Source organism: Pedobacter sp. JCM 36344, assembly GCF_046546555.1.
Lineage (GTDB): Bacteria > Bacteroidota > Bacteroidia > Sphingobacteriales > Sphingobacteriaceae > Pedobacter.
This window is the reverse complement of the sequence record NZ_JBKHKK010000001.1, coordinates 230687-392987: the sequence shown is the minus strand read 5'-3', so window position 1 is coordinate 392987 and position 162301 is coordinate 230687. Positions and strand designations below refer to the sequence as shown.

General features: G+C 40.2%; 138 protein-coding genes, 1 tRNA gene and 1 riboswitch (1 of these 140 only partly in view). Of the genes, 72 read left to right on the top strand and 67 right to left on the bottom strand.

The annotated features are described in order from the left end of the window. From ACHFIZ_RS01765 to ACHFIZ_RS01750, 4 genes are all read left to right on the top strand, one after another. On the top strand, positions 1–304 hold a 304-nt coding region (locus tag ACHFIZ_RS01765; protein ID WP_410882240.1), incomplete at its 5' end, for a phage integrase SAM-like domain-containing protein. A gap of 99 nt (positions 305–403) precedes the next feature. Next, positions 404–1525: a Fic family protein gene (locus tag ACHFIZ_RS01760; protein WP_410882238.1), complete on the top strand. Its 1122-nt coding sequence runs from the start codon at positions 404–406 to the stop codon at positions 1523–1525. 287 nt (positions 1526–1812) lie between these two features. Continuing rightward, positions 1813–2193 (top strand): FMN-dependent NADH-azoreductase, encoded by a 381-nt coding sequence (locus ACHFIZ_RS01755; protein ID WP_410882254.1) that lies wholly within the window; start codon positions 1813–1815, stop codon positions 2191–2193. After that, positions 2156–2281 (top strand): hypothetical protein, encoded by a 126-nt coding sequence (locus ACHFIZ_RS01750; RefSeq protein WP_410882236.1) that lies wholly within the window; start codon positions 2156–2158, stop codon positions 2279–2281. Before ACHFIZ_RS01755 ends, ACHFIZ_RS01750 begins: the two co-directional genes overlap by 38 nt. Before the next feature lie 310 nt (positions 2282–2591). Here the strand turns inward: ACHFIZ_RS01750 and ACHFIZ_RS01745 are convergent, their stop codons facing one another. The 14 genes from ACHFIZ_RS01745 to msrB form a co-directional block, all read right to left on the bottom strand. Further along, positions 2592–3101, bottom strand: coding sequence for a molybdopterin cofactor-binding domain-containing protein (locus ACHFIZ_RS01745; RefSeq protein WP_410882234.1), 510 nt, complete (start codon positions 3099–3101; stop codon positions 2592–2594). After that, positions 3102–4718, bottom strand: coding sequence for a xanthine dehydrogenase family protein molybdopterin-binding subunit (locus ACHFIZ_RS01740; protein WP_410882232.1), 1617 nt, complete (start codon positions 4716–4718; stop codon positions 3102–3104). 15 nt (positions 4719–4733) lie between these two features. After that, complete coding sequence (locus ACHFIZ_RS01735; RefSeq protein WP_410882230.1) at positions 4734–5747, bottom strand: FAD binding domain-containing protein; 1014 nt, start codon at positions 5745–5747, stop codon at positions 4734–4736. Between the two features lie 18 nt (positions 5748–5765). Then, the gene (locus tag ACHFIZ_RS01730) at positions 5766–6548 is read right to left on the bottom strand and encodes a (2Fe-2S)-binding protein (protein ID WP_410882228.1); all 783 of its coding nucleotides are present in this window, start codon (positions 6546–6548) and stop codon (positions 5766–5768) included. 91 nt (positions 6549–6639) lie between these two features. Continuing rightward, complete coding sequence (gene moaCB / locus ACHFIZ_RS01725; RefSeq protein WP_410882252.1) at positions 6640–7548, bottom strand: bifunctional molybdenum cofactor biosynthesis protein MoaC/MoaB; 909 nt, start codon at positions 7546–7548, stop codon at positions 6640–6642. Between the two features lies 1 nt (position 7549). Beyond that, complete coding sequence (locus ACHFIZ_RS01720) at positions 7550–7993, bottom strand: molybdenum cofactor biosynthesis protein MoaE (RefSeq protein ID WP_410882226.1); 444 nt, start codon at positions 7991–7993, stop codon at positions 7550–7552. Beyond that, positions 7983–9095, bottom strand: coding sequence for a ThiF family adenylyltransferase (locus ACHFIZ_RS01715; RefSeq protein ID WP_410882224.1), 1113 nt, complete (start codon positions 9093–9095; stop codon positions 7983–7985). The genes ACHFIZ_RS01720 and ACHFIZ_RS01715 overlap by 11 nt, the downstream gene beginning before the upstream one ends. 3 nt (positions 9096–9098) lie before the next feature. Then, entirely contained in the window at positions 9099–9332 is a 234-nt protein-coding gene (locus ACHFIZ_RS01710; protein WP_410882222.1) for a MoaD/ThiS family protein, read from the bottom strand. A gap of 65 nt (positions 9333–9397) precedes the next feature. After that, positions 9398–10138, bottom strand: a complete 741-nt coding sequence (locus tag ACHFIZ_RS01705; RefSeq protein ID WP_410882220.1) for a sulfite exporter TauE/SafE family protein — start codon at positions 10136–10138, stop codon at positions 9398–9400. A gap of 5 nt (positions 10139–10143) precedes the next feature. Next, positions 10144–11322, bottom strand: coding sequence for a gephyrin-like molybdotransferase Glp (gene glp / locus ACHFIZ_RS01700; RefSeq protein ID WP_410882218.1), 1179 nt, complete (start codon positions 11320–11322; stop codon positions 10144–10146). Between the two features lie 4 nt (positions 11323–11326). Beyond that, positions 11327–12307 (bottom strand): GTP 3',8-cyclase MoaA, encoded by a 981-nt coding sequence (gene moaA / locus ACHFIZ_RS01695; protein WP_410882216.1) that lies wholly within the window; start codon positions 12305–12307, stop codon positions 11327–11329. Continuing rightward, on the bottom strand, positions 12304–12897 hold the full coding sequence (locus ACHFIZ_RS01690; RefSeq protein ID WP_410882214.1) for an NTP transferase domain-containing protein: 594 nt from the start codon (positions 12895–12897) through the stop codon (positions 12304–12306). Before ACHFIZ_RS01690 ends, moaA begins: the two co-directional genes overlap by 4 nt. Then, on the bottom strand, positions 12890–14014 hold the full coding sequence (locus ACHFIZ_RS01685; RefSeq protein WP_410882213.1) for an XdhC family protein: 1125 nt from the start codon (positions 14012–14014) through the stop codon (positions 12890–12892). Before ACHFIZ_RS01685 ends, ACHFIZ_RS01690 begins: the two co-directional genes overlap by 8 nt. Positions 14015–14110: 96 nt before the next feature. Further along, positions 14111–14629, bottom strand: a complete 519-nt coding sequence (msrB, locus tag ACHFIZ_RS01680; RefSeq protein ID WP_410882211.1) for a peptide-methionine (R)-S-oxide reductase MsrB — start codon at positions 14627–14629, stop codon at positions 14111–14113. 166 nt (positions 14630–14795) lie between these two features. Here msrB and ACHFIZ_RS01675 point away from each other — a divergent pair, with 166 nt between their 5' ends. The 7 genes from ACHFIZ_RS01675 to ric all read left to right on the top strand — a co-directional run bounded on the left by ACHFIZ_RS01675 (position 14796) and on the right by ric (position 20625). Further along, on the top strand, positions 14796–15494 hold the full coding sequence (locus ACHFIZ_RS01675; protein ID WP_410882209.1) for a cytochrome b/b6 domain-containing protein: 699 nt from the start codon (positions 14796–14798) through the stop codon (positions 15492–15494). After that, a complete protein-coding gene (locus tag ACHFIZ_RS01670; protein ID WP_410882206.1) occupies positions 15478–16266 on the top strand; it encodes a molybdopterin-dependent oxidoreductase in 789 nt (262 codons plus the stop codon). Before ACHFIZ_RS01675 ends, ACHFIZ_RS01670 begins: the two co-directional genes overlap by 17 nt. 148 nt (positions 16267–16414) lie before the next feature. After that, positions 16415–17011: a Crp/Fnr family transcriptional regulator gene (locus tag ACHFIZ_RS01665; RefSeq protein ID WP_410882204.1), complete on the top strand. Its 597-nt coding sequence runs from the start codon at positions 16415–16417 to the stop codon at positions 17009–17011. Between the two features lie 116 nt (positions 17012–17127). Next, positions 17128–17982 (top strand): DUF2249 domain-containing protein, encoded by an 855-nt coding sequence (locus ACHFIZ_RS01660; protein ID WP_410882203.1) that lies wholly within the window; start codon positions 17128–17130, stop codon positions 17980–17982. Beyond that, a complete protein-coding gene (locus ACHFIZ_RS01655) occupies positions 17951–19252 on the top strand; it encodes a hypothetical protein (RefSeq protein WP_410882202.1) in 1302 nt (433 codons plus the stop codon). Before ACHFIZ_RS01660 ends, ACHFIZ_RS01655 begins: the two co-directional genes overlap by 32 nt. Beyond that, complete coding sequence (locus ACHFIZ_RS01650) at positions 19239–19571, top strand: metal-sulfur cluster assembly factor (RefSeq protein ID WP_410882201.1); 333 nt, start codon at positions 19239–19241, stop codon at positions 19569–19571. Before ACHFIZ_RS01655 ends, ACHFIZ_RS01650 begins: the two co-directional genes overlap by 14 nt. A gap of 103 nt (positions 19572–19674) precedes the next feature. Next, the gene (gene ric / locus ACHFIZ_RS01645) at positions 19675–20625 is read left to right on the top strand and encodes an iron-sulfur cluster repair di-iron protein (RefSeq protein WP_410882199.1); all 951 of its coding nucleotides are present in this window, start codon (positions 19675–19677) and stop codon (positions 20623–20625) included. A gap of 42 nt (positions 20626–20667) precedes the next feature. Here the strand turns inward: ric and ACHFIZ_RS01640 are convergent, their stop codons facing one another. Next, the gene (locus ACHFIZ_RS01640; protein WP_410882197.1) at positions 20668–21912 is read right to left on the bottom strand and encodes a hypothetical protein; all 1245 of its coding nucleotides are present in this window, start codon (positions 21910–21912) and stop codon (positions 20668–20670) included. A 155-nt stretch (positions 21913–22067) separates the two neighbouring features. Here ACHFIZ_RS01640 and ACHFIZ_RS01635 point away from each other — a divergent pair, with 155 nt between their 5' ends. The 16 genes from ACHFIZ_RS01635 to ACHFIZ_RS01560 all read left to right on the top strand — a co-directional run bounded on the left by ACHFIZ_RS01635 (position 22068) and on the right by ACHFIZ_RS01560 (position 38503). Continuing rightward, entirely contained in the window at positions 22068–22547 is a 480-nt protein-coding gene (locus tag ACHFIZ_RS01635; protein WP_410882195.1) for a c-type cytochrome, read from the top strand. Positions 22548–22576: 29 nt separating this feature from the next. After that, positions 22577–24571 (top strand): Sec-dependent nitrous-oxide reductase, encoded by a 1995-nt coding sequence (nosZ, locus tag ACHFIZ_RS01630; protein ID WP_410882193.1) that lies wholly within the window; start codon positions 22577–22579, stop codon positions 24569–24571. Positions 24572–24626: 55 nt separating this feature from the next. Beyond that, entirely contained in the window at positions 24627–25664 is a 1038-nt protein-coding gene (locus ACHFIZ_RS01625; protein WP_410882191.1) for a nitrous oxide reductase accessory protein NosL, read from the top strand. Next, positions 25661–26899 (top strand): nitrous oxide reductase family maturation protein NosD, encoded by a 1239-nt coding sequence (nosD, locus tag ACHFIZ_RS01620; RefSeq protein WP_410882189.1) that lies wholly within the window; start codon positions 25661–25663, stop codon positions 26897–26899. The genes ACHFIZ_RS01625 and nosD overlap by 4 nt, the downstream gene beginning before the upstream one ends. Further along, positions 26896–27615: an ABC transporter ATP-binding protein gene (locus ACHFIZ_RS01615; protein ID WP_410882187.1), complete on the top strand. Its 720-nt coding sequence runs from the start codon at positions 26896–26898 to the stop codon at positions 27613–27615. Before nosD ends, ACHFIZ_RS01615 begins: the two co-directional genes overlap by 4 nt. Positions 27616–27625: 10 nt before the next feature. Beyond that, entirely contained in the window at positions 27626–28393 is a 768-nt protein-coding gene (locus ACHFIZ_RS01610) for an ABC transporter permease subunit (protein WP_410882185.1), read from the top strand. Between the two features lie 188 nt (positions 28394–28581). Beyond that, positions 28582–29019 carry an RrF2 family transcriptional regulator gene (locus tag ACHFIZ_RS01605; RefSeq protein WP_410882183.1) on the top strand — a complete coding sequence of 146 codons (438 nt, stop codon included), beginning with the start codon at positions 28582–28584 and terminating at the stop codon, positions 29017–29019. A gap of 44 nt (positions 29020–29063) precedes the next feature. Then, positions 29064–29423, top strand: a complete 360-nt coding sequence (locus ACHFIZ_RS01600) for a hypothetical protein (protein WP_410882181.1) — start codon at positions 29064–29066, stop codon at positions 29421–29423. Positions 29424–29486: 63 nt separating this feature from the next. Further along, positions 29487–31604, top strand: a complete 2118-nt coding sequence (locus tag ACHFIZ_RS01595) for a cbb3-type cytochrome c oxidase subunit I (RefSeq protein ID WP_410882179.1) — start codon at positions 29487–29489, stop codon at positions 31602–31604. Between the two features lie 17 nt (positions 31605–31621). Further along, positions 31622–32635, top strand: coding sequence for a cbb3-type cytochrome c oxidase subunit II (locus ACHFIZ_RS01590; RefSeq protein ID WP_410882177.1), 1014 nt, complete (start codon positions 31622–31624; stop codon positions 32633–32635). Between the two features lie 277 nt (positions 32636–32912). Then, positions 32913–33329, top strand: a complete 417-nt coding sequence (locus ACHFIZ_RS01585) for a cytochrome C (protein ID WP_410882175.1) — start codon at positions 32913–32915, stop codon at positions 33327–33329. A 14-nt stretch (positions 33330–33343) separates the two neighbouring features. Beyond that, positions 33344–33736, top strand: a complete 393-nt coding sequence (locus ACHFIZ_RS01580; RefSeq protein WP_410882173.1) for a group III truncated hemoglobin — start codon at positions 33344–33346, stop codon at positions 33734–33736. A gap of 70 nt (positions 33737–33806) precedes the next feature. Beyond that, positions 33807–34292, top strand: coding sequence for a hemerythrin domain-containing protein (locus ACHFIZ_RS01575; RefSeq protein WP_410882171.1), 486 nt, complete (start codon positions 33807–33809; stop codon positions 34290–34292). 302 nt (positions 34293–34594) lie between these two features. Further along, entirely contained in the window at positions 34595–35974 is a 1380-nt protein-coding gene (locus ACHFIZ_RS01570; protein WP_410882169.1) for a mercuric reductase, read from the top strand. Continuing rightward, entirely contained in the window at positions 35971–36939 is a 969-nt protein-coding gene (locus ACHFIZ_RS01565; RefSeq protein ID WP_410882167.1) for an ABC transporter ATP-binding protein, read from the top strand. Before ACHFIZ_RS01570 ends, ACHFIZ_RS01565 begins: the two co-directional genes overlap by 4 nt. Next, the gene (locus tag ACHFIZ_RS01560; protein WP_410882165.1) at positions 36932–38503 is read left to right on the top strand and encodes an ABC transporter permease/substrate-binding protein; all 1572 of its coding nucleotides are present in this window, start codon (positions 36932–36934) and stop codon (positions 38501–38503) included. Before ACHFIZ_RS01565 ends, ACHFIZ_RS01560 begins: the two co-directional genes overlap by 8 nt. 57 nt (positions 38504–38560) lie before the next feature. Here the strand turns inward: ACHFIZ_RS01560 and ACHFIZ_RS01555 are convergent, their stop codons facing one another. The 9 genes from ACHFIZ_RS01555 to ACHFIZ_RS01515 form a co-directional block, all read right to left on the bottom strand. After that, the gene (locus ACHFIZ_RS01555; protein ID WP_410882163.1) at positions 38561–39994 is read right to left on the bottom strand and encodes a TolC family protein; all 1434 of its coding nucleotides are present in this window, start codon (positions 39992–39994) and stop codon (positions 38561–38563) included. Next, the gene (locus tag ACHFIZ_RS01550) at positions 39987–43154 is read right to left on the bottom strand and encodes an efflux RND transporter permease subunit (RefSeq protein WP_410882161.1); all 3168 of its coding nucleotides are present in this window, start codon (positions 43152–43154) and stop codon (positions 39987–39989) included. The genes ACHFIZ_RS01555 and ACHFIZ_RS01550 overlap by 8 nt, the downstream gene beginning before the upstream one ends. Positions 43155–43175: 21 nt before the next feature. After that, entirely contained in the window at positions 43176–44258 is a 1083-nt protein-coding gene (locus tag ACHFIZ_RS01545) for an efflux RND transporter periplasmic adaptor subunit (RefSeq protein ID WP_410882159.1), read from the bottom strand. 105 nt (positions 44259–44363) lie between these two features. Continuing rightward, on the bottom strand, positions 44364–44762 hold the full coding sequence (locus ACHFIZ_RS01540) for a hypothetical protein (RefSeq protein ID WP_410882158.1): 399 nt from the start codon (positions 44760–44762) through the stop codon (positions 44364–44366). A gap of 325 nt (positions 44763–45087) precedes the next feature. Further along, on the bottom strand, positions 45088–45630 hold the full coding sequence (locus ACHFIZ_RS01535) for a carboxymuconolactone decarboxylase family protein (RefSeq protein WP_410882156.1): 543 nt from the start codon (positions 45628–45630) through the stop codon (positions 45088–45090). A 1-nt stretch (position 45631) separates the two neighbouring features. Beyond that, entirely contained in the window at positions 45632–46180 is a 549-nt protein-coding gene (locus ACHFIZ_RS01530; RefSeq protein WP_410882154.1) for a carboxymuconolactone decarboxylase family protein, read from the bottom strand. A gap of 11 nt (positions 46181–46191) precedes the next feature. Continuing rightward, complete coding sequence (locus ACHFIZ_RS01525) at positions 46192–47412, bottom strand: MFS transporter (protein WP_410882152.1); 1221 nt, start codon at positions 47410–47412, stop codon at positions 46192–46194. Positions 47413–47417: 5 nt separating this feature from the next. After that, a complete protein-coding gene (locus ACHFIZ_RS01520) occupies positions 47418–50183 on the bottom strand; it encodes a TonB-dependent receptor (protein ID WP_410882150.1) in 2766 nt (921 codons plus the stop codon). A gap of 13 nt (positions 50184–50196) precedes the next feature. Then, positions 50197–50757 (bottom strand): carboxymuconolactone decarboxylase family protein, encoded by a 561-nt coding sequence (locus ACHFIZ_RS01515; protein ID WP_410882148.1) that lies wholly within the window; start codon positions 50755–50757, stop codon positions 50197–50199. A 137-nt stretch (positions 50758–50894) separates the two neighbouring features. Between ACHFIZ_RS01515 and ACHFIZ_RS01510 the strand changes: the two genes are divergently transcribed. Together ACHFIZ_RS01510 and ACHFIZ_RS01505 are read left to right on the top strand one after the other, a co-directional pair. Further along, entirely contained in the window at positions 50895–51614 is a 720-nt protein-coding gene (locus ACHFIZ_RS01510; protein ID WP_410882146.1) for a DUF1080 domain-containing protein, read from the top strand. 220 nt (positions 51615–51834) lie between these two features. Continuing rightward, complete coding sequence (locus tag ACHFIZ_RS01505; RefSeq protein WP_410882144.1) at positions 51835–52635, top strand: murein L,D-transpeptidase catalytic domain family protein; 801 nt, start codon at positions 51835–51837, stop codon at positions 52633–52635. 3 nt (positions 52636–52638) lie between these two features. Here ACHFIZ_RS01505 and ACHFIZ_RS01500 read toward each other — a convergent pair whose 3' ends face one another. Together ACHFIZ_RS01500 and ACHFIZ_RS01495 are read right to left on the bottom strand one after the other, a co-directional pair. After that, positions 52639–54189: a L,D-transpeptidase family protein gene (locus ACHFIZ_RS01500; protein ID WP_410882142.1), complete on the bottom strand. Its 1551-nt coding sequence runs from the start codon at positions 54187–54189 to the stop codon at positions 52639–52641. Positions 54190–54441: 252 nt separating this feature from the next. Beyond that, a complete protein-coding gene (locus ACHFIZ_RS01495; RefSeq protein WP_410882140.1) occupies positions 54442–55125 on the bottom strand; it encodes an arylesterase in 684 nt (227 codons plus the stop codon). A gap of 90 nt (positions 55126–55215) precedes the next feature. Here ACHFIZ_RS01495 and ACHFIZ_RS01490 point away from each other — a divergent pair, with 90 nt between their 5' ends. Both ACHFIZ_RS01490 and ACHFIZ_RS01485 read left to right on the top strand, forming a co-directional pair. After that, positions 55216–55908 carry an ABC transporter ATP-binding protein gene (locus tag ACHFIZ_RS01490; RefSeq protein ID WP_410882138.1) on the top strand — a complete coding sequence of 231 codons (693 nt, stop codon included), beginning with the start codon at positions 55216–55218 and terminating at the stop codon, positions 55906–55908. Further along, a complete protein-coding gene (locus ACHFIZ_RS01485; protein ID WP_410882136.1) occupies positions 55898–58477 on the top strand; it encodes an ABC transporter permease in 2580 nt (859 codons plus the stop codon). Before ACHFIZ_RS01490 ends, ACHFIZ_RS01485 begins: the two co-directional genes overlap by 11 nt. A 50-nt stretch (positions 58478–58527) precedes the next feature. On the opposite strand, the gene ACHFIZ_RS01480 is transcribed toward ACHFIZ_RS01485, so the two are convergent. Beyond that, the gene (locus tag ACHFIZ_RS01480; protein ID WP_410882134.1) at positions 58528–58752 is read right to left on the bottom strand and encodes a hypothetical protein; all 225 of its coding nucleotides are present in this window, start codon (positions 58750–58752) and stop codon (positions 58528–58530) included. A 294-nt stretch (positions 58753–59046) separates the two neighbouring features. Here ACHFIZ_RS01480 and ACHFIZ_RS01475 point away from each other — a divergent pair, with 294 nt between their 5' ends. Next, on the top strand, positions 59047–61512 hold the full coding sequence (locus tag ACHFIZ_RS01475; protein WP_410882132.1) for an ATP-binding protein: 2466 nt from the start codon (positions 59047–59049) through the stop codon (positions 61510–61512). Here the strand turns inward: ACHFIZ_RS01475 and ACHFIZ_RS01470 are convergent. Then, complete coding sequence (locus ACHFIZ_RS01470; protein ID WP_410882130.1) at positions 61497–62822, bottom strand: sigma-54-dependent transcriptional regulator; 1326 nt, start codon at positions 62820–62822, stop codon at positions 61497–61499. The two genes, ACHFIZ_RS01475 and ACHFIZ_RS01470, sit on opposite strands and share 16 nt — an antisense overlap. A gap of 58 nt (positions 62823–62880) precedes the next feature. Here ACHFIZ_RS01470 and ACHFIZ_RS01465 point away from each other — a divergent pair, with 58 nt between their 5' ends. Then, positions 62881–63318, top strand: coding sequence for an RrF2 family transcriptional regulator (locus ACHFIZ_RS01465; protein WP_410882128.1), 438 nt, complete (start codon positions 62881–62883; stop codon positions 63316–63318). A gap of 61 nt (positions 63319–63379) precedes the next feature. Here ACHFIZ_RS01465 and ACHFIZ_RS01460 read toward each other — a convergent pair whose 3' ends face one another. After that, positions 63380–66472 carry a LamG-like jellyroll fold domain-containing protein gene (locus tag ACHFIZ_RS01460; RefSeq protein ID WP_410882126.1) on the bottom strand — a complete coding sequence of 1031 codons (3093 nt, stop codon included), beginning with the start codon at positions 66470–66472 and terminating at the stop codon, positions 63380–63382. Between the two features lie 167 nt (positions 66473–66639). Between ACHFIZ_RS01460 and ACHFIZ_RS01455 the strand changes: the two genes are divergently transcribed. Beyond that, positions 66640–66837, top strand: coding sequence for a PID-CTERM protein-sorting domain-containing protein (locus tag ACHFIZ_RS01455; protein ID WP_410882124.1), 198 nt, complete (start codon positions 66640–66642; stop codon positions 66835–66837). On the opposite strand, the gene ACHFIZ_RS01450 is transcribed toward ACHFIZ_RS01455, so the two are convergent. The 4 genes from ACHFIZ_RS01450 to ACHFIZ_RS01435 are packed head-to-tail and all read right to left on the bottom strand — an operon-like array spanning position 66834 to position 73236. After that, the gene (locus tag ACHFIZ_RS01450) at positions 66834–67691 is read right to left on the bottom strand and encodes an N-acetylglucosamine kinase (protein ID WP_410882122.1); all 858 of its coding nucleotides are present in this window, start codon (positions 67689–67691) and stop codon (positions 66834–66836) included. The genes ACHFIZ_RS01455 and ACHFIZ_RS01450 overlap by 4 nt on opposite strands. Positions 67692–67709: 18 nt before the next feature. Further along, positions 67710–69026, bottom strand: coding sequence for a TolC family protein (locus tag ACHFIZ_RS01445; RefSeq protein WP_410882120.1), 1317 nt, complete (start codon positions 69024–69026; stop codon positions 67710–67712). A 7-nt stretch (positions 69027–69033) separates the two neighbouring features. Beyond that, the gene (locus tag ACHFIZ_RS01440) at positions 69034–72147 is read right to left on the bottom strand and encodes an efflux RND transporter permease subunit (protein WP_410882118.1); all 3114 of its coding nucleotides are present in this window, start codon (positions 72145–72147) and stop codon (positions 69034–69036) included. A gap of 6 nt (positions 72148–72153) precedes the next feature. Then, positions 72154–73236 carry an efflux RND transporter periplasmic adaptor subunit gene (locus ACHFIZ_RS01435; protein WP_410882116.1) on the bottom strand — a complete coding sequence of 361 codons (1083 nt, stop codon included), beginning with the start codon at positions 73234–73236 and terminating at the stop codon, positions 72154–72156. A gap of 157 nt (positions 73237–73393) precedes the next feature. Here ACHFIZ_RS01435 and ACHFIZ_RS01430 point away from each other — a divergent pair, with 157 nt between their 5' ends. Further along, positions 73394–75181: a M61 family metallopeptidase gene (locus ACHFIZ_RS01430; RefSeq protein ID WP_410882114.1), complete on the top strand. Its 1788-nt coding sequence runs from the start codon at positions 73394–73396 to the stop codon at positions 75179–75181. Between the two features lie 167 nt (positions 75182–75348). On the opposite strand, the gene ACHFIZ_RS01425 is transcribed toward ACHFIZ_RS01430, so the two are convergent. The 3 genes from ACHFIZ_RS01425 to ACHFIZ_RS01415 form a co-directional block, all read right to left on the bottom strand. Then, entirely contained in the window at positions 75349–75828 is a 480-nt protein-coding gene (locus ACHFIZ_RS01425; RefSeq protein WP_410882112.1) for a hypothetical protein, read from the bottom strand. 82 nt (positions 75829–75910) lie between these two features. Beyond that, positions 75911–77164 (bottom strand): hypothetical protein, encoded by a 1254-nt coding sequence (locus tag ACHFIZ_RS01420; protein ID WP_410882110.1) that lies wholly within the window; start codon positions 77162–77164, stop codon positions 75911–75913. 419 nt (positions 77165–77583) lie between these two features. Beyond that, positions 77584–78267, bottom strand: coding sequence for an SIR2 family NAD-dependent protein deacylase (locus ACHFIZ_RS01415; RefSeq protein ID WP_410882108.1), 684 nt, complete (start codon positions 78265–78267; stop codon positions 77584–77586). Positions 78268–78384: 117 nt separating this feature from the next. Here ACHFIZ_RS01415 and ACHFIZ_RS01410 point away from each other — a divergent pair, with 117 nt between their 5' ends. Genes ACHFIZ_RS01410 through ACHFIZ_RS01400 form a run of 3 tightly spaced genes read left to right on the top strand, consistent with a single transcriptional unit; the run spans position 78385 to position 83010 of the window. Then, positions 78385–78915: a hypothetical protein gene (locus tag ACHFIZ_RS01410; protein WP_410882106.1), complete on the top strand. Its 531-nt coding sequence runs from the start codon at positions 78385–78387 to the stop codon at positions 78913–78915. Positions 78916–78921: 6 nt separating this feature from the next. Continuing rightward, the gene (locus tag ACHFIZ_RS01405) at positions 78922–80166 is read left to right on the top strand and encodes a 6-bladed beta-propeller (protein ID WP_410882104.1); all 1245 of its coding nucleotides are present in this window, start codon (positions 78922–78924) and stop codon (positions 80164–80166) included. Positions 80167–80172: 6 nt separating this feature from the next. Next, positions 80173–83010: a hypothetical protein gene (locus ACHFIZ_RS01400; RefSeq protein ID WP_410882102.1), complete on the top strand. Its 2838-nt coding sequence runs from the start codon at positions 80173–80175 to the stop codon at positions 83008–83010. A gap of 7 nt (positions 83011–83017) precedes the next feature. On the opposite strand, the gene ACHFIZ_RS01395 is transcribed toward ACHFIZ_RS01400, so the two are convergent. Continuing rightward, positions 83018–83380, bottom strand: a complete 363-nt coding sequence (locus ACHFIZ_RS01395) for a response regulator transcription factor (protein WP_410882100.1) — start codon at positions 83378–83380, stop codon at positions 83018–83020. Between the two features lie 125 nt (positions 83381–83505). On the opposite strand from ACHFIZ_RS01395, the gene ACHFIZ_RS01390 reads away from it, so the two are divergent. Then, on the top strand, positions 83506–84642 hold the full coding sequence (locus ACHFIZ_RS01390) for a PQQ-dependent sugar dehydrogenase (RefSeq protein WP_410882098.1): 1137 nt from the start codon (positions 83506–83508) through the stop codon (positions 84640–84642). Positions 84643–85585: 943 nt separating this feature from the next. Here the strand turns inward: ACHFIZ_RS01390 and ACHFIZ_RS01385 are convergent. Continuing rightward, on the bottom strand, positions 85586–85861 hold the full coding sequence (locus ACHFIZ_RS01385; protein WP_410882096.1) for a hypothetical protein: 276 nt from the start codon (positions 85859–85861) through the stop codon (positions 85586–85588). A 91-nt stretch (positions 85862–85952) separates the two neighbouring features. On the opposite strand from ACHFIZ_RS01385, the gene ACHFIZ_RS01380 reads away from it, so the two are divergent. From ACHFIZ_RS01380 to ACHFIZ_RS01345, 8 genes are all read left to right on the top strand, one after another. Then, positions 85953–87725 carry an AMP-dependent synthetase/ligase gene (locus ACHFIZ_RS01380; protein WP_410882094.1) on the top strand — a complete coding sequence of 591 codons (1773 nt, stop codon included), beginning with the start codon at positions 85953–85955 and terminating at the stop codon, positions 87723–87725. 131 nt (positions 87726–87856) lie between these two features. Next, on the top strand, positions 87857–89194 hold the full coding sequence (locus tag ACHFIZ_RS01375; protein WP_410882092.1) for an OmpA family protein: 1338 nt from the start codon (positions 87857–87859) through the stop codon (positions 89192–89194). Positions 89195–89324: 130 nt separating this feature from the next. Then, positions 89325–89780, top strand: coding sequence for a MarR family winged helix-turn-helix transcriptional regulator (locus ACHFIZ_RS01370; RefSeq protein WP_410882090.1), 456 nt, complete (start codon positions 89325–89327; stop codon positions 89778–89780). Beyond that, a complete protein-coding gene (locus ACHFIZ_RS01365) occupies positions 89761–92121 on the top strand; it encodes a 3-hydroxyacyl-CoA dehydrogenase NAD-binding domain-containing protein (protein WP_410882250.1) in 2361 nt (786 codons plus the stop codon). Before ACHFIZ_RS01370 ends, ACHFIZ_RS01365 begins: the two co-directional genes overlap by 20 nt. A gap of 4 nt (positions 92122–92125) precedes the next feature. Then, entirely contained in the window at positions 92126–93304 is a 1179-nt protein-coding gene (locus tag ACHFIZ_RS01360; RefSeq protein ID WP_410882088.1) for an acetyl-CoA C-acyltransferase, read from the top strand. A 19-nt stretch (positions 93305–93323) separates the two neighbouring features. Next, positions 93324–95114: an acyl-CoA dehydrogenase family protein gene (locus ACHFIZ_RS01355; protein WP_410882086.1), complete on the top strand. Its 1791-nt coding sequence runs from the start codon at positions 93324–93326 to the stop codon at positions 95112–95114. Positions 95115–95220: 106 nt separating this feature from the next. Then, positions 95221–95736, top strand: coding sequence for an FKBP-type peptidyl-prolyl cis-trans isomerase (locus tag ACHFIZ_RS01350; RefSeq protein WP_410882084.1), 516 nt, complete (start codon positions 95221–95223; stop codon positions 95734–95736). Positions 95737–95740: 4 nt separating this feature from the next. Next, positions 95741–96670 carry an FKBP-type peptidyl-prolyl cis-trans isomerase gene (locus ACHFIZ_RS01345; RefSeq protein ID WP_410882082.1) on the top strand — a complete coding sequence of 310 codons (930 nt, stop codon included), beginning with the start codon at positions 95741–95743 and terminating at the stop codon, positions 96668–96670. Between the two features lies 1 nt (position 96671). Here the strand turns inward: ACHFIZ_RS01345 and ACHFIZ_RS01340 are convergent, their stop codons facing one another. Both ACHFIZ_RS01340 and ACHFIZ_RS01335 read right to left on the bottom strand, forming a co-directional pair. Further along, complete coding sequence (locus ACHFIZ_RS01340; RefSeq protein ID WP_410882080.1) at positions 96672–97976, bottom strand: cryptochrome/photolyase family protein; 1305 nt, start codon at positions 97974–97976, stop codon at positions 96672–96674. Then, positions 97976–98881 carry a TIGR01777 family oxidoreductase gene (locus ACHFIZ_RS01335; RefSeq protein ID WP_410882078.1) on the bottom strand — a complete coding sequence of 302 codons (906 nt, stop codon included), beginning with the start codon at positions 98879–98881 and terminating at the stop codon, positions 97976–97978. The genes ACHFIZ_RS01340 and ACHFIZ_RS01335 overlap by 1 nt, the downstream gene beginning before the upstream one ends. Before the next feature lie 155 nt (positions 98882–99036). Here ACHFIZ_RS01335 and ACHFIZ_RS01330 point away from each other — a divergent pair, with 155 nt between their 5' ends. The 5 genes from ACHFIZ_RS01330 (at position 99037) to odhB (ending at position 105129) form a co-directional block, all read left to right on the top strand. After that, positions 99037–100314, top strand: coding sequence for a DASH family cryptochrome (locus ACHFIZ_RS01330; RefSeq protein WP_410882076.1), 1278 nt, complete (start codon positions 99037–99039; stop codon positions 100312–100314). Positions 100315–100502: 188 nt separating this feature from the next. Further along, positions 100503–100631, top strand: coding sequence for a hypothetical protein (locus ACHFIZ_RS01325; protein WP_410882074.1), 129 nt, complete (start codon positions 100503–100505; stop codon positions 100629–100631). A gap of 233 nt (positions 100632–100864) precedes the next feature. Then, positions 100865–100993 carry a hypothetical protein gene (locus tag ACHFIZ_RS01320; RefSeq protein ID WP_410882073.1) on the top strand — a complete coding sequence of 43 codons (129 nt, stop codon included), beginning with the start codon at positions 100865–100867 and terminating at the stop codon, positions 100991–100993. Positions 100994–101059: 66 nt separating this feature from the next. Beyond that, positions 101060–103849 carry a 2-oxoglutarate dehydrogenase E1 component gene (locus ACHFIZ_RS01315; protein ID WP_410882071.1) on the top strand — a complete coding sequence of 930 codons (2790 nt, stop codon included), beginning with the start codon at positions 101060–101062 and terminating at the stop codon, positions 103847–103849. 23 nt (positions 103850–103872) lie between these two features. Then, positions 103873–105129: a 2-oxoglutarate dehydrogenase complex dihydrolipoyllysine-residue succinyltransferase gene (gene odhB / locus ACHFIZ_RS01310; protein WP_410882069.1), complete on the top strand. Its 1257-nt coding sequence runs from the start codon at positions 103873–103875 to the stop codon at positions 105127–105129. 80 nt (positions 105130–105209) lie between these two features. Here the strand turns inward: odhB and ACHFIZ_RS01305 are convergent, their stop codons facing one another. Continuing rightward, the gene (locus tag ACHFIZ_RS01305) at positions 105210–106874 is read right to left on the bottom strand and encodes a M1 family metallopeptidase (RefSeq protein WP_410882067.1); all 1665 of its coding nucleotides are present in this window, start codon (positions 106872–106874) and stop codon (positions 105210–105212) included. Continuing rightward, complete coding sequence (locus ACHFIZ_RS01300; protein ID WP_410882065.1) at positions 106875–108746, bottom strand: CocE/NonD family hydrolase; 1872 nt, start codon at positions 108744–108746, stop codon at positions 106875–106877. Between the two features lie 145 nt (positions 108747–108891). Here ACHFIZ_RS01300 and ACHFIZ_RS01295 point away from each other — a divergent pair, with 145 nt between their 5' ends. Beyond that, positions 108892–110562, top strand: coding sequence for an ArnT family glycosyltransferase (locus ACHFIZ_RS01295; protein ID WP_410882063.1), 1671 nt, complete (start codon positions 108892–108894; stop codon positions 110560–110562). A gap of 75 nt (positions 110563–110637) precedes the next feature. Beyond that, positions 110638–112044, top strand: a complete 1407-nt coding sequence (lpdA, locus tag ACHFIZ_RS01290; protein WP_410882062.1) for a dihydrolipoyl dehydrogenase — start codon at positions 110638–110640, stop codon at positions 112042–112044. 44 nt (positions 112045–112088) lie between these two features. Here the strand turns inward: lpdA and ACHFIZ_RS01285 are convergent, their stop codons facing one another. The 6 genes from ACHFIZ_RS01285 to ACHFIZ_RS01260 all read right to left on the bottom strand — a co-directional run bounded on the left by ACHFIZ_RS01285 (position 112089) and on the right by ACHFIZ_RS01260 (position 119963). Further along, positions 112089–112622 (bottom strand): hypothetical protein, encoded by a 534-nt coding sequence (locus ACHFIZ_RS01285; RefSeq protein ID WP_410882060.1) that lies wholly within the window; start codon positions 112620–112622, stop codon positions 112089–112091. 338 nt (positions 112623–112960) lie between these two features. Next, positions 112961–116152, bottom strand: a complete 3192-nt coding sequence (locus ACHFIZ_RS01280) for an efflux RND transporter permease subunit (RefSeq protein ID WP_410882058.1) — start codon at positions 116150–116152, stop codon at positions 112961–112963. A gap of 52 nt (positions 116153–116204) precedes the next feature. Beyond that, complete coding sequence (locus ACHFIZ_RS01275) at positions 116205–117272, bottom strand: efflux RND transporter periplasmic adaptor subunit (RefSeq protein ID WP_410882056.1); 1068 nt, start codon at positions 117270–117272, stop codon at positions 116205–116207. Further along, the gene (locus tag ACHFIZ_RS01270) at positions 117269–118612 is read right to left on the bottom strand and encodes a TolC family protein (protein WP_410882054.1); all 1344 of its coding nucleotides are present in this window, start codon (positions 118610–118612) and stop codon (positions 117269–117271) included. The genes ACHFIZ_RS01275 and ACHFIZ_RS01270 overlap by 4 nt, the downstream gene beginning before the upstream one ends. A gap of 21 nt (positions 118613–118633) precedes the next feature. Then, positions 118634–119230, bottom strand: coding sequence for a TetR/AcrR family transcriptional regulator (locus ACHFIZ_RS01265; protein WP_410882052.1), 597 nt, complete (start codon positions 119228–119230; stop codon positions 118634–118636). Between the two features lie 127 nt (positions 119231–119357). Then, a complete protein-coding gene (locus tag ACHFIZ_RS01260) occupies positions 119358–119963 on the bottom strand; it encodes a TetR/AcrR family transcriptional regulator (protein WP_410882050.1) in 606 nt (201 codons plus the stop codon). Between the two features lie 81 nt (positions 119964–120044). Here ACHFIZ_RS01260 and murB point away from each other — a divergent pair, with 81 nt between their 5' ends. The 3 genes from murB to ACHFIZ_RS01245 all read left to right on the top strand — a co-directional run bounded on the left by murB (position 120045) and on the right by ACHFIZ_RS01245 (position 122074). Next, positions 120045–121058, top strand: coding sequence for a UDP-N-acetylmuramate dehydrogenase (murB, locus tag ACHFIZ_RS01255; RefSeq protein WP_410882048.1), 1014 nt, complete (start codon positions 120045–120047; stop codon positions 121056–121058). Positions 121059–121229: 171 nt separating this feature from the next. Beyond that, entirely contained in the window at positions 121230–121760 is a 531-nt protein-coding gene (locus ACHFIZ_RS01250) for a sigma-70 family RNA polymerase sigma factor (RefSeq protein ID WP_410882046.1), read from the top strand. Between the two features lie 80 nt (positions 121761–121840). After that, a complete protein-coding gene (locus tag ACHFIZ_RS01245) occupies positions 121841–122074 on the top strand; it encodes a cytochrome b5 domain-containing protein (RefSeq protein ID WP_410882044.1) in 234 nt (77 codons plus the stop codon). A 7-nt stretch (positions 122075–122081) separates the two neighbouring features. On the opposite strand, the gene ACHFIZ_RS01240 is transcribed toward ACHFIZ_RS01245, so the two are convergent. Next, positions 122082–123002 (bottom strand): PfkB family carbohydrate kinase, encoded by a 921-nt coding sequence (locus ACHFIZ_RS01240; RefSeq protein WP_410882042.1) that lies wholly within the window; start codon positions 123000–123002, stop codon positions 122082–122084. Between the two features lie 129 nt (positions 123003–123131). Between ACHFIZ_RS01240 and ACHFIZ_RS01235 the strand changes: the two genes are divergently transcribed. Next, positions 123132–123205 (top strand) — tRNA-Asn (locus ACHFIZ_RS01235). A gap of 208 nt (positions 123206–123413) precedes the next feature. Here ACHFIZ_RS01235 and ACHFIZ_RS01230 read toward each other — a convergent pair. Both ACHFIZ_RS01230 and ACHFIZ_RS01225 read right to left on the bottom strand, forming a co-directional pair. Further along, positions 123414–123641, bottom strand: a complete 228-nt coding sequence (locus tag ACHFIZ_RS01230; RefSeq protein ID WP_410882040.1) for a helix-turn-helix transcriptional regulator — start codon at positions 123639–123641, stop codon at positions 123414–123416. A 131-nt stretch (positions 123642–123772) separates the two neighbouring features. Further along, positions 123773–124129 (bottom strand): Fic family protein, encoded by a 357-nt coding sequence (locus ACHFIZ_RS01225; protein WP_410882038.1) that lies wholly within the window; start codon positions 124127–124129, stop codon positions 123773–123775. Between the two features lie 302 nt (positions 124130–124431). On the opposite strand from ACHFIZ_RS01225, the gene ACHFIZ_RS01220 reads away from it, so the two are divergent. Then, positions 124432–125070: a type IV toxin-antitoxin system AbiEi family antitoxin domain-containing protein gene (locus ACHFIZ_RS01220; protein ID WP_410882036.1), complete on the top strand. Its 639-nt coding sequence runs from the start codon at positions 124432–124434 to the stop codon at positions 125068–125070. Then, positions 125067–125927: a nucleotidyl transferase AbiEii/AbiGii toxin family protein gene (locus tag ACHFIZ_RS01215; RefSeq protein ID WP_410882034.1), complete on the top strand. Its 861-nt coding sequence runs from the start codon at positions 125067–125069 to the stop codon at positions 125925–125927. The genes ACHFIZ_RS01220 and ACHFIZ_RS01215 overlap by 4 nt, the downstream gene beginning before the upstream one ends. A 190-nt stretch (positions 125928–126117) precedes the next feature. On the opposite strand, the gene metE is transcribed toward ACHFIZ_RS01215, so the two are convergent. After that, the gene (metE, locus tag ACHFIZ_RS01210; protein WP_410882032.1) at positions 126118–128424 is read right to left on the bottom strand and encodes a 5-methyltetrahydropteroyltriglutamate--homocysteine S-methyltransferase; all 2307 of its coding nucleotides are present in this window, start codon (positions 128422–128424) and stop codon (positions 126118–126120) included. 144 nt (positions 128425–128568) lie between these two features. Further along, positions 128569–128761, bottom strand: a riboswitch (cobalamin riboswitch). 152 nt (positions 128762–128913) lie between these two features. Between metE and ACHFIZ_RS01205 the strand changes: the two genes are divergently transcribed. The 3 genes from ACHFIZ_RS01205 to ACHFIZ_RS01195 all read left to right on the top strand — a co-directional run bounded on the left by ACHFIZ_RS01205 (position 128914) and on the right by ACHFIZ_RS01195 (position 131580). Then, positions 128914–129378: an Lrp/AsnC family transcriptional regulator gene (locus tag ACHFIZ_RS01205; RefSeq protein ID WP_410882030.1), complete on the top strand. Its 465-nt coding sequence runs from the start codon at positions 128914–128916 to the stop codon at positions 129376–129378. A 1287-nt stretch (positions 129379–130665) separates the two neighbouring features. Further along, positions 130666–131124, top strand: coding sequence for an antitoxin Xre/MbcA/ParS toxin-binding domain-containing protein (locus ACHFIZ_RS01200; protein WP_410882028.1), 459 nt, complete (start codon positions 130666–130668; stop codon positions 131122–131124). Beyond that, positions 131125–131580, top strand: a complete 456-nt coding sequence (locus ACHFIZ_RS01195; protein ID WP_410882026.1) for an RES family NAD+ phosphorylase — start codon at positions 131125–131127, stop codon at positions 131578–131580. A 216-nt stretch (positions 131581–131796) separates the two neighbouring features. Here ACHFIZ_RS01195 and ACHFIZ_RS01190 read toward each other — a convergent pair whose 3' ends face one another. From ACHFIZ_RS01190 to ACHFIZ_RS01180, 3 genes are all read right to left on the bottom strand, one after another. Further along, positions 131797–134706 carry a glycoside hydrolase family 2 protein gene (locus ACHFIZ_RS01190; RefSeq protein WP_410882024.1) on the bottom strand — a complete coding sequence of 970 codons (2910 nt, stop codon included), beginning with the start codon at positions 134704–134706 and terminating at the stop codon, positions 131797–131799. A gap of 32 nt (positions 134707–134738) precedes the next feature. After that, the gene (locus tag ACHFIZ_RS01185) at positions 134739–135992 is read right to left on the bottom strand and encodes a glycoside hydrolase family 71/99-like protein (RefSeq protein ID WP_410882022.1); all 1254 of its coding nucleotides are present in this window, start codon (positions 135990–135992) and stop codon (positions 134739–134741) included. 571 nt (positions 135993–136563) lie between these two features. Continuing rightward, entirely contained in the window at positions 136564–139743 is a 3180-nt protein-coding gene (locus ACHFIZ_RS01180) for a glycosyl hydrolase (RefSeq protein WP_410882020.1), read from the bottom strand. A gap of 337 nt (positions 139744–140080) precedes the next feature. On the opposite strand from ACHFIZ_RS01180, the gene ACHFIZ_RS01175 reads away from it, so the two are divergent. Beyond that, positions 140081–142117 (top strand): M13 family metallopeptidase, encoded by a 2037-nt coding sequence (locus tag ACHFIZ_RS01175; protein ID WP_410882018.1) that lies wholly within the window; start codon positions 140081–140083, stop codon positions 142115–142117. 54 nt (positions 142118–142171) lie between these two features. Here ACHFIZ_RS01175 and ACHFIZ_RS01170 read toward each other — a convergent pair whose 3' ends face one another. Genes ACHFIZ_RS01170 through recJ form a run of 4 tightly spaced genes read right to left on the bottom strand, consistent with a single transcriptional unit; the run spans position 142172 to position 146616 of the window. Beyond that, positions 142172–142600 (bottom strand): CBS domain-containing protein, encoded by a 429-nt coding sequence (locus ACHFIZ_RS01170; protein ID WP_410882016.1) that lies wholly within the window; start codon positions 142598–142600, stop codon positions 142172–142174. A gap of 41 nt (positions 142601–142641) precedes the next feature. Then, entirely contained in the window at positions 142642–144153 is a 1512-nt protein-coding gene (locus ACHFIZ_RS01165) for a GH3 auxin-responsive promoter family protein (protein ID WP_410882014.1), read from the bottom strand. A gap of 16 nt (positions 144154–144169) precedes the next feature. Continuing rightward, positions 144170–144904 (bottom strand): LPS export ABC transporter ATP-binding protein, encoded by a 735-nt coding sequence (lptB, locus tag ACHFIZ_RS01160; protein WP_410882012.1) that lies wholly within the window; start codon positions 144902–144904, stop codon positions 144170–144172. An 8-nt stretch (positions 144905–144912) separates the two neighbouring features. After that, positions 144913–146616 (bottom strand): single-stranded-DNA-specific exonuclease RecJ, encoded by a 1704-nt coding sequence (gene recJ / locus ACHFIZ_RS01155; RefSeq protein ID WP_410882009.1) that lies wholly within the window; start codon positions 146614–146616, stop codon positions 144913–144915. 95 nt (positions 146617–146711) lie between these two features. On the opposite strand from recJ, the gene ACHFIZ_RS01150 reads away from it, so the two are divergent. Then, positions 146712–147476: an MBL fold metallo-hydrolase gene (locus ACHFIZ_RS01150; RefSeq protein WP_410882248.1), complete on the top strand. Its 765-nt coding sequence runs from the start codon at positions 146712–146714 to the stop codon at positions 147474–147476. A gap of 1 nt (position 147477) precedes the next feature. Here ACHFIZ_RS01150 and ACHFIZ_RS01145 read toward each other — a convergent pair whose 3' ends face one another. The 5 genes from ACHFIZ_RS01145 to ahcY all read right to left on the bottom strand — a co-directional run bounded on the left by ACHFIZ_RS01145 (position 147478) and on the right by ahcY (position 153773). After that, positions 147478–147879 (bottom strand): response regulator, encoded by a 402-nt coding sequence (locus ACHFIZ_RS01145; protein WP_410882008.1) that lies wholly within the window; start codon positions 147877–147879, stop codon positions 147478–147480. A gap of 134 nt (positions 147880–148013) precedes the next feature. Further along, the gene (locus tag ACHFIZ_RS01140; protein ID WP_410882006.1) at positions 148014–148601 is read right to left on the bottom strand and encodes a YceI family protein; all 588 of its coding nucleotides are present in this window, start codon (positions 148599–148601) and stop codon (positions 148014–148016) included. Between the two features lie 21 nt (positions 148602–148622). Beyond that, positions 148623–151505, bottom strand: a complete 2883-nt coding sequence (gene gcvP / locus ACHFIZ_RS01135) for an aminomethyl-transferring glycine dehydrogenase (protein ID WP_410882004.1) — start codon at positions 151503–151505, stop codon at positions 148623–148625. A gap of 94 nt (positions 151506–151599) precedes the next feature. Then, positions 151600–152319: a pyridoxine 5'-phosphate synthase gene (locus ACHFIZ_RS01130; RefSeq protein WP_410882002.1), complete on the bottom strand. Its 720-nt coding sequence runs from the start codon at positions 152317–152319 to the stop codon at positions 151600–151602. A gap of 137 nt (positions 152320–152456) precedes the next feature. Continuing rightward, the gene (gene ahcY, locus ACHFIZ_RS01125) at positions 152457–153773 is read right to left on the bottom strand and encodes an adenosylhomocysteinase (protein ID WP_410882000.1); all 1317 of its coding nucleotides are present in this window, start codon (positions 153771–153773) and stop codon (positions 152457–152459) included. A gap of 188 nt (positions 153774–153961) precedes the next feature. Here ahcY and ACHFIZ_RS01120 point away from each other — a divergent pair, with 188 nt between their 5' ends. The 3 genes from ACHFIZ_RS01120 to ACHFIZ_RS01110 all read left to right on the top strand — a co-directional run bounded on the left by ACHFIZ_RS01120 (position 153962) and on the right by ACHFIZ_RS01110 (position 155273). Continuing rightward, the gene (locus ACHFIZ_RS01120; RefSeq protein ID WP_410881998.1) at positions 153962–154288 is read left to right on the top strand and encodes a DUF2752 domain-containing protein; all 327 of its coding nucleotides are present in this window, start codon (positions 153962–153964) and stop codon (positions 154286–154288) included. 4 nt (positions 154289–154292) lie between these two features. Then, positions 154293–154733 carry a CCC motif membrane protein gene (locus ACHFIZ_RS01115; protein WP_410881996.1) on the top strand — a complete coding sequence of 147 codons (441 nt, stop codon included), beginning with the start codon at positions 154293–154295 and terminating at the stop codon, positions 154731–154733. Positions 154734–154862: 129 nt separating this feature from the next. Continuing rightward, the gene (locus tag ACHFIZ_RS01110; RefSeq protein WP_410881994.1) at positions 154863–155273 is read left to right on the top strand and encodes a BrxA/BrxB family bacilliredoxin; all 411 of its coding nucleotides are present in this window, start codon (positions 154863–154865) and stop codon (positions 155271–155273) included. 60 nt (positions 155274–155333) lie between these two features. Here ACHFIZ_RS01110 and ACHFIZ_RS01105 read toward each other — a convergent pair whose 3' ends face one another. Continuing rightward, entirely contained in the window at positions 155334–157700 is a 2367-nt protein-coding gene (locus ACHFIZ_RS01105) for an ATP-binding protein (protein ID WP_410881992.1), read from the bottom strand. 180 nt (positions 157701–157880) lie between these two features. On the opposite strand from ACHFIZ_RS01105, the gene ACHFIZ_RS01100 reads away from it, so the two are divergent. Next, positions 157881–158624 carry a peptidase gene (locus ACHFIZ_RS01100; protein WP_410881990.1) on the top strand — a complete coding sequence of 248 codons (744 nt, stop codon included), beginning with the start codon at positions 157881–157883 and terminating at the stop codon, positions 158622–158624. Then, positions 158621–159463, top strand: a complete 843-nt coding sequence (locus ACHFIZ_RS01095) for a transglutaminase-like domain-containing protein (protein ID WP_410881988.1) — start codon at positions 158621–158623, stop codon at positions 159461–159463. The genes ACHFIZ_RS01100 and ACHFIZ_RS01095 overlap by 4 nt, the downstream gene beginning before the upstream one ends. Here ACHFIZ_RS01095 and cdaA read toward each other — a convergent pair whose 3' ends face one another. Continuing rightward, positions 159464–160255, bottom strand: coding sequence for a diadenylate cyclase CdaA (gene cdaA / locus ACHFIZ_RS01090; protein WP_410881986.1), 792 nt, complete (start codon positions 160253–160255; stop codon positions 159464–159466). A gap of 17 nt (positions 160256–160272) precedes the next feature. Beyond that, the gene (folP, locus tag ACHFIZ_RS01085; protein WP_410881984.1) at positions 160273–161139 is read right to left on the bottom strand and encodes a dihydropteroate synthase; all 867 of its coding nucleotides are present in this window, start codon (positions 161137–161139) and stop codon (positions 160273–160275) included. A gap of 27 nt (positions 161140–161166) precedes the next feature. Here folP and ACHFIZ_RS01080 point away from each other — a divergent pair, with 27 nt between their 5' ends. Next, positions 161167–161709, top strand: coding sequence for a DUF1599 domain-containing protein (locus ACHFIZ_RS01080; protein ID WP_410881982.1), 543 nt, complete (start codon positions 161167–161169; stop codon positions 161707–161709). Positions 161710–161713: 4 nt separating this feature from the next. Next, positions 161714–162301, top strand: the 5' portion of a protein-coding gene (locus ACHFIZ_RS01075; protein ID WP_410881980.1) for a BT_3928 family protein. The gene runs 564 nt beyond the window's last position; only the first 588 of its 1152 coding nucleotides appear in the window; its start codon is at positions 161714–161716; the stop codon falls past the right edge of the window.

The following is a 162301-nucleotide window of genomic DNA, read 5'->3' as shown; positions in this document are numbered from 1 at the left end:
AGAAGTAGAAAAGATCAATCATGCCTTCATCACAGGTTACGACTTCTATTTGCGTACAGTACAAAAATGTAGTGGCGTTCCCGTTGCTAAATATATGAAGCACTTTAGAAAAATCATTAATCTATGTCTAGCTCATAAGTGGATTGTGGATACTACTTTGGCGAAGCAACCAGTGTCCGGCATATCCGCCGAACTTGGTGCAAAGATTAATGCTAACTCATATAATGAGTCCTGTTCTGTGTTTTCTATCATGATTAAGGTCGGTTTAAGAGCATACCTTAAAAAGCTTCTATTTTTGAGGTAAGAGACCTGTCAAACTTTTATTTTAATGTCAGAATCGGATATCACCTTAAAATCACATGTCTTTTAAGGTTAGATAGAATTTTTTTAATATATTTGTGTTGTGGCCTACCCAATCAATCCTGATAGAAATCGTCCCTGGAATGAACTGCCGGAATTGCCGATTGATCCGGCACTGTATCAGTCGATTGAAATTTACGAACAGTTAGGAAATGCAAAGGCAGCCTTGGGTCGTTTGCAAGGGCGAAGTATCGCAATCCCCAACCAGGGATTATTGATTAACTCAATCAGTTTGCAGGAAGCCAAGGCCTCTAGCGCGATTGAGAATATCTTCACTACGGATGATGAACTCTATAAAGCTTATAGTGAGGAACAATCCCGTCAGTTGCAAGGGCCTGCTAAGGAAATCCTGAATTATCGGGAGGCTTTATGGATTGGTTACGAGCATTTGCGAGAGGATCGTCAATTTGATGAGGAGTATTTTGTTAAAATGTACCGCGTTGTTAGCCAATTCGGCGATGGAATAAGGACACCCGTAGCTCAAATCTATATTAAAGAAGGTGGTTCAGGCCCAAATGCCGGTAAGGCTCATTACACACCGCCCAGAGGACCAGGTATAGTGGAAGCTAAAATGCAAAATCTGACGAACTTTTTAAATGATGACCAGCATTATCCATTAGATCCCTTGCTGAAAATGGCAATTGGTCATTTCCAGTTTGAAGCCATCCATCCCTTCCGCGACGGAAATGGGAGAACAGGCCGTATTTTTAATATTCATTACCTGACCAAAAAAGGTTTGCTGGATTATCCCATTCTCTTTTTGAGTCGATACATAATGGAACATAAAGACGATTATTATTCAGGCTTATCGGGTATTACTCAACGAGGTAACTGGAAAGGATGGCTGATGTTTATGCTAAAGGCGGTAGAAGCAACGTCTAATCTGACCTATGATAAGATCAATGATATTATCCGTGCAAAGGATGCTATCTTAACCGCTATCATAGAGGATGGAGTGATCAACCGTCCGGAATTACTGGTTAATGCCTTGTTCACACAACCGTTTACAAGGGTAAGGCACCTGACAGAGCGCCAATACTATGCCGAAAATACAGCCAGAAAATACTTAGACAAGTTAACTGAGACAGGAATTTTAGAAAAGAGGATCATTACTGGCAGCGCTTACTATCTTAATCTGGAGCTTTACAGAATACTGTCGGAATAGCTTCCATTTCCCGTTAAGAACATACAGTGCATCAAGTATGTTTTTGAGCGAGCTTGCACATTCTGTCTTGTTTGGAATGTTCCCATTCTTAGTGATATTCATAGCAGCAAAGATAGTCAGTTACCTTAATGTAACCACTTACCTTTGGGTAACTACTCACTTTTTACCACTTGGTAACCATAGTTTTGTGCTTGATAATTAATCAATAAAATTTATGAGACACATTCTTCATTTAAAATCCAGCATACAAGGTGCAACATCGTACAGCATTAAATTAGGTCCAAACCATCGTTGAAAAAATTCAGCATAAGTATCCTGGCAGCACTGTCGAAGAATTAAACCTGGTCGATATTGGAATCCCTCACCTTCAACCTGAAGTACTTCGTACATTTTTTATTGCTGAAGATCAGCTTACGGTAGAAGAAAAAAAATTAATTCGCCTTTCCAACGATTTGGTATATCAGCTATTCGCTGCGGACATCATCGTTATTGGCGCACCGCTAATCAACTATACCATTCATTCAGCACTAAAGGCCTGGATTGACCATATTACCAGGGCAGGAATAACTTTTGGATACAGTGAAAACGGCCCTGTCGGAAAGGTAACAGGAAAAAAAGGTCTATGTTGCCATGTCGTCAGGTGGTGTTTATTCGGAAGGACCCGGTAAAGCCAACGACTTTGTCGCCCCATACTTGAAGGCTTTTCTTGGAGGTCTGGGGATGACAGATCTTACGGTATTCCGTGCCGAAGGCTAGCAAGTACAAACTAACCTAGTGCCTACATACTGCTTTGCCTGAAAACAACTAAAATACAGGCAGAAACCACATTAAAAACAGGGTTGCTATATCCTTGAGATATCCTTGGCGTATAGTTGCTGTATCATTGACATATCCAATTAGACACTGCAAACATATGGCAAGGATATCTCAAGGATACAGTAAGGATACGGCAACCTTGTTTTTAATGTGTTATTAATATGGTTTTGTATTGTTTTTAGGTGCTGTTCATGGCGAGTTATCCCCAGACCCAGCTAACATTTAAAGATAATCCTTGCTTAGTTTAACTTCACAACAACTTATCTGGTGTGATCGGCAGGTTTCTAACCCGTTTACCTGTGGCATTAAATACCGCATTCGCAATTGCTGCAGCTACACCCACAATGCCCACTTCGCCGATGCCCTTCACGCCCAATTTATTGGGAACTAAGTCTACTTCATTGATAAACATTGCATCTAACTTGCCTACATCCATATTACTGGGTACGTGGTAATCTGCGAAAGACCTTGTTGCAAAATTGCCATATCTAGGGTCTATTACGGATTCTTCTGTTAAAGCCATACCTATCCCCCAGATATTACCTCCAATGATCTGTGAACGGGCCGTCTTCGGGTTCAATATTTTCCCTGCACCAGTAACTGCAAGGAAACGGGTGACCTTAACCATTCCTGTAGCTATATTTACTTTTACTTCTGCAAAGTTTGCATTAAAACTATGGATGGAATATTGATCAGTACCCGTTGGTGGTTTGGCATCAGCACGGCTTTGAAAATCGACAAACTGTTCTGAAATCATCATTTAACCTACCTTAGGCCGTACAAAAAACTGCTTATCAGATTTCGTAATGAGTTCATTGGTTATCTTGATACAGGCATCATTTACTGCGTTGGCAAAGCTGGCGGCGCCAACGGAGCCCACGGATCCTGCAGCTGGAGGGTAATTCGAATCTCCAATATTAATTGAAATGTTTTCAATCGGTATTCCCAACCCATCCGCCGCAATCTGCGCCAGAATAGTATTGGTTCCTGTTCCCAGATCAGACGCGGCAAGTTCTACAGTTGCCATCACATTGCTTCCTGATCGTTTTAATTTGATCAGTACGGAACTTTCGCGCTGCCTGGCAGGGTAGGTGCCACAAGCTACTCCATAACCAATCAGTGATTCGCCGTCTTTATTCTGCCCCGGTACAGGATTTCTTTTGTCCCAGCCAAATGCTTTGGCACCTTCTTTCAGACATTGGATAATTGTTCTGGATGACCAGGGTTTTCCATTCGACGGGTCTTTATCGGGCTCATTTTTTAAGCGCAATGCGATGGGATCCATGCCAAGTTTATGCGCTAATTCGTCCATCGCCGATTCCAATGCAAAACTTCCGGTTGATTTCCCTGGTCCACGAGTATAAGTAGGAAGGATCACATTCATCGGTACCACACGGTAGGTGATGAGTGAATTCGGTGATTCGTACATGATTTTGGTGCAGTCCCCGCAAGGTTCTATATATTCACTGTCTACCGCTGTATGGCTGGTAACCTCATGACTAATGGAAATTAATTTACCTTCTTTGGTAGCACCCAAACTTACTTTCTGCATGTTTCTTTGCCTTAAACCAACAGAATTAAACATCTGATGCCGCGTTAAGGCCAGCTTAACCGGACGGCCGCTTATTTTCGCAGCTACTGCAGTAAGCACTAAATTGGCCCATTGTCCTCCTTTGGAGCCAAAACCTCCCCCGATAAATGGAGAAACGATCCTTACATTTTCTGGCTTTAGGTTTAGCGTTGCGGCAGCGGCGTTCTGGGCGCCGTTCACAATCTGCGATCCATTGTAAAGGATCAAATTTTCTCCTTCCCAAACGGCTACCGTTGAGTGCGGTTCCATAGGATGGTGATGTTCAATCGGGGTTTCGTAGGTTTCTTCGATCTGTACCGCTGCGCCTTGAAAGGCAGTTTTAGCATCTCCTCTCAGCAGGTCTGCCAGTTCCCTTCCCTTTGGCAAAACAGGGTTTTTCGCCAGCTTTTCAAAGTCTGTTTTGCCTTCACTTTTTTGGTAATCAACCTTGATCAGCTTTGCAGCAAATGTGGCTTGTTCAAAGGTTTCAGCCACCACCATTCCGATATGCTGTCCATAAAAAGTAATTTCTGGTCCCTGTAACAGTGCTCCACCCCGGAGTCCGCCATTTACATTGAGTTTTGGTGAATTCTTATGGGTAATCACTGCCAGTACACCCTGTGCTTTTTCTGCGGCTGTGGTGTCTATCGCAGTAATCTGACCTGCGGCAATGGTACTTTTGAACAATACAGCATGGGCTATATTTTTTACTGGGTAGTCGGTAGCATAATTCGCCTTACCGGTTACTTTTAAGAGGCCATCAATTCGGGTTACTGCCTTGCCAATTACTTTGTTTTGCTCTTCCATGATTCGTTCAGCTGCTTAGCTCTTGGTTCCCTCGCCTTTTAAAGCAAGTTCCAAAGCATGTATGATGGTTCTTTTTCCTAATTCTATTTTAAATTTATTATGCGACAAAGGTTTTGCATCTGCCATTTCTGCTTCAGCCGCCATAGTGAAGTTTGCTGTGGAGGGTTTTTTTCCAATTAAGGCTTTGATCGATTTTTGCGCTTTCCAGGGTTTATGTGCCACGCCACCCATGGAAAGCGCTACATCCCTTATTATGTCGCCATCTAAAACCAGGCCTGCTGCAACGGAAACCAATGCAAAGGCATAGGAGTTACGGTCGCGGACTTTCAGGTATGCGGAATGCGTTGCAAATTTGTTTTTTGGCAGTTCAATACTGGTGATCAGTTCGCTAGGTTTCAGGCTGTTCTCCTTTTCAGGGTGGTTGCCAGGCAGCAAATGAAAATCATCCATCGGAATGGATCGGGATGTTCCATTCGCTTGCAGCACTTTTACAGTTGCATTTAATGCAGAAAGCGCCACCGCCATATCTGATGGATAAACAGCAACGCAGGAATCCGACCAGCCGAATATGGCATGCATCCTGTTGAATCCTTCCATTGCGGAGCAGCCTGATCCGGGTGTTCGTTTATTGCAAGGCATCGCCACATCATAAAAGTAGGAGCAACGGGTACGCTGCAACAGATTTCCGGCGTTTGTTGCCATATTCCGGATTTGTGCGGAAGCACCCGCCAAAATGGCCCTAGTTAAAACGGGGTAGTTCTTTCTTATTAGCGGATGATTTGCAGCTGCTGTATTTTTACCCAAGCCGCCGATCGAAATTCCTCCTGCATTGTAGCCTGCTGATAGTTCACTGATTGCTGTAAGATTTAAACGTCCAAGATCAACAAGTTCATCTGGATATTCTACGTCTTCTTTCATCAGATCCAGCAGGTTGGTGCCTCCTCCAAGGAATTTGGCCTTCGGGTTTTTACTGAGATAGCTAATGGCTGAGGCGGGATTCGCTGCAGTGGTAAATTTAAATGGTCTCATAAATCCTGATATTAAATGCTAACCTGCGAAAAGCCAGGTCTGTTGTACGTCTTTCCCTGTTTGGGCTTCTCTAATTGCGGCCACGATATTTGGATAGGCACCGCAACGACAGATATTACCAGACATTCGCTCTGCGATCTCATCATCAGAAAGCATGACTGGTTGTGCGTTTTGTCCTAAATCTTGGGTAAGATAACTTAACTGTCCTTCTTTAGCTTCTTTCATCAGGGCAACTGCAGAGCAGATTTGTCCGGGCGTGCAAAATCCACATTGAAAGCCATCATGTTTTAAAAAGGCAGTTTGCATGGGGTTAAGTTCATTGTTCTTTGCCATTCCTTCAATGGTAATCACCGACTTCCCTTCACAGGTAGCGGCCAAAGTGAGACAGGAAAGTACTCTTTGTCCATCGACAATAACTGTACAAGCCCCGCATTGGCCGTGGTCGCAGCCTTTCTTTGATCCGGTAAGACCCAGTCTTTCTCTTAAAGTATCCAATAAACTAGTTCTGGAGTCGATTACAACCTTTCGGGCACTGGTGTTTACTTTAAGGTTGACAGAAATGGCATTTTCTATTGCTTCCGGATGGAGTTCAGGTATGTCTTCAAAATCTGCCGATCTGGCAAAAAGTTGTTCTGCAGCAAGCAGGTGACTGGCAAGTAATCCTGCCGCGGCAAGGCTCATCAGCTTCATGAAATGTCTTCGGTTCAAACCTGAATGGATGGCTTCATCCAGTTCTTCGGGCATCAGATCGCCAAAGAGTTTTATTTCGGCTTCTGTTAATTGAGTTTTGTTTTTGTTCATGCTTCAGTACATAATGAGTTGAGCATCAGTTATAATTTAACAGGACTGACTCAAGGATGGTTTGTAACAAATCGAAAATAATTCGCTAAACTCAGTGCTTTCCGCCTTCAGCTACCTTAAACAGGTGCAGCACTTGAGGGAAGAGTGCATCCATGCTTTCTTCTACGCCACGTTTTGAGCCGGGGAGGGTAAGTACCAGCGTTGTACCAATAAAACCAGCCAGGCCGCGGGAAAGCATGGCATAAGGCATGCGTTCCTGCCCGTATCTTCGTGCAGTTTCCATAATTCCGTCGATCTCGCGGTCTAAAAGTGGTGCAATGGCTTCAGGGGTAACATCCCTTGGTGACAGTCCTGTACCTCCGGAAAAGATCAGCAACTGGATGTTATCTTGACTAAGCTGCCTTGCTTTGTTCCTGATTTCCTCTGTTTCATCTGGAACAATTTCGTAGTTGATGGTGGTAATTCCAAGTTGTTCCAGCCGTGCAATGATCGCCTTGCCGGAACTGTCTTCTGATTTCCCCGCAAAAATGGAATCAGAGCAAACTACCACAGCCGCTTTAATTTCCGGGAAACGTTTGTTCTTTAGATCAGATTTGCCACCTGTTTTTGTCAATAAACGAATGTTTTCTATCTCTACACCTTTGTCGATTGGCTTGAGCATATCGTACATAGTCAGCGCCGTTACTGCCGCGCCATGCATGGCCTCTACCTCGACTCCTGTTTTGTAAATAGTGTGTACCTCAACAGAAATAATAATCGTCAGGTCCTTGATCTCATAGGTGATCCCGGTATATTCTACTGGGAGTGGGTGACAATCTGGTATCACATCGCTGGTTTTTTTTACACCAAGCAATCCTGCCGCACGGGCAAATTCAAAAACATCGCCTTTAGGTACTTTACGTTGGGCTACAGCTTCAATAGTTTCTGGTTTAGAGACCCTCAGGGTCGCTGTTGCGATGGCGGTTCTTAGGGTGTTGGATTTTCTTGTAATGTCGACCATATTATATATTCTCTTTCCACTGATGACTTTCATCTTCAAAGCATTCTTTGCCCCAAATAGGTAGCTCTGCTTTCAATCTTTCCACTATTTCTGTACAGGCGTCAATTGCAGGTTTCCTATGGGCAGAGGAAGTGAATACAAAAAGACAAATCTCTCCAGTCTTTATTTTTCCAAGGCTGTGGTGCACATGCATGCAAGTCAGCGGATATTTCTCAAAGATCGCTTCGCGAATTTCCTGCATTTTTTCCAAAGTAAGTTCTTCATAAGCGGTATAATCTATAGCAGAAACAAACTTTCCGTCTATCTCATCTTTTCGAACCTGTCCCATGAAAATGCTGTGTCCGCCAATTCCGGTTTTGCTGCTGTGTTTAGCAATACTTTCTGATATAAAAGTAGAATCAATTGCTCCTTGTACAAATATGTTTTTGATTTCTTTATCGCTCATGTTCCTGATCTATAAAATGTCCACTCCATTTAACTATTCCGCCATTTAAACTGTAGATATGCTTGCTGCTCCCATATTTTTCTTTCAGCCATTCGGCGGCAGCCACACTTCTAATGCCATGTTGGCAAATCAGCACAATGTTTTCCTCGACGACTTCCTGATTGAGGGATGCAGGGAATCCTGACATGGGTGCCTTTAAAAACACAGCCGGATCTAATACCGGAAACTCATGACTCTCCCTCACATCGATTAGTAAGGTCGATTCTCTTTTTCTAAGGGCGTCGAACTCCTCACCGTCAATATTAATGATTTTGTTGCCATAGATAGGTTTGCTCATTGCTAAAAATTTGGCTTCCGTTTCCGGTATGGTATAAGTGTCATCAGCATGGCTAATTCGAATTTCATAGAACTGATGGTTGAGTAGGTTATAGTTGAGTATCTTGTTGACGAGCGGAGTTCCGATACCTGTAATCAATTTGATGACTTCGGCAGCCTGCATGGTTCCGATTATTCCGGGTAACACCCCTAACACACCGTTTTCTGAACAGTTGAGCACTTCTCCTTCCTGAGGAGGTATTGGAAAAAGATCACGGTAATTAGTGGTATTATTTGCCTGATCTGCAACATTAAATACGGCTAACTGGCCTTCATATCCAGATACGGCAGCGAAAATCAATGGTTTTTTTAATAATGAACAGGCATCATTGATCAAGTACCTGGATTCAAAATTATCGGTTCCGTCCAGGATGTAATCGTAGGCTTTCAATAAGTCCAGAATTATATTTCGCTCCAATCTTAGGAGGTATGTTTTCACCTCTATCTCCGGATTTTGCTCCCTGAGTCTTTGAGCTGCCACTTCTACTTTGAATTTCCCAATATCTGCCGTAGTATATAAGATTTGACGGTGCAGGTTGCTTAATGATACTACATCATCATCTACGATGCCAATATGACCCAGACCGGCGGCGCTGAGGTATTGTAAGGCAGGGCAACCGAGGCCCCCGGCTCCTATAACAAGCACTCGTGCCAAGGCAAGCTTCTGCTGTGCAGCTTCTCCAAATCCCTTAAGGATTAATTGTCTGTGGTAACGCTCGCTATTCAATATTTATCCTCCGGAAAATGGTGGCATGATTGCAATAGTGCAGCGGTCTGAGAGTTCAGTGTTCTGATGCACAACAAACTTGTTCAATGCCAGTTTATACTTTATCCCTTTTAATTTTGGGTATTCCTTCTCCAGAAAGGTTTTCAAGCCTTCTGTATCTCTTACATCGTTTAACTCCAGCTTTCTAAGCTTAAGAAATTCGGCGATCTGCCCAAAACTAATGATTTCAATTTCCATGGTGCTAATTTACCTGTAAGATGCTGATCTTACTTAATCATTTTACAAATCTTCTTCCTCTGGCTTTAAGCATGGGTAAACAACAATTTATAAGCGGCTAGCGCCAATACACAGGCCAGTATGTTTTTTAATACAGTTTGCGGGAATTTCAATGCACCAAAATAGGCTCCGCAAATGCCGCCAAGGAAGGCTACGGCCACATAACCCAACATGTGGGCGTTGAAATCAAATCCTTTGATCAGTTGTCCTCCCAGCCCGGCAACCGAATTTACGAAAATAAAGGCAGCACTGATCGCTGCAGCCTGTTTTTGACCCGTCCATTTTAGCAACAGCAACACAGGGGAGAGGATGATCCCTCCGCCAATGCCAATCATGCCCGACAATAGGCCTATGATGCCGCCAACAAACAGCGAAAGAGGGATGTTAGACGGCTTAAAATCTTTCGGATTAGTATTGCTGAAAAATAAAAAACGGAAAACCGGGATCAGCAGCAGCACACCTAAAATCTTTTTGTAGACGGCACTTTCGATAGCCATCATACCGCCCACAAAAGAGAGTGGGATGGAAGCAAGAGCAAAAGGCCAAAAGATTTTCCATTTAAAGTGGCCTCCACGGTAAAATTGTATGAATGAAGTAGAAGACACGAACAAATTGAGTAACAATGCAGTAGGTTTCATGACTGCAGGGGAGACTGCAAATATGGCCATTAAGGCCAGGTAACCGCTTGCACCACCATGGCCTACCGAGGCATATAGAAATGCGACGATGAATAACAGAAAATAGAATAGAATAAAGCTGTCTTCCATCTCGGTCAGTCTGGCAATAAAAGTACATTAATGATTGCACCGCTTTCGAAATTTTCATCTTTTTCCGAAAGTTGTATGAGACAATTTGCTTGGGCAAAAGAACTTAGGCGAAAGGATTCCTGCGCATTAAGTGGCGTAGCCATTCCGTCTTTGTATATTCCTTTTAAAAAGTGCGTGAGGCCCGCCGTTTTTGAGTAAGGATATGTGAGTTTAGCACTGACTTCTTTTGGGCCAGTTTCCCGGGCCGATAGCATTTTCAACGCGGGCAAGACATAGTTGTAATAACAACTTAAGACGGAAGAAGGATTGCCAGGTAGACCGAAGATCAGCTTATTCTTATGCTTGCCAAAATATAATGGTTTACCAGGTTTTTGTTTCACTTTGTGGAAGATCTGGGTAACGCTGCAGCGTTTGCTGGCTTCGATCACAAAGTCGTAATCGCCAACACTTACACCACCAGTCAGCAACACCACATCGCTTTGCTGTAACGCGGTTTTCAAAATCTGTGTTAGTATTTCCAGATCGTCATCAGCCTCAACTATAACCGGATCTATTATGCCATGATGACGTAAAGCTGCAGAAAGTGAGTAAGAATTGGATTCATAAACCTGACCAAAATGTAGTTCCAGTCCGGGTTTTTGAAGCTCTTTTCCGGTTACGACAATGGAAACCTTTGGCATTGGATAGACTTTAAGTTCCGCAATTCCAATTCCAGCTAAAAACCCGATAGCAGCAGGACTAAGGTAACTTCCTTTTTCCATGGCGAGGGCTCCTGATTTAATTTCTGCGCCTTGATCCCTTACGTTTGTTCCCTGTTGTAATCTGGAATCATGGATGCTTAGCTTACCGTCTGATAAGGTGATTTTTTCCTGCATCACGACAGTGTCAGCACCATTGGGCAATGGTGCGCCTGTAAATATCCTTGCACACTCGCCACTAGTTATGCTAAGTGCATGTGGCGCGCCGGCCGCCATTTCTCCGATAACAGCCAATTCATTGTTTATATCTGCATATTTTAATGCATAACCGTCCATAGAAGATTGTGGGAAAGTCGGGATATCTATTTTGGCAAACACCGTTTCTGCAAGCGTATGTCCCGCCGCCTTTGAAATTGGCCTAAGTTCTGGATTTAAAAGGATGACGTTGCTATAGATGAGCTCTTTTGCTTCATTAACGCTGATCATGTGGTTATCCTCCTATATTGATCATACTCCTATTTGCAATGGCATCCACGTCCAACTGCTCGAAATGGGTATTAAGTTGTCCGCCTAGTTCTTTCTTTTTGCTCCAAATAGAGGCTTGGATCAGTGGCAATACGTCTTCGTGATTTCTTAAAGGAGATAAAAGGTCAGTTTCTCCCGCTGAGAATAGGCAATTTTTTAATTTGCCATCTGCGGTAAGTCGCATGCGGTTACAGGTGCTGCAAAAAGGGGCGGTCATGGTACTGATTACAGAAAACGAGCCTTCATGACCAGGGATCATAAAATGTTTCGCGGTATCATGAGGCTCCGCTTTAACGGGTAGAACAGTATGTTTTTTTTCAATCAGGCTAAGGATCTCTTCCAGGGAAAAAAGTTTATTGCTTGTCCAGCGGTTTCCCCTGAAAGGCATGAACTCGATGAATTTTACTTGAATGGGATTGTGTTTTGTCCAGGCAATAAAATCAAGGATTTCATTGTCGTTTAAGTCTTTCATCACCACCATATTGATCTTTACAGAGATTTTATGCTGCAACAGCAATTCAATATTACTCTTGACCTGGTGAAAAACATCTCTACGGGTGATGTGCAAGAATTTTTCGGGTTGCAAGGTGTCCAGACTGATATTAATGGAATTGACATTTGCCGCGATCAACACTGGCAACATTTCATTGATCCGGGTGCCATTGGTAGTGATCACCAGTTCTACAGGTAATTTTCCAAGTGCAGCAATGATAGCAGGGGCGTCTTTACGAACCAATGGTTCCCCGCCAGTAAGCCTGATCTTTCTAACCCCTTGTGCAACAAAAATATTTGCTAATTCGATGATTTCGGCAGTCTGCATTAGTCGGGAAGCAGGCGTAAAGTCATGATCCTCTTCAGGCATGCAGTAAAAACAACGAAAATTGCAGTTGTCTGTTAAAGATATCCTCAGGTAATCGTGCACCCTTCCAAAAGAATCCTGTATCATGTGTTTTCCGGATTTAATAAATTTAAATAATCTGCCATGGTATCTATATCAACCTCACCGTTTTCGAAAATTACGGTTTCTAAATCAGAACTGTAAAGCTCCAGCAGTTTTTTTGCACCCTCATGACCTTTCAGGCTCAACAACAGATCGAAATATTTCTTATTGAACAAGACAGGGACACCTATTGTTTGTGCATAACTACTGGCGACAATGCCTTTGCCGGTTTGCTGTTGCGTTTTAATCAAATCTTTTAGTAATTCCGCTGTTACATAGGGCTGGTCAGATACAGTAACAATGGCATTTTCCAAATCCTTGTGTTGAGTTAACAGCTCGAGTAAGCCCATCGCAAGGCTTGACGACATGCCGCTCTGCCAGCGCTCGTTGACCACGCGAAACAGGCGATCATTTGTGGCTTCAACAGCTATTTCTGCATAGGCACCGAGCACAACAACTATAGCGCCATCGCTGGCCTCCAGTGATTCATCTGTCACATGCTTCAAGAGCGTTTTACCCTGGTAAGTTAACAGTTGCTTCGGTTTCCCTAGCCTGGATGAATTGCCTGCCGCTAAGATTATGATGCCATTAACCATAACCATCCAGATTAATGTTGTAGGTATGAATTGGTAATGTTTTTTCTTTTAAAAACCCTGTGGAGGCGCCACTGAAGACAGATTTGATTTCTGCAATGATGGAAATTGCAATCTCTTCCGCTGTCTCTGCCCCGATATCCAAACCTATGGGACCATAAATACGACTTAGATTTTCATCGGTAGCCAGTTGAAGCTCTTCCAGCATCCGAATCAATTTTTTCTTTGGGCCTAGTGTCCCTATATAGCGCGCATTAGTTTGAAGCAAAAGGTTCAGCAATTCAAGGTCGTAATTGTAATTATGGGTCATCAGCACAAATGCGGTCTGGTGATTTAGTTTTACATTTGAAAGTACCTGCTCAGGTTTTAGAACCCGGATTTTATCTGCGGTTGGAAATCGTAGTGCAGTAGCATGGGTAGGTCTTCCGTCTATAATCGTCGTCTGCCAACCCAATATATCTGCAATTTGCGCCAGTGGCTGTGCATCGTTTCCTGCGCCTGCAATGATCAGCGAGATTGGTGGATTTACCAGTTCCAAAAAGGCTTCTAGGGACTGTCCATCAACTGTGTAGGACTTAAATGTTGACCTTTTCCTGGTTAGTACCTCCTCAGCATCTGTGATTACCTCATGAGGTAATACTGCTGCGGAATTTTGGATGGATAAATTGCTCCCATAAAGCAGACTAGAACCTATTTGTTTCACAGAGGTAAGTGAGAATAAAGTAACCAGAACGGCGCTTTCTTGTCCTGCCTCCAGTAAAGCCAAAATATCGATCGGATTGCATTCAGCATCACTTTTTATAGGCTCAAAAAGAATACGAACAATACCATTGCAACCTAGCTGTACACCGAATTTTGCATCATCTTCATCAGTGGTATCATAGGTAACCAGCTTATTTTCCTGCTGATGTATGGCTGAAAGCGCTTTCCTTAAGGCATCGCCTTCCAGGCAACCACCGCTGATCGCACCGGTAAGCATACCGTCTTCCGTAATTAGCATCCTCGCTCCGGGTCGTCGGTAAGATGATCCCTCGACTTTCACAACCGTTGCCAGCGCAGCCTTTTGACCTGTTTTTATGGACAAGTCATATGCTTTTAAGATATCCTTTATTTCTTTCATCAGTTATCAACTCCAATCATTTTACCTGATTAAACAGACTTTAAATCAAAGATAACTGTCTAATGTTAATAAACTAACATAAGAAAGATTAGTGATTTACTTGGAAGGAATAAATTTAAACGCGTAGGAATTCATGCAGTACCGTTTGCCTGTCGGCTCCGGTCCGTCATCGAAGACATGTCCCAAATGAAGACCTGTGCTTGTTTCGACCACTTCGTCCCTAATCATCCCGTTTGAAGTGTCCCTAACTATTTTGATGGCTTTATTGTCAATAGCTTTGAAGAAGCTTGGCCATCCCGTTCCGGATTCGAACTTAGCATCTGAACTGAACAAAGGCTTATCCGTAGCTGCGCTCACATAAATTCCCTTTTTATGGTTATCCCAATATGGATTTTTGTAGGGTGCCTCGGTTCCCTTATTAACCATAATCTCATAGGCTTTTGCGGAAAGCACTTTCTTCCAATGCGCGTCTGGCTTAGCCCCCGGATACAGCTTGGTGTTTTCAGAGGAGCTGCTAGTTGTTATTTTCTGCTGCTTAGCAGAATTCGGATTCTGGCTACAAGCATTCAGTGCAAGCAGTAAAAGCGAGGCGGTCCAAAAATTTATCTTTTTCATATCATTTCAGTCATTAAAATCGGTTTAACTTTACCGTGTTGGATTAAATACTTTACATACGTAATAACGGAAGTTAAAAATGTATTTTTATGTAATTATTCCAATATGTTTACGGTCAAGGAAGCAAAAACATGGAGGATTGTGGCTGCATCTAAAACAGTGCTTTATGAAAGTGATCAAAGAAAAACATTCGTTAGCCATGCGCTGGACACACTGGGTCAATTTCCCCGTGCTTGCCGTTATGATCTGGAGTGGTCTTTTCATTTATTGGGCTAATGATTCTTATGGGATCACCATATTTGGAACTACAATTTTTCAGTTTTTCCCAGAATGGTTTTATGAGTACTTTCACCTGAAGCAGCGACTAGCAGAAGGCATGGCCTTCCATTTCTTTTTTATGTGGTTGTTTTTTATCAATGGGCTCCTATATGTTATTTACACGATAGTTTCTGGTTCCTGGCGCGAACTGGTACCTAAGAGGAATTCTTTTCGGGAAGCTTGGCAGGTATTGTTGCATGACCTGCATATCCGTAAAGCTGTTCCGCCGCAAAAGAAATACAATGCCGCGCAGCGTATTGCTTATACAGCCATCATAATCATGGGTTTTGGCTCCGTATTTACAGGCCTTGCTATTTATAAGCCTGTTCAATTTTACTGGATTTGCTGGCTGTGTGGCGGGTACCATGTTGCACGTATCCTGCATTTTGCGCTGACCATAGGTTATGTGCTATTTTTTATGATTCATGTGGTGCAGGTGATCCTTGCAGGATGGAACAATTTTAGGTCGGTGGTTTCAGGATTTGAGGTTACGGATTGCCAGGTGAAGGATTTAGTTAAACCCAAAGAAAATGAAGAACCTGTTTAATAAAAGGATCGCGAAACCGCTGACGGTAGAGCAACAGATCAAAAGAAGGACATTTATTTCGTTCGGGAAATTTTTCGCCTTGAGTGCTGGTGCATTTGCTGGCTGGAAATGGCTGTACAATTCGCCAAAAGAAGTAGCCGGGGTTACCGGAAATGTGCGCGTACCGTTGAGGAGAGCACTCAATAAGAGTGAGTTGTTTTTTCGCAATTTCTTTAGCAACAGCCACTTGGTGAGGACCTATCCCAAATCAAGGGCAGCGATTGATGTGCGTGTCAATAGCATGATTGGCATTGATGATGAAAATTTTAAATCTGACAAATGGTTCCTGAACATAAAAAGCACAGATGGCAGTTTATTAAAAGTAAGCATTGACGAGATCAGATCCCTCCCGAAAACGGAGATCGTATTCGATTTTAAGTGTGTGGAAGGTTGGGACCAGATCCAGCACTGGGCGGGCCTGAAGTTAATCGATTTTTTAGATCATTACCACTTAGAAGATTGTGTCAAAAAGAAATATATTGGTTTGGAAACCCCCAACGGGAAATATTATGTGGGTCTGGAAATGGAAAGTGCTGTTCATCCTCAGACGATACTGGCTTATGAAATGAACGGCAAGCCGCTATCGATTAAACATGGCGCACCTTTAAGGCTGATCATTCCAGTAAAATATGGAATTAAGAACTTAAAAAGGATAGGAACGATGTCGTTCAGCGATATAAGGCCAAGGGACTATTGGGCTGAACGAGGATATGATTACTACTCGGGTTTGTGATCTTGAATTGTAAGTAGGAGCACGCTACGAGCATTTACCTTAGCAGAAGCAATGTTTCACGATTACATTTAGAAGGCTGGATCGCTACATTTCTAGTCAAATCACGACTAATACTTGACTTTAAAATAAAGCGCTTAACTTGAAGCCCATGATTAGTGAAGACTTATTGATTCAATTTGGCGCAAAGATTGTAAACTTCGACAAGGGCGAAATTATCTTTAAAGAAGGGGACACTTCAAGATATTACTATCAGATAGCTAATGGGGCCATCAAAATGAATAATTTCAACGATGAAGGAAAGGAGTTTATTCAAGGCCTTTTTTCGGATGGTGATAGTTTTGGCGAACCTCCGCTTTTTATTACGGATAATTATCCTGCAAATGCGGTTGCATTTTTACCCTCTAAGGTTTTTCTTTTGCCGAAGGTAAGCTTTATGCGGTTGTTAATTGAGAACCCAGCTGTTCATTTGCAAGTAACCACGAATCTTGCAAAAAGACTTTATTTTAAATCTATCATGGCCTCAGAAATCTCCTCTCAGGAGCCTGAACACCGTGTGCTTAAGCTCATCGATTATTTTAAAATAAAAATTGATAAATCAGTTCCAGACCAACAATATAAAGTTGAAATAACCCGGCAACAAATTGCTGATCTTACTGGATTGAGGGTGGAAACCGTTATCCGTTCTATCAAATCCTTAGAAAAGAAGGGTGAGCTGACAATCATCAATAGAAAGGTATTTCGCTAAAAGACCATGTCGATGATTTGAAGTCCTTTATGATTTCACTCATAAAAATCGAGTTGGCAAAACAATAACTTTGACTTCATTATTAAGATAGACATTTTCGATAAATAGAAAGTCTTATGAAAGCGGAAAATACAAAACCCATCACAGCGCAAACGCGGATAAAGGAATTGCTTGATATAGATCAGGTAGGTGTGATAGCTGCCTTAGTTAAGCTGAATAGTAATTTTTCTAAATTAAAAAATCCAATTTTACGGAACCTTCTGGCACGAAGGGTAACCATTTCCGATGCCTGCAAAATTGCCCGCTGTGATGTGACTTCCTTTTTGGATACCATGGAACAAATAGGTTTCGTTATTGATAGCAAAACATCTGAAAAATACTCCTCGCCAGTAATTGGTATTGACTTTAATAGACAAGCAGTAGTATATGAGCTTGATGTGAGACCGTCTCTCGATAAGAATGAAGATCCTTTAAAAGAAATTTTAAAAATTGCAGGTAAACTTGGAAAGGGGGAAAGATTAAAAATCATAAATTCTTTTGAACCCAGCCCACTTATCAGCTTGCTGGGAGAGAAAGGCTTTTTGTGTCATACTGATGTTATTGATTCGAAAATGTTCTTAACCTGGTTTGAAAAGAAAGACGATGATTTGTATTCTGATGATTTATTAGTCGAGGAACCTGGGCAAGATGATAAGGTGCTTTTTGATGAAATCTTATCCCATTTTGTTTCTGAAAAAATAACATACATTGATGTTCGTAATCTGGAAATGCCAAAGCCTATGGTGCGAATCATGGAGCGTATCGAGAAAATGGGAAAGGATGAATTATTATATGTTTACCATAAAAAGGTTCCTGTGTTCTTGTTACCTGAGCTGAACAAAAGAGGGCTAGCATATTTAATTCACCAATACTCGGCGTCTAGATCGGACGTATTAATTTATGGTAATAAACTTAAGCAAACAACAGCATAGTCTTTATAAAATCGTTATTGCCCATTATTCTATTGGAGCTGTATTCTTTCTGGTTCTATCAGTTATGTTTTTCTTCTCCATAGAAGTAATGTCTGGTCATTATTTTCAACCTATGCTATTGGCACTAACACACACTGCAGCTCTGGGCTGGGGTACAATGGTTATCTTTGGTGCACTGAACCAATTGTTACCTGTCATTTTGGAAAGGGGGCTGTTCAGCATACGAATTGGCTGGTGGAGCTTGTTGTTTCTTGTGCCCGGTATAATTCTGTTGATCTATTCCTTCTGGGTATTTGAGCCAGGGATTTACATGCAAATCGGAAGTGTTTTGATTTTGATTGGGGTATTCCTTTTTGTGCTAAACGTTCTATTTACCATTGCAAAGGGCAAACAAGCTTCATCCGTTTTTGCGGAGTTTATTCTAACATCTTGCCTCTGGTTATTTTTAACGATTTCCCTTGGTGTCTTGATGGTATTTAATTTTCAATATCCTTTTTTACCTAAGGAACACCTCCAGTTTTTAAGACTGCATGCTCAAATGGGCATCTCCGGCTGGTTTTTATTATTAATAATTGGGGTGAGTGCTAAACTTATCCCAATGTTTTTGCTCTCTAGCTATCAGAAAACTAATCTCTTAACTGTTTCATATTATTTAATTAATGGAGCTTTGATCGCATTTCTCATTGATGGGTATCTTCATGGCATCAATTTTAATACGTATTTTATTTTAGGGCTTGGAACTAGTGGAATAGGATTTTACTTTGCTTTTCTATATCAATGTATTGTTTCCAGAATACGTAAAGGGATCGATATGCCGATGGTTCAGAGTTTGTCATCTTTTCTACTGCTCGGCATGGGAATACTGATTCTTCCGGTTATTCTTTATTACCATATACAGAATGATGCGTATGCGGTGCAGCTATCTGTTCTTTATGGAACTTTCATTTTTATGGGTTGGGTCAGTGCATTGATCCTGGGTCAGACTTTTAAAACCCTTCCGTACATTGTTTGGGTAAAACATTATGAACAGCTAACCGGGAAATTCAGAATCCCTTTGCCGGCAGACTTGATCCATAATAGATTGTTATTTGTACAGCTTATTGCCTTTTTTATTTTTCTCGTTTCTTTCCTGGTTGGGTTCCTATTAAGAATTTCGGCGCTAAAGTATCTTGGCGCCGTTAGCCTAATTATGTGTTCAACGAGTTACTGCCTGCACGTATTTTTATTACTTATTCACAAGACTAGAACTGAAAAGTATGATCGCATTTGATATTCCAAATTCTTCTGATGGGATAAAGGACGTGCTCATTACCTGTTTAAAAACGGTAATAGACCCCGAACTATTTATAAATATTGTTGATTTAGGGTTGGTCTATGCAGTGAAATTTGACGGTAAAAAAATGTTGATTTCTGTAGAAATGACCCTTTCTTCCAAATTTTGTCCGATGGGAGACAGTATCATAATAGCCACAAAAAACAGCTTAGAGCGCGATTTTAATAACTTCAAAGCTGAAGTAAATGTGGTATGGGAACCAGAATGGAATTATAAATTCATTTCTCCTGAAGGACTAAAAATACTTGGTGAGTAAGGTTTTCTTACATACAAATATGAATGATATGATTGAAATCATAAACGATATTTTTCAGAGCTGGTAGATTTGCCACTGATTATTTTATCTTAATATATGTATTATGGAAACCATTAATATTCTAAATGTAACCGCTCTAGAACCGCGTTTAAAACACCCCAGGATTTTTGAATTATTTGATAGCCTGGCGCCCGGTGCGGCTTTCATCATTGACAATGATCACGATCCAAAACCGTTGTACTATCAGTTGTTAGCTGAGCGAGGACAGGTGTTCTCCTGGGAATATTATGAAAATGGACCAGAGTTATGGAAAGTTAAAATTTCAAAAACGATCGGGGATACTCAAACAGAAACCATCGGAGAGATTGTTAACAAGGATTATAGAAAGGCACAGGTGTTTAAGCGCTATGGTATTGATTTCTGTTGCGGTGGTAAAAAGACCATTGCTGAGGTTTGTAAGACAAAGGGGATTGATGTCACAAAGCTTGAGAAGGATCTCTCAGTATTGTCGGATGAGGTCTATTCTAGTGAAAATGATTACTTGAAATGGGATACAAACTTTCTTGTCGACTACATCATAAATACCCATCACCGTTATGTTAAAGACAATACGGTTTTTATCAAAGAGTTGGCAAACAAAGTAGCTAAAGTTCATGGTGCGCAACATCCGGAGGCGATTGAAATAGCTTCCATCTTTTCAGAAGTTGCTGACGATCTGCTACTTCATTTAGAGAAGGAAGAGAAGATTCTTTTTCCATTTATTAAAGAACTGATACGTGTTGAAGCTGATGGATCGGTATTGCCTGAGAGTTTGCTCGGAAACGTTACTAATCCCATTCAGATGATGGAGGCGGAACATGAGCAAGTTGGAGAAGCACTGCAAATGATAAGAGACATTACGCAGAATTTTGCCTTACCTGCGGATGCTTGTAATTCTTACATGATCCTTTATAAAAAGCTTGATGAGTACGAAAATGATCTACATAGACATGTACATCTTGAAAACAATGTGTTGTTTCCAAAGGCCATCGATCTACAAGCAAAGCTAAACTAAGTATTCAGCACAATAAATTTAAAAAGCCTACTATGGAAGTATCTACAGTAGGTTTTTTTTAACCGGTTTTTCGGTTCTTATATTGAAGGCAATTTGTCCGAGCCCTACACAGATCATTATGGCTATTAAAAAGAGAATGATGTTGCTATGCGAAAGTAGATTCACTCCTGTCATTTCTAGTCCCTGAATCATTAAAATGAGTTCCTGCAATAGGACGCCGGATATAAAAAGCTTTGCCCCTGTGAGATTTAATTTCTGCTGATCGGGCATTATCTGATTGAAGAAGCCGACTATAAAAAATGAGATGACGCCTAAAAAGCAAAGGTGTAAATAAGCAATTACAATTGGTCTGAACCCAAATGCGAGACTACTTAAATATGGTATTGTTGAAAGCCCCTGCAGAATAATTTTAAGCACAAAACAACTGAGTGCTAGCAGCCATAAATATTGAGTTGTTTTAGAAAAAGTGTAAAGGCCACTGTTTTTCATAAACTTAAAAATACTAATCAGATAAAGAATTGCAGCTAGTTGAAGCACTCCGGAAATGGTGCCGATCCAATATAAATAAGTTGGTACTCGTAGCCAAAGTATTGATAATAAGTAGGTTGGGATAACAGTGATGATCAAGATTAAAAAAAGCTTTTTGTTTATTTTTTGGAGTGTCGGACTGTAGTTTGTTTTTACGGAACACAGTAGGCCTAGACAGGTAAAGACAAACCATCCGTTGTACTGGAAATGCAAAAAAAAGTAAATGGCAGCAAAAAAATAATCCTGAACTTTGATATGCGTTGCCATTAAATAAGCCAGTGTAAATGCGCCGATCGAGGAAACAGCCCACAATATAAGTGCGGTTTTAAACCAGACTCTGGCATAAGATCTATCATTTACTTTTTTGAGGTCCTGCCAATACTGGTAGATAAAGAAGTAAGAAACAAAGATTGAAAGTGTCGAAAATGTTATAGATAGAAACGCATACCCCTGTACCATAAAAGTAAATAACATCGCATACGCGGTAACCATATTGGCAATCAATGTTACCCGATACCGCTTAAAGTTGACGCTGATATTTTGCCTCGAAAGATAGTCTACCATTAGGCTCATAAGCGCGATTGTTACCCATCCTACAAATGCAAAATGAGAGTGGCCGTGTAAGAGGAATTTCTGATCGATTAATGGTAAAGGGAAGTTTATTTTATACCGTAATATCACACCCACTAAGGCTAAGACTACAAAGTTGATCAATGCAATCTTTACCCATTTTAGGGTTTCGAATTGTTGTGTTTCCATATTAATTTTGCTATGATTTTTATCATTTAAAAGATGTAAGTACAATAAAAATGTTCAGAAAAAGTGTGACGAACATCATTTTTTAAGGCCCTTCAAGTCATTCTTTGTCCGTTCTAATCAACGTAAAATTGTATCATAAATTAAACCAATATCTTATGAAAAAGATTTGTACAATCTGCTTATTGGCCCTGTTTATTATTGCTTGTGGTGGAAACAGCAATGATAACCCGGCTACAAACACGAGTGATCCCGCGGCTACGTCTGAGGGAGATAAAAAAACTAGTGACTATGACCCGAATCGTGGTGAGGGTAAGTTCAGCGACGTGAAGTTGGATGAGAAACTGGATGCAGCAATGGCTGCCAGGGGTGAGAAAATCGCTGATTTAAAATGTACCTCTTGTCACAAACTAACCGATGAAAAGTTAGTTGGTCCGGGCTGGTCTGGAGTAACTGGTCGCCATAAAGCCGAATGGATTATGAATTTCATGACCAATACAGATGCAATGATTGACAAAGATCCTAAAGTTCAGGCTATGCTTGAGATTTGTATGGTTCGTATGCCTAATCAAAGCTTAAGCGATGGGGATGCCAGGGATATTCTGGAATTCTTGCGAAAAAATGATGGCGTTAAATAATTTGATAAATAGATATTAATTATATTTTTATGAATAAGATTTTGTTTTCGATATGTGGCTGTTCAGCAATGTTGGTTATGCTGAATTTATCAGCCTGTAAACCTAAAAACGCAGGGGATGCTACTGGCAGCGATGTTGCAGGACGTGTTTATGTACCACCTGGAAAATATGACGAATTGTACAATTTTGTTTCCGGGGGTTTTAGTGGTCAAGTAAGTGTTTACGGAGTACCATCTGGACGTCTTTTAAGGGTTATACCGGTATTTTCAGTAGATCCTGAAAAAGGCTGGGGTTTTAGTGAAGAAACAAAACCTATGTTAAATACTTCTCACGGAGAGATCCCATGGGGAGATCAGCATCACCTTGACCTTTCACAAACGAACGGGGAAATCGACGGTCGCTGGTTATTTGCAAATGAAAATAATACCCCTCGCGTTGCACGGATTGATTTGAAAACATTCAGAACAGCAGAGATCATAGAAATTCCAAACAGTGCAGGTAACCATTCCTCCCCATTTATCACGGAAAATACGGAGTATGTAGTAGCCGGGACACGTTTTAGCGTGCCAATGGATTATGAAAATGGAGATGTTCCGATCTCTTCTTATAAGAAGAGTTTTAAAGGGACCATCACCTTTATTAGTGTTGCACCGAAAGAGGGGGAGATGAAAGTGGCCTTTCAATTGCTATTGCCAGGTATGAACTTCGATTTGAGTCATAGCGGAAAAGGCCCAAGTAGTGGCTGGTTTTTCTTTAGCTGTTATAATTCTGAGCAAGCGCATACCTTGTTAGAGGTTAATGCGTCCAAAAGAGATAAGGATTATATCCTTGCTGTAAACTGGAAAAAGGCAGAAGAGTATGTTAAACAGGGCAAGGGAAAAAAGATTAAAGCGAACTACGCACACAATAAATACAACGAATCTACTCATACTGCTACTTCTACTATGGAGAACGAAGTTACCATGATCGATGTGAAGGATTTCCCAGATCTTGTGTATATGATACCTTGTCCTAAATCACCTCACGGTACCGATGTAGATCCAAGTGGAGAGTATATTGTAGGTAGTGGTAAATTGGCGGCTTTAATCCCCGTTTTTTCTTTCAGCAAGATTCAAAAAGCCATTGCGAACAAAATTTTTGATGGAAGCTATGGTGGAATACCGGTAATAAAATATGAAGCAGCATTATACGGAGAAGTAAAAAAACCAGGTTTAGGACCGCTGCATACAGAGTTCGATGGTAAGGGTAATGCTTATACTACATTTTTTATCTCTTCAGAGATTGTAAAATGGAGCCTGAAAGATCTTAAAATATTAGATAGACACCCTACTTATTATTCTCCAGGGCATTTAAGTATTCCTGGTGGAGATACAAGAAAACCATATGGTAAATATTTGATAGCCTATAATAAAATTACTAAGGATAGATTTTTGCCAACCGGACCAGAGTTGTCTCAAAGCGCTCAGCTGTTTGATATCAGTGGTGATAAAATGAAGTTATTGCTAGATTACCCAACAATTGGAGAACCGCATTACGCACAGATGGTGCCTGCAGAATTGATTTCTAAAAATTCACAGAAGATCTTTAAATTGGAAGAAAACAAACATCCATATGTTACTATGGGTGAGAAGAAAGTGAATGTAGTTAGAGAAGGAAATAAAGTGCATGTCTATATGACTGCTATGCGCTCCCATTTTTCTCCGGATAACATCGAAGGAGTACGCGTTGGAGATGAAGTTTATTTTCATCTTACCAATCTTGAACAGGACTGGGACGTACCTCACGGATTTGGTGTGAAAGGGAATAAAAACGCTGAACTGCTGGTTATGCCTGGTGAGACAAGTACACTTAAATGGGTTCCAGCTAAAGCGGGAATTTATCCTATATACTGCACAGATTTCTGCAGTGCCCTACATCAGGAAATGCAGGGATATGTACGGGTGTCTGTAAGAGGTTCTAAAGTTCCAATTTCCTTTAGTTTGGGTAAAAACTCAGAAGCGACAGACGATATATTAACCAAATAGATTAATTAGGCAGATCCGATACAGGGTTTGTCTAATTTTTTTTATCTCTAAAATTATGAAAGCCCAAAAGTTAACAAGTTTGACAAAGGTCATGGTCGGTATTTGCGGACTTGCCCTATTGGTCGTTCTATTAGTGCCCTTGTGGCAGATTGAACTTTCCGCACCACAGTATCCGGAAGGCTTGGTGCTCAAAATGTATCCTCATAAGCTGGCTGGGAATGTTGATATTATCAATGGATTAAACCATTATATTGGAATGAAAACCCTACATACAGAAGATTTTTTAGAGTTTACCGTTTTGCCCTACATTATCGTGTTTTTTGCTGTTGCAAGTTTTGCTGTTGCATTATTTTTAAAGACATATAAATGGCTATTGTCGCTTTTCTTACTTTTTGTAATTTTTGGTATTATTGCCATGGCTGATTTTTGGCAGTGGGAATACAAATATGGACATGAGTTAGATCCAAATGCCGCCATCAATGTTCCGGGCATGAGTTATCAACCGCCACTTATTGGCTACAAACAGCTTTTAAATTTTGGAGCGTATTCTGTTCCTGATATTGGAGGATGGATATTTATTACTGTTGGAGCATTGCTATTAGCTGCCGTTATTTTTCAATATAAGGTTAATAAGAAAAGAGAAAAATCTGTGAATGGGCGAAATATCTTAGCTACGAGCGCGCTGTTAGTCACTTTTTCCCTTGCGTCCTGTACTATTGCGCCTCAACCCATAAGGGTTGGCAAGGACGCTTGTAGTTTTTGCAAAATGGGTGTGGCCGACAAGCGCTTTGGTGCGGAGATTATCACAAAAAAAGGGAAGATATATAAGTTTGACGATTTACATTGTCTCAATGAATTCAAAAAAACTGGGGCAGTAAAAAAGAAAGCTATCCAAGCTACTTATGTTGTTGATTTTGAAGAGCCAAATGGTTTTATAGAACTGAAAAAAGCTTTTTTTTTCAAGAATAATTTACTCAGATCTCCAATGGGTAGCAATGTATCCGCATTTAACAGTGAGCGGGCATTGAAAGCTCATTCAAAAGTGTTTGATGGTGAAATGCGACAATTAAATACTTTAGTTTTAGACAAATGAGGATTCTGTTTTTTTCCTTGCTTGGTGTATTGTCGGTTGTTTTCCACGTAAGTGGCAAAGTAATTCCCGTAGGTAAGTCAAAGCAATTTACTTCGATACAAAAGGCTATTGACTTTTCTAGGAATGGTGATACGATAATGGTTTTTCCGGGATTATACAAGGAAGGAAATATCATTATACAAAAATCAATCACTTTATTAGGACGTGGTTACCCCGTATTGGATGGCGAAAATAAGTATGCAATTATATCTATTAAGGCGAAGAACGCTGTGGTTAAGGGATTAAAGTTGCAACATACAGGTCGTTCGGAAATTAGAGATCTTGGCGCTATCATGGTTTATGACAGTGATGGAATATCCGTTATAAGCAACATACTTGACGATACTAATTTTGGGGTGTATGTTCAAAATAGTAAAAAGTGTACCATTAAAGGAAACTCGATTACCGCCTATGGAAAAGACGAGGTACAGAGCGGAAACGGTATTCATTGCTGGCATTCTGATAGTCTTACAATCATTGATAATAAGATCAAAGGTCATCGGGATGGATTATATTTCGAATTTGTCAAAAATTCGCTGATCGAGAAAAACATTAGCACCTTGAATGTACGTTATGGCATCCACTTTATGTTTTCTAATCAAAATACTTACATCGCCAATGTTTTTGAACGAAATGGATCAGGGGTGGCAGTAATGTATAGTAAGAAGATTCATATGTACAAGAATCATTTTTTAAACAATTGGGGCGATGCTGCCTATGGGATTTTATTAAAAGATATTACAGATAGCGACATTTCAGGTAATTTTTTTACTGAGAATACGGTGGGTCTCCACATGGAGGGATGCAGTCGGATAAAGTTGTCAAGGAATACTTTCAATAACAATGGTTGGGCAGTTAAAATCCAAGCCAGCTGTGATAACAATGATTTCACGAAAAATAACTTTACAGGTAACACCTTTGATATTGGCACGAATGGCTCCTTGGTACTCAATACATTTAACGGCAACTATTGGGATAAGTATGAAGGATATGACCTACAACGGGACAACATCGGAGATATCTCATATCATCCGGTGAGTATGTATTCCATGATTATAGATAGTAACCCTGCAGCTTTGATGCTTTTCAGAAGCCTCATTGTCACCCTACTGGATAAAACTGAGAAAATATTGCCTGGTGTAACACCCGAAAACCTGAAAGATAACAAACCGGTAATGAAAAAACTCCCCTTATGATTACAGTTACAAACCTGACTAAAAGATTCTCTAAGTTAATAGCGCTGAATAACATAAGTCTGTCTTTTCCGAAAGGAGAATGCGTTGCCCTGCTAGGTCCAAACGGTTGTGGAAAGACGACATTGATAAAATCTATTCTGGGAATGGTATTGCCTGATAGTGGTAGAATAGAATTTAATAATCAATCGATATCGGGCAAGTGGCTATACAGAAATCAAATAGGGTACATGCCACAAATAGGTAGGTATCCCGAAAATATGACGATCTCAAATGTTTTTGATATGATGAAGGATATGATGAAGGATATGAGAAAGGATAATATGGATATTTTAGATGAAGAGCTCATCGAGCAGTTTGGACTCAATAAGCTGATGAATAAAAGAATGCATACTTTGTCTGGAGGCACCCGTCAGAAGGTTAGTGCAGCATTGGCTTTCCTTTTCAATCCTGACGTACTCATTTTGGATGAGCCGACAGCCGGTCTGGACCCAGTTTCCTCGGAAAGCTTGAAAGACAAAATAATTAAAGAGAAAAGGAATGGTAAGCTGATCCTGATTACTTCACATGTACTGAGTGAACTTGATGATCTGGTAACTGAGGTTTTCTATATCCAGGAAGGTAAACTCGCTTTTCACAAAAAGCTGATAGACTTAAAAACCGAAACCGGGGAGTTAAAGCTCTCGAAAGCCGTAGCAAAAATTATCCTTTCCCAATAACGACATACCGATGAATAAAATATTAAAATATGTTATTGTAGATATTGTACGGAATAAGATCGTACTCATTTACACCTTCTTATTACTATTGATTTCCCTGAGTGTTTTTAATCTGGAGAGTAGTGCAGCGAAAGGGTTGTTGAGTTTATTGAACATTATCCTGATCCTGATACCATTGATTTGCATCATCTTCTCGACTATTTACATATACAATAGCGCTGAGTTTATAGAACTTTTGGTCAGCCAGCCCTTAAAAAGGAAATCCATATGGATCAGCTTATTCGGTGGTCTTACTTCTTCCCTATGCCTGGCATTCTTTGTCGGGGCTGGTATTCCTATCTTAATATACCATGCCGATTCAACTGGAATAATGATGATTGCGACAGGCTTGTGTCTGACCATTGTATTCGTCAGCATAGCCATGCTTGCCGCGGGGATGACGAGAGATAAAGCAAAAGGAATTGGGCTTTCCATTTTCCTATGGCTTTTCTTCTCTCTGATTTTTGATGCATTGGTGTTGTTTTTTCTCTTTCAGTTCCAGGATTATCCGCTGGAACGAGTAATGGTGTTTCTTAGTTTTCTTAACCCAATAGACCTAAGTAGAATACAGATTTTACTTCAAATGGATATTTCTGCCCTTATGGGTTATACGGGGGCTATCTTTAGGGAATTTTTTGGAAATGGTTTTGGGATAACGTTTTCCTTCGTGGGGCTACTGCTGTGGGCTGTAATTTCGTTGCTGTTTTCATTAAGAAGGTTTAATAAACAAGATTTGTAATGTATTCGAGTTAACTTATAGTATAGTTTTAATACTGATTACTTATTAAAATAGCTAGGATCTTATTCGTTTTAATGCCAATGGCTTTGTGAAAACTTGTTGATCGTCCTTAAATCGCAAAGTAGCCTTCTTAATTAAAAGATGTTTTTGTCTTTTAATTTAAATTAATTTTTAACTTTGCTAACGATATGGGGATATTTTCTAAAACATGTGAGTATGCAATTCGCGCAGTGTTCTTCATTGCGCACCGTACTGCGAAAGGGGGGAGAGTGGGAATTAAAGAGATTGCATCAGGAATTAGTTCACCTGAACATTTCCTTGCCAAAATACTTCAGGATCTTAGTCGAAAAAATATTATTAGATCCATAAAGGGCCCGAATGGTGGCTTCTATATAGATGATGCAACTTTAAAAAGAAGATTATCTGAGGTAGTGGAAGCGGTGGACGGAAATAGTCTTTTCACTGGCTGCGGACTGGGACTTGACTATTGTTCAGAAATTAATCCATGTCCTTTACACAATGAGTTTAAAGGAATTAGAGCTCGTATTTATGAGATGTTGCAGCGCACAACTATCGAAGCATTCAATGAAGACTTAAACCTGGGAATTACCAGCCTAAAAAAGTAAAAAAATCTACAACTAAAAAGATAAGAAGGTGTTAATATGTTATCATGACAGATGAACAAAAACAGTGGATTACCTCAACCGTTCCGTTTTTAAAGGAACATGGAGTTTTATTGACTAAACATTTCTATCAGGACATGTTTGAGCATAATCCAGAGTTAAAAAATATAAACCAATATGTGTTTTATAATCTGCCAACTACGTCTGAAAGACAAGAAGGTATATTAGAAGGATTTCTGGATATCAATAAAATTGCTAGTTTACCGCAGTTTCCTGGGACACGATATTATGTTTGTGGGCCATCAGCTTTCATTCAAAAGCAATTCCAAGACTTATTAGCAAAGGGAATTGAGAAAAGGTTTATTCACTTCGAAGAATTTGGTCCTGGTTTGTTGCAATTGAATTAATTAAGAATGAAGGCGACGAGATCAGACAGAATTTTTATTTTAATAAAAGAAAAAAAATAATATATGGTTAAGGATTATTTATTAATTGCACCTGGCTTAATTGAAGCCTCAGCACCATTGGAATTGAAATCGATATTACTTTGCACATCATTTTTCGTTATGCTAATTGTCTTCTTTTCGGCCATTTTTCTTTACAAGAGGATTAGACACATGCAGGAGCTTTCTCGAAAGTCAGGGTTGAAGGATAAGGACGTTCTTTTGAGCGAATATATCAGTGCGCTGAGCAGTAGACAGATTGATGATCTTTTGCGTTATGTTACAAAAAAGAAAGAAGGCACTAGCGAAATGAATAGATCGCACCTTTTAGGCTTGAGCGGATTTATTTTCTTGACGTTAAGTAGCAATGATGGATTTTCGCAGGGTACTAATAATAGTCAGAGTATTTGGACTGAGGGTGGGGTTATAATTACGTTGGTTCTGATCTTAATTCCATTGTTCGTTGGGATTTGGCTTATGATTACTAAAGTGAATAATCTTTTTCGTAAATATCAAAGTGGACAAACGTCAAGTGAAGCTAATGAGTTTATCGAGTTAATTGATAGTGGAAATCATGACGATTTAAAAAAGGCATTAAACGATCGAAAAAAAGCACTTAATTATACTTTAACTCACGTTGAATTATCAGGTGCTTTGAAAGCTCAGGATGGTAAGGGTTTGTTACAGCAAGTAGATATTGAAGCTGGGTTGCCTGTAGTGGCGATAAAAAAAAGAGCGGTTAAAAGGCCACCCATTGATCCAAAGTTAGCCAAGCTTATTTTGTGGTTCATAGCTACTGCTACTTTCTGGTTGGTTTTTGGAACCACAGTTGGTGAGTACCTCGGGATAAAATTTGTTGCCCCGGATGTAGACCATTTGAGTTGGCTTAGTTTCGGACGCTTGAGGCCTGTACATACCAATGCTGTATTTTGGGGATGGGCATCCTTGGGTATGTTGGGGTTAGGTTATTATGTGGTTCCTCGTGTAAGTAATGCTCCACTGAAAAGTATAAAAATTGGTTGGTACACGCTTTACCTAATTAATGCGACCGTCATATTAGGGACAATATCTTTGATGGCTGGAATTAATAATGGTGGTGGAGAATACCGTGAATACATCTGGCCAATAATGCTTCTTTTTGGAGTTGGTCTATTGCTCACGCTGATTAATTTTCTCCAGACCATTGCACAAAGAACTACAAAAGAGATTTATATTTCCAATTGGTACATTGTTGCTTCAGTAATTTTTGCTATTGTAATTTCTGTTGTTGCCTATATTCCAGTGTGGCAGGATGGACTTGGGGAAACCATTATTCAAGGCTATTATATGCACCAGGGTGTAGGTATGTGGTTTATGCTATTCACACTTGGTATTGTTTATTATTTCCTTCCGCAACAACTTAATAAACCAATTTATTCTTATAGTCTTGGGATTCTGGCCTTTTGGACTCAAATCCTCTTTTACACAGTAATTGGCACACACCATTTTGTTTTTAGTTCCATTCCCTGGTGGCTTCAAACCACGGCCATAATAGGAAGTATGGGTATGGTGATACCTGTTGCTGCAGGAACAGCTAATTTTATATTGACATTTAAGGGGGCATGGTATAAAATATCATCTAGTTATACTCTTCCATTTTTTCTCATAGGTATTATTTTTTATTTTACAGGATCACTTCAAGGCACCGCAGAGGCATTTCGTTCTACAAACCTGATTTGGCACTTTACAGATTTTACGGTAGCCCACTCTCATATTACCATGTATGGTATTATTTGCTTTTTTCTTTGGGCCGGTATTTATGCTTTAGTTCCAAGACTTACTGGAAATGAAGCTCCACAAATCACAGTTGGTTCACATTTCTGGTTAGCCCTCATCGGTTTATTATTCTACACTGTACCACTCATGTATGGTAGCACATTTAAAGGAATGATGTGGATGGATGGAAAGCCATTTATAGATAGCGTAGTATTTATGGCTCCATATTGGTTATGGCGTGCCATTGGTGGTAGCCTGATGTGGCTTTCACACCTGTTTTTTGTTTATAATCTATATAGAATGCTTTCAGGAAGTACTACGATAGATTTGCGGGAAGCAGCTATAGAAAAGCTAAACCAATCTTATGTGAGTAATGAATCCAGTTTATAATTTCAACCAGAAGACCAATGGAATTTTTTAACAGCCATACCAAATTATTTACTGCCGCATTCCTGCTTTTTGCAGTGTTGACTTTTCTTGTCTGCATTGTGCCAGCATTAAATAATCAGGCCAATAACGCACCGCTTCCTTTTGCTCAACCGTTGAGTGCAGAAGCAGTAAAAGGAAAGGCGGTATTTATTTCCAATGGTTGCGTAGCTTGTCATACTCAACAAGTACGCAACGTTGATATGGATAAAATCTGGGGCGAACGTCCAAGCATCGCTGCAGACTACGCGGATAATCATCGTACTGATTTCTGGCGTAACACTGCAACATTAATGGGTACGGAACGCACAGGTCCGGACCTGACTAATATCGGGACCCGTCAACCGAGTATTGAATGGCACCTTTCACACTTATTCAATCCACGTATTGTTGTCAAAAATTCAATTATGCCTTCGTATCGCTGGATGTTCGAAATAAGGAATAAAAAAGTAGAAGGAGACATTTCCGTTAGCGTACCGGAAGAATTCATGGAGGGGAAGATGGGCGTTGTGATCGCAAAAGAGGAGGCCTTACAACTCGTCGCTTATTTGCAAGAATTAAAGCAAACCAAGTTACCAAGCAATGCACCTCAGCCGGCCTTTCTTTATGAAAAGGCTGATGCAGCAGGTAAGGATTCTAAGCCGGGCAGTGAGAAGAAACTAAATGGGGCAATGCTGTATGCGAACAATTGTCAGAGTTGCCACCAACAGAACGGAGAAGGCTTAAAAGGAGCTTTTCCCCCATTGAAGGGTAGTAAGGTTGTGTTGGATGAAAATGCAGAGTTATTGGTTAATATCATCATGAATGGCTATAGTGGCAGAGAGAAAGAAGGGTTTGGTGTAATGCCTGCTGTGGGGACAAACAATAGGTTGAAGCCAGAGGAAGTTGCTGCAATTATGAATCATGAGCGTAGCAGCTGGGGTAATAATGCAAAAAAAGTGACTGTTGATGAGGTGAAAAAATTCATGGAAAAAGTAAAAGTGACAGCTAAATAGAAAATGATGAGAAGTAAAATATTAATTGCATTAACTATTCCTTTAATTTTTTTTAGGGTAACGGTTTCCGCTTGCCCAGCATGCGAAAAGCAATTGCCAAAATTATTAAAGGGAATTTCGCATGGAATAGGGCCTGATGGTAATTCTGACTATTTTATCATTGCTTGCGCAATAATAATTGTTCTTTTTACATTGTTTTATTCTCTTAAATGGCTTTTAAACCCGGGAGAAAAGTCTGATAATCACATCAAGCAAATCATTCTAAATGCAGACTAAAATGGAAGCACGCAGCAAGATATATATATTTATTGACGAAGAAAGTCAGCCTATCGCAGAGTTAGTTGCACCAGTGAATTTTGAGATGGATACAACCAAACTTATCGATGGCAAACATATTCTTAAAATTGTCAGTAAAGACCCGACTGGAAAGGAAGGAGTACGTCTTGTTCCATTCGAGGTAAGGAATGGACCTGCTATTGCAATTGAAGGAATAAGGGAAGGTGCCGTAGTTGACGGAATTATTCCGATTATGGTGAATGCCTATGGTAAAGGCGATCAGAAGAATTTCATGATAATTGGAAGCGAAACTCCCCAGAGTATTCCCTTCTGGATCTTCGTGTTGTTAATATTGTTTTTAGCATGGGCTGCATATTACCATTTTACGTCTTCAACAGTTCAGTTGTTTACTCAATAGTAATTTGATTAGATATGAAAGCAAAACAAGATATAAATGGTTTGGATGAAATTATTTTATTTGTAAATACATTTTACAAGGAAGTTCAACGAGACGAATTGATTGGACCTATATTGAATAGAGTTATCAAGGATTGGGAGCCTCATCTGCAAAAGATGTATGCTTTCTGGAATGCGGTATTATTCGGTGTTCCTGGCTTCACTGGGAATCCGTTTGCAAGGCATGCACCGTTACCGATAAAAAGTGAACATTTTGAACGATGGATCTTTCTATTTTATGGTACTATTGACGCCCTTTTCGTTGGTGAAATGGCTGATAGTACAAAAAAGAGAGCCGAAACTATGGCCATTATGTTTTTAAGTAAGCTTGATGCCATGCGAGGCGAGCCAGGCAAAGTAATTGTGTAAGGATTTCCAATATTCGTTCGCAGAATTTAATGCATCCTATACCAATATTTTTCTCTTTATAATTGCAATTATGAAAACTCAACCAATTAAAAGAAGTGATGAGTTAAAGGTACTTTCCCGAGAACATCATTTCGGATTGCTTTTCGCCTGGAAAGTCAGGGAGGGTTTGAAGTTAAATGTAGAGACATCCAGGTTAAATGCATACGTAAACCATTTCTGGGAGGATCATTTAAAGAATCATTTTTTAAATGAGGAAGTTTTGTTGTTCAATATGATAAATGATCCACTCTGTATACAGGCTAAAAATGACCATATAGCTATTATTACACAAATTGAAAAAATAAACTCATTTGGGAAAGACGACCCAAACGCATATACAAAACTAGCGGAGATACTAAGTAATCATATACGTTTTGAGGAAAGAATTGCATTCCCTCATCTAGAAGAAAAATTATCTGAAGCAAAGCTTCATGGTATTTCTCTTTTCTTAGAAAAGGATTATAATGAAGAATTTATTAATGAATACGAGGACGAATTTTGGATAAAGAAAAAATAAAGTTCATAGATAATCTTAGCGCTATTCATGTTCAAATATACGACGACGGAACCCAACACAAAATTGACTTCTGAGAATGTTTGGGAATGGAAAAGTGCGAGACTTGTGTAGTAGAAAAAGGGGAAGTGTCTGTATTCTCCTTTGCTTTTCCTACATCTACATTGACAAACGCAGTAAGGATTACAAGAAGAGTATGGCAGGAAAGTTACATGGATACCTCCAATTTTGACCTTAAATCAGAACTTTTAATCGCTTTTCGAGTTATACACCTATCACATTCCCTAACTTGAAAGCACTAAATTATGAAACACTATGATGCCATTATTATCGGCGCAGGTCAAGCCGGTATACCACTTGCTAAAAAACTCGCATTAGCAGGTAAAAAAACAGTAATAATAGAAAAGAGAATAGTTGGCGGGACGTGTATCAACGACGGTTGTACTCCTACAAAAGCTATGATTGCCTCTGCTCAGGCCATACATAAAGCCAGAACTGCCGGGGATTTGGGAGTCAAAATAGGAAACATAAATGTCGATTTTAAGAAGATTAAGAGCCGTAAAGATGAGATTGTTAAATCTTTCCAGGTTTCTGCGCAAAAGGGCATTGAATCTACGAAGGGCCTGGATCTTATTATGGGAGAAGCAACCTTCTCGGGAGAAAAGCAGCTAACCATAGCCACTTTTAACGGAGAAAAAGAAATAGTAACGGCCGATTGGATTTTTATTAATACGGGTGCTAAAACTGCAGTTCCTGATATAAATGGCCTGGAAAATATTGATTACCTAACTTCCACAACCATTCTTGATTTAGAAGAAGTTCCTGAAAGCCTTGTCGTGATTGGCGGGAATTATATTGGATTGGAATTCGGCCAAATGTTTCAACGCTTTGGCAGCAGGGTTACGATTCTGGAAAAATCTCCCTCTATAATGGGAAGGGAGGATGATGACGTCTCCGAAGAGCTTACCAAAATATTAGAAGATGAGGGACTGGAAATTTTAACGGATATCAATATTGAAAGTATCGAGAAAAAGGATGGTAAGATCATCGTCAGCTTGAAATCAAAAGGTAAAACAAAACGTATAACCGCTACTCATCTTTTAATCGCAGTAGGTCGAACACCGCAAACTGATATTCTTGGTCTGGAAATCGCTGGTGTGAAAACCGACAATAGAGGAAACGTGATCGTTAATGAAAAGCTGGAGACTAATGTTAAAGGTGTTTATGCCTTGGGTGACGTTAAAGGTGGGCCAGCATTCACGCACGTCGCATATAACGACTACACGATTGTTTACAGAAACCTGATCGAGGAGGCTAAGCTAAGTACAAAGGGAAGGCCAGTGCCTTATTGTATGTTTACTGATCCTCAACTTGGTCGTGTTGGACTTTCAGAAAGGGAAGCCAAAGAAAAGGGACTGGATTACCTTGTAGCAAAGATCTCTATGGAACAGGTGGCACGTGGAATTGAAACAGGAGAAACCCTGGGTTTCATCAAAGCAATTGTCGACAGAAAAACCAAGGAGATTTTAGGAGCTTGTATGCTTTGCTCTGAAGGAGGAGAAATCATGTCCGTTTTACAAATTGCGATGCAAGGCGGTATCACTTATGATATGATTAAATATAATATATTTGCACATCCAACTTATTCAGAATCGCTAAATAACCTCTTCATGAAAGTAGAATGATAAAAGTATCTGGGTTAACCAAGACTTTCGGGAACATTAAAGCAGTGGATGATATTTCATTTGATGTTTTAGAAGGGGAGAATCTTGTGTTACTTGGTACCAGTGGCTGCGGTAAAACTACTACCTTGAAAATGATTAACAGATTGATCGATCCTGATGCAGGAACGATATCAATTAACGAAGTTGATACCTCAAGGGAAAAGCCAGAGTTACTTCGTAGAAAAATAGGTTATGTAATGCAGAATATTGGGCTCTTCCCTCATTATACCGTTGCAGAAAATATAGCAGTAGTGCCCAGACTTTTACAGTGGGATAAGAAGCATACCATAAACCGAACACTGGAACTTCTTAAAAAACTTCATCTTCCTGAAAATTACCTGCAGCTATTTCCCAGGGAACTTAGCGGGGGACAGCAGCAACGTGTAGGTTTAGCCCGGGCTTTAATTAGCGATCCTGATATTTTGCTAATGGATGAACCCTTTGGAGCTTTGGATAATGTCACAAGATCAAGCATCCAAGCAGAGTTTAAAGCGTTGGAAGAATTTACAAAGAAGACGATCTTAATGGTAACTCACGATGTTCAGGAAGCTTTTGAACTGGCAGATCGGATTTGTCTTATGGATCAGGGTAAAATTATTCAGATTGGAACACCTAAAGAGCTGTTATTTGCTCCGAAAAATGACTTTGTAATAAAGTTTCTCGACGGACAACGACTTGCGCTTCAGTTTAAACTAGTGACTATTGAAGATCTTTGGGAATTCTTGCCAGAAGATCTCACGCACACTAATAAAACAATTTCAGCTGATAAAGCCAGTATGTGGTCGGTCATGGAGACATTTAGCGCAGATAGATCGATTGAACATCAATCTTTTATAAATACACGCACTAAGACGTTTAAAAACCTAAACTTCACGCAGCTTACTAATGCCTTTAACTCTTATCAAAATAGGGAAATCCATGACTGAGCAACAGCAAACATTGTGGAGCTTTATGTACGAGCAGTCGGACAAGCTGCTCAGACAGACCTTTCAACACCTTGGATTGACTTTTATATCCTTGCTACTTGCCGTGGTTATTGGGCTCCCTTTGGGTATTTTGATTGCGCGTAAAAGCAACTTGGCAGGGAGTGTTCTGGGTATCGCAGGAGTATTACAAACCGTTCCAAGCATTGCTCTTTTAGGCTTTATGATTCCCCTCCTGGGCATTGGAGCTAAACCAGCTATTGTTGCCCTGCTCATCTATGCGCTGTTGCCTATCATCCGTAATACCTATACGGGTATCGTTGGCATTGACCGTTCCATTATTGAGGCCGCGAATGCGATGGGAATGAGTAAAATGCAGATTCTTTTTCGAGTAGAACTTCCATTAGCTATGCCAGTATTATTGGCAGGTGTTCGAACTGCTACAGTAATTAATGTGGGTGTTGCCACCCTGGCTTCCTATATCGCGGCAGGGGGATTAGGAGAGTTCATATTTGGAGGGATCTCCTTAAACAATACTAACATGATTCTTGCGGGAGCCATTCCTGCGGCTTTGCTAGCCGTTTTACTTGATTTTCTCTTATCAAGACTTCAAAAGTTAGATGGTAAGAAACTTAAGAAAGTCCTGCTTGTATTTCCAGTAATCATCGTTGTCTTGACTGGAATTTATCTGTGGCCTAGTACCTACACCACAAAGTTAAGGGCCGGGTTTACCCCTGAATTTATGGGTAGACAAGACGGAGACCTCGGACTAAAGTCGATTTATGGGTTGAAGATTCACACCACTGTGATTAGCGATGCGGTAATGTACAAGGCTGCTTATGAAGGGGACTTAGATGTGATTAGCGGATACTCGACGGATGGAAGGTTAAAGGCATTTGACCTTCGCATTTTAAAAGATGATAAGGGGATCTTTCCTCCTTACTATGCGGCTCCGATAGTTAGGGAATCTTCCTTGAAAAAATTCCCTGACCTAGAGCAAGTGTTAAATCTTCTCGCCGGGAAAATTACAGATTCTGTGATGACTGACCTCAATTACCGAACAGACTATTTAAAACAATCTCCTGAGCGTGTCGCTAAAGATTTTCTTTTGAAAGCTGGGCTTTATCAGCCGCCAAGAAACGGACAATCAGGCGTAATAAGGATTGGGTCTAAAATCTTTGGGGAGCAGTACATCCTCGCCGAAATGTATAGCATGCTTATTAAGGGGAATACTGACTACGAAGTGGCAACTAAAACTGGTCTTGGAGGCACAAAGATTTGTTTTGATGCGCTAATGAATGATCAAATTGACTTTTATCCTGAATATACCGGAACGGGCCTATTGGTTTTATTACAGCCAAGCCCAGAGGTAGTTAAGGAAATCACAAAGGATAGCCATCTTACCTACAACTATGTAAAATCGGCCTTTCAGAAGGATTATAAAATCAAATGGCTGATGCCTATTGGCTTTAATAATTCTTACGCATTGATGATGAGGAAAAGGCAATCACAGTCACTCCATATTACTACGATCACGGATCTTACGAAATATTTGGCGCAAAAATAGAATCTTAGAATTGATTTGAAAGACCGGCTTATAAGACAGGCCTTTCAAATCAATTGCTTATCTCCAACCGCCTCCTAAACTCTGATACATAGTTGTTATTGCATTTAGCTGTTTCTTTTTCGTTTCGATCAATTCTAACTTTGAAGATAACGCATCCCGTTGTGTCATCAGCACTTCAAGATAATCGGCTCTTGAGGACCTAAAGAGATCGTTTGAGATATCTATGGATTTGGTTAACGCGTCCACTTCCTGCGACTTCAAAGCATACCTTTTTTGCAGATTGTCGATGTTTGACAGTTGTGTAGAAACTTCCAGATAAGCATTTAAAATTATGCGCTGGTAATTGTACATAGACTGCAATTGACGAAGATTGGCGTTGTAAAATTCTGCTTTAATTCCTTTTCTGTTTACCAATGGTCCCGCTAAATCTCCAGCCAGGGAGTATAGCATAGATTCTGGTAGCTTAACTAAATAGGCAGGTTTGAAAGCCTGAAAGCCTAACGCTGCGGAAATACCAAATGAGGGATAGAATTCAGCCCTTGCGACTTTGACATCCAACTTAGCAGCAGCCAATTTCAATTCTGCTTGCATGATGTCAGGCCTGTTGGCCAACAGTTGTGATGGAATGCCTGCGCTAACAGTTGACGGGATTATTGCGATGAAATCATTTCTATCCCGTATTATTTCCTGCGGATACCTACCGAGTAGCAAATTAAGTTTGTTTTCAGTTTCCTTGGTCTGCTGTAGAATCTCGAACTCCAGACTCTTAGAGTTTAAAACCTCTGCTCTAAATTTCTGAACAGCAAGTTCCGTAACACGGGCTGCTTCCTTTTGCACTTTAATGATTTCCAGCGCGTTCTCTTGCAATTTAATGTTCTGTTTCACAATGGCAAGCTGATTATCGAGAGCCAGTAGTTCGTAATATGAATTTGCAACCTCCGCAATCAGATTGGTCAGAACAAAGTTTTTACCTTCAACGGAAGCCAAGTATCTTGTGACTGCCGCCTTTTTAGCGTTATGTAGTTTGTTCCAGATGTCGACCTCCCAGTTGGCATACAGAGATGCCCCATAGTTTGGCAACGGATCAGGAAACTCTCTGCCTGGCGCAACTTCGGTAGTAGCATCACCTGCGCCCTGACTCGTGTACCTGCCAACTTTTTCAATTCCAGCTCCAACTCTTACGCCAACCGTTGGCGATAGGTCACGAGTTCTGAAAGCAATCTCATTCTTCGCAATTTGGATTTCTTGTAATGTGGACGCGAGTTCCTGATTGTTTTTTAATGCAGTATCAATCAGAGTTACCAGGTTCTTGTCTGTAAAGAAGTTTCTCCAACCCATATTCGCAATACTGGAAGTGTCTTTACTGTTGTTAAAGGATTCTGGCATAGGTCTGCTATCTGCTTGTTGCGTAATTGCTGGAATCTTACAGCCTGCTACTACCAGGCAAATGCCTAGTAGCGCAGCGTATTTATTTATTTTAAGCTTATACATTGTGATCAATTTCTTCTGTTAGTGGATTCTCTTCTTCATTTTTCACTAGGTTGAACCGCTCGGAGATGCTGCCGAAAATGAAGTAGAGTCCCGGTATGATGATTACTCCGAATACGGTTCCGAATATCATTCCACCAGCTGCGGCGGAGCCAATTGTTCGGTTACCAATTGCACCAGGACCAGAAGCGAAAACTAGTGGTATTAATCCTGCGATAAATGCAAAAGAGGTCATTAGAATTGGCCTAAACCTAACTGCAGATCCCTCGATCGCGGCCTGAAGTACCGTACTTCCAGCTTTATGTTTCTGAATTGCGAATTCGATGATTAGTACAGCATTTTTACCCAAGAGACCAATGAGCATCACCATAGCAACCTGCGCATAAATGTTGTTTTCCAGTCCGAATAATTTCAACAGTAAAAAGGCGCCAAAAATCCCTGCTGGTAAGGAAAGAATTACCGGGAAGGGTAGTATGAAGCTCTCATACTGAGCCGCCAAAAGCATGTAGATAAACACCAAACAAATCAGGAAGATGTAAATAGCCTGATTACCTCGAGCTACTTCATCTTTAGAAATACCTGCCCAGTCGATGCCAAATCCTCTCGGTAAGCTTTTTTCTGCTACCTCATTCACGGCAGAAATTGCTGATCCACTACTATATCCTGGAGCAGAGGTTCCACTTATTTCTGATGAATTGTACATATTGTGTCTCGTGATCTCAGAAAGTCCATATACCTTTTCAATCTTCATGAATGCAGAGAATGGAACCATTTCATCTCTGCTGTTCTTGACGTACAATTTTAAGATGTCTTCCGGCAAAGCCCGGTATTGCGGCAGTGCCTGCACCATGACTTTGTATTGTCTGTCATATTTAATAAAGCTGGTTTCGTAATTACTACCTACTAATGTCGAAAGTGTGTTCATCGCATTCTCAATCGTTACCCCTTTCTGCTGAGCGATGGCGTTGTCAATCTTCAACATATATTGAGGGAAACTGGCACTATAAAATGTAAAAACAGAGGATAGTTCAGGTCGTTTGTTGAGTTCTTTAACAAACTCCCTACTTACCGTTTCCATTTTTTTATAATCACCTGAGCCGCCCTTATCTAGCAAACGCAACTCAAAACCACCAGCTGCTCCATACCCAGGCACAGCGGGTGGTTGAAAGAATTCAATGGTCGCACCCGTTACATCTTTAGACTTTTCTTTCAACTCATTAATTACCTCCTGAACAGAATGCTTGCGTTCATCCCAACTTTTTAAGTTAATAAGGCAAGTTCCTGCGTTTGCTCCCGTACCTTCTGTAAGAATTTCATATCCTGCCAATGAAGAAACAGATTGTACATCTTTCATATCCTCTGCAATCTTTTGTAGCTTCTGTGCCACTTGATTGGTTCGTTCTAAAGATGAGCCGGGAGGTGTTTGAATTACCGCATAAAACATTCCCTGATCTTCATTTGGAATAAATCCTGAAGGAAGATTGTTATTCAGTAATAAAGTCCCTGCGCAGAAGGCGAACAGCATGATATAGGTGATCGATCTTCTATTAACAATAGCTCCCAATAGCTTTTGATATCTTCCGGCAACCTTGTTGAACCAGTTGTTGAAACCATCTAAAACTTGGGTAACCCATGTTTTTCTTTTCGCCTTTCCATGATTATTTTTAAGCATCATAGCACACAGAGCTGGGGTGAGGGTAAGTGCAACCAGGCCCGACAGGATGATAGAAGTTGCCATAGTTATTGAGAACTGTCTGTAAAATATACCCACAGGTCCAGACATAAACGCAACGGGCACAAACACGGCCGCCATCACAAGGGTGATTGCAATAATTGCCCCGCTGATTTCATGCATTGCTTCTTCTGTAGCCTTTATAGGTGAAAGATTCTTCTCTTCCATCTTCGCATGGACGGCTTCAATCACCACGATGGCGTTATCGACGACAATACCGATAGACAATACCAATGCAAAGAGGGTAATCAAGTTGAGTGTAATCCCGAAATACTGCATGAATAGAAAAGTTCCGATTAGTGATACTGGGACTGCGATAGCAGGTATCAATGTAGAACGCCAGTCTCCAAGGAATAGGAACACCACTAAGCCTACCAAAATGAAGGCCTCAACAAGGGTGTGAATCACTTTCTCAATAGAGGCATCCAGGAATTTTGATACGTCGTAACTGATCTCGTAATCTACTCCTTTAGGGAAGGAAGTAGATTTGATCTCTTTCAGCTTGTCTTTTATGTCTTTGATTACCTGACTTGCATTACTTCCATAGGATTGTTTAACCACTATAGCGGCTGATTCCTTTCCATTCAAGCTAGAATAAATGTCGTAAAATGAACTTCCAATCTCTATTTCGGCAACGTCTTTTAGGTGAACGGTTTCGCCGTCAGCGCTGGATTTAAGGATGATATTTTCATATCCCTCTTTGGTGCTGTATCTACCCGGATACTTTAATACGTATTCAAATGACTGCGATCTCTTACCAGAGCTTTCTCCTGTTTTACCCGGTGAGGCTTCTAAACTTTGTTCGTCCAGGGCTTTTAGCACTTCATCAGCAGAGATTTTATAGGCGAGCATGCGGTCAGGCTTTAGCCAGATCCTCATGGCATATTCCCTGTTTCCAAGGATATCCGCGAAACCTACACCGTCTATTCGTTTGAGTTCAGAAAGCAGATTGATATCTGCGAAGTTGAAGAGAAACTTTTGATCCATTTTTGGATCCTTGCTGTACAAATTGATGTACATCAGCATATTCGACTCCTCTCTCGTAATTTTTACCCCCTCCCGGACTACCAGTGGAGGTAGTTTATTGATGACTGAAGCTACCCGGTTTTGAATATTTATTGATGCCTGATTGGGGTCAGTACCCAGGTTAAAGATTGCTTGAATGGTAGCTTCACCATCGTTACCGGCATCAGATGTCATGTATTTCATCCCCGGAACACCGTTAATGGCCCGTTCTAAAGGAATAATTACCGACTTTATCATTAATTCTCCGTTAGCACCAGGGTATTCTGCTGTGATGTTTACTTTAGGTGGTGAAATCGATGGGAATTGCGTTACAGGAAGTTGGGTAATTGCGAGCGCACCCAGAAAAGTGATAATAAGAGATATCACTATAGACAGGACGGGCCTGTGTATGAACTTATTAAACATAATTACTTTTTTAGAATGAAACTATTCGGCTTTCAGTTGAAGGCGGGAAATGACAGCCCTCGGTGCAATAAATTCGGATTTGATCTTGTCGTCGTCTTTGACTTTTTGCACCCCGTCAAGCAAGATCTTTTCATCTGCTGTAAGTCCGCTATCAACAACATAAAGATCTGGCATTTGACTACTTATTGTTATGTTTCTAGATCTAACAGTGCCCTTTTTATCGACTACAAAAACATAGATTTTGTCCTGAATTTCGTAAGTAGCTTTTTGTGGGATTATTAAAGCATTTTTTAACGGCATGGTCATCTGGACTTTCCCTGTCTCTCCGTTTTTCAATAGTTTATCCGGGTTTGGAAACCTTGCTCTAAAAGCTATATTTCCAGTTTCACTGTCAAACTCACTTTCAATGGTTTCCACATTACCCTCATACTTCAGAAGTTCATTGTTCGCGAGTAACAGGCTTACTTTTTTATTGCCCCGATTTTTAAGATCCGTTTGATAATTTAGATACTCAGGTTCCGATACGTTGAAATACGCAAACATCTGGCTATTGTCGGACAGGCTTGTTAGCAGTTCCCCTTCATCAACAAGGCTACCAAGTTTCAACGGAATACGGTCAATAGTGCCATCAAATGGTGCCCTGATTTCTGTAGCGGAAAGGTGAAATTTGGCCATTGTGATTTCAGCTTTAGCCTGATCAAGTTTAGCTTTAGCCATGGCATATTCGTTTTTGGACACTACATTTTTATCAGACAAAAGCTTTGTGTTTTGCAGTTCGATTTCAGCAGATTTGGATTCAGCCAGAGCTTTGTCAAGTTCAGCTTCGTACATTTTGGGCATAATCTTAAACAGCAATTGGCCCGCTTTTACAGATTGGCCCTCATCGACGTAAATGGTTTGTAGAAAACCTTTTTCTAGTGCTCTGATTTCAATATTACGCACAGATTTTATTTGGGAAACATATTCCTTAGTGAAAGAAGTATCTATTTTTAGTGCGCTTGTAACAGTGTACTTGCTTTCTTCCTCTGTTTTTACTTCTTTGGTGGTACAGCCTATATGGCATAAGATTGCACACAAGCCTGTGAGCATAAAGATTCTCTTCATTGTTATTATAAATATTAAGTGAATTGATAGCCCAGGTGATTGATACCCGGATGGATAGATTGGTTTTTTAGCATGTTATTGCCTATACGAACCAATAAATATTTATCAAATTCTTAATACCCTTTGAAGAATGTATTTATAAGAAGACTTGTAAGATAAATGCTTGCAGAATGGCAAGCAGTTTTTGAGGTAGTTATAGAAATGAACTAAAATAGAGGCATATGCCAGTGTCACGAAGTAGTTTATCAGTTCAATATGCTTCCGGGCAATTACAAACTCTTCATCATCATCCTCTATGTTGATGAAGTCTTCCTTTATTTCGGTAAGTGTTTTATTTTTATGCAGAAAGAAAGCCGGCGCTACAGTCTTTGATGAGGAATGTGTTATAATGATTTTTTCATCCGGCTTATGGGTATCCTGAGCATTCGTATGGGAATAGCTATACTGGGATCCGGTAAGCAGGAAAAAACACAGAGACAGGAATAACAGAAAAGTGGCTCTCATAATTTGCCTCAAAAATAATATTTGGTATGTTAGTTAGTGCTTTTCAAACAGTCAGAGTTTTGTCAACTATTTCTAAATGATAAAATTAGCCTTTGTTCAATCTATACTTGAGGTTATTGACCAAAAAGAGAGCACTTATAGGACTACTCTAGGACTAAGAGAGGTCTAAGAGCATATTACTTGGGAAAAGAGGTGCTTTATGGCTAGGAGTATGCACTGAGTCCCCTTGTTGCTACCTAGTAGTTGCGAAGACAACCCAAATTTAGAACCTCAATACAGATTTCACAATAGCACAATAAAACGAAGGTTTATTGTGCTTGTTCCTTTATCTTAAGAGCAAATAGCCGTCTTCGGCGCGTTGCTGTGCACGGTTTACATAGAATTGTCTGTCTTGAGGAGACCCTGTTGCTAAGCCATCAACATACCTGTTAAACATACAAAAAGCAGCAGAAATTAAAACGGTGTCGTGAATTTCTTTATCACTTGCACCTATTGTTTTTGCCTGTTCAATCTGCCCGGCCGTCACGTTCTTACCTCCTTTTTGTACACTTGCAGCGATAGAAAGCAAAGCTTTCATTTTTGCGGATAGATCTGTCGTATTGAAGTTAGCTTTAATAGCGTCAATCTGGTCAATGTCGCATTGGAGATAATGGCCTGCCAGCGCCCCATGAACGTTCTGGCAAAAGAAGCAATCGTTAAGGTAAGACACGTAGGTGCCGATGAGTTCTCGTTCTCCTCTGGAAAGAGAATTGTCATCACTGCGAAGCAATATTTCTGCCAGTCCATTTAAAGGAGCCGCAGTTTCTGGCCGATATTCCATTAGTCCTCTAATGCCTGGCAAGTCATTTTTAAGGTCGATATGTGCCACTTTAGCTAGTTTGTTTAGGTGGTAAATTGTACCCTTTGACCATATGTTTGCCCATTTCTTTATAGACCTCAGGATCTGTAGGTGTGAAACTGGCGAGGCCGTCTACATATCTGTTGAACATACAGAAAGCTGCGGCAATAAGCACCGTATCGTGAAGCTCTTTGTCTGTAGCGCCCTCTTGTTTAGCAAGGTCAATATCTTCTTTTGTTACCTCTTTGCCAAGAATCTGTACTTTCCCGGCAATGTTGAGCAACGCTTTCATTTTATCGCTGATTGCAGCTGAAGACATGTCTTTCAGTACTTCGTCTACGATTGCTTCGTCAGATTGGTAGAGGCACCTTGCTGCGGCTGCGTGACTACTCATGCAGAAAAGGCAATCGTTTCTTTTGGATACGTATGCGGCGATTAATTCCCTTTCTGCTTGAGACAAAGGTGATTCACCACGCAATAATTCTTGTGCAAGTTCATAAAGATATTTTCCGGTTTCTGGTCTAAACATTACCAGTGATCGTATGCCCGGTACGCCTTCCGGAACGTTAATATGTGCCATAGAAATTATATTTAGGTAGTAATTTTAGCTTTATCTTTTACAAACAGAACAACAAAGAAACCGATAATGAAGACAGTTGAAAAGATGAAAATTGCATTGCCGTAACCTCCCAGTTTGATTACCAGAACACCAATAAATAACACGGCTGTCCCAGTAAATAATCTTCCGATATTGAAGCAAAACCCGGTGGCCGTAGCCCGTATTCCCGTATGAAACAGCTGCGGAATGTATGCGGAAAGTACGCCTTGGCTCGCGCCAAAGAAAAGTGCAAGAACAGCAATTTCCGCAAAAATTAAGGGAGAGAAACTGGTATTGGTTTTGAATAATACAAACGACATAATTGTGCATACTGCAAAACATAGCAACATGGATTTCTTTAGGCCCATAAAATTAACCAGCCAACCAGAAAAGAAGCCTCCGGCTAAGCCGCCCATTCCCATGCACATCATGCTCAATCCCCGTTCTTTGGGAGCATCAGTAGCAATTAAGCTTTGTACCCAAGTTGGTAGCCAGGAAAAAATCGCCCATAGGCCGATAAGCATTGTGCCGAACATCAGCGAGCCCACTAACAGCTCTCTTCTGTTGTTTGCAGAATACCATAAAGATGTGGTTTTACTGAGGGCCTTCTCTGCCCGGTGAGCTAACCAAACCTCTGACTCTTTTAGCATCCAGAAGCCAAGTATGGCAAGTGCAATAGGTAAAAATCCTACAAAGAATCCTTCTCGCCAGGAGCTCACAACAAAGTTTATCAGACCAGCTGAAAAAATACCTACTGGGAATGCTATGGAAATAATGCCGGTGACAACAGCTTTACTTTTCGAAGGCCATACTTCACTCAATAAGGTAAAGGAGACTACAAGAACACCACCTACACCAAAGCCACTTAAAAAGCGACAGATTAGTATGCCTGTCCACTGCGGCATTAATCCGGTTAGCACCGTGAATACGCCATAGCAGGCAATTGCGTAAAGTAAAGCACTTTTTCTGCCTATTCTATCACTGATCAATCCCCAGGTGAATCCTCCAAATGCCCATCCGAAAATAAAGAGTGCATTAATAAGGCCACTTACATTATTCAGTTCATCAGCACTGAGATCACCCTGAAGGTCTTTTACAACTACAGGTAGGTATACAGACATTAATGTTGAAACAGTACCCCCAAGGGCACTGCTTATAAAACATAGTATAAAAAGTAGCGTAAGATAGCTGCGGTTATGTTTAATATTTTCCATAACAGCTATTTCAAAGGATTGTCAAACACTAATGCTACATAGTAGATCGCACCTACAGCAGGGGATCCGTATGCTTGCGAGATTCGCTTATTTAAGACATTGCTTCCACCTAATTTGATGGTGGTATTTGCTTTTGCCAGCTTTTTATTTAGCTGTATATCAACCATAGAATAGGCTGGTATTCTACCTGGCCTAACTCCGTTAAAAGTGCCATACCAATCAAATGCACTTTGCCAATGCCAGGCGACATTAAAACCAAAATCTTTGTAAGCATTGGCGTTCCCAAAAGTTACGTTTGTGCTGTATTTCGGGGTATTAAATTGAGCAATGTTATTGATATTAGCAGAGCCGAGGTTGAAAGACGAAAGCGTAGCATTTCCCCCAGCTATAAAACCGCCATTTAGCAGGTACGTAATCCCCGCGCTTACACCCTGAGCGGATACCTTATCGGTTGCATTAGTGTACAGTTGGAAAGCACTAACCGTTCTGTTTGCAACTTCAGCAGCAGCAGCTGGATTTATCTTTCCATCTGTACCTAAAACGTTTGCTGTAGGCCTTAGCACTACAGTATTTAGTAAAAAGTCTGTATAAGTGCTGTAGTAATAGTTCAGGTCGAACAGCATTTTTTCATTAATTAAGCCTTTGTAGCCAATCTCAAACGCTTTTTGTTGTTCAGGTTTTATATAAGCAACGTTGGATTTCACCAAAAGGTCTTTGTTTTGGTTGATAGCTGTGGGCGGAGGTGTTCCTCCTCCAATTGCCGCCCCAACGGCTGGTCCAAATACATTAGCGGATGCTGCTGTAAATGAGTTTTCATATACATTTAGTCCGGCACTATTACTTGGTGCACCGCCAAGGATTGTGATGGGGCCAACATTCAGGTGGATGAACTGATCAACCGGAGTTGGGTTTCTAAATCCGGTCTGGTAGGAGGCCCTAAAGTTGTGAACTTTATTCAACGTGTATACTGCTGATAAACGAGGAGTGAAGTTGCCTTTAAAGTTCTCGTTTTTATCATAACGAATGGAGGCAGTTAATTTAAGCTTATCATCCAGCAATTTTTTGCCTGCCTGAAGGAAAGCGCCATATTCTTTGATGCCTATTTTATTTTCTTTATCGTCGAAAAGGCTTCCGTTGGTGAACATCTTGTAATTACGGAAACTGCCGCCCGCAAGAAGCTCAACAACTTTTACTGCACTTGAAAAGTCATATTGACCATCCGTATGATAAAACCTACTGTTACTGAATACGCCAGCACCACTCAATCCATACTTATGGATTGAAACATCTTTTGATTGATCAAAGTCAGCGGTTCCTGGAATAAACCTTCCCTGATCTGCAAATGCTCTCGCTGCAGGGTGGTTGGCTGCGGTAACGCCGCTTGCCGTTCCGTTGAAGGCTGCTGCATATCTGGTAAACCAGGTATTATCTGCAACAGCTGGGGCAACTGTATTTCCAGCAAGATCTTTCACCCAATCGCGGTTGATAAACTGGGCGAGTGAACGTGTGTTGTAGGAGTCATGAGAATTCTCAGAGACCACGTAACTGCGAACGAAAAATTTGCTGCCTCTCAGTTCTGCCCTGTGGGTTTGAAGCACAAAATTGTTGAGGTCGAATCGACTGCTCCCTGTGTAACTGGCTGTACCCTTGCCAAAGTTATATTGGTAGATTGCCTCTATATCATCAGATATGCGATAATGTAGTGCGCCGTTCAATTTAAGACTGTAGACGTTATAATTCATTAAATCTTTTTCTTCATAACCTGTACGGGAAACTACTCCTATGCCTGTTAGACTTCTTGATACTTCGTCACCATAGATGTTTAAACCATCCCGGCCCGGGTTATTTGGACCACGCAAATTTGCCGCAGTTGAAGTGCTTACATCTGTATAGTTGTTCGCATACCAGTCAACGCCGGTTAAATAAGAGGCGTTGATTTTAAAAGCAAATCTGTCATTGAAAGCCTTTGCATATCTTAGTGCGAAGTCGTAGAGCCCTTTTGGATCAGCGAAGCTTTCGCCTACATGATTAATACCTGTTTTCACTTGTAGCGATAGTCCCTGATAGGTGAAGGGGTCTTTTGACTTCAAGCTCAGCAAGCCATTGAAGGCAACAGGACCGTAAAGTGCTGAGGCGGCTCCTGGGATAACTTCTGCAGACTCAATATCGATGTCTGATGCGCCGAAAAGGTTTCCGATAGCAAAGTTTAGACCTGGGGTTTGATTGTCTACCCCGTCAATAAGTTGTAGGAATCTGGAGTTACCAGTGGTGTTGAATCCCCTGGTATTTACCTGCTTGTAAGTGATGCTGCTGGTAACAGCTTCCATGCCTTTAAGACTTTGTAAGCCATCATAAAATGTAAAAGATGGGTTTTCTTTAATCGTCTTTAATGACATTTTTTCAATGCTCACTGGCGATTGTAATATGTTTTGACTAACCCGCGCTGCGGACGATACGACCTCGTTGAGCATGACTGTTTGCGGGTTAAGCGTAACGGCTAAATCTTGATTGGCTGAAGTGATTACGACTTCTTTAGTTTTGAAACCTACCGCTGTGATGACAACAGTTATGGGTAGTTTGCCATTGTAGTTTAAACTAAATGTGCCATTCGAATTGGAAATTGTACCGGATACCTTTTCTTTTACTTTGATGCTGACGCTGTTCAGCGGTGTTGAATTGTCTGCAGAGGTAATTTTTCCTGTAATTTTAGTAACCTGGGCGATTGAATTAAAAGAGTAGAATAGTAGTAAAAAGGGCAAGAGTCTTTTCATATTTTTAGTTTGTTTATTTCTTTAAGTGTTCATAGCCTTGTGGCAGGCGGGTATACCCATGATTAACTAACCTATCGGCTAATACATTATAATAATTAGGATCTGAGGGAAGTGTAGTGCCCAACCCATCTACATATCTGTTGTAGAGGCAGAATAGTGCCGCGATTAATACGGTATCATGAATTTCAATATCGGTTGCTCCGGCTTGCTTAGCAGCATCTATTGCTTCTCTGGTAACGCTTTTTCCGCTCTCTCTTGTTTTCAGGGCAATGTGTAAAAGCGCTTTCATCTTATCGCTAACGGGGGCGGTATCGATATTCTCCTTTATTTTTTTGGCAGTTTCATTTTCACCGGCAAGAAGATCTGCAGCAGCGGTATGGGCTGTTGTGCAAAAAGTGCATTCATTACCATGAGACACTATGGTAGCTATTAATTCCCTGTCTGTTTGAGACAAAGAGGATGGTCCGCGAAGCAAAAATTGAGTTAAATCCCGTATCGGCTGTGCCGAAGGTTTGCTATACTCCAATAGCCCAGTGATACCAGGTAAATGGTCTTCCAATTCGATAAATGGCATAAAAATTAATAAATGGTTTGTTTTGGTTAATCTAAAATAGAATTAATATTTAAGTAATCGAATTCTGTAAAGATTTAGCGATCGAAATGATATATTATTTTTTTGGACTACCTTAGTCTTTATAAACTTTTAAACACATGAAAAAAACATTAACTGCTGTTGTGGCCCTTGCTTTATTCTGTACTTCGGCATTCGCTCAACAACCCAACACATTAACTAAAAAAGAGAAAAAAGAAGGCTGGAAGCTTCTATTTGATGGTAAGACAACCAAAGGGTGGCATACCTATCTTAAAGACACTGTTGGCTCGAAATGGCAGGTAGTAGATGGAGCTATCGTATTTGATGAAACTAAACCTAGAAGTGGTGGAGGCGATATTGTTACCGATGAAGCCTATGAAAATTATGAGCTAAATCTGGAATGGAAGGTTAGAAAGGGAAGCAATAGCGGAATAATTTTCGATATTCAGGAAGATCCAAAATACTCTGCGACCTATGCAACTGGTCCGGAGATGCAGGTGCTTGATAATATTAATGCGGATGATAATAAGAAAGAAAATCACTTGGCTGGTTGCCTTTATGACATGTCTGGAGATGCAAGTGTTTCAAAACCAGTTCCTGTAGGCGAGTGGAATAAAGTTAGATTGATACAAAATAAGGGACATCTTACTTTCTATTTGAACGGAATTAAAACATTTGAAGGACAAATTGGAAGTGACGATTGGAACAAGCTTATCGCTAACAGTAAGTTCAAAGATAAATATTTCTCGAATTTTGCTAAAGTAGCAAAGGGAAAAATTGCCTTACAAGAACATCCAGGATCCACTCAATGGAGAAATATTAAAATTAAATCATTATAGTAGCAAGTAAAATAAAGGTCTAATCAATGCGTTTTATCTAAAGCCATTGACTAGGCCAAAGTAAGTCATTAGTAAGTAAAACCGATAATTTACACATCTTGTCCTGTAACATTTTCGTACCTTTGTCTTATTAGAAATTAAAATTTTAAACAAAACCCATCTATTTGACGCAAACTTACCTAAACAAGTATAAACACACAGAGTTACAAAAACAGATTCTATGAGAAAATACATTTTAGGCGGAGCAGGTGTTCTTTTACTCACTTTTTCGCTTTTTACCTTGAGTTGGAAGTCTCCGGTGGAGTATGGAAGAATCATGCGTTCGGCATCGGAGGTTTCATTGTATAACAAGTATGTCAATGATCTTTATGATACCACGCATCTTGCCTTCGCTGGACTCGATAAAGCTGTATTTGAAAAGGCCATTACTGGTTTTTACAACTTAAAAATGTCTGGAAAGTTGTCAAACTCCAAGTCAATCATTACTATCGCTGATATGGAACAGTCTAGCACTGCTAAACGTCTTTGGATAATTGACCTAGATAAGAAACAATTGTTGCTAAATACCTGGGTTGCCCATGGAAACGGAAGTGGTTCTGATAAGGCCACACGTTTTTCAAATGTGAATGACTCTTTCCAAAGCAGTCTTGGGTTTTATGTTACAGGCGAGGTATATTCCGGAAAACATGGTAGATCATTGAAGCTCGACGGAATGGATGCAGGCTATAACGACAACGCCCGTATGCGTTCGATTGTCGTTCACGGAGCGTCTTATGTTGGTCAGGGCACTATAAATGCCTTAGGCCGACTTGGAAGAAGCCAGGGTTGTCCTGCCGTCGCTCCTGAACTCGCTGATTTGGTTATTAATACCATAGAAGGAAAAACCGTCCTATTTATAAATGGTAACGATCAGCATTATACCTCGAAATTTCTTGATCATCATTTTGCGACAGATCTTGCAATGGTAAATACTAAGGGTGCCGGCTTTGTTGATACGGCAGCTATCATATCCAACAACTAGCTATTATTTTCCAGCAGTTAACCTTTGTAGATAACTGTCGAGTACAATGTCTAAACCGTACACATCTTTTCTGAACTGCAGTTTTCCCGCAGTATCAGCCCACACAGTGAAATAAGTTAAGTAAACAGGAACTTGAGGTTTAAGAACGATGTCTTTAGCCTCAGGTTTTTCGCTTTGCATTTGTTTATCAATCGTAGTAAATTTTTCACCTTCTCCAAAAAGAACTCTTGCCAGTTCAAGTGGCTTTTCCACCCGGACGCAACCATGACTCACGGCTCTCACCGACAGATTGAAAGCAGATTTTGCTGGAGTATCATGTAGGTAAACCGCTTCATCATTTTTGAAAAGAAACTTTATTTTACCCAATGAATTATCATCTCCAGGGCGTTGTTTGAAAGTATATTTGGAGCCCGCATCAGCAGCAGAAAAGTCAATCGTTTCTGGGTCTTCAACTATTTTTCCATTTTCATAAACATCTATGTTTTTATTTGACAGGTAGAACCTATCTTTTGCAGCGTATTTAGAAATTTCATTGGTTGCAATGCTCTCAGGGATATTCCAGACAGGGTTTACTTGAACACTATGGATCATACTGTTCAATTGTGGTGTTTCTCTGGAAAAAGGCCTGTCTTTACTCAGTCCGGTTTCGTCATACTCCTTTAACTCTGCAGTAAAGTCTTTATTACGACCCTCACCGACGCAAACTTTCATGTTAAGGATAGACTTTCCGTTCTCCATCACATCAAGATTGAAGTCTGCTATGTTAACCTGCACATACTTGTTTTGAGTAGGCTTATTTTTCCATCTAAGCCTTTCAAGATTTGCCTTAAGGATGCGATTAAAATCTATTTCATTCATCCCAGTTCCAGTTGTTCCCGTATGAAGTGCTGTTTGTAATGCGGTATACTGAGGGTCTTTGGGTTGTATGCTATCTAGAAATGATTTGATATTCTTCGCTGCAAATACTTGTAACATAGTTGTGCTATCTGGCCTTTTAGTTTCAGTATAGTAGTTAGCGTAGATTTTTCTAGGGCTTAAAATTCCGTATTGTAATGCATTGTTATAATTTATTAGCGCGTTAGCCATTGTCAATTCCAACTTCGCCAATTCTGAATATGCTTGCTCAGGAGATTTAATCTCACGTTTATCATAAAATTCGTTGACCATTTGTTTGATTGCCTCTGCATTAAAGATCTTAGGGTCTAATCCATGTTCTCCTGATCTTCCTAAATAGTCTGAAACGGCTTTTAGTTGGCCTTTCGGCAAATGTTGTAACACGAGGGTTGGCTCATAATCGTTACGTTCATAATATGAACTGATTAGCTTAGGATTAGTAAGACTGGTTTTTTTAGCCGCTATGAGTTTTTGAAATATCAAAGCAAAAGTATCTGCATTAAGATTTTTAAAAGCCTTATTCTTTGTCTCAGCAAAAAGAACTTTGGATATATCTGAACGTACTTTCTTTTTACACGATGGGAGTATTACCACGAATGCAGTAAGCACAAGTAGAAATAGAAATATGGTTTTGCGGTTGGCTAACGTTTGTTTAATCATATTATGCAAATACGAAAAACTATGCCACATTATTTAGCTGCAACTCTCCATATGGTGCTGCTAGCGTCGTCTGCAACCAACAATGCTCCGTCTGGTGCAACGGCGACACCACCGGTCTGCCATAAACTTTTACTTTATCACATCGGCAATGACTCCTGTCAAGAAATGAAAGCTCAGGCCTATTCCATGATTTATGTTGTCCGATTTAAACTCCACTTTTATATGCTTAACGTTTGGCTGAAATTGGTTTTACTAAAGAAGAGGTTTTAATTTTAACCAAACGTTTTTAGCGACGATTCTTTGACCTACAGCAGTTGGGTGGATACCGTCATTTTGATTTAGATTAGGGATTCCGGCAACGCCTTCCAAAAGGAAAGGCAGAAAGGTCATTTGATTCTTCGCTGCAAGGGATTTAAACATATTGCGAAAATCAGATGCGTATTTATCACCCATGTTTGGAGGAACCTCCATGCCAGTTAACATCAATTTTGCTTCTGGATATTTTCTTTTCACTTTCTCAATGATTGCCTGTAAATTAGCTGTAGTCTCGTTTACTGGAATTCCCCTCAAACCATCATTAGCACCTAGTTCTAATACAAAAATCGATATGGGTTGCTTTAATAGCCAGTCGACCCTTCCCTTACCTGCTGCAGATGTTTCACCACTCAATCCGCCGTTAATTGCTGTGTAAGGGAGTTTCAATGAGTCTAATTGATGCTGAATCAATTCAGGGTATGCCTCACCAGGATCCAGTCCATATCCCGCAGTTAAAGACGTACCGAAAAAAAGGATGTTTTGTGCGGGAGTTGCATATTCTGAGGCGTTAGCCAATGTATCTTTTCGGTTTTCGCTCTTGTTCTCAGTCTGTTTATTGTTACATGAAAACAAAACCAGGCTTAAGGCAATTAATAAAGTGTAGAAAAATCTGAACGACATAGGAGTGTAATATATTTCTAAAATTAGGCTTTAAATCTGGTGTCTACTATATTTAACAAAACATTGTGCATTTAGTTTAAACAAGAATACATGCCTATAGAATCAATATTAGACGTTCAGTGCGTTAGCAAAATATACAAAAGTGGCGGCAAGCCCCTTAAAGTACTGGAGGAAATAAACTTTTCTGTTGAAAAGGGTTCGACAGTTTCCATTACCGGGCCTTCGGGAAGTGGAAAGACTACTTTGCTAGGCCTTTGTGCAGGACTAGATAATGCCACATCTGGCTCTGTTGTACTAAATGGGGTCCAGTTAGATGATCTTTCAGAAGATCAGCGAGCGGCTGTAAGAAATCATAATATTGGATTTATATTTCAAAATTTCCAACTGATGCCAACACTAACAGCTTTGGAAAATGTGATGGTACCCATGGAACTCCGAGGTGAAAAAGATATTAGAGCTATGGCACTTGATCTTTTGGAAAAAGTCGGATTAGCTGAAAGGTCCCATCATTATCCAGTTCAACTTTCTGGTGGCGAACAGCAACGGGTTTCCTTAGCCAGGGCTTTTTCCAATAAACCTGCTATCCTTTTTGCTGATGAGCCGACTGGCAACCTAGATGCTGAAACGAGTGAAAAAGTTGAAAAATTGATGTTTGATTTGAATAAGGATGCTGGTACGACTTTGATTATAGTAACCCACGATTTGGATTTGGCAATGAGAACCGGCAGGACAATAAAGATTAAAGGAGGTAAAATAGTGTCAGACAGTATTAATGCAGAATAAAAGTACAATTAAGAATCAAAAGGGACCGGGTTTCCTTTGGCTACTCACTATGGCGTGGCGTGATGCCCGTAATAATAAGTCGAGGCTATTTCTATTCGTGTCTTCTATAATATTGGGAATCGCTGCATTGGTTGCGGTTTATTCATTTAAAGATAATTTGCAGAAAGATATTGACGAACAGGCGAAAGTTCTGACCGGAGCAGATTTAATTGTGGAATCTAGAACACCGGTGAATCCGAAGGTTGAGCACGTACTGGATACCCTGGGTTCTGAAAAGGCATCTGAAAGAAGCTTTGCTTCAATGCTCTATTTTTTAAAGGGCTCAGCAAGCAGGTTGGTTCAGGTTAAAGCACTCGAAGGAAACTATCCATTCTATGGAAGCTTTGAGACTACACCCAGATCGGCTGCAACCGTGTTTCAAACTGGCAGGGGAGCTTTGGTAGACAAAACTGTAATGCTTCAGTATAACGCGAAACCTGGAGATTCCATAAAAATTGGGGCATTGAACTTCAAAATTGAAGGATCATTGGACAAAGCACCAGGACAGTCTGGGCTTTCTTCAACTGTTGCTCCGATAGTGTACATCCCTCTACAATATCTTGCTAGTACTGGACTCACTAAAATTGGAAGCAGAATTCAGTACAAGTATTTTTATAAGTTTGATCAGACAGAGGAGCTTGGTAGAACGCTCAAGCAGTTAAAACCGTTTTTCGAAAAGGAGGATTTGGATATTGAGACGGTAGAATCCCGAAAGGAAAGTACTGGAAGATCATTTAAAGATGTTAATAGATTTCTTGCCTTGTCAGGGTTTATATCTTTATTACTTGGCTGCATAGGTGTTGGAAGCTCTGTTCAAGTCTATGTAAAAGAAAAACTTGGCGCTATTGCGACATTGAGATGTCTTGGGATGAAAGCGAGCGATGCTTTTCTGATTTACCTCATTCAAATTGTATTTATGGGATTCATTGGTGCTTTATTGGGTGCTATTCTTGGAACTTTACTTCAATTCGCGTTGCCTGTGGTATTGAAAGACTTCTTACCCGTTGAACTTTCGATGGAAATTTCTTGGTCAGCCGTTACCCAAGGAATTCTATTAGGTATGGTGATCTCGATACTGTTTGCTTTACCGTCATTATTATCAGTAAGAAAAGTGTCTCCTCTTAATGCAATCAGGCAGTCTTTTCAAGAGGAGAAAGGTAAGCAGGACCCTTTAGTCTGGGTAGCCTATATCTTAATGGGCGCATTTGTATTACTGTTTACACGTTTGCAAATGAATAACTGGATGGAAGCAGGTGCTTTCACATTGGGTATAGGCATCGCATTTTTAGCCTTGTTTGGTCTTTCTAATCTCCTAATGTGGTCAGTAAAAAAAATAATTCCAACATCTCTGAGCTATCTATACAGGCAGGGCTTTGCGAATTTACACCGACCAAATAATCAAACTTTTATGTTGACGGTTTCGATCGGACTTTCAACAGCATTTATTTGTACTTTGTTTTTTGTACAGGGTATGCTTATAAAACGTGTGACTTTGTCATCAGGAAAGAATCAGGCTAATATGGTGCTGTTTGATATTCAAAATACGCAGCAGAAAGCCGTATCTAATTTAGCGAGATCGTTCGGCTTACCTGTGTTGAGTGAGGTTCCTGTTATTACCGTCCGCATTGATAAGATAAATGGCAAATCTCTTTCCGATCTACCGAAATCGGATAGTTTACCAAATAGCAAAAAGAAAAATAACGGTCCGTCAGAACGTGCGTTTCGTGGTGAACTTAGAGTAACGTTTCAAGATACACTCACTTCAGCGGAAAAAATTACTAATGGAATTTGGACAGGTAAGGTTCTCCCTGAGCAACCTATACCGATATCCTTAGAAGAAGGTTATGCCAGAGGTATCAACGTGCATATTGGGGATTCCATCGTTTTCAATGTGCAAGGATTGCTAATTTCAACAGTTGTAGGGAGTTTCAGGGAAGTAAATTGGACAAGGATGCAGACCAATTTTCGAATTGTGTTTCCTACAGGGGTACTTGAAGATGCACCTCAATTTCATGTATTGATGACCCGTGTGCCCGGCAGTAATGTATCTGCTAAATTTCAGGGTTCTGTGGTAAAAAGTTTTCCAAATGTTTCTGTTATTGATCTTGACCTGATATTAAAGGTCTTGGAAGATCTGTTGTCCAAAATCAGTTTTGTGATTCAGTTTATGGCTGCATTTAGTATGGCAACTGGTTGGGTAGTTTTGATATCAACTATCAGGACAAGTAGGGGACAGCGTTTAAAAGAAAATGTATTGTTACGAACCCTTGGTGCAAGCAGAAGTCAAATCATAAAAATTACTGCAGTTGAATATACTTTTCTAGGAGCGCTAGCAGCTGGAGCAGGAATTCTTTTAGCTATGATTGGAAGTTGGACACTGGCCGTATTTGCATTTGACACCTCATTCGTTCCTCCCTTTTTACCGATATTGCTATTATTCGTATTGATAGTTATGATAATCGTTTTAACAGGGGTCTTAAGCAGTCGCAAAGCTTTCGATGCGCCTCCCCTGGCAGTTTTAAAAGAGTAAAGCTGGGAGAGCGGTAGATAGAAAGGAATTTAAGTACAGTTATTGGTCAATTAGTTGAGACGTTTCGCACCATATCCTAATGACCTTGCTGATCTTCCAGTAACTCGAACGCTGGATTTCTCTCCCCAGGAATGATCTTCGCGAAAATCATCATCAGGGTGAAAATAATGACTTAACTTTTTGAATGAATAGCTAGTAGAGGGATAATTTGAAGACGATTTTTGTTCGTTTTTTAATGTTTTCATAACGATCGGGATTAGAGATAGATTTATCATCTATACCTCTAAACATCAATACGTTAAAAGTGTTTTAATTAAGTCCTATAAACGAGGAATAGTTTTTGATTCCAAACTCAATAAATGGCTGAACCTCTGTTTGCAAAACGAGTTTAGTAGTTTATTGAAACAAATTATCAAGATAAATACTATACAGATAACAAAACGTTTATAGGGTACCTTCAAAGGGTTCAGGGGGTTATCTCCCATTCAATATAGAATCAAATATCGCCGAGAACAGGCCAGTTAAAACACAAACGATATAATTTCGTTATTAATGAAACTCTATTCACAATGCCTCAAAAAAATAGTTTCGTTCAAGCAACAAAAGGTAAGATTATTTTAGCGTTGTCTTTAGCCTGTTTTGCCTTATTTGTTGCATGGAGTATCAGCAAGGTGGTTTTTAGGGAGATGCTGATAACTGTAAATGATGTTTCGGCACCAAGTCAGCGGCTAAGCCTTGTAAATACGATTTCGAGAAAAATAAGTAGTCTTGATCAGCAGCAAAAGAAACAGGCAATCCAGAACCCTGGTAACTATAACAAGCTTTTTACCGAGTCTCTGCAATTGAGAAAGTTACTTGATTCGCTTGCTAATTTAAATCCCAGTGATTCGGTTCAGGTTATCAGATTAAAAACCATAAAGACACTTTTAGTAGAAAGAGATAAACAATTTCTGGATTACCTGAAAGTGCGTGCGAGTCTTGTTAGCAATCAGTCATTTTCTAGTCAGGTTAGGGAACTAAACTCATTGGTCTCTAAAACATCGGTGAATGATAGCACCGTTTTGGCGACTGAGGAACGCACATCTACTACTACCTTCTCTCCGGAAGAGGATAAACAGAGAAGTTTTTTTGGAAGGCTATTTGGCAAGAAAAAAGACGAACAGGATAAATCATTCACTATTATTAGTGAGCGAAAAATAAAAGTAGATACGATTGCATTGTCTCCTGAAGATGCGATACCCAGAAGTTTGGAAGCATCTCTGAGGAATATCGAGCGGGCGCAAAGGCAGCGAAATACAAGCTTTATCAACCGTGAAGCAAAATTGGCAAATGCGAATGGGGTTTTGATTTCACAGATGTTGGAAGTACTTAGGAAGGTTGAGAATGAAGTTATAAATCAAATTGAATCTAACGCTGTACGCGCCCGGCTGGTTGTGAATTCAGGGATAAATAGAATCACTATTGTGATGGTTGCATTTTTCTTGATCACAGTTATTTTGCTCTGGTTAATTCTTACAGATATTACCAGAAGTAATAGGTATAGGCATGATTTGGAAGTTGCTAAAGACGAAGCAGAGTATCATGGACTAGCAAAACAACGCTTTCTATCTAATATGAGTCACGAGATCCGTACCCCATTGCAGTCAATAATCGGTTACAGCGAATTGCTAGTGAACGAACGGAAATATGATGAAGATTATGTACGAGCAATCAATCAATCTTCCGAACATTTATTGCAGATCGTTAATGAGGTACTTGATTATAATAGGATAATCTCTGGGAAATTTACATTTGAAGTCAGGCCTTTCAGGATGAGTAACTTACTAGAAGAAGTTGTTTCCGTGATGAGACCGCAAGCTGTTGCCAAATCATTAGATCTTGTTACAAATTTTGATGTTGTCGATGTTGGGCTTGTTGAAGGGGACGGGTTTAGGCTCAAGCAAATACTGCTGAATTTACTTGGAAATGCAATAAAGTTCACTGATGCCGGGAAGATCACGTTATCGGTGGAAAACAAGGTAAGAAGAGATCAGGCATATTTCACTTTTATTGTAAAAGATACCGGAATTGGAATGTCTGACGCTGATGCAAGGGTCGTCTTTAACGAATTTGAGCAGTCCAAATCAGGGAGAGGAGGAGTGGCCAATCAGGATGGCGCAGGTCTCGGACTGACTATCGTAAAGGCCTTAGTTGAAAGTCAGAATGGTAGAATCTACTTAAGAAGTAAATATGGCAAAGGATCGACTTTCACAGTATTTTTAGCTTTTAATATTGTTAATAGCATTGACAAACCTACTGAAGAAGGAGTAGTAAAAGTTAGAAGATCTGTAGGCAGTGTATGGATCATAGAAGACGACCCGTTAATTGTCAATTTATGTGAGATTATTTTACAAAATCATCAAATTGACTATAAGAGTTTCAGTTCTCCCTTAGAAGTTCTTAGGACGCCAATACCTAAAGATTTGTCTTGTATACTGATGGATATGAGAATGCCTGAGATGGACGGAACGAAGCTATGCGGACTCATGAGGACCAAGATTCCGTTGGGTGTAGGAATCATAGCTATGACTGCTCAGGTGTTGCCATCTGAACAAGGTGAAATTCTAAGCAAGGGATTTGATGCCCTGTTAATGAAGCCTTTCAAAGCAGAAGATGTTTTGGAAGCTGTAACCGATGAACTAGAAATTAATCTAGATGTTTTAAGAAAGATGACCTTGAATGATCCTGTCCTGCTGGAAAACATTATCCAGGGTTTTTGTCAAGATTGTGAGCATGATGAACGGCTTGTTTTAGAGTCCATTCGCCTAAATGATTGGGAAACAGTGACACTGCTAGTTCATCGGCTTGCTGGCCGGATTGGTCAGTTAGGAATATCAGAGTTAGCCCATTCTCTAAGGCATATCGAATTGAGATTGCGTGATAGCGATGTGAGTGAACAGAATTTAATAAAAGAAATCTTAAATTCCTTGAGGGATATTGGTATCGTTGTCGAAAAGTTTAAGACTGAGCGCTTAATGCCCTACTCAATTTCATAGCGTTCGATTTTGCTATAAAGGGTCTTCCTGTCAATATTCAGTAATTTTGCAGCCTTTGATTTATTGTGTTTTACCTTGATTAAAGTCTCCTGAATAAGTGTTTTCTCATTCACTTCATTGATTGCCTTTAGATCAGAACCACTTGGCTTTGTGTCCCTGCCTATGGAAAGGATCATTTCTTCCGGAAGCGATTGTTCCAATGCTACTTCATCCGCTGTAAGCAAGACCATTCTCTTGATTACATTTTTTAGTTCTCTGAGATTACCTGGCCAGTCGTATTTTAATAGAATAGCTTTAGCTTCGGCTGAAATGCTGGTTACATTTCTTTCCAGTTCTGCATTTGATTGCTTTATGAAATGTTTAATAAAAATCTCTAAGTCCTTACCTCTATCTCTTAACGGTGGTAATTGAATCTTGAATTCATTTAGTCGGTGGTAAAGATCCTCTCTAAAAGTATTGTTGGTAACGCTATTTTTTAAATCATCGTTTGTTGCCGTAATAATTCTAACATCTACCCTTACACTTTTAGTGGTTCCTAAAGGTTGAATGACCTTTTCCTGTAAAGCTCTAAGTAGTTTTATTTGAATTTCGTAACTGAGGTTGCCGACTTCATCTAAAAAAAGTGTCCCGCCATTGGCTGCCTCAAACTGACCTTGCTTGTCGTTTGCTGCACCTGTAAATGCCCCCTTGGCATGTCCGAAAAGTTCGCTCGCAGCCAGATCTTTTGAAAGAGCACCACAGTCAATTGCCACAAATGGTTTTTCTTTCCTTTTACTTTGCATATGCAAAGCACGTGCAGCGTATTCTTTACCGGTACCACTCTCACCCATAATAATAACAGACATATCAGTAGGGGCTACTAAAGCAATGTGCTCATATAATTTATCAGCAGTTGCGCTTTTACCTTTAATTGCATCTGCGTGCTCAATAGAGTTTGTAGTGAATGGCTCAGGTATCTTGAGAACATTATCCAATAACATCAATAGCTCGTCTGGATTGACGGGCTTTGTGATATAATCCATAGCTCCTAACTGAATAGATTTAACCGCAGTTTTGACATCGTTAAAACTGGTCATGATAATTATTGGTGTTGGTATTCCTTTATCTCTAAGGTAAGTCAGAACTTCAAGGCCGGTTCCATCGGGAAGTCTGTAGTCAACCAAAAGCAGATCGAAATTCTGCTTTTCTAGTATTTCAAGACTCTTTCCAACGTTATAGGTAATGTGTGGATCATGATTGTGCTTTTTCAAAAAGCCCCCCAATATTTGGGAAAATGTACGGTCGTCTTCGATAATCAGTATTCGTGCCATGGGGATTCTGCATCTAGAACGACAAAAATACCTAATTCTTTTCTTAGCTTTGTTATATATGCTATCTAAGAAAACGAAATATGCAATTAAAGCACTTGTAGCTCTTGGTAAGAATGCAGGGAATCCACCTATGCAAATCGTCAGACTGGCGGAAATGGAGATGATTCCGAGGAAATTCTTAGAACAAATCCTACTTGATATGCGAAATGCAGGATATTTATATAGCAAAAAGGGTGCTGGAGGCGGGTACAGTTTAAATAAGGATCCTAAGGATATTTATTTGGCCGATATTCTACGTATTACCGATGGGCCTATTGCCATGGTTCCATGTGCCAGTTTAAAATTCTACAGAAAGTGTGATGAATGCCATGATGAGGTTACATGTGGTATTCGGAAAACGTTTATTGATGTTCGGGACGCCACTTTAAACGTTCTTGCTCAGACTTCTATTGCCGATGTTATAGCGCGTGAAACGGATAAACTTCCAGCTTTTTAACGAGCTCTGTAAAAGCTACTATTTTTGAAATCTTTAAATCCTCGATAATATATCTTTAATTCTAAAGTTTTATCAATTTCAACGTCGTCTTAACCGTTCTTGTTTTTTCGCTAATTAGTTGTAGCAAATAGATCCCCTTACGGAACGCTTCTGTATCTATGGCGAGCCGATAAGTGCCAACTCCGATCTGATTTCTGCAAACCACTTTACCTAGTATATCTGTAACTACAATGTTTATGCTTTCTTTGTGATCCTCAGCTATTTGTACGGTAATTTTATCTCTAAAAGGATTGGGATACACTTTAAGATTTTCTGTTGGAATAGATGTCTTGTTAGTCTGTTCCACCAGCACTTTAAAGCGTAGATTTCCAGCGCTTCCCGGCGCTGTTTTGTCTATCGAAAAGTTGTAAGTTTTATCCGTTGCTTTCATCTGTTTTTCAATATTCAGGTGAGTGTCAATTAGCTTAATCTGCAAATTATTTTGATCAAATGACGATTCGAATTGGAGTTTATATGCTCCCGATTCAGTTCCTGTTACGTTTAAATCAATGACTTTAGCTTCTGCTGAGTGTTGCCTGCTATCAATTGACAGCTGTTGCTGATCCACGACAGAGGAAATATTTACATGACCTTCGCCGATTTTCAAAGCGTCCAAATCATTAACTCCCTCAAAACCTTCGTCGGTCAATTTTAATACATACGGTTGTTCAAACTTATCTCTGCTGAGGATAATTTTTAAATCAAGTCCGTTCTTTACTATGGAGCTGGTACTACTTTTCAAAGACTGTAGTAGCGGGACTAATGGTGTAGAAAAGTTATACTTTGAGGTTTCAGAGAACGTCAGTTTACCAGACTTCTCTCCCGTTGCAACTTTGACGAAAAATCCTGTTCCAGAAGGTATGATTATATTTGGCGAGTCATCTACAATATAAGCCGCATTTAATGGGTCAAACTGCCAAATGAATCCAGTGGTTTTCTCGGTTCTGACATCCCCCCATTTAACACTTGCGCTGTACGGGTTACCAATTAGGTTGAATCCGTCACTTACATTCCTCATATCTTTATTGGCAAGGGATATGGTTAAGTCTCCTACGAAAAGTTTACCAACATGTTTTAGGACATAGGGTTGTGGATTTATGAATGGTTGGGTTTGAATTTGATTCACGAAGGCATTCACTGCATGTCGGCTTCCTCTTGAAAATACATAAACTCCTTTTCCAATTTCAACCTTTTGATCAATGCTATCAATACCAACATATTTCTGAGACAATGTGCCGTTCAACGATTGATCATGCGTATAAATGGTTGCGTTATTCAAAGGGGAAGCATCAAACCCATTTATAATGCCACCATTTCCGGTTACAAAAATTCCTTCCTTAAAGGATCGGCTGTCGTAACTTTTAGGCTCTGCCGTATTTGAGCTGTATACCGGTGAACTTAATAATCTCCAACCCCTCGCGGTAGCTGGAATGGGATACCCACCCGAAATATATTGTTCAACGATTACATCGCCTACAACGGAAGCAACTGAAGTATTTATGGGGAGTAACGATGCCGTGGCAGTTTGAGATGTTGCTTTCATTATTAAAGTGCGATCGGATTGAAGTATTCCTTTCTTTAAGTCTATGAAACCGTTAACTTCGAACGGAGCAGCCAGCAGTAAAGTATTTAAGCTATTGGACTGATTATTTTCTAACACACTGCTAATAGCTGATCCCGCTCCAGAATATTCTTGTTCTGCTCCTGAGCCATCAAACACCACTTTCGATGATGTGCCTGTAGAAATTAGCTGCCCATCATTTACCACATCACCTCCAAATCGTAACACAGCTCCCTCATTAACTTTAATCATTCCGTTATTTGCAATGGCAGCCCGGCATGTGAATCTCAAGTCGCTACCTACTTCCAGTGTGGCTCCAGATTCCACGACAAGCCTACTAAAAATTATGTTTGAAGTAGATAAAACTTTTTTTCCAGCGGGTATAAGTATATTGGAATTGGCAGTTGGGACCACATTTCCAGTCCAGTTGCTGGACAAATTCCATTGATTATTGGTCCCAACGAAACGTGAAAAACCACCGGTGTTGTATTCTTCAATCCCCAAAGTGTAAAAACCCTTGGGGTCAAATTGATTTGCATAACAAGTAGCCATCCATTCCTTAGAAATAACTGTTTTTTGAATCCTTAATTCATCAATCTGGCCATTTAAATACTTGTCTTTTTGCTTGCTTGCCCCAATACTGGTTCGGCCACCAAGGCCTAGGCGTATGATTGACTGGGCACTGCTCAGAACGATTGAATTGTCAATGTAAAGCGTCACATTTCCTGGAGATATCGTTACCCACAGATAATACCACCTTCCGGTTTCCTGCATTATCAAAGAGCTTATCAATACAGTTGGTGGACTTAAACCGCTAAAAGTCTGCACGACTAATTTACCTGCCGCATTGACTTTTAACTGAAAACCTCCTGCTCCGGAACTATCGTTCGTCAATATCATTTGCTCAGTTCCGAAAGCATTTATTTTAAGCCATGCAGAAATTGTTACAGAAGTATTTATCTCGTTAGCCCCAACATAAGCAGAAGATGTCCCGTTAAAGGCTGTGCTCGTCGCTAGCTTCCCTTCTGTAAAAGTTGAACTGTTGTTAGTAGGAGTTAGATTCATTTGATGAATACCTACCTGTTGGTAAATAGCGTTCATGTGCCAAACCTTACTGTAGTCACTATTCCAAGTTTGGAGAGCTGCCAAAGACTTTGCATTGTGTAAGACCGATCCCCCATAGTATAAATATATTTCTGTAGCGGGAGTAGTCGTTTTATTTGCAGATAAGCTACTTATCTTGATCCAGCACCGCAGTTTACCCCTAACGGGATCGTATTCCTCGAGCTGAAAATTGAGTGCTACGCTGGGAGCACTACTGAGTGCAAAGGAAATATCTCTTCCTTCAGAGTCCTGGATCTTACTTCCACAGGATCCGTTCCTGAAAATCAGGCCCTTATCAATTATTTCAATGAAGACTGGAAAATCGATTTGATCAGTATAAATCGTGGTTGAGGGAAAGAAAACAGTGACTTTGGCACTTACCTTGCTTTTGTTTATAGTCAATTTTCTGCGATAATTGAAGCCAGGCATCCAGGCTTGTGCCTGAATCATTACGGGGAACAAAGTTAAAAAGGAAAATATTAACAGTCGGTTTTTAAGAAGCATGTAGGAAAGCAATGGTTTCAGCGAAGCTGAGCTAGATTTTATTAAGAAACCAATACCCATAAAAAATATCTTATAGGTTGTATTTGTTAAATGAAACTCTCGAGATTGCTGTCATGAAGACATTCCGGAATTTATTTTCCGTGTTATTAATACTTAGCGCGGGTGTTTCAAGAGCGGATGATCCGGGACTACCTGGTGGGGATCCGGATGTGCCAATTGATGGCGGAATAGTAATCTTGCTTGTCGCAGGTGTTTACTATGGCGTTCAGAAAATTAGAGGTACAAAAGAAGAAGGATCCGAAATTAGTTAGGGTGTAAGAATTCCTTCTTTCCTCAAGATATAATTATATATACCCTCAATCGGCTTTTGGAGAATTTTTCCGATTGTTACCTGGTTCTTTTTACAGACCTCCTTAAGTATGTCTTGATAAAAGAAAGCGATTGAACCCACGAAATGGCAATTTAGTTCCTTATAATTAGGATAGTCCTTGATATTTGTATCTATAAATTCTTGAAAACCTTCTTTTAAAATATTTAAAATAAATAGATGTGAGGTCCGGTCTGCCATAAAACGGCTTACGGAAGCAAGAAAAATATTTGGTGCTGCATTTAGGTAAACATTAGTAATCACGCTCTCCTTATCTATTCCGAACATTTCTTTGAAGTCAAAGCTTAAATCCGCTGGCATTTCATTATATAAATAGCTGGTTATCAGTTTTCTTCCAAAATGAGTACCTGAGCCTTCATCGCCCAATATATAGCCAAGACCATGTGATCCGTTGTGAACTTCCTTTCCGTCGTAATAGGAGATATTTGATCCCGTTCCCAAAATACAGGTTAATCCAGGTTTGTCACCGCAAGTAGCATATGCAGATCCAATAAGATCGTGTTCAACAGATATATAAGCTTTAGTAAAGTAAGAAGAAATGCCGTTTGATATTACTTCAATCTTATCAGGTGAAGAACAGCCTGCACCGAAAAAGTATATTTCTTTGACATCATCGGCAAATGCAGCGAACTCCTTTTTCTTGGAAAAGATCTTAAGAATATCGTTAGCATTTAGGAAATATGGATTAATCCCCTGTGTGCTAAAAGTGATATTTCCTTCTGGGCTGTATCCCATCCAATCGGTCTTAGAAGAACCACTGTCTGCTACTAAAATCATTCGCTAAATTTAGCAATCTTATTGAATATTTAAAGTTCCGCTAATCTCTTTTAAACTTATCTCAGTAAGCTTTGCCTGATACTGGGCTTCTAGATATCTTGCTACAGCATCAATAGAGTTTCTTTGCGCCTCTCTAAGCTCCAACGGTGCAATGCTTCCAAGCCTGTATTTCTCTAGGGTAATATCCAGACTTTGCTTGGCCACATCCACGTTGTTTCTTTCAACCTTTAAGAGATCGAGATTAGTGCTGTAGTTCTGATAGGTTCTGAGCAATTGGGCGCCTATTTCTTGTTTAGTACGGTCCAGGGTTAGTTCAGATGAATTAATTAAAATTTTAGCGTTGCGCTCATTCTGTCGCTGTAAAAAGCCATTGAAAATATTAACGCTCGCAGTCAGTCGATAGGTTAATCCATTAGCTCGTTGTTGGGTGTTGAAGCCAGTAGGACTGAGACTTCTCTGAAATTCATAACCACTATTCACCTCGATTACAGGATAGCGCTGACCTTTTACCAATTTTAAATCCAGTTCCGCTAATTTCTTGCTGATAAAAGCATTCTGCAGCTCTGGGTTCAACTGCTCCATCTGACGAGCTAGACCAACATATTCTAAAGAACTGTTAATATCGAATACTGTGTCCACGCGAAAACTGATATTTAAGTCTCTAGCCATTACTTGATTCAAAGTCACTTTGGAATTTCTGAGTAAGCTTTGTTCCTGTAGATACGCTGAAGTATCAGTATTGTAATCGACTGTAGCGGTCAAAACGTCAAGCTTTGACCCGCGGCCTATTTCCAGTTTATTGTTAGCGATTCGTAAACGAAGAGTGGAAACATCAAGCGCACTATCGCGAGCTACCACCAGCTGCTGTTCCCTGGAAACGTTATAATAAGCATTTACCACGCCGCTAATTGTACTTAAAATTGTAGCCTTCGCATTTACAGCTCCTTGCTTTTCCAATTCTTTCAGCCGCTCCAAGTTAGTAAACATTTGTAAACCATCAAATATTGTCCAGCCGAGGGCTACGCCATAACTCATATTTGTATTGCGCACACCATTAAGCGTCTGCTCAGTACCACTGCTTTGTGTTCTTGTTGTATTTTGCAAGCTTCCGCCTTCAGTAACTGTACCGTCAAGCCTTGGAAGCAATCCGGCATTTCCAATATTTGAATTGTTTTTAGCGATTTGAACATCATTGCTTACCAATTGTATATCGTAGCTATTCCGCAACGCGATCGTAATTGCTTCCTGTAAGGAAAGGTTCTCCTGTGCAGATGTGGTGTTTAAAAAACCAATGAGCAAGAACAACAAAGAAACTACTTTCTTCTTAAACTTCATGTTGATATTATTTTGCATGTTCGTTTTTACCATTATCTAACGCTGCATTTAATGATTCTTCCAGGTCTTTATTAACCTTGTGCTCTTTAGACCAATAAGAATATATTGCAGGGATTACAAACAAAGTAAGTACTAATGAAAAAGTGGTACCTCCTACAATTACAACACCCATACCTATTCTACTTTTAGCTGCAGCACCTAGGGCCATTGCAATGGGAAGGGCACCTATGGCAATGGCCAAACTTGTCATCAAAATCGGTCTCAACCTTGACACAGCAGCTTCCCTAATGGCGTCATGAATATTCATCCCTTTTTCTTTCAATTGGTTGGCGAACTCTACAATCAAAATACCATTCTTCGTCACCAAACCAATGAGCATAATCGTCCCAATCTGGCTGAAGATATTCCAGCTCTGCCCAAATAGCCATAAGGACAGAAACGCACCCGCGACCGCCATTGGTACCGTAATGATAATGATGATTGGGTCAATGAAACTCTCAAACTGTGCACTCAAAATCAGATACACAAGTAATAATGCTAAGCCAAATGCAAACAGTGTGTTCGAAGAACTTTCCTTAAAATCTCTCGATTCACCACCTAAATCTGTGGAGAAAGTCTCGTCCAACACCTTCTCAGAGATCCTGTCCATTGCATCAATCCCTTCTCCGATACTTTTCCCCGGCGCCAGACCTGCGGAAACAGTTGCTGCAATAAAACGGTTGTTTCTGAACAATTGAGGTGGACTACTTTCCTCTTTCGCCGTAACTACATTGTCTAACTGAATCAATATGCCCTTATCATTTCTCACGTAAACAGAACTTAAATCCAAAGGATCTTTTCTGTCTCCGACCTCAAACTGTCCTATCACTTGGTATTGCTTACCATTCATAAAGAAATAGGAGAAGCGCTGTCCACTAAGGCCTAGTTGCAAAGCAGAGCCAATGTCGGCTGCAGATACCCCTAGGTTCTTTGCTTTATCTCTATCTATTGTCAGGTTTATTTCTGGTTTATTGAACTTCAGGTTCACATCTGAAGTCGTAAACGTTGGATCCTTTGCTACCTCATCCATGAACAAAGGCACTTTTTCTCTCAGTTTCTCGAAGTTTTGTGCCTGGATAATATAGTTAACAGGCAGCCCCCCTCGACGACCAACTGCAATAGTAGGCTGTTGAGTTACGGTAACCTTACCCTCTGCATATTTTTTGGTCATTGCTGTTAACTTCGCAGCAATGTCGGCTTGTGAACGTTCCCTATCGCCCGGATCAACCAGTCCCATCCTCAAAAAACCGCCATTGGTTGATCCACCTCCAAAGCCCGGGGAGGTTATGGTAATGTTGACCTTCTTTTCAGGCACAGAATCAATGACCAACTGATTGATCTTCATCATAAAGCGGTCGGTAAAAGCAAATGAAGACCCCTCTGGTGTACTCACATTCATATTGATCGCACTCCGGTCATCGTATGGCGCTGTCTCCTTTGGGATGATATTCCAGAATAAGGCAATCAAACCAACGCAAATCGCGATAATTGGGATCGCAAGCCACCTCTTTTCCAGAAACTTGTTCAGATTCTCCGCGTAATTTTCATTAAGCTTTACAAAGTAAGGTTCTGTCATATTATAGAACTTAGACTTCTTATGCCCGGTTTTCTTCATCAGGTAGGCATTCAACATCGGCGTCAAGGTTAGCGATACAAATGCGGAGATCAGAACAGCAGCTCCAATTACAATTCCGAACTCTCGAAACAGTCGGCCAACAAAGCCCTCTAAAAAAATCACTGGTAAAAACACGGCAGCAAGCGTGATGGAAATAGAGATTACGGCAAAAAAGATCTCGTTCGATCCTTTAATTGCTGCCTCGAAAGGTGAATAACCTTCTTCTACTTTTTTAAAGATGTTTTCTGTGACTACAATTCCATCATCTACCACCAAGCCTGTCGCCAGAACTACAGCAAGCAGCGAAAGTACATTGATGGAGAATCCAAAAATATACATGATAAAAAAGGTGAAAATCAGAGAGACGGGGATGTCGATCAATGGCCTGATCGCAATCGCCCAATCTCTAAAGAAGAGATAAATGATTAAAATCACCAATATGAGAGACAGCATGATGGTTTCGGCAACCTCGGTAACCGAGGACTTAATAAACTTGGTTGAATCTAATGAAATTGCAAGTTTTATATCCTTAGGGACATCTTTTTGCAGTTGCTCAAATCGCTTATCGAATTCCTTCGAAATTTCCAGGTAATTTGCCCCTGGCTGTGGAATTAAACCCACGGCGACCATTGGCTTTCCTGATTCCCTAAGTACTGTTTCCTCATTCTCTGATCCCAATTCTACAAAGCCAACATCCCGGAGGCGCACTAAACTATTCGAATCGGTCTTTAAGATTAAGTCATTAAACTGTTCTGCATTGGTGAGCTTACCCAAAGTTTTTACAATTAGCTCTGTATTTGCGCCTGTAATCTTTCCTGAAGGAAGTTCTACGTTTTCCCTATCAAGGGCTGCAACAATATCTTGTGAGGTCAAACCATATGCGGCTAATTTATTGGGGTTAATACGTATGCGCATTGCATACTTGCGTTGGCCCTGTATTTGGATACTACTCACGCCAGAAATGGTTTGTAATCGCTCAGAGATCACGTTTTCCGCAAAGTCACTCAGCTGCATGACATTGCGCTTATCGCTTTGAACGGTCATGGTAATTACAGCATCTGAATTGGCATCTGCTTTACTCACGACCGGATTTCCATCTATATCCTTGGGTAAGCTCCGTGCAGCCTGAGAAACTTTGTCACGCACGTCGTTAGCCGCATCATCGATGTTCTTATTCAGGTTAAATTCAATGGTGATATTACTTGACCCCTGGTTACTTGAAGATGAGATATTGCGAATTCCATCAATACCGTTGATGGACTTTTCCAATGGTTCTGTAATTTGAGATTCTATGATGTCGGAATTCGCACCAGGGTATGAGGTACGTACATTAACGACAGTGGGGTCAATGTTAGGGAATTCCCTAACTCCAAGGAAGGTATAGCCTATAACGCCAAATAAAAGAATCGACAGGTTCATCACTATTGCCAATACGGGCCTTTTTATGCTGGTGGTTGAAATGCTCATATGACGTTAGTTTTTTACTACCGAAACTTTAACCGGGGCATCTTGTTTCACAGCCATAGCACCAGTAGTCAGCACAGTATCGCCAACGTTCAACCCAGATGTAATTACAATACTTTCCGCAGTTCTTGTACCAGCAACTACAGGTATTTGCTGCGCCTTTCCATTTTTACTAATGAAAACTGTTTTTCCTTTCAATACCGGTATGATCGCTTCGTTAGGGATTAGAATGGCGTCTTTCGCTGTGCTTAAAGCGAGTTTGATATTTGCGAATGAACCTGGTAACAGTTCATTATTCGTATTGGGAACAAGCGCTTTAATCTGTAAAGTTCTGGTTTGGGTATTAATTCCTGGCTCAAGCGCGAAAACCTTGCCCGTAAATGTTTTTGAATAGCCATCAGTAGTAAAGCTTACCTCAGATCCAAGTTTAATCTGTCCGATATACTTCTCTGGAACTGAAAAGCTTATTTTTAGCGGATTAACGCTTGACAAATTAGCAATCATTGTGGCAGGTGTCAGATATTCGCCTACAGATATAGACCGCAATCCAATTCTTCCACTAAAAGGTGCACATATTGAGGTCTTAGCGAGCTGAGCGCGAATTAGTGATGTCTGGGATTTTAAAGATTGTAAATCGGCCAGGGAGGTATCATATTCTTCCTGACTAATCGCGCCCTTTTCAAGTAACTGCCTGGATCGGTTTTCATTTGTTCCGGAAAGCTTTTGTCTGGTTAGTGCCTCCTGAAGTTGTGCTTGAATGTCTCGGTCATTGATTTTTACCAATAACGCACCTTTATAAACACTTGTTCCTTCTTTGAAATTAATGCTGGTTACCAAACCGGAAACCTCGCTTCTTAGCGATACAGATTCATTTGCTTCGATTGTTCCGGTAACTTCCAGGTCATTCGTAAAGTCTTCAAGTCCTACCACAATACCTTCTACTTGCAGACCGCCGCCTACGCCTCCTCCTTTGGCACCCGGAGCACCTGCTTTGCCTTGGCCTTCAATTTTTTTATTAGATGTTATTCTATAATAAACTAGCCATGCCAGGCCAATCGCAAGCAAAATGTAGATGATATATCTTATTTTCATATAACGTTTTAAACAAAATTGATTGCAAAAATATTCAAATATGATGCCCGAACAACGTTGTATTAAGTATGTTACAGCTTTGAAATATTTTAAGCTATTGAGCCCCGTGTCAGGCTATTTACATAGTTTTGGAGTTCGGTAAGTAGAAATGACATAAATGAAAATATCATTAGCAACATTAATTGTATTAGTATTATTGAGTATGACTAGCAAATCTCAGGTAAAGGTAGGATTTGAGGTAAGCTTTTTAGAACCTCAGGCACATTACGCAGAAGTAGAAATGAATATTTCTGGATTGGTTAAGGATTATGTCGATGTCAAGATGCCTGTATGGGCACCTGGTTCTTATCTGGTTCGTGAGTTTGCGAAGGCGATTGAGGGATTTGGAGCAGCAGCTGGCGCAAAGACCCTCAGGTTTGAGAAAGTTAGTAAAAATGCCTGGCGCGTTTACTCAGCGAAGGCAAACAAGATTAAAATTAAGTACAGGGTTTATGCCTTTGAGACTTCTGTCCGCACCTCATTTATTGATGATTCCCATGCCTTTCTATCCAGCACAGGTATCTTTATGTATCCTGATGGCTTGTTGAAATTGCCAATCACTGTTGTTATAAAGCCGTTTTCAGGCTGGAATAAAGTTTCTACTGGTTTGGAGTCGATTCCTGGAAAGGTATTCACTTATACCGCAAAGGATTTTGATATCCTCTTTGACAGCCCTATCGAAGTAGGCAATCAGGATGTCTTTGATTTTATTGCTGCTGGTGTAAAACACGAAGTTGCCATGTATGGTGGCGGTAATTATGACAAGGAAGGGCTGAAAGTAGATATGGCGAAAGTGATCGAACAGGCAACTGCTATTTACGGTGAGAATCCCAATAAACACTATACTTTTATCGTTCATAATTTTTCAGCATCTGGTGGTGGTTTGGAACATCTAAATTCTACAGTACTGGGTGCAAACAAAAATGGTTACAATACTGAAAAAGGGTATCAAGGGTTTCTTAGCCTGGTAGCTCATGAGTACCATCATCTCTGGAATGTGAAACGACTGAGACCAATAGCGCTTGGACCATTTGATTACGATAATGAGAATTACACCACCAACCTGTGGGTGGCCGAAGGTTTTACCTCTTATTTTGAAAATAAGATAATGTTACGCGCAGGCTTTAGCACACCTTTAGAAACAACACAGGCTTTGTTAAACAATATTGCAACAGTAAGTAATACACCAGGGTCGAAGGTTCAGTCTGCCGCGTCGGCAAGCTATGATGCATGGATCAAAAGTTACAGGCCAAATGAGAACTCAGGAAATACCTCCATTTCTTATTACAGCAAGGGAGAGGTAATAGCTACTTTGATGGATCTTGAAATTGCCAACGCAACTAAAGGTATTAAGTCTCTTGATAATGTAATGCACGACATGTACGCTTTATATTACAAGAAGCTAGGAAGGGGATACACGGATGCAGAATTTAAGTCTATGGTGGAAAAGATTAGCGGCATCAGCTTTACCGAGTTTTGGGAGAAGTATGTCAATGGCACCGACCCGATAGAATATCAGAAATATTTTGCGTATGCCGGAATCGATGTTAAAGATGACAATTCCGGTTCCAATCAACCTTATTTAGGAATAGCATCGAAGAAGGTGGAAGGTAATATTGTTGTGGCTTCGGTTTCCAGAAACTCTGCGGCTTGGGATGGGGGCTTAAACTTCAATGATATATTGATAAGTGTCGATGGTTTCCCAATTGATTCAGCTTTAGAAAAAATGCCCATTATTGCAAGCCATAAAGTTGGAGATGTGATTACGGTCACGGTAAAGCGTGATGTTGTGATCAAAGAGCTAAAGTTGGTATTGAAGGCAAATCCGAATATCAAGCTCGTACCAACAATGAAAGAAGATGCGACTGAAAGTCAGCTTCTCGTGAGGGAGACGGTATTTAATTAAAGTATTTGTCTGTCCTAATTAGCGATCGTCTTCTGACTATCTATCGTGTTATAGATTATGAACGCCTCCTGAATTTATCTCAGAGCCTGTTGACAGAACTAAAGCCAGCATTAATGATGTTCCGTAATAAATTCAGGAGGACGATCTTGTGCTTCTCCTAATTAGTCTTAATATGCATACCTGATCGAGATACCGAAACGTGCGGCATTCACGGAGTCATAGTCGTTGTTTAATGTGAACATGGGACGCCAATCGAAAGCAAAGTCTATTGGAGCTCCAGGCACCTTTAAATCCAAACCAGCAACAGGTCTGATTTGAACAGCAGTTGAGTGATTACCGATTAGGAAGTTTGGGCCAACTCCTAAATACCAATCTAGTCCTGCAACGCCACTTACAGGCGCGTTATATTGGTATTCTGCACCAAGACCTATTACATCATGATCAAAAAATATTAAGTTCGCATCGATCGCATTGTTTCGTGTAAAAAAATGCTTAGCGTTAAAGCCAACACCTGTAGAGCCATCGCTAGCATCAATTCTCAAACCTAGGGCGGTTTGGTAATTTTGAGCCATCGTGTCATTTGTCGTAAGTGCCAACAAACCAACGCCTCCGATAAAAGTAAGAAGTAATTTTTTAATCATTTTCATAACGAATTCATTTTAATATCTAAATGCCCATTTGTTACAACTATTATGCCGAACGCCTGTTTTGTTTAACAACAGGTATAAATCAGCCTTCGAAGGGATTTTCATTTCTGAAGAAGCTAGCGTCTGCTAAATACTGCTCAATGGATTCAGAGTCTTTATCCTTCACATCATTGAGCGAAAATTCTTGTAGATGACCCAATTTCAACAACGAACCACATCCTGCCTCATTAAATAATTTGCTCATTTTTTCATTTCTATCAAAATGATAAGCATTGAAGGTAGAGAGTTTATCTATCATCAAATGTTCTTTGTCGGCCCTCTCAATTTCTGCGAGTCGCCGTAGGTTTTTACCTTCAGGAGTTCCGTCATTTGTTAAGAACAGAAATGTGCGGATAACGAGTTTGGCATCATTCATAGTCACTACAAAGTATCCTACCTTTTCATTAGAGACACGATATTCCACTAATGATTTACCATTAGCATAGTGGTGAGGAATTTTATCTTGAAAAAATAGGAGAAAGGCGATAGAGTGCATGATACCAGGTGAAATGTCTATTCGCTCCTGTAACTTGTTTAACGCATGTAATTGGATATAAATCTCGAGTGGGATCTCAACCGATCCTGAGGGGAAACCGAGGGCGGAGGGCTTAACTCTCGACCATACCCATTCAAACTCTGGCGAAATCCAGCCTAAACGTATGGTGCTGTGGTATTTTCCTTCAATTTGAATATTGACTTGCTCGGGCTTAAACTCGCGAATCAAAATATCATTCTGTGTGGTAGACATGTCAAAGCACGCTATGTTTATAACATTCGCTTTGTAAATGCTTTTATTAAAATCGCTAAGTAACACGCAAGTGTCCGTCATCAGCTCGTCCACAATATTTTCCACGAGAATTTGACCTTCGCTTTCAGGAAAGTAATCTTGGAAGCCTTCTTTTAATTTTTTTGAAGCGACAGGATAATGCGTTACATATATATAGATGAAATTGATGAGTACCAAACCCTCGGATAAATACCAGCCCAAGGATACCTTGTTCCCATTATCAATTGGTAAATATTGATTTTCCATTAAGGAATTCATCAATTTATTGAACTGAATCACCTTAGATTTTTTCATGTTGGCTCCTGCGGTAGGCTTAGCTTTTAATACTGGATATCTGTTGGCGTACATCGATTCCATAGCTCCTTGAGGTAGCAGCTTAAAATGTTCCGGACCCGCAAGTAGATTACAAAGCTCTTCAATTCGCTCCCTAAATCTTTTCTGATGTCTGATTGATTGTAATTTCGCTTCGGCTGCGATACTATTGCCACCTTTTTTCTTGCTTTTTGCCATGGAAATTCCTCTACTCGCTAAGCTAGATAATTTCTATAACAAAGTACGAAAGCGTAAGTGTAGTCATATTCCTTCGAGTTGGGAATATTCAACATTTAATAGTATTGCTAAGCCTCCTGATCAAGGGTCATGTTCCTAATCAGAAGAAATATGACGAAGAGAAATAAGAAAATCAATGCACATTCTGCAATGCCTATTTGGACTCCGCTTATAGTAAAGGCTATGTTTGTCATAAGTTGTTTTTATATGGGGGGGGGTAGTTGAGAGAAAAGCAATACCCAATAACGGTGCCAAGCAAAGCTTGTTGGTACACATAGCTGATATTTAGGAACCCAGTTGAATGCCATATTACATAAGGCATATGCTTTCGTAAAATCGTTTACCCCAATAACTTTAAAAATTCTACAGTTTGTTTGGGCTTAGCGGTTATTTAATATTTTTGATACCATTTCTGGAACGCCAACGGTGGCTTTTTCTTTAATCACTTTGACATCAGATTTTTGATGGGCTGAATTGGGGTCTACTACATATTTTTGAATATGCTGCGGCACATATTGAGTCAAGCCCGCGGCAGGGTAAACTTGCAGGCTCGTCCCAATCACAGCGAAAACATCGGCTACCGCACAAAGCGATGCAGCTTGATCCATATTCGGAACTTGCTCCCCAAACCACACAACATGGGCGCGTAAGGGTTTGCCATATTCGCAAAGATCATTCGCTGTCAGTTCCCAACCTTCAATCGGATAAGTAAGATTTGAATCCACATCGGATTGAGACCTTGTGATCACTCCATGCAAATGGAGAACGTTTGTTGAACCGGCTCGTTCATGGAGATCGTCAACGTTCTGGGTGATGATGTAGACATTGTATTTTTCTTCCAGTTCAACCAAAGCAAGATGAGCTGCATTTGGTTGAGCAGCTAATACTGCCTTTCTTCGCTCATTATAAAATCCTTGTACAAGACTGGGATTTCTTTTCCATGCCTCTTGGGTGGCCACATCTTCGACGTTATATCCCTCCCAAAGACCATCTGAGTCCCTAAAGGTTTTTAGTCCGCTTTCTGCGCTAATCCCAGCTCCTGTTAGTATAACAATGTTTTGCATAGTTCTCCTTTTTATAAATGTTCCAAACGGAGTGCCGAAATATGTAAAGATACCCTCTAGCACGGATATAAAAATACCGTTGGGAGTGTATTTCAACAAGAGATCTAACATTTTAGCTTGGTAAAAAATATAAACTATGAAAAAGTTAAGTTACATTTTGCCGTTGGTAGGTCTTTTTTTTGCTTGTCAAAAGTAAACCCATCCCCTGAAGAACAATCTGCAATTCCTGTTGCTGGAAAGAGTAGCATAGTATTCTTCGTGGACACCTTCGGGGTTTATACAATCAATCACTCCGATGCCAGTCAAAAGTTCGTTTATAGTTACAAACCAGAATACAATACAAATCAGCAAATCAAGATCGTTAATGCTAATGGTACTAACAAAAAGTTAATTAAAACGCTGGCAAAAGCAAACATTTCACTGACTTCTCTGTCAGGTTTTGGAAGCAAAATCCTATATACGATAACGGATTATAGTACTACAAATCCAGTTTATGAGATTAGATTGATGAATGAAGCCGAATCAGTTCGATATCAACGCGGTACCAACCCCCAACTAATAGACCCCGAAATAGCCTCAGCTACAGTGTTAAATTCTATTAAAGATGAAGGTTATTCTCTGGTAATTTATATATTTAAAAAGATTTAACCTGATATGTCAAAATTCACGCTCTCCACGTTGCTCTTAACTGTTTTTTTTTCCGTTGCCTTATTTGCCCAAGCCAGTAAGGTAGATAGCTCAGATATGAGGACTCTGCGGATCGATCCATTCAGTGCTCGAGGGGCTGCAGTATCACAAATTTTTGATGAGGTCAATTTCATCCCATTAGAAACAACTAAAGAAAGTCTTTTTGGTTCGATCGGACAGCTTAGGATTGCAGGCGAAAATTACATCATTTGGGATTACGATACAAAATCGATTTTAATCTTTACAAAGGAAGGTAAGTATAAGGGCAAAATTAATGGAAGCAAGATTGAAAAAGATCCCGACAATAAAGACAACCAGGATTTCTGGGGATTTACAATCGTAAATGAAAATGATCAGGAAGTTATTAAGATTTCATCCGGGCGTTATGATCTTTATTTTGATTTGAATGCCAAAGTAATAAAAAAAGTTAAACGGGAAGCTTATAAAACTGCTGAGAGGTTTAGCGATGGTACCGTTCTGGAAAGAGGTTATTTAGATAAAAAGGACAAAGACAGTACCTATTACGAGATCGGATTAATCAAGGATAATCAGAAAATAAAAAGCTATTTTCCTTACTCAATAGATAGGTACAAACATGATGAGTTTTGGACCGGAGGGGAGACTTTAACAAATTACGGCAACCCTGATGAGTACTTTTATATTAACACTTACGAACCTAATATCTATAAGGTTACTCCCAAAAGCCTTTCACTAGCATATAAGATAATTTTCCCAGCAAATAACTCACTTCCATCTGATTTTAAAAATAATCCATTGTATGTAGGGAAAAGACAGGAGTATTTTGAAAAAAATCCAAAGGTATTTTACGCTGTCAGCAGTGTATACCAGATAGGTGACAATTTATATTTTAAGGTAAATAGCTTTAGCTTTAGTCGTGATGAAAAGAAGGCATTTATTCTAAATTTAAAAAGTAATGCTCTCTCTTCGATTTCGGATATTGAGCCAGATTCGATATCACAATTTCTCCCTTTAACTGATGCAGGGGTACATTATGATTTTGCGAATAAAGGCTTTCACCTATTCGATCGAAACTATTTTTATACCAGCTACTCCTCTCTTGTCTTATTTGGTTTTAAGGATCAGAATGAAGGCAAAAGTAGAAAGTACGATCCCGTACTGACTGAATATTTTAAAACTCAAAATAAGAAAAGTAACCCTGTTATCATTCAATTAAAGCCTAAAAAACAATAACGCTCCATGCTTAAATTAACTTTCTCAATTATAGCACTCATGCTCAGCTTTGCTGTGGTTGCATGCGCGCAACAACTGACTCCCGCTAGTGCCACCATCGGCACTGCTAAAGGTATTGCGCGGGATACTGCCCAGAATTACGTGTTAAAGTCAGCTACAGTTTCTATTTATAAGGCTGCCGATAGTTCGCTTCTAAGTTATCAGGTTACTAATAATTACGGGGAGTTTGCTTTTAAGAATCTTCCCCTAAATATTCTTTTAAGATTAGAAATCAGCAGCGTTGGATACTTAACAACGCGTAAGACCTTCAATATTCCATCTGATAAAATTGCTATCGACCTGCAGACGATCGTAGTTAATCGTAGAGATATTATGTTAGATGACGTTGTGATCTCGGTCCCACCTATGAGTATGAATGGGGACACACTAGAATTTAATGCGGCGGCTTTCAAGTTGGATACCAATGCAACAGTTGAAGATATGCTCAGGGCAATTCCCAATGTCACATTGTGGGGAGATGGGCAGATAACTGTTAATGGTACAGAGGTCAAGAGCTTAAAGGTAAATGGTAAATCTTTTTTTGGCGGGGATGCCAAAATCGCGATTCAGAACATTTCAAAAAATGCACTGCAGAAGGTTCAAGTTTATAATACGTCGCGCAATACAAACAATCCACTTGACTCCACATTGGAAATGAACCTTAAGTTAAAGAAAGGAAGGGATATTGGTTTTTTTGGGAAAATAGGTGTTGGCTATGGAACGAACAATCGCTTTGAGACTGATGCGAGTATAAACATGTTTACACCGAAAATGCAGTTAGCCGTCGTGGGAGCCATCAATAACATCAATAAAATTCCGTATAATATTAATTCTTTAATGTCTAATAGTACCTTCAAAGGAGTAGGGACTAATGTAGAATACCAACCAGATTTTAGAGCCACAGGGCTTAATAGACCTAGTGCTGCTGGGGCGAGCCTGACCTATAATTTTATAGATAATCCTACTTATCAAAAGAAAAGCACTTTGAAATCCAACTATTTTCTTCAAGATAGAAACAGTGACTATCTATCAGACGAAAGAACGACGACATCGATAAACAGTAGTGATAAAATCTTCGAAAATAGCAATACGACAAACTCCTCAACGACTACTACTCAACGTTTCGATTCACAATATGAAATGGCGACTCGAGGTCATTACTTAAATTTGGATCAGGCAGTAAACATAAACCAGGGAGACAACGTTGGACAAACATATAGGAGTTCTGGTAATCTACAAAGTCCCTTGACGAGCACGAACAACACATTTAATACTAGCAATTATATTAACAAGAGTTTCAATTTAGGTGGTGAATACACCTACTCGCCATATTTGATAACAAATAAAACCCGGTTTAGGGGATTCAATGCAAAGTATGATCTTTCGATACATAATAATCAAAATCACAGGTTAAATATCACTGAGTTTAAATCATTTGTTGACGCAACTGCTAACCAAAAATTTAATAGGAAATACGACACGAATACTGATGGGATAAAACAAGAAATCGACCTGAATCTCACAGATTTGAAGCCGTTTTTATTTGGGGATAAGCGAATTGCTGGAATAAACTTTGCACTGACAAATAAGATTATCTTAAGATCGGATAAGAATGATAATCGGGTGCAGGATTTAGATACCTCAACCAATACGTATCGAACAAACAGTTATTTAAATAATAGAGTTCAGACTATCATGGTCGAAGAGACACCTGGACTCAGAATCGAAAAATCGTTTCGTAAAGGTCTTTCGAATAGGTACAATAAGAGTTTAACCTTTAGAGTCCATCCCAAGGAACTAATTGTCGCCCAGGATAACAAATCAGATCGCTCTTTCCAGAATGTGAAGAAGAATTACCAGAGGTTTGTATTGGACGGAGGTGTAGATTATAACAACTACCAGTACGGAGACTATTCCAGAAACTATAGCTTGAACTACTTTACGACGCTGCGAATACCAACAATTCAGCAATTGGCCCCACTTACTGATAGTACTAATCTGTATTATTTACAGAGAGGTAATGTCAACTTAAGAGCGGCAGTACAGCAGCAAATATCGTTGAGTTTTAATCATTATGACCAAAGTAACAAAAATGTGCTTAATTACAATTTCAGGGGTTCAGTGGGTCTTATAAACGATAACATCGTAGATAGTCTTATCATCGATAATCAGAATAGGCGCACCGTATTTTTAGTAAATGCGGACGGACATCGATTTGTGAATTTTTATGGTAATATCAAAAAAGCCCTAAAGCTAAAATCCTCTGAGCTTCAGTTTAGTCTCAACTCGAACTTAAACGCCGATAAGAACCCGGGTTATACAAACAATGTATTTACTTTTTCAAGTAACCTGAATACCAACTCAAATGCAAATATTAATTATACCTATAAGGCATACCTCGCTATTGAACTAGGGCAGTCTTATTCTACCTATCGATCTAAGCAGGAGGCTTTTGGTACAAAATACAGTGGAAAGAACTTGGGGACCTCCTTAAGCACCAATTATAATGTAACGAAAAAGTTTTCTTTGAATACTAATGTTACCTTCAATAATAGCTCTTCGTCTGGAGCCAAAAATATCAATTTCACAATTTGGAATGCCAATGCCGTTTACCGCTTTCTTAAGGGCAACAATGCTGAATTTAAGTTTTCCGCACTTGATTTGTTACATCAAAATAGTAGCGTAATAAATTACGGCAGTCCAAACAGCTTCACAATTGGAACGCAGAACGTATTAAAGCAATATTTCATGACCACTGTGTCTTATTATCCAAGGCAGTTTGGAAAAAAGGCAAAGAAGCAATAATGGAAGTTTAGGCAGCCTCCGCAATTAACTTATTAATGTTACTCAATAAAAAATCAAGGTCAAATGGTTTTGAAATAAAAATATCCGCATGTGAATTCTGATAAACGCTGGATGGTTTTTCACCTGCAGACATCAGAATAACAGGAACTTCGTTATTTTCTTCCTTTAGATGGTTGCATATTGTGATGCCGTCTCCATCAGGTAACATGATATCGAAGAGGCAAAGATCTGGTAGTTTTTTATTCAGTGCATGTTGACATTTATCTACACTGGAAAAAAGTTCGACTTCAAAACCTTCTTCTGTAAGAAAATAGTGCAGTATATGACCGATATCAGGGTCGTCTTCAAGGATGTAGATGCGTCGATTCATAGTCATGGCTTTGGCACTGATAACGTTCCAATCAGGATAAGGTTTTAAGCAAATTAATTTAATAAGATGGACTGGAGTTTCTAAAAGTCAGGAATGGTTGTATATTTATGTCTTTATAAACTATTATGAAAAAATCATTTCTGTCAATAGCGTTCTTTGCAACGATAATTTTCTCCTCCAGTTTAGCTGTTAAATCAGAGCAAAAGTATTTTGCCATCTCCGATACTTCTAAACTTGAAGTTACTCCTCAGGTTTTATATGATGGTTTAAATAGTCCATGGGGAATGGTTTGGCTTTCAGATGGCAGAATGTTGATCACCGAGCGATCTGGGGAGATCTTAGTTTTTAAGAATGATAAATTTACTGGAGAAAAGCTTAGTGGAGTTCCTGCTGTATTCGCTCAAGGTCAAGGCGGTTTAATGGATATTAAACTTCATCCTGACTACAAAGCCAATGGCTGGATCTATATCACTTTTTCAAAACCTGTTGGAGAACTGGCTTCCACGGCAGTTGTAAGATTTAAATTGAAAGGAAATCAAGTCGTAGAAAAGGAAGATATATTTGAGGCCAAGCCAGCACTAAAGGCAGATTTTCATTTCGGTAGCAGAATAGTTTTTGATAAGGACAAGTACATGTTCATCAGCGTCGGCGAACGAGGTACGCAACCTAAAGTGCAGGAGTTGGATAACGACCACGGTAAGGTGCACCGTTTGTTTGCAGATGGAAAAATTCCTAAGGACAATCCTTTTGTCGGTCAGGATGGCGCTCATGGTTCAATATGGACGTATGGTCATCGTAATCCGCAAGGAATGGTTTATGATGCTGTAACAAATCGAATATGGGAAGATGAACACGGTCCGAAAGGTGGTGATGAGTTAAACCTCATTGAGAAAGGTAAAAATTATGGTTGGCCAAAAGCATCTTATGGAATTAATTATGACGGCACAATTCTAACTCCCGATAAGCAACTTCCAGGTATTGAAGATCCAAAACACTATTGGGTACCTTCAATTGGCCCTTGTGGAATGACAATAGTTACCAGCAATAAATATCCGGGATGGAAAGGTAATTTGCTAATCGGCGCATTGGCTTTCAGACATTTAAACCGCGTTACTCTTGAAGGTACTACCTACAAGTCTGAAGAAAGATTGCTTCAGGACAAAGGTAGATTCAGGTACGTAGCTGAGAGTCCGGATGGTTACATTTATGCAGTTACTGAGGGTCCCGGAACCTTGTTAAAGCTAATGCCAAAGAAGAAATAGTTTCTTGTTAAATAATAGATCTCAGTTCCGCAGGCGAATAGGAAATCGACTCAATCGCTTTGTTATCATCTTTTCTGTAGACAAGGAATATGGATCTTCTTTAAAAGTTGGGGTGAGAAGGACGAATTACCTCAAGTGTATTCCTTTAAGGAGTATGAACAAAATACTTTATGGAAAATTCTTTTTTTGCAACTGTGTTATATTATAAATACCAGGGGTCTCAATTGTCTGTTACTCAGTTTGTGGTACACCTCTGTGCTACCTAGTTGTGGCGATTACAACTAAACCAAACCACAACTCATATAGTCGACGTACTTGATCCGGCATTCCGCCATTTTAATTTTAGACCTTTCCCACTTTGTCTTTTGATGAAACGTTCTGGTTGATATGTGGTTTGTACTGAAACTTTTCAAATACCGCTGTGGTATGTGTTTTATGGGTGTTTCCTTCGGGCCGAGCGCTAGCAGACACGAAGCAGACCCGAAGCAGGCACGAAGCCGAGACATAGCTGAGGGCACTAGTAATAAACTAGTAACGCAGTTCTTTGTGACCCTGAAATAGGGAAATGTAGTAGTAGATAGTACCATGATTAGCAGCAGCATTGGTTGATTGCTGAAACGAACCTACAATACTGATTTTAAACAAAGGCAGATTTTACACCTAAAATGGGGTGACTGCACACTTAAAGTGGTAAGTGTGCACATAAATCCTTAAGTGTACAGCTAAAATGCTGACTGCGCACAAAGTATTTAAGTCTTCAGTAGACCGATATGTGAATTTAATGATAAATCGTATGTTTTCTAACCACTATTTTGCCAATATTGAACAACTAGCATTAAAAGGCCACTATCAAAAAACGTCAATGGCTGTTAGAATTAAAGGGCTCAGAGCCAATTTGAGCGGAGTTACAGATGTCAAATTCTTCCTCTTTAGTCTGCAAAAATTATTTGTCTAATAGGGAATCTCCCCAACGTTTAACAGTGACTCTATAAAACGTATTGATTGTCCCATAAGGCATTTGCGATTTTAACCAGATTTCGGTCTTCAATTGACTGCTTAATTCCTGCACATCTTCCATTAGTAGCGAAACCCTGAAGTTACATCTCTCAAGAGATTGTATTCCTGGTTTTTCTTTGATTGGGTGTTTAAAGGTTCTGAGAAATTCTGCAACCTGATTTAGTGGATTGGGTTCTTTCAGGGCTGTTTCGTTTCTTCCCAAAATATGAATATTGCAATTCTTAAAGAATTTCCAAAGGAATAATTATTAGATTTAACAGCAACAACCAAATTCATAGTATAAACCGACAGGTATGGCCGCGACGATCAACAGAGTATTTGATTTACTTCAATACAATTTAGAAAACTTTCCTAAAGATGAATTTGTGAGTGGCAAAATCGCTGGTCAATGGAGACATTATAGTACGAAAGAATTTTGTGAGCAGGTGGATGCTTTGAGTCGGGGTTTAGTTGACATTGGTGTAGTGAAAGAGTCAAGGATAGCGGTAATGTCCAACAATCGACCCGAATGGAATATATCTGATTTCGCCATTATGCAGTTGGGTGCCTACCAGATTCCTTTGTACCCAACGTTAGCCGCACACGATATCCGCTTTATCCTGGAGAACGCAGAAATTACCATAGTTTTTGTTGCTGATGAAATCTTATACAATAAGTTAAAGCCCGTCTGTGAAGCCTTACAAAGGGAAATAAAGATTTACACTTTTGACAAGGTAGCAGGCGCTGCGAGTTGGGAGATGCTCACTGAAAAGGGGAAAACACTCGATAAGATAGACTTAGAGAGTTATCGCAAGGAAGTAACTGCTGAAGATATACTAACATTAATTTATACTTCTGGGACTACCGGAACTCCAAAGGGAGTGATGCTGACTCATAATAACCTGGTAAAGAATTTTGAAAACTCTGCTGTTTTGTTGCCCAAAGGAATACAAAAAGGTCTGAGTTTCCTACCGCTGTCCCATATTTTTGAACGGATGGTGGTTTATCTCTACTTTTACAGTGGTACTTCAGTATACTATGCTGAAAGCATGGATACCATTATAGCGGACATACAACACATAAAACCTAATGTATTTTCTACTGTCCCAAGACTGCTTGAAAAAGTCTATGAAAAGATCATGGAGAAAGGTAAGGCATTGTCTGGAGTCAAAAGGGGACTTTTCTTTTGGTCTGTAGGTCTTGCTGAAAGATTTGAGTTTGAAAACGATTTGTGGTATAAGCTTAAACTTGGAATAGCCAGGAAACTGGTTTTTAAAAAATGGCAGGAGGCGCTCGGCGGTAACATTTTGGTTATTATTTCAGGTGGAGCAGCATTAAATCCGAGATTGGCTCGTATTTTCTGGGGCGCTGATATGCCTGTATTTGAAGGTTATGGACTGACAGAAACATCGCCAGTAATTACCGTAAATCATCATGGCAATACAAAGTTTGGGACAGTGGGTTCAGTTATACAAGGCATGGAAGTTAAAATTGCAGAAGATGGTGAGGTCTTGGCACGTGGGCATGCTGTTATGAAGGGCTATTACCGTCGTGACGATCTCACAGCAGAAACTATCGACGCGGATGGTTGGTTCCATACTGGTGACATTGGGCAGATGATCGATGGAAGATTCTTAAAAATCACAGATCGTAAGAAGGAGATATTTAAGACGGCAGGCGGTAAATACGTTGCTCCGCAGATGATAGAAAATAAATTCAAAGAAACTATACTTGTTGAGCAGGTAATGGTGTTAGGAGAAAATAGGAAATTTCCCTCAGCTCTGATCGTACCTAACTTTGTCGCGTTGAAAGGCTGGGCGGAAAAGAAAGGTATTCCATACTCAAATGATGGAGAAATGATCAAACATCCTCAGGTTCTGGAGAAGTTTCAGCTAATTATTGAGGATAGCTGCAAAGAATTCGGAAAATGGGAGCAGGTTAAACGATTTGCCCTACTGCCTAAACAATGGAGCATCGAAGGGGGTGAGCTGACACCTAAGTTAAGTCTTAAAAGAAAGATTGTTTTAGAAAAGAACGCTGATGCCATTGAAAGAATATATTCGGACGCTGAAGGTTACAAAGCTTAGTAAGGTGTCTAGAATTATGAACAGCATTTTGTTGGTTTAAGATGTTTAAACGCCATATTTCATAGTGGCCTAAGTATTGAATGATTGGAGGTAACTATAAAACCTTTTATAAATTATTTAATAGTTCTATTATGAAACAAAGATTAATCAAATGCCTGCCTTTAGCCGCGGCTTTACTGATTGCGGGAAATGTTCAAGCTCAGGAAAGCACGTCTATGAGTTCTGGTACTCAAATGCCACTAACTACATGGTCTATTGGTGTAAATGGTGGTGTATTAACTCCAATCTCACCATTAGGAGGAAAGAACGATTTTTCAAATTGGAAATCAAACTTCGGCTATGGATTATACATTAAAAAACAATTCACCCCATATTTTTCCCTACGCCTTGATGGGGTAAGGGGCAAGTTAAGTGGCGACAATTCTAAGCCTTTCATAAGTGGACTAACTCCGGCAAGTGCGGTAAACAGATTTGAAACCGATCTAACCTATTCAGGAAGCCTAAATGCGGTTATAAATCTTTTTAACATCGACATGTTCAAAAAGGAAGATAATGTTCAACTTTATGCTTCAGCGGGTGCTGGCCTAGCGGGTTACCAAGTGAAAACGGCTCCAACGGCAGGTGGAACATTAGTTGATTACGCGGGCGGAAAGACTATAAGCGAGTTGATTATTCCAATTGGCTTGGGCGCTAAGTTCAGAGTTTCTGATAAGATCAACCTCGATCTAGGCTGGACTGTCAACTATGTGGATGGTGATAATCTTGATGGTGTATATCGTGAAGGTAATGACAAATACTCCTATGGCTATGCAGGTCTTGAATTTGCACTCGGAACTGGCAAGCAAAAAGCGTGGCACAATCCTGTTGCTTTAACTTACGATGAAGCTTTAGCAGCTAGACAAACTGCAAACGCACTAAAAGGTGAACTTGATGCTACAAAAGCAGAAAACGCTAGGTTAAGGACTGATATGAATGATATTCTTAAAGATACAGACGGTGACGGTGTTGCTGATAAATTGGATAAATGTCCGGATACTCCTGCAGGTACTGTAGTTGACGGTTCAGGATGCCCCCTTAAGGTTCCTGTTGCTGTAATCCAGGAAAAAGTAATCATCACTGAGGCTGATCGCAAGGTTGTTGCTGATGCAATTAAAAACCTTGAGTTTGATTTAGGTAAATCTACGATCAGATCTAAATCATATGGCACTTTAAACAGAGTTGCTGCGCTGTTGATACAGAAAAACTTCAGTTTAAAATTAGCAGGACACACGGATAATACTGGTTCTAATGCTTTAAACATGAGGTTATCTAAGGATAGAGCAGAAGCTATAAGATCTTATCTTGTTTCTCAAGGGGCAAATGCTTCTAGAATTGAGGCTACCGGTTATGGGGAAGAGCAACCAATCTCCAGTAATAAATCAGCAGCTGGTCGTCAGAATAACAGAAGGGTAGAATTCACTTTATTTTAGTCAGAAACTTAAAAAAATGGCAAAGCCGCCCGGGGTAACCGGGCGGCTTTTTTTGGTTTAAATATTTACGATAATATGTTTGCATACTAATTTTTTAATGAATAGCTTTGTTATGCAAGCATAGTAATAAATGAAACAACAGGAGACTATAGATTTCTTTTTAAAGGTCGTTTGGCAGAACATGGCAAATAGCTACAATCAGATTGCTTCCGGGTTTGGTATTACCCAGGCCATTGGTTATGTGCTGATTAATATTGAAAAAGAGGGTACGGCAGTTTCTAAGCTTGCCGGCCTTTTAGGTGTAAAGGCAACCAGCCTTTCGAGGATGTTGAATAATATGGAAGAGCTCGGACTGATTTACAGGGAAACCGCGGCAGGTGACAAAAGGTCTGTGAAAGTTTTTGTCACAGACTTCGGAGCGGAGAAGAGACAGCTTGCCAAAGGGGTAGTGATCTCCTTTAATGAATATCTCAATGACAACCTGAGTGTCCACGAAAAAAGTAATCTGATTGGCACGCTCCAAAAATTGAATAAACTCACGTTAGCGTATACAAATACAATACATGATGAACAAAAAGATAAATAAGGTTGCAGTTTTGGGCTCTGGAATTATGGGCTCACGCATTGCCTGCCATTTTGCAAATATTGGTGTTGAAGTATTGTTGCTAGATATTGCTCCTAAGGAGGGGCCAAAGAATAGCATTGTAGATACCGCCTTGCAAATGGCAGTAAAAACTAACCCATCTCCTATATATTCTAAAATGGTACTTAATAAAATTACCACCGGGAATTTCGAGGATGATATGTCTAAGATCTCGACTGTAGATTGGATCATTGAAGTGGTAGTTGAAAATATTGACATCAAGAAGAAGGTTTTTGATCAGGTGGAGCAATTCCGCAAGGTTGGAACATTGGTGACTTCTAATACATCTGGTATTCCAATCCACATGATGACAGAAGGTCGGACCGAAGATTTTCAAGCTAATTTTTGTGGAACACATTTTTTCAATCCGCCACGTTATTTGAGGTTGTTGGAGATTATTCCTACACCTCGTACTAATCCAGAGCTCGTCGACTTTTTAATGCACTATGGTGACCAATTTCTTGGGAAAACTACGGTGTTGTGTAAAGATACTCCAGCATTCATCGCCAATAGGGTGGGCGTTTATTCTATCATGGCATTACTGCATTTAGTAGAGAAAATGGACCTTACTGTGGAGGAGGTGGATAAGTTTACTGGTCCTGCACTTGGAAGACCTAAGTCGGCTACCTTCCGTACTACTGATGTGGTAGGGTTAGATACCATGATTAAGGTCTCTAAAGGACTGTACGACAATTGTCCAGATGACAAGGCCCATGACCTGTTCAAGCTTCCTGGGTACGTGGAAAAAATGGAAGCTAATAAATGGCTTGGAGATAAAACAAAACAGGGCTTTTACAAGAAAACAAAGACTCCAGAAGGAAAGACCGAGATCCTTGCACTGGATTTAAGGACATTAGAATACCGGCCGCAGCAGAAAGTTAAATCTGCAACATTGGATATGAGCAAGCCGATAGAGGATGTAAAGGATAGAATGAAGGTTTTCGTTTCTGGAAAAGATAAAGCTGCCGAATTGTTCAGGGCATCCTTCTTCGGATTATTTGAGTATGTGTCGGACAGAATTCCAGAAATCTCTGATGAGTTGTATAGAATTGATGATGCCATGCGTGCCGGTTTCGGTTGGGATCTTGGTCCGTTTGAAGTCTGGGATGCAATTGGAATTTTGGAAGCTGTCCAAGGCATGAAGAATTATGGACATGAGGCCGCGGCCTGGGTTCATGAGCTTCTTGCTGCCGGATTTACTACTTTCTATAAAGTAGAAGATGGCATAAGGAAATATTATGATATTCCTTCTAAGGCTTACAAAGCGGTGCCTGGTACCGAAGCATTTATTATACTTGATAATTTAAGAGCCAACAAGGTAATTTGGAAGAACTCAGGAGCGTCTATATTGGATCTTGGAGATGGCATTTTGAATGTAGAGTTTCATTCAAAGATGAATACCATTGGAGGTGATACCCTTCAGGCAATTAACAAGGCCATCGATTTAGCAGAGAAGGATTACAGAGGAGTAGTGATAGGTAATGATGGAGCAAATTTCTCTGCTGGTGCAAATGTTGGGATGATTTTTATGATGGCGGTTGAGCAGGAGTGGGAGGAATTAAATTTGGCCATAAGGATGTTCCAGAATACTTCGATGAGAATTAAGTATTCTTCTATCCCTGTTGTGGTAGCTCCGCATAACCTGACGCTAGGTGGCGGATGCGAATTCAGTTTACATGCCGATCATGTTCAACTCAATGCGGAGACCTATATGGGATTGGTAGAGTTTGGAGTCGGTGTAATTCCTGGAGGGGGTGGCACGAAAGAATTTGCGTTGCGGGCTTCTGACGAGTATAAAGAAGATCAGATTGTTCAGAATGCTTTGAAAGATCGGTTCCTCACTATTGGGATGGCAAAGGTTTCTACTTCGGCAGTTGAAGCTTTTGAATTGGGATACCTTCAAAAGGGCAAGTACTCTATCAGCATGAATCGCAGTAGGCTCATTGCTGACGCGAAAGCAAGAGCAATTGAACTGGCAGACGCAGGTTACACGAAACCTGTTCCGCGTAAGGACATCAAAGTGCTGGGTAAACAAGGCCTTGGTATTGTTTACGCTGGTGCGAATACCATGTATTCTGGACATTACATCTCAGAACACGACAAAAAAATATCAGAGAAACTGGGGTATGTGATGTGTGGAGGAGACCTTTCTTCACCAACCGAAGTAACCGAACAGTATTTGCTTGACTTGGAGAGAGAGGCTTTTTTGTCGTTGTGTGGAGAACGCAAAACGTTAGAGCGGATTCAAAGTATTGTAACCAAGGGTAAACCTTTAAGAAACTAATAAGATGCAGGAAGCATATATAATAGCAGGATATAGAACAGCGGTGGGCAAGGCTCCACGTGGTGTTTTTCGTTTCACGAGGGCAGATGATCTGGCCGCCGAAGTAATCAGGCAACTGGTCGCTTCTGTTCCTAATTTAAATAACGAAGAGATCGATGATGTGATCGTTGGAAATGCGACTCCTGAGGCAGAACAAGGATTGAACGTGGGTAGAATGATCTCGCTGATGGGCTTAGATACCGATAAAGTTCCAGGTGTAACTGTGAATAGATATTGTGCATCAGGATTGGAGACAATTGCAACTGCTGTTGCAAAGATAAAAAGCGGTATGGCAGACTGTATTATTGCCGGTGGAGTTGAAGTAATGTCAGGTATGCCTTTTGGCGGTTGGAAAGTAGTGCCTAATCCCGATGTGGCTCACAACAATCCAGACTGGTACTGGGGAATGGGATTAACGGCAGAGGCGGTAGCAAAAGAATATAATGTGAGTAGGGAAGACCAGGATGAGTTCGCCTATCAATCTCATCAAAAAGCAATAGCGGCCATCCAGAACGGCCGCCTTAAGGCAGGAGTGTTGCCAATCACGGTGAATGAGACCTATTTGGATGAAAATCTTAAAAAGAAAACCAGAAGCTATGTTGTGGATACCGATGAGGGACCACGTGCCGATACCTCGGTAGAGAAGCTTGCGAAATTGAAACCTGTGTTTGCTGCTGATGGCTGCGTTACTGCGGGCAACTCTTCACAAACATCCGATGGTGCTGCTTTCGTGCTGGTTGTATCAGAAAGGAAAATGAAAGAATTGGGTGTCGATCCAATTGCGAGACTGGTAAGTTATGGTGTCGCTGGCGTACCGCCACGCATTATGGGTATTGGCCCGATCTACGCTATACCCAAGGCCTTAGCACAGGCAAGTATGACATTGGAACAGATCGACCTGATTGAGCTAAATGAAGCCTTTTCATCACAGTCTTTAGCGGTAATACGTGAGCTCGGACTGAACACAGAAAAGCTTAATGTAAATGGCGGTGCAATTGCATTAGGTCATCCGCTAGGATGTACCGGGGCAAAGCTGTCGGTGCAGTTGTTTAATGAACTGAGAAGAAGAAACCAAAAATATGGTATGGTGACTATGTGCGTGGGAAGCGGGCAAGGCGCAGCAGGTATTTTTGAAATGTTTTAAGGTTTTTTAGAATATAAATATGGAAACTACAGACAAAAAAACAATAAAAGGTGGAGAGTTTTTAATTACTGAAACCAGTTACCAGGATGTATTTATTCCTGAAGAATTTGATGAAGAACAACAGATGATCGCGCAAACTTGTCGTGATTTCCTTGCCGCAGAGGTGTTTCCTCAATTGGATAGGATTGATACCCAGGAGGAAGGTTTGATGCCATCTTTGATGGATAAGGCTGGCGAACTCGGTATCCTAGGAGTTTCGATACCGGAGCAATATGGTGGTTTCGGAAAGAACTTTAATACATCCATGTTGGTTGCAGATGTTGTTGGTGCCGGGCACTCGTTTGCGGTTGCGCTGTCGGCTCATACGGGTATCGGAACTTTGCCAATTCTTTATTATGGAAATCAGGAGCAAAAAGATAAATACATTCCAAAACTAGCTACTGGCGAATGGAAGGCTGCATATTGTTTGACAGAGCCAAATTCAGGTTCTGATGCCAATTCCGGTAAAACGAAAGCTAAACTCACGGAAAATGGAAAACATTATGTGATTAACGGTCAGAAGATGTGGATTACGAACGGTGGCTTTGCAGATGTATTTATTGTATTTGCGAAGATCGACGATGATGTGAACCTGACTGCTTTTATTGTGGAACGTGATTTTGGTGGCATCACCATGAACCCTGAAGAACATAAAATGGGAATCAAAGGTTCATCCACACGACAAGTCTTCTTTAATGATTGCCCTGTGCCAGTGGAAAATATGCTATCGGACCGACAGAATGGATTTAAGATCGCCGTAAATATTTTGAATATCGGAAGGATTAAACTTGCGGCGGCGGCTATTGGAGCTTCAAAATCTGTGATTAACACGGCTGTAAACTATTCAAATGAAAGAATTCAGTTTGATAGGCAAATTTCTAAATATGGAGCCATACGGTACAAGATTGCAGAGATGGCGGCCAAAGTATATGCAGTTGAATCTGCAAACTATCGTGCCGGTCAAAATATAGATGACGCTTTCGATGCACTAGTTGCAGGAGGAATGGATGAAGGGAAGGCTAAGTTGAAGTCAACAGAGCAGTTTGCGGTGGAGTGCGCTATATTAAAGGTTTGGGGTTCTGAGGTGCTGGATTATGTAGTTGATGAGGGCGTTCAGATCTATGGTGGTATGGGTTTCTCTGCGGAGGCACCAATGGATCGTGCTTATCGTGATGCGAGGATCAACAGAATTTTTGAAGGAACTAATGAAATCAACAGGCTGCTTACCGTTGACATGATGCTTAAAAGAGCAATGAAAGGGGAGCTAGATCTGATGACTCCGGCGACAGCTGTTGCTGCGGAATTGATGTCTATTCCAGATTTCGGCGAAGAAGATGATACTTTGTTTGCTGCGGAGAAAAAGATTATTGCGAACTTGAAAAAAGCCACGCTCATGGTGGCGGGTGCTGCGGTACAAAAGCTAATGATCAGCCTTTCGAAAGAGCAGGAAATATTGATGAATATTGCTGATATGGCCAGTTACGTTTACGTTGCAGAATCCGCGATGTTAAGAACAGAGAAGTTAGTGAGTTTGAGAGGTGAAGATGCTTGTGAAGGGCAGCTTAACATGATGAGGATATATTTTGTGGAGGCGGTCGACGGCGTGAATAAGGCAGGTAAAGAAGCTTTATGGTCATTCGCAGAGGGAGACGAGCAACGGATGATGATGGTGGGACTGAGAAGATTCACTAAAATGGAACCATTTAACATCAAAAATACCAGGCAAGAAGTTGCAAAGCAAGTAATTGCAGCAAATAAGTATTGCTATTAAAAATACTATTCATAATTAAACTGAGGCGCCCTTGATTTATTGAGGGCGTTTTTTTATTTAGAATAACTTTGGTTGTATGTTAAAAATGGTTAAATATTGTGCCATCATGAATAAAAGACTATTTTTGTGGAATATGTCAAAAAGTGGGCTTCTGTGGACGTTAATTTTACTTATGGGGGTTATAGCCTCCTGTAAAAAAGCTGAGCCTTATAATGAAGATGCCCAGTATTTGAAAGATGAAGTACTAATAAAAAATTGGGCTAATACCTCTAAAACCGACCTAATAAAAGATCCGAGCGGACTGTATTACAAAGTTATTAACCAGGGGACGGGACTGAAATCTCCGGATTTGACCGATAACATTCAAGTGCTGTATACTGGAAAACTACTGACTGATTCAGTAATTAGCAGAACTACCGATACCGTAACCTATAAGTTTTTATTAGGCAGCAGTATAGAAGGCTGGAAAAAAGGTTTACCTCTAATCAAGGAGGGTGGAACAATTAGGTTGTTGATCCCTTCGAAGATGGCCTATAGAAATTATGACGTTGTTGCTGGAGTGCCCAAGAATGCTGTCCTAAACTTCGAAATTTTTTTACAAAAAATAATAGTTAAAAATTAATAATATGTTAAAAAAAATATCATCATATGCCTTTGTTTTAATAGGATTGGTTCTCTTCAATTCTTGCAAAAAAGAGTATGAATCCATACAGAGTATAGATGACCGTAAGCTTGAAGATTATTTTGCTAAGAATAACATAACAGCCATTAAGGATCCGAAAGGAACTGGGTTCTATTATCAAATTACCAATCCCGGAACCGGCGATTTGTTCTTAAATACAGATTCGGTATTGTATAATGTAACGCTGAAGTCGCTATCTAACGGGACAACCTATTATTCTACTCCTCCATCTGGAAATCTTGGAAACAAAGTTGGCTATACCAGTCAATTACAAGTGGGAGCAGTGGATGTGGCAACTGGGAAGGTGGCGGTATATGCGAGCCTGACGCCGATTTCAACTGCAATTCGAGCTTTAAAACCAGGTGGATCTGCTAAAGTGTTTTTACCTTCTTACCTTGCTTTTGGTAATAATGGAGAAGCCGCGATTGGGGTACCATCAAACGATATTATTGAAATAACGATTAATACGTTTACTCAGAAAAGTCAGGCTGCATTGGATGAGCAAAGACTTCAAGCGTTCCTTTTAAGCAAAGGGATTAACAATGCTGTCAGAGACGTAACTGGTGTCTATTATGTAGTTACACAGGCTGGAACAGGAACAGAACCGATTGACTTATCCAGTGCCATTACAATTAACTACACTGGCAGATTGCTTAACGGAACAGTATTCGAAACCAATACTTCGGGAACTGTTGTTCAAACCCTGTCAACTTTTATCACAGGTTGGAATGTCTTGAGTAAGTTTAGAAAAGGCACTAAAATAAGGCTTATTATACCTTCAACCAGGGCATACGGCAATGAAGTCCGATCAAATGTGATCTGGGAAAATACCCCGCTTGACTTTGATATTGAAATTTTAGAAGTCGCAAACTAGACTACTGGTTCAAGGCATCCTTAAATACTTTGAGAACGCGTTCTCTTGCAAAAGCATGTTCAACTATAGGTTCGACATGCTTTTGTTGTTTAAACTCCGGTAGCCACTTGTCGATATATGTATGCTTCGGATCAAACCTTTTAGCCTGTAATTCGGGATTGAATACTCTAAAGTAAGGTGCCGCATCGTTGCCACAGCCACAAGCCCATTGCCATCCACCAACATTGCTAGCCATTTCGTAGTCAAGAAGTTTCTCTGCAAAATAGGTTTCTCCCCATCGCCAGTCAATTAGCAGGTGTTTTGTCAGAAAGCTCGCTACGACCATTCTAACCCGATTGTGCATAAAGCCAATTTCATTTAGTTGTCGCATTCCCGCATCTACCAGTGGATAACCAGTTTTTCCTTCACACCAGGCTTTGAATTCCTGCTCGTCATTTCTCCATTCGATCTTATCATAAGCAGGTTTAAAGCAAGATTTGCTGACATAAGGGAAATGCCATAGTATCATCATATAAAAGTCTCTCCAGACCAATTCCGAAAGCCATTTGTCGGCTTTTTGCTCAATTGCTTCTCTAACAGCCTCCCGGATACTTACTGTTCCAAACCGCAGGTGAAGACCAATTCTACTCGTAGCTTCGTCGCCAGGGTAGTCTCTTCTTTTCTCATATTCGTCAAGCTTTTTTGCAAAATGAATGGACGGAAAATCCTGATCAGATTTTTCAAACCCCAGCTCGTTTAACGATAAGCTAGGAAAAGGTTTCGTTTGAAATAAATTCTTTAAATAACTGCTGACCGGGTACGATTTTTTATAAAAGCTAGTCAGTTTTTTTTCCCATTGTCTGAAATATGGAGTGAAAACCGTATATGGCTTTCCATCAGCTTTAAAAATCTCATCTTTCTCGAAAATAACCTGATCCTTGAAGGTTTTAAATGGGATACTTTCTGACGCTAGAAACTCCGCGAGTGCATCATCTCTTTCTCTGGCATAGGGCTCATAGTCATGATTTGCGAACACATTTTTAACGTTGTACGTTTTCAGTACTTTTTGCCATGCTCTTTCAGGAGTATCATTGAGAACAAGGACTGACGAGCCGTATTTTGCAGCTTCTTTTCTTAGTGCTTCAATAGTTTGATAGATAAATGTGACCCTGGCATCGTTTTTCGTACTGAGTTTTTCCAGAATTGTTTTGTCGAAAATAAACAACAGAAGAACCGGATTTGAACCTTTTAAGGCATGATACAATGCTGCATTGTCAGCCAGTCGCAGGTCTCTTCTCAACCAACAGATACTTATTTCTTTCTTCATCAATTGTAAATTTCGTCTAACGCATCAGCCAAATAAACAAATTTAAATTTGAATCCTTTATCAAGTATTTTCTGTGCCGACAGGTTCGTGCTACTGGTAACGATGATACTCATTTTCCCAAGAATCATCTCTAATACTTTTTCAGGAACGTTGATGGGCCAAACAGGGCGCTTAAGCTTTTTAGCTACAGCCTTTGTCAACATTTCATTAGTGACCGGGTGTGGCGCACAACCATTGTAGGCTCCTTCGTACGAATCATCATCAATTGCGCTCATATACATAGCGGCAATATCGTCTAAATGAATCCATGGAACCCATTGCTTGCCAGTTCCTAAAGCTGCCCCGGCAAACAGTCGAATCGGTCTCGCTAAAGAGGGTAAGCCACCTCCGCTTTTATCAAGCACAAATCCGGTTCGGAATTTAACGATTCTTAAATTAAGGTCCTTTCCTGCATCAACTGCATCCTCCCAAAGTGTGCAACATTCTGCAAGAAAGCCTTCGCCCGGGGTGTTGCTTTCCAACAATATTTCGTCATCTCTATCGCCATAGTATCCTGATGCGGATGATGAAATAAAATTCTTTACTGTCGAAGCTGTTTCGCTAATCGTTTTATATAACAGTTCGGTGCTTGCAACACGGCTATCTATTATTTGCTTCTTCCTTTCTTTTGTCCATTTCTGTTCAGCAATACCTGCGCCTGCGAGATGAACGATTGTTTGAACCCCCTCGAGACAGGATTTGTCGATCTCGCCTTTTTCTACATTCCAAAGAAACACCTTTACATCTTTTATCTTGATAGGTTTTCTAGTTAGGATAGAGAGATCGTGGCCTCTACTCAAAAGGCCTGCGATAAGCTTTTTGCCAATCATTCCGGTGGCTCCTGTAATAAGAATGTGCTGTTTCATAATTAAATAACGGGTTTGGAGGTTTTTAGTTTAGAAAAAATGCCTTACAACAGATTTAAGTTATTTTGTTATATAAATATTGCTTTAGGTTTACTTTTTAACCTAAAAAATCGTATATTTTTGTGTTCCATATATAATTAACGGCAGGTAAGATAATGAAGTTAAAGAAGATTTTGGTTTGGTTCAGGAATGATTTGCGCTTGCATGACAATGAAATTCTGGTGGAAGCAATTGCCAAATCGGACGCTATCCTTCCTGTGTACTTTTTTGATCCACGTTATTTTACACAAACATCTTTTGATACTGTCAAAACAGGCTTTAACAGAGCCAGATTTTTATTAGAAAGTATTTTGGCTCTTCGTGCTCAGTTTCAGAAGCTTGGGGGTGACTTACTGCTAGTAGTTGGAAAACCAGAAGAGCAGATTACAGATATCGTCACGAAATTTGATATTTCTGAAGTTTACCACCATAGAGAGGTTGGGCCTGAAGAGACAAATATTTCTACACTGGTTGAAGACGTTTTGTGGAAACAAAGAATAAACCTTAAACATTTTATAGGACATACTTTATACAATAAGGAGGATCTTCCTTTTCCTATCAAAGATATTCCTGATTTGTTTGCCCAGTTCAAAAAGAAGACTGAGCGAGATGCAATTGTAAAAGAATGCTTTGAGTCTCCAACAGAAATAACGTTTATTGAAAATGAAGATTGGGGAGTATTACCGGAACTTGCGGAGCTGGGGTTTGACGCTAGTGAGGAGATTTCAATTGGGGAAGACTTTCACGGTGGTGAGGAAGCAGGGTTCCTGCACATGACCAATCTTTTAACGGCCAATTCTGAAATCTACATGAAGAGCAATGGTAAGGCCGCTATAGATAAGTTCAGCGCTAAACTTTCTGCATGGCTAGCAATCGGGTGTTTATCTCCAAGGCGTGTGTATTGGATGATAAAAGACGCTGAACATCAGTTTGGCGGCAACCATAACTTTAGTCGAATCCTCCTTGGACTTTTATTTCGTGATTATTACCGATTCATGTTTAAAAAGCATGGCATCAAGTTCTTTCAGGAATCAGAATTAGAAATGCGGATCGAATCTCCGGAAAAGACTCACGATCATCTGATGGAAAGTTGGAAAAAGGGAGAAACAGGACACAAATTGGTTGATCATTACATGACGGAGTTGGTAGCAACTGGATTCATCAATCATGCAGGAAGACTCTTAGTGGCAACGTATCTTGTTCATGTGTTAAAGATACATTGGACAAACGGCGCTGCTTATTTTGAGGAAAAGCTCATCGATTATTCTGCTGCTAGCAACTGGGGCAATTGGGCGAACCTTGCCGGAGCGGGTCTAGATTTAAAGTCAAAGATGTTTGACATTGATAAGCAAATCAAAGCTCTCGAACTTGATTTGCCGGTGGTTTCGGCCTAACCTTCAGATGTTAATCTTTTTGCAATATTACTTTTAGGAATATTAATTAAGCAAAACATGTTTTTAAACAAACTTGTTAAACATTTGTTCTCACCACTGAGGTGAACAACTTTTCAATGAGCGATATAGAAGCCTTAATAGAGATAAAAGCACATACGATTCGTGCTTGGGAGACCAGATAAAATTTAGTGCCTTCGAAACGCGCAGCTACAAATATTAGATTCTATGGAGAAGAAGAGCTGAAAATGCTGCTTAACCTTATCGTGCTGAATGAAAACGGCTATAAGATGACCAAGATTGCGAAGGGTGAGTCGTAACCAGATATCAGTGAGCGGATGATAGATGAAATCGACAAGTCTGCTATACCAGTGAAAAGTATGCTAAAAGATTTATTTTATTCTTGCCTTAGGCGGAAATGCATGAAACTGGACTGCTGTTCACGAAATACCTACTAAAAAAATGTGGCAGCATCTTACAACCCTGATGCGCTTTTGTAACGCTTACCTCACTTAACTTAGGTAAGGATATCAATAAAATAATTGATAAGGTCATGGATAATCTGAATGTGCCCTTGTTAGTGGCAGGAAGTTTGATCTCTGAATTTGATATTCTTGTGAAAGACCAGTTAACTTCCCTTAAAACTGTTTGTGACATGGTGCATTTTCTTGAAGATTTATAGAGAGGTTTACCTGTTTATTAAGGTAAAAAATCCTAATTTTGCAACACTTACAGCAATTCAAAAATAATGGATAATTTATCTTATCTCAGTGGCGAGAACGCCGAATACATAGAATCACTATACCAATCTTATAAAGGCGACCCAAATTCAGTTGAGTTTGGATGGCAAAAGTTCTTTGAAGGCTTCGATTTTGGTAGAGGGTCTTCAGGTACATCTTTAACTGAGGAAACCCCAGAACACTTTTTAAAAGAAATTAATGTTCTTAACCTGATCAATGGCTTTCGCCAACGGGGTCACCTTTTCACGCAAACCAACCCGGTTAGAGAAAGAAGGATTCACCTACCTACGCTTGATATCGAGAACTTTGGTCTGGCGACGTCAGATTTAGAAACAGTCTTCAATTCGGGTGTAGAAATCGGAATTGGTGCTTCGAAATTAAGCGACATCGTTGCTTTTCTAAAGCAAACCTATTGCAGATCCATTGGTGCGGAATATAAGTATGTGCGGACTCCGGAGGTCCTTCATTGGATTGAAGGAAAGATGGAAAGTGTAAGAAACACACCTAATTTTTCCATCGATGAAAAAAGAAGAATCCTGAAAAAGTTAAATGAAGCGGTAAGCTTTGAGAACTTTTTAGGGACGAAATTTTTAGGACAGAAAAGGTTTTCATTAGAGGGTGCTGAAGCGCTAATCCCTGCTTTAGATTCAGTGATTGAAAGAGGTTCTGAGCTAGGAATCGAAGAATTCGTAATTGGTATGGCGCATCGCGGACGTTTGAATGTCTTGGCGAACATCATGCAAAAAACTTACAAAGATATTTTTGCGGAGTTTGAAGGAAAGGGTTACAGCGCTGAATCACCTTTTGGTGGCGATGTAAAGTATCACCTTGGCTATTCGACAGATGTAACTACTAACAACGGCAACAATGTACACTTAAGTCTTTGCCCAAATCCATCGCACCTGGAAACCGTAAATGGTGTGGTGGAGGGAATGACCAGGTCTAAGATAGATTTCAAATACGGCGGTGACAATGCACGAATTGCACCAATTCTAATTCACGGTGATGCGTCGGTAGCTGGTCAGGGCATCGTCTACGAGGTCATCCAAATGGCTGGTCTTGAAGGGTATAAAACTGGTGGAACGATCCACCTGATCATCAACAATCAGATCGGTTTTACTACCAACTACAAAGACGGTCGTACCAGTACCTACTGTACTGACATTGCCAAAGTAACTTTGTCTCCTGTATTCCACGTTAATGGTGATGATGTTGAAGCTTTAGTTTATGCAATCAGTCTAGCTATGGAATACCGCCAGAAATATAAAAACGATGTTTTTATAGACATCCTTTGTTACAGGAGGTTTGGTCATAATGAGGCAGATGAGCCGAAGTTTACACAGCCTTTATTGTATAAGAGCATTGAAAAGCACGCAAACCCACGCGACATCTATATTCAACAATTAATTGGAGAAGGCAAGCTGGAGGCAAGTTTAGCGAAGGAAATGGAAAAGGAGTTCCGTAGTCTCCTTCAGGAACGTTTGAATGAGTCAAAGGATATTGAATCTACCTATCAGGATGTTAAGTTTGGTGGTGCTTGGTCTGATATGCGTATTGCTACTCCTCAAGATTTTGAGAGTTCACCAAATACTTCAGTTAAGGAATCTACTCTTTTGGAGATCGCAAAAAGAATTAGTACCCTTCCATCGGACAAGAAGTTCTTTAAGAAAATAGAAAAATTGTTCGATGAACGGAGCAAAATGGCTAACTCAACCCATGTGTTTGACTGGGCAATGGGAGAGCAGCTTGCTTATGGAACATTATTAGCCGAAGGTAAAAGAGTTCGTTTGAGCGGACAAGATGTTGAGCGTGGAACATTCTCTCATCGTCATGCCGTGTTGACTCTGGAAGACTCTGAAGAAGAGTATATTCCACTTACAAACATCTCTGATCAGCAAGCATCATTTGATATTTACAATTCACATCTTTCTGAGTATGGTGTACTTGGTTTTGAGTACGGTTATGCAATGGCAAATCCGAATGCACTTACAATTTGGGAAGCACAGTTTGGAGATTTCTTCAATGGTGCACAGATCGTAGTTGACCAATATATTGCCAGTGCGGAAACAAAATGGCAACGTGAAAACGGCTTGGTGATGCTATTGCCTCATGGTTATGAGGGGCAAGGACCGGAACATTCCTCAGCGAGGATTGAGCGTTTCATGGAGCTTTGTGCAGATTACAATATGCAGGTGGTAAACTGTACCACTCCTGCAAATTTCTTCCATGCGATTAGAAGACAGTTCAAACGGGATTTTAGAAAGCCATTGGTGGTATTTGCGCCAAAAAGTTTATTACGCCACCCTCAGTGTGTTTCTCCATTAAAAGAATTTACCAATGGAAAATTCCAGGAAGTGATTGATGATGCAAATGTAAAAGCTGATGCTGTTACACGCGTGTTATTCTGCAGTGGTAAGATCTATTATGAGTTGTTGGAAAAACAACAGAAAGATCAAATTAAGAATGTTGCAGTTGTTCGTCTGGAGCAGCTTTATCCAACTCCACTAGCACAAATGGAGCGCGTTTATAAAAAATATAAAAAGGCAACAGAGGTCTTATGGGTTCAAGAAGAGCCCGAAAATATGGGTGCCTGGCCATATCTTTTGCGCAAAGTTAGAAGAACATTCTTTAAAGATATTGAGGTGATCTCCAGAAAAGAGAGCAGCAGTACAGCTACAGGTTTTGCGAAGCAACATGCAAATCAGCAAGCTTTCATTCTGGCGACTGCTTTTGAGATGCCGGTAACAGATAGCGAGCAAAAGATCGCGAAGAAATCTGTGAGTAAAGTTATAATGTAGATTAAGAAAAAAATACATCTGTTATGAGTATAGAAATAAAAGTTCCACCAGTAGGTGAATCGATAACTGAAGTTGTTTTATCACGGTGGGTGAAAAACGATGGTGATGCAGTAGAAATGGACGAAATTATTGCGGAGTTGGAGTCTGACAAAGCAACTTTTGAGTTAACTGCAGAACAGGCTGGAACTTTAAAAGTGGTAGCTGCTGAAGGCGATACTTTAGCGATAGGTGCAGTAGTTTGCAGTATAGAAGACGGTGGCGCCAATCCCGCGAAAACAAAACAAGATGCTGCACCCTCATCTGCGGAAGAAAAGCCTGTGGTAAACGGAGATCAACTAGTTTCACCCGTTGCAGAAAAATCTGGAGATACTTATGCTACGGGAACTCCTTCGCCATCCGCAGGTAAGATCCTTGCGGAAAAAGGCGTAGACGCGGCTGCCGTTCAAGGTTCAGGCGTTGACGGTAGAATCACTAAAGAAGATGCTTTAAAGGCAGAGAAATCTGAAGCTAAACCAGCTTCCGCCTCTGCTAAATCTGCTTCTTCCCCTCTGGTTGCCCCAATTGGAGCTGTTGCGGGCTCAAGAAATGAGCGTAGACAAAGAATGTCTCCTTTAAGAAAGACAGTTGCTAAACGTTTGGTAACCGTTAAAAATGAAACTGCCATGTTAACCACATTTAATGAGGTGAACATGAAGCCGATCATGGATCTTCGTTCTAAGTATAAAGAACAATTTAAAGAAAAACATGGTGTGGGCTTAGGTTTCATGAGTTTTTTTACGAAAGCTGTTTGCGAGGCATTAAAGGAGTTTCCCGCTGTGAACGCACGTATTGATGGTGAAGAATTCGTTTACAATGACTTTGCCGATATATCTATCGCAGTTTCTGCTCCTAAAGGATTGGTTGTTCCAGTCATTAGAAATGCAGAGAGCATGAGTCTTGCGCAAATCGAAAAAGCAGTGATCGAATTGGCAACGAAAGCCCGAGATAGTAAATTAACGATCGAAGAAATGACAGGCGGTACGTTTACGATAACAAATGGAGGTGTTTTCGGATCAATGATGTCAACTCCAATAATCAACGCTCCACAATCTGCAATTCTTGGCATGCACAACATCATTGAACGTCCAATTGCCGAGAAGGGTGAAGTGGTAATTCGTCCGATGATGTATGTTGCTTTATCTTACGACCACAGGATCATCGATGGTAGAGAATCTGTTGGCTTCCTTGTTAGAGTTAAGCAACTGTTAGAAGATCCAGCTCGAATGCTTTTAGGAATCTAGTATAAACTAAAAATAATATTTGAAAGCCCTCAGTGCTAAAACGCTGAGGGCTTTGGCATTTTTATAAGGTGCTTCTGTACTTAGTTACTTTTAATATTTACATAAAAGTTTGGGTCTATTGAAAATGTTTCCTTCTTTATTGCAGGGTCGATAGCGCTTGTTTTCCATTCATTACCTGGATAGATCAGCTGGTAGTTTCCCGGCTTTAACGTTACCCTGACAGGCATGTCAAATTTGGCTACATCTGTTTTCCACCTGTAAGCTAATTTGCCAGAAGCCTCAATTCTGAATTCCAGTACTGGAATGGCGGTCTTTCTTAAATATTGGTCAAAGAAACCGGTTAGTTTTAAGCCTGTAAACCTTCTAATGTACTGTTCGATTTCAGCTGTAGTAACTGTTTGATGGTAAAAATTCTTATTCATGCCTCTTAGCATAAGACGGAATTTTTCATCGTTATTGATCAACGCTCGGATGGTATGGATCATGTTAGCTCCTTTATAGTACATGTCGCTAGAGCCTTCAGTATTCAAGCCATATATTCCTATAATAGGGCTATCGTTTCGGATGATCTTCCTACTGCTGATTACATATTCCGAGCCCGCCTGATCCCCATAATAGCTATCTAGAAATATTGTTTCGGAATAGCTGGTAAAGGCTTCATGAATCCACATATCAGCAATATCTTTTGAAGTGATACTATTTCCGAACCACTCATGGCCGCTTTCGTGAACAGTCAAATAGTCGAACTTTAGTCCCCAGTTGGCCGCAGATTTCGAGTAGTCTCTACCAAGATACCCTTGTTTGAAACCATTGCCATAAGCAACAGCACTCTGATGCTCCATGCCAAGATGCGGTGCCTGAACTAACTTATAGCCATCTTCATAAAATGGATAGGGTCCAAACCAATGTTCAAAAGATTTTAGCATACGCTTCACATCTGCATCCCAATGTATTCTTGCCTTAGCACTATCTTCTTCCAGCGACCAGTAGTCAATAGATAGCAGACCTTTTTCTCCAGCGTAACTATCTTTCCAGTGCGCATACTTTCCAATGTAAAAGGTAACATTATAGTTGTTGATAGGATTGCTTACAAACCAGTTGAATTGATTGTATCCATCTTTCTGATCAATTACACTACGCAATCGGCCATTTGATATTTCATCTAATCCCTTTGGTACACTTATACTGATCAACATACTGTCGACCTCATCACTTTGGTGATCTTTTGTTGGCCACCAGGAGCTCGCTCCAAAGCCCTGACAAGCAACTGATACCCAGGGGTTGTCGGACTTATCCTTTTTGAATATAAAACCTCCATCCCAGGGAGGGTTTTTAGCTACAGCAGGTTTGCCAGAATAAAATACCGTGAAGCTTTTATGCTCAGCGATCTTGATCTCGTTAGGGAAAGTTAAAAAAACAGCATTAAACTCTCGTTTGAATGGTACATCTGCACCTTGGTAAACAACTTTTTCTACCTTTAGATTCGCGAAGAGATCAAATTGCAGCACTTTAAATGCTTTAGTGGCAGTAAATCTAAACTCATTGCTACCAGATATAGATCTATCTTCAATATTTATTTTAACGTCAAGGTGATAATAATTCAAGTCATAGCAAGTCCTATATTCGGTCAAATGTCCCCTAAGACTATCCGCTCTGTTAGAAGAAGATTTCTCTGCCAGTAACTGAGCGTCTGCAGAAAGCCAGCATAAAACAATTGTTAAAGAGGTAAATACGTGGACCCTCATTTATTTTAAAACATTCAATGTGATAGAAGATGCATTATTTACATCATGAAAAATGCGATGAGTGGCTTTTTGAAAGTCTGAGGGTTCTGCTTTGTAGATATCCATGAATTTCTGCGGGTTTCTATCTCCCAGTGGGAACCAGGAATTTTGTACCTGAATCATGATCTTGTGACCCTTTTTGAAGGTGTGGGCTACGTCCGGTAAGGCATAATTTATTTTGGTCACCATGCCTGGAACCATTGCTTCAGGCGTCTCAAAGCTGTTACGATATTTGCCGCGCATGATTTCAGCCCTTACCAACATTTGATATCCTCCCATGAGGATATTCTTAGGATTAGGCGTGGGCGACACAGCATCCTCTGGATAAACGTCAATAAGTTTAACTACATAATCAGCGTCAGTTCCTGTGGTTGAAACTATAAGATTTGCCAGCACTGGTCCAGTTAACGTTATGTCATCTGTTAGGGTATCAGTTTGATAAACTTTAACATCTGGTCTACGAGCTGCGAAGCGTTGATCATCAATCATGTACTCCCTGGTTCTTTTTGCTTGCACACCCTCTTGATATGGAACTGGGCTATTCGGGTCGCTTACATATTCATCATAACTATCAGTTCTCTGTATTTTATCAAAGCCCAGCTTTCCATTTGGCTGCAGATAAAGGGTTTTTTGTTCAGTATCCTTCGGAGGCCAGCTGCTAAAAGCTTTCCATTCATTGCTTCCCGTCAAAAATATATTGGCTTCGGCAGGCTTGAATTCACCGGTTCCTTTTAGGTAATACTTAAAAAAAGGAAGTTCGAAACGTTCTTGATATTGAACGCTGGTTGGTTGTCCGAAGGCTATATCGCCAAAGCTAGCTCCCGTGCTGCGAACCCAGCCGCCATGGTACCAAGGGCCCATTACCAATATGTTGTTAGCAGAAGGGTTTTGTTTTTCAATACTCTTGTAGGTAGCAAAAGTGCCATAAGCATCTTCAGCGTCAAAAAAGCCACCGACAACCATTACGGCAGGTTTAACATTCTTTAAGTGTTGTTGTATGTTCCTTGCTTTCCAGAAGGTATCTAAATTCGGATGAGCGAACAGATTGTTCCAAAAGCGGATGCTGTCTGCGAAATACTTATCCTTCAAGTTCTTAACAGAGCCAGATTCAAGATAAAATCTGTAATTATCGAGAACTGGGAACTTTAAACCTTTCGGGCCCAGATCTGGTGTGATCGGTTTCGGTCTTGGAACGCCAAATGTGGTCATAAAACTGAAAGCATCCATTAAGAAAAGCACGCCATTGTGGTGAAAGTCGTCTCCAATAAACCAGTCTGTTACCGGTGCCTGAGGAGAAACTGCTTTCAAAGCAGGATGGGATCCCGGAAGAGAGGCCGTAGAATAGAAGCCAGGGTAGGAAATACCATAGATTCCAGCTTTTCCATTGTTGTTCTTGATGTTTTTAACCAGCCAGTCGATCGTATCATAGGTGTCAGAGCTTTCATCAATGTCTTTCTTACTTTTTTTATTAGCTATCTGCGGTCTGATATCATCGAAAGTTCCTTCGCTCATCCACTTACCCCTTACATCTTGATAAACGAATATAAAACCCTCCCTCATCATCGCAGGAAAGTTGCCGAGGCTAGTCTTGAATTTATCTGATCCGTAAGGAGCTACAGTATAAGGCGTCCTGTTAATTAAGAACGGATATTTTTTAGTTTGGTCTTTTGGGGTATAGATTGCTGTAAAAAGCTTTACCCCATCCCTCATCGGAATATTGCCTTCGATCTTGTTATAATTTTCACGTACATATATCGAATCGATATTCTGAGCACTCGCACTCATTCCATAGAAAAAAAGTATGGTTAATAAAAGATGTTTAAAATGCAGCATAGTCGTCTTGATTTATAGTTTAAACCTACAAAAAATTAAAAAGCTTTGCTGTCGTAATTCTTCATGTCTTTAAAAATTTACAACTGGGCTGTAAAAACCGTTTTTTCTTTACTTTTGTCGTCAAAACTTCTGTAAACTGATTCCAATGTTTGATATAGGCGATCTTAGTTCTCAACAACGTATTAAATTACTTCAGTTTTTTATTGCGCTTGGGGTTCTGGTAAATTTTACTGGGCTATTTGTTACTATAATTGGGCCCGATGGTGCGCTCTATGCTTCTATAGCTAAGTCGATGGTGGTTAGAAATAACTTTGCTGAATTGTTTGTAGATGGGAGAGACTGGCTTGATAAACCACATTTCCCATTTTGGATGGCAGCTATTTCATTTAAGTTATTTGGCTTCCAAACTTGGGCCTATAAGCTTCCAGCTGTGCTGTTTACCATGATGGCAGCTGGTTATACCTATAAGCTAGCTACATTATTCTTTTCGAAGGAGATCGGCCTTTTGGCTGCGTTGATATTGCTTACTTCCCAACACCTGATTATTTCAGATATGGACGTAAGGGCAGAACCCTATTTAACAGGCTTAATAATCGGCAGTGTCTACCATTTTTTCAAGTCACAAGATAAAAACTGGTTTTGGCAGCTGTTAATCGGATCATTTTGGGCAGCCTGCGCTGTCATGACCAAAGGTATCTTTGCATTAATACCTGTTTTTGGAGCCATAGCTATTTCCTTAATTGTCATAAAAAATTGGAAGATGCTATTTAATTTCCGGTGGCTCCTTGCAATGTTGATGGTGCTATTTTTTATTACCCCAGAGCTATGGTGCCTTTACCTCCAGTTTGATAGCCATCCAGAAAAGGTAGTTTTTGATCAAACTAACGTTTCAGGAATCAGATTCTTCTTTTGGGATAGCCAATTTGGTCGTTTCTTCAATACCGGCCCCTATAAAAAAGCTGGAGGTGACCCGACGTTCTTCCTTCACACTACTTTATGGGCATTTCTTCCATGGTCATTTCTACTGTGTTTCGCAATTGTTGATTTCTTTCGTGACCTGTCAAAGCGATTGAGACAACAAGATTGGATTTGTATGTGCGGAGCAGGCCTTGCTTTGCTGGTGCTTTCCGCTTCTCAATTTCAATTGCCGCACTATGTTGTGATTATCTTTCCTTTCTACGCTATCCTGACCGCACAATATTTAGCTACACTGCATAACGTAAAGCAATTGAGAATAACCAACGCCATACAGACCGGAATATTGTTTCTGCTTATTGCATTAGTCACGATAATTCACAGTCTTTTCCGGCCTGAGCTTGCTTTTTATACTATGGTTTTGCTTTTGGCTATATTGGGGCTAATGTTTTTGCTTCCAAAATACACAAAAGGCAGGTTTCTGCTAATTTTGAGAACTGCTGCCGTAATCATATTTGTGAATATCTATTTTAATCTTGCCTACTATCCAACCCTGACCACCTATCAGGGAGATAGTCAGGCCGCTTTTTGGCTTAACCGGAATAATCTACAAAACCTTCCAGTTGTTAAGGTGGTCAATAACTTCTCTTACGCCATCGACTTTTATACTGAAAAAGTTGTTCAGGACTATTGGCCAGGGGAGGAGCAGAAACTTCCAAAAGCGCCTTATTTGCTTTATGGGAATAAAGAGTCTTTGGACGCTTTGGCACAAAAAGGCATTGTAATGCAGCCGAAAAAAAGCTTTAACACGTATAGAATTACCAGGATGAAACTCAAATTCCTTAATTATAAAACTAGGAAGGATGTTGTAGAAACCGCTCAGATTGTATTGGTAAGATAGAAGTTTTACAATAAAGCCAGATCCTGGTGCCTATATTCTTTCGAGGTTTGTTAACTTTGAGAAAAAAACTTTCATATGCAATACGATGTAGTTGTAATTGGCTCAGGACCGGGCGGATATGTAGGAGCAATCAGATGTGCTCAGCTAGGCTTAAAAACCGCAGTAATAGAAAAATACAAAACTTTCGGAGGTACTTGTCTCAATGTTGGGTGTATCCCATCTAAGGCCCTGTTGGATTCTTCGGAACATTTTTACAATGCTGCGCATACTTTTAAAACTCATGGTATCGTATTGAAAGATCTTAAAGTTGATATGCCTCAGATGATTGCTCGTAAAAATGACGTGGTAAATCAAAATACTGCAGGTATCACCTATCTATTTAAAAAGAATAAGATTGATTCGTTTGAGGGTGTTGGATCTTTTGTAGATAAAAACACCATTATGATCACCAAAGAAGGTGGCGAAACAGAGACCCTCACTGCAAAAAATGTGATCATTGCCTCTGGCTCGAAGCCTACTGTACTTCCATTTTTACCTATTGACAAGAAGAGAATTATTACCTCAACAGAGGCCTTGAATATTTTGGAAGTTCCAAAACAAATGATAGTAATTGGCGGTGGAGTTATCGGACTTGAATTAGGCTCTGTGTATGCGCGACTAGGAACTAAGGTTTCAGTGATCGAATTTCTACCATCAATCATCGCGACAATGGATGCCGGGCTGGGTAAAGAGCTTCAACGTGTGCTAAAGAAATCATTAGGCATGGAGTTTTATATGAATCACAAAGTTACTGGTGCAACGACTAAAGGTGAAACTGTTACCGTAACGGCTGAGAACGCAAAGGGTGAACAAATACACCTGGATGCCGACTACTGTATAGTTGCAGTTGGTCGTACTGCTTACACTGCGGGTTTGAATCTGGAGGCCATTGGCATCAAAACCGAAGAGAGAGGAAATAAAATTCCTGTAAATGAGCATTTGGAAACTTCTGTTCCTGGCGTTTTCGCAATAGGAGATGTGATTAAAGGTGCAATGCTTGCGCACAAAGCAGAGGATGAGGGAATTTACGTGGCTGAGCGTATAGCTGGTCAAAAGCCACATATTAACTACAATCTTATACCCGGGGTTGTGTATACATGGCCAGAAGTAGCTTCCGTTGGCTATACAGAAGAGGAATTGAAAGAAAAAGGTACCAAATACAAAGCAGGATCATTTCCCTTTAAAGCAAGTGGAAGAGCTAAAGCTAGTATGGATACCGATGGTTTTGTAAAAGTCCTTGCAGATGCAGAGACAGATGAGATTCTGGGTGTACATATGATTGGTCCTCGTGTTGCAGATGTGATTGCAGAAGCAGTTGTGGCCATGGAATTCCGTGCCTCAGCAGAAGACATCGCAAGAATTTGTCATGCACACCCAACTTATACGGAAGCGTTAAAAGAAGCGGCGATGGCTGCTACTGAGAACAGGGCTATACACATTTAACACAAGATGTGTCGAGGGGAGATATAAAATAAAAGGTTGTAAGGTTATTTCGTGGCCTTTTGTTTTATCTTAGGATAAACTTCTTGCAATGCTTTAATGGCAATTTCAATTAGCCTTAGGTTTTCGTCAACATGTCCGTGTTGCACCTCCACATTTATATAGGGTATTTTTTTTTGCATAGCATATATAGAAAGCGATCCATCATCCCCTGCGTTTTCGGATTGAAGCACTGTGTTAACATTCGCTTTTTTAAGTTTATTGAACAACTCCAGCTCAGTGACGAAAATAAGATCATCCCCGTCCATCTGGAAGTTAATAAAAACCGAATCTGCAGCTGTGTCTAACTCATAACCCTTCAAGTAGGAAGAGATTCCAAAGCCACCGTCTCCATTGTTGTGTAGTGTGAATATATAGCCGAGTTTATCTGGGCCATAAGCTTTCAAAATCTCCCTTCCCGTTCGTTCAAGATGCTTAATCACGTCATCATCTACGGGACCGAACTTCTCGATTCCTAACGGAACGCCTTTCTTGGTGTAAATACTATTAGGATCAGTTTGAAATTCTTCAGTGATATTCATAAACTTGAAGTTTCGCACACCGCCATATTGCGAGTCAATTATGGAACCTCCACTAAATCTTATAAACTCAAATGCGGCCCTTACGCCTGTATCTTCATTATCATGTACAGCGATAAAGCTTATTGTGGGTTGTTAAGATGCCTTCAAATATGGGTGGATGAACTTGAGCACCAGAGGCAAAAGAATAGCACAAAATGATGCTGAAGACAAAACTTCCTTTTAAATTTCCGATAAATTGTTTAAACATGATCGTAGTGTAATACACACAGGTAAAGGGAATTGTTTGCTCAATTAAAAAAGGATGCCGATTGACATCCTTTTTAGTTTAGGTTTAGTTTTTAGTGCTTTTCCTCTATATCGTACTCTAAAACGTCTTTGTGATTGTAAGGTTCAACCATCATCTCGTTTATAGTTTTACCTTTTTTGTTGAAGCCTAATTTGTCTAACATGATATCAAATATCAAGTAAACTACAGGAACAACGATCAAGGTCAAGAATAATGAACTGGTTAAACCTCCAACAATAACCCATGCTAAACCGTTCTTCCATTCTGCACCAGCACCACTCGCCAGTGCGATTGGAAGCATACCAAAGATCATGGCAATGGTAGTCATCAGGATCGGTCTTAAACGCGCATGATTAGCTAAAACTAAAGCTTCTACCGTACCCTTACCTTCAGCCTTCATGTGGTTGGTGAAATCGACCAGGATAATTGCGTTTTTCGCAACCAACCCCATCAACATGATGAGACCCAGTATGGTAAAGATACCGATAGAGTTGTTCGTCAATGCCAGCGCAAGGAAAGCCCCTATAAATGCCAGCGGTAGAGAGAACATCACTACAAGTGGGTAAACAAAGCTGTCATATAGTGCCACCATGATTAAGTAAACCAATAATACAGAGGCTATTAATGCGATACCCAGGGTGCCAAATCCATCTGCTTGATTTTCTTGATCACCTGCCCAAACGTAGCTTACACCCACGGGAGCAATAAGCTTACCGCTTTTCTGTGCTTCTACTAACTTCTCCTGGAATTCTGCTACCACAGTACCAGTTGGTCTACCAATGGACTGCGCTTTAACAGTAACAGAAGTTGATTTATTTAAACGCTCCAGCTGACTAGGGCCTGAACCTTCGGTAATGGTAGCAAACTGAGACAATTTAACTTGTGCATTTGCATTGTTTACAAAAACCAAATTCTTAACATCGTCAACGTTCTTTCTGTTGAAAGCCTGATACTGGATATTGATGTCATATTCGTATTCACCTTTACGATATTTACCGTCGGTATTTCCACTAAAAGCGGTTTGCATGGTAGAGCCTACAGTTTGTAATGTTAGGCCCAATGCAGACATTTTATCGCGATCTACTTGAACATTAATCTCAGGCGTTCCTTTTTCTACAGAAAGCTTAATCTCTGTAGCGCCAGGAACGGTTGCAAGAACTTTTTGGGCGGCTTCGGCATATTTCAATGCGCTGTCTAAGTCAGATCCCATAACTACAAGCTGAATTGGTGCATTTTCGGCAATACCCAAAATACTAATTGGAACGGTTTTAACTTTAGTTCCTACCAATTCTTTAGCTAATGCACGGCTTATTTTCGTTGCGAAGATATCTGAAGACACACCACGCTGCTTACGATCAACCAACTTAACGTTGATCTCAGACTTATATGCTGTTGCTTGTGTTCCTCCAAAATCTCCCGTAGACTGGCCAACAGTGGTAATTTGTTGGGTAATCTCAGGTTGTTTTGCCAGGTATGCTTCTGCTCGTTGAGTAACAAAATTTGTTTGTTCTAAAGAGGCATCTTTTGGCAATTCGATCTGTACCAAGAACTCGCCTTTATCAGATTTCGGGAAGAACTCTGATCCAATAAAGCCACCCACTGCAAGATATATCGCACCAACAAATAATACAACAACCCCGAAGATGGTACGTCTTTTATGATTTAACGACCATGTCAGTATTCCTGTAATCCAGATAGTGAATTTCTTTAATTGTTTTTCAAACCAAAGGATAAAGCGGCCAAATATGTTTTTGCCTTCTATGTGTTCTAATTTACCATACCTCGAAAATAATAAAGGCACAATAGTAAATGAGGTAAGCAAAGAAAGCAATGTTGCTATAATTACCACTACACAGAACTGACGCAGAATGTTAGATACCAATCCTGTACTGACGGCGATTGGGAAGAACACAACTACAATTACTAAAGTAATGGATACTACGGTAAAGCCAATCTCTTTTGTTGCGTCAGAAGCGGCCCGAACCTTGTTCTTACCCATTTCCATATGCCGCTGAATATTCTCCAGTACCACAATGGCATCATCCACCAGAATACCTACCACGAGGGATAATCCAAGTAACGACATCAGGTTCAAGGTAAATCCAAACAGGTCGATTCCGATAAATGTGGCAATTAATGATGCAGGAATGGATACCATTACAATCAAGGCATTACGGAAGCTGTGTAAGAAAAACAACATTACAAAAGCTACCAGGATGACTGCCAGGATTAAATCATGGATTACTGCATCTGCAGATTCCAGAGTGAAAATAGAGCTGTCGTTGACAATTTTGATATCCAATTTGTTGGTCGAGTATTCTACTTTCAATTTTTCAATAACGGCGTGAACACCTTTACTTACCTCTACGGCATTTGCATCACTCTGTTTAATGATTTGGATCGCAATTGCGCCTTGCCTGTTAATACGTGCAAGCTTTTCAGTTTCTTTTTTCGTGTCTTGAACGTCAGCAACATCTCCTAAACGGATTTGTGCGCCAGCTTTCGAAGTAGTTAGGACTAGGTTCCTTAATTCATCAATGCTTCTGTATTTACCTGAAAGACGAATCAAAACATCCTGTTTCTGGGTTTTCACACTTCCTGTTGGGAAATCTAAGTTCGAACTTAAGATCATTTGTTGAACCTGAGGCACGGAAAGACTATATCCCTGTAACTTATCAGCATCTAATGAAACCTGAATTTCACGCTCAGATCCACCCACAAGATTTACCTGTGCAATACCACTTACACGAGAAATTACGGGTGCAATGCGCTTATCAATAAGATCATAGAAAGTGATATCATCCATATTTGCTGAAGCGGACATCGTAATCACGGGTAAATCATCGAGTGAGAACTTAGTCAATGAAGGCGTTTTTACATCTTCTGGTAGGTCAGCAAGGATCGCATTTACCTTACGTTGCGCATCATTTAGGGAGATGTCAATGTTTGCTTTATCTGTTAACGCTATGGTTACAGTTGATAAACTCTCGAATGATACGGAGTTTATTTTTTTAATGTTTTCCATTGATGAAACCGCATCCTCAATTTTTTTGGTTACGGTATTCTCCACCTCATTGGGTGATGCTCCAGGGTAGATGGTTGCAATAGATACTACGTTGTTTGAGAATTTCGGAAGTAATTCATACCCCAACGAAAAGTAACTTAACAGGCCCAATAATGTAAGTGCAGTAAAAACCACAATTACCAGTGAGGGCCTTTTTATTGATATATCTGTTATTTTCATTTTATTCCTTTATTGCCTTAAGCATTGCTCAATGCTATTTCTACTCCAAAATTTATTTAACAACGCTAATAGCAGTTCCCTCAGCGAGATTGATCTGTCCGCTGATAATCACCGATTCGCCCTCCTTCAAACCTTCAAGAATTTCAACATTCTCACCCAATATCCTGCCAGCCACTACTGTACGAAGTTTCGAAGTATTGTTTGATTTGTCCAGCACAAATACCTGATTGCTACTAACACTACCAACAAATGAAGTACGAGGAATTAATATACTTGGAGCCTGTTTAGGAGCTCGGAATATTGCTGTTCCATACATCCCTGCTTTTAACGTATTTTTATTGCTGTTCTCTAATTCTATTTCCACCGGGAAATTTAAGGTAGCATCTGCTTTTGCAGCAATAAATGTCACTTTACCAGAAAACTTGTCGTTAGGGAAAACAGATGATCTGATATCGATCTCATCGCCGATTTTAAGATTTACAACTTGAGATTCACTAACATTTACCTTAAGCTTCAATTTAGAAACATCGACTATTTCAAATAATTGCGTGCCTTGTGTGTTCACAAATGCGCCAACTTCAATATAGCGCTTATTTATAATACCATTAATTGGAGACTTTATGTTTGCATCGCTAACTTTTCTTTGAGAAGCTTGCAAACGCAGCTTAGCATTTTGAGTAGCCAATTTTGCCTGGTCAAGTTGCTGTTGAGTAACACCCCCTGTTTCAAATGAACTCTGGTATCTTGCCTGATCTCTTACCGCATTCTGATAAGTTGCCTGCGCAGTTTCTCTATCTGTATTTATGATTTCTGCATCAATACGCGCCAACGTCTGACCCTTGGTTACTCGCGCACCTTCATCAACGTAAATTGCAGATACCCGACCTGCATTCTCTGAAAGGAAGTTCAACTCTTGTTTAGGAATAAAGTTGCCATTTGCGCTATAATCCTGATCTACAGTTTTCTTTTCAACCGTGGCAATACGCACAGCTACAGCACCACCACCTTCAGCAATGAAAGCAGTCTTTTCTGCATTTTTCTTCTTATTATTCGTTAAGATGAGGACAATACCTGCGCCAACAACTACGATTACAAGGACTGCGATTATTATTTTTTTCATTGTAAAAGTGATTTAATATTTCCGTTTGATTTTATTAATTGTATTTCAGCAACCTTATAGTTTAAGAGTGCCTGTGTATAGCTGTTTTGAGCCTGAGTCAACGAGTTTTCAGTATCTAATAAATCCGTCAAGTTCGCAAGGCCGTTGTTATAGTTGTTTTGTGTGCTTTTGTAGATTTCTTGGGCCAAGTCTGCATTTTTCTTTTGCGTATTTATGGTATTTAGACTGTTTCGCAACTGAATTTTGGTATTTTCATAAGCCAGATTTAAGGCGTTATTAGTCTCTCTTCTATCTTCGTTAGCTTTAAAAAGATCAACATCTGCCTGACGGATCTTAGAACGAGTTAGGAAACCATTGAAAATTGGAACTCTTAATGTTAATCCAATAGCGGATGACCCGAAACCGATCGCATTGGGATTCGTGCTTAGAAAGTCAAATCCACCTGCCTGACTTGAATAAGTATAGTTTCCAGAAAGCGCTAGAGTAGGATAGTGCTCTGCTACATATGCTTTGCGCTGTAACGCCAACAGTTTATCCTGAGCGTCTAAAATTCTTATTTCCGTTCTTTCAGCCAAGGATAGTGAATCGCTGAACTGGGGTAGTTGTGTAACTTCAGTTAACTCGGATTTAGGTAGCACAATCTGAGTGTTTACTGGCATTCCCATTGAAAACTTTAATTGATTCTCCAGTTGACTGATAGCGTTTAGGGTCTGCTCACGTTGAGTCTCCAGATTGGTTAAGTTAACCTTGATGCGATCCACATCAATTCTCTTAGCCAATCCGTTTTCAAATTGATTAGAAATGATCTTCTCTACAACGTTTACGTTTTTTATATTGGTGTCTAAAACATTTAATTGTTGTCTATTCACCAAAACTTGGTAATAGTTGTTTGCAACTAATTCTATGATCTGCTCCTCCGTTAACCGCGAAGTTAGCTGATAGTATTCTTCACTAGATTTTGCCGCTTGCAAGCCTGTAAAGACCTGTTGATTAAAGACCTGCTGCGACAATTGAACACCTGTCGATGAATTCCAGTTCTGTCCGAACTTTAAGGTTTGCAGCTGCCCTCCAAAATCAACCACCTGCTGGCCGATAATTGGATTATAAGTCAATCCCGCAGTTCCTGTGATTTGAGGCAGTGCCTGCGCACGAACTTCCTGCGTTTTATATCGACCACGGTCAATTTCTAACTTCGCTTTCCGTGCCCTTGTATTATTTTGAATTGCATAGTTTAATGCGTCCTTTAAACTAAGCGTTTGCTGGGCGCTCACACTGTTTGCGAAAGCTAATCCTAGCAATAGCAACGGTATGATTTTTATTTGTTTGATAGTTGAATTCATATTATATGATAGGTTTGTATTCTACTTAAGTCCTTTTACAAATATTCTTGACAAGCTGTGTTGTTTCTCTAGTATGATCTTCATTTCTTTCTTGCTTGGAAAAAGCTCCTTGTTTCCATGCATAATACATAGAGAAGTTATTCCCATCATGCTCTCCAGATATAGCTCCGCTGTTTTCTCCAACTCAACCTCAGCTATTTCTCCATTGTCGATAGCGCGGTTCAGAATGTCTGCATAGATCTTGACGTTCTTTTTTTTCATGGCCATAAATGTCGCTTTAAGTGTATCCGAATTTAGGGACACGTCTGGAGTTACGCCAGATAAATGCAGCATATAATACTTTTGAAAAAATTTGAACCTGATATCAATGAAAATAGCAAATCGCTCTTCAAGAGGAATGTCCGCGTAAAGATCCTTTTGAAGCGCCTCGAAATAGTCGGAAAATACTTTTTCGATAACGCCTTCGACTAAACTGCTTTTGTCCGGGTAGTAATAATATAACGAAGGCTTAGTTACAGATAAGTCTTCAGCAATCTCGTTCATTGTTGTCTTTTGTATTCCATAGTGAATGAAGCGCTTGATCGCCCCTTCTATAATCGCCTCCCTTTTCTTATCCATTACTAACATTTTACTTTTCTTCTTCCTGACTTTTTTATTTCAATGGTCAAAAATACTTCCATATTTCCGACTTCAAGAAATTTATCATGAAAAAACATTGATTATTACCCGATTTTGACTTAAGTAGCTATCTGCTAGCGAGCCCAGCCAGGAAGATGTCTGCAAAAACTTTCTCTTTATGAAAAATTTCTTTGAACTGTTCTTTCCCGGGGAAAATACTTTTGTCTTTTGCCAGGATATTGAAGTGGATACCAGAGATGGCGTCGATGAAAATTTCTGTGGCAAGTTTCGGGTCATCCATCGCCAGTTCTTTGTTCACAATACCACGGGTCAGCAAAGAACTAATGATGATTTTCTCGAAGGCCTTTGCCTTCGCAAATTTATCATAAAGTTCATTAGGAAGATCACTTTCTATGGTCAAACTGGATTCAAATAGATTATAGTATTTTTGAATATATGACTGTCTTCTTTGTAGTAGTTTCAACACAGCCTCTGTCGCGGTGGATGCCTTATCTATAGATTTAACTGTTTCCGTACTAATTTTCTGCATCAAATACTCCATGGTACTTACATACAAACTGATCTTATCAGGAAAATAATAATATAAAAGTGCTTTTGATAGTGACAAGTCTTTCGCAATCTCAGACATGGTAGTTTTTGCGAGACCATAATGAGCGAACCTTTTCAGTGCGGCTTCAATAATTAAACTTCTTTTCTTATCCTGGTTTTCCATAAAAAATCTAAGATACAAAGGCGCAATTAAAGTGCCTAACAATTTTTTCTATGTTTGTAACTCCAACTATAGCAAATTATAATGGTTAATATCCAAAAAGACATTTCTTTAAAGCCTTACAATACTTTTGGAATTTCTGCAAACGCAACGGGATTTGTAGAAGTCCGCTCAGAAGATGAGTTAATAGAATTGCTTCGCAAAGACATTACTAAGGAACCCTTTTTAATTCTTGGAGGGGGAAGTAATGTGCTTTTCACTCGGGATTTTCAGGGTTTGGTTGTAAAGATCAGTATTCCTGGGATCAGCTCAACTATCACAGATGACGGTATTGAGGTTACTGCAGGTGCGGGAGTAGTTTGGAATGACCTGGTTATGTATTGCGTTGAATATGGTTTTGCAGGAATGGAGAATCTGAGCCTTATACCTGGAACGGTGGGAGCCTCGCCAGTTCAGAATATCGGTGCGTATGGTGTTGAGCTTAAGGACATCTTTAAGTCCTGCACTGCCCTTGAAATTCGGACTGGAATTAAAAGAATTTTTTCGTTAGATGATTGTCGGTTTACTTACCGAGATAGTATATTCAAAACTGAGCTCAAAGGGAGGTACATTATCACATCGGTGGTATTCAAGTTAACAGACCAGCCCAAATTGAACACACAATATGGCGCGATACAGGACGAATTAAAAAGCAGAAATATTGACGATCCAACCATAAGGAATATTTCTGATGTGGTCTCCAGCATCCGAGTCGGGAAACTTCCTGATCCTTCAACAATTGGAAATGCCGGTAGTTTTTTTAAAAATCCGGTGATCAACGCAAACAGCTTTTCAAAAGTTTATTCCAATTTTCCAAATGTTGTTCATTATTCAATGTCAGACGGAATGGAGAAACTAGCAGCAGGCTGGTTAATAGAACAATGTGGCTTCAAGGGTATTATAGTAGGGAATACTGGTACCTGGAAACATCAGGCGCTCGTATTAGTTAACCATGGGCGCGCTACTGGCGCAGAAGTGTATAGTTTTTCAGAACATATCATCGAGACTGTGAATGCCAGATTCGGCGTTTTGCTTGAAAGAGAAGTAAATATTATGTGACATTTCGTTGTTTCGCAATTAAATCCATAAAATTAATTTCTTAACATCAGAACTGGCTTTTTGGTATAGCTATTGCACGGGTTTAAGTGTACGAAAACGAAACAAATAGAGTGACGCCACATACAAATCACCATTTGCTTTTGCCTTATTAACCACTAAAACTTAAACATTATGACCAAAAATGAATTTAACCTTCAGCTCCACGATCACTCAATTTCTCTTCAGTCATTCGCTTTAAATTTTACCAAAGATGTTGAAGACGCAAACGACCTTGTTCAGGATACCATGTTGAAAGCTGTCACTTATTACAGCAAATTCAAAGAGGGAACAAACCTAAAGGGTTGGTTGTTCACGATAATGAAAAATACTTTTATTAATAATTATAGACGCTTGGTGAAAACCAACGCATTGATTACTAAGACCGATGATATTTCTTCCGCAAACCTGCATTATAGTGCTTCGAAAAATAGTAGTGAAAGTAAATTTGTACTTGGAGATATTAATAAAGCCCTGGCAACTTTACAGCCCGAGTACTATATTCCGTTCATTAAATACTTTGAAGGCTTTAAATATCATGAAATTGCAGAGGAGCTTCAAATACCAATTGGCACAGTAAAAACTAGAATACACGTGGCTCGTCAAATTCTTAAGAAATACCTCAAAACGTATTCGAAAGAAATTCTCGGCGCCAACGTAGCCTAGGATACTATTTCATATCAATAAAAGGCCTGATCGTTAGAACAGGCCTTTTTTGTATTTAAATACCTACTTTTAACTTTTCAATGGAACATACTCAATATTCAAAACAACAGTTAGCTTTGCGTAACGGACAAGACAAACCTCAAATCTGGGTTGCTTATAGAGGCGTTATTTACGACGTTTCCGATAGCAGGCTTTGGCGCAATGGAAAACATTATGAGCACTGGGCTGGTCAGGACCTGACCGAAGAATTACCCGACGCACCACATACAGAGACGGTCTTTGAAAAATTTCTTGTGGTAGGAGTCTTGAAATAAATCAAATCTATGCTTCGATAGTGAATGAGCTTAGGTTCACAAATTCCTGAACACGAGCAGCGACCTCTTCGTCTTTTAAATTTAAAATCTTTTCAGTTCCAAACTGCTCTACGCAGAATGAGGCAAGGGCAGAACCGTAAATAATTGCGTTTTTCATGTTATTGAAATTGATCGTTCCAATCTTTGCAAGATAACCAATGAAACCACCAGCGAAGGCATCACCAGCACCAGTAGGATCAAATACATCTGCTAATGGAAGGGCGGGAGCAGAGAAAATCTTGTCCTCATGGAATAATAAAGCGCCGTGCTCGCCTTTCTTTATGATGAGATATTTTGGGCCCATCTGAAGAATCTTTTTAGCAGCCTTTACTAGAGAATATTCGCCCGACAACTGACGAGCTTCCGCATCATTTATGGTTAATACATCCACTAATTTTATAGTTTCTAGCAAATCCTCCATCATTATATCCATCCAGAAGTTCATCGTATCCAACACAATTAGTTTAGGGCGATTTTTAAGGCGACTGATAACAGTTTGCTGAATAAGCGGAGTAAGGTTGCCGAGCAACAAATACTCGCAGTCCTGGTAGCTCTCAGGGATGATCGGATCGAAATTTTCTAATACATTTAACTCTGTGACCAGCGTATCACGACTGTTCATGTCGTTGTGGTACTTTCCAGACCAAAAGAATGACTTTTCACCTTCTTTCACTTGCAATCCTTCTGTGTCAATACCGTGCTGTGTGAACTTGTCAACATTCTCCTGCTGAAAGTCATCGCCTATTACACCAACGATTTTTACCTTATTGTAAAAGTAAGAAGCAGCCAGACTTGCGTACGTTGCAGCTCCACCAACTATCTTATCTGTCTTTCCGAAAGGAGTTTCGATAGCATCGAAAGCTACAGTTCCTATGATTATGAGGCTCATATGTATTATTTATTTTTTTTTGCTACAAATATTGCATAAATAATTTAAAAGCCCTAATATTGCATTCCCAAAACGAACAAAGCTTTATGTTCTTAATTGAATCCAAAGGCGCGTTTTGGCAACCAGTACTCCTTCTTAGCTCAGCTGGTTAGAGCATCTGACTGTTAATCAGAGGGTCGCTGGTTCGAGCCCAGCAGAGGGAGCTTACAAATCAATGATTTAACCCACACTTCGGCAAGTGTGGGTTTTTTTGTGCACAGAATTTGCACAAAAAACGCATCGTTTGTCATTAATGTACTTAAGTGCTATGAATCTTTCATTGCTAAGATGAACTATCACCATCTAACACAAGAATGCGATAAGGATACGATTTGATACGAAAATATACGATGGTGATACGGTAACGATGGTTTATTTTAGAGAATAATTCGTGCCGGCACCTAAACCTTGTTTTTCTATTAAATTTTTTGCCATTAACTCACTCAATATGCGTTTTACCGTAGGGTTAAGGATACCTAATTTTTTGGCTATGTCCCCAGACTTACTACCTGCATGATCCCCTATGAATATAAGTATAGATTTTTCTCGTGGTGATAGCTGCTCCTGAATATTTTTTAAAGCATCGAAGAAAAATAGCACCCATTTAGTTACATCTTTGTTATGCCTTTGTGATTGGCATTTTCTTAATTCCTGATAATATTCTGCTTTTTGATTTTCTATTTCATGTTCAAGGCTTACATATTGAATCCAGCTATACCCTGCTTTAATAGTTACAAAGTTGATAACAGCCTGCTTAACCTACCATTGCCATCTTGAAATGGGTGTATGCTAACAAAGTCGTAAGCAAACAGAGCGCATTTTACTAAAGGGTGGGTAGTATTGTCGGTAGCATACCAACTGATTAAACTTCTCCTGGCATCCTCTGTAGCAAATCCCGTTGGAGTAGTCTGAAAAATTAATTGTTTTTGTCCATTCGGTAAGGTGGCTTCAACGGCGTTGCTGTGTTGTTGGTAATCGCCTCTATGCCACTCATCCTTTTTACCATATTTTAGAAGAATATTGTGCAAATTTTTTAAATCATTTTCTGTTATATTAATGTCCTGATAAGATTCGGAAATTAAATCCATCACATTAAAATAACCGACAGAAAGCCCGTTTCCTTTGCAGAAATGGGCTTTTTTGCTTAAAAGTGAAAGCTTCCTCCCAATTATCAATTGTTTTTTCGTGTAAAGCTTGATCAAGATCAGCAGCAATTTCAAGTATACTCATCAATAACTTCAGCTTTTTAAATCAAAATATTTGTTAAAATATAGAAGCATAAACGAATACCAGCCGTTTATCTTGTTGATATTTTGCATATTTAAATATTCTATGCAGTTTTGGTATAAGATAAACGAAATATTATCGTTTATCTTATTAATATTTTACAATGGAAATTCGAACAGCACTAAGAGAGCTATCTAACCAACCGCTGACCCACCAGCTCCTGGTAAACCTTTTGAAAGACTATAAACGGCCAAACGATAAAATATTATCTTTAAAAGCGGATGGCCTGATCGAACCGATCAAAAAAGGACTTTACATAGTAGGTAGGTCTCTTGGCTCTGAACGACCTGAAAGCGCATTACTTGCCAACCATATATTCGGACCAAGCTACCTTTCAATGGAAAGTGCGCTCGCCCATTACGGGCTAATTCCAGAGAAGGTTTTTGCGGTCACTTCAATGGCTACAAAAGCATCGAGGAAATTTCAGGCTAACATTGGACTATATACCTATACCAACCTGCCATTGCCTTATTTTGCATTCGGTCTTGCTACCATCAGCCTGTCTAAAGACCAACGGGCTATAATGGCAATCCCCGAAAAGGCACTATGCGATAAAATAGCTACAACAGCAGGCATAACCTTAAGAAGCCAGTCTTCTGCAAGGGACTATGTTTTTGGAAACCTGAGAATGGAAGAAGAAGATCTCGCTAAGTTTGATCTAAATGCTATGTTAAGCTGGCTGGAAAATGCACCCAAAAGGGAAAGCCTGGAAATGTTAATCAAAATGATCGAAAAAATATGATAAAGGAATGGCTCGAAGATTATCATCCCGCAAACCGGGAAGAAGCTAAAGATGCATTGAGGGAAATCATGCAGGAGATCACACTGGCGGGACTTAACCGCGCAGGTTTTTTTGAAAAAGCTGCATTTTATGGCGGAACTGCGCTCAGGATAGTCTACGGTCTAGACCGATTTTCAGAGGACCTGGATTTTTCGCTACTTGGCGTTGATCCGGATTTTTCACTGGGAAAATATCAGGATGCTATCATAAATGAGTTTGCCGCCCTAGGGATGCAGGTATCTATTTCGGAAAAACAGAAAGCAGCGAAGAGTAACATCAACTCAGCCTTTCTAAAATCGGAAACCATTTGGAAGGAACTTGTGTTGGAGGGTGTCATCCCGCAGAATGGACTTAAGGAAGTAGCCAGTATTAAGATCAAGATAGAAGTAGATGCAGCGCCACCATTGGGGTTTTCTACTGAGGAAAAGTTATTGCTCAAGCCTTTTTCGTTTTACGTGAAGTGCCTGTCGCTTCCCGACCTTTTTGCCGGAAAGATGCATGCACTGCTTTTTCGCAAGTGGGGCACGAATGTAAAAGGGCGGGACTGGTATGATATGGAATGGTACATCAAAAAAGGATATCCCCTCAATCTCGGCCATTTCCTGCTAAGGGCGATCGACAGCGGTGACTGGAAAAAAGAGACCATCAACGAAGAGGAGTTCAGAAAATTATTGAGTGAAAAGATCGAAAGTGTTAAAATGGACTTTGTCAAAGCCGACATCTCTAGATTTATACAGGATTCAAAGGTACTTGAAATATGGTCCCCAAGTTATTTCCACGACCTGAGCGCAAAACTAAAAATCAATACATCAAATTAAGCTTTAGACCTTGGCTTTGGAAAAATTAAAACTAGAAATGGGTAACCTCCGTCTGTTAATCAGAGGGTAGCTGGTTCGAGCCCAGCAGAGGAGTAAGTTAAAAGCCTTACAGAGAGATTTCCGTTTGTATTAGATTTTGTTCACAAAAACAGCACTGCTGAGGATCTCTCACAGTGCTGTTTGTCCTTAATTAAGTTGCGCTTTCTACACTAATCTGTTCGCGCGCCAATTTAGCAGCTGCTACCATGTTCTGTAAAGCGGCTTTAGTTTCTGGCCATTTGCGGGTTTTCAGTCCACAGTCAGGGTTTACCCACAAATTACGTGCAGGCAGGAGGTCCGCTGCTTTTGCCAGCAATGAGGCCATTTCTTCTGTAGTAGGTACACGAGGGGAGTGAATATCGTATACCCCGGGACCGATCTCATTAGGGTAATCAAAATGGGCGAATGCTTCCAGTAATTCCATCTGTGACCGCGAGGTCTCAATGGTAATTACGTCAGCATCCATAGCGGCAATATGCGCTATGATGTTGTTGAACTCACTATAACACATATGTGTGTGGATCTGAGTCTTATCCTGTACACCGCTTGCAGTAATGCGAAAGGCCTTGACTGCCCAATCCAGATAGTGTGGGTGTTTAGCTTTGCGCAATGGCAGGCCCTCGCGGATTGCAGCTTCATCGATTTGAACAATGCCAATACCTGCCTGCTCCAGTGCCAAAACCTCGTCACGGATGGCAAAAGCAATCTGGTTAGTAGTAACGTCTCTGGGTTGATCGTCCCGTACAAATGACCATTGTAGTATAGTTACCGGGCCGGTCAGCATGCCTTTCATTGGCTTCTTAGTCTGCGCTGCTGCAAATGTGCTCCAGCGGACAGTCATGTCTTTAGGTCGGCTAACGTCTCCATAAATAACAGGAGGCTTCACGCATCGGCTTCCATAACTCTGTACCCATCCGTTCCTGGTAAACAAGAAGCCGTCCAGTTGCTCGCCGAAGTATTCCACCATGTCATTGCGCTCGAACTCCCCGTGTACCAGTACATCCAATCCGATTTCTTCCTGCCAGCGAATGGCATCTACAGTCGCCCGCTCAATCGTTTTCTCATATTGCTCGAGTGTCAGCTCTCCTTTTTTGAACCTTGCGCGTAGCTGACGGATGTCGTCAGTTTGAGGGAATGAACCAATTGTAGTTGTGGGGAACGACGGTAAATTAAAGCGTTCGTTGTGAAGCTGCTGGCGCAATGGAAATGCACTTTTTCGGCTTGCTTCGGCATCGGTAATTGATGCAACACGATCTTTTACAACCTGCTGATGTACTTTTTGAGATAATCTTCTGCTTTGGAGGGCCGCCTTATTGGTCTCTAGTAAAGTGGTATTCCCTTCCATGATCTGGCGGATTTCGTTTACCTCAGTCAGTTTTTGTTTGGCAAAGGCCATCCAGTTCCTGATTTCCGTATCCATTGCTGTTTCCAGCTCCAGGTCTATAGGGCTGTGCAGCAGCGAGCAGGAAGGAGAGATGATCACCCGGTCAGCACCTAATTTTTCAACAGCTTTATGAATTAATGCGAGAGATTTTTCATAATCGTTTTTCCAGACATTCCGACCGTCTACCACGCCTAGAGAAAGTTGAAGGTAATCTGGAATTAGTGCAAGCACTTCATCAAGTTGTTCCGGTGCACGTGCCAGATCAATATGCAATGCAGTTATAGGAAGGTTTACTGCCAGTTGTGTATTGTCAAGCAGGGCTTCAAAGTAAGTAGCTACCAGTAGCTTAACGCCGCTTACACCATGAGAAATAACACGATAGGCGTACTCAAATGCCTCTTTTTCTTTTTTAGAAAGGTCGAGTGCAAGGCATGGCTCATCAAATTGTATCCATTTAACGCCCTGAAGTCTAAGTCGGTTAATAATCTCTATATAGACAGGCACCAGTTTTTTGATGAGATCAATACGCTCAAATCCCGGTTCTTTTTCTTTACCAAGCATTAAATAGCTTACCGGCCCTAAAAGAACTGGTTTGGCTTTTTCCCCCAGATGCTGTTTAGCAACGTTATACTCGCTAAAGATGTTTTCATTAAAGATCTTGAAATCCTGATTTTCGGTAAACTCAGGTACGATATAGTGGTAGTTAGTATCCAACCATTTGGTCATTTCCATTGCGGTAATGTCCAAGCCATCTTTCTGATAACCACGGGCCATGGCGAAATAAAGGTCAATTTCGCAATTTGCTTTTACCTGCGAAAGCACAGGAGAATAGCGCTTTGGGATCACACCTAAAAGTAAGCTTGTATCCAATACCTGGTCATAGTAGCTAAAGTCATTACAAGGAATCAGATCAATGCCGGCATCCAGCTGGGTTTGCCAGTTTTGTTCTTTAATACTGCGTGCAACCTTATTTAGTTCTTTAAGGTCGATCTTGCCTGCCCAGTATTGCTCGCAGGCTTTTTTAAGTTGTCTTTGGCTACCAATTCGCGGATAGCCTAAATTTTGTGTTAACATTTCTTTCAAAGATTAAATTAGAAAAACAGTTAATCTCTTTGCTAAACTTCAAAATGCTTCACAAAGAAAATGACATACTGAGGTCTACAGGCCAATTGCCAGCGGGTAAACATCAGATCAGACCATTTGCTCTATCTCGCGAAAGCATCGTCATACGGTATCGGCAGGTCTCCTGACTTGTAACATTCCAGCCGTCCTTCCCATCCTTATGCTGACAGTGGACATTCATTGGCTGAAACTGTTGGGTGTTACTTACAGTTGCGCGACAGCTCGTGATTTACACACGATTCCCTTTTAATCCCCGCTTTCGCTGGTAACCAATTCCATTTGATTGAGTAAACAAAGATCTAAATACCACACAAAAGTACAAGTAAAGATTTTAGTACCACATTGTAAGAATAATTAGGAATAAAATTCTAAATTTATACTATTATCAGAATATTACACTTTTATCGCTGTGTACTGATCTTTTAAAAAGTAAATTATTCTATGGAAGAACTTGATATTACCGACAGACAACTGCTCCAATTACTTGGAGAAGATTCTAATCAGACGGTGAAGGCTTTGGCAGTAAAAGTTAATCTTTCCCCCACACCTGTTTTTGAGCGGGTAAAGAAACTGGAAGCTGGTGGTTATATCAAAAAATATATTGCGCTATTAGACGCCGAGAAGCTAAACTACGGACTGATAATTTTCTGCAACATTAAGCTCAAGCAGCACGATAAAATTATAGGTCATGACTTTGTGAGCGATATCATGCAGCTTGATGAAGTGGTAGAGTGTTACAATATATCTGGAGATTTTGATTTTTTGTTGAAGGTCTACGCCAGGGATATGAAACATTACCAAGATTTTGTGTTTAATAAATTAGGCTCAGTGAATAGCATTGGCAGCACCCATAGTACATTTGTAATGTGTGAAAATAAGAACACTTATAACATAAATCTTCTTTGATCAGCTTTCCGGTTTTTAATAAGTGTCACATAGGCATTGATAAACTTTAGTAAATCTTGCTGTGTTTCATTATCAGTTATTTGCCCTTGTTCGTTAATCTTTCCTTTGATTCCTTGAATTAATAATGTGGTATTGTAATCTTCCCTAAAAACAGCTACAGAAATAAGTGTAGTATTTAATAAATTAAGGGTAATGAAAAAAAGCTTTAGGGCCTGCCGAAAAACGGGAGCTTGTTGGATATGCCGGAGAGACCTCCAGATGAGCCTTCGGCAGGCCTGCATACTTTTTTGTATCAGCACTTCAGTATTTTATTATCGTGCTAAGAGAAACGATGATGAAGAAATCATAGATCAGTTGTCTTCTCTGGCCGAATCACATCGCAGCTTGGGATTCTGGCTGATATTTCACCGACTTCGAAAGTTGCAATACATTTGGAATCATAAACGCGTTTACCGGATTTATACTTCCATGCGACTAAACCTTCGAAATATGAGGAAAAAGCGGCTTCCGACATGAGTTAAGGAACCATTGCTTTATCCAATCTATCCAAATGTCACCTGGAGCCTGGACTTTATGCATGATACTGTAGGGTTCCCAAAAAGCTGACCATTTCCTTCTAAGGGCGACCGATAGGGGTGATTGGAAAAAAGATACAATCAACGAGGAGGAGTTCAGGAAATTATTGAGCGAAAGGATAGAAAGTATTAAAATGGACTTTGTGTAAGCTGATATCTCCAGATTTATAAAGGATCCAAAGATACTTGAAATATGGTCACCAAGTTATTTCCATGACCTGAGTTCAAAACTAAAAACCAATATATTAAGTTAAAACTCCGGGGCCTGATCAAAATGATGTTCGATAAATACTCATCAAATTATTAAAACCAGAAGCCATGCATTCAAAAGAATGTTTTAAATTCATAATTAATTAAAAACTGTTATAAATATTTGACGGGATTTCTTTGATAGCTTGTAATTTATTGATTAATATATAGTTATAAATGGGTAGTGTCCGTCTGTTAATCAGAGGGTCGCTGGTTCGAGCCCAGCAGAGGGAGCCAACAAATCGCAAGTCCGCGATTACTTAAAAGCCTGTTTCTGAAAAGGAAACGGACTTTTTTGATTACATGTTGAAGCTATTTTTCAAAAGAACAATTGTTTTTCATGTAAAGCTTAATTAAGTTCATCAGCAATTTCTGCTGAATTCTTAAATCATGTTTAGTCCCGTATACGGGAAGAAATAAAAAGTAAAATATTTTATTTACCTTAGTAAAAATTCTTACTATCATGGCAAGAGCAGCAACAGCAAAACATAACGGCGCAGCAGTTAAAGAAAAAACGAGTGCAAAAACAGCAGACTGGATTGCCCAGTCATGGACAAACTTTGACAAAATCGCTTCGGTAAAAAACGGAATTAGTAAAGACAGCTTGGTTTCTTTCAAACAGGCTATTAATGTTGATTATGATCACCTTTCTTTTGTGCTTGGCACCACCAAGACCACATTGCACAAGAAGCAAAGAAATGAAACCTTCAGCCCATCCATATCTGAAAAGGTAATTGCCCTGATGGACATCTACCGTTTCGGCTATCAGGTGTTTGGGAATCATGATAAATTCAACAAATGGGTACAGGTGTCAAACCGGGCTTTGGGTAACCGAATTCCACTGGAAGTGATGGATACCATATTCGGTATCGACGAAGTAAAAAACATCATTGGCAGGATTCAGCACGGTGTATACTCTTAAATGAAAGTATACCGATTATCCAACTCAGAATTTGCTGGAGACCTAGAAGGAACAGGGGCCAAATTATACGGCGGCCGATGGAACAACAAAGACACTGCCTGTATCTATACCTCAGCCAGTCGTGCACTCTCAGTATTGGAATTAGCCGCCAATGTGGAAACGGAATTCCTACCAGCAAACTTAAGCATCACCAGTTATGAATTCCCGGATTCAGAAATACGAAACTTAAGTGAAAATGAGCTACCTGAAAACTGGCCTGAAATACCCGCCCCAAGTTCCACCAAAGATTTGGGCAGTAAACTGCTGCTTGATCCAAACGTACTATGTATCCGTGTACCCTCAATTATGGTAGCGCAAGAGTACAACTACCTGATCAATCCCGAATCCAGTAGAATCAATTCCGTCCACATCATTGAAATCACAAAATTTCAATTTGATAACAGAATCAAAAAATAATCACCTTTTCAAATATTTAGCTACCCGGATGTTATCCTCCGCATGCTGTCTGTCTTGGTCAATAAATGCAGCAAACGAATTCAGCGAAGCCACTAATTGCATTTCCTGAGTAATCCTACGCATTATTCATCAATTCTTAGTTTTTTAACCAAGACTATCGCGCGTTAATAAAATAAGTAAAAACATAAATATTTCCACTCAAGCGGAACAAAGTCATCAGTTAGATGTGGGCCCATCTAACAAAAGGTCATGCTTTTTCCTATGCTCAGCTTTATTTTTTACTTCTGCCGGTTTATAATCGATTCTCATTGAGCCTGCAAGTTTTCTCCAAAAGGATAATGACTGGCTATTAATAATAGTATAGTCTATTGATGATAGTATAAAGGCGGATTTACCCTGCTTCAATTTTACCATAGAAAGGCCCCCCACTTTATCTAAATGTTCGTAAAGCACAATTTGTGCACATTTACGGTTTTCATCTACGCCGTTAAAAAGCGCCCAGTCCGTAAAGGCGGGTTTAAATATGGGCTCAATAGATGCCGGGTTTTTAATGCTAAAAGTATATTTTACTATTGCGTTGTCACCTTCCATTTCGGAAAAGTATAAGGTTCGCGCGTTGAAATATTTTCCGACCTCACTTTGCTTATATTCACTTAAGGCGGTTGAACTAAAAGGCTGACAATTAATTCCTAACGACAATATGCTGCTTGCATTGCTTAGCCCAATGCTGTCCCTGGCAATAATCCAGGTTGTTTTTTTGTCATCCTCTGAACTTATCATCTCGCCGATATTCTTCTCTTTGGTTGATCTGCTCACTGTACTGGCATCTATTATTGTAAATGGGGATTTCTTCTTCGTCGAATATTTTATTCCGATACTATCCAAAAGCCTGGCAACATTCCCAGCAGGATCACCAATCAGGTAAACTTCCTTGTACAGGGGCTGGGGAAGCTTAGGTAAAGCTGAGGTTGTATCCTGATTGTGATCCCATTTAGAAGGCTTAGATTGATCATTTGCAAGCGCGTCTTTCATTGCGTTAAACATCGGAAGAGGTTTGTATAATGGTAATTTCGGGTCTAGTCCGGGATTGAAAGTCGTTACGTATGGTGGTATGCGTTCAAATTGATAACCGGGTTGTCCTTCTTTATAATCCTGTCCGGGGAAAATTCCATCTTTGATATTAGGTAACCTTGTGTAATCATGGTAGCCAAGGTTGAGGTGCTCAATACCAAACCAACATATCTCTGAAGGAGAAAACCAGGATAATAACGGCTTAGCCATTTTAACTACATTTTGATAAAGATCAATTGCAAGGGCCTCATTTCGATTGTAATATGTGCCATATGCTTTCAAGCCAACGAAGGGGTAAAGTTCTTTAGGTTTTCCATAATAGGTTGCCCCGGATTCACCGACGACAAGGGGTTTGTCAATATCTGGTAGCTGGTTGAGATTTAAGCCATGCCCAAAGTGTTTACTCCATACCGGAAGTGAGCCATCCATGTCACGGTCGCCATCAGAGGTTACAAATTGTCTCGTGGGGTCAATTAATCTTGGTCGCTTTCCTAATTCGATAATTCTTTCATCCCATTTTTTTGAAACGTCCGCTTTTGGCTTATTTAAAAGTGCTATCGCAAATAATTCATTACCTATACTCCAACCGATTACCGAGGGGTGATTTCGATCACGTAATATCAGTTTGTCAACCTGGTCACCAGCTCTTTTCCACGTTATGTTTTCCTCAAAATTAAGCCGGATTGAACTGCCGAATAAGGCAGTTTCGTCAAGTACCATTAAACCCATTTCATCAGCAAGGTCATAATAAACTCGTGGCCAGGGCTGTGCGTGGGGGCGAACTGAATTTCCACCTACATCCTTAATCATTTTATACCAGGCCCAGGCAAACCTGCGTGAACATATATATGGTCCGAAGGGATGCTGTAAATCTCCAAAGCATTGGATCTTTTCTTTATTCAAATAGAAGTCTTTACCCTTGATAGTGAAGCTTCGCCAGCCAAACCTTTCAGTTTTAATGTCATTTTTTTTCCCGTTAACAGTAATGTCAAATATTGCGGTGTAAAGATTAGGTTCTTTTGGGCTCCAATATTTCAGTCTTTTATCAACTGTAGTACTTAACGTTATTTTTTTTGTTGCTCCTGCTTCCACTAAAACAGCCTGCCTATCCAAAGTAATGGCTGACTTGCCAAGATCCCACTTGATCTCAGCAGAAGCGATATTATCCGTTTTAGCTTGGTTTACCCATTCCTTAATTTGACCATTAATGTTTAATAATTGTTTTTTTGAACTGTGATTAATTAATTCTACCTCAAATTCCAGTTTATCTTTGTCAACATCGGGTTTTGCAAAAATATTGCTGATTCTAATAGGTGGTAACGCCTCGATAAAAACATCCTGCCAGATGCCAATTAGATTATCGGTAGTTGAACCTGGTGGATAAGTAGCCTGCATGTATTCATATTTCTCATTACTGATGTCAAACAGCTTCCGGTCCCTTATTCCAACCATGATGGTATTTTCTACTCCATTTTTTACCAGGGAACTGATATCAATTTCAAATGGTAAATAGTTGTCGAAATTTTTACCAGCCTCATGACCATTGATAAGTACAACCGCATCGCCTGCGATAGCCTCAAAATGTATGATAATTTCTTTACCAGACCAGGTTAATGGAAGATTGAATGTTTTTTTCAACCATGCCATTTTTACATTTTCCCAACTCTCCGGATAAGATGGGTAGTATATTGATCCCGGTGAAAAAGGCAATCTTGTTCCTTTACCAACCTTGCTACCTGCGCCCCATGTGTTAACATTCCATGGCGACGGTATTTTTATTTTAATGCTTTCCCACTTATTGTTTTCGGGGAGCGGTAGTTCAGGTGGTACTCCTTTTCCTTTTTTCCAACTCTCAGGAACCGCTATGGGCTGAAAATCCCATTTTCCGTTAATACAGATTTCGTCTCTGTAAGGCTTTTCCTGTGTTTTTATTAAGCCTTCAGAGGGTGACAAATTGCCGTTGTATTTTATTCCCTGCGAAAACGCATAATTGATATTTAGAAGGAGTATCAATAAAACCAGCGATACTCTTTTATTCAACAAATAATTTGCCATGTGAATTGGGTTTGTTTAATTAATTAGGGGGATTACTGATGCGAAGTTGGATGATTCCATGTAAAAGGAATTGTGCCCTTGATCATTTTCGCCCCATCTCCGGTTAATCGCAAATAGAAGTCTGCTGAACATGGAACACCGTCCGCGTCAAGAGTTAGAAAATATTGATTGGTAGGAATCATCGAGGCATTTTCTGCTGCTTTGGCAATAGCAGTTCCTTCATCAAATTCATCAAACATAGCCACGTATACATTTGGGATGTTCTTGGTTTTGATTTGAGCAAACTGTCTCCACATGAAATCTCCATGCCTGCGGGGAAAGTCGTTTTTGAAACCTCCATTCCAGTTTGACCAAGCAAATCCAGGAAAGACAACTGGCTGAAAATCAATTTCATATTGTTTACAAACAACGTTGTCATTATAAAGAGTGTTGGAATAATTATCTATTTCAATATCATATTTATATGAACCAACCGTCCACGGCGATATCATGTTTGCAGTAATATAGGCTGGGAAATTGGTAGTATCTGTCCGCCAATTATTTGGGGTTCCTATAATTACATAGCAACCTTTTAATTTAAACCAGCTGATAACATCTTTATAAGCATCTACACTACCTGGTCTGCCGTTACTTCCAATACCCCAGATGCATACTACGGGTTTACCATTTTGTTTTGCATACGCTGATGATGCGGTTACATTCAATGTTCCGGTAATGGTATTGGTCCAATCAATTTTAATAGCCGTCTGGAAGTTATCCCAGCCAGATATGTCGTACATGACGTAAAACTTTAGTTCAGTGTTTTCAGCTGCACTTTTAACCTTGGTTAATACACCATCCCGCTGAGCTTTAAACACCGGATCAGTGAGTTCAGATCCAAAGCGTTGAATGGCAGCGCAATCTATACCATATTGTTTCATCCAACTAAAATGAGTGTTCACAACCTGGCTATCATACGCTGAATATAATTTAGCGGGTTTGCCGTTACCTAGTGCGGAATAACCGGTTTGGTATGTATTAGTAAATTCCCGAGTATCAGGCCAAATTTCGAAAGTTTGATGGCCTGGTGATGGCGGGGTTGCTCCATTACCTCCCCAGTGAATCCACCTGTTAACAGGAGAGTTGTCTCCTGAACAAACAAACCATCCCTGATAACCAACAACTACCTTCCCTACAACATCACTGATTGGTAATTGTGGAATTACAGGCGCCTTTGTTGTGTCGACAGGTTCTTCTACAACCATCTTCTTTGAACAGGAAGACATGATCAAAATTAGTGAAAACATGCAGGTGGATGTTAACAAACAAAACGAGCACCGTGTAATTAATTTGCTTAATATTTTCATAAGTAACTTTTAAGTTTCTTTTAATTTTATCAGTTTTCTAACTTTGTTTTTCAAGGAAATATTCTGGTTGATATGTGGTTTGTACTGAAGTTTTTCAAATACCGCTTTGCTATGTGTTTTAAGTGTGTTTCCTAGGGGCCGAGCGCTAGCAGACACGAAGCAGATACGAAGCAGACACGAAGCCGAGACATAGCAGAGGCAACTAGTAATGAACCATTGAGGCTGTTCTTTGTAGCCCTGAAATAGGGAAATGTAGTAGTATTTAGTAGCATAATTAGAAGCAGCATTGGTTGATTGCTAAAACGAACCTACAATATTGATTTTAAACAAAGGCAGGTTTTACACCTAAAATAGGTTATGTGCACACTTAAATTGGTAAGTGTGCACATAAATCATTAAGTCTACACTTAAATGTTGACTGCGCAGTTAAGAATTTAAGTGTTTAATCTCAGCGATATGTTTATTATAACAATAAATCCTATGTTTTCTAAGTGCTATTTTGCGGATATTGTTAGTAGAGTATCACCGGGCCCAATAATCCTGATGCACCTAATGCTGAATCTTTTCCCGGCCCGGAAATACTCCATGTTTTACGCTTTTCGGCTGATTGCCCGGCATCAAAAACCAGTCGGTTAAACCAGGTACTGGTAACTTTAACTTCCAGCGTATTTTTTCCTTGCTTTATGAAAGCCTTTAAATCTGCGCAATAAGGTGGCGCCCATAGTCTCCTAACTTCCTTTCCATTTAAAAATACCGTGGCAGCCATATCTACTTTTCCCAGGTCCAATATATATGTCCGCTCTGATGTTGTTTTCGCAATATTAAATGTCGTAGTATAGCTTGCCGTCCCAGAAAATGCTTTGCCCTCTACTGAAATGTCAAGGTCCTTCCAAGCTTTTAAATCTTTTAATTGCAACGACGCCGGTGCTCCCCAACCTTCAGGGAAGGAAAGGTTCCAGTCTGCTGACAATGGAATCGAGACATTAGTTCCAGAAATCTTTGATCTCAACAACGAAGCTTTGCTACCTTCTCTCCGGAATACAATAAAGCAAGATCCTGATTTTGGTAAATCGAGTTTGACTTTTGAATATTCTCCCTGCTGTATGCGCTCAACCGGATGAGAAGTCCCGGTAACCGGATCCCAAAGTTCGGCAACTCCTGTAGCGTGAAAGCTAAGCTCACTGTTAAATCCCTTACCCTCTGGAGCCGTCACGAAATACCAATCAGCACCTTCCACACGGCGGGGTGACCATAACGCATCGGAGCCCAGAACATCAGGTTTTATTTTTAATGCGATCATCGCCTGATCTATCGTTAAGCCCGATACAACGTAACCCTTCCCCACCTTCCGCAAACCTTTTACTGCAACTCCCCAGATGTCTTTCACCGCTTTATTAAAACGTTCCTTTGCCGCATCAGCCCCTGATAGCGTCGATAGGTCGATAGGTGCCTCGCCCAGAATCGTTGCGCCACTTCGAACCAACAAACGTATTTTCTCTAAAGTTTCAGGGCGCATATATGGCGAGTCAGGTAACCATAAGAATCGGTATTGTATACCTTCTGGCGTTACAAGCATCCCATTTTCGACCTTAATCCTATTCAGCAATACATCAGGGTTGCAATAGTCGTATTTATATCCCTTAGGAAATGGAGCATTTTGATCTGGTTTGTGGTTAAGTTCATCGCCAAGATACCAGAGCACATCAGAAACTGGCTTTCCGCGTTCAAGAAGATAGGTGCAGCGCGCCAGGTAAGTTGTAAAATCCGGCATATACTGCCACCAGGTTTGTCCTCTTAAAAATGGCGTGCCTATTCCCGCTCCAAATGAGGTGCCTGGAGCCACAAAAGGAGTCTGTGGATTATGTGTGTAAGTGTGAAATACATAATGACTTACGCCCTCTACACTATTTATATTAGCGACCTCTTTGAGCATTTCTAAATGCTCATCCCAAGTGAGTGCCATTGAGGTAAACGCTTCAGCTGCAACGCGTGGTTTTCCATACATCCTTGCAGCTGATGCAGTCGGCTTTATTGGTTTAAAGTTTAACGAACCCACAAATCCAGAACTTAGTGGTTGCCAGAACTCGCACATTGGTACGTCTGCATGTTTAAAGTATTCTAATATATCTCCTGGAACAACATCTCCCATAGCGGTCTCGTATGCAACGGAAAGTCCGTTTTCTTTTGCGAGCGTTGCCATCCGGCTGTAGTAGTTGTTACTCAGCAAATCGTTCAACGTTTTCCGCCAGTCGGTCAAAAACCGCGAGGTGGTTTCGTGGTCTTTTATCACGTAACCAAATAGTGCAGGAAGCCATTTTCGAAGAGAATAATTGGAAACCCGGTTAAATTCCAATTCCATTTCCTGGGTCCAGCTTTGCGTGTGACATTCCCAGCTGTCGATAAGCATCCCGTTCAGGAGTCCTTGTGCCAACGGGCCATTCTCAGCGGAAAGCCTTCCAATGTAGCCTGCAAAATGTGCATCTGCTCCAGATTTAGAAAGTTTGTTTGCCTCCCATCCGGTTCCTTCAGCAGGAGCGGGACCATTTTGCTTGCCAGCATTAACGTGTCCCAGTCGTAGGATTGTCCAGTTTCCCTTTGGGGCAAGCCAGTTCAGTTTGCCAGCTTTATCCATACTCCTGGAGATATCTATGATCTGTTCAGGAGTAATAAAAGCCTCCGGTGATTGCTTGGGATGTTCCCCGCTGCGCTGGATACTTCTTAAAGTCCAGGCTGCTTCGGATTCCCAGCTGTTCTTTCGGGCAGCGGAAAACATGCGTATCGAACTGAGAGTCATATTGTACTTGTTGAAGATGGATACACGGTATTTTTTTACCCCTGAAAGTTCTGAGCAGGCTAATGTTATCGGCTGATCATCCTGCCAGTTGGCCTGCGGCATTTCTGCTTTCAGGATATCTTTAACCGTTCCATCCAGAAGAATGCCCTGAACTAATATGGTTACGCCTGGATCATAAGACTGACCATGGTTGAAAGCTTGCACGCTAGAGAACTCAAGGCTGCGGACTGCAACTGCATCTGAGAATTCAACCTCCACCCAATGTGGTTTATTGAATTCAGCAGGAGCCAAGCGCATCGGCTCTTTTCCCAGTCCTTGAAAGTAAGGGCTCCAACTAAAACTCGTGTTGGTTTTTATTGATTTTGGTATTAGCGGCTTTCCGGTATCTCCCACTGGTGTGGGAAAGGCGAGTACGGTCACGTCTTTATAATCTCTCCATTTTTCTTTGTTGGGATCTGGCAGAGGCAGAACGCGAGCGATCAATCTTCCGCCCAGTACGTCAGTCCGGTTCCATATAAGGTTTCGCATTGCATTTTCGGGTGTGATCCATGGACCTCCGGATGTTGCCCAACCCGGACAGTTGTTCATAGAAAACCTTAATCCAAGTCGCCTTGCCTCTAAAGCAGTATGCTTAACAGCATCGTCCCAGTTTGCGCTAAGACTCGTTATCTGCGGCTGGACTCCTGGCCACTCCCCACCAAATTGACCGTGAAACAACTGAATTCCTGAGAAACCGGCCTTGGCGATTGCTTCCAGATCACGGGTAATTCCCTCTTTAGAAACGTTGCCTCCAATAAAATGAAACCAGGTCTCAGGACGGTAGATTTTGGTTGGGCTAAGAAAAGATATTTCATCCGACTTACTAAATGGACGCTGTAGTTCCTGTTTTGTTGGCACGATAGGAACCTTTGGTAGTTGAGCTAATGCAGATAGGCAGGAAAGACCCCATAAAAGGATTCCTAGAAATAAAGTTTTTGTATGATAGTTACAATTCACTACGGCGTATACATTTGGTTAAATCAAAATCAATATCACCAATATAATTTATATCGCCATCCTGCACTGTCGGTTTAGCGTTTTAACTAAAACAAAAAAAGCTGTAGTCAATAACGGGTACCCGGTGGTGAGGTTAAAAAGGTAGGATGAATATTGCATGGCCTAATTATAAAAAATAATTTCTACTTTTAATTTAATGATGCCGTATGCATTGTTTTACTAACTCAATAAAAAACTAATGAAGAATACAAGATTGTTTGCTATTCCTGTAATCGCCACGGCTTTTTTTAGTCTGGCATCTTGCAGTACCAAGGATTCCTCTGACTTACACTCAGGGATCAGTCTTAAGAACATGGACACAACTGTAAACCCTGGAAACAACTTTACACAATACGTAAATGGAACTTGGGTTAAAAACACCAAGCTTCCTGCGGATAAATCATCCTACGGTGCTGGCTCAATTGTGAACGATGAAGCCCAGGAAAACGTCAAGGCGATCATTGAGAATGCTGCCAAGTTAGGCGGGAAAGAAGGATCTGAAGAGCAAAAGATAGGAGACTTTTATGAATCTTATATGAATATGAAGGTTCGGGATTCAATAGGCTTAGCGCCATTAAATGCCGAGTTCAAAAAAATTGATGCCATTAACTCTCCAAAAGATTTTGTCGATTATCTGGGCTACGCGAATAGGGTAGGTTTGAAAATACCTTTCAATGTAAGTGTAACTGAAGATTTTAAGGATCCTAAGAATTATATGTTGTTAACCTGGCAGGGTGGACTTGGTCTCCCGGATCGCGAATACTATTTTTTGAAGGATGCCAAATCAGTGGAAACCAGGGCTAAATATTTAGCCCATATTGAAAATATGTTGCAGCTGGCTGGGGTTTCAGATGCAAAAGCGAAAGCTGCCAAAATACTTGCGCTGGAGACAGCATTAGCCGGCAAGCATATGAAGAAAGAAGATACCAGAAACATTGCTGGCTTGTATAATAAATATGCCATCAAGGATTTGAGTAAACTGACTCCCGATTTTGATTGGAACACCTTCTTATCGGCTGCAGGGATCAAAGGGCAGGATAGTCTTGTTGTTACTCAGGTTGCTTACACTAAAGATCTCAATGCGATTTTAAAAAACACGCCATTGGATGTTTGGAAAGATTACTTCAAATGGGGAGCTGTAACCGGTGCTTCCACCTTGCTCACAACAACCTTAGATAAGGCTAATTTTGACTTCTATTCTAAGACCCTATACGGAGTTCAGCAGCAAAAACCTCAATGGCGCAGAGCTGTTGACATGGTGAATGCTAACCTTGGCGAAATGGTAGGTAAGCTTTACGTCGAAAAGCACTTCTCGCCAGCAGCCAAGGAGAGAATGTTGAAGCTAGTGAATAATCTACTAAAGGCTTATGAAACGAGTATCAAAGCCCTTGATTGGATGAGCCCCGAAACTAAGAAACAGGCACTTATTAAAATTTCTAAGTTTACTCCTAAAATCGGATATCCTGATACCTGGAGAGACTATGGCGCCTTAAAGGTAAAAAAGAATGACCTTTATGGGAATTCTTTACGCGCTACTGAATTCGAATATAATAGGACCATCAATAAACTAGGTAAGCCAGTAGATAGAAAGGAGTGGGGCATGACTCCACAAACAGTAAATGCCTATTACAATCCAACAATGAACGAGATCGTATTTCCTGCAGCAATTCTACAGCCACCCTACTTTGACATGGAAGCAGAAGACGCAGTTAATTATGGCGGTATTGGTGCAGTTATAGGTCACGAGATCGGCCACGGTTTCGATGATCAGGGGGCTACATTTGATGGCGATGGAGTGTTGAGAAACTGGTGGACACCAAAGGATCTTACCGAATTTAAAAAGAAAACGAATGCATTGGTAGCTCAATATAATAGTTTCCAGGTATTTCCTGATTTAGCTGTGAATGGAACATTTACTTTAGGAGAGAATATCGGAGATCTAGGTGGCTTAAGTATCGCTATGAAAGCTTATAAGACCAGCCTTGATGGTAAAGTTGCTCCGGTGATGGATGGTTTCACGGGCGAACAACGGGTTCTAATAGGCTGGGCTCAGGCCTGGTTAAATAAGGCAAATGAACAGGCGCTGAGAAATCAGGTTGGGACAGATCCTCACTCACCCGCTAAGTTCAGGGTGAATGGTGTTGTAAGAAACGTTCCTGAATTCTATGAGGCATTTAAAGTTAAGCCCGGAGACTCTTTATATCTAGCTCCAAAAGACAGAGTTAAGATCTGGTAAATATAAAGAGGCCCCGCTGTTGTACTAATATCGGGGCCTCTTTCTGTCATAGTACTAGCTGTTTATATAGCTTTCCAACTGTGATATGGTCTGTTTCTGATCTGCAATAATGAACTTCACCAGATCCCCAATCGAAACCATTCCAAGCAACACTCCCTCTGCCATAACAGGCAAATGCCTGATGTGCTTATCTGTCATTATCTTCATACACAAGTCAATTGAATCCTTAGGTAAGACGGTAATTGGATCGGCAGTCATCACTTCTTTGATCGGTGTTTCTGCAGATGATTTGCCACGCAGAATGATTTTTCGGGCATAGTCTCTTTCTGTAAAGATGCCAGTAAGTAAGTTGTTCTCTATAATTAGAAGAGCGCTAATATTACGTTCCATCATGTATTGGAGTCCCGATAATACTGTTGAATCTTCAGTAACTGAGAATATTTGCGACGGCTTCGCATCTAGTATTTGTTGTACTGTTTTCATAAGGGTTTAACATTTAGCTAATTGAATATACCTAAATATTCCTACTCCAGCAATTCTAATATTTCCTCTACATACTTTCTATCATTCGCTAACCTTGGTACTTTATGCTGCCCTCCAAGCTTGCCTTTTTGTTTCAACCAGTTGTAAAAGGTATTAAAGGGTGCATTGTGGACTTTGGGCCTCCTAAGGGCAAGATCTTTGAAGCGTTTAGCGTCGTAGTCAGAATTTACTTCTCGTAGGGTATGGTCGAGTACATCCACAAACTTTTCGAAGTCGTTCGGTTGCTGATCAAATTCGATAATCCATTCATGGCCGCCAACGTCTTCACCTTTGAAATATATTGGGCAGGCGGTGTAATCTTTAAACACTGCACCTGTCGCGTTACAAGCTGCACAAATAGCCTGCTCTGCATTGTCTATTATAACTTCCTCTCCAAATGCATTGATAAAATGCTTTGTCCTTCCGGTAATCCGTATTCTGTATGGCGATAGGCTGGTAAACTGTACAGTATCACCAATCATGTAGCGCCATAAACCTCCATTTGTTGAAATGATAATTGCGTAATTTTTATCAAGCTCGACCTGATCAAGAGCCAAGGTATCGGGATTCGCGTCATCCAGCTTTTCAATAGGCAGAAATTCATAGTAGACTCCGTAGTCCAGCATTAGGAGCATTTCATCAGAATCTATCTCATCCTGAATGCCGAAGAATCCTTCAGAAGCATTATATGTTTCCAGGTAATACATCTTGCTGCAAGGAATCAACTCTTTGAACTGCTCTCTGTATGGTTTAAAGTTCACTGCTCCATGGGTGTAAAGCTCTAGATTTGGCCATACTTCCAATAAATTGTTTTTACCAGTTATTTCCAATACCTTTTTAGCAAGAACGATCGTCCAGGTAGGGACACCTGCAATGCTGGTTACGTTCTCTTTAATGGTGGCTTCAGCCATTTTCTCCATCTTAGTTTCGTAGTCGTCCATCAAAGCAATAGAAATATTAGGTGTGCGATAATACTCTGCCCACATCGGAAGATTTTTAATCAATACTGCAGAAAGATCTCCATAATACGAATCTTCATTGAGTTGATTAATCTGGTGGCTACCGCCAAGTACCAGTCCCTTGCCTGTTAATATTTGATTTTCCGGCCTGTTATTGCAAAATATCGAAAGCAGATCCTTACCGCCTTTGAAATGGCACTCCTTTAAAGACTCTTCAGAAACTGGGATGAACTTACTTCGGTCACTTGTTGTTCCGGACGACTTAGCAAACCATTTGATCTCAGATGGCCAAAGGATATTTTGCTCACCATTAAGCATGCGCTCAATGTATGGTTTTAGCGTATCATAGTTCTGGATGGGTACCCGTTCCTTAAATTGCCTTGGGTTTTCAATGGTGCGGTACTCAAATTTTTCTCCCCATTCTGTATCCTGTGCACAGGAAATTAGCTTATGGAACCATTCTTCCTGCACGTCATGGGGATATTTCATAAACAGCTCGATCTGGTGAACGCGCTTTTTCATATACCATGTAAAAATCGAATTTACAATTGCCATAAGGGATTAAATCAGGTTATAGTGTTTTACTGCGCAGTATGAAGTTGGATCCTAGGTATACGCGTCTTACCATTTCATTGGCAGCTAAAACTTCCGGGGTTCCGGATTCAAGAATTTTACCTTCAAAAAGTAAGTAGGCTCTATCGGTAATTGACAGCGTCTCCTGTACGTTGTGGTCGGTAATTAAAATGCCTATATTTTTTTGTTTGAGTTTGTAGACAATGGTCTGAATTTCCTCCACTGCGATCGGATCGACACCAGCGAAAGGCTCATCCAAGAGAATGAAGTTCGGGCTGGCGGCCAATGCTCTGGCAATTTCTGTTCGCCTTCTTTCACCACCAGACAATAGATCGCCCCGGTTTTTTCTGACCTTGTGCAAACTGAATTCATTAATCAGCTCATCAAGTTTTTCATGACGTTCTTCTTTGCCCATCTTGGTCATCTCAAGAATCGCCATGATGTTATCCTCAACAGATAGCTTACGAAACACAGACGCTTCCTGTGCTAAATAACCAATTCCCTTTTGCGCCCGTCGGTACATCGCATCTGAAGTTATGTCTTCATCATCAAGAAATATTGTGCCTTCATTGGGCTTAATCAAGCCCACAATCATGTAGAACGATGTTGTTTTACCTGCGCCATTGGGGCCAAGAAGTCCAACAATTTCTCCTTGACTCACAGAAAAAGAAACGTCATTCACTACGGTTCGTTGCTTGTATTTCTTAATCAGGTTATCAGCTCTTAATATCATTTGGCGTATTAATTATCTAGTTCTATTGCTTTAATGTTCAACTGTAAACTGTGTTGATCTCTCCACACATTTTCTTCCACTGTATAACAAACAGTGAAAGAACGATTTGGTTGCAAAAGCTTTTCGTACTCCGCCAAGCCAAAACCAATGCAACCAAAACTACTCGAATTTAATTGCTTTAAACTAAATTTAAGATGTTTTTCGCTAAGAACACGCGGACTTCCCACAAGCATAACGTTCTGAGTTACGAATATTGGTGCATTATTGTGAGGCCCGAAAGGAGCCATTTGAGCTATAATGCGTTGAAATTTGGCGGTGATTTGGCTTAAGGCAATTTCAGTGTCTATTTTTATTTCCGGGCAAAGCAAGTCTTCTGTGATAGTCGCTGAGACTATTGCTTCAAACCGCTCAGTAAACGCTTCGATATTTTCGGGTTTCATTGTAAGGCCTGCGGCAAACTTATGTCCGCCAAACTGTACCATAAGGTCCTGACATCCTAACAACGCTTTGTACAGATCGAACCCTGCGACAGACCTTGCAGAACCAGTTAGTAAACCGTTAGATTCTGTCAATACAATGGTAGGCCTGTAATACTTTTCGGTTAACCGCGAAGCTACAATACCGATGACCCCTTTATTCCATTTCTGGTTAAATACAACAGTTGTTTTTTTGCTTATCAAAATATTACACTCATCTATGAGTGCCAGGGCTTCAGCTGTGATGGTTTGATCAGAGGTTTTGCGGTCGGAGTTTTGAAGGTTAATAAACTCACTTTGTTCCATTGCCGCGCTATCTTCATCACAAATTAGCATCTTCACGGCCTCATTTCCATGATCCATTCTTCCTGCAGCATTTATGCGTGGCGCCAAGGTAAAAACGACGTCGGTTAATGTATATACTTTTGATTTGCCGGATATATCCATCAATGCTTTCAGTCCTTTGCAGGGCGATGAATTAAGTTTGATTAGCCCATAGTAGGCAAGTATCCTGTTTTCGTCTTCGATGGGAACTATGTCTGCGGCGATGCTTACCATCACCAGATCAATATATTGTTCATATTCTGAAACGGAAAGCTTGTGGGTCATGCAAAAGGCTTGAGCTAACTTAAAGCCAATTCCACATCCTGCAAGTTCTTTAAAGGGGTACATGCAATCCGGGCGTTTTGGGTCTAAAACCGCTATAGCTGGGGGCAGTTCATCGCCGGGCAAGTGGTGGTCACAAATTATAAAATCTATGCCCAAAGTATTCGCATATTCGACCTTGTCAACAGATTTTATCCCACAGTCCAGTGCAATGATCAAGGTATAACCGTTGGCGAAAGCATAGTCAATCCCAATTTTTGAAATCCCATAGCCTTCTTTATGCCTGTCGGGAATATAGTATTGGATGTTTTCTGTATGTTTCCGAAAGAAACTATAAGTAAGCGCAACTGCGGTAGTCCCATCTACATCATAATCTCCATATATGAGAATCCTTTCTGCAGTATTGATGGCTTCATCTATTCTTGAAATCGCTTTATCCATATCCTTCATTAAAAATGGATCATGAAGCTTAGCCATCTGCGGGCGGAAAAAATCTTTTGCCTGATCAAATTTTTCAATACCTCTTTGAACCAAAACCTGCGCTAAACTTTTATCGATATTCAACTCCTTCGCAAGTGTAATTACAGCTTCTTCGTTACATTCTGCTGTCTGCACCCATCTTTTCTTCATTATCATTTGGCCGTTTGTTCATGCAGGATCTTTATCTTTGCATTGATATCGTAAATATATCATTTATTCTTTTTTTCTCACTAACAAGTACGCCATTGCAAGTTTTCACTTTATTCGAGGGTTCCTATTCTGTAGATGCTTCCAAGAGATTTGTTCCTTTTGATCCAACCATACACAGTGCTAAAGAACGACCAGCTTCTCTTTTTATTCATGTGCAACCTTTTTTAGTCGAATTAAATGGCTCTCTGTTACTTTTTGATACTGGACTCGGTTATAATAATGAAGAGGGCGAACTTATTCTTCATGAGAACATTAGAAGGGCAGGCTTCAATCCTGATGATATTGATATGGTACTGATGTCTCATCTTCATTTCGATCATTCGGGTGGGATGGTGAGATATATTGATCGTAAAATGGAGCTTAGCTTTCCTCATGCAACCTACGTCATCCAGCAAGGCGAATGGGAGAGTGCTTTTACAAGTTCCTCATCTTCTTATAGAACAGAAATTTTTGATTTTCTACAGCGTAATGCACAACTACATTTTATAGAAGGATCAGGACAACTTACGCAGGAGATAAGTTATGAGTTGACGGGTGCGCACACCCCGTTTCACCAGGTTTTTCTGTTAAATGATGGCAAAGACAAAGTTTTTTTCGGTGGAGATGTGTTGCCTGAACCCGAAGAACTGATCAAGAAATTTATAGCGAAGTACGATTATGACGGACGTAAAGCAATGGAGCTGAGGGAACAGTTTGGTGCCAGAGCAGCCGTAGCGCATTGGAATTGTTTATTTTATCATGGCAAAAGTAAAACCACCGGATTTGTAGCGTTAAATAACGGGCAATTTAAAATAGTGTAAATTACGGAGTAACCACCTTAAGAAGTTCGCTAAGCCTTTCGATAGATAAAGGTTTTGAGATAAAACCCTTAATAGTCTTATAAGTTTTCGCTTTCTCTATGTCGTTTTCATAAACCGAAGAGGAAAGCATGTACATATCGGACTTTAGTTTTGAATCTAATTCATCATATGCCTTGAGGAATTCCCAGCCATTTAGAACAGGCATATTAATATCTATCAGCATTAAATCAGGAAATTTTTCAGGATCATCCTTGAGGGTCGCCAAATAGTCTATTGCTAACTGACCATTATTTTTAGAGACCATTTCCACATTATATCCGGTTTTCGCTACAATCTTTTTAATAATGAAGATGTTAATATCATCATCATCGATCACTAGCAGGTTAATTTTTGAAGCCATCATAAAGTTAGTACAAAAGGGATATCTTGAATGTCTAAGATATAAAAATTCTTAACAAGTCTTTAAACTGTAAGTTTATTTTAATACAGAAAAGGCCACTATCTTGGGATAGCGGCCTTTTCATGCTGATTTTATAATTATTTTTTAGCAACAAGTTTAATTGCTAGTTCAAACTCATCATAAATCATTTTGTCGCCAACATCTGGAAACATACCTTTTGATCTGAATTTGATGCCGTATTTAGTTCTGTCAACGATAATTTTATCCGCAGTTGCAGTTACTGAACCATCTGAATTCCAAACTACTGAAGCCGGGAATGAAACTGAACTCGTGATGCCTTTGATTGTTAGATCACCAGTAACAGTAACGTTATTCCCTTTTCCGGGATTTACTTTTCTAACTGTAAAAGTTGATGTAGCAAATTTATCTACGCCGAAGAAATCGTCAGCTTTTAAATGGCCTTCCAGTTTGTCACTTTTGTCAGCATCTTTAATGGTAGTCATATTTATTACGAAATTACCGCCACTAAGTTTTTTGCCTTCAAAGAGAAGGTTTCCAGATTGCAGAGCGATGCTACCATTGTGGCTCCCTGTGAGTTTTTTGCCTACCCAGGTTAATGATGATTTTTCTGCGTCAACTTTGTAGATAACCGCTTTAAAGGGAGCAATAAATGCCGATGAAACTACTAAAAAAAGTAGAGCCGCTGATGTTAATTTTAATTTCATTGTCTATTTTTATGTTAAGATTTATGCAAAAGTTTCACTTTCTGAGTAGCTTTCAATCGGCGGACAGGCACAGATCAATGACCTGTCACCAAATGAATCATTTACTCTTCCTACTGCCGGCCAGAATTTATAAGCTGCAACATAGGGAAGCGGGAATGCTGCTGTCTTTCTGCTGTAAGAATGACTCCATTCGTCTCCTGTAACAATAGACGCAGTATGCGGTGCATTTTTTAATGGATTGTCTACTTTATCAAGTGCGCCTGTTTCGACTTCGGTAATCTCATTTCTAATTGCAATTAAAGCATCGCAGAAACGGTCAAGTTCATGTTTGGGCTCGCTTTCTGTTGGCTCAACCATTAAAGTTCCCGCAACCGGGAAAGAAACTGTCGGCGCATGGAACCCATAATCCATCAAACGTTTTGCAATGTCTACGACTTCGATGCCGTAACTTTTGAAGGCACGACAGTCAAGGATCATTTCATGAGCACAACGGCCATTAGCTCCAGAATACAGAACCGGATAATAAGCTTCTAAGCGGGCTTTCATGTAATTTGCGTTTAGAATTGCATACCTAGTGGCGTCGGTCAATCCTTCTCCACCCATCAGCGCAATATACGCATGGGAAATAATTAATATAGACGCTGATCCCCATGGAGCGGAAGATACCGCATGAATAGATTTTTTATTGTTGATATCGACAACTGCATGACCAGGAAGGTATTGTACAAGGTGTTTCGCAACGCCAATCGGACCCATGCCCGGACCGCCACCACCATGTGGAATGCAAAATGTTTTATGCAGGTTAAGGTGGCAAACATCTGCCCCGATAGCAGCCGGACTTGTAAGCCCAACTTGAGCATTCATGTTCGCACCGTCCATGTAAACTTGTCCGCCATTCTCATGAATGATAGTACAGATATCGATGATGCTTTCCTCAAACACACCATGCGTTGAAGGGTAAGTCACCATTAAACAAGAAAGATTCTCGGCATGTAATTCTGCTTTAGCATTTAAATCTTCTACATCAATGTTTCCATTTTCAAGGGATTTCACAACCACGATCTTCATTCCGGCCATCGCTGCTGAAGCAGGGTTTGTTCCATGGGCAGATGAAGGGATCAAAGCAATGTTACGGTGGTGATCTCCACGATCCTGGTGATAAGCTCTGATTACCATTAATCCTGTGTACTCGCCTTGTGCACCAGCATTCGGTTGTAAACTCATTGCGGCAAATCCAGTGATTTCGCTCAACCATTTATCCAGTTCATTGAACACCGTGTAGTAGCCAGAAACCTGATCAGCTGGGGCAAAGGGATGGATTTTTCCAAACTCAGGCCACGTTACGGGAATCATTTCAGTAGTGGCATTCAACTTCATGGTACATGACCCTAAAGCGATCATCGAGTGACATAACGAAAGATCTTTTGACTCTAACGATTTAATATAACGCAACATTTCATGCTCAGAATGGTGCGTATTAAATACAGGGTGGGTCAGGTATTCAGAAGTACGCTGTAGCGATTCTGGGATAACCGTTACGATGTTGCCTTCAAAAACTTCAGCTGCATTGGCGGCTATTGCTTTAACCTTTGAAAATATTTTAGTTAACAACTTAACATCTTCGAATGAAGTAGTTTCGTCCAATGCGATGGTCACGATTGAACCATTATAATGCAGGTTAATCTCGTTGTCAATACATTCTCTCTTGATCGAGTCTACGAGATCATGTAGATCTAGTTGAATGGTGTCAAAATAAGCTTTGTTCAATACGTTGTAGCCAGCGTTCTTTAGCGATTCAGCTAATGTTATGGTTAGGCCATGAGTACGCTCCGCAATTAGTTTCAGACCTTTTGGTCCATGATATGCCGCATAAAAGCCAGCCATGATCGCTAACAGTGCTTGTGCTGTACAAATGTTAGAAGTCGCCTTATCTCTACGGATGTGCTGTTCCCTCGTTTGTAAAGCCATGCGCAAAGCATAGTTATTATTACTGTCTATGGTAACTCCGATTATACGTCCTGGGATCGAACGTTTGTACTCGTCCTTAGTTGCAAAAAAAGCAGCATGCGGTCCGCCGAATCCCATTGGTATGCCAAAACGTTGACTAGTACCAACTACAATATCAGCTCCCCACTCTCCCGGAGGAGTCAATAATGTTAAGCTCAAAAGATCTGCAACTACCGTAACTTTTACATTCTTTTCATGTGCTTGTTGTGCAAAAGCAGTGTAGTCATATACTTCACCGTTTCCTGCCGGATATTGAACAATGGCGCCGAAGAATTCATCATGCAAGCCGAATGTCAGGTGATCGCCAATAACAAGTTCAATCCCGAAAGGATTCGCTCTTGTTTTTAGAATATCAACGGTCTGTGGAAATAACAATCTGGAAACAAAAAACTTCTTGGCCGACTGGTTTTTACGCAGGCTGTATTGCATGAACATTGCTTCAGCGGCTGCGGTACCTTCATCAAGAAGGGATGCATTTGCAATTTCCATTCCTGTTAAGTCAATAACTGCAGTCTGGAAATTTAGCAAGGCCTGCAAACGACCCTGCGCGATTTCTGCCTGGTAAGGCGTATATTGTGTATACCATCCCGGGTTTTCCATCACATTTCGAAGTATTACGCCGGGAGTTATCGTATCATAGTAACCTTGTCCGATATAAGATTTAAATACTTTATTTAAGGATGCAGTCTGTTTTAGCGTAGTTAAATAATCTTTCTCAGATTTGGCTTTTGGCAAATTTAATGGCTGTTTCAATCTGATTTTCTGGGGAACAGTTTGTTCAATTAGTTCCTCGACAGAACTAACGCCCAGAACGGCAAGCATTGCATCTCTATCTTCAGCCTTTGGCGCAATGTGACGATCTTTAAAGTCTTCTTGGTAATGAATATTTAAGCTCATGAATTCTTAGAATAAAAGTTGCGCAAAGTTAATAAAAATGCGCCTATTTATGGTCAAGAATTCCATGTTTCAGTAACATGTTTGGTGTATAGTTTTAATGCTTCAATTGCCTCAAATACATTTGAATGGTGTTTTCTAAGCCAAGGTAAAGCGCATCGCTGATCAGTGCATGTCCAATGCTTACTTCCAGTAGTCCGGGGATGCTTTCTGAGAAGTATTTTAAGTTGTGTAAATCTAAATCATGACCTGCATTGATTCCTAAGCCAATCTCATTAGCCTTGTGCGCTGCTGCCACATAAGATACTATTGCTTTCTCTCTATTATTATAATAATTGTGAGCATATGCTTCTGTATAAAGCTCAATTCTATCTGTGCCACTTTCTGCTGCAGCATCGATCATGTCAACAATAGGATCGATGAAAATGGAAACCCTGATGGCTTCGGATTGGAATATCGAAACCATTTCTTTCAGGTAGGTTTTGTGCTTGATCGTATCCCATCCGTGATTGGAAGTGATTTGTCCTTCTGTATCGGGAACCAGAGTTACCTGTGCTGGTCTATTCGCCAGAACGAGCTTAACAAATTTCTGTTCTCTGCAATTTCCTTCAATGTTGAATTCAGTGGAGATAGAAGCCATTAAATCATAGGTGTCCTGATACCTGATGTGACGTTCATCTGGTCTTGGATGAACGGTGATACCTTCTGCACCAAATCGTTCACAATCTAACGCCACCTTTACGAGATCAGGATTATTTCCTCCGCGACTGTTGCGAAGGGTCGCTATTTTGTTGATGTTTACAGAAAGCTTTGCCATAAAACAAATATAAGATTTGTTTTAACAGTAAATAAGGGTTATGGTTTGTTTAAAGGTTACTGGATGTAATAAAAAAGGATGATACTGTTTGGTATCATCCTTTTAATAAAATTGACGTTCTGTCTTTGTTGTATTACCTAGTATCTGTATGCTTCCGGTTTAAAGGGACCTTCAACAGCTACACCGATGTAATCGGCTTGATTTTGATCCAATACGTCAAGTTCAACACCAATTTTAGCAAGGTGTAAACGGGCAACTTTCTCATCTAAATATTTTGGAAGAACATAAACTTTATTGTCATATTTATCTGGATTAGTCCAAAGCTCTAATTGTGCTAAAGTCTGGTTAGTGAAAGATGCAGACATTACGAAACTTGGGTGACCAGTTGCGCAACCTAAATTAACCAAACGGCCTTCCGCTAATAAAATGATGTCTTTACCGTCGATTGTGTACTTATCAACTTGTGGTTTGATTTCTACTTTGGTATTTCCATAGTTTGAGTTTAACCAGGCTACATCAATCTCATTGTCGAAGTGACCAATATTACAAACGATAGCTTTATCTTTCATTACTTTGAAGTGTTCTGCGCGAACGATGTTGCAGTTACCAGTTGTGGTAACGATGATATCAGCTTCTAAAACAGCTGTAGCAAATTTCTTAACTTCATAACCTTCCATTGCAGCTTGCAATGCACAGATCGGATCAATTTCGGAAACGATAACACGTACACCTTGTGAGCTTAAAGATTCTGCAGAACCTTTACCAACATCACCATAACCGGCAACTACAGCAACTTTACCGGCCATCATGATGTCTGTAGCACGACGAATCGCATCCACTAATGACTCACGGCAACCGTATTTGTTGTCGAACTTAGATTTAGTAACTGAATCATTTACGTTGATTGCGGGTAAGTGCAATGTTCCGTTTTTCATACGCTCATACAGACGGTGAACACCTGTAGTAGTTTCTTCGGAAAGACCTTTGATGTTTGCGATCAGCTCAGGGAATTTATCGAAAACCATGTTAGTCAAATCACCACCATCGTCTAAGATCATGTTCAACGGCTGATGATCTGCACCAAAGTGTAAAGTCTGCTCGATACACCAGTCAAAGCTTTCCTCATCTAAGCCTTTCCAGGCATAAACCTGAATACCTGCAGCAGCGATAGCAGCAGCAGCGTGATCTTGTGTGGAGAAAATATTGCATGACGACCAGGTAACTTCTGCGCCCAGGGCAACCAAAGTTTCAATTAAAACTGCAGTTTGGATGGTCATGTGAAGGCAGCCAGCAATGCGTGCTCCTTTTAATGGTTGTGACGGACCGAATTCCTCACGAAGCGACATTAGCCCCGGCATTTCTGCTTCTGCTAAACCAATCTCTTTGCGGCCCCATTCTGCCAGTGAAATGTCCTTAACTTTGTAAGGAACGTAAGTTGTCTCTACTGATGACATATTTTTTATGATTAATTGTTTGGCAAAAGTAGGGATTACTTTGACCAATTTCAAAAGTTGGCAGCTAAAGTAAATCCTTTGGTGTTTATGCATCATGCTGATAATGTGGAAGATAATAAATTTGAGATGATATTTTATTTGTCAACTAATTGTATAATTTAGTAACGAATAAAATACGCAGTTCCCTCATGTCTCTGTTCGTCACATTTCTTGGGTTAATAAACTGGCTGGAAGCGCATTTACTTTCATGTCCATTCAAGGGTCATACTGGCCTTGATTGTCCAGGTTGTGGCTTTCAGCGCTCGGTTATTGCATTGGTCAAAGGTGATCTAAACCATTCTTTCCAGCTTTACCCTGCTTCCATGCCAATCATCGCATTGGTGCTATTTGTTCCTGCTCATCTAAAGTTTGATTTTAAACATGGGGCATTCCTTATCAAAATTGCCTACGCGCTTATTGCACTGATCATTCTACTTAACTATTCATATAAAATATTCACCCATAATTTAAATTAACCTTATGTCAGAAAATCAAGTACCTGGTCAAGAACCAGAATTCACACATAACCTTAAGCCATCGGACTTTTCACAGCAAGTACCGCCAGTCACCCCATATGGACAATTTGGGCAAATGTCACTGCCAAATAGCACCCCTGTTTTGGTTTTAGGCATCCTGGCAATATTGTCTTGCTGCTGCTATGGTGTACCTGGACTTATTTTGGGTATCATTGGTCTTGTTCTCGGGAACAAGGATTTGACCTTATACAAAAGCAATCCGGACGCGTATACCGAAAGTTCTTATAAAAACTCAAAAGCGGGGAGAATTTGCTCCATTATTGCTTTGATATTAAGCGTGCTATATGTTCTGTTTATAGTGGCAATCGTAATGTTTTTCGGATTTGCTGCTTTGCAGGATCCACAACACATGAAAGAAGTACTCGAAGGAATGAGGAACCAGTAAAAGGTTCTTACGATCTGATCATCGTAATTTTAAGGTAAAAACTGTAATAGGGCATGTATAATGCTTTGATACTGTTCTTTAGGGCTGTACCTTTATGCATTCAAAAAGAGATAATCAAAATTTAATAATATGTATCCAGAATATTTAGTTGAACCGATGCGTGCAGAATTGACAAAAGTTGGTTTTGAAGAGATGAAAACCGCTGCTGATGTTGACAATGCGATTGGTGCCGAAGGAACCGTTTTTGTCGTCGTTAATTCAGTTTGTGGTTGTGCGGCGGCTAATGCTCGTCCTGCAGCGAGATTAGCAGCAGCTAATGATAAACATCCTGATAAATTAATAACTGTTTTCGCTGGTATGGAAAAGGAGGCAGTTGATAGAGCAAGAGGTTACATGATGCCTTTTCCGCCATCATCACCCGCAATGGCTTTATTTAAAGATGGCAAACTTGTTCACATGATCGAGCGTCATCAAATTGAAGGTCGCCCGGCTCAAATGATCGCAGATAGTCTAGTTGGTGCTTTTGATCAGTACTGCTAATAAAATGCTTTAACCAAAAGGCCGCTGTAACGAATATGTATCAGCGGCTTTTTATTTGCACTATTTTTCTCCTGCGGTGAAATGTAGTACTTTTCGGTAAAGCTCATCTGGAAGAAAGGGCTTAACCACAAAGTCATCAATACCAGCATCTTTCACTTGCTGAGCAATTTCATTAGGAAGATTAGCGGTTAGTGCTATTATTGGAATATTGATTCCTCTGGAACGCATATTTCTAGTTGCCTCATAGCCATCCATGATAGGCATATGCAAATCGATTAGTACGAGTTTATGGATCTTTGGGTTGACCATGTTAAGCCCTTCAAGTCCATTATGTGCCACATCAATGGTTGCTCCCCATCTTTCCAGATATTTTTGCGCGACAAGTACATTCATCAGGTTGTCTTCAACAAGTAAAATATGAATCCCGGTTAGCGGTTTATCAGCCTCGTCAGGTAGTGCTTCAATATTCTGCCTTCCAACTTTTTTTGTGCTTTTTTCAAAAATCTGAATAAAGTAGAATGTGGAGCCACTGCCTTCCTGACTGATTAATTTAAGGGAAGATTTTTGCAATTCCAGGATTTTTTTTGAAATAGCTAAACCTAAACCAGTGCCCCCAAAACCTCTTGACGTTGACGAATCTGCTTGGGTGAAACGTTCAAATATGATTTTTTGTTTGTCTTCCGAGATTCCGATACCGGTATCCTTAACGTAAATATTAAGCGTGGCTGTTCTTTCATTCTGGTTGGCCACCTCAATCCCTACCTGCACCTGGCCTTTTTGGGTGAACTTGATGGCGTTGTGTACCAGATTGGTAATTACCTGGGTAGTCCTGGTGGGATCCCCAAGCAGTTTATTGTTCAGTGCATCATCCACACTAAGGTTTAGGCTGATTCCTTTATCTGTCGCGGAACCCTGCAGACCGCTAACAATATTTCTGACAATGGAGGCGATATCCATTTCAATATGCTCAAAAGTAACTTTTCCGGCTTCGATTTTAGTGTAGTCCAGGATATCATTTACAATTGACAATAGGTTGTTTGCTGAAAACAGCATAACATCCAGATATTCTATTTGGTCCTTTCTCGGATTGTCCTTTAAAAGTAGGTGGCTCATTCCAATTACAGCGTTAAGTGGTGTTCTGATTTCGTGACTCATGGTGCTCAAAAACTCACTTTTCACTAACAGACCCTCCTCTGCTTGTGTTGTCGCCAACTTTAGGGCAAATGATACACGGTGAGACAGAATCAACGATTGCATGAAGAAGAAGAACATATAGCAGAAGAATGTCGCCAGCTGCCAGTCACAAATGATCATCCAATAGCGAAGCAATGTAAGGAGGAATGCAAACATTAATGCAAGCGAGCTCAATAAGGCATAAATAGCTCCCGGGCGCTTGTTAATGAATGCCGAAACATAGACATAAGGAACATAAAAAACACAGAACACCATCACGACTAGAAATGGGTTGATCAATTGTGTGAAAAATATTGGTGCAATGCATAATGTGGCAAAAGCGAAGGTGAAGCATATGATACTTATAATCTCCACAACATTTTTATTGATGTCTAAAGGGTAGAGGTATTTCGTGTAAAGCGCAAAGACGCCAATGCTCAGGAACAGACTCATATATTCTAAACGCGCAGTTAAAAACCAATCCAGATTCGGGAAAATGGTATGTAGCACATAATTTTCTGAACCAATTATGCGGTAGCTATATATTAAAGAGTATATAGTAAACATCAAAATTGCCTTATCGCGGTTGCCAAGCAAATATAAGCTGATGAAAAACATACTGCCCATAATGAGGCAACCGAAGAGCACATAATCAATGGCTTCAGCACTACGGCGCTGAAATTCTATGTTTACTTTCTTGCCTATTGATGGAGATTTGCTGATGCCGCCTTTACTATGAACAAAATTGGCTATCTGTAACAGGATCTCAAGTTTTTCTGTATACTTGGGAATGTCAACTGCTTTATATTGCCAGTGTGGAACAAAATGATCTGCAGACGTACTTACCTTACCGTTAGCTGCAACTAATTTGCCATTGAAAAATAACGAATATGCAGTATAAGTTTCTGGCATGGCGAACCTAAGCTGTTCACTGTTTTTAGGAAGCAAAATAGTCACTTTATAGGAGGCATAACCAAATGCAGGTAGTTTTCTTTCGAAGGATTTATAATTTGTCCATCTAGTTGGAAACTGCACGTATTGCTGTGTCTTGGTAGTGGAATCCTCCGGGGCAACCAGCATGCTCCAAAAGAATTCCCATCTTCCTTTTATCTCGTAATTATTTTCGAAAGATTCGTTACGCAGGTCGATAATACCATCAGCATCTGGCGGTCGAGCTCCCATTACTTGCGAGTAGGAGGAGCCAACAAACAAGGCGAATGTTAAAAGTAAGGCATTAAAAGTTTTAAAAATCATTATTGCTGGTCCTATCCCTGAGACTCGAATGTAGTTATTCCTCACAAAGTATGAAATAATAAGTCATCTTGGAAATTCATAATAAGAGAATTATTGTTGATAGGATAAAGCCGTCACAAATTCTACGCAAATAAAACCTTTAGTGCTCAGTTTTTTAGGTCGGATTGGTTATATTTGACTATGACATATTGTTTAGCGATAAAGGTTAAGGAAGGCCTGGTAGCAATAGCAGATACTCGAATTACTTCGGGTACAGACACCACACAAAAGAAAAAAGTTTATATTGAGCAGCGCGATAAGTACTCTCTGTTTATCATGACCAGTGGCTTACGTTCTGTAAGAGATAAGGCAGTACAATATTTCAAAGAACTTCTTGAGGAAGGGGAAACCCATAACAAATTATACAAGGCTGTTAATGCTTTTGGCGCACAGGTAAAACGAGTTGCTCAGGAAGACCGCGCTGAACTTGAAAAAAGTGGGTTGAAATTTAACCTGCATACTATTATTGGCGGTCAGCTTAAGGATGATGAGGAGCACAAGTTGTTTTTATTGTATCCCGAGGGGAACTGGGTAGAGTTGGGAGAAGGCGCACCTTTTGTTATTATTGGCAATTCAGGTCATGGAAAGGCGATTTTAAACAGAACATTAACAAGTGACTCCAGTATGCAATTGGCGTTAAAAACCGGGTTTTTGTCTTTTGATTCGACTAGAGCCAGCGCAAATGATGTAGATTTTCCAATCGATGTAGCTCTATATCAAAATAATACTTTCAGTATGGTTGAACATCGTTATGGCAAAAAAGACCTGGAGCATATTTCTGACCAATGGGCAGAAGAGCTTAAAAAGGCACTGGACAATATTCCTGAAGAATGGATGAGCAGTGCATTTAATAAATTACCCATACCTAACGAAGCTACTCTATGAAATTTGAGGTATTTGCCGAACTAATATACGATTCTATTGTTCCATCTACCTTAATTTTAAATATCCAGCCATTTAAAACTGTAGGACAGCGTGTGCTAGAAGAAAGATTTGATTGTAACATGGTTTTAAAAAGCTACGAATGGTATGCTAATTCCGGCGAAAAAAGGTTTAAAGTTTTGGAAGTTCCACAAGCACAAGAAGTGGTGTTTACGTATTCTTGCGTTGTAGAAAATCAAATCAAAACTATTCCTGCCAGGCAACTAGACGATGTTCAGATTAGTTTGATGCCTGTTTCGGTATTGCCTTACCTCAACCCAAGCAGATATTGTGAATCGGACAAACTTTATAAATTTGCTTTTGATAAGTTTGGTTCTATTGAAAGTACCTTTGAAAAGGTGATGGCGATCAGAGACTGGATTTATGACAACGTGGAATATAAAGTAGGCGTTACTTCAGCGCAGACTTCAGCTTATGATACCCTGAACGAACAGATCGGAGTTTGTAGAGATTTTGCGCATCTCGGGGTAGCCTTGTGTAGAGCCATGACTATTCCTGCTAGATATTTTACAGGATATGCATACCGATTGGTCCCACAAGATTTCCATGCTTGTTTTGAAGTTTACCTTGGAGGATATTGGGTGATTGTAGATGCGACGAAGCTGATGCCTATTAATGGCCTTGTGAAGATCGCTACGAGCTTCGATGCGACAGACACTGCATTGGCCAGCAGCTTTGGTAACCTGAACTTTAAGAGCATGGCGGTTAAAATATCTTGCTTGGATCAAAACTTTGAAGCTTTAGATTCGGATAGCTTAGCTCAGGGATATGTTTATTACTAATTAGAAATCTTTATTAAGTAATTTTTCCAATTCTCCAAAAGACACATTCATTCGTAACCTTCCCTGCTTGGCATAAGCTATTTCACCTGTTTCTTCAGACACAATTACTGCTACAGCATCAGTTGTTTCAGATACACCAATACCTGCCCTGTGACGCAAGCCAAACTGCGGCGGTAATTGGTCATTATCTGTTAGTGGAAGGATGCAACTGGCACTCTTTATCTTATTTTCGGAGATTACAACAGCCCCATCATGCAGAGGGCTATATTTCTGAAAAATGCTCTCCAACAATCTTTTAGAGATCTTAGACTCTATGATTTCGCAACTATTGGCAAAAAGCTGGTCGTCATAAAATTTAACAAACACGATTAATGCTCCTGTACGTGATTTCTTCATGCTTTTACAAGCATCTATTATGGGCTTGATGCGCACTAAGTTATCTCTTTCAATTCCTTTTGTACCGAAGAGATACCCCCACCAAGCCTTATTTTTCTGTAAAAAAGTGTTCTTCCCAATCAAGAGCAGAAACCGCCGGATTTCTGGTTGAAATATGACGATAAGGGCTATTAGACCTACACTTATAAACTTGTTTATGATGGTTGATAATAACTCCATCTGTAGCGCATCAACTGCAAATTTGATGATAAGAATGATAATCATACCAAGCAGGAGATTTACTGCCAGCGTGTTCTTGATAAGACTATAGATGTAGTAAATTAAGATTGCAACCAGAACGATGTCTATAACCGCTGTTGGCGTGATCTTTAAAAAATCGAAGTCTAAACTTTTCATCAATGCAAGGTAGGAAATTAATCAGAATACTGTTGTTGCATCTTTCGGATGATATTGATGCATTCCTTAGCTTCTTGAACATCATGAACTCTAAGGATATTAGCTCCTTTTAACAGGGCTATAGTGTTCAGTACGCTCGTTCCATTCAATGCGGCTGCGGCTGTTGTTTTCAGAAACTTATAAATCATGCCTTTCCGGGAAACGCCAACTAGAATAGGGAGACCGAAAATATGGAGATCTTCTAAGTGCTGCAATAGCTCATAATTATGATCGATGGTTTTTGAAAACCCGAAACCGGGGTCAATAATGACGTCTTTTACCCCTAGGGAACGAAGCTTTGCAATTTTAGCGCTGAAATAATTTGAAACCTCGATGCTGATGTTTTTGTAATGGGCAAAGTCCTGCATATTCTGAGGATTGCCTTTCATGTGCATCATGATGTAGGGAACATTTAATGCCGCTATAGTAACAAACATTTCCTCATCGAAGCTACCTGCACTTATGTCGTTAATTATATGTCCGCCAGCTTCAATGGCGGTTTTCGCGACCTTTGCGCGAAAAGTGTCAATGGAAAGTGCTGCCTCAGGAAACCGCTTATTTATGGCTTCGACAAATGGGATGAGTCGTTGCAGTTCTTCATCGGCTGTGATATCGGTTGCACCAGGTCTGGAAGAATAGGCACCCAAATCAATGAACTTTGCACCCTCATTAAGAAATTCTTCGACCCGAAAAAGGGCATCGTCAATACTGTCGACTCTACTTCCTTTAAAGAAGGAATCAGGCGTGATATTAAGGATTGCCATGACCGATGGAATAGCTAGATCTACTAGCTTTCCTTGCAGGTTAAGTGTGCTCTTTCGGTATAAAAATGTATCTTTAGCCATTGTTTAATGCTGCAAACTTAGATAAAATTGGCAACAAATACTTCACAAGAATACGATTCAGTTATAACGGTTTGCAAATCGCTTTTTGTAAAAAAGACGAGTGATTACGGTACTGCATGGCGCATACTCAGACCCGCATCTATTACTGATCAGATCTTTATAAAGGCACAACGAATTCGTACACTGGAAGTGAAGAAAGTTTCAAAGGTTGGAGAAGACATTACTTCGGAATATATTGGCATAATCAACTACTGCGTGATCGCAATGGTTCAACTGGATCTTGATGCCTCGGAGTCCAATGAACTTGAAGTTTGCCGGGTGGAAATGTTATTCGATAAAAAAGTGTCTGAAACAAAAGAATTAATGTTCGCCAAGAACCACGATTACGGAGAGGCCTGGAGAGACATGAGAATAAGTTCCTTAACCGATCTCATTTTGATGAAGATCTTGAGGGTAAAACAGATTGAGGATCACCTTGGTCACACCCTAGCGTCAGAAGGGGTTAGCGCTAATTACCAGGACATGCTTAATTATGCCGTATTTGCATTGATTAAACTGGGCGTAAAATAGAACTATGAAAAGATCACTCGTAAACTTCTTTAGAATATTTGTCGGAATATTGTTCATCTTTTCCGGATTAATCAAAGCCAATGATCCCACTGGTTTTGGCTATAAGCTTGAGGAATACTTTGAAGTATTCCACATGCCTTTTTTTATAGGGTATGCCACAGGTATTGCGATGTTACTCTGCATTCTGGAAATTGTACTAGGGGCATTGCTGTTGTTTGGTTTTTGGCGTAAGCAAGTCATGGCTGGACTATTGGGGGTTATTATCTTTTTTACTTTCTTGACGTTTGTATCTGCTTTTTTCAAAGTAGTTACGTCATGTGGATGTTTTGGCGATGCAATCCCTTTAACCCCTTGGCAATCGTTCTCTAAAGATCTGGTGCTGCTCGTTATGATCGTTTATTTATTTAAGTTCAAGGAAGAGATACAGCCAATCACCAATAGACGTGGTTGGCAAAGCAGCTTGTTTGCTGCCGTATTTGCGTTCTCCCTACTATTTACACAGTTTACCTATAATTCACTTCCTATTCTTGATTTTTTACCCTATAAAGTCGGTGCAAATATCCCCCAGATGATGAGCATTCCCATGGGTGCG

Excerpts from the sequence above, each read along its gene's own strand:
- ACHFIZ_RS01750 (WP_410882236.1), top strand. The coding sequence starts at position 2,156 with ATGTCGTCAGGTGGTGTTTATTCGGAAGGACCCGGTAAAGCCAACGAC.
- ACHFIZ_RS01745 (WP_410882234.1), bottom strand. The coding sequence starts at position 3,101 with ATGATGATTTCAGAACAGTTTGTCGATTTTCAAAGCCGTGCTGATGCC.
- ACHFIZ_RS01740 (WP_410882232.1), bottom strand. The coding sequence starts at position 4,718 with ATGGAAGAGCAAAACAAAGTAATTGGCAAGGCAGTAACCCGAATTGAT.
- ACHFIZ_RS01735 (WP_410882230.1), bottom strand. The coding sequence starts at position 5,747 with ATGAGACCATTTAAATTTACCACTGCAGCGAATCCCGCCTCAGCCATT.
- ACHFIZ_RS01730 (WP_410882228.1), bottom strand. The coding sequence starts at position 6,548 with ATGAACAAAAACAAAACTCAATTAACAGAAGCCGAAATAAAACTCTTT.
- moaCB (WP_410882252.1), bottom strand. The coding sequence starts at position 7,548 with ATGGTCGACATTACAAGAAAATCCAACACCCTAAGAACCGCCATCGCA.
- ACHFIZ_RS01720 (WP_410882226.1), bottom strand. The coding sequence starts at position 7,993 with ATGAGCGATAAAGAAATCAAAAACATATTTGTACAAGGAGCAATTGAT.
- ACHFIZ_RS01710 (WP_410882222.1), bottom strand. The coding sequence starts at position 9,332 with ATGGAAATTGAAATCATTAGTTTTGGGCAGATCGCCGAATTTCTTAAG.
- ACHFIZ_RS01705 (WP_410882220.1), bottom strand. The coding sequence starts at position 10,138 with ATGGAAGACAGCTTTATTCTATTCTATTTTCTGTTATTCATCGTCGCA.
- glp (WP_410882218.1), bottom strand. The coding sequence starts at position 11,322 with ATGATCAGCGTTAATGAAGCAAAAGAGCTCATCTATAGCAACGTCATC.
- moaA (WP_410882216.1), bottom strand. The coding sequence starts at position 12,307 with ATGATACAGGATTCTTTTGGAAGGGTGCACGATTACCTGAGGATATCT.
- ACHFIZ_RS01690 (WP_410882214.1), bottom strand. The coding sequence starts at position 12,897 with ATGGTTAATGGCATCATAATCTTAGCGGCAGGCAATTCATCCAGGCTA.
- ACHFIZ_RS01685 (WP_410882213.1), bottom strand. The coding sequence starts at position 14,014 with ATGAAAGAAATAAAGGATATCTTAAAAGCATATGACTTGTCCATAAAA.
- msrB (WP_410882211.1), bottom strand. The coding sequence starts at position 14,629 with ATGAAAAAGATAAATTTTTGGACCGCCTCGCTTTTACTGCTTGCACTG.
- ACHFIZ_RS01675 (WP_410882209.1), top strand. The coding sequence starts at position 14,796 with ATGAAAGTGATCAAAGAAAAACATTCGTTAGCCATGCGCTGGACACAC.
- ACHFIZ_RS01670 (WP_410882206.1), top strand. The coding sequence starts at position 15,478 with ATGAAGAACCTGTTTAATAAAAGGATCGCGAAACCGCTGACGGTAGAG.
- ACHFIZ_RS01665 (WP_410882204.1), top strand. The coding sequence starts at position 16,415 with ATGATTAGTGAAGACTTATTGATTCAATTTGGCGCAAAGATTGTAAAC.
- ACHFIZ_RS01660 (WP_410882203.1), top strand. The coding sequence starts at position 17,128 with ATGAAAGCGGAAAATACAAAACCCATCACAGCGCAAACGCGGATAAAG.
- ACHFIZ_RS01655 (WP_410882202.1), top strand. The coding sequence starts at position 17,951 with ATGGTAATAAACTTAAGCAAACAACAGCATAGTCTTTATAAAATCGTT.
- ACHFIZ_RS01650 (WP_410882201.1), top strand. The coding sequence starts at position 19,239 with ATGATCGCATTTGATATTCCAAATTCTTCTGATGGGATAAAGGACGTG.
- ric (WP_410882199.1), top strand. The coding sequence starts at position 19,675 with ATGGAAACCATTAATATTCTAAATGTAACCGCTCTAGAACCGCGTTTA.
- ACHFIZ_RS01640 (WP_410882197.1), bottom strand. The coding sequence starts at position 21,912 with ATGGAAACACAACAATTCGAAACCCTAAAATGGGTAAAGATTGCATTG.
- ACHFIZ_RS01635 (WP_410882195.1), top strand. The coding sequence starts at position 22,068 with ATGAAAAAGATTTGTACAATCTGCTTATTGGCCCTGTTTATTATTGCT.
- nosZ (WP_410882193.1), top strand. The coding sequence starts at position 22,577 with ATGAATAAGATTTTGTTTTCGATATGTGGCTGTTCAGCAATGTTGGTT.
- ACHFIZ_RS01625 (WP_410882191.1), top strand. The coding sequence starts at position 24,627 with ATGAAAGCCCAAAAGTTAACAAGTTTGACAAAGGTCATGGTCGGTATT.
- nosD (WP_410882189.1), top strand. The coding sequence starts at position 25,661 with ATGAGGATTCTGTTTTTTTCCTTGCTTGGTGTATTGTCGGTTGTTTTC.
- ACHFIZ_RS01615 (WP_410882187.1), top strand. The coding sequence starts at position 26,896 with ATGATTACAGTTACAAACCTGACTAAAAGATTCTCTAAGTTAATAGCG.
- ACHFIZ_RS01610 (WP_410882185.1), top strand. The coding sequence starts at position 27,626 with ATGAATAAAATATTAAAATATGTTATTGTAGATATTGTACGGAATAAG.
- ACHFIZ_RS01605 (WP_410882183.1), top strand. The coding sequence starts at position 28,582 with ATGGGGATATTTTCTAAAACATGTGAGTATGCAATTCGCGCAGTGTTC.
- ACHFIZ_RS01600 (WP_410882181.1), top strand. The coding sequence starts at position 29,064 with ATGACAGATGAACAAAAACAGTGGATTACCTCAACCGTTCCGTTTTTA.
- ACHFIZ_RS01595 (WP_410882179.1), top strand. The coding sequence starts at position 29,487 with ATGGTTAAGGATTATTTATTAATTGCACCTGGCTTAATTGAAGCCTCA.
- ACHFIZ_RS01590 (WP_410882177.1), top strand. The coding sequence starts at position 31,622 with ATGGAATTTTTTAACAGCCATACCAAATTATTTACTGCCGCATTCCTG.
- ACHFIZ_RS01585 (WP_410882175.1), top strand. The coding sequence starts at position 32,913 with ATGGAAGCACGCAGCAAGATATATATATTTATTGACGAAGAAAGTCAG.
- ACHFIZ_RS01580 (WP_410882173.1), top strand. The coding sequence starts at position 33,344 with ATGAAAGCAAAACAAGATATAAATGGTTTGGATGAAATTATTTTATTT.
- ACHFIZ_RS01575 (WP_410882171.1), top strand. The coding sequence starts at position 33,807 with ATGAAAACTCAACCAATTAAAAGAAGTGATGAGTTAAAGGTACTTTCC.
- ACHFIZ_RS01570 (WP_410882169.1), top strand. The coding sequence starts at position 34,595 with ATGAAACACTATGATGCCATTATTATCGGCGCAGGTCAAGCCGGTATA.
- ACHFIZ_RS01565 (WP_410882167.1), top strand. The coding sequence starts at position 35,971 with ATGATAAAAGTATCTGGGTTAACCAAGACTTTCGGGAACATTAAAGCA.
- ACHFIZ_RS01560 (WP_410882165.1), top strand. The coding sequence starts at position 36,932 with ATGACTGAGCAACAGCAAACATTGTGGAGCTTTATGTACGAGCAGTCG.
- ACHFIZ_RS01555 (WP_410882163.1), bottom strand. The coding sequence starts at position 39,994 with ATGTATAAGCTTAAAATAAATAAATACGCTGCGCTACTAGGCATTTGC.
- ACHFIZ_RS01550 (WP_410882161.1), bottom strand. The coding sequence starts at position 43,154 with ATGTTTAATAAGTTCATACACAGGCCCGTCCTGTCTATAGTGATATCT.
- ACHFIZ_RS01545 (WP_410882159.1), bottom strand. The coding sequence starts at position 44,258 with ATGAAGAGAATCTTTATGCTCACAGGCTTGTGTGCAATCTTATGCCAT.
- ACHFIZ_RS01540 (WP_410882158.1), bottom strand. The coding sequence starts at position 44,762 with ATGAGAGCCACTTTTCTGTTATTCCTGTCTCTGTGTTTTTTCCTGCTT.
- ACHFIZ_RS01530 (WP_410882154.1), bottom strand. The coding sequence starts at position 46,180 with ATGGCACATATTAACGTTCCGGAAGGCGTACCGGGCATACGATCACTG.
- ACHFIZ_RS01525 (WP_410882152.1), bottom strand. The coding sequence starts at position 47,412 with ATGGAAAATATTAAACATAACCGCAGCTATCTTACGCTACTTTTTATA.
- ACHFIZ_RS01520 (WP_410882150.1), bottom strand. The coding sequence starts at position 50,183 with ATGAAAAGACTCTTGCCCTTTTTACTACTATTCTACTCTTTTAATTCA.
- ACHFIZ_RS01515 (WP_410882148.1), bottom strand. The coding sequence starts at position 50,757 with ATGCCATTTATCGAATTGGAAGACCATTTACCTGGTATCACTGGGCTA.
- ACHFIZ_RS01510 (WP_410882146.1), top strand. The coding sequence starts at position 50,895 with ATGAAAAAAACATTAACTGCTGTTGTGGCCCTTGCTTTATTCTGTACT.
- ACHFIZ_RS01505 (WP_410882144.1), top strand. The coding sequence starts at position 51,835 with ATGAGAAAATACATTTTAGGCGGAGCAGGTGTTCTTTTACTCACTTTT.
- ACHFIZ_RS01500 (WP_410882142.1), bottom strand. The coding sequence starts at position 54,189 with ATGATTAAACAAACGTTAGCCAACCGCAAAACCATATTTCTATTTCTA.
- ACHFIZ_RS01495 (WP_410882140.1), bottom strand. The coding sequence starts at position 55,125 with ATGTCGTTCAGATTTTTCTACACTTTATTAATTGCCTTAAGCCTGGTT.
- ACHFIZ_RS01490 (WP_410882138.1), top strand. The coding sequence starts at position 55,216 with ATGCCTATAGAATCAATATTAGACGTTCAGTGCGTTAGCAAAATATAC.
- ACHFIZ_RS01485 (WP_410882136.1), top strand. The coding sequence starts at position 55,898 with ATGCAGAATAAAAGTACAATTAAGAATCAAAAGGGACCGGGTTTCCTT.
- ACHFIZ_RS01480 (WP_410882134.1), bottom strand. The coding sequence starts at position 58,752 with ATGATAAATCTATCTCTAATCCCGATCGTTATGAAAACATTAAAAAAC.
- ACHFIZ_RS01475 (WP_410882132.1), top strand. The coding sequence starts at position 59,047 with ATGCCTCAAAAAAATAGTTTCGTTCAAGCAACAAAAGGTAAGATTATT.
- ACHFIZ_RS01470 (WP_410882130.1), bottom strand. The coding sequence starts at position 62,822 with ATGGCACGAATACTGATTATCGAAGACGACCGTACATTTTCCCAAATA.
- ACHFIZ_RS01465 (WP_410882128.1), top strand. The coding sequence starts at position 62,881 with ATGCTATCTAAGAAAACGAAATATGCAATTAAAGCACTTGTAGCTCTT.
- ACHFIZ_RS01460 (WP_410882126.1), bottom strand. The coding sequence starts at position 66,472 with ATGATTCAGGCACAAGCCTGGATGCCTGGCTTCAATTATCGCAGAAAA.
- ACHFIZ_RS01455 (WP_410882124.1), top strand. The coding sequence starts at position 66,640 with ATGAAGACATTCCGGAATTTATTTTCCGTGTTATTAATACTTAGCGCG.
- ACHFIZ_RS01450 (WP_410882122.1), bottom strand. The coding sequence starts at position 67,691 with ATGATTTTAGTAGCAGACAGTGGTTCTTCTAAGACCGATTGGATGGGA.
- ACHFIZ_RS01445 (WP_410882120.1), bottom strand. The coding sequence starts at position 69,026 with ATGAAGTTTAAGAAGAAAGTAGTTTCTTTGTTGTTCTTGCTCATTGGT.
- ACHFIZ_RS01440 (WP_410882118.1), bottom strand. The coding sequence starts at position 72,147 with ATGAGCATTTCAACCACCAGCATAAAAAGGCCCGTATTGGCAATAGTG.
- ACHFIZ_RS01435 (WP_410882116.1), bottom strand. The coding sequence starts at position 73,236 with ATGAAAATAAGATATATCATCTACATTTTGCTTGCGATTGGCCTGGCA.
- ACHFIZ_RS01430 (WP_410882114.1), top strand. The coding sequence starts at position 73,394 with ATGAAAATATCATTAGCAACATTAATTGTATTAGTATTATTGAGTATG.
- ACHFIZ_RS01425 (WP_410882112.1), bottom strand. The coding sequence starts at position 75,828 with ATGAAAATGATTAAAAAATTACTTCTTACTTTTATCGGAGGCGTTGGT.
- ACHFIZ_RS01420 (WP_410882110.1), bottom strand. The coding sequence starts at position 77,164 with ATGGCAAAAAGCAAGAAAAAAGGTGGCAATAGTATCGCAGCCGAAGCG.
- ACHFIZ_RS01415 (WP_410882108.1), bottom strand. The coding sequence starts at position 78,267 with ATGCAAAACATTGTTATACTAACAGGAGCTGGGATTAGCGCAGAAAGC.
- ACHFIZ_RS01405 (WP_410882104.1), top strand. The coding sequence starts at position 78,922 with ATGTCAAAATTCACGCTCTCCACGTTGCTCTTAACTGTTTTTTTTTCC.
- ACHFIZ_RS01400 (WP_410882102.1), top strand. The coding sequence starts at position 80,173 with ATGCTTAAATTAACTTTCTCAATTATAGCACTCATGCTCAGCTTTGCT.
- ACHFIZ_RS01395 (WP_410882100.1), bottom strand. The coding sequence starts at position 83,380 with ATGAATCGACGCATCTACATCCTTGAAGACGACCCTGATATCGGTCAT.
- ACHFIZ_RS01390 (WP_410882098.1), top strand. The coding sequence starts at position 83,506 with ATGAAAAAATCATTTCTGTCAATAGCGTTCTTTGCAACGATAATTTTC.
- ACHFIZ_RS01380 (WP_410882094.1), top strand. The coding sequence starts at position 85,953 with ATGGCCGCGACGATCAACAGAGTATTTGATTTACTTCAATACAATTTA.
- ACHFIZ_RS01375 (WP_410882092.1), top strand. The coding sequence starts at position 87,857 with ATGAAACAAAGATTAATCAAATGCCTGCCTTTAGCCGCGGCTTTACTG.
- ACHFIZ_RS01370 (WP_410882090.1), top strand. The coding sequence starts at position 89,325 with ATGAAACAACAGGAGACTATAGATTTCTTTTTAAAGGTCGTTTGGCAG.
- ACHFIZ_RS01365 (WP_410882250.1), top strand. The coding sequence starts at position 89,761 with ATGAACAAAAAGATAAATAAGGTTGCAGTTTTGGGCTCTGGAATTATG.
- ACHFIZ_RS01360 (WP_410882088.1), top strand. The coding sequence starts at position 92,126 with ATGCAGGAAGCATATATAATAGCAGGATATAGAACAGCGGTGGGCAAG.
- ACHFIZ_RS01355 (WP_410882086.1), top strand. The coding sequence starts at position 93,324 with ATGGAAACTACAGACAAAAAAACAATAAAAGGTGGAGAGTTTTTAATT.
- ACHFIZ_RS01350 (WP_410882084.1), top strand. The coding sequence starts at position 95,221 with ATGAATAAAAGACTATTTTTGTGGAATATGTCAAAAAGTGGGCTTCTG.
- ACHFIZ_RS01345 (WP_410882082.1), top strand. The coding sequence starts at position 95,741 with ATGTTAAAAAAAATATCATCATATGCCTTTGTTTTAATAGGATTGGTT.
- ACHFIZ_RS01340 (WP_410882080.1), bottom strand. The coding sequence starts at position 97,976 with ATGAAGAAAGAAATAAGTATCTGTTGGTTGAGAAGAGACCTGCGACTG.
- ACHFIZ_RS01335 (WP_410882078.1), bottom strand. The coding sequence starts at position 98,881 with ATGAAACAGCACATTCTTATTACAGGAGCCACCGGAATGATTGGCAAA.
- ACHFIZ_RS01330 (WP_410882076.1), top strand. The coding sequence starts at position 99,037 with ATGAAGTTAAAGAAGATTTTGGTTTGGTTCAGGAATGATTTGCGCTTG.
- ACHFIZ_RS01320 (WP_410882073.1), top strand. The coding sequence starts at position 100,865 with ATGGATAATCTGAATGTGCCCTTGTTAGTGGCAGGAAGTTTGATCTCT.
- ACHFIZ_RS01315 (WP_410882071.1), top strand. The coding sequence starts at position 101,060 with ATGGATAATTTATCTTATCTCAGTGGCGAGAACGCCGAATACATAGAA.
- odhB (WP_410882069.1), top strand. The coding sequence starts at position 103,873 with ATGAGTATAGAAATAAAAGTTCCACCAGTAGGTGAATCGATAACTGAA.
- ACHFIZ_RS01305 (WP_410882067.1), bottom strand. The coding sequence starts at position 106,874 with ATGAGGGTCCACGTATTTACCTCTTTAACAATTGTTTTATGCTGGCTT.
- ACHFIZ_RS01300 (WP_410882065.1), bottom strand. The coding sequence starts at position 108,746 with ATGCTGCATTTTAAACATCTTTTATTAACCATACTTTTTTTCTATGGA.
- ACHFIZ_RS01295 (WP_410882063.1), top strand. The coding sequence starts at position 108,892 with ATGTTTGATATAGGCGATCTTAGTTCTCAACAACGTATTAAATTACTT.
- lpdA (WP_410882062.1), top strand. The coding sequence starts at position 110,638 with ATGCAATACGATGTAGTTGTAATTGGCTCAGGACCGGGCGGATATGTA.
- ACHFIZ_RS01285 (WP_410882060.1), bottom strand. The coding sequence starts at position 112,622 with ATGAATATCACTGAAGAATTTCAAACTGATCCTAATAGTATTTACACC.
- ACHFIZ_RS01280 (WP_410882058.1), bottom strand. The coding sequence starts at position 116,152 with ATGAAAATAACAGATATATCAATAAAAAGGCCCTCACTGGTAATTGTG.
- ACHFIZ_RS01275 (WP_410882056.1), bottom strand. The coding sequence starts at position 117,272 with ATGAAAAAAATAATAATCGCAGTCCTTGTAATCGTAGTTGTTGGCGCA.
- ACHFIZ_RS01270 (WP_410882054.1), bottom strand. The coding sequence starts at position 118,612 with ATGAATTCAACTATCAAACAAATAAAAATCATACCGTTGCTATTGCTA.
- ACHFIZ_RS01265 (WP_410882052.1), bottom strand. The coding sequence starts at position 119,230 with ATGGATAAGAAAAGGGAGGCGATTATAGAAGGGGCGATCAAGCGCTTC.
- ACHFIZ_RS01260 (WP_410882050.1), bottom strand. The coding sequence starts at position 119,963 with ATGGAAAACCAGGATAAGAAAAGAAGTTTAATTATTGAAGCCGCACTG.
- murB (WP_410882048.1), top strand. The coding sequence starts at position 120,045 with ATGGTTAATATCCAAAAAGACATTTCTTTAAAGCCTTACAATACTTTT.
- ACHFIZ_RS01250 (WP_410882046.1), top strand. The coding sequence starts at position 121,230 with ATGACCAAAAATGAATTTAACCTTCAGCTCCACGATCACTCAATTTCT.
- ACHFIZ_RS01245 (WP_410882044.1), top strand. The coding sequence starts at position 121,841 with ATGGAACATACTCAATATTCAAAACAACAGTTAGCTTTGCGTAACGGA.
- ACHFIZ_RS01240 (WP_410882042.1), bottom strand. The coding sequence starts at position 123,002 with ATGAGCCTCATAATCATAGGAACTGTAGCTTTCGATGCTATCGAAACT.
- ACHFIZ_RS01225 (WP_410882038.1), bottom strand. The coding sequence starts at position 124,129 with ATGGATTTAATTTCCGAATCTTATCAGGACATTAATATAACAGAAAAT.
- ACHFIZ_RS01220 (WP_410882036.1), top strand. The coding sequence starts at position 124,432 with ATGGAAATTCGAACAGCACTAAGAGAGCTATCTAACCAACCGCTGACC.
- ACHFIZ_RS01215 (WP_410882034.1), top strand. The coding sequence starts at position 125,067 with ATGATAAAGGAATGGCTCGAAGATTATCATCCCGCAAACCGGGAAGAA.
- metE (WP_410882032.1), bottom strand. The coding sequence starts at position 128,424 with ATGTTAACACAAAATTTAGGCTATCCGCGAATTGGTAGCCAAAGACAA.
- ACHFIZ_RS01205 (WP_410882030.1), top strand. The coding sequence starts at position 128,914 with ATGGAAGAACTTGATATTACCGACAGACAACTGCTCCAATTACTTGGA.
- ACHFIZ_RS01200 (WP_410882028.1), top strand. The coding sequence starts at position 130,666 with ATGGCAAGAGCAGCAACAGCAAAACATAACGGCGCAGCAGTTAAAGAA.
- ACHFIZ_RS01195 (WP_410882026.1), top strand. The coding sequence starts at position 131,125 with ATGAAAGTATACCGATTATCCAACTCAGAATTTGCTGGAGACCTAGAA.
- ACHFIZ_RS01190 (WP_410882024.1), bottom strand. The coding sequence starts at position 134,706 with ATGGCAAATTATTTGTTGAATAAAAGAGTATCGCTGGTTTTATTGATA.
- ACHFIZ_RS01185 (WP_410882022.1), bottom strand. The coding sequence starts at position 135,992 with ATGTTTTCACTAATTTTGATCATGTCTTCCTGTTCAAAGAAGATGGTT.
- ACHFIZ_RS01175 (WP_410882018.1), top strand. The coding sequence starts at position 140,081 with ATGAAGAATACAAGATTGTTTGCTATTCCTGTAATCGCCACGGCTTTT.
- ACHFIZ_RS01170 (WP_410882016.1), bottom strand. The coding sequence starts at position 142,600 with ATGAAAACAGTACAACAAATACTAGATGCGAAGCCGTCGCAAATATTC.
- ACHFIZ_RS01165 (WP_410882014.1), bottom strand. The coding sequence starts at position 144,153 with ATGGCAATTGTAAATTCGATTTTTACATGGTATATGAAAAAGCGCGTT.
- lptB (WP_410882012.1), bottom strand. The coding sequence starts at position 144,904 with ATGATATTAAGAGCTGATAACCTGATTAAGAAATACAAGCAACGAACC.
- recJ (WP_410882009.1), bottom strand. The coding sequence starts at position 146,616 with ATGAAGAAAAGATGGGTGCAGACAGCAGAATGTAACGAAGAAGCTGTA.
- ACHFIZ_RS01145 (WP_410882008.1), bottom strand. The coding sequence starts at position 147,879 with ATGATGGCTTCAAAAATTAACCTGCTAGTGATCGATGATGATGATATT.
- ACHFIZ_RS01140 (WP_410882006.1), bottom strand. The coding sequence starts at position 148,601 with ATGAAATTAAAATTAACATCAGCGGCTCTACTTTTTTTAGTAGTTTCA.
- gcvP (WP_410882004.1), bottom strand. The coding sequence starts at position 151,505 with ATGAGCTTAAATATTCATTACCAAGAAGACTTTAAAGATCGTCACATT.
- ACHFIZ_RS01130 (WP_410882002.1), bottom strand. The coding sequence starts at position 152,319 with ATGGCAAAGCTTTCTGTAAACATCAACAAAATAGCGACCCTTCGCAAC.
- ahcY (WP_410882000.1), bottom strand. The coding sequence starts at position 153,773 with ATGTCATCAGTAGAGACAACTTACGTTCCTTACAAAGTTAAGGACATT.
- ACHFIZ_RS01120 (WP_410881998.1), top strand. The coding sequence starts at position 153,962 with ATGTCTCTGTTCGTCACATTTCTTGGGTTAATAAACTGGCTGGAAGCG.
- ACHFIZ_RS01115 (WP_410881996.1), top strand. The coding sequence starts at position 154,293 with ATGTCAGAAAATCAAGTACCTGGTCAAGAACCAGAATTCACACATAAC.
- ACHFIZ_RS01110 (WP_410881994.1), top strand. The coding sequence starts at position 154,863 with ATGTATCCAGAATATTTAGTTGAACCGATGCGTGCAGAATTGACAAAA.
- ACHFIZ_RS01105 (WP_410881992.1), bottom strand. The coding sequence starts at position 157,700 with ATGATTTTTAAAACTTTTAATGCCTTACTTTTAACATTCGCCTTGTTT.
- ACHFIZ_RS01100 (WP_410881990.1), top strand. The coding sequence starts at position 157,881 with ATGACATATTGTTTAGCGATAAAGGTTAAGGAAGGCCTGGTAGCAATA.
- ACHFIZ_RS01095 (WP_410881988.1), top strand. The coding sequence starts at position 158,621 with ATGAAATTTGAGGTATTTGCCGAACTAATATACGATTCTATTGTTCCA.
- cdaA (WP_410881986.1), bottom strand. The coding sequence starts at position 160,255 with ATGAAAAGTTTAGACTTCGATTTTTTAAAGATCACGCCAACAGCGGTT.
- folP (WP_410881984.1), bottom strand. The coding sequence starts at position 161,139 with ATGGCTAAAGATACATTTTTATACCGAAAGAGCACACTTAACCTGCAA.